The organism is Escherichia sp. WS568 (assembly GCF_046486085.1).
GTDB classification, from domain to species: domain Bacteria; phylum Pseudomonadota; class Gammaproteobacteria; order Enterobacterales; family Enterobacteriaceae; genus Escherichia; species Escherichia coli.
In genome coordinates, this window is the sequence record NZ_JBJQMC010000003.1 from 114,103 (window position 1) to 313,103 (window position 199,001).

The window sequence follows — 199,001 nt, forward strand, 5'->3', positions numbered from 1 at the left end:
CCATACAACGAAGGATCGCGTGCGTGCCAGCTTTCGGCGATCACATCCCAGTACAACGGCGGGATCGCCAGTTGCGTCAGGATCTCTTCATCTTTAACCGCACGATCCACCACCTCCAGGCACATCTGATGCAGTTCCGCAGTCGGTTTTTCGATCTGCTCTTCAATCTGGCGCAAAGTAAAGCGATAAGCCCGACTCTCATCCCAATAGATTTCATTGTCGATGATATGAAAGTCAAATCCGTTATCGGCGGCAATCCGGTCCAGATCCCGCCGCACAGGAACGTTGTGTCTCAGCATGATTAGCCTCCCCAATGCCCACGGGCGCTGGAAGAACGACCATAGCCGCCGCGAGAAACGGTTGACGCTTTTTTGGTGGTAAAGCCGCCCGAAGAGTAAGACTCTTTTTTGCCAGAACCGGAGCGCCAGGAGTAATCACCGGAAGTGTTGCGCCAGACGGGGCGGGAAGCAAATGAGGATCCGCCGCTGTTATAGACGAACGGCTCATCGCGATCTTTACGAATAACCCGGCTTAACAAAAATCCAGAAACGACCGGGATCCAACTCTGTTCAACATTGTCGTAGTAACAATTTTCATACTTAGACTGACAATTCTGCTGAGTCATATTCTTCGGAACATCGGCATAAAACGCCGCTTTGGCGTTGTTCCAGCCATGAGCACAGATATCTGAATTATTACCGTCATCAATACAATCCTGCACAGTCGAGTAAAACGTTCCGTCGCCGTCGTTATCGACATCGCCACTATCGCCACAACCTTTCAATACGAAAAAAGCGGCACCGCCCATTAGCGCCAACGTTAAGTATTTTTGTGCGTAGCGATTGCGACGCGGTTCAAAAGGATTATTCGGTCTGCCAATGCGACTGATCGCTCCGTGACCAATTTTACTGTTATTTCTTGATTTGCGTTTTCTGGCCATGATCGTCCATTACCATGTCATACAAGCTGCGTTAAAAATACCACCAGCCAGTGCGGCGGTTCCCATAAACATTCCTGCTGCGGTATTGTGATTAATAATTTTTTCGCTTAATGCGGGCATATAAAGTCTGACGCCAGCAAAAACGAGTAACTGAATCACCAGTGCAATCCCGCCCCAGGCGAAATAATCCGGAATACTCACCGCATTGATTGCCGCACTGGATAAGGGGATCACGTAACCCAACAATGTACCGCTGAATGCCAGTGACGCCGCGGTATTATTGTTTTTGATTAATTGCCATTCGTTGTGCGGTGTAATTTTGGAGTAGATAAACAGAAAAATAATCACCATAGCCACGCCAATAAAAAAATAGGCGCTAAAGGCAAGAAGTGAATCCAGTATATGCATCGTAAACGTCCTTGTAATTAACCAATAATATGAAGTGATGTCAGTGGGATATCAACACCCAGCGCGCGCGAAAATAACCACTCCGGCTCGCCGAGATCGTTAAAAGATTCCTCACCATTTAACAGTAAATATTCACAGGTATCTTCGGTCACCTGCCGTTCATAGCCCATGGTAAAATTATGCACTTCCCATTTGGCGTGGTTTTGATTTTCAACTTTTTCCAGCATATAGACGGGTTCGATATTCCCCGGTTCTTCGCTGTTAAAAAATCGCTGCCAGCGTTTTTCCTGCCAGTTTAAGGTTATAGCCCCCATCGCTTTGGCGTTGATCGCCTCGCGCCAGTGACTCTCTTTACTGATACCGTAGCTCTCTTCATAGACAAAGAGCTTGATATCATCAATGTCATCAATATTTTCGCCGCCGGTGGTATTGATTTGCAGAAACTCATCGCCTGAAGTGTAGTAGCGGAAAATCTGGCTACCGCCGCCCAGATCGATGCGGCTGACGGCGGCTACCGTAAATTCCTCACCCGGCAGCGCAATCAGCAATTCATCTTCCAGCAAACGAAACGCTAACGTGTCGAGCGTAAAGCCACTATTGAGATGAAGTCCCAGCGGACCACGAGCGATAGCAGGCTTATTATCCTTGCCAAACAGACGCTGGAAAAAACCAGACATATTTTATCCTTATAATAGTTGCCAGCCTTGCAGTGAGGCTGGCAAAAAATTACTCGCCCTGTTGGCGTTGCAGTCTTGCTAATACATCCTGGGCGATACTTTTATTGCTACCGCCAATTCCGGCTTCCGCCAGCTTTTCATCGAGATCGCGACCGTCTGCGACTTTTTCCAACTGTGCGGCAGCATCCAGGCGAGCCTGACGTTCGGCCTGACGCGTTTGCAGGCGTTTTAAGGATTCTGCCGCTGTCGAAACGCTGGAAGATGCGCCAACGGTAGAGGTCGTTACAGCCTGTTGTGCACGCTGCATGGCTTCAGTGGCTTTAACGACTTCCATTTGCTGCTCAAACTGAGCGATACGCTGCGCTGTCGCTGTAACTGCTTTTTCCACGCCATCACGAGAGACTTCCAGATTCGACAACACTTGCTCTTCAGCGGTAATGAGATTCTCAAGGCGCGCGATTTCTTCAGCAACTTCGTTAATCAACGACGGATTCACGTTCTTGCTTAACGCTTCCAGCGCACGAGCTTCCAGACTGGCTTTGCGCTCACGTAAATCTTTCAGCTTATCGTGACTTAATTTCACTCGCGCCAGCAGATCAACGCGAGATTTTCCGGCTTTATCGAGTTCAGCTTTAGCGTCACGAATATGCTGTTCCAGCATGCGCACGCCCTGGGTTTCTTCAATGGACTCTTCCGCCTGGGAGATAAACGATTTCCCCAGCGTAAATAAACTTTTTAAAATCCCCATAAATACCCGTCCTTGTAATTAGTGTGAATATTCTTCTGTAATTTCAGCCAGATCCAATGCGTTATCTACCAGCGAGGTTATCTCAAGCAGAATATCTTCAAGAGAAGATTTAAGCGATAACGCACCGAAAACAATGTAATACTCTTCCTGTTGCACGCTGGAGATCCCTACCGATGACAACGGCATCATCTTCTGATTTCTTAATAAGAAGGTATTAAATTCATCTGGATTGCTGATACTACTTACCGGACAAATAAAGGTTTCGATGATCATTTGGCGGGAAGTAAAAAGAATATTGATTTGCAAATCGCCATAATCATTCATTTTAATAATTAATGCGCTTTCGCTATTTGTTACATCAATATTTTGTTCAGGTACAGTTTGCAGCGCCGTCGCCAGCGCCAACGGATTCCATGTCATATATTATTCCATATAGATTAAGTTTAAATATTAATAAAATGAATATTTACAGTACGTAATTATCTTACCAGCTATAGACAAAAAAAAACCATCCAAATCTGGATGGCTTTTCATAATTCAGAGGAACTAGCTGCGCTGACGAACCGCTTCAAATAAGCAAATTCCGGTTGCAACCGAAACGTTCAGGGAAGAAACACTTCCTGCCATTGGGATGCTGATCAACTCATCGCAATGTTCACGGGTCAGGCGACGCATACCTTCACCTTCCGCGCCCATCACCAGCGCCAGGCGTCCGGTCATTTTGCTCTGATAGAGTGTATGATCCGCCTCGCCTGCCGTACCGACGATCCAGATATTCTCTTCCTGCAACATACGCATGGTGCGCGCCAGATTAGTCACCCGAATCAGCGGAACGCTTTCTGCCGCACCACAGGCCACTTTTTTCGCCGTGGCGTTGAGCTGTGCGGAGCGATCTTTCGGCACAATCACCGCATGAACACCAGCGGCGTCCGCGCTACGCAGGCACGCGCCGAGGTTGTGCGGATCGGTTACGCCGTCGAGGATCAGCAGGAACGGTTGATCGAGCGAAGCGATCAGATCCGGCAGATCGTTTTCCTGATACTGCCGTCCTGGCTTCACACGAGCGATAATGCCCTGATGCACGGCACCGTCGCTTTTCTCGTCGAGATATTGGCGGTTTGCCAGCTGGATAACCACGCCCTGGGACTCAAGGGCGTGAATCAGCGGCAACAGACGTTTATCTTCACGGCCTTTTAAAATAAAGACTTCCTGAAAACGTTCAGGGGCGCGCTCCAGCAGGGCCTGCACTGCGTGGATGCCGTAAATCATTTCGCTCATTAATGTACTCGTTGTTTACGTTTTGCCTGATGCGCTACGCTTATCAGGCCTACATGATCCCTGCAATGTATTGAATTTGCGTGATTATGTAGGCCGGATAAGGCGTTCACGCCGCATCCGGCATGAACAAAGCGCATTTTGTCAGCAATCTAACCCTCTTCTGTTTGAAGAGGGTAATGATCACTCTGCCACTTTTTTCTTCGCCGCACGCTTCGCTTTGGTCGCTGCGGCTATTTTCTGCGTTTTCGCCGATGGCTTTTTCGCTTTTCTCGCGTCTTTCTTCGCCGCTTTCGGCTTCGTTTTTTTCTCGCCGCGGAAAGCGCTGTCTGGCTCAAAGTTTACCTTTTTACCGACCTGACGACGCTTGCCGCCTTTTTTACCTGCATCGCCTTTTTTCGCTTTCTCGCGCGCCGTTTTACCGACGTTGCGCGGTGCGCGTTCGCTGGAGATCAGGCTAAAGTCGATTTTACGCTCGTCCATATTAACCGCTTCGACGCGAACTTCCACGCGATCGCCCAGGCGATAAGTCTGGCCGCTGGATTCACCCATCAGGCGTTGCCCTACCTGGTCAAAGCGATAGTAGTCATTGTCCAGCGAAGAGACATGGACCAGACCATCAATGAACAAGTCGTCCAGACGGACGAAGAAGCCAAAGCCAGTGACGCTGGAAATTACGCCTTTAAAGACGTTACCTACCTGGTCGAGCATGAAGTCACACTTCAGCCAGTCAGCTACATCGCGTGTTGCTTCGTCGGCACGACGTTCCGCCATCGAACAGTGCTGACCCAGTTGCAGCATCTCTTCCATCGAATAATGGTAGCCGCCGGTTTCAGTGGTGTTGCCCTGATGCCCCTGCTCTTTCGCCAGCAGATATTTAATGGCGCGGTGCAGCGTCAGGTCAGGATAACGACGAATCGGCGAAGTAAAGTGCGCATAGGACTGCAATGCCAGACCGAAGTGACCACGGTTTTCCGGATCGTAAATCGCCTGTTTCATCGAGCGCAGCAGCATAGTTTGCAGCATTTCTGCATCAGGACGATCGGCAACCGATTCCAGTAACTCTGCATAGTCGCGCGGTTCCGGCTTGTTACCGCCCGGCAATTCCAGCCCCAGCTCCGCCAGCACTGAACGGAAAGAGGTAATCGCTTCGGTGCTCGGCTTGTCGTGAATACGGAACAGTGCCGGTTCTTTGGCTTTCTCAACGAAACGCGCCGCCGAGATATTCGCCAGAATCATGCACTCTTCAATTAACTTGTGGGCGTCGTTACGCTGAGTCTGTTCGATACGTTCAATACGGCGTTCAGCGTTGAAAATGAACTTCGCTTCTTCGCTCTCAAATGAGATCCCACCGCGTTCTTCACGGGCTTTATCCAGCACTTTATAGAGGTTATGCAACTCTTCGAGATGCTTAACCAGCGGGGCGTACTGCTCGCGCAGATCCTGATCGCCCTGCAGAATATGCCAGACTTTGGTGTAGGTCAGACGTGCGTGAGAGCTCATTACCGCTTCATAGAATTTGTAGCCAGTCAGGCGGCCTTTCGACGAAACCGTCATCTCGCACACCATACACAGGCGGTCTACCTGCGGGTTGAGCGAGCACAGGCCGTTAGAGAGCACTTCCGGCAGCATCGGGATAACCTGCGAAGGGAAGTACACCGACGTACCACGGTTACGCGCTTCTCTGTCCAGCGGTGTTGGCGGACGCACATAGTAGCTGACGTCGGCAATCGCGACCCATAAACGCCAGCCGCCGCCGCGTTTTTTCTCACAGTAAACTGCATCGTCAAAGTCACGGGCGTCTTCGCCATCAATGGTGACCAGCGGTAAATCGCGCAAATCGACACGGCCCGCTTTTGCTTCTTCCGGCACTTCTTCTTTCAGCCCGGCAACTTGTTGCTCAACAGCCTGCGGCCAGATATACGGAATTTCATGGGTACGCAGAGCGATATCAACCGCCATGCCGGTGCCCATATTGTCGCCAAGTACTTCGACGATTTTACCCACCGCTTTGGTACGGCGAGTCGGGCGTTGGGTCAGTTCAACCACCACCACAAAGCCCATCCGCGCGCCCATGATCTGATCGGGCGGGATTAAGATATCGAAGCTCAAACGACTGTCGTCAGGAACCACAAAGCCGACGCCCGCTTCGGTAAAGTAGCGACCAACAATCTGGCTGGTTTTTGGCACCAGTACGCGGACAATACGCGCTTCACGACGACCTTTACGGTCAGCGCCCAGCGGCTGCGCCAGCACCTGATCGCCATGAATGCAGGTTTTCATCTGCTCGCTGGAGAGATACAAATCATCTTTACGCCCTTCAACCCGCAGAAAGCCGTAGCCATCACGGTGGCCAATAACGGTACCTTTCACCAGGTCGAGGCGTTCCGGCAGCGCATAGCACTGACGACGAGTGAAGACCAGTTGACCATCGCGCTCCATCGCGCGCAGGCGGCGACGCAGGCCTTCAAGCTGCTCTTCGCCTTCAATGTGCAGTTCTACCGCCAGCTCATCACGGCTGGCCGGTTTTTCACGTTTGGTTAAATGTTCGAGGATAAATTCCCGACTAGGGATGGGATTCGCGTATTTTTCAGCTTCGCGTTCCTGGAAAGGATCTTGTGACATCTCGGTTCCTCCGTTGTCATCTCTGATGAAGATTTTCGTCACTCCACCAGCAATAATTTATAAAGCGGTTGATTCTCTTCAACCAAATCGGCAAGCGTGTAGTTATCCAGTTCCGTAAGAAAACTTTGCACGGCCTTAGAAAGTGCCTGTTTCAACCGACAGGCAGGTGTAATGTGGCAAAACTCACTGCTGCAATTCACCAGCGATAAGGGCTCCAGCTCGCGCACCACATCACCAATACGTATCGCACTCGCCGGTTTACCCAGACGAATGCCGCCATTTTTTCCACGAACAGCAGTCACGTAGCCGGCACGACTAAGTTGATTGATTATTTTGACCATATGATTACGGGAGACGCCGTAGACGTCAGTCACTTCAGAAATACTGGTCATCCGCCCTTCTGGCAATGACGCCATGTAGATCAGCGCACGTAATCCGTAATCAGTGAAACTCGTTAACTGCACATCAACCTCAAAAGGGAAATCGGGAAAAAATACATTTATATTGATGATAAACCAGCCACAAGCTGTGTCGCTAATTTATTTCAGTTCGGGGAAGGAAAAAAGCGAGGATTTAACACTGTGTCGGATAGCGTAATGGCTTACCCGACACAGCAATGTATCACACTGTTAGCCCGGCAGGCAAAATATCTGCCAGGCGTACCAGAATTACGCGTCGAACGGGTCGCGCAGAATCATGGTTTCAGTACGATCCGGACCGGTAGAGATGATATCGATCGGCACACCGGTCAGCTCTTCAATACGCTTGATGTAGTTCAGCGCCGCCTGCGGCAGGCCGCTACGATCTTTCACGCCGAAGGTGGATTCAGACCAGCCCGGCATGGTTTCGTAAATCGGCTCTACACCTTTCCAGTCGTCAGCTGCCAGCGGAGTGGTAGTCACTTCACGACCATCCGGCATACGGTAAGCCACGCAGAGTTTCACCTCTTTCAGGCCATCCAGAACGTCCAGCTTGGTCAGGCAGAAGCCAGACAGGGAGTTCAGCTGTACCGCACGACGAACGGCAACGGTGTCCAGCCAGCCGGTACGACGACGACGACCCGTAGTTGCGCCGAATTCGTTACCCTGCTTGCAGAGGAACTCGCCAGTTTCATCAAACAGTTCAGTCGGGAACGGACCTGCACCCACACGAGTGGAGTAAGCTTTGAGGATACCCAGAACGTAATCAACATAACGTGGGCCCAGGCCGGAACCGGTCGCCACGCCACCAGCAGTGGTGTTGGAAGAAGTTACGTACGGATAAGTACCGTGGTCGATATCCAGCAGCGTACCCTGCGCACCTTCAAACATGACGAAATCGCCACGCTGACGCGCCTGGTCGAGCAGATCAGAAACGTCAACAACCATAGAAGTCAGGATGTCGGCAACAGCCATCGTATCATCCAGAACTTTCTGGTAATCAACCGCTTCAGCTTTGTAGTAGTTAACCAACTGGAAGTTGTGATATTCCATCACTTCTTTCAGTTTTTCAGCGAAGGTTTCTTTGTCGAAAAGGTCGCCAACACGCAGACCGCGACGTGCCACTTTATCTTCATAAGCAGGCCCGATACCACGACCGGTGGTGCCGATCGCTTTCGCGCCACGCGCTTTCTCACGCGCGTTATCCAGCGCAACGTGATAATCAAGGATCAGCGGACATGCTTCAGACAGCAGCAGACGCTCACGAACGGGGATGCCACGGTCTTCCAGTTCTTTCATCTCTTTCATCAGCGCAGCCGGAGACAGCACAACACCGTTACCGATGATGCTGGTTACATTCTCGCGGAGAATACCTGATGGAATAAGATGGAGAACGGTTTTTTCACCGTTGATTACGAGAGTATGGCCTGCGTTGTGACCGCCCTGGTAGCGTACAACATATTTAGCCCGTTCAGTCAGAAGATCGACGATCTTACCTTTACCTTCGTCACCCCATTGGGTGCCCAGTACGACGACGTTGTTACCCATTTTTCAAAATCACCGTTTGCTTAAAAATGGATTCTACCATCGCTTTTTCAGAGTTACAGCACTTTTTGCACTCAAAAATGACCTCGATCAGTCTGTTTTTTGTTCAGCCAATCGTTTTCCTCAACATGTAGTAGACCACAACGCCCGCAACCACAAGTCCACCGCCAAAACGACGTAAAATATTATCGGGCAAATTGGTCATCGCAGAGATCATCTTCTTCCATGCCTTCGGGTAAAGCATCGGCCCTAAACCTTCCAGTACCAAAACCAGGGCAAGCGCCAGCCAGATTGTCGAATTCATTCATTATCCTTATAGAAAAAGAAAACCACCGACATCCCTGAGGATGCGGTGGCTTTATTGACCTGTACCGCAGTCGTTATATTAACGCGTTGCGGAGGTCGGCGTCTTCATGTAGCGGAAGAAATCGCTGTCCGGGCTCATGACCATCACGTCCTGATTGCCAGAGAAGCTGTTCTCATAAGCACGCAGGCTACGGATGAATGCGTAGAAGTCCGGATCTTTACTGAATGCATCAGCAAACAGTTTGGCTGCTTCGGCATCGCCTTCACCGCGCATGATGCGGCCCTGACGCTCAGCTTCTGCCAGCGTTCTGGTCACTTCATAGTCGGCAGTTGCACGCAGTTTTTCCGCTTCTTCCTGACCTTGTGAACGGTGACGACGCGCTACCGCTTCACGCTCGGCGCGCATACGGTTGTAGATCGCTTCAGACACTTCGGTCGGCAGGTTGATCTGCTTAATTCGCACATCGACAACTTCAATACCCAGCGCCGCCATACTGTTCGGGTTGATGACCGGAACTTTGCCCTTCGTCTCAGCCGTTACGCGCTCTGCCGCTTCGGCAATGGCGTTATCTGCCGCCGGGGTAGTAACTTCATCTTCTGTACCCGCAGAACCGGAGTTCAGCGCGTCACGTACTTCGAGGGTCAGACGACCACGGGAATCGGTGACGATGTCTTTCACGTCCAGGCGACCAATTTCAGAACGCAGACGGTCAGAGAACTTACGTTTCAACAGCACTTCCGCTTGCGAAATGTCGCCACCGCCCGTTGCCAGGTAGTAACGGCTGAAATCGCTGATGCGCCATTTGATGTAAGAGTCGACGATCAGGTCTTTCTTCTCTTTGGTCACAAAGCGGTCGGCCTGGTTGTCCATGGTCTGAATACGTGCGTCGAGCATTTTCACCGTTTCAATGAACGGTATCTTGAAATGCAGACCCGGCTCATAAACCAGAGGTTTGTTGTCATCGTCACGCAGTACCTTACCAAAACGCAGCGTAATACCGCGCTCACCTTCTTTGACGACAAAGACAGACATGTAAAGCACTACCAGCACGATGATGATAATCGCGATAACTGACTTACGCATCGTTATTCCCCCTGACGCTGGTAGTCGTTACGCTGCGCGTTGGCGCGGCGTTGGTCCATAATATCGCCCTGACTGGTGGACGACGTGTTGCTTGCTCCACTGGTTGTGGAGGAAGAGGCTGGCGGCAGACGCAGCAGATTGCTGGCACCGTTATCGCTCTTCGCCGCAGGGGCGTTACCACCTTTCAGCATCTGGTCTAACGGCAGAACCATCAGGTTGCCACCTTTGTCGTTAACCAGCACTTTGCGGGTGTTGCCCAACACTTTTTCCATCGTCTCGATATACAGACGCTCGCGAGTAATTTCCGGCGCAGCTTTATATTCCGGCAGAAGTTTAGCAAAGCGCGCCACTTCACCCTGAGCTTCCAGGATGGTCTGGGCCTTGTACGCACGCGCCTCTTCGAGGATACGTTGCGCCTGACCGTTCGCACGCGGCTGAACTTCGTTGGTATACGCTTCTGCTTCACGAATGTATTGCTGTTCGTTTTCACGCGCGGCAATCGCATCGTCAAACGCCGCTTTTACTTCTTCCGGCGGACGAGCTGCCTGGAAGTTGACGTCCAGCAGAGTGATACCCATATCATACGGACGAATCGTCTCTTCCAGTTCGCGCTGAGTATCGCTACGAATCACGGTACGACCTTCCGTCAGAATGCGGTCCATGGTGTATTTACCGATAACCCCGCGCAGGGCGCTGTCGGTAGCCTGACGCAGACTGTCATCCGGGCTGGTCACGCTATACAGATATTTTTCCGGATCGGTGACGCGGTACTGCACGTTCATCTCAACGCGCACTACGTTCTCGTCCGACGTCAGCATCACACCAGAAGCGGCCAGTTCACGCACGGCTTCCACGTTCACCGGTTTGACTTCGTCGATAAACGTCGGTTTCCAGTTCAGACCCGGCTCAACCAGATGGCTGAATTTACCAAAGCGTGTTACCACGCCGCGTTCGGCTTCTTTAATGGTATAGAAACCACTGGCCGCCCAGATAATGACAATCGCTGCCGCTGCGATGGTAACGACGCGACCGCCAAGCTGCGGGCGCGGGCCTTGCGATGAACTGCCACCGCCAGATCCGGTGCCTTTACCGCCGCCCAGACCACCGAGCTTTTTGCTCAGTTTGCGGAAGATATCATCTAAATCAGGTGGCCCTTGATCGCGACCGCCTTTGTTTCCATTTCCCTCAGAGTTGCCGCCAGGTTTGCTGCTTCCCCACGGGTCGCGGTCTTGTCCGTTATTACCGGGCTGATTCCACGCCATGTTTGTGCTCCATATTTGTTATGCGGTGATCCCTGTTGTCTTTCGACGCCAGAGGATATGACTCCACGCTTCAGACGCTACGCCGTTAGATCAGGTAATCGATCAACGCCGGTTCTTGTTTACAGAGGCGACGCCAGTCAACGATCGGCATACGAACTTGCAGACTTACGCTGCCGTCCTCCTCCATCCACTCTTTTTCTATTGCCTGAAGCTGATAAAAACGACTTCTCAGACGCCCTTCCTGCGGTGGCAGACGCAATGTATGCTGCGCCACCTCGCCGGAAAGCCGCTCCGTCAAAGCCTGAAAAAGCTGTGGTATCCCCGCTCCGGTCTGTGCGGAAAGCCAGACACGGATCGGTTTGTTCTCTTCGTCCCGATCAATACGCGGTTCGAAATCTTCCAGCATATCGATCTTGTTCATCACCAGCAGGGTTGGGATCTCGTGAGCGTCGATCTCTTCAAGAACCGTATTCACCGCTTCGATGTTTTCTTGTACACGTACATCCGCCGCATCAATGACGTGCAGCAGCAATGTGGCTTGCCGCGTCTCTTGTAACGTGGCTTTAAATGCCGCCACCAGATCGTGCGGCAGGTGGCGAATAAACCCTACGGTATCTGCAAGTACGGTTTCACCGACATCTGCAACGTCAATACGCCGCAACGTCGGGTCGAGGGTGGCAAACAACTGGTCTGCCGCGTAGACCCGCGCTTCGGTGATGCGATTGAAAAGGGTAGATTTACCGGCGTTGGTATATCCCACCAGCGAAACAGTAGGAACGTCGGCTTTGATACGCGATTGCCGCCCCTGCTCACGCTGCTTTTCAACTCTTTCCAGGCGCGACTGTATCTGCACGATGCGATTACGCAACAAACGACGGTCGGTTTCGAGCTGGGTTTCACCCGGACCACGCAAACCTATCCCGCCTTTCTGTCTTTCAAGGTGGGTCCAGCCACGCACCAGGCGCGTAGCCAGATGGCGCAACTGCGCCAGCTCAACCTGCAACTTACCCTCATGGGTACGCGCACGTTGGGCGAAAATATCTAAAATAAGGCCGGTGCGGTCGATGACACGACACTCGCACAAACGCTCCAGGTTACGCTCCTGCGCCGGGCTCAGGGCATGGTCAAAAAGAACGACCGAAGCTCCCGTCGCTTTTACGGCTTCCGCAATTTCAACTGCTTTACCTTCACCTACAAAATACTTTGGGTGCGGCGCTTTACGGCTACCGGTAATCACCTGCAATGCTTCGACACCGGCGGAAGAGACCAGAGATTCAAACTCCTGGAGGTCTTCCATATCTTTGTCTTGCGTAAAATAGATGTGTACCAGTACCGCCTGCTCACCAGCATCATAACGGTCAAACAAGCGTATAACCCTCTAAATAGATCAGCGGGGAACGCAGGATCGCTGGCTCCCCGTGTAAAAAAACAGCCCGAAACCTTATTCGGTTTCTTCGCTGTCCTGTTGCGCGGAAGTATTCTGCGCGCTGCTACCATGATGGTAGTTACTGCTGGTACCGCCACCGGCGTTGTTACTGTGATGAGAAACCGGGCGAGACGGGACAACAGTAGAAATCGCGTGCTTGTAAACCATCTGACTGACCGTGTTTTTCAACAGGATCACGAACTGATCAAAAGACTCGATTTGCCCTTGCAGCTTAATACCATTCACCAAATAAATAGAAACTGGAACACGTTCCCGACGCAGTGCGTTCAGGAACGGATCTTGTAAAGATTGCCCCTTAGCCATTCTCTCTTTTCCTTATATGCTTATTTGTACTTTGAACCTTTCGATTCTGAAAAAATTGCGCACGATACGTCTCAATTGTACACATTCAGCCTGCGATAGCACCAACAACCTGTAATACTTCGTCACGCGCTTGTTCTGGTTTTTCACTGTCAAGCCAGTGAACCCCTTCCCAACCACGCAGCCAGGTTATCTGCCGCTTCGCCAACTGTCTCGTGGCGCAAACACCTCGATAAACCATTTCATCGTATGAGATTTCGCCTTCAAGGTAAGACCACATCTGGCGATAACCCACGCAACGAATGGAAGGCAAATCCGTATGCAAATCTCCTCGGGCAAAAAGCGCCCGGACTTCTGCTTCAAAACCTGAAGCCAACATCTGATGAAAACGCTGCTCAATTCGTTGATGGAGCAGTTCACGGCTCGCCGGGGCGATGGCGAACTGATGCACCTGATACGGTAGAGCGTCTCCTGACGTTTGCGTCAGTTCCGTTAAAGTTTTACCCGAAATGAAAAAAACTTCCAGTGCCCGGGAAAGCCTTTGTGGATCATTTGGATGAATCCTTGCTGCCGCAACCGGATCGATCTCCTGAAGTTGACGATGCAATGACTCCCAACCTTGCTCTGCCGCCTGTTGCTCAATTCTGGCCCGCACTTCCGGGTCTGCCGACGGTAGCGGCGACAACCCTTCCAGCAATGCCTTGAAATACAACATCGTACCGCCCACTAACAGTGGGATCCGCCCCGCCGCGGTGATATCGGCCATTTCCGCCAGCGCATCGCGGCGAAAATCAGCAGCCGAGTAAGCCTGCGACGGATCGCGAATATCCAGCAATCGGTGCGGCGCGGCGAGTAACTCTTCAGCGTTCGGCTTCGCCGTCCCGATATCCATCCCTTTGTAAATAAGGGCAGAATCAACGCTTATCAACTCTACTGGTAAAATTTTACGCAGCTCAATGGCTAACGCCGTTTTACCGGAGGCCGTCGGCCCCATCAAAAAAATCGCCTTAGGCAGGCTCGCCTTACTGATATCACTCATCTTTCAGGGCTTTTATCGCCGGATGTAAATCAACAGATTGTAACAGACCACCCGGCGGCGTTTTCACAAGTTGCGGACATAACCGTTCCACGTCCGCCAGCAGGGTTATGGCCTGTGCCATTGACCACTGCGCATGTTCGCTCATCAGATTTCGTGCAATCCACTGCGCAATATTGCCAGGTTCGAATACGGACTGCTTCGCCAGGTAGCCTATCAGTTCAGGAATCAAGATTTGTAAATTTTGTTGGCGTAAGGGTAAAGGCACGGCCCTGATGGTCACATGCTGCGCATCGGACTGGAAATCAATACCCAATTCCGCCAGGGCAGACTGCGCTTTTTCTAATGCCGATTTTTCTTCGCCAGAAACTTTTAGCCGCAACGGAATAAGCAGCGGTTGGGCGCAAACTGGCGCTTCACCCGGCGTCAGTTGCGCCTGACGCAGCCAACGTTCTGCCACTGGCAAGGCTAAAAGTGAAATGTTTCCGTCGCGCTCCAGCAAGGCACAGTCGGAATGGACGATAGTCAGTACCCGACCAAAACTCTGACTGTTCGCCGCAAGTGCAGGTTCCTGCGGTTCTGGCGCTTTTGGTTTTTGCATCGGCGCGGGCGTTTGCAAAAGCTGGCGATACACTTCACCTTGCTGTTTCTGGTAACCTGGCTGCGCATTCGGCCAGGGGGCAGCCGGACGACTGCCTGAGGCGGGCGCAGGAGTGTAACGCGGAGCTACTGGCTCACGAACTGCCGGTTCAGCAAAATGATTGCGCCCCGCCGCCACGCGGTTTTCCGGAATAGCACGCGGTGCAGGTTGGGGTTCATCGTCCAGCGGTAGCGGCGTTTCCAGTTGCTGTTGTAGCACGCTCAGCACGCCCTGATAGATAAAATCATGCACCAGACGCGACTGATGGAAACGCACTTCGTGTTTGGCAGGGTGCACGTTGACGTCCACCTGATGTGGGTCGATCTCCAGATACAACACAAATGCCGGTTGCTGATCGGCCCCCAGTTTGTCTTCACAGGCCTGGCGGATCGCGTGATTGATCAGGCGATCGCGCATCATGCGACCGTTCACGTAGCAATACTGAATTTCTGCCAGGGCGGGCGTGGTGTGATTCGGATCGGCCACCCAGCCGCGCAGGGTGAGATCGCCGTGTTGCCATTCAATCGCCAGCGCTTGTTCGAGAAAAGCGGTGCCGCAAATCGCGCCTAAGCGCCGTTCTTTTTGCCCGCCTTCCGGCACTGCACGGTACTGACGCACAATTTTACCGTTATGCGACAGGTTGATCGTGACGTCGAAACGCGCCAGCGCAATGCGGCGAATAATTTCATCGATATGGTTAAATTCGGTTTTCTCGGTGCGCAGGAATTTGCGCCGCGCCGGGGTGTTGTAGAACAGATCCAGCACCTCCAGCGTCGTTCCCACCGGATGCGCCGCCGGTTTAACCGTCACGTCCATATCGCGCCCTTCGGCATAGGCCTGCCAGGCTTCCTGCTGTTCTGCGGTGCGTGAAGTGAGCGTCAGGCGGGAAACCGAACTGATACTCGCCAGCGCCTCACCGCGAAAGCCCAGGCTGATAATGGCTTCGAGATCGTCCAGAGAGGCGATTTTACTGGTGGCATGACGAGCCAGCGCCAGCGCCAGCTCATCTTTTTTGATACCGCAGCCGTTATCACGAATGCGGATAAGTTTCGCCCCGCCACGTTCGATATCAATATCGATACGCGTCGCACCTGCATCGAGGCTGTTTTCCACCAGTTCTTTGACTACCGACGCAGGTCGCTCGACCACCTCACCTGCGGCAATCTGGTTCGCCAGTTGTGGCGGTAAGACCTGAATTGGCATCAATCGTCCTTAGTTTGGCAGCGTACGATCTGGCGTCGTCACCGTACTGGCAGTTTGTGCCGTTGCACCCTGCGGCGCAGATTGCATCGGATGCGCAAGGAAATAATTGCGCAGACCTTTATAAATGGCTTCTGCCAGCTGTTGTTGGTAATCGTCGCTCGCCAGCAAACGTTCTTCGCTGTTGTTGCTGATAAAACCGGTTTCGACCAGTACTGATGGGATATCCGGCGAACGCAGAACGCCAAGGCTGGCGTGTTCTGGTCGACGTTTATGAATTTCGCCAATGCGTTGCAACTGACTGATCATACTGGTCGCTACATCATACCCTACCCGCTGGGAATGACCGAACTGTAAATCCAGCACCGCCTGGCTCAAATAGGGGTCAGACTGACTGTTCGCCAGCACATCGCCCGCTCCGCCCAGTAGCTCCGACTGTTTCTCATGCTGTTCCAGCCAGCTTGCCATCTCGCTGTTTGCACGACGGTTAGAGAGCACCCATACGGAAGCGCCAGTCGCACTGCGGTTTGGTGCGGCATCAGCGTGAATCGACACGAGGAAATTGGCGTTTTGCTTACGTGCCACATCGCTGCGCCCCATCACCGAAATAAAGTAATCCCCGTCACGGGTTAAAACGCCTTTAAACATTGGATCGTCATTGAGCAAAGTACGTAATTTACGTGCGATGGCGATGGTGACATTTTTCTCCCGCGTACCACCGGGGCCGATAGCGCCAGGATCCTGACCGCCGTGTCCGGCATCAATAGCGATGATAATTTTATCGCCAGTGTTAGCCGTCGCGCGCGCTGCCGGACGCGTTACCGTATTACTGCTGATAACACCCGTAGTGCGGTTACTTTCCGTTTTAAACGGATTGCGCGCCGGTTCGCTGACGCGCGGTGCGCCAACCGCAGGCGTTTCAACGCGTTTCGCAACCACAGGCGGCGGAGGAGGCGGTGGCGGCGCATCGGCGTTAATCGTAAAGACGACAGTGTAATTGCTGCCATTCTGCCGCTTCACCGCTTCGGTTTTACCATTTTCGGTAAGATCGACCACCAGCCGTAGCGTTTGTGCATCTTTAGGCGTTCCAGAGCGAATCGCCTTCACCAGATTATTGCCGCTGAACAACAACGGCAGTCCCTGAATCACGCCCGTTTGTTTGATATCGAGCGCCACGATGCGTTTGCTTTGATGGCTAAACGCATAATCAGGATCGCCAATAAAACTCAACGTTATCCGCGCCTGTTGGTTGCCGTTAGAAACCTGAATATCAGAGAGCGTCGCGGCACCCACCTGCGCGCACAGCAGCAGCAACGTCGCTACCAACCAATTTCTGATGCGATACATCATCCCGCCACCTTTCAAAGGTTAACCGGCTAAACGCGCCAGCAACAATTCACCCGCAGAGGAAACCGCACTCACGCGCGCCTCACGGCCTTGTGCCTGATAATCAATGTGTATTTCGACATCCGGGTCAGGAAGAACACCTGTACCTTGTTGTGGCCACTCCACCAGGCAGATGGCATCGTTGGCAAAATAATCGCGGATCCCCATAAACTCCAGCTCCTCGGGATCGGCAAGGCGGTACAAATCAAAGTGATAAACCATTAAATTGTCGAGCGTATAGGGTTCGACCAGCGTATAAGTGGGGCTTTTGACATTACCCTGATGACCCAGGGCTTGTAAAAAGCCCCGGCTAAAGGTGGTTTTACCTGCGCCTAAATCGCCATACAGATAGATTACGGTTGCGCCATCGCAGGCTTTCGCTACCCGCTCGCCCAGGTCTAATGTTGCCTGCTCATCAGGGAGCGGAATTACTCGATTCATCATGGTTTTTATCAGTCACTTCCGGGTTAACAATACGCTGTAGCGTGGAAAAGAGATCGGTTGCCAGCATCCCGCGCGTTCCAAAACGCGCCGCCAGTACGTCAGCTGCCGCACCGTGCGCGACACAGCCCGCACAGGCTGCATCATAAGGGCTCATTTTTTGCCCAAGCAATGCGCCAATAATACCAGAGAGCACATCGCCCATGCCGCCGCTCGCCATGCCTGCATTTCCGACATCAATAATGCCTAAAGCGTCAGAATGGGCGGCGACCACGGTTCCGGCACCTTTCAGCACCGCTACGCCGCCATAACGTTGTACCAGACGTTGGGCGCAATGTAAGCGGTCACTTTCAATTTCAGCGACGGAACAGCCTAACAACCGTGCGGCCTCGCCAGGATGCGGCGTGATCACGCGATTGTGACGCTTATCGGGATTGATTGCCAGCAGGTTCAATGCATCGGCATCCCACAACATCGGTTTGCGAAAATTCTCAACTTTTTGCAGGGCTTTTTTCCCCCACTCTTGCTGGCCCAGACCGGGACCAATCACCACCACATCGGCCCATTCCAGGCTTTCGGTAAGAGAGTCCATAGTCAGTTCATGCACCATCAATTCTGGTCGTGCAGTCAGCAGCGGCGCAATGTTCTCACTGCGGGTCAGTACTCGGACTAAACCAGCACCAGCACGCAGCGCCGCTTCCCCCGTCATACGAATAGCCCCCGCCGTGCCGTGATCGCCACCGATAATCACCAGCCGCCCGTGATCGCCTTTATGCGAAGTCGGGCGACGCGGTTTCAGCCAGTGAGAAAGTTGTTCTGCCGAAAACCGCTGAATTTTCGTCTCCTGACCTGCCAGCCAGCTATCCAGCCCCAGTGAGTCAAAATGCAGTTGTCCTGTAACATCCCGCGCTTTTCCAGTGAGCAAGCCTGGTTTCAGCGCAATAAAAGTGATGGTGTGATCGGCGTTGATCACCGCGCCTGGCGTAGCGCCAGTTTCAGCCAGCAGGCCGGAAGGGATATCAACCGCCACAATCGGCGCAGGATGGGAATTAGCGTGGTCGATTAACTGGCTAATGGATTCACGAGGCGCTTGCTGTAATCCGGTACCGAGCAGCGCATCAACAATCAGATCTACCGATTCGGGCCAGACAATATTCGAAGCATGGATCTCGCCTCCCGCGTTTAACCATGCTTCGCGTGCCAGCGCGGCCTCTTCCGGCAACGGTTTGTCACTTTCCTGGGCCAGCAGCGTGACATCAATACCGACCGCTTTGGCCAGTCGCGCGACCACGTAGCCATCGCCGCCGTTATTACCATGACCGCACAGCACCAGCCAGTGGCGGGCGTCAGGATAAGCCGAACGACACACCTGGAATGCGGCTTCGCCAGCGCGAAGCATCAGCTCATAGAGTGTGAGCCCCAGCGCATCTACCGCCTCGCGTTCTCCGCGGCGGATATCGTCGGCGTGCCAGACGGTGTGTGGTATACTTACGGGGTTTTTCTTCATTGTATGGTCCGTCATGTCAGAGCCCCTCGATCTCAATCAGTTAGCGCAAAAAATTAAACAGTGGGGGCTGGAACTGGGCTTTCAGCAGGTAGGTATTACCGATACCGATCTCAGCGCGTCCGAGCCCAAACTGCAAGCATGGCTGGACAAACAATACCACGGCGAAATGGACTGGATGGCGCGTCACGGTATGCTGCGTGCTCGTCCTCACGAATTATTGCCCGGTACGCTGCGCGTGATCAGCGTGCGGATGAATTACCTTCCTGCTAACGCCGCATTTGCCAGCACGCTGAAAAACCCCAAACTCGGCTATGTTAGCCGTTATGCGCTGGGCCGTGACTATCACAAACTTCTGCGCAACCGACTCAAAAAGCTGGGCGAGATGATTCAGCAACATTGTGTTTCGCTGAATTTTAGACCGTTTGTCGATTCTGCGCCTATTCTTGAGCGCCCGTTAGCTGAAAAAGCTGGGCTCGGCTGGACAGGTAAGCACTCACTTATCCTCAATCGCGAGGCCGGCTCGTTCTTCTTTTTAGGCGAATTGCTGGTCGATATTCCGCTACCCGTGGATCAACCAGTCGAGGAAGGATGCGGTAAATGCGTGGCCTGTATGACGATTTGCCCGACCGGTGCCATCGTCGAGCCATATACCGTCGATGCTCGCCGCTGTATCTCTTATCTCACCATCGAACTGGAAGGGGCGATCCCGGTAGAGTTGCGACCATTAATGGGAAACCGTATTTACGGTTGCGATGACTGCCAGCTTATCTGCCCGTGGAATCGCTATTCGCAACTCACTACAGAAGACGATTTCAGCCCGCGTAAGCCGCTACACGCACCGGAACTCATTGAGTTATTCGCCTGGAGCGAAGAGAAGTTTTTAAAAGTCACGGAAGGTTCGGCGATTCGCCGTATAGGTCACCTGCGTTGGCTGCGTAATATCGCCGTAGCCTTAGGCAATGCCCCCTGGGATGAAACGATTTTGACAGCGCTGGAAAGTCGTAAAGGTGAGCACCCACTTCTTGATGAGCACATAGCGTGGGCGATTGCGCAGCAAATCGAGAGGCGAAATGCGTGCGTGGTCGAAGTGCAATTACCGAAAAAACAGCGTCTGGTTCGGGTGATTGAAAAAGGGTTACCGCGTGACGCCTGATTCATCCACAGCTTGTGAATAAAAATAAAAACGCATTGCAATTCAAGCCGGAAAAAATCGTCAAGTGATCGATACGACAAAACGAAATCTTAATTTTTAACTTATCTATCAATAGGTTAAAAAAATACTATTCACCGTGCGAAGTTTCTTTGAAATTAAGATTACGGCCTGAGGCTGTGGATAACTCTGTTTACAAGAGTTTGTCAGAGACAACAAAAACCAGCAATAACGCATCGCGTCGCTGTGGATATTTTATTGAGAGAAGAATTTGGAGCGGGAAACGAGACTCGAACTCGCGACCCCGACCTTGGCAAGGTCGTGCTCTACCAACTGAGCTATTCCCGCTTGGGTGGTCTGTGCTTTACAGCACTTTCAAATTTTGGAGCGGGAAACGAGACTCGAACTCGCGACCCCGACCTTGGCAAGGTCGTGCTCTACCAACTGAGCTATTCCCGCTTAATCTTCGTCTTTCGAACTGCTACTACCTTGGCTGCCTTCACTCACCTTAGTCACTTACTTTTGTAAGCTCCCAAGGATTCGTTCAGTTGCCGCCTTGTCGCAATTCGAAATACTGCGATTGGGTGGTCTGTGCTTTGCAGCACTTTTCAAATTTTGGAGCGGGAAACGAGACTCGAACTCGCGACCCCGACCTTGGCAAGGTCGTGCTCTACCAACTGAGCTATTCCCGCGTACTACTTAATTTTGCTTTCGTAATTTTCGCATTTCTGCGTCGTTACGGGAGGCGCATTATACGAGAAATCTTTCCCTCTGCAACCCCCCTAAAAAATTTTTTTTGAGTTTTTATCTCAAGTGCTGAAATTATCGGCAAGACGTTCAATTTAGCGTCAAAATCACGCCACCGCAAGTGGATTACGGCGCTTACGTGACCAGGAAAAAATTTACAGCTTGATAAAATGCTCGCGGTAGTAAGCCAGCTCCGCCACCGATTCACGGATATCATCCATCGCCTGATGCGTCCCCTGCTTGGTAAAACCATCAAGAATTTCCGGCTTCCAGCGGCGCGCCAGCTCTTTCAGGGTGCTGACATCGAGATAACGGTAGTGGAAGTAGGCTTCCAGCTCCGGCATGTATTTAAACAGGAAGCGACGGTCCTGACCGATGCTGTTACCACAAATCGGCGATTTTCCCGCAGGCACCCACTGTTTTAAGAATTCGAGCGTTGCCAGTTCAGCTTCACGATCGCCCATCGTGCTCGCTTTCACGCGCTCCACCAGCCCGCTGGCGGTATGGGTGCGCACGTTCCAGTCATCCATCAGCGCCAGCTGTTCATCGGACTGATGTACTGCAATGGTCGGCCCTTCTGCCAGAATATTCAGGTTGGCATCGGTCACCAGCGTGGCAATCTCAATAATGCGATCGCGCTCGGGATCCAGACCGGTCATCTCAAGATCGATCCAAATCAGGTTGTTTTCATTGGCACTCATGCTATTTTCCACCCATTCACAGTGACTATATTGATCCACAATTGCGTGTATCATAGATGTTTTGCCCATCAGGGGCGACCAGGAGTCTGTACGATTGAGTAAAAATAAACTCTCCAAAGGCCAGCAGCGCCGCGTGAACGCCAATCACCAGCGTCGTCTTAAAACGTCTAAGGAGAAGCCCGACTACGACGACAATCTGTTTGGCGAGCCTGATGAAGGTATCGTCATCAGCCGCTTTGGTATGCACGCTGATGTGGAATCCGCAGATGGCGACGTTCACCGCTGCAATATTCGCCGTACCATCCGTTCGCTGGTGACCGGCGACCGCGTAGTCTGGCGTCCGGGTAAACCGGCGGCGGAAGGCGTAAATGTCAAAGGGATCGTGGAAGCGGTGCATGAGCGCACTTCAGTGTTAACGCGCCCGGACTTCTACGATGGCGTGAAACCTATTGCCGCCAACATCGACCAGATTGTCATTGTCTCCGCCATTTTGCCGGAGCTGTCGCTCAATATTATCGACCGTTACCTGGTGGCCTGCGAAACCTTGCAGATTGAGCCGATTATTGTGCTCAACAAAATAGACCTGCTGGACGACGAAGGTATGAAGTTCGTCAACGAGCAGATGGACATCTACCGCAATATCGGTTATCGCGTATTGATGGTTTCCAGTCATACACAGGATGGGCTGAAACCGCTGGAAGAGGCGTTGACCGGGCGCATCAGCATTTTTGCCGGGCAGTCTGGCGTTGGCAAATCCAGCCTGCTGAACGCGTTGCTGGGGCTGCAAAAAGAGATCCTGACCAACGATGTCTCTGACAACTCGGGGCTTGGTCAGCACACCACGACCGCCGCTCGGCTGTATCACTTCCCGCACGGCGGTGATGTGATTGACTCCCCAGGAGTGCGTGAGTTCGGCCTCTGGCACCTGGAGCCGGAACAAATCACTCAGGGCTTTGTCGAATTCCATGACTATTTAGGTCTGTGTAAATATCGCGATTGCAAACACGATACCGATCCGGGCTGCGCTATCCGGGAAGCGGTTGAGGAAGGGAAAATCGCGGAAACCCGTTTCGAAAACTATCACCGTATTCTGGAAAGCATGGCGCAGGTAAAAACGCGTAAAAACTTTTCTGATACGGATGACTGACAATTAAGCTAACCGTCGTTAGAATCGTCCCCTTTTTTCAGGATCCGGCATGTAGGCCGGATCAGGAACGACAAAACAATGGCCTGGAGGCTACCTTGTTAAATTCATTTAAACTTTCGCTACAGTACATTCTGCCGAAACTATGGCTTACTCGCCTGGCGGGTTGGGGCGCAAGCAAGCGGGCAGGATGGCTGACAAAACTGGTTATCGATCTGTTCGTTAAATACTACAAGGTCGACATGAAAGAGGCGCAAAAGCCGGATACCGCCAGCTACCGCACCTTTAACGAATTCTTTGTCCGTCCGCTGCGTGACGAAGTACGCCCAATCGATACCGATCCGAATGTACTGGTTATGCCTGCCGATGGCGTTATCAGCCAGTTGGGTAAAATCGAAGAAGATAAAATCCTGCAAGCCAAAGGCCACAACTACAGCCTCGAAGCCCTGCTGGCAGGCAACTATCTGATGGCGGACCTGTTCCGCAACGGTACGTTTGTGACCACTTACCTCTCCCCGCGTGACTACCACCGCGTACACATGCCGTGCAACGGTATTCTGCGTGAGATGATCTACGTGCCGGGCGATCTCTTCTCCGTTAACCATCTCACCGCTCAGAACGTGCCGAATCTGTTTGCCCGTAACGAACGCGTGATCTGCCTGTTCGATACCGAATTTGGCCCAATGGCGCAGATTCTGGTCGGGGCGACGATTGTAGGCAGCATTGAGACGGTCTGGGCGGGCACCATTACGCCGCCGCGCGAAGGTATCATCAAGCGCTGGACCTGGCCTGCCGGGGAAAACGACGGTTCTGTGGCACTGCTGAAAGGCCAGGAAATGGGTCGCTTTAAACTCGGTTCCACCGTTATCAACCTGTTTGCACCGGGTAAAGTGAATCTGGTTGAGCAACTGGAAAGCCTGTCTGTCACGAAAATTGGCCAGCCGCTGGCAGTATCTACCGAAACCTTTGTTACGCCAGACGCTGAACCCGCCCCGCTTCCTGCTGAAGAGATCGAAGCAGAACACGACGCCAGCCCATTGGTTGACGACAAAAAAGACCAGGTCTAATCCATCAAAGGAAACGCTGACGTGCGCCTGATTATCACTTTTCTGATGGCCTGGTGCCTCAGTTGGGGGGCGTACGCCGCGACGGCCCCCGATAGCAAACAAATCTCACAAGAACTGGAGCAGGCAAAAGCGGCGAAACCCGCGCAACCGGAAGTCGTAGAGGCGCTCCAGTCTGCCTTAAATGCGCTTGAGGAACGGAAAGGTTCCCTTGAGCGCATCAAGCAATATCAAGAAGTCATTGATAATTATCCGAAACTCTCCGCTACTCTGCGCGCGCAATTAAACAACATGCGTGACGAGCCGCGCAGCGTGTCACCGGGAATGTCTACCGACGCGCTGAATCAGGAAATTCTCCAGGTCAGCAGCCAGTTGCTGGATAAAAGCCGTCAGGCCCAGCAAGAGCAGGAACGCGCCCGCGAGATTGCCGATTCGCTGAATCAACTGCCGCAACAGCAAACCGATGCCCGCCGTCAGTTAAATGAAATCGAGCGCCGCCTGGGGACGCTTACCGGCAATTCCCCGCTCAATCAGGCACAAAATTTCGCGTTGCAGTCTGACTCCGCACGCCTGAAAGCGCTCGTCGATGAACTGGAACTGGCGCAGCTGTCCGCCAATAACCGCCAGGAATTAGCGCGCTTACGCTCAGAGCTGGCGGAAAAAGAGAGCCAGCAACTGGATGCATATTTGCAGGCCTTACGTAATCAGTTGAACAGCCAACGTCAGCTTGAGGCGGAGCGGGCGCTGGAAAGTACCGAATTACTGGCAGAAAACAGTGCCGATTTGCCGAAAGATATCGTCGCGCAATTCAAAATTAACCGCGAACTATCGGCAGCGCTGAATCAACAGGCGCAGCGGATGGATCTCGTTGCCTCGCAACAGCGTCAGGCTGCCAGCCAGACGTTACAGGTCCGGCAGGCGTTGAATACGCTGCGTGAACAGTCGCAATGGCTGGGCTCGTCCAACCTGCTCGGCGAAGCGTTGCGGGCGCAGGTGGCACGGCTGCCGGAAATGCCAAAACCACAACAGCTTGATACCGAAATGGCGCAGTTGCGTGTGCAACGGTTACGTTATGAGGATCTGCTTAATAAACAGCCGCAGCTAAGGCAAATTCATCAGGCCGACGGTCAGCCGCTGACCGCCGAGCAAAACCGTATTCTGGAAGCACAGCTACGCACTCAGCGTGAGTTGCTGAACTCATTGTTGCAGGGTGGCGACACGCTACTACTGGAACTGACCAAGCTGAAAGTCTCCAACGGGCAACTGGAGGATGCGCTGAAAGAGGTGAATGAAGCGACGCACCGCTATCTGTTCTGGACCTCTGACGTGCGCCCGATGACCATCGCCTGGCCGCTGGAAATCGCCCAGGATCTGCGTCGTCTCATTTCGCTGGACACCTTCAGTCAGTTGGGCAAAGCCAGTGTGATGATGCTGACCAGTAAAGAGACAATTTTACCGCTGTTTGGCGCGTTGATTCTGGTCGGTTGCAGTATTTACTCACGCCGCTATTTCACCCGTTTTCTTGAACGTTCGGCGGCGAAAGTCGGCAAAGTGACTCAGGATCACTTCTGGCTGACGTTACGCACTCTTTTCTGGTCGATTCTCGTCGCGTCACCGCTACCGGTGCTGTGGATGACGCTGGGTTACGGCTTGCGCGAGGCGTGGCCTTATCCGCTGGCGGTCGCGATTGGCGATGGTGTAACGGCCACCGTGCCGCTGCTGTGGGTAGTGATGATTTGCGCTACCTTTGCCCGCCCGAACGGCTTGTTTATCGCTCATTTTGGCTGGCCGCGCGAACGCGTTTCCCGTGGGATGCGCTACTACCTGATGAGCATCGGGCTTATTGTGCCACTGATTATGGCGCTGATGATGTTCGATAACCTCGACGACCGCGAATTTTCCGGTTCGCTGGGACGGCTTTGCTTTATCCTCATTTGCGGTGCGCTGGCGGTGGTCACCCTCAGCCTGAAAAAGGCCGGGATCCCGCTGTATCTCAACAAAGAAGGCAGCGGCGACAACATTACCAACCATATGCTGTGGAACATGATGATTAGCGCACCGCTGGTCGCTATTCTGGCGTCGGCGGTGGGTTATCTGGCAACGGCGCAGGCACTGTTAGCGAGGCTTGAAACCTCGGTTGCCATCTGGTTCCTGCTACTGGTGGTTTATCACGTTATCCGCCGCTGGATGCTGATCCAGCGCCGCAGGCTGGCGTTTGACCGGGCGAAGCATCGCCGGGCAGAGATGTTAGCGCAACGTGCGCGTGGCGAAGAGGAAGCGCATCATCACAGTAGCCCGGAAGGAGCAATTGAAGTCGATGAAAGCGAAGTCGATCTCGATGCCATCAGTGCGCAATCCTTGCGGCTGGTGCGCTCAATTTTGATGTTGATCGCCCTGCTTTCGGTCATTGTGCTGTGGTCAGAAATCCATTCCGCTTTCGGCTTCCTCGAAAATATTTCGCTGTGGGATGTCACTTCCACGGTACAGGGCGTAGAAAGCCTGGAGCCGATTACCCTCGGTGCGGTACTGATTGCCATTCTGGTGTTTATCATCACCACGCAGCTGGTGCGCAACCTGCCCGCGCTGCTGGAACTGGCGATTCTGCAGCACCTGGATTTAACGCCGGGTACGGGCTACGCCATCACCACCATCACCAAATATCTGCTGATGCTGATTGGCGGGCTGGTCGGCTTCTCGATGATTGGTATTGAGTGGTCGAAATTGCAGTGGCTGGTCGCCGCGCTCGGTGTTGGTCTCGGTTTTGGTTTGCAGGAAATTTTCGCCAACTTTATCTCTGGCCTGATTATCCTGTTCGAAAAACCGATTCGCATTGGCGATACGGTAACGATCCGCGATCTTACCGGTAGTGTGACGAAAATTAACACCCGCGCCACCACCATCAGCGACTGGGACCGCAAAGAAATTATCGTGCCGAACAAGGCGTTTATTACCGAGCAGTTTATCAACTGGTCGCTCTCTGACTCGGTCACGCGCGTGGTGTTGACGATTCCGGCCCCTGCCGATGCCAACAGTGAAGAAGTGACGGAAATCCTGCTCACCGCAGCGCGTCGCTGCTCGCTGGTGATCGACAACCCGGCACCGGAAGTCTTCCTGGTGGATCTGCAACAGGGGATTCAGATTTTCGAGCTGCGTATTTACGCCGCAGAAATGGGTCACCGCATGCCGCTACGCCATGAGATTCACCAGCTAATTCTGGCAGGCTTCCATGCCCACGGTATCGATATGCCATTCCCGCCCTTCCAGATGCGTCTGGAAAGCCTGAATGGTAAACAAACGGGGAGAACATTAACTTCTGCGGGCAAAGGTCGTCAGGCGGGAAGTTTGTAAGGTCTTTGTGGCCGGATGAACCCATCCGGCTTATAAGCAAAACTGATAGCGCAGAAAAAACTGCCACAGCCAATAGCCGAAAATAGCCAGCGCGGTGGCGTACATAAACCAGCCGCGTTTTTTTCGCCACAAAGCGAACCAGAGAAAAGGGAAAAAGAGCGGTAACGTCATTATCACACCGACATCACGGGTATCGTCATCTTCGAGATACATCAGCACATCGCAGACGTTATTAATCCCGCGTCCATCAATCATCCACTCTTTGTCCAGCGCGGAAGTGATGGTTATCCAGAGGAACGCCACAATAAACCAGATGCAGCACAAGATAAACATGCGCGCACTCATGAGATAATCGGTCGCTTAATTTCGCTATAGCGCATACGAAACAAATCGCCGTATCCCACTAATTCTCCGCGAAAAACCAGACATCTAATAAGATAAGCGCAATAGATATCCGGCAGGTTTCCCCACCGCGGACCATCGCGCTCTTTGAGGGTATTAATAGTGTTACCCACCACCATCGCTACTTTGCGGGTGTGGCGGGTATCGACAAAAGAGAGGACCGTTTGCTCTATTTCCGCCACATCCCCGGCAGAAAAGTGCAGCTCCCTGATTTCATCTTCGGTTATCACTGGATCCCGACTAGCGTCGTCCATAACGTCTTCCTTTCCAGACAACTCATCGCCGGAGAGACGATGAGTTGCAGGATTTCATATGATCAGTCGAGAGCTAACTCAGGTTTGTTCGCCATGCGACTGCAATAGTTCTGGTAAATCGCCATCGCTAACAGCGAGAAGAAGACAGGGCCGCCAATCATCCACAATGTGCTGTCCCAGTCTCCAGCTTCAACCACAGGTTGAATGATGGTGAAGACGTTCGCAAATGTCACCACCAGTACGACAACCACTGTTGCAATCATTGCCGACATATGCGTTTTGAAAATCACAAACGGTCTGTCGAGATCCTGACGTGCTTTAAAAAATGGGAAAGCCAGCGCGAGGAACAGGTAAGGAAGCGTCATAGACACGTTCGCCATCAGCGTCAGCTTGTTAAAGAACGCCGATGCGGTACCGCCACCAAACGAAACCAGCAGAATGAAGATAGTAACCAACCCGCACTGCATCCACATGGCAATAGACGGCATCCCCATCGTATTCAGGCGCGTCATCGGTTCCGGCCACAATGCTTTCGGCGTTCCCTGGATGATGGCTTTCAGCGGTGAATAGCAAAGCGTAAAGAACGCACCGGTATAAGCGAGGAACATCGACAGTCCGGTAATACGCGCAAACCATACGCCCAGCGACAATGACGCTTCAGGTGAAAAATGCAGTGCGTTACCCAGCGTCACCCCGAGGCTCTTCATCAGCACATAGGTAATATTGCCGAGGTTAACGGAACCATTACTTAATACCTGCTGCCAGTTTGTGCTGACGCCCCATAAAAATATTGCCAGCGAATAACCGATTGAAATAACAATAGCGGCAAAAACAATACCTTTGGCAAAGTTCTTTTCTGGATTTTCCGTTTTATCGACCAGACCACCCACCGCTTCAATTCCGCCATAGGCAAAAATAGCAAATACCACAAACGATAGCATTGCCAGACCGGACTGATAACCTGGGTTCGGTGATGCAAGGAAATTAATATCCTGCGCGAAATGCCCACCATTTAATAACAAAATAGTAATGCTTACTAACAGCAATACTAAATTCAGACACATTACTGCAATACCGCCCACCGCAGTAATGCGGGCAATTTTATTAATCCCCTTTGAAGCAACGACGGTGACCAGAATCATCCATGCCACTGCCAGCAGACCAACCACCTGCGTAGGCTCCAGTCCGGCAATACGCCAGTGCTGGGTCATGTCGCTACCATAGAGGAATGTTGAGAACGGTACCCAAACTTTCGCTGAGGTACTCACCATCCAGATGATATAAGAGGAAAACCACATAAATGTACCAATGAAGGCAAAACGTGGTCCGACACTATTATTCATCCAGGAATAGATACCACCTTCTTCTTTGCGATAAGCCGCTCCCATTTCAGCCATCATTAAGGCGAATGGAATAAAGAATAACAATGCAGAAAATATATAAAAGGGAATCGCACTATAACCCATTAAGTAATAAGCCGATGGGCTATTGGCAAATCCAAATACGGAAGTAAAGATCATCAATATGAGTCCTATCAGACTCATCTTTTTTATCGTGTGAGGCATGAAACCATCCTTCATTTCAGCGCGTGTATAAAACGCGCCCACTGAACTGCACTGCCCAACATTGAGCGGGCAGCGTAAAAACCAATACAGAATTGATACCTGGATGATATCAAATATCCAGTCTTAAATTGTGGCCTTTAGCGGAAAAATGAAAACATATGCTACAGAATGGCGCTTATCACGCCATTCTTCGCGGTTAATTCAGTAATTTTTCAGAATTATGCCCGGTCAACGCTAAAGGCGATGACTTCAGCCAGTGTCTCCGCGCCCAGCGCCAACATCACCAGACGATCAACGCCTAATGCCACGCCGGAACAGTCAGGCATACCGACTTTCAAGGCTTCAATCAGATTCTGGTCAATGGGGTGCTGCGGCAAACCGCGCGCCGCGCGCTTACGGTTATCTTGTTCAAAGCGTTGTTGCTGCTCACGGGCATCCGTCAATTCATGGAAACCATTCGCCAGCTCAATACCTTTATAATAAACCTCAAAGCGTTCAGCGACCCGATGATCTTCGGTACTGATTTGCGCCAGTGATGCCTGGCTGGCTGGAAAGTGGTACACAAAGGTCGGTTTTTCTTTGCCAATATTTGGCTCTACGCCAAAGGTAAACAGCAATTGTAGCAACGTGTCGCGGTCTTCTTCGGTATCTGCAACGTTGCTCAAATCCAGTTTCGCTGCCACTTCCCGCAGTTGCGTTTTGTCGGCAGAGAGCGGGTCAATTTCCAGATAACGCAAGAAAGCTTGTTGATAAGAAAGGCTTTCTGCTGCCGGGCAGTCCAGCACTTGTTGTAAGAGATCGTCCACCTCGTTCATCAACCGGTACATATCATAGTGCGGTCGATACCACTCAAGCATAGTGAACTCAGGGTTGTGATAACGCCCCATCTCTTCATTACGGAAGCTGCGGCACAGCTGGAATACCGGCCCACAACCAGCAACCAGCAGGCGTTTCATATGGTATTCAGGGCTGGTCATTAACCAGAGATTCATCCCCTGCGAATGCCCGGGGCCAACGAAACGTGTCTCAAACGGGACCAAATGAATATCGGTTACCGTCGCCTGGCTCATACAAGGCGTCTCCACCTCCAGCACTCCACGATCGGCAAAGAAACGACGGATCTCCGCCATAATCGCCGCGCGTTTTAATAAGTTAGGAATGGATGCGCTCGGCTGCCAGGATGCCGTTTCGCTCATAGTTAAATCTCCAGTTTTTGACAAGGGCACGAAGTCTACTCGCAACGCGACGGCGAGACAAATTTTACGCAGGAATCAAACAACGGTGGGCAGTGACTAAAAAAAGCACGATCTGATGGTTTAGTAATTAAATTAATCATCTTCAGTGATAATTTAGCCCTCTTGCGCACTAAAAAAATCGATCTCGTCAAATTTCAGACTTATCCATCAGACTATACTGTTGTACCTATAAAGGAGCAGTGGAATAGCGTTCGCAGACCGTAACTTTCAGGCACTTACCCTGAAGTACGGGGCTGTGGGATAAAAACAATCTGGAGGAATGTCGTGCAAACCTTTCAAGCCGATCTTGCCATTGTAGGCGCCGGTGGCGCGGGATTACGTGCTGCAATTGCTGCCGCGCAGGCAAATCCAAATGCAAAAATCGCACTAATCTCAAAAGTATACCCGATGCGTAGCCATACCGTTGCTGCAGAAGGGGGCTCCGCCGCTGTCGCGCAGGATCATGACAGCTTCGAATATCACTTTCACGATACAGTAGCGGGTGGCGACTGGTTGTGTGAGCAGGATGTCGTGGATTATTTCGTCCACCACTGCCCAACCGAAATGACCCAACTGGAACTGTGGGGATGCCCATGGAGCCGTCGCCCGGATGGTAGCGTCAACGTACGTCGCTTCGGCGGCATGAAAATCGAGCGTACCTGGTTCGCCGCCGATAAGACCGGCTTCCATATGCTGCACACGCTGTTCCAGACCTCTCTGCAATTCCCGCAGATCCAGCGTTTTGACGAACATTTCGTGCTGGATATTCTGGTTGATGATGGTCATGTTCGCGGCCTGGTAGCAATGAACATGATGGAAGGCACGCTGGTGCAGATCCGTGCTAACGCGGTCGTTATGGCTACCGGCGGTGCGGGTCGCGTTTATCGTTACAACACCAACGGCGGCATCGTTACCGGTGACGGTATGGGTATGGCGCTAAGCCACGGCGTTCCGCTGCGTGACATGGAATTCGTTCAGTATCACCCAACCGGTCTACCAGGTTCCGGTATCCTGATGACCGAAGGCTGCCGCGGTGAAGGTGGTATTCTGGTCAACAAAAATGGCTACCGTTATCTGCAAGATTACGGCATGGGCCCGGAAACTCCGCTGGGCGAGCCGAAAAACAAATATATGGAACTGGGTCCACGCGACAAAGTTTCTCAGGCCTTCTGGCACGAATGGCGTAAAGGCAACACCATCTCCACGCCACGTGGCGATGTGGTTTATCTCGACCTGCGTCACCTCGGCGAGAAAAAACTGCATGAACGTCTGCCGTTCATCTGCGAACTGGCGAAAGCGTACGTTGGCGTCGATCCGGTTAAAGAACCGATTCCGGTACGTCCGACCGCACACTACACCATGGGTGGTATCGAAACCGATCAGAACTGTGAAACCCGCATTAAAGGTCTGTTCGCCGTGGGTGAATGTTCCTCTGTTGGTCTGCACGGTGCGAACCGTCTGGGCTCCAACTCGCTGGCGGAACTGGTGGTCTTCGGTCGTCTGGCCGGTGAGCAAGCTATGGAACGCGCATCTACTGCCGGTAATGGCAACGATGCAGCAATCAATGCTCAGGTTGCTGGCGTTGAACAGCGCCTGAAAGATCTGGTTAACCAGGATGGCGGCGAAAACTGGGCTAAGATCCGCGACGAAATGGGCATGGCCATGGAAGAAGGCTGCGGTATCTACCGTACGCCAGAACTGATGCAGAAAACCATCGACAAGCTGGCAGAATTGCAGGAACGCTTCAAGCGCGTGCGCATCACCGACACTTCCAGCGTGTTCAACACCGACCTGCTCTACACCATTGAACTGGGTCACGGTCTGAACGTTGCTGAATGTATGGCGCACTCCGCAATGGCACGTAAAGAGTCTCGCGGCGCGCACCAGCGTCTGGACGAAGGTTGCACCGAGCGTGACGACGTCAACTTCCTCAAACACACCCTCGCCTTCCGCGATGCTGATGGCACGACTCGCCTGGAGTACAGCGACGTGAAGATTACTACGCTGCCGCCAGCTAAACGCGTTTACGGTGGCGAAGCGGATGCAGCCGATAAGGCGGAAGCAGCCAATAAGAAGGAGAAGGCGAATGGCTGAGATGAAAAACCTGAAAATTGAGGTGGTGCGCTATAACCCGGAAGTCGATACCGCACCGCATAGCGCATTCTATGAAGTGCCTTATGACGCAACTACCTCATTACTGGATGCGCTGGGCTACATCAAAGACAACCTGGCACCGGACTTGAGCTACCGCTGGTCCTGCCGTATGGCGATTTGTGGTTCCTGCGGCATGATGGTTAACAACGTGCCAAAACTGGCATGTAAAACCTTCCTGCGTGATTACACCGACGGTATGAAGGTTGAAGCGTTAGCTAACTTCCCGATTGAACGCGATCTGGTGGTCGATATGACCCACTTCATCGAAAGTCTGGAAGCGATCAAACCGTACATCATCGGCAACTCCCGCACCGCGGATCAGGGTACTAACATCCAGACCCCGGCGCAGATGGCGAAGTATCACCAGTTCTCCGGTTGCATCAACTGTGGTCTGTGCTACGCCGCGTGCCCGCAGTTTGGCCTGAACCCAGAGTTCATCGGTCCGGCTGCCATTACGCTGGCGCATCGTTATAACGAAGATAGCCGCGACCACGGTAAGAAGGAGCGTATGGCGCAGTTGAACAGCCAGAACGGCGTATGGAGCTGTACTTTCGTGGGCTACTGCTCCGAAGTCTGCCCGAAACACGTCGATCCGGCTGCGGCCATTCAGCAGGGCAAAGTAGAAAGTTCGAAAGACTTTCTTATCGCGACCCTGAAACCACGCTAAGGAGTGCAACATGACGACTAAACGTAAACCGTATGTACGGCCAATGACGTCCACCTGGTGGAAAAAATTGCCGTTTTATCGCTTTTACATGCTGCGCGAAGGCACGGCGGTTCCGGCTGTGTGGTTCAGCATTGAACTGATTTTCGGGCTGTTTGCCCTGAAAAATGGCCCGGAAGCCTGGGCGGGATTCGTCGACTTTTTACAAAACCCGGTTATCGTGATCATTAACCTGATCACTCTGGCGGCAGCCCTGCTGCACACCAAAACCTGGTTTGAGCTGGCACCAAAAGCAGCCAATATCATTGTAAAAGACGAAAAAATGGGACCAGAGCCAATTATCAAAAGTCTCTGGGCGGTAACTGTGGTTGCCACCATCGTAATCCTGTTTGTTGCCCTGTACTGGTAAGGAGCCTGAGATGATTAATCCAAATCCAAAGCGTTCTGACGAACCGGTATTCTGGGGCCTCTTCGGGGCCGGTGGTATGTGGAGCGCAATTATTGCGCCGGTGATGATCCTGCTGGTGGGTATTCTGCTGCCACTGGGGCTATTTCCGGGTGATGCGCTGAGCTACGAGCGCGTTCTGGCGTTCGCGCAGAGCTTCATTGGTCGCGTATTCCTGTTCCTGATGATCGTTCTGCCGCTGTGGTGTGGTTTACACCGTATGCACCACGCGATGCACGATCTGAAAATCCACGTACCTGCGGGTAAATGGGTTTTCTACGGTCTGGCTGCTATCCTGACAGTTGTCACACTGATTGGTGTCGTTACAATCTAACGCATCGCCAATGTAAATCCGGCCCGCCTATGGCGGGCCGTTTTGTATGGAAACCAGACCTTATGTTCAAAACGACGCTCTGCACCTTATTAATTACCGCCTCTTGCTCCACATTTGCCGCCCCTCAACAAATCAACGATATTGTGCATCGCACAATTACCCCGCTTATAGAGCAACAAAAGATCCCCGGTATGGCGGTGGCGGTAATTTATCAGGGTAAACCTTATTACTTTACCTGGGGCTATGCGGACATCGCCAAAAAGCAGCCCGTCACACAGCAAACGTTGTTTGAGTTAGGTTCGGTCAGCAAAACATTTACGGGCGTGCTTGGTGGCGACGCTATTGCTCGAGGGGAAATCAAGTTAAGCGATCCCACAACAAAATACTGGCCTGAACTTACCGCTAAACAGTGGAATGGGATCACACTATTACATCTCGCAACCTACACCGCTGGCGGCCTGCCATTGCAGGTGCCGGATGAGGTGAAATCCTCAAGCGACTTGCTGCGCTTCTATCAAAACTGGCAGCCTGCATGGGCTCCAGGAACACAACGTCTGTATGCCAACTCCAGTATCGGTTTGTTCGGCGCACTGGCTGTGAAGCCGTCTGGTTTGAGTTTTGAGCAGGCGATGAAAACTCGTGTCTTCCAGCCACTCAAACTCAATCATACGTGGATTAATGTACCGTCCGCAGAAGAAAAGAACTACGCCTGGGGATATCGCGAAGGTAAGGCAGTACATGTTTCGCCAGGGGCGTTAGATGCTGAAGCTTATGGTGTGAAGTCGACCATTGAAGATATGGCCCGCTGGGTGCAAAGCAATTTAAAACCCTTTGATATCAATGAGAAAACACTTCAACAAGGGATACAACTGGCACAATCTCGCTACTGGCAAACCGGCGATATGTATCAGGGTCTGGGCTGGGAAATGCTGGACTGGCCGGTAAATCCTGACATCATCATTAACGGCAGTGACAATAAAATTGCACTGGCAGCACGCCCCGTAAAACCGATTACGCCCCCAACTCCTGCAGTACGTGCATCATGGGTACATAAAACGGGGGCGACCGGCGGATTTGGTAGCTATGTCGCGTTTATTCCAGAAAAAGAGCTGGGTATCGTGATGCTGGCTAACAAAAACTATCCCAATCCAGCGAGAGTTACCGCCGCCTGGCAGATTCTCAACACTCTACAGTAAAATTTCATCGGGTCCGAATTTTCGGACCTTTTCTCCGCTTTTCCTTGCTGTCATCTACACTTAGAAAAAACCAGTAAGGAAACATTTATGCGCCTGCTCCCTCTCGTTGCCGCAGCGACAGCTGCATTTCTGGTCGTTGCCTGCAGTTCTCCTACGCCGCCGCGTGGCGTGACCGTAGTGAATAATTTCGACGCTAAACGCTATCTCGGCACCTGGTATGAGATTGCCCGTTTTGATCACCGCTTTGAACGTGGACTGGAAAAAGTCACCGCAACATACAGCCTGCGGGATGACGGCGGCCTGAATGTCATTAATAAAGGCTATAACCCTGACAGAGGAATGTGGCAGCAGAGTGAAGGGAAAGCGTACTTTACCGGCGCACCAACTCGCGCTGCGCTGAAAGTGTCATTCTTTGGTCCTTTCTATGGCGGTTATAACGTTATTGCACTCGATCGGGAATACCGCCATGCGCTGGTTTGCGGCCCGGACCGCGACTACCTGTGGATACTCTCTCGCACGCCAACCATTTCTGACGAAGTGAAACAGGAGATGCTGGCAGTCGCGACCCGGGAAGGGTTTGATGTCAGTAAGTTTATTTGGGTACAGCAGCCCGGTAGTTAGTGAGTGCTGAGTTTCAGACCAATAATCCCCAATACGATTAACGCCAGACTCGCCAGGCGCATCGGGTTAGCGGACTCACCGAGCAGCACAATGCCGGTGATGGCCGCGCCGACTGCGCCAATACCCGTCCACACGGCATAAGCCGTCCCTACTGGTAACGATTTCATCGCCCAGGCAAGTAGCGCCATACTGACAATCATCGCCATCACGGTAATAACACTTGGCGTCAAACGACTAAAGCCGTGGGTATATTTCAGGCCAACGGCCCATACCACTTCCAGCAGACCAGCAATAACTAAGATAATCCAGGACATATCAGGCTCCGGAGAATTGGGGCCGTCCCCGGTGAAAAGAGGCGTTTGCAGGTCGTCCTGCAAAGCTGATGGTTGAACGGATATTTTGCCAGGTGGCAGGGGAATTTCAACTATTACCTTTGTGACTATTGCAAAAAAACAAACGGCACGACATAACTGTCGTACCGTTATTGCTTACTGCTGCGCTTTCGTTGCTGCGCCAGAAATCGCGTTACCGCCATCAGAAATGTCTTCACCAACGCCACGCGTGGTGTTGCAGGCAGTTAATACTGTTGAAAGCACCAGAACAGAAAAGATCGCTGCAATTGTCTTCTTCACCATAACGTCTTCCTTTTAGGTAATGTTATTTATGTTTGCCTATAGCAAATTAATAATAGACAACATCACCAAAAATGATGGAAATCTGATGATTTTTCGGAAGAGAAGAAAAATTAGCTGGCAGCGCGGGAGATGGAATTACCGAGATGTTTAATGTCTTCACCAAAACCGCGAGCGGTGTTACAGCCCGTGAGCAGCGCACTGGCAAGCAAAACAAGAACGATAAGGCGTTTCATCATCTCTGACCTGAATAAGTGATGGTGCAGCCTGCAGGCCGCACCACAACCGCATTACTTCACGCGAGAGACGTATTCACCAGAGCGGGTATCCACTTTGATGACTTCGCCGATCTGCACGAACAGCGGAACTTTAACCACAGCGCCAGTAGACAGGGTAGCTGGTTTGCCGCCAGTACCTGCGGTATCACCTTTCAGGCCCGGATCGGTATCAACGATTTCCAGTTCAACGAAGTTCGGCGGAGTAACGGAGATCGGCTGACCATTCCACAGAGTTACGATACACTCTGCCTGATCAAGCAGCCATTTCGCGTTGTCGCCAATTGCTTTTGCGTCAGCAGACAGCTGCTCGAAAGTTTCGTTGTTCATGAAGTGCCAGAACTCACCGTCGTTGTACAGGTAAGTCAGGTTCATATCGACAACATCAGCGCCTTCAGCGGAATCAGTAGATTTGAAGGTTTTTTCTACGCGAGTACCGGTCAGCAGACGACGCAGTTTAACGCGAGCAAATGCCTGGCCTTTACCCGGTTTTACGAATTCACTCGCTTCAACCGCGTAAGGTTCGCCGTCTAACATGATTTTAAGACCAGCACGAAAATCGTTGCTATAGTACGTTGCCATAAGGCCCTCTGAAATTTGTTAATTGGTAGCTAAGCCACAAAATGGCGCATATTGTAACCCTAAATACCCCATCCAGAGAAGATTGGTTAACGCAACTTGCCGATGTTGTGACCGATCCTGATGAACTTCTGCGTCTTTTGAATATAGACGCGGACGAAAAACTGTTGGCCGGACGCAGCGCCAAAAAGCTGTTTGCCCTGCGTGTGCCCCGCTCATTTATCGATCGCATGGAGAAAGGCAATCCGAACGATCCGCTTTTGCGTCAGGTAATTACCTCGCAAGATGAGTTTGTCGTCGCGCCCGGATTCTCCACCGACCCGCTGGAAGAACAGCACAGCGTAGTGCCAGGTTTGTTGCATAAATACCACAACCGGGCGCTTTTGCTGGTCAAAGGCGGCTGCGCGGTAAATTGCCGCTATTGCTTCCGTCGCCACTTCCCCTATGCCGAAAATCAGGGCAACAAGCGTAACTGGCAGATTGCACTTGAGTATGTTGCTGCGCATCCGGAACTGGACGAGATGATTTTCTCCGGCGGCGATCCGCTGATGGCGAAAGATCACGAGCTGGACTGGTTGCTCACACAACTGGAAGCCATCCCGCATATCAAACGTCTGCGGATTCACAGCCGTCTGCCGATTGTGATCCCGGCACGCATCACAGATGCGCTGGTTGAACGCTTTTCACATTCTACGCTGCAAATCTTGCTGGTGAATCACATCAACCATGCCAATGAGATAGATGAAACATTCCGTCAGGCGATGGCTAAGTTGCGCCGGGTAGGCGTTACTTTGCTCAACCAGAGCGTTCTGTTACGTGATGTGAACGATAACGCACAAACGCTGGCAAACCTGAGTAATGCGTTGTTCGATGCCGGCGTGATGCCGTATTACCTGCATGTGCTCGATAAAGTACAGGGCGCGGCGCATTTTATGGTGAGTGATGACGAAGCACGGCAGATTATGCGTGAGTTGCTGACACTGGTGTCGGGATATCTGGTGCCTAAACTGGCGCGAGAAATTGGCGGCGAACCCAGCAAAACGCCGCTGGATCTCCAGCTACGCCAGCAGTAACTGATTAAACAGGGAAGTTTAATCTTTGCCCGTTGCATAACCTTTAATTATTCATATACATTGCTGTTGTTACTCTTTATATAACCAACACCAATAATTAACCTTTCTTTTCTGTTTATATAGAGTGAGCACGGCTATTTATGTTATTTTAACAACTATTACTACCAAGCCCATTTATCTGGCTTATAAACTAAAATTAATTATTTAATTGAGAAATGGTTAGGGAGAACCTACATGGCCATAAGCATCAAGGGTGTTAATACCGGTGTTATTCGCAAGAGTAATAATTTCATTGCACTGGCGCTGAAAATTAAAGAGCCTCGCAATAAAGAATCGTTGTTCTTTCTGTCTGTCATGGAACTGCGCGACCTTCTGATTGCGCTGGAAAGCCGTTTGCATCAAAAGCATAAACTGGATGCTGCTGCACGCCTTCAGTATGAGCAAGCTCGCGATAAAGTCATTAAGAAAATGGCAGAAAATATCCCAGAAATTCTGGTTGATGAGCTTAAAAATGCCGATATTAATCGTCGGGTTAACACGCTGGAACTTACCGATAATCAGGGTGAAAATCTTACCTTCGTATTAACGCTACATGACGGTAGCACATGTGAGTTAGTCATCAATGAATTGCAGATTGAAATGCTGGCGCGAGCAATCATTCATGCAATTAATAATGCGGAAATGCGTGAACTGGCATTACGTATTACCTCACTGTTAGATTTCCTGCCGTTATACGACGTTGACTGCCAGGACAATGGCAATCTGGAATATGACACCTATTCCCAACCGGAATGGAAACATAACTTGTTCAACCATTATCTGGCGGTGCTTTACCGCTTTAAAGATAAAAGTGGCAAAGAACAATTTAGCGGCGCAGTGGTGAAAACGCGTGAAGCAACGCCGGGTAAAGAAGTGGAGGCGATCACTCGCCGAATGCTTGATTTCAGCCCCCGACTGAAAAAACTCGCGGGTGTGCCATGTCAGGTCTATGTTCGCACCGTAGCGGCAAATAATGCCCAACCGCTAACCCAGGATCAATGCTTACGCGCGCTGCATCACTTACGTGTTCAATCCACCAGCAAAACTGCACCGCAGGCGAAATAATCCCATCTGTTTTACTACGAGGCTGGAAGTATCCAGCCTCTGGATCCCATCAGTTCGGGCACTTATATACCTGGCCGATAATCTGGCTATCCGTCGGGACAAAACTGGACAACATTCCCTGCGACGGGCTGCTGATGCCATAAATCACGTTACCGCCCATTGCAGCCGCCTGGTTGCGCAGATCGTTTGCTGCGCCGCGCATAGAACCGCCTTCTTCACCGTGTTGCCCGGAAAGCCAGTTGCTTTGCTTACCTGTCGCAGTACCAATCAGCTGGCACTCTGCGCCTGGCTGCTCGTCCACAATGCGTACACTCTGACCGGCAGCACTCAATTCGTTGCTGGAGCCACAACCCGCCATCAGTAGCGCGGCACCGACAATCCCTGCTAAGTATTTTACGTGCATGTTATTCCCCATAATCAATGAGCTGGACGCCACTCGCGTCTGTGTGTGAATCTTATACTAAAAAGATGACTAAAAGAAAAACCCCCAGACATTTCTGCCCGGGGGTTTGTTTATTTCTGCGAGGTGCAGGGCAATTACATCATGCCGCCCATGCCACCCATGCCGCCCATACCGCCAGCAGCGCCTAAGTCAGCTGCATCGTTTTTCGGCAGGTCGGTAACCATGCACTCGGTGGTGATCATCAGGCCAGCCACAGAAGCCGCGTACTGCAGAGCAGAACGGGTTACTTTAGTTGGATCCAGGATACCCATGTCGATCATGTTGCCGTATTCTTCGGTTGCTGCGTTGTAACCGTAGTTGCCGTCGCCGCCTTTAACGGTGTTAGCAACAACAGACGGTTCTTCGCCGCAGTTCAGGACGATCTGACGCAGCGGAGCTTCCATTGCACGCAGTGCAACTTTGATACCCACGTTCTGGTCTTCGTTCTGACCACGCAGGTCAGCCAGTTTAGACGCTACGCGGATCAGCGCAACACCACCACCAGCAACCACGCCTTCTTCTACCGCAGCACGGGTCGCGTGCAGGGCGTCTTCAACGCGTGCTTTTTTCTCTTTCATTTCAACTTCGGTAGCAGCACCTACTTTGATAACTGCAACGCCGCCTGCCAGTTTCGCTACGCGCTCCTGCAGTTTTTCACGGTCGTAGTCAGAAGTTGCTTCTTCAATCTGCTGACGGATCTGAGCAACACGGCCCTGGATTGCAGCTTCTTCACCCACGCCATCGATGATGGTGGTAGTGTCTTTGTTGATCACAACACGTTTAGCCTGACCCAGGTCTTCCAGGGTTGCTTTTTCCAGCTCCATACCGATCTCTTCAGAGATTACGGTACCGCCAGTCAGGGTTGCGATATCCTGCAGCATAGCTTTACGACGATCGCCGAAGCCCGGAGCTTTAACCGCAGCAACTTTCACGATGCCACGCATGGTGTTAACAACCAGAGTTGCCAGCGCTTCGCCTTCAACATCTTCAGCGATGATCAGCAGCGGTTTGCCTGCTTTGGCAACAGCTTCCAGAACCGGCAGCATTTCGCGGATGTTGGAGATTTTCTTGTCAGCCAGCAGGATGAACGGGCTTTCCAGTTCTACTGCGCCAGTTTCCGGCTTGTTGATGAAGTAAGGAGACAGGTAGCCACGGTCGAACTGCATACCTTCAACCACGTCCAGTTCGTCCTGCAGACCGGTACCGTCTTCAACGGTGATAACACCTTCTTTACCGACTTTGTCCATCGCTTCAGCGATCAGTTTACCTACGGTTTCGTCGGAGTTAGCGGAGATGGTACCAACCTGAGCAATCGCTTTAGAGTCAGAGCACGGTACGGACAGCGCTTTCAGTTCTTCAACTGCAGCGGTAACAGCTTTGTCGATACCACGTTTCAGGTCCATCGGGTTCATGCCCGCAGCAACAGCTTTCAGACCTTCAGTGATGATAGCCTGAGCCAGTACGGTTGCAGTGGTGGTACCGTCGCCTGCAGCGTCGTTCGCTTTAGAGGCAACTTCTTTCACCATCTGCGCACCCATATTTTCGAACTTGTCTTCCAGTTCGATTTCACGAGCAACGGAAACACCATCTTTGGTGATGGTCGGTGCACCGAAAGATTTATCCAGAACTACGTTACGGCCTTTCGGACCGAGGGTAACTTTCACTGCATCTGCCAGTACGTTTACGCCGCGCAGCATTTTCACACGAGCGTCGTTACCGAATTTTACGTCTTTAGCTGCCATTATCTTTATTCCTTAAATTCGTATGTTCAGTGTCGTGCGCGGATTACGCTTCAACAATTGCCAGAATGTCGCTTTCGGACATGATCAACACTTCTTCATTGTCGATCTTCTCAGATTTCACACCGTAGCCATCGTTGAAAATAACGATGTCGCCAACTTTCACATCCAGCGGCTTCACTTCGCCATTTTCAAGGATACGGCCATTGCCGACAGCCAGCACTTCGCCGCGGGTGGATTTAGCCGCTGCAGAGCCGGTCAGAACGATGCCGCCAGCAGATTTAGTTTCAACTTCTTTACGCTTGACGATCACGCGATCATGCAATGGACGAATATTCATTGATAACTCTCCTTTGAGAAAGTCCGTATCTGTTATGGGTGACGCCGGAGCTTACGTGGTTTCCCGGCTGGTGACCAGAGAAATGGGGATGAGGCTTCGCCCCTTCAAGGGGGAAAAAGAAAAAAAATTCTGATCAGCACAAAATCGGGTGAAAACCCTGATTCACCTCACATTTCATCGCAATTTCTTCATCACCGTCATAAGCGAATCTGATTGTGCTACCATCGAAAATCTACGCAGTTGCCCATAATTTGGGCGCAATCGGACATCAACCCATGAGTGGACTCAAACAAGAACTGGGGCTGGCCCAGGGCATTGGCCTGCTATCGACGTCATTATTAGGCACTGGCGTGTTTGCCGTTCCTGCGTTAGCTGCGCTGGTAGCGGGCAATAACAGCCTGTGGGCGTGGCCCGTTTTGATTATCTTAGTGTTCCCGATTGCGATTGTGTTTGCGATTCTGGGTCGCCACTATCCCAGCGCAGGCGGTGTCGCGCACTTCGTCGGTATGGCGTTTGGTTCGCGGCTTGAGCGAGTCACCGGCTGGTTGTTTTTATCGGTCATTCCCGTGGGTTTGCCTGCCGCGCTACAAATTGCCGCCGGGTTCGGCCAGGCAATGTTTGGCTGGCATAGCTGGCAACTGTTGTTGGCAGAACTCGGTACGCTGGCGCTGGTGTGGTATATCGGTACTCGCGGTGCCAGTTCCAGTGCTAATCTACAAACAGTTATTGCCGGACTTATCGTCGCGCTGATTGTCGCTATCTGGTGGGCGGGCGATATCAAACCTGCGAATATCCCCTTCCCTGCACCTGGTAATATCGAACTTACCGGGTTATTTGCTGCGTTATCAGTGATGTTCTGGTGCTTTGTCGGTCTGGAGGCATTTGCCCATCTTGCCTCGGAATTTAAAAATCCAGAGCGTGATTTTCCTCGTGCTTTGATGATTGGTCTGCTGCTGGCAGGATTAGTCTACTGGGGCTGTACGGTAGTCGTCTTACACTTCGACGCCTATGGTGAACAAATGGCCGCGGCAGCATCGCTTCCAAAAATTGTAGTGCAACTGTTCGGTGTAGGAGCGTTATGGATTGCCTGCGTGATTGGCTATCTGGCCTGCTTTGCCAGTCTCAACATTTATATACAGAGCTTCGCCCGCCTGGTCTGGTCGCAGGCGCAACATAATCCTGACCACTACCTGGCACGCCTCTCTTCTCGTCATATCCCGAATAATGCCCTCAATGCGGTGCTCGGCTGCTGCGTGGTGAGCACGTTGGTGATTCATGCTTTAGAGATCAATCTGGACGCTCTTATTATTTATGCCAATGGCATCTTTATTATGATTTATCTGTTATGCATGCTGGCAGGTTGTAAATTATTGCAAGGACGTTATCGACTACTGGCGGTGGTTGGCGGGCTGTTATGCGTTCTGTTACTGGCAATGGTCGGCTGGAAAAGTCTCTATGCGCTGATCATGCTGGCGGGGTTATGGCTGTTTCTGCCAAAACGAAAAACGCCGGAAAATGGCATAACCACATAATCCGGCGTTTCGACATTAATCCTGGCGATCGTCTTTATGATCAAGGCGGTCGCGGTCATCATCCTTTCTCTGGTACTCACCATCAAAAGTATTACCGCCACCGGTCCCGGCGCTAAAACCGCCGCCTGGCATGCGAGAAAAGCGCAAATGTGGCATCAACTTCACTGTCAGATGCTTTTGCACCGGCGGCAATAAAAGTAGAAGACCGAGGAAGTCGGTAAAAAAGCCCGGTAATAAAAGCAGCAAACCGGCAATGATCAGCGAAACACTTTTAATCATCTCCGCCGCTGGGTTTTCACCCGCCGCCATTTTTTGCTGCATCAGCACGAAATTCTTAAAGCCCTGGTTGCGTACCAGTGACATACCGATAACTGACGTGAATATAACCAGCACGAGGGTCAGCAATACCCCCAATACATGGGCAACCTGAATAAAGATTGAAATCTCAATATAGACATAAAGGAAAATGGCAATAAAAGGTAACCAGCGCAAAGGTTTCTCCTGTAATAGCAGCCGGTTAACCCCGGCTACCTGAATGGGTTGCGAATCGCGTTTAGCTTATATTGTGGTCATTAGCAAAATTTCAAGATGTTTGCGCAACTATTTTTGGTAGTAATCCCAAAGCGGTGATCTATTTCACAAATTAATAATTAAGGGGTAAAAACCGACACTTAAAGTGATCCAGATTACGGTAGAAATCCTCAAGCAGCATATGATCTCGGGTATTCGGTCGATGCAGGGGATAATCGTCGGTCGAAAAACATTCGAAACCACATATATTCTGTGTGTTTAAAGCAAATCATTGGCAGCTTGAAAAAGAAGGTTCACATGTCAAACAACATTCGTATCGAAGAAGATCTGTTGGGTACCAGGGAAGTTCCAGCTGATGCCTACTATGGTGTTCACACTCTGAGAGCGATTGAAAACTTCTATATCAGCAACAACAAAATCAGTGATATTCCTGAATTTGTTCGCGGTATGGTAATGGTTAAAAAAGCCGCAGCTATGGCAAACAAAGAGCTGCAAACCATTCCTAAAAGTGTAGCGAATGCCATCATTGCCGCATGTGATGAAGTCCTGAACAACGGAAAATGCATGGATCAGTTCCCGGTAGACGTCTACCAGGGCGGCGCAGGTACTTCCGTAAACATGAACACCAACGAAGTGCTGGCCAATATCGGTCTGGAACTGATGGGTCACCAGAAAGGTGAATATCAGTACCTGAACCCGAACGACCATGTTAACAAATGTCAGTCCACTAACGACGCCTACCCGACCGGTTTCCGTATCGCAGTTTACTCTTCCCTGATTAAGCTGGTAGATGCGATTAACCAACTGCGTGAAGGCTTTGAACGTAAAGCTGTCGAATTCCAGGACATCCTGAAAATGGGTCGTACACAGCTGCAGGACGCAGTACCGATGACCCTCGGCCAGGAATTCCGCGCTTTCAGCATCCTGCTGAAAGAAGAAGTTAAAAACATCCAACGTACCGCTGAACTGCTGCTGGAAGTTAACCTTGGCGCAACAGCAATCGGTACTGGTCTGAACACGCCGAAAGAGTACTCTCCGCTGGCAGTGAAAAAACTGGCTGAAGTCACTGGCTTCCCATGCGTACCGGCTGAAGACCTGATCGAAGCGACCTCTGACTGCGGCGCTTATGTTATGGTTCACGGCGCGCTGAAACGCCTGGCTGTGAAGATGTCCAAAATCTGTAACGACCTGCGCTTGCTCTCTTCTGGCCCACGTGCCGGCCTGAACGAGATCAACCTGCCGGAACTGCAGGCGGGCTCTTCCATCATGCCAGCTAAAGTAAACCCGGTTGTTCCGGAAGTGGTTAACCAGGTATGCTTCAAAGTCATCGGTAACGACACCACTGTTACCATGGCAGCAGAAGCAGGTCAGCTGCAGTTGAACGTTATGGAGCCGGTCATTGGCCAGGCCATGTTTGAATCCGTTCACATTCTGACCAACGCTTGCTACAACCTGCTGGAAAAATGCATTAACGGCATCACTGCTAACAAAGAAGTGTGCGAAGGTTACGTTTACAACTCTATCGGTATCGTTACTTACCTGAACCCGTTCATCGGTCACCACAACGGTGACATCGTGGGTAAAATCTGTGCCGAAACCGGTAAGAGTGTACGTGAAGTCGTTCTGGAACGCGGTCTGTTGACTGAAGCGGAACTTGACGATATTTTCTCCGTACAGAATCTGATGCACCCGGCTTACAAAGCAAAACGCTATACTGATGAAAGCGAACAGTAATCGTACAGGGTAGTACAAATAAAGAAGGCACGTCAGATGACGTGCCTTTTTTCTTGTGAGCAGTAACTTAAAAATAACAATCTAATATCAACTTGTTAAAAAACAAGGAAGGCTAATATGCTAGTTGTAGAACTCATCATAGTTTTGCTGGCGATCTTCTTGGGCGCCAGATTGGGGGGAATAGGTATTGGTTTTGCAGGCGGATTGGGGGTGCTGGTTCTTGCCGCTATTGGCGTTAAACCCGGTAACATCCCGTTCGATGTCATTTCCATTATCATGGCGGTTATCGCCGCTATTTCTGCCATGCAGGTTGCTGGCGGTCTGGACTATCTGGTTCATCAGACAGAAAAGCTGCTGCGCCGTAACCCGAAATACATCACGATCCTCGCACCGATCGTGACCTATTTCCTGACTATCTTTGCTGGTACTGGCAACATCTCTCTGGCGACACTGCCAGTTATCGCTGAAGTTGCGAAGGAACAAGGCGTTAAACCTTGCCGTCCGCTGTCTACTGCAGTGGTATCCGCGCAGATTGCGATCACCGCATCGCCAATCTCAGCAGCAGTGGTTTACATGTCTTCCGTGATGGAAGGTCATGGCATCAGCTACCTCCATCTGCTCTCCGTGGTCATCCCGTCCACCCTGCTGGCGGTTCTGGTGATGTCCTTCCTGGTCACTATGCTGTTCAACTCCAAACTCTCTGACGATCCGATTTATCGCAAGCGTCTGGAAGAGGGCCTGGTTGAACTGCGCGGTGAAAAGCAGATTGAAATCAAATCCGGTGCAAAAACGTCCGTCTGGCTGTTCCTGCTGGGCGTAGTTGGCGTGGTTATCTATGCAATCATCAACAGCCCAAGCATGGGTCTGGTTGAAAAACCGCTGATGAACACCACCAACGCAATCCTGATCATCATGCTCAGCGTTGCAACTCTGACCACCGTTATCTGTAAAGTCGATACCGACAACATCCTCAACTCCAGCACCTTCAAAGCAGGTATGAGCGCCTGTATTTGTATCCTGGGTGTTGCGTGGCTGGGCGATACTTTCGTTTCCAACAACATCGACTGGATCAAAGATACCGCTGGTGAAGTGATTCAGGGTCATCCGTGGCTGCTGGCCGTCATCTTCTTCTTTGCTTCTGCTCTGCTGTACTCTCAGGCTGCAACCGCAAAAGCACTGATGCCGATGGCTCTGGCACTGAACGTTTCTCCGCTGACCGCTGTTGCTTCTTTCGCTGCGGTGTCTGGTCTGTTCATTCTGCCGACCTACCCGACGCTGGTTGCTGCGGTACAGATGGATGACACGGGTACTACCCGTATCGGTAAATTCGTCTTCAACCATCCGTTCTTCATCCCGGGTACTCTGGGTGTTGCCCTGGCCGTTTGCTTCGGCTTCGTGCTGGGTAGCTTCATGCTGTAATGATCAATCGCGGGGCGTTCACGCCCCGCTTTCTTTCCCGCCGACTAACATCCTTCCCCCGTCCGTTGTATAGTGACCTCTCTCTTGCGGTTCCATCTGTTCTTGCGAGGTGTTTATGCTTGATGAAAAAAGTTCGAATACCGCGTCTGTCGTGGTGCTATGTACCGCACCGGATGAAGCGACAGCCCAGGATTTAGCCGCCAAAGTGCTGGCGGAAAAACTGGCGGCCTGCGCGACCTTGATCCCCGGCGCTACCTCTCTCTATTACTGGGAAGGTAAGCTGGAGCAAGAATACGAAGTGCAGATGATTTTAAAAACTACCGTATCTCACCAGCAGGCACTGCTGGAATGCCTGAAGTCTCATCATCCATATCAAACCCCGGAACTTCTGGTTTTACCTGTTACACACGGAGACACAGATTACCTCTCATGGCTCAACGCATCTTTACGCTGATCCTGCTACTTTGCAGCACTTCCGTTTTTGCCGGATTATTCGACGCGCCGGGACGTTCACAATTTGTCCCCGCGGATCAAGCCTTTGCTTTTGATTTTCAGCAAAAGCAACATGACCTTAATCTGACCTGGCAGATCAAAGACGGTTACTACCTCTACCGTAAACAGATCCGCATTACGCCGGAACACGCGAAAATTGCCGACGTGCAGCTGCCACAAGGCGTCTGGCATGAAGATGAGTTTTACGGCAAAAGCGAGATTTACCGCGATCGGCTGACGCTTCCCGTAACCATCAACCAGGCGAGTGCGGGAGCGACGTTAACTGTCACCTACCAGGGCTGTGCTGATGCCGGTTTCTGTTATCCGCCAGAAACCAAAACCGTTCCGTTAAGCGAAGTGGTCGCCAACAACGCAGCGTCACAGCCTGTGTCTGTTCCGCAGCAAGAGCAGCACACCGCGCAATTGCCCTTTTCCGCGCTCTGGGCGTTGTTGATCGGTATTGGTATCGCCTTTACGCCATGCGTGCTGCCAATGTACCCTCTGATTTCTGGTATCGTGCTGGGCGGTAAACAGCGGCTCTCCACTGCCAGAGCATTGTTGCTGACCTTTATTTATGTGCAGGGGATGGCACTGACTTACACGGCGCTGGGTCTGGTAGTTGCCGCCGCAGGGTTACAGTTCCAGGCGGCGCTACAGCACCCATACGTGCTCATTGGCCTCGCTATCGTCTTTACCTTGCTGGCGATGTCAATGTTTGGCTTGTTTACCCTGCAACTCCCCTCTTCGCTGCAAACGCGCCTCACGCTGATGAGCAATCGCCAACAGGGCGGCTCACCTGGCGGTGTGTTTGTTATGGGAGCGATTGCCGGACTGATCTGTTCACCATGCACCACCGCACCGCTTAGCGCGATTCTGTTGTATATCGCCCAAAGCGGGAACATGTGGCTGGGGGGCGGCACGCTTTATCTCTATGCGTTGGGCATGGGCCTGCCGCTGATGCTAATAACCGTCTTTGGTAACCGCCTGCTGCCGAAAAGCGGCCCGTGGATGGAACAAGTCAAAACCGCGTTTGGTTTTGTGATCCTCGCACTGCCGGTCTTCCTGCTGGAGCGAGTGATTGGTGATATATGGGGATTACGCTTGTGGTCGGCGCTTGGTGTCGCATTCTTTGGCTGGGCCTTTATCACCAGCCTACAGGCCAAACGCGGCTGGATGCGCGTGGTGCAAATAATCCTGCTGGCAGCGGCATTGGTTAGCGTGCGCCCACTTCAGGATTGGGCATTTGGTGCGACGCATACCGTGCAAACTCAGACGCATCTCAACTTTACACAAATCAAAACGGTAGATGAGTTAAATCAGGCGCTCGTTGAAGCCAAAGGCAAACCAGTGATGTTAGATCTCTATGCCGACTGGTGCGTCGCCTGTAAAGAGTTTGAGAAATACACCTTCAGCGACCCGCAGGTGCAAAAAGCGTTAGCAGACACGGTCTTACTTCAGGCTAACGTCACTGCCAACGACGCCCAAGATGTGGCGCTGTTAAAGCATCTTAATGTCCTTGGCCTACCGACAATTCTCTTTTTTGACGGACAAGGCCAGGAGCATCCACAAGAACGCGTCACGGGCTTTATGGATGCTGAAACCTTCAGCGCACATTTGCGCGATCGCCAACCGTGAACGACACTTGCAGTGGGAAAGACGGAGGAAAATAGCGTGCAACGTGAAGATGTACTGGGAGAAGCCCTGAAATTATTAGAATTACAAGGGATTGCCAACACCACGCTGGAGATGGTTGCTGAACGTGTGGATTATCCACTGGACGAGCTGCGCCGCTTCTGGCCAGACAAAGAGGCAATCCTCTACGATGCGCTGCGTTATCTTAGCCAACAGATAGATGCCTGGCGTCGTCAGCTGATGCTGGACGAAACGCAAACCGCCGAACAAAAGTTGCTGGCACGTTATCAGGCGTTATCGGAGTGCGTTAAAAACAACCGCTATCCGGGCTGTCTGTTTATCGCTGCCTGTACGTTTTATCCCGATCCTGGCCACCCTATTCATCAACTAGCCGATCAGCAAAAAAGCGCGGCCTACGATTTCACCCACGAACTGTTAACCACGCTGGAAGTTGACGATCCGGCGATGGTAGCAAAGCAGATGGAACTGGTGCTGGAAGGCTGTTTAAGCCGAATGCTGGTGAATCGTAGCCAGGCGGATGTCGACACCGCACATCGGCTGGCGGAAGATATCCTGCGCTTCGCCCGCTGCCGCCAGGGTGGCGCACTGACCTGACAGAAACACAGAAAAGAAGCGATTTGCCGCAATCTTAAGCAGTTGAATCGCTTTTACTGAAATTAGGTTGACGAGATGTGCAGATTACGGTTTAATGCGCCCCGTTGCCCGGATAGCTCAGTCGGTAGAGCAGGGGATTGAAAATCCCCGTGTCCTTGGTTCGATTCCGAGTCCGGGCACCAAATTCATATAAACGGACCTCCACGGAGGTCCGTTTTTCGTTTCAGGACGCCACAATTTAAGCGTTCTCCCTAAAAATCATTTCTACCGAACTCAACCAGATTCTCCCCACAACACCAGCATTTTGCGGGTATATCCCAATTCGGGGAAATGTGTTCCTGAGCGATAGCACTGACTGACGTGAAATGTCGTGCGGCCCCGTGATGCTGTTGAACGTCAAATGACGTCATCAGGAGCGTAACGCATCCATAAAGCACAACATCGGTCTGAACGCCGACTGATAAGATTTTCTGAATGAGAACAAAGAGAAATGTATCGGTCCACTTGCTCATGCAAAGACTAACAATCCATTAAAATAGTAAGCGCTCCGGACAACTTTCCATGGATTATTTTCTGCACATTTTTCTTTGGCAAAGATGATGAATTTTGATGGTAAGGAAAATTACTTCTGGTTCTCAGTAAAATCCTTTCGTAATACTATGTAATCAAGAAGTTTATGGCGGGTAAAAATAACGTCTTGCATTCACCAATAATATGTAAATAAACCCATCTATAGATGGAAAAAATAGATTATGGCAATTATCATTGCATCATTCCCTTTTCGAATGAGTTTCTATTATGCAACAACCTGTAGTTCGCGTTGGCGAATGGCTTGTTACTCCGTCCATAAACCAAATTAGCCGCAATGGGCGTCAACTTACCCTTGAGCCGAGATTAATCGATCTTCTGGTTTTCTTTGCTCAACACAGTGGCGAAGTACTTAGCAGGGATGAACTTATCGATAATGTCTGGAAGAGAAGTATTGTCACCAATCACGTTGTGACGCAGAGTATCTCAGAACTACGTAAGTCATTAAAAGATAATGATGAAGATAGTCCTGTCTATATCGCTACTGTACCAAAGCGCGGCTATAAATTAATGGTGCCGGTTATCTGGTACAGCGAAGAAGAGGGAGAGGAAATAATGCTATCTTCGCCTCCCCCTATACCAGAGGCGGTTCCTGCCACAGATTCTCCCTCCCACAGTCTTAACATTCAAAACACCACAGCGCCACCTGAACAATCCCCAGTTAAAAGCAAACGATTCACTACCTTTTGGGTATGGTTTTTTTTCCTGTTGTCGTTAGGTATCTGTGTCGCACTGGTAGCGTTTTCAAGTCTTGAAACACGTCTTCCTATGAGCAAATCGCGTATTTTGCTCAATCCACGCGATATTGACATTAATATGGTTAATAAGAGTTGTAACAGCTGGAGTTCCCCGTATCAGCTCTCTTACGCGATAGGCGTGGGTGATTTGGTGGCGACATCACTTAACACCTTCTCCACCTTTATGGTGCATGACAAAATCAACTACAACATTGATGAACCGAGCAGTTCCGGTAAAACATTATCTATTGCGTTTGTTAATCAGCGCCAATACCGTGCTCAACAATGCTTTATGTCGGTAAAATTGGTAGACAATGCAGATGGTTCAACCATGCTGGATAAACGTTATGTCATCACTAACGGTAATCAGCTGGCGATTCAAAATGATTTACTCCAGAGTTTATCAAAAGCGTTAAACCAACCGTGGCCACAACGAATGCAGGAGACGCTCCAGCAAATTTTGCCGCATCGTGGTGCGTTATTAACTAATTTTTATCAGGCTCATGATTATTTACTGCATGGCGATGATAAATCATTGAATCGTGCCAGTGAATTATTAGGTGAGATTGTTCAATCATCCCCAGAATTTACCTACGCGAGAGCAGAAAAAGCATTAGTTGATATCGTGCGCCATTCTCAACATCCTTTAGATGAAAAACAATTAGCAGCACTGAATACAGAAATAGATAACATTGTTACACTGCCGGAATTGAATAACCTGTCCATTATATATCAAATAAAAGCGGTCAGTGCTCTGGTAAAAGGTAAAACAGATGAGTCTTACCAGGCGATAAATACTGGCATTGATCTTGAAATGTCCTGGCTAAATTATGTGTTGCTTGGCAAGGTTTATGAAATGAAGGGGATGAACCGGGAAGCAGCTGATGCATATCTCACCGCCTTTAATTTACGCCCAGGGGCAAACACCCTTTACTGGATTGAAAATGGTATATTCCAGACTTCTGTTCCTTATGTTGTACCTTATCTCGACAAATTTCTCGCTTCAGAATAAGTAACTCCCGGGTTGATTTATGCTCGGGAATATTTGTTGTTGAGTTTTTGTATGTTCCTGTTGGTATAATATGTTGCGGCAATTTATTTGCCGCATAATTTTTATTACATAAATTTAACCAGAAAATATTCCGTAATCCATTGTAAACATTGAATGTTTATCTTTTCATGATATCAACTTGCGATCCTGATGTGTTAATAAAAAACCTCAAGTTCTCACTTACAGAAACTTTTGTGTTATTTCACCTAATCTTTAGGATTAATCCTTTTTTCGTGAGTATTCTTAGCGCCAGTTTGGTCTGGTCAGGAAATAGTTATACATCATGACCCGGACTCCAAATTCAAAAATGAAATTAGGAGAAGAGCATGAGTTCTGCCAAGAAGATCGGGCTATTTGCCTGTACCGGTGTGGTTGCCGGTAATATGATGGGGAGCGGTATTGCATTATTACCTGCGAACCTAGCAAGTATCGGTGGTATTGCTATCTGGGGTTGGATTATCTCTATTATTGGTGCAATGTCGCTGGCGTATGTATATGCCCGACTGGCAACAAAAAACCCGCAACAAGGTGGCCCAATTGCTTATGCCGGAGAAATTTCCCCTGCATTTGGTTTTCAGACAGGTGTTCTTTATTACCATGCTAACTGGATTGGTAACCTGGCGATTGGTATTACCGCTGTATCTTATCTTTCCACCTTCTTCCCAGTATTAAATGATCCTGTTCCGGCGGGTATCGCCTGTATTGCTATCGTCTGGGTATTTACCTTTGTAAATATGCTCGGCGGTACCTGGGTAAGCCGTTTAACCACTATTGGTCTGGTGCTGGTTCTTATTCCTGTGGTAATGACAGCTATTGTTGGCTGGCATTGGTTTGATGCTGCGACTTATGCTGCTAACTGGAATACTGCGGATACCACCGATGGTCATGCGATCATTAAAAGTATTCTGCTCTGCCTGTGGGCCTTCGTGGGTGTTGAATCCGCAGCTGTAAGTACTGGTATGGTTAAAAACCCGAAACGTACCGTTCCGCTGGCAACCATGCTGGGTACTGGTTTAGCAGGTATTGTTTACATCGCTGCGACTCAGGTGCTTTCCGGTATGTATCCGTCTTCTGTAATGGCAGCTTCCGGTGCTCCGTTTGCAATCAGTGCTTCAACTATCCTCGGTAACTGGGCTGCGCCGCTGGTTTCTGCATTCACCGCCTTTGCGTGCCTGACTTCTCTGGGCTCCTGGATGATGTTGGTAGGCCAGGCAGGTGTACGTGCCGCTAACGACGGTAACTTCCCGAAAGTTTATGGTGAAGTCGACAGCAACGGTATTCCGAAAAAAGGTCTGCTGCTGGCTGCAGTGAAAATGACTGCCCTGATGATCCTCATCACTCTGATGAACTCTGCCGGTGGTAAAGCATCTGACCTGTTCGGTGAACTGACCGGTATCGCAGTACTGCTGACTATGCTGCCGTACTTCTACTCTTGCGTTGACCTGATTCGTTTTGAAGGCGTTAACATCCGCAACTTTGTCAGCCTGATCTGTTCTGTACTGGGTTGCGTGTTCTGCTTCATCGCGCTGATGGGCGCAAGCTCCTTCGAGCTGGCAGGTACCTTCATCGTCAGCCTGATTATCCTGATGTTCTACGCTCGCAAAATGCACGAGCGCCAGAGCCACTCAATGGATAACCACACAGCGTCTAACGCACATTAATTAAAAGTATTTTCCGAGGCTCCTCCTTTCATTTTGTCCCATGTGTTGGGAGGGGCCTTTTTTACCTGGAGATATGACTATGAACGTTATTGCAATATTGAATCACATGGGGGTTTATTTTAAAGAAGAACCCATCCGTGAACTTCATCGCGCGCTTGAACGTCTGAACTTCCAGATTGTTTACCCGAACGACCGTGACGACTTATTAAAACTGATCGAAAACAATGCGCGTCTGTGCGGCGTTATTTTTGACTGGGATAAATATAATCTCGAGCTGTGCGAAGAAATTAGCAAAATGAACGAGAACCTGCCGTTGTACGCGTTCGCTAATACGTATTCCACTCTCGATGTAAGCCTGAATGACCTGCGTTTACAGATTAGCTTCTTTGAATATGCGCTGGGTGCTGCTGAAGATATTGCTAATAAGATCAAGCAGACCACTGACGAATATATCAACACTATTCTGCCTCCGCTGACTAAAGCACTGTTTAAATATGTTCGTGAAGGTAAATATACTTTCTGTACTCCTGGTCACATGGGCGGTACTGCATTCCAGAAAAGCCCGGTAGGTAGCCTGTTCTATGATTTCTTTGGTCCGAATACCATGAAATCTGATATTTCCATTTCAGTATCTGAACTGGGTTCTCTGCTGGATCACAGTGGTCCACACAAAGAAGCAGAACAGTATATCGCTCGCGTCTTTAACGCAGACCGCAGCTACATGGTGACCAACGGTACTTCCACTGCGAACAAAATTGTTGGCATGTACTCTGCTCCGGCAGGCAGCACCATTCTGATTGACCGTAACTGCCACAAATCGCTGACCCACCTGATGATGATGAGCGATGTTACGCCAATCTATTTCCGCCCGACCCGTAACGCTTACGGTATTCTTGGTGGTATCCCACAGAGTGAATTCCAGCACGCTACCATTGCTAAGCGCGTGAAAGAAACACCAAACGCAACCTGGCCGGTACATGCTGTAATTACCAACTCTACCTATGATGGTCTGCTGTACAACACCGACTTCATCAAGAAAACACTGGATGTGAAATCCATCCACTTTGACTCCGCGTGGGTGCCTTACACCAACTTCTCACCGATTTACGAAGGTAAATGCGGTATGAGCGGTGGCCGTGTAGAAGGGAAAGTGATTTACGAAACCCAGTCCACTCACAAACTGCTGGCGGCGTTCTCTCAGGCTTCCATGATCCACGTTAAAGGTGACGTAAACGAAGAAACCTTTAACGAAGCCTACATGATGCACACCACCACTTCTCCGCACTACGGTATCGTGGCGTCCACTGAAACCGCTGCGGCGATGATGAAAGGCAATGCAGGTAAACGTCTGATCAACGGTTCCATTGAACGTGCGATCAAATTCCGTAAAGAGATCAAACGTCTGAGAACGGAATCTGATGGCTGGTTCTTTGATGTATGGCAGCCGGATCATATCGATACGACTGAATGCTGGCCGCTGCGTTCTGACAGCACCTGGCACGGCTTCAAAAACATCGATAACGAGCACATGTATCTTGACCCGATCAAAGTCACCCTGCTGACTCCGGGGATGGAAAAAGACGGCACCATGAGCGACTTTGGTATTCCGGCCAGCATCGTGGCGAAATACCTCGACGAACATGGCATCGTTGTTGAGAAAACCGGTCCGTATAACCTGCTGTTCCTGTTCAGCATCGGTATCGATAAGACCAAAGCACTGAGCCTGCTGCGTGCTCTGACTGACTTCAAACGTGCGTTCGACCTGAACCTGCGTGTGAAAAACATGCTGCCGTCTCTGTATCGTGAAGATCCTGAATTCTATGAAAACATGCGTATTCAGGAACTGGCTCAGAATATCCACAAACTGATTGTTCACCACAATCTGCCGGATCTGATGTACCGCGCATTTGAAGTGCTGCCGACGATGGTAATGACTCCGTATGCTGCATTCCAGAAAGAGCTGCACGGTATGACCGAAGAAGTTTACCTCGACGAAATGGTAGGTCGTATTAACGCCAATATGATCCTTCCGTATCCGCCGGGAGTTCCTCTGGTAATGCCGGGTGAAATGATCACCGAAGAAAGCCGTCCGGTTCTGGAGTTCCTGCAGATGCTGTGTGAAATCGGCGCTCACTATCCGGGCTTTGAAACCGATATTCACGGTGCATACCGTCAGGCTGATGGCCGCTATACCGTTAAGGTATTGAAAGAAGAAAGCAAAAAATAATTAGCTCGTACAAGGGAAGTGGCTTGCCACTTCCCTTTTTTGCTCATAAGGAGAACACATGAAAACACCCTCACAGCCGCGCGCGATATACTATATCGTGGCGATCCAAATCTGGGAGTACTTCAGTTTTTACGGCATGCGTGCCTTACTCATTCTCTATCTCACCCATCAGCTTGGTTTTGATGATAACCATGCCATCAGCCTGTTCAGCGCATATGCTTCTCTGGTTTACGTTACCCCTATTCTCGGCGGCTGGCTTGCCGACCGCCTGCTCGGCAACCGCACTGCAGTGATTGCCGGCGCGCTGTTAATGACCCTTGGCCATGTGGTGCTGGGCATTGATACAAATTCAACCTTTAGCCTGTATCTGGCGCTGGCAATCATTATTTGTGGCTACGGTTTATTCAAATCAAACATCAGCTGTTTGCTTGGCGAGCTCTACGACGAGAACGATCATCGACGTGATGGCGGTTTTTCGCTGCTGTATGCTGCGGGCAATATCGGTTCTATCGCAGCCCCCATCGCCTGCGGCCTGGCTGCTCAGTGGTATGGATGGCATGTTGGCTTTGCCCTTGCGGGAGGCGGCATGTTTATCGGTTTGTTGATTTTCTTAAGTGGTCATCGTCATTTCCAGTCCACGCGTAGTATGGATAAAAAAGCGCTCACTAGCGTCAAATTTGCCTTACCAGTATGGACCTGGTTAGTGGTGATGCTCTGTTTAGCCCCAGTATTTTTTACCCTGCTGCTGGAGAACGACTGGTCCGGATATTTGCTGGCGATCGTTTGCCTCATTGCCGCACAAATCATTGCCCGCATGATGATCAAATTCCCCGAACACCGCCGTGCTCTTTGGCAAATTGTATTGTTGATGTTTGTCGGGACGTTGTTCTGGGTACTGGCACAACAGGGCGGCAGTACCATCAGCTTGTTTATCGATCGCTTTGTGAATCGTCAGGCATTCAATATTGAAGTACCTACAGCACTATTCCAGTCGGTGAATGCTATTGCGGTGATGCTCGCTGGGGTTGTTCTGGCCTGGCTGGCGTCGCCAGAAAGCCGCGGCAATTCAGCATTGCGCGTCTGGCTGAAGTTTGCCTTTGGCTTACTGCTGATGGCTTGTGGCTTTATGTTGCTGGCATTTGATGCCCGACATGCAGCGGCTGGCGGTCAAGCGTCAATGGGCGTGATGATATCCGGGCTGGCGCTAATGGGCTTTGCTGAACTCTTTATTGACCCAGTGGCGATTGCGCAAATCACGCGTCTGAAAATGTCTGGCGTATTAACCGGTATTTATATGCTGGCAACAGGCGCGGTCGCCAACTGGCTGGCAGGCGTCGTGGCACAGCAGACGACAGAGTCGCAAATTAGCGGTATGGCAATTGCCGCTTACCAGCGATTCTTTTCTCAGATGGGAGAGTGGACGTTGGCTTGTGTCGCGATCATCGTGGTATTGGCCTTTGCTACCCGTTTTCTGTTTAGCACGCCGACGAATATGATACAGGAGAGCAACGATTAACTGTCGTAAAAACAATTGGTTATGAATAAATTAACTTTCAGTTTATCACACTAGTAAATCGAGATTAATAAGTCATTTAAACCATTTTTATGGTTATTTATTAGTGATATCAACTTGAGGTAAGCGTTAGTTTCGATAAGATAAACTGAGTTATTAATAGTCGAGGCAGATAATACAGTGTACCGATCTGTCTCTTTATCTACGCTAAATTGAAAGCTGGATTTAGAGGAACCAAAATGTCTGAACGAGAAACACGGGGAGCCAATGAGGCTATTGATTTTAACGATGAACTGAGAAATCGCCGCGAAAAACTGGCGGCACTACGTCAGCAAGGTGTGGCGTTTCCCAATGATTTTCGCCGCGACCATACCTCTGACCAGTTGCACGACGAGTTTGATGCGAAGGATAACCAGGAACTGGAATCCTTAAACATTGAAGTCTCGGTTGCTGGCCGAATGATGACCCGTCGTATTATGGGGAAAGCCTCCTTTGTAACGTTGCAGGATGTCGGTGGCCGTATTCAACTGTACGTTGCAAGAGATAGCCTGCCAGAAGGTGTTTATAACGATCAGTTTAAAAAATGGGATCTGGGTGACATTATCGGTGCCCGCGGTACGCTGTTTAAGACGCAAACGGGTGAGCTTTCCATTCACTGTACTGAGCTGCGCCTGCTGACTAAAGCACTACGTCCTTTACCAGATAAATTCCATGGTCTGCAGGATCAGGAAGTCCGTTATCGTCAACGTTATCTGGACCTCATCGCTAACGATAAATCCCGTCAAACGTTTGTTGTCCGTTCAAAAATTCTGGCCGCTATCCGTCAGTTCATGGTCGCGCGCGGCTTTATGGAAGTAGAAACCCCGATGATGCAGGTAATTCCAGGTGGGGCATCTGCTCGCCCGTTTATTACCCATCATAACGCTCTGGATTTAGATATGTACCTGCGTATCGCGCCGGAGCTGTATCTGAAACGTCTGGTTGTAGGCGGTTTTGAACGGGTATTCGAAATCAACCGTAACTTCCGTAATGAAGGTATTTCTGTTCGCCATAATCCTGAGTTCACAATGATGGAACTCTACATGGCATATGCGGATTACCATGATTTGATTGAACTGACGGAGTCACTGTTCCGCACCCTGGCACAAGAGGTACTGGGTACCACTAAAGTCACTTATGGCGAGCATGTGTTTGATTTCGGCAAACCGTTTGAAAAACTCACCATGCGCGAAGCAATCAAAAAATATCGTCCAGAAACCGATATGGCGGATCTGGATAATTTTGATGCTGCTAAAGCATTAGCTGAATCTATCGGAATTACGGTAGAGAAAAGCTGGGGGCTGGGACGTATTGTCACAGAGATCTTTGATGAAGTGGCAGAAGCACATCTGATTCAGCCAACCTTTATTACGGAATATCCGGCAGAAGTGTCCCCGCTGGCGCGCCGTAATGATGTTAACCCGGAAATCACCGACCGTTTTGAATTCTTCATCGGTGGTCGTGAAATTGGTAATGGTTTTAGCGAATTAAACGACGCAGAAGATCAGGCTGAACGTTTCCAGGAACAGGTTAACGCTAAAGCTGCAGGTGACGACGAAGCCATGTTCTATGACGAAGATTACGTGACTGCGCTGGAATATGGTCTGCCGCCAACCGCTGGTCTGGGTATTGGTATCGACCGAATGATTATGCTGTTTACTAACAGCCATACTATTCGCGACGTTATTCTCTTCCCGGCGATGCGCCCACAGAAATAAATTTCACTTAAATGAACGAAGCAGTCAGGCGACTGCTTCGTTCGTCGTTCCGCAAATCCAGTTTTGAGGAGAGACGCTTCGTTTCAAGATAACCAGCGGGTCCACTCAACTACAACTCCTAAAAGAGAGAAAAAAGTAATGCCACAGGTAAACTCATTGGCCAGGTTATTCCGACCAGGAATGCGCTAAGTAAACGAATATGTGTTTTCTCATGTGAGATAAACCAGATAATGACAAAGGATATGTTCACACCAATCACATAAAAAATTAATATTTTAGAGAATAGTGCCATTTTTTATGTTCTTCTTATCCTTCCTGGCTACTTGTAAAACTGACGGAAATAGTCATCAACGGTCATAATGTTGAGGTCAAAATCAATATCCGGTAAGTCTAAGCATTTAAGCCTGATTAAATCTTCGATTTCACTTGCGGCTAACGATGTCGTTATTGCGAAGGAATTTTCATTCAATTGTCGTGGTATCCCATATTCATCAGCCACGATAGAGGAGAAATTCATATCATACATCAATGATCTTAACCTTAAGAACACTGAGGAATAAGATGATGGATAATCAAAAGAAACAACATAAGTATTGAACTTGTTTTTACCTTCCATAATATGACTCCTATCAATATTGAACACTCTGGGGACGCAAAACTTATTAACCCCGATCGATGATTCTCATATAGGAGATATTCTTTTTTTTTTGCTCAGTAAAGGGGATGACTTGGGACAAAAAAACGCTCTCTCTGACCATTCTTTGTGCATCCCCCTACCCTTCAGATACTCTCCTGCATCCCCCCGCGGAGAGCATGAAAAATATTGTGACTCTGTACTCTCCCATCAACTGCGAATATCATCATACTCCCGCGTTTTATCAAATTCGTGTTTCGCAAATGGGCATAGTGGGATAATTTTTCGTTTTTCCCGACGCATTTTTTCCACGACTTTCGCAACCAGCTGTTTACCAATCCCTTGCCCTTTCAGGCTTTCATCGACATCGGTATGTTCGATAATCGCTAAATTCTCTCCGGTCGGCACAAAGACAATTTCAGCGATTTGCTTGCCCTGTTCGTCATTAATGTAAAATTTATTGTGGCCTTCGCGTATTTCCATTTTACCCTCGCTTATTTATGACGGTATTTCAGCGCGCCGCTCGGGCACGTATCAATCACTTTAACCACAGTGGCGACGTCGACTTCATCCGGCATGATCCACGGCTTTCGTTTGAGATTAAATAACTTGCCGTTGCCACGTACGCAATTGCCAGAATGCTGACATATCGCAGTGTTAAAATAGACATCGATATTTTCGCCGGTATAACAGCGATAACCCCCGTCCAGTAGCGCCTGATCCATGACCTTCCCTCTCTCATCAGTATGGTTTTCACTATAAGCATAGCCCCGGAATCTTCATACAGCACTGGCAGTTTCCGTTGCCAGAGTCTCTTCCCCTATATAGCCAATCATTCTTACTCCCTTTGAATTACCCGCCTCATCAGAGATAATGCTTAAGAAATTTGTCACACAAGGAAGCTGATGAGACATTCATTGCCCTACCGTATGTTACGCAAACGTCCGATGAAATTGAGTACCACTGTGATCTTAATGGTCAGCGCGGTACTGTTCTCGGTGCTATTGGTGGTGCATCTGATTTACTTCTCGCAAATCAGTGATATGACGCGAGACGGGCTAGCTAACAAGGCACTGGCAGTAGCGCGTACCCTCGCCGACTCGCCGGAAATCCGGCAGGGCTTGCAGAAAAAACCGCAGGAGAGCGGCATCCAGGCCATCGCGGAAGCCGTGCGCAAACGCAACGATCTGCTATTTATTGTCGTTACCGATATGCAAAGTCTTCGCTACTCGCATCCTGAAGCCCAGCGTATTGGTCAGCCATTTAAAGGTGATGACATCCTTAAAGCGCTGAATGGCGAAGAAAATGTCGCTATCAATCGCGGTTTTCTGGCGCAGGCTTTACGCGTATTTACCCCCATCTACGATGAAAATCATAAACAAATTGGCGTGGTGGCGATCGGCCTTGAGTTAAGTCGCGTGACCCAACAGATCAATGACAGTCGCTGGAGCATCATCTGGTCGGTATTATTTGGCATGCTGGTCGGGCTGATTGGCACCTGCATTCTGGTTAAGGTACTGAAAAAAATCCTTTTCGGCCTGGAACCCTACGAAATCTCCACGCTGTTTGAGCAACGCCAGGCCATGTTGCAGTCTATCAAAGAAGGCGTCGTTGCCGTGGACGATCGCGGCGAAGTCACGCTGATCAACGATGCCGCACAAGAATTGCTGAATTACCGTAAGTCGCAGGACGATGAGAAGCTGTCGACGCTAAGCCACGCGTGGTCACAGGTAGTAGATGTCTCGGAAGTGTTACGCGACGGTACCCCGCGCCGCGACGAAGAGATTACGATTAAAGACCGGCTATTACTGATCAACACCGTTCCGGTGCGCAGTAATGGCGTTATCATCGGTGCCATTTCAACCTTCAGGGACAAAACTGAAGTACGTAAACTGATGCAGCGACTCGATGGTCTGGTCAACTATGCTGACGCACTTCGTGAACGATCCCACGAATTTATGAATAAATTGCACGTGATTCTCGGATTATTGCATCTGAAGAGTTATAAGCAGTTGGAAGATTACATTCTCAAAACAGCCAATAACTATCAGGAAGAGATTGGCTCTCTGCTGGGTAAGATCAAATCTCCGGTTATCGCTGGTTTTTTAATCAGCAAGATTAACCGCGCGACCGATTTAGGCCATACGCTGATTTTAAACAGTGAAAGCCAGCTGCCAGACAGCGGTAGTGAGGATCAGGTCGCGACGCTGATTACCACGTTGGGAAATCTGATAGAAAACGCGCTGGAGGCATTAGGGCCGGAACCCGGAGGCGAAATTAGCGTAACATTGCACTACCGTCACGGCTGGCTGCACTGTGAAGTTAACGATGATGGACCGGGGATCGCACCCGACAAAATCGATCACATTTTTGACAAAGGTGTCTCGACAAAAGGAAGCGAGCGAGGCGTCGGTTTAGCACTTGTCAAACAACAGGTAGAAAATCTCGGCGGCAGCATCGCCGTGGAATCGGAACCCGGGATTTTCACACAATTTTTTGTCCAGATACCCTGGGACGGGGAGAGGTCGAACAGATGATCAATGTATTAATTATCGATGACGACGCAATGGTCGCGGAGCTGAATCGCCGATACGTGGCACAAATCCCGGGCTTTCAATGCTGTGGAACGGCTTCGACGCTGGAGAAAGCCAAAGAGATTATTTTCAACAGCGACACGCCTATCGACCTGATATTGCTAGATATCTATATGCAAAAAGAGAACGGGCTCGATTTACTGCCTGTCCTGCATAACGCGCGTTGCAAAAGTGATGTGATTGTCATCTCCTCCGCTGCCGATGCAGCAACCATTAAAGATTCGCTGCATTACGGTGTTGTGGATTACCTGATCAAACCCTTCCAGGCTTCCCGCTTTGAAGAGGCGCTCACCGGCTGGCGGCAAAAGAAAATGGCGCTGGAAAAACATCAGTATTATGACCAGGCCGAGCTTGATCAGCTAATCCACGGCAGCAGCTCCAACGAGCAGGATCCTCGTCGCTTGCCAAAAGGCTTAACGCCGCAGACGTTACGCACGCTGTGCCAGTGGATTGACGCGCATCAGGACTATGAGTTTTCAACCGACGAGCTGGCTAACGAGGTTAACATCTCGCGTGTTTCATGCCGTAAATACCTCATCTGGCTGGTCAACTGCCACATCTTGTTCACCAGTATCCATTATGGCGTCACGGGGCGTCCGGTTTACCGTTACCGTATTCAGGCAGAACACTACTCACTGCTGAAACAATATTGCCAATAACGGATCGCTGGTTATCTGTAAGTAATAATTATTACCGTAATGCAAAATATCCCTGGCACAAGTTACATCGTTCATCAGTAAAACTTGTGCCAGATCAAATATAATTATCCCTCCATCATCGTTAAAAATTAATATCTCTTCAGATGAACGGTGTTTTTAATTTCAAAACGCTAACAAAAGTTAATTAACTATTATGTCACCCACATTATGTGTATTTTTACCCACAAATGGGTAGATCAGATTAATCTATAAACCTAATGATATCTGCCCTGAGAACAAAAAACAGACCGATAAATATCAATAAGATAACAGCAAACAAAACATTAACATCTGCGCTGTACAAACTATAAACCCATCGCCAGAGAGTCTTTCTCTCTGAAAAAGCCGCTTATCACAGTGCATAAATTTGCCGCTGCTTTAATCAGCCAATATTCACTGTGAGGTATTTGCTCAAGCCGGTAACGACCAAACGGATATTTAGTCAGGCTCTGAAAACAGTTCATACAAAACAGAACGTGACTGTGATCTATTCAGCAAAAATTTAAATAGGATTATCGCGAGGGTTCACACATGTTATTTACTATCCAACTTATCATAATACTGATATGTCTGTTTTATGGTGCCAGAAAGGGGGGTATCGCGCTGGGTTTATTAGGCGGTATCGGTCTGGTCATTCTGGTCTTCGTCTTCCACCTTCAGCCAGGTAAACCACCGGTTGATGTCATGCTGGTTATCATTGCGGTGGTGGCAGCATCGGCGACCTTGCAAGCTTCGGGCGGTCTTGATGTCATGCTGCAAATTGCCGAGAAGCTGCTGCGCCGCAACCCGAAATATGTCTCAATTGTCGCGCCGTTTGTGACCTGTACGCTGACCATTCTTTGCGGTACGGGTCATGTGGTTTACACCATTCTGCCGATCATCTACGACGTTGCTATTAAGAACAACATCCGTCCGGAACGTCCGATGGCGGCAAGTTCTATCGGTGCACAGATGGGGATTATCGCCAGTCCGGTGTCGGTTGCGGTCGTATCTTTGGTTGCGATGCTGGGTAATGTCACCTTTGATGGTCGCCATCTTGAGTTCCTCGACCTGCTGGCAATCACCATTCCATCGACGTTAATCGGTATCCTGGCGATCGGTATCTTCAGTTGGTTCCGCGGTAAAGATCTGGATAAAGACGAAGAGTTCCAGAAATTCATCTCCGTACCGGAAAACCGTGAGTATGTTTACGGTGATACCGCGACGCTGCTCGATAAAAAACTGCCGAAAAGCAACTGGCTGGCAATGTGGATCTTCCTCGGGGCAATCGCTGTAGTCGCCCTTCTTGGTGCTGATTCGGACCTGCGTCCATCCTTCGGCGGCAAACCGCTGTCGATGGTACTGGTTATTCAGATGTTTATGCTGCTGACCGGGGCGCTGATTATTATCCTGACCAAAACCAATCCCGCGTCTATCTCAAAAAACGAAGTCTTCCGTTCCGGTATGATCGCCATCGTGGCGGTGTACGGTATCGCATGGATGGCTGAAACCATGTTCGGTGCGCATATGTCTGAAATTCAGGGCGTACTGGGTGAAATGGTGAAAGAGTATCCGTGGGCCTATGCCATTGTTCTGCTGCTGGTTTCCAAGTTTGTAAACTCTCAGGCTGCGGCGCTGGCGGCGATTGTTCCGGTCGCGCTGGCGATCGGCGTTGATCCGGCATACATCGTGGCTTCAGCACCGGCTTGCTACGGTTATTACATCCTGCCGACTTATCCGAGCGATCTGGCAGCGATTCAGTTTGACCGTTCCGGCACCACCCACATCGGTCGCTTCGTCATCAACCACAGCTTTATTCTGCCGGGGTTGATTGGTGTGAGCGTATCGTGCGTCTTCGGCTGGATCTTCGCCGCGATGTACGGGTTCTTATAAATGCACTTTGCGTGCCGCCCGTGACTACGCGGCACGCCATTTTCGAATAACAAATACAGAGTTACAGGCTGGAAGCTATGTCAAACAAACCCTTTATCTACCAGGCACCTTTCCCGATGGGGAAAGACAATACCGAATACTATCTACTCACTTCCGATTACGTTAGCGTTGCCGACTTCGACGGTGAAACCATCCTGAAAGTGGAACCAGAAGCCCTGACTCTGCTGGCGCAGCAAGCCTTTCACGATGCTTCTTTCATGCTCCGCCCGGCACACCAGAAACAGGTTGCGGCTATTCTTCACGATCCAGAAGCCAGCGAAAACGACAAGTACGTGGCGCTGCAATTCTTAAGAAACTCCGAAATCGCCGCCAAAGGCGTGCTGCCGACCTGCCAGGATACCGGCACCGCGATCATCGTCGGTAAAAAAGGTCAGCGCGTGTGGACCGGTGGCGGTGATGAAGAAGCGCTGTCGAAAGGCGTCTATAACACCTATATCGAAGATAACCTGCGCTATTCACAGAACGCGCCGCTGGACATGTATAAAGAGGTCAACACCGGCACGAACCTGCCTGCGCAAATCGACCTGTACGCGGTAGATGGCGATGAGTACAAATTCCTCTGTGTCTCTAAAGGCGGCGGCTCTGCCAACAAAACGTATCTCTACCAGGAAACCAAAGCCCTGCTGACGCCCGGCAAACTGAAAAACTTCCTCGTCGAGAAAATGCGTACCCTCGGTACTGCAGCCTGCCCGCCGTACCATATCGCGTTTGTGATTGGCGGTACGTCTGCGGAAACCAACCTGAAAACCGTCAAGTTAGCAAGCGCTCACTATTACGATGAACTGCCGACGGAAGGGAACGAACATGGTCAGGCGTTCCGCGATATCCAGCTGGAACAGGAACTGCTGGAAGAGGCCCAGAAACTCGGTCTTGGCGCGCAGTTTGGCGGTAAATACTTCGCGCACGACATCCGCGTTATCCGTCTGCCACGTCACGGCGCATCCTGCCCGGTAGGCATGGGCGTCTCCTGCTCCGCTGACCGTAACATTAAAGCGAAAATCAACCGCGAAGGTATCTGGATCGAAAAACTGGAACACAATCCAGGCCAGTACATTCCGGAAGAACTGCGCAAGGCCGGTGAAGGCGAAGCGGTGAAAGTTGACCTTAACCGCCCGATGAAAGAGATCCTCGCCCAGCTTTCGCAATACCCGGTATCCACCCGCTTGTCGCTCACCGGCACCATTATCGTGGGTCGCGATATTGCACACGCCAAGCTGAAAGAGCTGATTGACGCCGGTAAAGAACTGCCGCAGTACATCAAAGATCACCCGATCTACTACGCGGGTCCGGCGAAAACCCCTGCCGGTTATCCATCAGGTTCACTTGGCCCAACCACCGCAGGTCGTATGGACTCCTACGTGGATCTGCTGCAATCCCACGGCGGCAGCATGATCATGCTGGCGAAAGGTAACCGCAGTCAGCAGGTTACTGACGCGTGCCATAAACACGGCGGCTTCTACCTCGGTAGCATCGGCGGTCCGGCGGCGGTACTGGCGCAGCAGAGCATCAAGCATTTGGAATGCGTCGCTTATCCGGAGCTGGGTATGGAAGCTATCTGGAAAATCGAAGTAGAAGATTTCCCGGCGTTTATCCTGGTCGATGACAAAGGTAACGACTTCTTCCAGCAAATCGTCAACAAACAGTGCGCGAACTGCACTAAGTAACCTCTTCGGCCCAGCGCCTGGCAGCATGCTGCCAGGTGATCCCCCTGGGCCACCTCTTTTGCGATTGTAATTTCACGCTTACTGGTCAATAGTCAGTATTTTCCCTGACTTGCGAACTCACCATGACCCGCACACTCAAGCCGTTAATTCTTAACACCGGCGCACTGGCGCTAACGTTAATCCTGATTTATACCGGCATTTCGGCCCATGACAAACTCACCTGGCTGATGGAAGTGACACCGGTGATTATTGTCGTGCCGCTACTGCTTGCCACCGCTAAACGTTATCCGTTAACGCCGCTGCTCTATACGCTCATTTTCTTTCACGCCATCATCCTGATGGTCGGCGGGCAATACACCTACGCGAAAGTCCCCGTTGGTTTTGAGGTGCAGGAATGGCTGGGGTTGAGCCGTAATCCGTATGACAAGCTGGGGCATTTTTTCCAGGGGCTGGTGCCTGCACTGGTGGCGCGAGAAATTCTCGTTCGCGGGATGTACGTTCGCGGACGTAAGATGGTGGCGTTTCTGGTCTGCTGCGTGGCGCTGGCGATAAGCGCGATGTATGAGTTAATCGAGTGGTGGGCAGCGCTGGCAATGGGCCAGGGAGCGGATGATTTTCTCGGCACCCAGGGCGACCAATGGGACACGCAATCCGATATGTTCTGCGCGCTGCTTGGCGCATTAACGACGGTGACACTCCTCGCCGGAACACACTGTCGCCAACTACGGCGCTATGGTTTGATAACCGGATAACAACGTGCGCTTTGTTGATGCCGGATGCGGCGTGAATTCCTTATCCGGTCTACAAAATTTGCAAATCCAAAGCATTGTATTAAGAAGTGGCCTGATAAACATAACACATCAGGCCATTTTCGTTAGCTATTGTCCACGTCAGGCTTTCACATCACTCACTGCACCGACCGGAATATCAGCATGAACAGGCTCGGGCGGTACTTTGCGATATTTATCCAGCAGATGGATCTGGATCCTGCGCAGCGTGTCACCATTGAGGCGATAGAAACGGAAGTAGAGAATCAGCGTTACCATGAAAAACAGAGTGGGTAGAGCAATCATAATAAACTGCATACCTAATAGGGCTTGCGTAGACTGTTCAACATTCGGTACATAGCCAATCATCCCTAACACAACCGCAATGAAAAAAGCCGCAAAGGCTGAACCGCCCTTCACCACCATAGTCTGCACGGAGTAAGCGATGCTTTCACAGCGTACGTGCAGTTTATATTCACCGTAATCAACGGTATCTGCCACCATGATGACCTGTAATACCCAGAAAAGCGCCGTTCCCACATTCAGCAAAATACCCGCAATCACAATGAGGACGACGTTGTGATAGCTCATTAATGCCATTAACAGGAGAACACCACAGCTTAACACCGGAAGAATAGATGCTCCGGCCCATAAAATGCGTCGGGATAATGATTTAACTAAGCGTGGGAAGAATACTAACGTCACCAGGTTAGCAGCTCCCGCATACGACAGATAATAGGGGAACAAATCCGCATCACCGATAACATATGAGAAATAATAGATAGCAAAGCCGGTAATAATATTGCTGGCTACATTATAAGCAAGAGCCATACCCAAGAGGCATGAAAGCTGATCGTTTTTATAAATAAGCGCAACGATGGCTTTAAGTGTCAGATGGCTTCCTTCAGCAGACGGCTGATTATCTGACGAAAAGACTTCATGCACATTGCGCAGAGTGATGATGGTTGAAACAATAAAAAAGGCGATCAGTACCAGAGTGAACATCTGAAAGCCAAATCCCCGATCGCCACCGCCGACATAATTAACAAATGGTAGCGTCACACCTGCCGTAACAAAGCCCGCCAGACTGGCAAAAAAACGCGGATAAGGAACCAGTTGTTCGCGCTCACGTTTATCGAGCGTTATGGTTGGAACCAGCGACCAGAAGGGAATATCCATAATGGTGTAAGTCATGCCCCAGAGGATGTAGGTCACGCAAACAAAGACAATCTGAGTAGTACCTTCAAACAGATGCGCACTAAAGAGGAGAAATAAGATTACAGAGTTTGCCAACGTACCGATCAGGATCCAGGGTTTGAACTTACCCCATCGCGATCGCGTAGCATTTACAATCCATCCCATAATCGGATCGTTAATAGCATCCCAGATCCTCGCCACCAGAAACAAAGTACCGACCAAACCCACAGACAGTCCGACGACATCGGTGTAGTAATACATGAGATACATATACACAATGCCGATCGCAAAATCCTTCCCGAACGCTCCAAATCCATAACTGAGTTTTGTAGTCATTGAAATGCTCATAGGGTATCGGGTCGCTGTTACCAACGCCCGCCTTCTGTTATTGGTATCGTCAGAGGTGTGCGCCGGAATAAATCCCCCGGCGCAGTAGCGTTTAGTCGCGTTTTAACGGTGCAACCAGCCTGGCAGCCAGTCGCCGTGGGCGGCAATCAGGTCGTCAACAAGAGCATATATTTCGTCAATGCCCAGCACGGCGGCAGTATGCGGGTCCATCATCGCGGCGTGGTAAACACGGTCGCGATTTTCCGTAAGAATAGCTTCGGTCAGCAGCGTCTGTACGTTGATGTTGGTTTGCATCAGGGCGGCCAGATGCGAAGGTAGCGTACCGACTTTGGTCGGCTGAATGCCATTAGCATCAACCAGACAGGCTACTTCCACGCAACATCCTTGTGGCAGGTTATCAATCAATCCATCGTTACGGACGTTGCCGTAAATCACACTCGGCTCGCCAGTCCAGATAGCGTTCATGATTGTGCTGGCATATTCCCGTGACGGTTTAATATCAATCCGGGAGGCGTTCTTATACTCCTCCAGCTCTTTATGCCAGTTTGCCAATTGTTCGACGCAGCGTTTCGGGTACTCATCCAGCGGTACTTTATAACGCTCAATCAAATCCTCACGACCAGGCTTAATAAACCACGGTGTGTATTCAGCAAAATGTTCTGACGATTCCGTGACGAAGTAGCCCAGCTTTTTGAACATTTCATAACGCACAATATTCTGGCAGCGAGTATTGCCATGAATATTCGGCTTCGGTGCCTGCCCTGCGTCATACGCTGCCAGCAGTTCCGGGTAGAGATTCACGTAACTGCCGTCGGCGGTTTTGCGCTCCAGTTCCAGGTAAAACGCCATATGGTTGATACCTGCGCAACGGTAACGCAGCGTAGCCGGGTCGATATTGAGGTCACGCGCCAGCTCTTCCGCCGTTCCCTGCACCGAATGGCACAGCCCTACCTGTTTGATATGCGGATAGCGGGCATACATCGCCCAGGTATTCATCGCCATTGGGTTAACGTAGTTGAGCATGGTGGCATCGGGGCAGACTTCCGTCATGTCCTCGCAAATTTGCCACAGATGCGGAATGGTACGTAGCGCGCGCATAATACCGCCCGGCCCCAACGTATCGGCAATGGTTTGTTCCAGACCATGCCGCTTACAGACCTCGAAATCAGTCACCGTGCAAGGTTCATAACCGCCAATCTGAAATGCCACCACCACAAAATCGGCATCCTGTAAGGCTTCTTTCTGTTGGGTGTGGCAGGTGATTTTGCCGCTGGCCCCTGCTGAATCCATCAGCTTACGCACCACAATGTGCGACTCTTCCAGGCGGGTGGGATCGATATCCATCAGGGCAATATGCGCCGTTTTCAGCGCCTCACGATGGAACACATCACCAAGAATATTTTTAACGAAAATCGTCGAACCAGCGCCGATAAATGTAATTTTAGGTGCAGACATCATGCAGATCTCCTGGCTTGCTTGAATGACTTCATCATGGCAGGCGAATCTGCAGAAAACCTCCGGCTTCCAGGTTGAGCATTCCCATAAACTCAGATCCTGCGTGAAGTATCAGTAAATCTGAGTTTATGGGAATAAATTAGCTAAAAAGCAGAGTTTTCGGCCTCAGAATGCTCGGACGGTCCCCTCGCCCCTCTGGGAAGAGAGTGAAAACCGTGCTCCCACTCGCAGTCAACCTCCCTCACTCCTGCCATAATTCTGATATTCCAGGAAAGAGAGTCATCCATGAATACAGATACGTTTATGTGCAGCAGCGACGAAAAGCAGACCCGTAGCCCACTGTCGCTGTATTCAGAATACCAGCGGATGGAAATTGAGTTTCGCGCACCACATATCATGCCCACCAGCCACTGGCATGGTCAGGTCGAAGTGAATGTGCCTTTCGATGGCGATGTGGAATACCTGATCAACAATGAAAAAGTGAATATCAATCAGGGTCATATCACGCTGTTCTGGGCCTGCACACCGCACCAACTAACAGATACCGGAACCTGTCAGAGCATGGCGATTTTTAATCTGCCGATGCATCTGTTTCTCTCCTGGCCGCTGGATAAAGACCTGATTAACCACGTTACTCACGGCATGGTGATCAAATCACTGGCGACACAGCAACTTAGCCCGTTTGAAGTGCGCCGCTGGCAGCAGGAATTGAACAGTCCGAACGAGCAAATTCGCCAGCTCGCCATTGATGAAATTGGCCTGATGCTCAAGCGATTTAGCCTCTCTGGCTGGGAACCGATTCTGGTCAATAAAACCTCGCGCACACACAAAAACAGCGTCTCGCGCCATGCGCAATTTTATGTCAGCCAGATGCTGGGCTTTATTGCCGAAAACTATGATCAGGCGCTGACCATCAACGATGTGGCTGAGCACGTCAAACTTAACGCCAACTATGCAATGGGGATATTCCAGCGGGTCATGCAATTGACAATGAAACAGTACATTACCGCGATGCGCATCAACCACGTTCGCGCGTTACTGAGCGATACCGATAAAAGTATTCTCGATATTGCCCTGACGGCAGGCTTTCGTTCGAGTAGCCGTTTTTACAGCACGTTCGGCAAATATGTCGGCATGTCGCCGCAACAATACCGCAAACTTAGCCAACAACGCCGCCAGGTGTTTCCCGGCTAAAGACGATATCAGTATCAGCCAAAAAAATAGTTTAGCCGTCGATAATAAGCAGTGAAAATAATTTAAAATAATCACATAACGTATTGTTTATAAAAATAAATATTTCAAAAATGTTTGTTTTTCACGCGCTTTACAGCCCGAAAAGGCCGGAAGATACTTGCCCGCAACGAAGATTCCTTCATAACCGGGTAAGCAATGATGAAAGTATTAATTGTTGAAAGCGAGTTTCTCCATCAAGACACCTGGGTCGGTAACGCCGTTGAGCGTCTGGCAGATGCTTTAAGCCAGCAAAATGTTACCGTGATTAAATCCACCTCCTTTGATGATGGTTTTGCCATTCTCTCTTCAAACGAAGCCATTGACTGCCTGATGTTCAGCTACCAAATGGAACATCCGGACGAACATCAAAACGTCAGACAATTGATCGGTAAGCTTCATGAGCGCCAACAAAACGTGCCGGTCTTCCTGTTGGGTGATCGGGAAAAAGCCCTCGCCGCAATGGACCGGGATCTGCTGGAGCTTGTCGATGAATTCGCCTGGATACTGGAAGATACCGCCGACTTTATCGCCGGACGCGCCGTTGCCGCGATGACCCGCTACCGCCAGCAGCTGTTGCCGCCACTGTTCAGCGCGCTGATGAAATATAGCGACATCCATGAATATTCCTGGGCAGCGCCAGGCCACCAGGGCGGCGTTGGTTTTACTAAAACACCCGCCGGACGTTTCTACCATGACTACTATGGTGAAAACCTGTTCCGCACCGACATGGGCATCGAACGCACTTCCCTCGGTTCTTTGCTTGACCATACTGGCGCATTTGGCGAAAGCGAAAAATATGCCGCACGCGTATTTGGTGCCGATCGCTCCTGGTCGGTAGTCGTCGGTACTTCCGGCTCTAACCGCACCATCATGCAGGCTTGCATGACCGATAACGATGTCGTGGTCGTTGACCGTAACTGCCATAAATCCATCGAACAAGGCTTGATGCTGACAGGCGCGAAACCGGTCTACATGGTGCCAAGCCGCAACCGCTACGGCATTATCGGGCCAATCTATCCGCAGGAAATGCAACCTGAAACCTTGCAGAAGAAAATCAATGAAAGCCCGCTGACTAAAGACAAAGCCGGGCAAAAACCGTCTTACTGCGTGGTGACCAACTGCACCTATGACGGCGTGTGTTATAACGCTAAAGAAGCACAGGATCTGCTGGAAAAAACCTCCGATCGTCTGCACTTTGACGAAGCCTGGTACGGCTATGCACGTTTCAACCCGATCTATGCCGATCACTATGCCATGCGCGGCGAACCTGGCGATCACAACGGTCCTACCGTTTTCGCCACCCACTCCACCCACAAACTGCTGAATGCGCTGTCACAGGCCTCTTATATTCATGTACGTGAAGGTCGTGGGGCGATTAACTTCTCCCGCTTCAACCAGGCCTACATGATGCATGCCACCACCTCCCCGCTGTATGCCATCTGCGCATCCAACGACGTGGCGGTGTCGATGATGGACGGCAACAGCGGCCTGTCACTGACCCAGGAAGTGATCGACGAAGCGGTTGATTTCCGTCAGGCGATGGCGCGGCTATATAAAGAGTTCACCGCTGACGGTAGCTGGTTCTTCAAACCGTGGAACAAAGAAGTCGTCACCGACCCACAAACCGGCAAAACCTATGACTTTGCTGACGCACCAACCAAACTGCTGACCACCGTTCAGGACTGCTGGGTCATGCATCCGGGCGAAAGCTGGCACGGCTTCAAAGATATTCCGGATAACTGGAGTATGCTCGACCCGATTAAAGTCAGCATCCTTGCTCCGGGAATGGGTGAAGATGGTGAACTGGAAGAAACCGGTGTTCCGGCGGCGCTGGTCACAGCCTGGCTTGGTCGCCACGGCATTGTGCCTACCCGTACCACTGACTTCCAGATTATGTTCCTGTTCTCTATGGGCGTGACCCGTGGGAAATGGGGAACTCTGGTTAACACCCTTTGCTCCTTCAAACGCCACTATGATGCCAACACACCGCTGGCGCAGGTGATGCCGGAACTTGTTGAACAATATCCTGACACTTACGCGAACATGGGGATTCACGATCTGGGTGACACCATGTTTGCCTGGCTGAAAGAAAACAACCCTGGCGCACGGTTGAATGAAGCCTATTCCGGCCTACCGGTGGCGGAAATCACCCCGCGTGAAGCGTACAACGCGATTGTCGACAACAATGTCGAACTGGTATCCATTGAAAATCTGCCAGGACGTATCGCGGCAAACTCAGTTATCCCGTATCCGCCAGGAATCCCGATGCTGCTGTCTGGTGAAAACTTCGGCGATAAAAACAGTCCGCAAGTAAGTTATTTACGCTCGCTGCAATCCTGGGACCATCATTTCCCTGGATTTGAACACGAAACAGAAGGGACAGAAATTATTGACGGTATTTACCACGTTATGTGTGTGAAAGCGTAACCACTATTCCGCTGAAGGCGTAATTGTTAAATAACATTACGCCGCCTAGCTTGAGGCCTTTTAAGTATGGCAACGTTTTCATAAAAATTGCTGCAAACAAAAAATGTCATACTTTTTGCGCGGTCCCACCCCGCGCTTTTTTTTGCCTGTTATTTATCCTTTTTTTAGCCTGTAAAAAAATATGTACATGAGAAATTACTATAAAAATTTGTAATATTAGTAAAACTCGTTATTTTTATGCATGTTTATATTCATCATACAATTATATAACCATTTCCCGGTATCGCTTCGCTTTAGCGAGAACTGGTCTTTTATTCGCACTCAGGAGTACATGTATGAGGATTTGCAGCGACCAACCTTGTATTGTTTTATTGACTGAAAAAGATGTCTGGATAAGGGTGAATGGGAAAGAACCTATTAGCCTTAAAGCTAACCACATGGCGTTATTAAATTGTGAAAATAATATTATCGACGTCTCCTCTCTTAATAACACTTTGGTTGCTCATATTAGTCACGACATCATCAAAGATTACCTCCGGTTTCTGAATAAAGATCTCTCGCAAATACCAGTATGGCAACGTAGCGCTACGCCCATCCTCACCCTGCCATGCCTGACGCCAGACGTCTTTCGCGTTGCCGCGCAACATAGCATGATGCCCGCTGAAACTGAGTCAGAAAAGGAACGAACACGTGCATTATTATTCACTGTGCTATCCCGTTTTCTCGACAGTAAAAAATTCCTTTCATTAATGATGTATATGTTACGTAATTGTGTAAGTGACAGCGTTTATCAAATTATTGAAAGCGATATCCACAAAGACTGGAATCTTAGTATGGTAGCCAGTTGTTTATGTCTTAGCCCAAGTCTGTTAAAGAAAAAGCTGAAAAGCGAAAACACCAGTTATAGCCAAATAATCACCACCTGCCGCATGCGTTATGCCGTAAATGAATTAATGATGGACGGTAAAAATATCTCTCAGGTATCACAGTCCTGCGGCTACAACAGTACGTCGTACTTTATTTCTGTCTTTAAAGACTTCTACGGTATGACGCCGCTGCATTATGTTAGTCAGCACAGAGAACGCACTGTCGCCTGATTTTTAACCTTAACGAAGAGCTATATTAATAACGGCATCAGCGATAACCCGGCCGATAATAATTCAACTATCGAATGCAGGCGTATGATATGACGTAATTTATTGTCACGAAGCTCGCCTTCGCAGGAGTTTAATTATGTCTTCGGATGCTGATGCTCACAAAGTGGGCTTAATCCCCGTCACCCTGATGGTGTCGGGGAATATTATGGGGTCAGGTGTTTTTCTGTTACCTGCAAACCTGGCCTCCACTGGCGGGATTGCCATTTATGGATGGTTGGTGACGATTATCGGTGCGCTGGGGCTCTCGATGGTATACGCCAAAATGTCGTTCCTCGACCCAAGTCCTGGTGGTTCTTACGCTTACGCCCGCCGCTGCTTTGGCCCGTTTCTCGGTTATCAAACCAACGTCCTCTACTGGCTGGCCTGCTGGATCGGCAATATCGCCATGGTGGTCATTGGCGTAGGATATTTAAGTTACTTCTTCCCGATTCTGAAAGATCCACTGGTATTAACCATCACCTGCGTCGTGGTGCTGTGGATCTTCGTCCTGCTGAACATTGTCGGTCCGAAAATGATCACCCGCGTGCAGGCCGTTGCCACCGTGCTGGCGCTGATCCCCATCGTCGGGATTGCCGTATTTGGCTGGTTCTGGTTCCGTGGTGAAACCTATATGGCGGCATGGAACGTCAGCGGCCTGGGCACCTTCGGCGCGATTCAAAGTACCCTTAACGTTACGCTGTGGTCGTTCATCGGTGTGGAAAGTGCCTCCGTTGCCGCAGGTGTGGTGAAAAACCCGAAACGCAACGTCCCTATCGCCACCATTGGTGGGGTATTGATTGCCGCCGTTTGCTATGTGCTCTCCACCACCGCGATTATGGGGATGATCCCTAATGCCGCACTGCGCGTTTCTGCCTCGCCATTCGGTGATGCCGCACGGATGGCGTTGGGTGACACCGCCGGGGCCATTGTTTCCTTCTGCGCAGCTGCGGGTTGCTTAGGTTCACTGGGCGGCTGGACGTTGCTGGCGGGTCAAACGGCGAAAGCCGCTGCCGATGACGGACTGTTCCCACCGATTTTTGCCCGTGTAAATAAAGCGGGCACGCCAGTGGCGGGGCTGATTATCGTCGGTATTTTGATGACCATCTTCCAGCTCAGTAGCATTTCGCCAAACGCGACTAAAGAGTTCGGTCTGGTGTCTTCCGTGTCGGTCATCTTTACACTGGTGCCATATCTTTACACCTGTGCGGCGTTACTGCTGCTCGGCCACGGTCACTTTGGTAAAGCACGCCCGGCATATCTGGCAGTGACTACCATTGCCTTCCTCTACTGCATCTGGGCCGTGGTGGGGTCCGGGGCGAAAGAGGTTATGTGGTCATTTGTCACCCTAATGGTCATCACCGCCATGTATGCGCTGAATTACAACCGGCTGCATAAAAACCCGTATCCCTTAGATGCACCAATAAGCAAAGATTAATTCCCCTTAATCAAGCACACATAAAAGCCAACCTTAAGAACTTAAGGTTGGCTTAATTTTGCTTTGCGAGCATATGCGCACTTTGTTCGATGGAAACACCGTGATGTTGAAGCGCCTACTAAAAAGACCCTCTTTGAATTTACTCGCCTGGCTATTGTTAGCCGCTTTTTATATCTCTATCTGCCTGAATATTGCCTTTTTTAAACAGGTGTTGCAGGCGCTGCCGCTGGACTCGCTGCATAACGTACTGGTTTTCTTGTCGATGCCGGTCGTCGCCTTCAGCGTGATTAATATTGTCCTGACACTAAGCTCTTTCTTGTGGCTTAATCGACCGCTGGCCTGCCTGTTTATTCTGGTCGGCGCAGCTGCACAATATTTCATAATGACTTACGGCATCGTCATCGACCGCTCGATGATTGCCAATATTATTGATACCACTCCGGCAGAAAGTTATGCGTTGATGACACCGCAAATGTTATTAACGCTGGGATTCAGCGGCGTGCTTGCTGCGCTGATTGCCTGCTGGATTAAAATCAAACCAGCCACCTCGCGCCTGCGCAGTGTTCTTTTCCGTGGAGCCAATATTCTGGTTTCTGTACTGCTGATTTTGCTGGTCGCCGCACTGTTTTATAAAGACTACGCCTCGTTGTTTCGCAATAACAAAGAGCTGGTGAAATCCTTAAGCCCCTCTAACAGCATTGTTGCCAGCTGGTCATGGTACTCCCATCAGCGACTGGCAAATCTGCCGCTGGTGCGAATTGGTGAAGACGCGCACCGCAACCCGTTAATGCAGAACGAGACACGTAAAAATTTGACCATCCTGATTGTCGGCGAAACCTCGCGGGCGGAGAACTTCTCCCTCAACGGCTACCCGCGTGAAACTAACCCGCGGCTGGCAAAAGATAACGTGGTCTATTTTCCTAATACCGCATCTTGCGGCACGGCAACGGCAGTTTCAGTACCGTGCATGTTCTCGGATATGCCGCGTGAGCACTACAAAGAAGAGCTGGCACAGCACCAGGAAGGCGTGCTGGATATCATTCAGCGAGCGGGCATCAACGTGCTGTGGAATGACAACGATGGCGGCTGTAAAGGCGTTTGCGATCGCGTACCTCACCAGAACGTCACCGCGCTGAACCTGCCTGGTCAGTGCATCAACGGCGAGTGCTATGATGAAGTACTGTTCCACGGGCTGGAAGATTACATCAATAACCTGCAGGGTGATGGCGTGATTGTCTTACACACCATCGGCAGCCACGGCCCGACCTATTACAACCGCTATCCGCCGCAGTTCAGGAAATTTACCCCAACCTGCGACACTAACGAGATCCAGACCTGTACCCAAGAGCAACTGGTGAACACTTACGACAACACGCTGGTTTACGTCGACTATATTGTTGATAAAGCGATTAATCTGCTGAAAGAACATCAGGATAAATTTACCACCAGCCTGGTTTATCTTTCTGACCACGGTGAATCGTTAGGTGAAAATGGCATCTATCTGCACGGTCTGCCTTATGCCATCGCCCCGGATAGCCAAAAACAGGTGCCGATGCTGCTGTGGCTGTCGGAGGATTATCAAAAACGGTATCAGGTTGACCAGAACTGCCTGCAAAAACAGGCGCAAACGCAACACTATTCACAAGACAATTTATTCTCAACCTTATTGGGCCTGACTGGCGTTGAGACGAAGTATTACCAGGCTGCGGATGATATTCTGCAAACTTGCAGGAGAGTGAGTGAATGAAAATTCTGATTGTTGAAGACGATACGCTGTTATTGCAGGGATTGATTCTGGCGGCGCAAACCGAAGGCTACGCGTGCGATGGCGTGACAACCGCGCGGATGGCGGAACAAAGCCTTGAGGCCGGTCATTACAGCCTGGTGGTACTGGATTTAGGGTTACCCGACGAAGATGGACTGCATTTTCTCGCCCGTATCCGGCAGAAAAAATACACCCTGCCGGTACTGATCCTCACCGCTCGCGATACGCTGACCGACAAAATCGCCGGGCTGGATGTCGGTGCCGATGACTATCTGGTGAAGCCTTTTGCGCTGGAAGAGTTACACGCCCGTATCCGCGCCCTGCTACGACGCCATAATAATCAGGGCGAAAGTGAGCTGATTGTTGGCAATCTGACGCTGAATATGGGTCGCCGTCAGGTATGGATGGGCGGTGAAGAGTTGATTCTGACGCCCAAAGAATATGCTCTGCTGTCACGGTTAATGCTCAAAGCAGGCAGTCCGGTGCATCGGGAAATTCTCTACAACGACATCTATAACTGGGACAATGAACCCTCGACCAACACCCTGGAAGTGCATATCCACAATCTGCGCGACAAAGTGGGCAAAGCCCGTATCCGCACCGTGCGCGGATTTGGCTATATGCTGGTCGCAAATGAGGAAAACTAATTGAATCTGATGCGTTTTCTGCGCCGACCAATATCGCTGCGCCAACGGCTGATATTGACCATCGGGGCCATTTTGTTGGTGTTTGAGCTGATCAGCGTCTTCTGGCTATGGCATGAAAGTACCGAGCAGATTCAGCTGTTTGAGCAGGCGCTACGCGACAATCGCAACAACGATCGCCACATCATGCGTGAGATCCGCGAGGCGGTCGCCAGCCTGATTGTCCCCGGCGTCTTTATGGTCAGCCTGACGCTATTTATCTGCTATCAGGCGGTACGCCGCATCACCCGCCCGCTGGCGGAGCTGCAAAAAGAGCTGGAAGCGCGCACCGCCGACAACTTAACGCCCATTGCCATTCACAGCGCCACCCTCGAAATCGAAGCGGTGGTTTCAGCGTTAAACGATCTGGTCAGTCGCCTGACCAGCACGCTGGATAACGAAAGGTTGTTTACCGCTGACGTCGCGCACGAACTGCGAACGCCACTGGCGGGGGTGCGTTTGCATCTGGAACTGCTGGCGAAAACGCATCACATTGATGTAGCACCGTTAGTGGCTCGACTTGATCAGATGATGGAGAGTGTCTCCCAGCTGCTGCAACTGGCGCGTGCCGGACAGTCATTTTCTTCCGGGAATTATCAACATGTAAAACTGCTGGAAGATGTCATTCTCCCCTCGTATGACGAACTCAGTACCATGCTCGACCAGCGACAGCAAACCCTGCTATTGCCAGAGAGCGCCGCCGACATCACCGTTCAGGGTGATGCAACCCTGCTGCGGATGTTATTGCGAAACCTGGTAGAAAACGCCCATCGTTACAGCCCGCAAGGCAGCAACATTATGATTAAGCTGCAAGAAGATGGCGGAGCAGTCATGGCCGTTGAAGATGAAGGACCGGGTATTGATGAGAGTAAATGCGGGGAGTTGAGTAAAGCGTTTGTACGTATGGACAGCCGTTATGGCGGGATTGGTCTGGGGTTAAGTATTGTCAGCCGCATTACACAGTTGCATCACGGGCAGTTTTTCCTGCAAAACCGGCAAGAGACTTCCGGCACGCGGGCCTGGGTACGGCTGAAGAAAGATCAGTACGTGGTAAACCAGATATAAAGAAAGCTGCTGACCACCAGCACGCTGAACACGGTAGTTAAACTTTCATAAACACGGTTTTTCATTGCACTCTCCTCCGTTAACCTGGAGGAGAGTATGCGCGTCAGAGATTAAGTGAACCTTAAGAGTTCAATTGGCCTGATAAGACAGCGTCACATCAGGCCATCCGTTTCAGCTTATTCATCAATTCGCGGATGTTGCTGCACCAGGCGGGTACGTTTCGCCTGCAAATCGGCAATCTCGTGGTCAATATCATCGATTTTCTGCTCGATATTATCGTAATGCTCGACGAGAATTTCCTTCGCTTCCTGTATATCTGACGCCGCCGGTGTCGCACCTTTCAACGGACGATTTGCCGTCTCTTTCATGGTTACGCCGGTGATTAAACCAACCACCGCCACTACCATCAGGTAATAGGCAGGCATCATCAGATTCTGCGAGCTTTCGACCAGCCAGGCCGCCAGTGTTGGCGTCAGACCGGCAACCAGCACCGAAATATTAAATGCCGCCGCCAGCGCGCTGTAACGGATATGCGTCGGGAACATCGCTGGCAAGGTAGAAGCCATAACGCCCGTAAAGCAGTTAAGGATCACCGCCAGCATCAGTAACCCGGCAAAAATCAGGCCGATGACGTTACTGTTAATCAGAATAAACGCCGGGATCGCCAACACAAACAGTGCAACACTACCAAGTAGCACAAACGGACGACGGCCAAAACGGTCACTCAGCAAGCCCATCACCGGCTGGACAAACAGCATACCGATCATAATGGCGATAATAATCAGCACCCCGTGGTCTTCGGAGTAATGCAGGTTATGCGACAAATAACTCGGCATATAGGTCAGCAACATGTAGTAAGTCACGTTGGTGGCAATTACCAGACCAATACATGTCAACAGGCTGCGCCAGTATTTAGTGGCAATCTCTTTAAACGAGACTTTCGGGCCATCCTGCAAACCTTCGCGGTCGCCCTGTTCCAGTTTATCAACATGCTGCTGGAACGCCGGAGTCTCTTCCAGCGCATGGCGCAGGTAAAGCCCGATAATCCCTAACGGCAGAGCGATAAAGAACGGAATACGCCAGCCCCAGTCGAGGAAGTTCTCTTCGCCGACAATGGTCGAAATTAACACCACCACGCCAGCACCCAGCACAAACCCGGCAATAGAACCGAAGTCCAGCCAGCTGCCCATAAATCCACGTTTACGGTCAGGGGAGTATTCCGCAACAAATATCGACGCCCCGGTATATTCACCGCCGACCGAGAAACCTTGTGCCATCTTACAGATCAACAGCAGAATCGGTGCCCAAATACCAATCGTGTCGTAGGACGGTATTAAGCCAATACAGAACGTACTGATCGACATAATCACAATAGTGATAGCGAGGATCTTCTGGCGACCATATTTATCGCCCAACATACCAAAGAAGAGCCCGCCAAGCGGTCGAATCAGAAAGGGAACGGAGAAAGTGGCAAGTGCAGCAACCATCTGCACGCTGGGGTCAGCCCCCGGGAAAAAAACTTTACCTAATGCGTAAGCAACAAAACCATAAACACCAAAATCGAACCATTCCATTGCATTACCCAGTGATGCTGCGGTAATGGCTTTACGCAGTTTACCGTCATCAATAATAGTGACATCACGAAGGGTAATCGGTTTTACTTTTTTCCTTTTCAGCATAGCTTTCCTCGCAGAGTTGGCCCATTTCCGCAAACGCCAGAAAAATCAGCGCGACGGCCGCAAAAGGGGAGCGGGAATTGCAGGATGCAATCTCTGTAACAAGCGTAGCGGGTTTGCTTACACCCTCCGGTTAAGGAATGTACAATCAAACCAGTTGACGCCTGAATTGGGCAGTTAATGACCTTTTTACCCTACCAGTGTTTAAATTTGTGATCAACTTCACACATGTATTTCGTTTAGGACTCATTGGTGTAACTGATTATTTACACCAAATTTACAGAGAAGATTTCCTCGACCATTGCCCCCGCCAGACGCTGCGCTGAACAGAGTCGTGGCATCCCCAGCGCGACAGTTTGCCAGCGTTGGGTCACTGACCAGCAAACGGGTTGTTTATCTGCCGTGGTCCACTTTCCCAGCCAACTTAAAAAATCAGCATGATCCCCGCCCGTCGAAACGGTCGAAGAGGCAAACCACTGATGGTAATAGTGACGCGTGGTCGGGGCCGCATTGATACTCTCTGCCAGATGTTGTGTCGCTTTCACGCGCAAATCACCCAGCAACAACGCCACCGCTTGCGGGCTTCCCAGACGGCAGGCATCGCCAAATGCCCCCCAGCGCAACTCCTCCAGAACGATAAAACAGCGCCCAGGCAACGACCAGGCGTTATACGCCCCAGCACGCCAGCGGGTAAAAATTTGCTCGCTCTGTTCACCCGCCTGCACCAGTAGGCCTCGTTGCGTTAACGCCTTTTCCTTCCAGCGACAACGGGCTGAAAACCACTCATACAAGGCGGCAATTTGCTGGGGGAGCTCAGGGAAAGCAGAGTGCTGGCGGTGATCCATTTTTTGCAGCAGCGCCAGATGTTGCGCGATCTGCGTCAGCGCCAGATGACCGGGATCCAGCATCGACGCCAGTTTTTCCACCAATGTCAGACGCAGGCTAAGCGGCGCATTTAACATCCCGCTGTTCGTCCATGCCTGAAGCTGCACACGCGCAAGAAGTTCCTGCATCAGTCGTTCACGAAACTGCTGCTGATGGGCTTGTGGATGGCGGGCATCATCGCCCTGCGCCAGATCCACTAAAAAGCGCGGATGAACCGACTCCAGCACGCGACCGGGGCCGTCCAGTAACGTCTTGGTCAATATCGTTCTGCCGTGAAAAGTGTTTGAATATCATCGCGTAACAGCTGAGCGTCGGTGTAAATCCAGCTGTGAGTCATCACAGCCTGCTGCAATTGCTGCTGCATCAGCCTGACCACCGATTCATTTTGTTGACGCAGAGCCAGGCTTTCGCGTAAACGCGTCTGTAATTCCGTCAAACATGAAGCGAACTCAGCGAAAAAAGTATTCATGCCTGCCGTAACAGATTCATCGACCTGCTCTGCCAGAACTTTAGCCATTTGTTGGCAATAAAGATCGACTTCTGCGCTTAATGCTCGTTGCAACACACTGTAATCAACCGTCTCTGTCGGGGATTTCTCATTTCCCCGTCCCCAGTCGGGCTGATTCAACCAGCGCGAAAAAGTCTCACGCACAACGCCTAAACGCGTGCTCTGCTCGTCCATTGCGTCCTGGCGCGAAATGACTTCACTGAACAGCTGGCGAGTGTTGAAGTGGGGAACTGCGCTGTGAAAAACAGGAAAATGAAACCCAGGACGAAACCCTGACTCGCTCAATTCCATTTTGACTTGTTGCTCAATGGGCCGAATAACATCGGTTAACACCCGGCAAAGGGTGGATTCAAGCTCGGCAAAACGCAGCGTAAAGTCGCGACTGATGGTGTTCTGCGCCGTCTGTAACAGTGTCTCACAGCAGGTACGAATCTCGCTTAATGACCCCGAATCATCCTGAAACAACGCGGCTAACTGGGCATTCACCGCATCTTGCTGTTGACGCAGAAAGAGGTTGGCGGAGGTCAGGGCCAGCTCGATTTCATGTTTAATCTCGCCGCTCACCTGAGCCTGATTGAGTTGAAATAGCTGCAAACTTTCTTCGATCTGGTGGATATTTTGCCGCAATTGTTCACAAGCGACGTTTAACCCGTGCGCACGAAAATCCAGGTATTCCCGCGCCTGCTGCGCGTAATTCAACAGTTTATGCGCGGCAGATCGCAGAGCATACAACGAGGCGTTAGCGTAAGCGGCATGAAGCAACGCCTGAATTGGCTTGGCGAACAGCGAATCTTCCCACAACTGATCGGCAGCATGACGAATATGTTCGAGGTTCGCCAGGTCGGCATGACGCCAGCGCCTGCCGAGCGCGGCATGGGCAAAATCTTCCACCCAGCGTTGTTGCTCTGGCGCGGGTAACTTACCGCTGTTGGCTAACTCATTACGCGCCCGATTCGCCAGGTAGCCCCACATCGACGACACTGGAAATATCTGCTGTGGCGTAATACAGCCTTTCATCAGCGTCCCGGAAATCAGTGCCCGCACCTGGTCGGCGTCGTCACTGTTACGATCCTGTTGATCGAACTTATTGACCAGCACATACAACGGCACCGATTGCCCCACCGCCAAAATCGCCTCACGGACCTCTTCATCGGAGATCGATTTCAGTTGCGTATAATCCAGCACCGCCAGTACCGCCGAGGCGCGTGCCAGCTGCTGGTTAAGCATTTTTTGCAGATGCGGTTGCCCGGCTTCATTTGGCCCGGGGGTATCCAGTAACGTCAATTGGCCGGGATAACTCTCCAGCCCCGCCAGATGGACAAACTCCACTTCAATCACGGGAATATGCTCAATGGCGGCGTAAGCAGAAAAAGGAAAATCGACGTCCAGCGCCTTCGCCAGTCGCACCAAATCATTCAAACTTTTCAGACAATGAAAAATAGGCTGGGCACCCAGATAATATTTTTCGAAAGCGACGCCATTTTCGATCCGCTGCATAAGCGCACGCATATCTTTATCTATTTCCAGCACATCGGTCAGATGCTTAATATCGCAATCACGCAGGCGCTGTTGTAATTTTTGAATTAAACAATCGATTGGCGCGACATGTGAAAAATGCAGTACCGGTTCTTTTTGCCCGGGCGTATGGCGAATAAGCGTCGGCAGCGCAGTCATTGGGCGATTGCGATTAGGCAGAACCTCCGTACCAACAATGGCATTAATGGTGGTTGATTTCCCTGCTTTCATGGTACCGACAATCGCCAGCACCATTTCCAGTCGGGAAATTTTACGCAACTCATTATTCAGCATCGCGTGACGTTCGGCGATATTAGGCTGACTCCAGGGTAAAGCCAGTTGTGGCGCATCGTCTCCGGGTACAGAGAGAGGCATTTTTTCCAGTAACTGCAACTGTTGGCGAGAAAGCTGTAACAGGCGTTCAGCCTCCTGACTTAACTCATACAGGGTCTGTGTGTACATAGAAAATTCTTCCTTAAAGCAAATTTTATTACTTTTATTTAGCCAGATTGCTTTTGAGTTCTGTTTTCGGCTTTTATAATTACTGCAAGAAATAATTTTATATTTAGAGTGTTATTTTTTATTAGAATAAATAACGTCTTCCGATACGTTTAAAACGTCAGAAAGATAAAAAATATCATTTGAATTAAAAAAAGAACAAGTAGAGCATTAACCTTATCTTAAATAATAAATGGAGGCAAAAAGATTATTTTCTTTTTGCGTTTCCTTTCAAATGAAAACGATCGTCGTCTAAAATCAGCAGTACCCCCGACAAACTCAGGGATTTTGTGTATAATTGCGGCCTTTTTCGGCAATCTGCCGTTTTTTGGCGCTTTTGCCCTGCTGACTTTTGAGGAAATCCACATGTCATTACCACACTGCCCAAAATGCAACTCCGAATACACCTACGAAGATAACGGCATGTACATCTGCCCGGAATGTGCCTACGAATGGAACGACGCAGAACCTGCACAGGAAAGCGACGAGCTGATCGTTAAAGATGCTAACGGCAATCTGCTGGCTGACGGCGACAGCGTTACCATCATTAAAGATCTGAAGGTGAAAGGTAGCTCTTCGATGCTGAAAATTGGCACCAAAGTGAAAAACATCCGCCTGGTTGAAGGCGACCATAACATCGATTGCAAAATCGACGGTTTTGGTCCGATGAAACTGAAATCTGAGTTTGTGAAAAAGAACTGATTGTATTGTGATCGGTAAGCCGGATAAGGCGCTCGCGCCGCATCCGGCAACGATGCCGACTGCCTGATGCGACGCTGACCGCGTCTTATCAGGCTTCCCTCTCATCTGTATAAATTTCGAACTACACTTAACTGGCTTCTCTTAACTGAGGTCACCATCATGCCGTTAAGTCCCTACCTCTCTTTTGCCGGTAACTGTGCCGACGCAATTGCTTATTATCAACGTACGTTGGGCGCTGAACTGCTCTATAAAATCAGCTTCGGCGAAATGCCAAAATCAGCGCAGGATAGCGCCGAGAACTGCCCTTCCGGAATGCAATTTCCCGATACCGCCATCGCTCATGCCAACGTGCGCATTGCAGGAAGCGACATCATGATGAGCGATGCTATACCGTCAGGAAAAGCCAGCTACTCCGGCTTTACGCTGGTGCTCGATTCGCAACAGGTCGAAGAAGGAAAACGCTGGTTTGACAACCTTGCCGCTAACGGAAAAATCGAAATGGCCTGGCAGGAAACTTTCTGGGCGCATGGCTTCGGCAAAGTCACCGATAAATTTGGCGTACCGTGGATGATTAATGTCGTCAAACAACAACCAACGCACTAACCCGCCGGGAGGGCCGCCCTCCCGCACTGTCATCGAAATCTCGTTAACTCTTCATCCGTTAGTCACTTTTAGTTAACAAAATCGTCACAATAATCCGCCACGATGGAGCCACTTTTTTAGGGAGGCTGCATCATGCAAACGATTATCCGTGTCGAGAAGCTCGCCAAAACCTTCAATCAGCATCAGGCGCTGCATGCGGTTGATCTGAACATTCATCACGGTGAAATGGTGGCTCTGCTTGGGCCGTCGGGTTCCGGCAAATCCACCCTTTTACGTCACTTAAGCGGTTTGATTACCGGCGATAAATCTGCCGGTAGCCATATCGAGCTGCTGGGCCGCACAGTCCAGCGCGAAGGTCGCCTGGCCCGCGATATCCGCAAAAGCCGCGCCAACACCGGCTACATCTTCCAACAATTCAACCTGGTGAATCGCCTGAGCGTACTGGAGAACGTGCTGATTGGCGCGCTCGGCAGCACGCCGTTCTGGCGCACCTGTTTTAGCTGGTTCACCCGCGAGCAGAAACAGCGCGCGTTACAGGCGCTGACCCGCGTTGGCATGGTGCATTTTGCCCATCAGCGCGTTTCCACCCTCTCCGGCGGCCAGCAGCAGCGTGTGGCGATTGCCCGCGCGCTGATGCAGCAGGCGAAGGTGATTCTGGCCGATGAACCCATCGCCTCGCTGGACCCGGAATCGGCGCGCATCGTGATGGACACCCTGCGCGACATTAACCAGAACGACGGCATTACCGTGGTCGTCACGCTGCATCAGGTGGATTACGCCCTGCGCTACTGCGAACGCATCGTCGCCCTGCGCCAGGGGCACGTCTTCTACGACGGCAGCAGCCAACAGTTTGATAACGAACGTTTTGACCATCTCTACCGCAGCATTAACCGCGTCGAAGAGAACGCGAAAGCTGCCTGACATCCCCATCATTGAGGAAAACGAATGAACGCTAAGATAATTGCCTCGCTGGCCTTCACCAGCATGTTCAGCCTCAGCACCCTGTTAAGCCCGGCGCACGCCGAAGAGCAGGAAAAGGCGCTGAATTTCGGCATTATTTCAACGGAATCACAGCAAAACCTGAAACCGCAATGGACGCCGTTCTTACAGGATATGGAGAAGAAGCTGGGCGTAAAGGTCAACGCCTTCTTTGCCCCGGACTACGCGGGCATTATCCAGGGGATGCGCTTCAATAAAGTGGATATCGCCTGGTACGGCAACCTGTCGGCGATGGAAGCGGTGGATCGCGCCAACGGTCAGGTCTTCGCCCAGACAGTCGCGGCGGATGGATCGCCAGGTTACTGGAGCGTGTTGATCGTCAACAAAGACAGCCCGATCAACAACCTGAACGATCTGCTGGCGAAGCGTAAAGATCTCACCTTTGGCAATGGCGATCCTAACTCCACCTCTGGCTTCCTCGTCCCCGGTTACTACGTCTTTGCCAAAAACAATATCTCCGCCAGCGACTTCAAGCGCACCGTCAACGCCGGGCATGAAACCAATGCGCTGGCCGTCGCCAACAAGCAAGTGGATGTGGCGACCAACAATACCGAAAACCTCGACAAGCTGAAAACCTCCGCACCAGAGAAGCTCAAAGAACTGAAGGTGATCTGGAAATCGCCGCTGATCCCAGGCGATCCGATCGTCTGGCGCAAAAATCTTTCCGAAACTACCAAAGACAAGATCTACGACTTCTTTATGAATTACGGCAAGACGCCGGAAGAGAAAGCGGTGCTGGAACGCCTGGGCTGGGCCCCGTTCCGCGCCTCCAGCGACCTGCAACTGGTGCCGATTCGCCAGCTCGCACTGTTTAAAGAGATGCAGGGCGTGAAAAGCAATAAAGGGCTGAATGAGCAGGACAAGCTGGCGAAAACCACCGCGATTCAGGCGCAGCTGGATGACCTGGACCGCCTGAACAACGCGTTAAGCGCGATGAGTTCGGTAAGTAAAGCGGTGCAGTAATGGTTTTCTCCCTCTCCCCGAAGGGGCGAGGGAACCGATCGAGCACACAATCACGGAGCCAAACATGCAAACCATCACCATCGCCCCACCCAAGCGCAGCTGGTTCTCGCTTCTGAGCTGGGCCATTGTTCTCGCCGTGTTGGTCGTCTCGTGGCAGGGCGCGGAAATGGCCCCGCTTACGCTGATCAAAGACGGCGGCAACATGGCGACGTTCGCTGCCGACTTCTTCCCGCCCGATTTCAGCCAGTGGCAGGATTACCTCACCGAAATGGCCGTCACGCTGCAAATCGCCGTCTGGGGCACCGCGCTGGCGGTGGTTCTCTCCATCCCCTTCGGTCTGATGAGCGCCGAAAACCTGGTGCCGTGGTGGGTTTACCAGCCCGTACGCCGCCTGATGGACGCCTGCCGCGCCATTAACGAAATGGTCTTCGCCATGCTGTTCGTGGTCGCCGTCGGCCTTGGCCCGTTCGCTGGCGTGCTGGCGCTGTTTATCCACACCACCGGCGTGCTCTCCAAGCTGCTTTCCGAAGCGGTAGAAGCGATCGAACCCGGCCCGGTGGAGGGCATTCGCGCCACCGGTGCCAACAAGCTGGAAGAGATCCTCTACGGCGTGCTGCCACAGGTGATGCCGCTGCTGATCTCCTACTCCCTCTATCGTTTCGAATCCAACGTCCGCTCGGCGACCGTCGTCGGCATGGTCGGTGCAGGCGGGATCGGCGTCACCCTGTGGGAAGCGATTCGCGGTTTCCAGTTCCAGCAAACCTGCGCCCTGATGGTGCTGATTATCGTCACGGTCAGCCTGCTGGATTTCCTCTCTCAACGGTTGCGTAAGCACTTTATCTGATAAGCGAGGCATTGATATCTATGCACTTGTCTACACATCCGACCAGCTACCCAACACGCTATCAGGAGATAGCCGCAAAACTTGAGCAGGAGCTTCGTCAACACTACCGCTGCGGCGACTATCTTCCCGCCGAGCAGCAACTGGCGGCGCGCTTTGAGGTGAACCGCCACACCCTGCGCCGCGCCATCGACCAACTGGTGGAAAAAGGTTGGGTACAGCGCCGTCAGGGCGTCGGCGTGCTGGTGCTGATGCGCCCGTTCGATTACCCGCTCAACGCCCAGGCGCGTTTTAGCCAGAACCTGCTGGACCAAGGCAGCCATCCCACCAGCGAAAAATTGCTATCGGTGCTGCGCCCCGCCTCCGGTCACGTCGCTGACGCATTGGGGATTACCGAGGGCGAGAACGTTATCCACCTGCGCACCCTGCGTCGGGTCAACGGCGTCGCGCTCTGTTTAATCGACCACTACTTTGCGGACCTCGCCCTCTGGCCGACGCTGCAACGCTTCGACAGCGGCTCGCTGCACGATTTTCTGCGCGAGCAAACCGGAATTGCGCTGCGCCGCAGCCAGACGCGGATCAGCGCCCGCCGCGCCCAGGCCAAAGAGTGCCAGCGTCTTGAAATCCCGAATATGTCGCCGCTGCTGTGCGTGCGCACCCTTAACCACCGTGACGGTGAAAGCAGCCCGGCGGAGTACTCCGTCAGCCTGACGCGCGCCGACATGATTGAATTCACTATGGAGCACTGAATGCACGCAGATACCGCGACCCGCCAGCACTGGATGTCCGTACTGGCGCACAGCCAACCGACTGAGCTGGCAGCCCGCCTGAACGCGCTGAACATCACCGCCGACTATGAAGTAATCCGCGCCGCTGAAACCGGCCTGGTGCAGATTCAGGCGCGGATGGGTGGCACCGGCGAACGCTTTTTTGCTGGCGACGCCACGCTCACCCGCGCCGCCGTACGCCTGACTGACGGCACGCTCGGCTACAGCTGGGTGCTGGGGCGCGACAAACAGCACGCCGAACGCTGCGCGCTGATCGACGCGCTGATGCAGCAAACCCGCCATTTTCAAAACTTATCAGAAACTCTTATTGCCCCGCTGAACGCTGACCGTATGGCACGCATTGCCGCACGCCAGGCCGAAGTAAACGCCAGCCGGGTCGACTTCTTTACGATGGTTCGCGGAGATAACGCATGACCCTGGAAACCGCTTTTATGCTTCCCGTGCAGGATGCCCAGCACAGTTTTCGTCGCCTGTTAAAGGCCATGAGCGAGCCGGGCGTGATTGTCGCCCTGCATCAGCTCAAACGCGGCTGGCAGCCGCTGAATATCGCCACCACCAGCGTGCTGCTGACGCTGGCCGATAACGACACGCCGGTGTGGCTTTCTGCGCCATTAAGTAACGATATCGTCAGCCAGAGCCTGCGTTTTCATACCAACGCGCCGCTGGTCAATCAGCCGGAACTGGCGACCTTCGCGGTAACGGATGAGGCGATTTCCAGCGAACAGCTTAACGCCCTTTCCAGCGGCACCGCTGTTGCGCCAGAAGCGGGCGCGACGCTGATTTTACAGGTCGTCAGCCTGAGCGGCGGGCGCATGCTGCGCCTTACTGGCGCGGGTATTGCCGAAGAACGAATGATCGCCCCGCAGCTGCCGGAGTGCATTCTGCACGAACTTACCGAGCGCCCGCACCCGTTCCCGCTCGGCATCGACCTGATCCTGACCTGCGGCGAGCGCCTGCTGGCTATCCCGCGAACCACTCATGTGGAGGTGTGCTGATGTACGTTGCCGTGAAAGGGGGCGAGAAGGCGATCGACGCCGCCCACGCCCTGCAAGAGAGCCGACGCCGGGGCAATACCGATTTGCCTGAACTGAGCGTCGCCCAGATTGAACAGCAGCTTAATCTTGCAGTAGATCGCGTGATGACCGAAGGCGGCATTGCCGACCGCGAACTGGCGGCGCTGGCGCTGAAACAGGCCAGCGGCGATAACGTCGAAGCGATTTTCCTGCTACGCGCCTACCGCACCACGCTGGCGAAGCTTGCGGTGAGCGAGCCGCTCGACACCACGGAGATGCGTCTCGAACGGCGTATTTCAGCGGTTTATAAAGATATTCCCGGCGGCCAGCTGCTTGGCCCAACCTACGACTACACCCATCGCCTGCTCGATTTCACCCTGCTGGCAAACGGCGAAGCGCCGACGCTGACCACAGCCGACAGCGAACAACAGCCGTCGCCGCACGTTTTCAGCCTGCTGGCGCGTCAGGGGCTGGCGAAGTTTGAAGAAGATAGCGGCGCACAGCCGGACGACATCACCCGCACGCCGCCGGTTTACCCCTGCTCACGCTCCTCCCGCCTGCAACAATTAATGCGCGGCGACGAAGGCTATTTGCTGGCGCTGGCCTACTCCACCCAGCGTGGTTACGGACGCAATCATCCGTTCGCAGGCGAAATCCGCAGCGGCTATATCGACGTGTCGATTGTGCCGGAAGAGCTGGGATTTGCGGTGAACGTCGGCGAACTGCTGATGACCGAATGTGAAATGGTCAACGGTTTTATCGACCCGCCGGATGAGCCGCCGCACTTCACGCGCGGCTACGGGCTGGTGTTCGGCATGAGCGAGCGCAAAGCGATGGCGATGGCGCTGGTTGACCGCGCTCTACAAGCCCCGGAGTACGGCGAGCACGCGACAGGCCCGGCGCAGGATGAAGAGTTCGTGCTGGCGCATGCCGACAACGTCGAAGCCGCAGGCTTTGTCTCGCACCTTAAACTCCCGCACTACGTCGATTTCCAGGCCGAACTGGAGCTACTCAAACGTCTGCAACAGGAGCGGAACCATGGCTAATCTGAGCGGCTACAACTTTGCCTACCTCGACGAGCAGACCAAACGCATGATCCGCCGCGCCATCTTAAAAGCGGTGGCGATCCCCGGTTATCAGGTGCCGTTTGGCGGGCGCGAGATGCCGATGCCGTACGGCTGGGGAACTGGTGGTATCCAGCTTACCGCCAGCGTGATTGGCGAAAGCGACGTGTTGAAGGTGATTGACCAGGGTGCGGATGACACCACCAACGCGGTGTCGATCCGTAACTTCTTTAAGCGCGTGACCGGGGTAAACACCACTGAACGTACGGACGATGCGACGCTTATCCAGACGCGCCACCGCATCCCCGAAACGCCGCTGACCGAAGATCAGATCATTATTTTCCAGGTGCCGATCCCCGAACCGCTGCGCTTTATCGAGCCGCGCGAAACGGAGACCCGCACCATGCACGCGCTGGAGGAGTACGGCGTGATGCAGGTGAAACTGTATGAAGATATCGCCCGCTTCGGTCATATCGCCACCACCTACGCCTATCCGGTGAAGGTAAACGGGCGCTACGTAATGGACCCGTCGCCGATCCCGAAATTCGATAACCCAAAAATGGACATGATGCCCGCCCTGCAACTGTTCGGCGCGGGGCGCGAGAAGCGCATCTATGCGGTGCCGCCGTTTACCCGCGTGGAAAGCCTCGATTTCGACGATCACCCGTTCACCGTTCAGCAGTGGAATGAGCCATGCGCCATCTGCGGATCGACCCACAGCTATCTCGACGAAGTGGTACTGGATGACGCCGGAAACCGCATGTTTGTCTGCTCCGATACCAATTATTGCCGCCAACAGAGCGAGGCAAAAAACCAATGAATCAACCGTTACTTTCGGTCAATAACCTGACCCACCTTTACGCGCCGGGCAAAGGCTTTAGCGATGTCTCTTTTGATTTATGGCCGGGGGAAGTGCTGGGCATCGTCGGGGAATCCGGCTCCGGGAAGACCACGCTGCTGAAGTCGATCTCCGCGCGCCTGACGCCGCAGCAGGGGGAGATTCGCTATGAAAACCGCTCCCTCTATGGCATGAGCGAAGCCGACCGCCGCCGTTTACTGCGCACCGAATGGGGCGTGGTACATCAGCATCCGCTCGACGGCCTGCGCCGCCAGGTATCGGCAGGCGGCAATATCGGCGAGCGGCTGATGGCGACCGGGGCGCGTCATTACGGCGACATCCGCGCCACCGCGCAGAAGTGGCTGGAAGAGGTGGAGATTCCCGCTAACCGGATCGACGACCTGCCGACCACCTTTTCCGGCGGCATGCAGCAGCGTTTGCAGATTGCCCGCAACCTGGTGACGCATCCGAAGCTGGTGTTTATGGACGAGCCAACCGGCGGGCTGGATGTGTCGGTGCAGGCGCGCCTGCTCGACCTGCTGCGCGGCCTGGTGGTGGAGCTGAACCTGGCGGTGGTGATTGTCACCCACGATTTAGGCGTCGCCCGCCTGCTGGCGGACCGTTTGCTGGTGATGAAGCAGGGGCAGGTGGTGGAGAGTGGGTTAACCGACCGCGTGCTCGACGACCCGCATCATCCGTATACCCAGCTGCTGGTGTCATCGGTTTTGCAGAATTGAGCCGGTGCCGGATGCGGCGTAAACGCCTTATCTGGCCTACAAATGCGCTCCCCGTAGGTCGGATAAGACGCGTCAGCGTCGCATCCGACACCCGAACCACGAGGCGAAAAATGATTAACGTACAAAACGTCAGTAAAACCTTCATCCTGCATCAGCAAAACGGCGTACGCCTGCCCGTCTTACAACGTGCCTCGCTCACCGTCAACGCAGGCGAATGCGTGGTGCTCCACGGTCACTCCGGCAGCGGCAAATCAACCCTGCTGCGCTCGCTGTACGCCAACTATCTACCCGACGAAGGTCAAATCCAGATCAAACACGGTGACGAGTGGGTAGACCTGGTCACCGCGCCAGCGCGCAAAGTGGTGGAAATCCGCAAAACCACCGTCGGCTGGGTGAGCCAGTTTCTGCGCGTCATCCCGCGTATCTCAGCACTGGAAGTGGTGATGCAGCCGCTGCTCGATACCGGCGTTCCGCGTGAAGCCTGCGCCGCTAAAGCCGCGCGTCTTCTCACCCGCCTGAACGTGCCGGAACGCCTGTGGCACCTGGCACCATCGACATTTTCCGGTGGCGAACAGCAGCGCGTCAACATCGCCCGCGGCTTTATCGTCGACTACCCCATTCTGCTGCTTGACGAACCTACCGCCTCGCTGGACGCCAAAAACAGCGCCGCGGTGGTGGAACTGATTCGCGAAGCCAAAACCCGTGGCGCAGCCATCGTAGGCATCTTCCATGACGAAGCTGTACGTAATGACGTCGCCGACCGCCTGCACCCAATGGGAGCCTCTTCATGATTATCAATAACGTTAAGCTGGTGCTGGAAAACGAGGTGGTGCACGGTTCGCTGGAGGTGCAGGATGGCGAAATCCGCGCCTTTGCCGAAAGCCAGAGCCGCCTGCCAGAAGCGATGGATGGCGAAGGCGGCTGGCTGCTGCCGGGGCTGATTGAGCTGCATACCGATAATCTGGATAAATTCTTCACCCCGCGCCCGAAGGTTGACTGGCCCGCCCACTCGGCGATGAGTAGCCACGACGCGCTGATGGTGGCGAGCGGCATCACCACCGTGCTGGACGCGGTGGCGATTGGCGACGTGCGCGACGGCGGCGATCGGCTGGAGAATCTGGAGAAGATGATCAACGCCATCGAAGAGACGCAGAAACGCGGCGTCAACCGCGCCGAGCACCGTCTGCATCTGCGCTGCGAACTGCCGCATCACACCACGCTGCCGCTGTTTGAAAAACTGGTGCAGCGCGAACCGGTGACGCTGGTGTCGCTGATGGATCACTCGCCGGGCCAGCGCCAGTTCGCCAATCGCGAGAAGTATCGCGAATATTATCAGGGCAAATATTCCCTCACCGATGCGCAGATGCAGCAGTACGAAGAGGAACAGCTGGCGCTTGCCGCACGCTGGTCACAGCCTAATCGCGAAACTATCGCCGCAATGTGCCGCGCGCGACACATTGCCCTCGCCAGCCACGATGACGCCACGCACGCCCACGTTGCCGAATCCCACCAGCTTGGCAGCGTGATCGCCGAATTTCCCACCACGTTCGAAGCGGCAGAAGCCTCGCGCAAGCATGGCATGAACGTGCTGATGGGCGCGCCGAATATCGTGCGCGGCGGTTCGCACTCCGGCAACGTGGCGGCCAGTGAACTGGCGCAGCTTGGCCTGCTGGATATCCTCTCTTCCGACTACTACCCCGCCAGCCTGCTCGATGCGGCATTTCGCGTCGCCGATGACGAGAGCAACCGCTTTACGCTGCCGCAGGCGGTGAAGCTGGTGACTAAAAATCCGGCGCAGGCGCTTAATCTTCAGGATCGCGGGGTGATTGGCGAGGGCAAACGCGCCGACCTGGTGCTGGCGCATCGCAAGGGCAACCACATTCATATCGACCACGTCTGGCGTCAGGGTAAAAGGGTGTTCTGATGACGGGAAAACTGATTTGGTTAATGGGGGCCTCTGGCTCCGGAAAAGACAGTCTGTTGACGGAACTCCGCCAGCGGGAACAAACTCAGCTACTGGTAGCGCATCGCTACATCACGCGCGCCGCCAGCGCCGGAAGTGAAAACCATATCGCCCTGAGCGAGCAGGAGTTTTTTACCCGCGCGGGGCAGAACCTTCTGGCCTTAAGCTGGCACGCTAACGGTCTGTATTATGGCGTCGGCGTCGAGATTGACCTCTGGCTGCACGCTGGATTTGACGTGGTGGTCAACGGCTCACGCGCCCATCTGCCGCAGGCGCGGGCGCGCTATCAATCGGCGCTGCTGCCCGTTTGTTTACAGGTTTCGCCAGAGATCCTGCGCCAGCGCCTGGAAAACCGTGGTCGTGAAAATGCCAGTGAAATTAACGCCCGGCTGGCGCGCGCTGCCCGCTATACTCCTCAGGATTGTCTTACGCTCAATAATGACGGCAGCCTGCGCCAGTCGGTCGACAAGCTGCTGACGCTGATTCATCAGAAGGAGAAACACCATGCCTGCTTGTGAGCTTCGCCCGGCTACGCAGTACGACACCGACGCAGTTTACGCGCTGATTTGTGAGCTAAAACAGGCGGAGTTTGACCACCACGCGTTTCGCGTGGGGTTTAACGCCAATCTGCGCGATCCGAACATGCGCTACCATCTGGCGCTGCTGGATGGCGAAGTTGTCGGCATGATCGGCCTGCATTTGCAGTTTCATCTGCATCATGTCAACTGGATCGGCGAAATTCAGGAACTGGTGGTGATGCCGCAGGCGCGCGGTCTGAATGTCGGCAGCAAATTACTGGCATGGGCAGAAGAAGAAGCCCGCCAGGCCGGGGCCGAAATGACTGAGCTTTCCACCAACGTGAAGCGCCACGACGCGCACCGTTTCTATCTGCGCGAAGGCTACGAGCAGAGCCACTTCCGCTTCACCAAGGCGCTGTAACATGAGCCTGACCCTCACGCTCACCGGCACCGGCGGCGCACAGGGCGTTCCGGCATGGGGCTGCGAGTGCGCGGCCTGCGCCAGAGCACGACGCTCGCCGCAGTATCGCCGCCAGCCATGCAGCGGCGTAGTAAAGTTTAACGACGCAATCACCCTGATCGACGCCGGGCTGCACGATCTCGCCGATCGCTGGTCGCCAGGATCGTTCCAGCAGTTTTTGCTGACGCATTATCATATGGATCACGTCCAGGGGCTGTTTCCGCTGCGCTGGGGCGTGGGCGATCAGATCCCGGTCTACGGCCCGCCGGATGAACAGGGCTGCGACGATCTGTTTAAACATCCGGGCCTGCTTGATTTCAGCCACACGATGGAACCGTTTGTGGTGTTTGATTTACAAGGGTTACAGGTCACGCCCCTGCCGCTCAACCACTCAAAACTGACCTTCGGTTATCTGCTGGAAACGGCACACAGCCGGGTGGCGTGGCTGTCTGACACCGCTGGCTTGCCGGAAAAAACGCTGAAATTTTTACGCAATAATCAGCCGCAGGTAATGGTGATTGATTGCAGCCACCCGCCGCGCGAGGATGCACCGCGTAATCACTGTGATTTAAATACCGTGCTTGCGCTGAATCAGGTTATCCGCTCGCCACGGGTGATTCTGACCCATATCAACCACCAGTTTGATGCGTGGCTGATGGAAAACGCACTGCCGTCGGGGTTTGAGGCGGGGTTTGATGGGATGGAGATTGGGGTGGCGTGATGGGTGAGGGGCGATGCCTGCTCTAAACTCAACATCAACGCCCATACTCATCTTCCATTCTCCGCTCTTCATCTTCTAGCTGCCGACGCTCCTGATCCAGCTGGCGCTGGCGATCGTCCAGCTGCCTGCGGCGATCTTCAAACTGGCGGCGGCGATCGTCATATTGTCTGCGCCGATCGTCGTTCACTTCACGCTGCCAGCCGTCGTCGCGCGAATCTTCATAGTCTCGCCCACGGTCAGGGTTATAAGCGGCGTTAATCGCCTGCTGAATATTGCCAATGGTGTCATCGATAATATCGGCCTGGGCCGGAACGGTGGACAGCGTGAACAGGGTGAATAAAAGAAATAGCGGAAAGCGTTTCATTAGCCAACCTCAAAAAGAAACTCTATCCACATTAGTCATTACTCATCCATGCAAGTAGTGGATGAATCTCAATTTCTCCGCTGCTCTATTGCCGTAATCGCCTCCACGCGTTGTTGATGACGACCGCCTTCGTACTGTGCGCCCAGCCACGCATCGACAATCATTTTTGCCAGTTCGAGGCCAACCACTCGTGAACCAAAAGCCAGCACGTTGGTATCGTTATGCTGCCGCGAAAGTTGCGCGGAATAAGGTTCGCTACAAACGACGGCGCGAATTCCGGCAAACTTGTTCGCCGCTATCGAAATACCGACGCCAGTGCCACAAATCAAAATCCCGCCATCAGCCTCTCCGCCAGCAACGACCAGTGCGACTTGACTGGCGTAATGCGGATAATCAGTACGCTCTGACGACCAGGTTCCTTTATCAATCACTTCAACGCCACGCTCAACTAAATGTGCCACTATTTCATGTTTTAAAATGAAACCGACATGATCACAGCCAAATGCAATCTTTTTCATTCATCTTCCCCGCCCGCGCAAAACTTCACAATCAAAAAACATTTGTGATGTAAATGAATTAAAAACACCCAAAATCGATGAAACCCGCCTTCCCTATCTGTTTTACAGAGTTACATCTGGCAGCGCAATAGCGTTAAAGACACTCACTATCCAGCAACATCTATCATCCAATAAACCAGAAAAACAAATAACATCATGTTTTTAAAGTGATTAAATGAAATGAAATTTTAAGCCACTCTCCATTATTCACAACAAAACAAACTTTATAAATTTTATTTTTTTGTGAAGTTGCCAGCATCTTTTCTGTTCTTGCTGTGGTGATATAGTGGCGTCTTCAATTCAAGGACAAGAGAACGTGATGAGCCAGTCAGAGTTTGATTCAGCGCTTCCGAACGGTATCGGGTTAGCGCCTTACCTGCGAATGAAGCAGGAAGGAATGACAGAAAACGAAAGCCGCATCGTGGAGTGGTTACTCAAACCCGGTAACCTGAGTTGTGCACCCGCAATTAAAGATGTCGCAGAAGCTCTGGCGGTATCTGAAGCGATGATCGTTAAGGTATCAAAGCTGCTGGGGTTTAGCGGCTTTCGTAACTTACGCAGTGCGCTGGAAGATTATTTTTCTCAGTCAGAACAAGTATTGCCTTCCGAGTTGGCTTTTGATGAAGCGCCGCAGGATGTGGTGAATAAGGTATTTAACATCACTTTACGCACCATTATGGAAGGTCAGTCGATCGTCAACGTTGATGAGATCCACCGTGCCGCCCGCTTTTTCTATCAGGCCAGACAGCGGGATTTGTACGGTGCCGGAGGATCAAATGCTATCTGTGCTGATGTACAGCACAAGTTTTTACGCATTGGCGTACGCTGCCAGGCCTATCCGGACGCTCACATCATGATGATGTCTGCTTCGTTGTTACAGGAAGGAGATGTGGTGCTGGTGGTGACCCATTCCGGGCGAACCAGTGATGTAAAAGCGGCTGTAGAACTGGCAAAAAAGAACGGGGCAAAGATTATTTGTATAACGCATAGCTACCATTCACCGATAGCGAAGCTGGCCGATTATATTATTTGCTCACCGGCCCCGGAAACACCGTTATTAGGTCGTAATGCCTCGGCAAGAATATTACAACTAACTTTGCTGGACGCGTTTTTTGTCTCTGTCGCCCAGCTCAACATTGAACAAGCTAATATTAATATGCAAAAAACCGGCGCAATTGTTGATTTCTTCTCACCAGGCGCGCTGAAATAAGAAAAAGGTAATTCCGCCATCGCGGAGTTACCTCTCCCCTTACCGTGAGAACATGATTATGAATAAATATCTGAAATATTTCAGTGGCACACTCGTGGGCTTAATGTTGTCAACCAGCGCTTTTGCTGCCGCCGAATATGCTGTCGTATTGAAAACACTCTCCAACCCATTTTGGGTAGATATGAAAAAAGGCATTGAAGATGAAGCAAAAACGCTGGGCGTCAGCGTTGATATTTTTGCCTCTCCTTCAGAAGGCGATTTTCAATCTCAATTGCAGTTATTTGAAGATCTCAGTAATAAAAATTACAAAGGTATCGCCTTCGCGCCATTATCCTCAGTAAATCTGGTCATGCCTGTCGCCCGCGCATGGAAAAAAGGCATTTATCTGGTCAATCTCGATGAAAAAATCGACATGGATAATCTGAAAAAAGCTGGCGGTAATGTGGAAGGTTTTGTCACCACCGATAATGTTGCCGTCGGGGCGAAAGGCGCGTCATTCATTATTGACAAGCTGGGTGCCGAAGGGGGTGAAGTCGCAATCATTGAGGGTAAAGCCGGTAACGCCTCCGGTGAAGCGCGTCGTAATGGTGCCACCGAAGCCTTCAAAAAAGCAAGCCAGATCAAGCTTGTCGCCAGCCAGCCTGCCGACTGGGACCGTATTAAAGCACTGGATGTCGCCACTAACGTGTTGCAACGTAATCCGAATATTAAAGCGATCTATTGCGCGAATGACACGATGGCAATGGGTGTTGCTCAGGCAGTCGCAAACGCCGGAAAAACGGGCAAAGTGTTGGTCGTCGGTACTGACGGCATTCCGGAAGCCCGCAAAATGGTGGAAACCGGACAAATGACCGCGACGGTTGCCCAGAACCCGGCGGATATCGGTGCAACGGGTCTGAAGCTGATGGTTGACGCTGAGAAATCCGGCAAGGTTATCCCGCTGGATAAAGCACCGGAATTTAAACTGGTCGATTCAATCCTGGTCACTCAATAAAACTGAATGATGCCGGATGGTGATGCTAATGAAGTGTCTTATCCGGCCAACAAAATAACCTGAACGTAGACCTGATAAACGTAGCCCATCAGGCAATAATACGATATTTCGTGCAGAGAGGTTATTTATGGCCACGCCATATATATCGATGGCGGGGATCGGCAAGTCCTTTGGTCCGGTTCACGCATTAAAGTCGGTTAATTTAACGGTTTATCCTGGTGAAATACATGCATTACTAGGAGAAAATGGTGCAGGTAAATCTACGCTAATGAAAGTGTTATCCGGAATACATGAGCCGACCAAAGGCACCATTACCATTAATAACATCAACTATAACAAACTGGATCATAAATTAGCGGCACAACTCGGTATCGGGATTATTTATCAGGAACTCAGCGTTATTGATGAATTAACCGTACTGGAAAATTTATATATTGGTCGTCATCTGACGAAAAAAATCTGCGGTGTCAATATTATCGACTGGCGAGAAATGCGTGTCCGCGCCGCCATGATGTTATTACGCGTGGGCTTGAAAGTTGATTTAGATGAGAAAGTGGCGAACTTATCTATCAGCCACAAGCAGATGCTGGAAATTGCCAAAACGCTGATGCTCGACGCCAAAGTCATCATCATGGATGAACCCACCTCCTCACTCACCAATAAAGAGGTGGACTATCTGTTTCTGATCATGAATCAGTTGCGTAAGGAGGGTACGGCTATCGTCTATATCTCGCATAAATTGGCGGAAATTCGCCGTATTTGCGACCGCTATACGGTGATGAAAGACGGCAGCAGCGTTTGCAGCGGCATGGTGAGCGATGTGTCAAATGACGATATCGTCCGTCTGATGGTAGGCCGCGAACTGCAAAACCGTTTTAACGCGATGAAGGAGAATGTCAGCAACCTTGCGCACGAAACGGTTTTTGAGGTGCGGAACGTCACCAGCCGTGACAGAAAAAAGGTCCGGGATATCTCATTTAGCGTCTGCCGGGGAGAAATATTAGGCTTTGCCGGACTGGTCGGTTCCGGACGTACTGAACTGATGAACTGCCTGTTTGGCGTTGATAAACGCGCTGGCGGAGAAATCCGTCTTAATGACAAAGATATCTCTCCACGCTCACCCCTGGATGCCGTGAAAAAAGGGATGGCTTACATCACTGAAAGCCGCCGGGATAACGGTTTTTTCCCCAACTTTTCCATCGCTCAGAACATGGCGATCAGCCGCAGTCTGAAAGACGGCGGCTATAAAGGCGCGATGGGCTTGTTTCATGAAGTTGACGAGCAACGTACCGCTGAAAATCAACGCGAACTGCTGGCGCTGAAATGTCATTCGATAAACCAGAATATCACCGAACTCTCCGGGGGGAATCAGCAGAAAGTCCTGATCTCCAAATGGCTGTGCTGTTGCCCGGAAGTGATCATTTTCGATGAACCTACCCGCGGCATCGACGTTGGCGCGAAAGCCGAAATTTACAAAGTGATGCGCCAACTGGCGGACGACGGAAAAGTCATCCTGATGGTGTCATCTGAACTACCTGAAATTATCACCGTCTGCGACCGCATCGCCGTGTTCTGCGAAGGACGACTGACGCAAATCCTGACGAATCGCGATGACATGAGCGAAGAGGAGATTATGGCATGGGCTTTACCACAAGAGTAAAAAGCGAAGCGAGCGAGAAGAAACCGTTCAACTTTGCGCTGTTCTGGGATAAATACGGCACCTTTTTTATCCTGGCGATCATCGTCGCCATCTTTGGTTCGCTGTCACCAGAATATTTTCTGACCACCAATAATATTACCCAGATTTTTGTGCAAAGCTCCGTGACGGTATTGATCGGCATGGGCGAGTTTTTCGCTATCCTGGTCGCTGGTATCGACCTCTCGGTTGGCGCGATTCTGGCGCTTTCCGGTATGGTGACCGCCAAACTGATGTTGGCAGGTGTTGACCCGTTTCTCGCGGCGCTGATTGGCGGTGTACTGGTTGGCGGCGCACTGGGGGCGATCAACGGCTGCCTGGTCAACTGGACGGGGCTACACCCATTTATTATCACCCTTGGTACCAACGCCATTTTCCGTGGGATCACGCTGGTGATCTCCGATGCCAACTCGGTATACGGCTTCTCATTTGACTTCGTGAACTTCTTTGCCGCCAGCGTAATTGGGATACCTGTTCCCGTTATCTTCTCGCTAATTGTCGCGCTCATCCTTTGGTTTCTGACAACGCGTATGCGGCTCGGACGCAACATCTACGCACTGGGCGGCAACAAAAACTCGGCGTTCTATTCCGGGATTGACGTGAAATTCCACATCCTGGTGGTGTTTATCATCTCCGGTGTTTGTGCAGGTCTGGCAGGCGTCGTCTCAACTGCACGACTCGGTGCCGCAGAACCGCTTGCCGGTATGGGTTTTGAAACCTATGCCATTGCCAGCGCCATCATTGGCGGCACCAGTTTCTTCGGCGGCAAGGGGCGCATTTTCTCTGTGGTGATTGGCGGGTTGATCATCGGCACCATCAACAACGGTCTGAATATTTTGCAGGTACAAACCTATTACCAACTGGTGGTGATGGGCGGATTAATTATCGCGGCTGTCGCCCTTGACCGTCTTATCAGTAAGTAAGGAATTGAACATGAAAATCTCCCCCTCGTTAATGTGTATGGATTTGCTGAAATTTAAAGAACAGATCGAATTTATCGACAGCCATGCCGATTACTTTCACATCGATATCATGGACGGTCACTTTGTGCCGAATCTGACGCTCTCACCGTTCTTCGTAAGCCAGGTAAAAAAACTGGCGAGTAAACCGCTCGACTGCCATCTGATGGTAACGCGTCCGCAGGATTACATTGCGCAACTGGCGCGTGCGGGAGCTGATTTCATCACTTTGCATCCGGAAACTATCAACGGTCAGGCATTCCGCCTGATTGATGAAATCCGCCGTCATGACATGAAAGTGGGGCTAATCCTTAACCCGGAGACGCCAGTTGAGGCCATGAAATACTATATCCATAAGGCCGATAAAATTACGGTCATGACTGTCGATCCCGGTTTTGCCGGACAACCGTTCATTCCTGAAATGCTGGATAAACTTGCCGAACTGAAGGCATGGCGTGAACGAGAAGGTCTGGAGTACGAAATTGAGGTGGACGGTTCCTGCAACCAGGCAACTTACGAAAAACTAATGGCGGCAGGGGCGGATGTCTTTATAGTCGGCACTTCCGGCCTGTTTAATCATGCGGAAAATATCGACGAAGCATGGAGAATTATGACCGCGCAGATTCTGGCTGCAAAAAGCGAGGTACAGCCTCATGCAAAAACAGCATAACGTCGTAGCGGGCGTGGATATGGGGGCAACGCATATCCGCTTTTGTCTGCGGACAGCAGAAGGTGAAACGCTACACTGCGAAAAAAAGCGGACCGCAGAAGTTATTGCTCCCGACCTGGTGTCGGGTATCGGCGAAATGATTGACGAGCAACTCAGGCGCTTTAACGCTCGCTGTCGTGGTCTGGTGATGGGATTTCCGGCGCTGGTCAGTAAAGATAAACGCACCATTATTTCTACGCCTAACCTGCCGTTAACAGCGGCGGATTTATATGATCTCGCCGATAAGCTCGAAAATACGCTGAATTGTCCGGTTGAGTTTTCCCGCGACGTTAACCTGCAACTCTCCTGGGACGTAGTAGAAAACAGCCTTACGCAACAACTGGTTCTGGCGGCCTATCTCGGTACGGGGATGGGGTTCGCAGTGTGGATGAACGGTGCGCCGTGGACGGGTGCACACGGTGTGGCAGGCGAACTGGGCCATATCCCCCTGGGAGATATGACCCAACACTGCGCGTGTGGCAATCCTGGGTGCCTGGAAACCAATTGCTCTGGAATGGCGCTAAGACGCTGGTACGAACAACAGCCCCGAAATTACCCATTGAGCGCTCTTTTCGTCCATGCGGAAAACGCCCCTTTCGTCCAGAGTCTGCTTGAAAACGCGGCACGAGCCATTGCCACCAGCATTAATCTGTTCGATCCCGATGCGGTAATTCTGGGTGGTGGCGTGATGGATATGCCCACCTTCCCACGCGAGACTCTCATTGCCATGACCCAAAAGTACCTGCGCCGTCCACTGCCGTATCAGGTCGTGCGCTTTATTGCCGCCTCATCTTCTGACTTTAATGGCGCTCAGGGTGCAGCAATATTGGCACATCAACGTTTTTTGCCACAGTCCTGTGCTAAAGCCCCATGAGTAAAGCGTTGGCACCGTAACGCAATGTCCCGCTGTGCCAACGACAAGTACAATATATATAATAAACACATAAAACAGCTCATATTATTTTCAGCAATGATAGTTCTACTGTAATTTCCCCTCTTCAGCACAAATGCCTAATAAAATGGCGCGTTCCGCTCACACTTCCACTTATTAAAATCGCAAATTCCCAATTATGATAACGCCAGCTTCAAATGACGTATTTTGCATGGATTACATATTTACGACATAAATGATAAATGGAGATTTATATGAATAACTCTCGGTTATTCCGTTTGAGCAGGATTGTTATTGCGTTAACTGCCGCCAGCGGCATGATGGTAAATACCGCTAACGCAACAGATGAAGCGAAAGCCGCCACTCAATATACCCAACAGGTTAATCAGAATTACGCCAAATCATTACCGTTTAGCGATCGTCAGGATTTTGACGATGCTCAGCGTGGATTTATCGCTCCGCTGCTGGATGAAGGTATTCTGCGCGATGCTAATGGCAAACCATATTATCGCGGAGAAGATTATAAATTTGATATCAATGCGCCCGCGCCCGAAACCGTTAACCCAAGCCTGTGGCGTCAGTCGCAGATCAACGGCATTTCTGGCCTGTTTAAAGTCACCGACCGCATGTATCAGGTGCGCAGCCAGGATATCTCGAACATCACCTTCATTGAAGGCGATACGGGCATCATCGTCATTGACCCGCTGGTGACGCCAAATGCAGCAAAAGCCAGCCTTGATCTCTATTTCAAACACCGCCCACAAAAACCGATTGTGGCCGTTATCTACACCCACAGCCACACTGACCACTATGGCGGCGTAAAAGGTATTGTCTCAGAAGCCGATGTAAAAGCAGGCAAAGTGCAGATCATCGCCCCGGCAGGCTTTATGGACGAAGCCATCAGTGAAAACGTGCTGGCGGGTAATATCATGAGTCGCCGTGCATTTTACTCTTACGGCCTGCTACTCCCGCATAATGCACAGGGAGATATCGGCAACGGGCTGGGTGTTACGCTTACTACCGGCGGCCCGACAATTATCGCGCCGACGCGATCTATCACCAAGACAGGAGAGAAACTCAATATCGACGGGCTGGATTTCGAATTCCTGATGGCTCCAGGCAGCGAAGCGCCGTCTGAAATGCACCTCTATATTCCGGCGTTGAAAGCCCTGTGCACAGCGGAAAACAGCACCCATACCCTGCATAACTTCTACACCCTGCGTGGCGCGAAAACCCGTGATACCGCGAAGTGGACCGATTACCTGAATGAAACGCTGGATAAGTGGGGATCACAAGCAGAAGTGCTGTTTATGCCACATACCTGGCCAGTATGGGGTAATCAACATATCAATGATTATATTGGAAAATATCGCGACACCATTAAGTATATTCACGACCAGACCCTGCACCTGGCGAACCAGGGTTACACCATGAATGAAATCGGCAACATGATTCATCTGCCGGAAACGCTGGATAAAAACTGGGCCAGCCGTGGCTATTATGGCTCCGTCAGTCATAACGCTCGCGCGGTATATAACTTTTACCTCGGCTACTACGACGGTAACCCAGCAAACCTGAATCCGTATGGCCAGGTCGATATGGGTAAACGTTATGTCAAAGCGCTGGGAGGTTCCGCACATGCTATCAATCTGGCGCGTGAAGCCTATAACCAGGGCGACTACCGCTGGGCCTCTGAACTGCTGAAACAGGTGATTGCTGCCAATCCGGGAGACCAGGTGGCGAAAAACCTACAGGCCGATACCTTCGAACAATTGGGTTATCAGGCCGAATCAGCCACCTGGCGCGGCTTCTACCTGACGGGAGCGAAAGAACTGCGTGAGGGCGCGAAGAAAATCGAACACGCCAGCACCGCCTCTCCTGACACCATCAAGGGTATGACCGTCGAGATGCTGCTTGATTACATGGCTGTTCGTCTGAACAGTGAGAAAGCCGCGGGCAAATCCATCAGCCTGAACTTCAATCTCTCTGACAACGATAACCTGAACCTCTCACTCAACAATAGCGTATTGAACTACCGTAAAGTACTGCAACCGAAGGTAGACGCATCGTTTTACATGAGCCGCAGCGATCTGCACGACGTGCTGGTCGGACAAGCCAAAATGGCGGATCTGGTAAAGGCGAAGAAAGCCAAAATTATTGGCAATGGCGCAAAACTGGAAGAAATTATTGCCTGTCTGGATAATTTCGATTTGTGGGTGAATATCGTAACCCCAAATTAATGCCACTCGCTTTTGGGGGCGCTGAAGCCCCCAAAAGCATTTATTTTAAAAATATATACAGACAATTAATAAATAAAATATATAAGTTATGAATGCGGTGGCTGAATAAAGCTATTTTTATTCATCGAGAAAATAGCCATACTGACGCCTTCAATGGATATTGATATTCACTACAGATATTGTTCGCAGCAGACAGGATGTATTTAATATGCCAACAGTTCTCTCTCGCATGGCGATGCAACTCAAAAAAACAGCCTGGATAATTCCCGTCTTCATGGTTTCGGGATGCTCATTATCTCCGGCAATCCCGGTGATCGGCGCTTATTATCCCAGCTGGTTTTTCTGCGCCATTGCCAGCCTTATTTTGACGCTCATCACGAGGCGAATTATTCAGAGGGCAAATATCAATCTGGCATTTGTCGGAATTATTTATACCGCCCTTTTTGCTCTCTACGCCATGCTGTTCTGGCTGGCATTTTTCTAATCTATTTGAGACGCGCTCATGGAAAGTACGCCGAAAAAAGCTCCTCGCAGTAAATTCCCTGCTCTGTTAGTGGTTGCGTTGGCGCTGGTTGCCCTTGTTTTCGTTATCTGGCGCGTAGACAGTGCGCCATCAACTAATGACGCCTACGCGTCAGCAGATACCATTGATGTGGTGCCGGAAGTCAGCGGTCGCATTGTAGAACTGGCGGTCACCGACAACCAGGCGGTGAAACAGGGCGATTTGCTGTTCCGCATCGACCCGCGCCCGTACGAAGCCAATCAGGCGAAAGCCGAAGCCTCCCTCGCGGCGCTGGATAAGCAAATTATGCTCACCCAACGTAGCGTTGACGCGCAACAGTTTGGTGCCGACTCGGTTAATGCCACGGTAGAAAAAGCCCGTGCCGCCGCGAAACAGGCCACAGATACATTACGCCGCACCGAGCCATTACTGAAAGAAGGTTTTGTCTCAGCGGAAGACGTTGACCGTGCAAGAACTGCGCAGCGCGCCGCAGAAGCCGATCTTAATGCCGTATTGTTGCAGGCGCAGTCAGCCGCCAGTGCCGTCAGCGGCGTCGATGCGCTGGTCGCCCAACGTGCGGCGGTCGAAGCGGATATTGCCCTGACCAAACTGCATCTGGAAATGGCGACCGTTCGCGCGCCGTTTGATGGCCGGGTCATTTCCCTCAAAACCTCCGTCGGACAATTTGCTTCTGCCATGCGCCCTATTTTTACCCTAATCGACACTCGTCACTGGTACGTGATCGCCAACTTCCGCGAAACCGATCTGAAAAATATTCGCTCAGGTACACCCGCAACGATTCGCCTGATGAGCGACAGCGGCAAAACCTTCGAGGGTAAAGTGGATTCGATTGGCTACGGCGTGCTACCGGATGACGGCGGCCTGGTGCTGGGCGGCCTGCCGAAAGTGTCTCGTTCTATTAACTGGGTCCGCGTTGCCCAGCGTTTTCCGGTCAAAATCATGGTTGAAAAACCTGACCCGGAAATGTTCCGCATCGGCGCTTCGGCAGTCGCTAATCTTGAGCCACAATAATGAGCGCGCTCAACTCCCTGCCATTACCGGTGGTCAGGCTGCTGGCGTTCTTTCATGAAGAGTTAAGCGAGCGGCGGCCAGGTCGTGTGCCGCAGACCGTGCAACTCTGGGTAGGCTGCCTGCTGGTGATTCTGATCTCGATGACCTTCGAGATCCCCTTTGTGGCGTTATCGCTGGCGGTGCTGTTTTACGGTATTCAGTCCAACGCGTTTTACACCAAATTTGTCGCGATCTTGTTTGTGGTTGCCACGGTGCTGGAGATCGGCAGCCTGTTTTTGATCTACAAATGGTCATACGGCGAACCGTTGATCCGATTGATCATCGCAGGGCCGATCCTGATGGGATGTATGTTTTTGATGCGCACCCATCGGCTGGGACTGGTCTTTTTCGCTGTCGCCATTGTCGCCATTTACGGGCAAACCTTCCCCGCCATGCTCGACTATCCGGAAGTGGTCGTGCGCTTAACGCTGTGGTGTATCGTTGTTGGCCTCTATCCAACCTTGCTGATGACGTTAATCGGCGTGCTGTGGTTTCCCAGCCGCGCTATCACGCAGATGCATCAGGCGCTTAATGATCGGCTTGATGATGCCATTAGCCACCTGACGAACAGCCTCACACCGCTACCCGAAACGCGGATTGAAAGAGAGGCGCTGGCGCTGCAAAAACTCAATGTCTTTTGCCTCGCGGACGATGCCGACTGGCGTACTCAGAGCGCATGGTGGCAAAGCTGTGTGGCAACGGTAACCTACATTTACTCGACGCTGAATCGCTACGATCCCACCTCTTTTGCTGATTCTCAGGCAATTATTGAATTCCGGCAAAAATTAGCCTCAGAAATCAACAAGCTGCAGCATGCCATTGCCGAAGGTCAGTGCTGGCAAAGCGACTGGCGGATCACTGAAAGTCAAGCGATGGCGGCACGGGAATGTAACCTGGAGAATATCTGCCAGACATTGTTGCAACTGGGTCAGATGGACCCGAATACGCCGCCAACGCCCGCCACCAAACCGCCATCAATGGTCGCCGACGCTTTTACCAATCCAGACTATATGCGCTACGCGGTAAAAACGCTGCTCGCCTGTTTGATCTGTTACACCTTCTACAGCGGCGTGGACTGGGAAGGCATTCACACCTGTATGCTGACCTGCGTGATCGTCGCTAATCCAAATGTCGGTTCGTCGTACCAGAAGATGGTGCTGCGTTTTGGCGGGGCCTTTTGCGGTGCGATTCTGGCGCTGTTATTCACGCTACTGGTCATGCCCTGGCTGGACAATATTGTCGAATTGCTGTTTGTGCTGGCACCGATTTTCCTGTTGGGCGCATGGATTGCCACCAGCTCTGAACGCTCTTCTTATATCGGCACACAGATGGTGGTCACCTTCGCGCTCGCCACGCTCGAAAATGTTTTTGGCCCGGTGTACGACCTGGTGGAAATTCGCGATCGCGCCCTGGGTATCATCATTGGTACCGTGGTGTCCGCGGTGATTTACACCTTTGTCTGGCCTGAAAGTGAAGCGCGCACCCTGCCGCAAAAACTGGCTGGCGCGCTGGGTATGTTAAGTAAAGTAATGCGGATCCCACGCCAGCAGGAAGTCACGGCTCTGCGCACTTATCTGCAAATTCGCATAGGTCTGCATGCGGCGTTTAATGCCTGTGAAGAGATGTGCCAACGCGTGGCGCTGGAGCGTCAACTGGACAGCGAAGAACGCGCCTTACTGATTGAACGTTCGCAAACGGTTATTCGTCAGGGTCGCGATATTCTTCACGCCTGGGATGCAACCTGGAACTCGGCGCAGGCGCTGGATAACGCACTACAGCCGGACAGAGCTGGTCAGTTTGCCGACGCCCTGGAGAAATACGCTGCCGGTCTGGCAACCGCACTCAGTCGTTCTCCTCAAATAACGCTTGAAGAAACACCCGCCTCGCAGGCCATCCTGCCGACCTTATTAAAACAGGAGCAACACGTCTGCCAGCTTTTCGCCCGCTTGCCAGACTGGACAGCCCCGGCATTAACGCCCGCCACGGAACAGGCACAAGGAGCCACGCAATGATCAATCGTCAACTTTCACGCCTGCTGTTGTGCAGCATTCTCGGCAGCACGACGCTGATTTCCGGCTGTGCCCTGGTACGTAAGGATTCTGCGCCTCATCAACAGCTCAAACCGGAACAAATCAAACTGGCCGATGATATTCATCTTGCCAGCTCCGGCTGGCCGCAGGCGCAGTGGTGGAAACAACTCAATGACCCGCAGTTGGATGCTTTGATCCAACGGACGCTAAGTGGTTCACACACCCTCGCCGAAGCGAAACTGCGGGAAGAAAAAGCGCAATCGCAGGCCGATTTGTTAGATGCCGGTTCACAGTTGCAGGTGGCAGCGTTAGGGATGCTTAACCGCCAACGCGTCTCGGCGAACGGCTTTTTAAGCCCTTATGCGATGGATGCGCCCGCACTGGGGATGGACGGGCCGTACTATACGGAAGCCACAGTAGGTTTGTTTGCCGGACTGGATCTCGATTTGTGGGGTGTGCATCGCTCAGCGGTTGCCGCCGCCATTGGCGCGCATAATGCAGCGCTGGCAGAAACCGCAGCAGTAGAGCTATCGCTGACCACGGGCGTAGCGCAGCTTTATTACAGTATGCAGGCCAGCTATCAGATGCTCGATCTGTTAGAACAAACACGCGATGTGATTGATTACGCGGTGAAAGCGCACCAAAGTAAAGTGGCGCACGGTCTGGAAGCGCAAGTGCCTTTCCACGGCGCGCGGGCGCAAATTCTGGCCGTCGATAAACAAATTGCCGCCGTCAAAGGGCAAATCACTGAAACGCGGGAATCTCTGCGCGCATTGATTGGCGCGGGCGCCAGCGATATGCCGGAGATCAAACCGGTGGCATTACCGCGAGTCCAGACCGGCATTCCGGCAACACTCTCTTATGAGTTGCTCGCCAGACGCCCGGATCTGCAAGCCATGCGCTGGTATGTTCAGGCGTCATTAGATCAGGTGGATTCCGCGCGGGCGCTGTTCTATCCGAGCTTTGATATCAAAGCGTTTTTCGGCCTGGATTCTATCCACCTGGATACCTTATTCAAAAAAACCAGTCGCCAGTTCAACTTTATCCCAGGTCTGAAATTGCCGCTGTTTGACGGTGGACGGTTGAATGCCAATCTCGAAGGCACGCGCGCCGCCAGCAACATGATGATTGAACGTTACAACCAGTCAGTACTGAACGCGGTGCGCGACGTTGCCGTCAACGGCACGCGTCTGCAAACGCTTAACGACGAGCGAGAGATGCAGGCTGAACGCGTGGAAGCAACGCGCTTCACCCAGCGCGCTGCCGAGGCCGCCTATCAACGCGGCTTAACCAGCCGCTTACAGGCCACCGAAGCCCGGTTGCCAGTGCTTGCCGAGGAGATGTCATTACTGATGCTGGACAGCCGCCGGGTGATCCAAAGCATTCAGTTGATGAAATCGCTGGGCGGCGGGTATCAGGCGGCTCCCGTCGTCGAGAAAAAATAAAATGTCTACCGCGTGATGGCTGTCACGCGGTATTTCGTTTCGTCACGTCAAAACTGACGACAGCCTGTTTTTCGTCAGAGTTTTGAATAAATAGTGCCCGTAATATCAGGGAATGACCCCAAATAAAATGTGGCATAAAAGATGCATACTGTAGTCGAGAGCGCGTATGCGTGATTTGATTAACTGGAGCGAGACCGATGAAAAAAGTCGTCACGGTTTGCCCCTATTGCGCATCAGGTTGCAAAATCAACCTGGTCGTCGATAACGGCAAAATCGTCCGGGCGGAGGCAGCGCAGGGGAAAACCAACCAGGGTACCCTGTGTCTGAAGGGTTATTATGGCTGGGACTTCATTAACGATACCCAGATCCTGACCCCGCGCCTGAAAACCCCCATGATCCGTCGCCAGCGTGGCGGCAAACTCGAACCTGTTTCCTGGGATGAGGCACTGAATTACGTTGCCGAGCGCCTGAGCGCCATCAAAGAGAAGTACGGTCCGGATGCCATCCAGACGACCGGCTCCTCGCGTGGTACGGGTAACGAAACCAACTATGTAATGCAAAAATTTGCGCGCGCCGTTATTGGTACCAATAACGTTGACTGCTGCGCTCGTGTCTGACACGGCCCATCGGTTGCAGGTCTGCACCAATCGGTCGGTAATGGCGCAATGAGCAATGCTATTAACGAAATTGATAATACCGATTTAGTGTTCGTTTTCGGGTATAACCCGGCGGATTCCCACCCAATCGTGGCGAACCACGTAATTAACGCTAAACGTAACGGGGCGAAAATTATCGTCTGCGATCCGCGCAAAATTGAAACTGCGCGCATTGCTGACATGCACATTGCATTGAAAAACGGCTCGAACATCGCGCTGTTGAATGCGATGGGCCATGTCATTATTGAAGAAAATCTGTACGACAAAGCGTTCGTCGCTTCCCGTACAGAAGGCTTTGAAGAGTATCGTAAAATCGTTGAAGGCTACACGCCGGAGTCGGTTGAAGATATCACCGGCGTCAGCGCCAGTGAGATTCGTCAGGCGGCACGGATGTATGCCCAGGCGAAAAGCGCCGCCATCCTGTGGGGCATGGGTGTAACCCAGTTCTACCAGGGCGTGGAAACCGTGCGTTCTCTGACCAGCCTCGCGATGCTGACCGGTAACCTCGGTAAGCCACATGCGGGTGTAAACCCGGTTCGTGGTCAGAACAACGTACAGGGTGCCTGCGATATGGGCGCGCTGCCGGATACGTATCCGGGATACCAGTACGTGAAAGATCCGGCTAACCGCGAGAAATTCGCCAAAGCCTGGGGCGTGGAAAGCCTGCCTGCTCATACCGGTTATCGCATCAGCGAGCTGCCGCACCGCGCAGCGCATGGTGAAGTGCGTGCCGCGTACATTATGGGCGAAGATCCGCTACAAACTGACGCGGAGCTGTCGGCAGTACGTAAAGCCTTTGAAGATCTGGAACTGGTCATCGTTCAGGACATCTTTATGACCAAAACCGCGTCGGCGGCGGATGTCATTTTACCGTCAACGTCATGGGGCGAGCATGAAGGCGTGTTTACTGCGGCTGACCGTGGCTTCCAGCGTTTCTTTAAAGCAGTTGAACCGAAATGGGATTTGAAAACGGACTGGCAAATCATCAGTGAAATCGCCACCCGTATGGGTTATCCGATGCACTACAACAACACCCAGGAGATCTGGGATGAGTTGCGTCATCTGTGCCCGGATTTCTACGGTGCGACTTACGAGAAAATGGGCGAACTGGGCTTCATTCAGTGGCCTTGTCGCGATACTTCAGATGCCGATCAGGGGACTTCTTATCTGTTTAAAGAGAAGTTTGATACTCCGAACGGTCTGGCGCAGTTCTTCACCTGCGACTGGGTAGCGCCAATCGACAAACTCACCGACGAGTATCCGATGGTACTGTCAACGGTGCGTGAAGTCGGTCACTACTCTTGCCGTTCGATGACCGGTAACTGTGCGGCACTGGCGGCGCTGGCTGATGAACCTGGCTACGCACAAATCAATACCGAAGACGCCAAACGTCTGGGGATTGAAGATGAGGCATTGGTTTGGGTGCACTCGCGTAAAGGCAAAATTATCACCCGTGCGCAGGTCAGCGATCGTCCGAACAAAGGGGCGATTTACATGACCTACCAGTGGTGGATTGGTGCCTGTAACGAGCTGGTTACCGAAAACTTAAGCCCGATTACGAAAACGCCGGAATACAAATACTGCGCCGTGCGCGTCGAGCCGATCGCCGATCAGCGCGCCGCCGAGCAGTATGTGATTGACGAGTACAACAAGTTGAAAACTCGCCTGCGCGAAGCGGCACTGGCGTAATACAGTCCTTTCTACAGCCTCCTTTCGGAGGCTGTTTTTTTATCCATTCGAACTCTTTATACTGGTTACTCCCTACCCAATCGTATTATCAAAATGAAAAAAATTATCGCATTGATGTTGTTTTTGACATTCTTTGCCCACGCGAACGACTCCGAGCCTGGCAGCCAGTATTTAAAGGCAGCAGAGGCTGGGGACCGACGCGCACAATATTTTCTTGCCGACAGCTGGTTTAGCTCCGGCGATTTGAGCAAAGCCGAATATTGGGCACAGAAAGCCGCCGACAGCGGTGATGCTGATGCCTGCGCGCTGTTAGCGCAGATCAAAATCACCAATCCGGTCAGTCTGGACTATCCACAAGCAAAAGTTCTTGCAGAGAAAGCGGCGCAAGCGGGCAGTAAAGAAGGTGAAGTAACGCTGGCGCATATTCTGGTAAATACGCAAGCGGGTAAACCGGATTATCCAAAGGCGATTTCGCTGTTAGAAAACGCCTCGGAAGATCTGGAGAACGACTCTGCCGTCGATGCCCAAATGCTGCTTGGTTTGATTTACGCCAACGGCGTGGGCATTAAGGCCGACGATGACAAGGCAACCTGGTATTTCAAACGCAGCTCTGCGATTTCCCGAACCGGTTATTCCGAGTACTGGGCGGGAATGATGTTCTTAAACGGTGAAGAAGGTTTTATCGAGAAGAACAAACAGAAGGCGCTGCACTGGTTGAATCTGAGCTGTATGGAAGGGTTTGATACCGGGTGTGAAGAGTTTGAAAAATTAACTAACGGTTAATGTAGGCCTGATAAGACGCGTTAATCGTCGCATCAGGCGTTGATGTCGGATGCGGCGTAAACGCCTTATCCGACCTACAAAATCACGCTAAATCAGGCTATTGCGCTGTCTGACGTAGGCCTGATAAGACGCGGCAAGCGTCGCATCAGGCATCCACACATTGCCGGGTGGATATCCCCGGCAATCTTCAATTATTGATCCGCAGTTTTATCAAATTTGCCCAGCACTTCGCGCTCATAAGCCAGCGCTTTCTTACGGTCAAATTTGTGTTCCCACTTGGCAATCACCAGCACCGCCAGCGCATTACCCACCACGTTCAGCGCAGTACGCGCCATATCGAGGATACGGTCAACACCGGCAATAAATGCCAGACCTTCCAGCGGAATACCTACGCTACCCAGCGTTGCCAGCAGCACCACAAACGACACGCCCGGCACGCCAGCAATCCCTTTCGAGGTCACCATCAGCGTCAGCACCAGAATGATTTCCTGCCAGATGGACAGGTCAATGCCATACAACTGCGCGATGAAAATAGCGGCAATACTTTGATACAGCGTCGAACCATCAAGGTTAAAAGAGTAACCGGTCGGCACCACGAAACTGGTGATCGACGCCGGTGCACCGTAGGCTTCCATCTTCTCAATAATTCGCGGCAGCACGCTTTCAGAACTGGCAGTGGAGTACGCCAGAATCAGCTCATCTTTCAGAATACGAATCAGGATCCAGACGCTTAACCCGCACAGGCGCGCCACAATTCCCAGCACTACCAGCGCGAAGAACAGAATGGCGAAATGCACCAGCAGCACCAGTTTCGCCAGTGGCCACAGAGAAGAGAAACCAAAGTTAGCCACCGTCACCGCAATCAGCGCAAACACACCCACCGGTGCATAACGCATCACCATGTGAGTCACTTTAAACATGGTTTCAGAGATGGAGCGGAACACGGTCACCAGCGGTTCACGATGCGTCGCGGGCAGGGATGAAAGCCCCAGACCAAACAGCACCGAGAAGAAGATGATCGGCAGCATTTCGCCTTTCGCCATCGACGCCACAATGTTCGTCGGCACCAGCGACAAAATCGTGCCCATAATGCCGTGGGAACTGCTTTGTACCGCTTCCGTAGTGCTCTGATATTTCGAGATATCGACGGTCGCCAGCTGCGACATATCCACCCCGGCACCGGGCTGGAAGACGTTCGCCAGAGTAATCCCCAAAATGATGGCGACGGTGGTGATCACCTCGAAGTAAATAATGGTTTTCGCGCCAATACGCCCGAGCTGTTTGGCATCACCAACACCCGCGATACCCACCACCAGCGTGGAGATCACAATCGGCACAACAATCATTTTGATCAGATGGATGAAGATATCACCCGCCGGAGAGAGCAAATTGACGACCAGCCAGTCGCGACTGTCGCTATGGTAGTGCAGGTAGCTTCCCAGGAGAATGCCCAGCACCATAGCAAACAGAATCTGCCAGGCCAGGCTGAATTTTATATTTTTCATCAGAATAACTTCCTCAATGGAGCGCCGTTCCCCGTTCAGAAACGCGAGAACGTGACATACTGCCAGGGCATGAATTGTGTTGCGTTGGTTTGTAGATTTTTTTAACGCTTATGATCAGTATCATTTGCGCGGTATGTTGCGCAACCCTTTAACAACAGAGCTTTTCGCTGCATTAATGCATAATAACGCGAGTTTATGGCAGGATTAATGAATAACCATTTGTTATAGAAAGATTTTTATTTGTTTAATTTGCAATAATACTGATTAGTGATTATTTTGGGCATATGTTCATTCGATTATTTTTTATGCAGCTCAATAACATAATCTTCATCACCAGATGATTAATCTGATCTCCGCTGCAACAGTTTCGCCAAATTAATCGACTCGACCAGCTGTGTCCGGTTGATCCGGGGTGAGTTGAGATCCATCACTTTTTGCCATAGTTCGATGGCTTGCGCGTAATTCGCCTGCATAAACGCATCGGAAGCCAGCAGCATCAGAGCGGTGATTTCGTTAGAGTCCAGCGCGAGGGCTTTGTCGATCATTGCGCGAGTCTGGGCGGTCATATGCTGGCTGGCCTGGTAATAAAGCACCGTCGCCAGCGCCGCATACAGTTCAGCGTTCTCACCACGTAGTTGCAACGCCTGACGGTACGCCAGCAGCGAATTGCTGTAATCGTTTTGCCACAGATAATACTCGCCCAGTAACGCCCATTGTTCGCTGTTTTGTGGATTAGCGCGGATTTTATCCTGCAATGCCTGAAGCTGCGCTTCCGGGGTTTGCTGGCTGGCAAACTGATGTAGCGGATCGCGCTGACGTTGATACTCCGCACGTACCGCCTGCCATTTTGGGCTTAACAGATAACTGCCGATACAGAGAAATACCATCAAAATCGTGAGTGTTGTCAGCATTTTCACCGGTATTTGAGGCTGTTTCATCGCTTCGCCCTCACTCGCCAGAGGATCAGTGCCATCAGCAGTAACAACACCACTGGCAGAGCCCACAATACCAGCGTCTGACCCGTTAACGGTGGGTTATAGCGAACAAAATCTCCGTAGCGTTCGGTCATCCAGCCAATGATTTCGACTTCACTTTTCCCCTCTTCCACCATGCTGTAAACCTGATGGCGCATACTGACCGCCACCGGCGCATTGGATTCCAGTAAGTTCTGATTCTGACACTGCGGACAACGTAACTGGCTGGCAATATTTAACGCCTGTTGCTGTTGTTGCGGATTGGCGAATTGCCAGGTGTCTACGACCTGAGCACGCGCAAAACAGGTAAATAACAGCAGTAGCGTGAGAAGTCCTTTATTCATCGCGCTTCCTCCCCCGCCATCCGCTTAACAATGCGCCCGCAATCATCAACAATCCTCCCCCCCAGATCCAGCGCACACCGCTTTGTACATACAAACGAAAAGCGTAACGATCCGGCCCAGTTTTCTCCCCCATGACCGCATACCAGTCATGGATGCCGTTCCAGCGAATTGACGGTTCCATCATTTGCTGACGGCGTGCTTCATAAAAACGCCGCTCCGGCGTCAGTTCACCAATACGTTGCTGATGGTCAAACAGTGCCACTATCGCTTTTTCGCTGGTGTAATTGCCTCTGGCTTGCAGATCGAGACGCTCAAAACGGAAGGCGTATCCTGCCAGCGTCACCTGCTGACCCGGCTGTAAATTCAGGCTGATCTCCTGACGGCTGACGCTGGAGACCACGATCCCTGCGGCAAATAACAGCACGCCCGCATGCGCCAGCAGCGCCGGAAGCTGCACGCGTTTGCCAGAGACAAACGTCGCCAGCACAATCACCACCAGCATCAACAGACCAAACGGTAACGTCGCACGGTTAAAATACGGCGCGCCAACGGAGAGGCGTCCCCAGCCCAGCAGGCCGTAAATCATCGGATAAAGCGTTCCCACCAGCACGATCAGTAGCACTGCGCAAAACAGCAACAGCGTAGCGAGGATTAACATTTCCCGCGATAACCCCGAAAAACGCACCGCCGGGCCACCGTCCCGCGCTCGCCAGCCATACAGAGTCAGAGACGCAAGGCTAATCAGTGCAAACAGGCTGAACAACGGCACGGCGCGAACGTTATCCAGCGCGAACGCATGAACCGAAACCAGAATGCCAGAACGGACAATTAAGGTGCCCAGCAGCGACAGCATCAGAGTAACTATCGCCAGTAACAGCGACCAGTGGCGGAAAATCCCCCGCTGGCGTGTCAGGGACAAACTGTGCAGCAGCGCAGTGGCAGAAAGCCAGGGTAATAAAGAGGCGTTTTCCACCGGATCCCAGAACCACCAGCCGCCCCAGCCCAGTTCGCAATAGGCCCACCAGGAACCGAGGATGATCCCCGCCGTTAATGCCCCCCAGCCTGGTAGTGCCCAGCGCCAGCAAATTCGGGCGCAGGTACCATCAAACTCGCCGCGCAGTAAACTCGCCAGCGCCACGCTCGCCGCCACCATCAAACCGCCGTAGCCGAGATAAAGCAGCGGTGGATGAAAGATAAGACCGGGATGTTGCAGCATCGGATTGAGATCGCGGCCTTCGATTGCTGGCGGAAATATCCGCACGAAGGGATCGGACCACAGCACTACAAACAGTAGCAGTGCGGCGAGCATGAGAGATAAAACGGCTAGCGTCAGCGGAAATAGCGGATCGGTTTGCTGCCGATAATGCCAGGCAAACAGCGCGCTCCAGGCGGAAAGCAGCAGCACCCAAAGCAGCAGCGAACCTTCATGACCGCCCCACACCGCCGCCAGTTTGAGTTCCCACGACAGCAGGCTGTAGCTATGTTGGGCGACATAAATGACCGAGAAATCGCTGATGAGAAAACAATACGTCAGTACGCCAAAGGCGAGCAGCAGGAGCGCGAACTGCGCCAGAATGCCGATGCAAGTGAGTCGCATCATGGCAGGCCAGCGCAACCGCACTCCCGCAAAGGCCGTCAACGGGGTCAACACGTTGACCCCGAGACTTAACAACAACGCCAGAAAACCGACTTCAGGAAGGAATACGTCCAGAAACCACCTCTGTTCTGGCTTACGCCACCGTTAACTGCCCGGCGTAGAGAATGAAAAAGCGCAGCATCAACACGCCGACCAGGCTGGCCCCACACGCCGCCAGCACGGCAGGAATGCCGGAACTACGATTCACCCACGGTTTGAGCAACATTGGCACAATCAACCCCAGCCCGGCGACACCAAGCCAGAACCACCACGTCCAGAAACCGCCGCCCAATGCCGCCACCAGCGCACGCACTTTACCGTCATCGCCCAGCGCCAGACCGACAAAAAACGCCACCAGCAGGAAGATTTCGCCCCATACCACAGGGATCTCCATACGGTGTACAAAGTGCGCTTCCGTGGAATGCGGGTTACTGCGTTGGCGTATCGCCATGGCGATCAGCGCCACCGCCGCACCGGACGAGATGCCGGAGAAGAGGAACAGCACCGGCAGGATCGGGTTATTGAGGAACGGATACGATTTCAGCGCCGATAGCAGAAAGCCGGTATAAGCCCCCAGCAGCACCGCCAGCACCAGCATCAATGTTTCCAGTCCGCGATGAACGGGCGTCAGCAGGCTCAGAACCTTTTGCACGATCCCCAGCTTCGGCAACCAGCGTTGTTGCAGGGCAAGCAAATCATGTTCAAAGATTTTCGCCAGCCACAGCACCAGCACCACCATGTAAAGCTGAAACAGCATCACCCCCATCGACATCACCGAGGTAAAACTGTAGTGGAACATCAGCTTCCAGAAGGTCCACGGTCTTGTCAGGTGGAAGACGAGGATCAACAGACCGAGGATCACCGCGCCAGGTCCGACAATCAGCGTGGTGCGCAGCAACGTACTGTCTGCACCGCCCGCCTGCGGGTAGAAGCGACGTAACAGCACGGCCAGCGTCACCAGACCGGCAGAAATACCAATCAAAAACAGGTAGATGGCAATCGGCCAGTCCCACACCAGTGATTCAAAATGAAATGCGGAAGTCTGCGTCATTGGCTCACCTCCCCGTATTTAAACGGTACGCGGTACAGCTTCGGTTTGGTTCCCAGCGCCAGCTTGTAGCGGTAAGTAGGCTTCTGGTGCAGCAGTTGCGAAATCTCACTGTTAGGATCGTCCAGATTGCCAAACGTCAGCGCCTTCGTCGGGCAAGCCTCAACGCACGCGGGCAGCTTACCGGCCTGCAAATTGGTCTTACGGCAGAAATCGCATTTGTCCGCTGTCTTCGTGACCGGATGGATAAAGCGCACGCGGTACGGACAGGCGGCGATGCAGTACTGACAACCGACGCAGAGATCCGGATTTACATCGACAATCCCGCTGGCGGCATCGCGAAAAGACGCACCGGTCGGGCAGACGTCAACGCACGGCGCACGATCGCAGTGCTGGCAAGACTTACGGAAGAAGCGATATTTCACATCAGGAAATTCGCCCTGCGGCTCGCTACGAATAATCGTCAGGCGCGAGACGCCTTCCGGCACCTTGTTCACTTTCCGACAAGCATCCATACAGGCGGTACAGCCGATGCATAACGACTCGTCATGCACCATGCCGTAACGCACACCATTGATATTCAACGTTTTCGCCACCACGCGCCCTGCGGTGCCGCTGACGGCGGCCAGCACACCGACGCCGGTGAGAAACTGGCGACGTGACCAGGTCATGGCTGCTCCTTAAGCAACGGAACAGACGCTGGGTTAAAGTTCGGATTGGTGCGCTGATCGCTGTGGCAATCGACGCAAATCTTAATCCGTCCTTTGTCACTTAACGTCTGCATCGTATCTTGCTGTGGATGCAGGGAATGGCAACTGGCGCACGCCACTTTGGTTACGTGGACATCGTGCGGCCAGAACGCTTTTTGCAACTGTTCCGGCAGATGGCAGGACATACAGACGCTGTTCTGCTCTCCAACCTTGTACATCGGCTCGTTAAAGCGCATCACATCTTTCACCCCTTCGCGGTGTTGCGGTGATGGCTGGCCGTGACAGTTGGTGCAGGTGACCGGCAGTTTGTTATTCGGGTTGATAACGGAAGCATGTTTGCCATGCATACCTTCGGTATCTGGTTTATGACAGTCCAGACAGGCGGCATCCGGGTTACGCTGCTGGGTAACTTCATAGCGATCACCAGATGCCTGCGCCGCAGGGGTAGCGGTAATTCCGTTCAGGCTCCACAACAGGCCCGACGCCAGCACCCCGGCAGTTAATAACGAACGTAATACGCTCATATTCACTCCATTGTGTTTTCCGCCCCTTGCGAGGCGGAACGGGGGTTATTGGCTTAACAGACCGTTTTTACGTGCCTGCTCTTCCCACTGCGGGATCACCGTTTTGATAAAGTCCTGCTTCTCGGCCTTGATTTGTTCCATGTTCAGGCCAATGGCCTGCTGGGCTTTCTCTTTGGTCGAGATATCCGGGATCTGGATTTCATGGGTGATGCCTTTGGTCGCCAGCAGTCGCGCCAGTTTAGTGCGCGCATCCGCCGCTTTATCCATCGCCGTACCGAGCATCCTCAGACCTTCTTCCGGTGCGTGCATATGAATGCCGTGGGAAGCGATCGCCAGATCCCAACGCCACTGGGCATGACGGATATCGTCCTGAATAGGCTTCATTTCGGCTTCCGTCGCGCCTGCATCCAGCGCCGCTTTCGCTTCGAAGTGAGCGTGAACCAGTTGATCTTCAACCTTGATTTTCAGGTCGTTAATCGACTGCTTACGTTCCGCGACCACTTTTTGCAAGGCAGCTTTGTCCTGGGTATGGCAGTTCGCACAAGTCTGGGCGAAGTTATCAAACGGATTACCAATTTTATGGTCGGTGTAGAGTTTGCCTTCGGCGTTCTGCACTTTTGGCATATGGCAGTCGATACAGGTCACGTTGTTTTTACCGTGAATGCCCGCTGTCCAGGTTTCATATTCCGGGTGCTGCGCTTTCAGCATTGGCGTTTTCGACAGGGAGTTAGTCCAGTCAGAGAAGGCAATTTTGTCGTAATACTGCTCCATATTTTCGACTTTCATGCCGTCATCCCACGGGAATTTAACCGCTTTGTTTTTGCCGTCGAAGTAATACTCCACATGGCACTGACCGCAAACCATCGATTGCTGGTCGAAACGTCCGGCTTTCTCAAAAGGTTTACCAATGGCTTCCATCGCGCGAGCCGCATACGGACGGGAAAGGGTTAACTCCGGTTTGCCTTTGGCGAACTCTGGTGAGGCGGTGTTATGGCAATCGGCACAACCTAAGTTGTTGACGATTTCCGGGCCGCCGCGCGCCCATTTTCCGTGGAAGTAGCCATCTTCGCCGTCTTTCTGGATCAGACGCGCCACATCCGGGCTTTTACAACTCCAGCATGCCATCGGTAGCGGACCATCTTCAGCGTTTTTCGGCGCACCGGTACGCAGGGTTTCACGCACATCGGTCACAGCAAAGGCATGTCCACGCGGCTTGTTGTAATCGCGCGAGAAGGGATACCCCGCCCACAGGATCACCAGCCGTGGATCTTCCGCCAGGGCGTCAACACGCTCTGACTGTTCCGAGGTGGCTTTCCAGGAGAGATATTGATCGGGATGTTGCGGGGCAAAGGTTTCATTCTTCGCTTCCACAGTTACAGGTTTTGCGGGAGCTGCCGTTTGTTCAGCGTGAACAGAAGTGAAAAAGAAAAAAGGAATCAATAAGCTGAAGATACGGCGTGCGTTTATTTTTATCCTTGTCATAGGGGCTTCATCCGAATTGCGCCATTGTTGCAATGGCGGTTTTTATTGTTTTTCACGACAGTAACCGCACCTACACTGTCATGACATTGCTCGCCCCTATGTGTAACAAATAACCACACTGTGAATGTTGTCTTTAATCAATTGTAAGTGCATGTAAAATACCACTTTAGAGTTAGTCAGTATCTTCCTCTTTTTCAACAGCATGCATAACTGCATGTTCCTCAAAGAATTAATCAACTTTTGTTGCTGACCTTCAAAAATTACCCTGCCGTTTATTTGCACAATTCTACTTTTGCGTGATCTGTCGCCCAAATACTAAACAAAACTGCCAATACCCCTACATTTAACGCTTATGCCACATATTATTAACATCCTACAAGGAGAACAAAAGCATGAGTCAAATTCACAAACACACCATTCCTGCCAACATCGCAGACCGTTGCCTGATAAACCCTCAGCAGTACGAGGCGATGTATCAACAATCTATTAACGCACCAGATACCTTCTGGGGCGAACAGGGAAAAATTCTCGACTGGATCAAACCTTACCAGAAGGTGAAAAACACCTCCTTTGCCCCCGGTAATGTGTCCATTAAATGGTACGAGGACGGCACGCTGAATCTGGCGGCAAACTGCCTTGACCGCCATCTGCAAGAAAACGGCGATCGTACCGCCATCATCTGGGAAGGCGACGACGCCAGCCAGAGCAAACATATCAGCTATAAAGAGCTGCACCGCGACGTCTGCCGCTTCGCCAATACCCTGCTCGAGCTGGGCATTAAAAAAGGTGATGTGGTGGCGATTTATATGCCGATGGTGCCGGAAGCCGCGGTCGCGATGCTGGCCTGCGCCCGCATTGGCGCGGTGCATTCGGTAATTTTCGGCGGCTTCTCGCCGGAAGCCGTTGCCGGGCGCATTATCGATTCTAACTCACGGTTGGTGATCACTTCCGACGAAGGCGTGCGCGCCGGGCGTAGTATTCCGCTGAAGAAAAACGTTGATGACGCGCTGAAAAACCCGAACGTCACCAGCGTAGAGCATGTGGTGGTACTGAAGCGTACTGGCGGAAAAATTGACTGGCAGGAAGGGCGCGACCTGTGGTGGCACGACCTGGTTGAGCAAGCGAGCGATCAGCACCAGGCGGAAGAGATGAACGCCGAAGATCCGCTGTTTATTCTCTATACCTCCGGTTCTACCGGTAAGCCGAAAGGCGTACTGCACACTACCGGCGGTTATCTGGTGTACGCGGCGCTGACCTTTAAATATGTCTTTGATTATCATCCGGGCGATATCTACTGGTGCACCGCCGATGTGGGTTGGGTTACCGGACACAGTTATTTGCTGTACGGCCCGTTGGCCTGCGGCGCGACCACGCTGATGTTTGAAGGCGTACCGAACTGGCCGACGCCTGCCCGTATGGCGCAGGTGGTGGACAAGCATCAGGTCAATATTCTCTATACCGCGCCCACGGCGATTCGCGCGCTGATGGCGGAAGGCGATAAAGCGATTGAAGGCACCGATCGATCGTCGCTGCGCATTCTCGGTTCCGTGGGCGAGCCAATCAACCCGGAAGCGTGGGAGTGGTACTGGAAGAAGATCGGCAACGAGAAATGCCCAGTGGTCGATACCTGGTGGCAGACCGAAACTGGCGGTTTCATGATCACCCCACTGCCTGGCGCTACCGAGCTGAAAGCCGGTTCGGCAACACGTCCGTTCTTCGGCGTACAACCGGCGCTGGTCGATAACGAAGGTCATCCGCTGGAGGGGGCCGCCGAAGGCAGTCTGGTGATCACCGACTCCTGGCCTGGTCAGGCGCGTACATTGTTTGGCGATCACGAACGCTTTGAACAGACCTACTTCTCCACCTTCAAAAATATGTATTTCAGCGGCGACGGCGCGCGTCGTGATGAAGATGGCTATTACTGGATCACCGGGCGCGTGGACGACGTGCTGAACGTCTCGGGTCACCGTCTGGGAACAGCGGAGATTGAGTCGGCGCTGGTGGCGCATCCGAAGATTGCCGAAGCCGCTGTCGTCGGTATTCCGCACAATATTAAAGGTCAGGCGATCTACGCCTACGTCACGCTTAATCACGGGGAGGAACCGTCACCAGAACTGTACGCAGAAGTCCGCAACTGGGTGCGTAAAGAGATTGGCCCGCTGGCGACGCCAGACGTGCTGCACTGGACCGACTCCCTGCCTAAAACCCGCTCCGGCAAAATTATGCGCCGTATTCTGCGCAAAATTGCGGCGGGCGATACCAGCAACCTGGGCGATACCTCGACGCTTGCCGATCCTGGCGTAGTCGAGAAGCTGCTTGAAGAGAAGCAGGCTATCGCGATGCCATCGTAACCCACAATTGCCGGATGCGATCCGGGCAACAAGTCGGAAACGATTTGTAGGCCTGATAAGACGCGACAGCGTCGCATCAGGCATTGATTGCCGGATGCGGCATATAACGCCTTATCCAGCCTACATTCGGCGAGGGTTACCTGGGCGTTAACCCGCTCCCATAAGGGCGCGGGAATTAAAACAATCCCTACATTACCTCTGGAGAATCTGTGATGAATGGCACTATTTATCAGCGGATAGAAGACAATGCGCATTTCAGGGAGTTAGTCGAAAAACGGCAACGGTTTGCCACCATCCTGTCGATTATTATGCTGGCAGTTTATATCGGCTTTATTTTACTGATCGCCTTCGCGCCCGGCTGGCTGGGCACCCCGCTGAATCCGAACACCAGCGTCACACGCGGTATTCCGATTGGTGTTGGAGTAATTGTGATCTCCTTTGTTCTCACTGGTATCTACATCTGGCGGGCGAACGGCGAATTCGACCGTCTTAATAATGAAGTCCTGCATGAGGTACAAGCATCATGAAAAGAGTTCTGACGGCGCTTGCCGCCACACTCCCTTTCGCAGCTAACGCCGCGGATGCTATTAGCGGGGCCGTAGAGCGCCAGCCAACAAACTGGCAGGCGATTATTATGTTCCTGATTTTCGTCGTGTTTACGCTCGGCATTACCTACTGGGCGTCAAAACGCGTACGTTCGCGTAATGACTACTACACCGCAGGCGGCAATATCACCGGTTTTCAGAACGGGCTGGCGATTGCCGGGGACTATATGTCCGCCGCCTCATTCTTGGGGATCTCCGCGCTGGTGTTTACCTCCGGCTATGACGGGCTGATCTACTCGTTGGGCTTCCTGGTGGGCTGGCCAATCATTCTGTTCCTGATTGCCGAACGTCTGCGTAACCTCGGTCGCTACACCTTTGCCGATGTGGCCTCTTACCGTCTGAAACAAGGGCCGATTCGTATTCTTTCGGCCTGTGGTTCTCTGGTGGTGGTGGCGCTTTACCTTATCGCCCAGATGGTAGGTGCAGGTAAACTCATCGAGCTGCTGTTTGGCCTTAACTATCACATTGCGGTGGTGCTGGTCGGCGTGCTGATGATGATGTACGTCCTGTTCGGCGGCATGCTGGCGACCACCTGGGTACAGATTATCAAAGCCGTTCTGTTGCTGTTCGGTGCCAGCTTTATGGCCTTTATGGTGATGAAACACGTCGGCTTTAGCTTCAACAATCTGTTCAGCGAAGCGATGGCGGTACACCCGAAAGGTGTCGACATCATGAAGCCGGGCGGGCTGGTGAAAGATCCTATCTCCGCGCTCTCTTTGGGGCTAGGACTGATGTTTGGTACGGCTGGCTTGCCGCATATTCTGATGCGCTTCTTTACGGTCAGCGATGCCCGCGAAGCACGTAAGAGCGTGTTCTACGCCACCGGATTTATGGGCTACTTCTACATCCTGACCTTTATTATCGGCTTCGGCGCAATCATGCTGGTTGGTGCGAATCCGGAATATAAAGACGCGGCGGGCCATCTGATTGGTGGTAACAACATGGCAGCAGTTCACCTGGCGAATGCAGTGGGTGGCAACCTGTTCCTCGGCTTTATTTCAGCGGTTGCTTTCGCCACCATTCTTGCGGTGGTTGCGGGTCTGACGCTGGCGGGCGCATCGGCGGTGTCTCACGACCTGTACGCTAACGTCTTCAAAAAAGGTGCGACCGAACGTGAAGAGCTGCGGGTATCGAAAATCACCGTACTGATCCTCGGTGTGATTGCCATTATCCTCGGCGTGCTGTTTGAGAATCAGAACATCGCCTTTATGGTGGGGCTGGCGTTTGCCATCGCGGCGAGCTGTAACTTCCCGATCATTCTGCTTTCCATGTACTGGTCGAAACTGACTACCCGTGGCGCGATGCTGGGCGGCTGGTTAGGACTGATTACTGCGGTGGTGCTGATGATCCTCGGCCCGACGATTTGGGTACAGATCCTCGGTCACGAAAAAGCCATCTTCCCGTATGAATACCCGGCGCTGTTCTCTATCAGCGTGGCATTCCTCGGCATCTGGTTCTTCTCGGCAACCGATAACTCAGCGGAAGGCGCGCGTGAGCGTGAACTGTTCCGTGCGCAGTTTATCCGTTCCCAGACCGGCTTTGGCGTTGAGCAAGGCCGCGCGCATTAATCTCCACTAGCCTCTGGTCACCTGACCAACGGTAAAAAGGTGCGATGTACTGCACCTTTTTACCGATTACACCGCCAAGCGTTATTGGTTCTCTTCAATCAGCAACGCTTCAAGCAAATCGAGATCGTGCAATAATTTTTGCAGCGTTTCGTTACTGATCTCCCGCGTGGCGCGCAGGTGGTACAGTTCAGCACGTTCAGAACGCAATGCCGCCAGACGGAAGCGACGCTCCAGGTTCTCTTCCAGGATTGAACTTTCTACATCATTACGTCCATCGGCGCGACGACGCAGGTTACCAATGACGCGAGAACTAACCTCTGTGAGCAGCTGGTTATCGATATTCTCTTCGGTATCCGCCGCCAGACGCTCCTCCATTTTCTGGATCGCCACAATCGCCACTTCTGCCGTTGCCGCTCGCGCAATACGTTCCTCTTTCAATTGTTGCGAATGGTCCGCGACTTCAATGTGTTGTAGCAGAATAGGCAACATCACCACGCCGACAAACAGCGAGAAGAGAATGACACCAGCCGCCAGGAACACCAGCTCATAGCGCGCCGGGAAGACGTTACCATCCGGCAAGAGCAGCGGGATAGAGAGCACACCGGCCAGAGTGATCGCCCCACGCACCCCGGCGAAAGACGCGATCAGGATTTCTCGTGTAGTCCACGAACCAAACTCCATCGGCTTCTTCTTCAGGAAGCGGTTGCTGAACTTTTTCATCGTCCACAGCCAGCCGAAACGGACCAGCATCAGCGCCGCATAAATCAGAATGATATCGGTAAACAGCATCCAGATTTCGACGTTAGGGTCGATTTCTGCCGCCATCAGCGACGTCTCCAGAATACCCGGCAGCTGCAGACCTAACAGCAGGAATACCATGCCGTTAAAGACAAATTCCAGCATCGCCCAGGTACTGTTTGCGCGCAGGCGCATTGCCAGCGGCGCACGGCGCATCACACCGGAGCGGGTGATGGTCATCCCGGCGGCAACCGCAGCGAGGATGCCGGAAACGCCAATATGTTCGGCAATCAGATAAGAAGCGAATGGCAGCAAGAACAGTAGAACAATCTGCGTCGCGGGTTCATCACCGCCCCAGCGGCTGAGGAATCGCAGCGAGCGACCGTACAGCCAGCTCACCACAAAACCGGCGAGAATACCGCCAATGGCCACTTTCATAAATTCGACCGTCGCACCACCGACGGTGAAGATCATCGTCCCCATCGCCACTGCCACGGCAAACTTCAACGACACCAGACCGGAGGCGTCATTCATCAACGCTTCGCCCTGCAAAATGCCCATGATTTTTTTCGGGATGCGCCCTTCGCCAACAATCCCGGAGAGCGCCACAGCATCGGTCGGAGAAAGCACCGCCGCCAGCGCAAAGGCGGGGATCAGCGGAATGCCCGGCACCACCCAGTAAATAAGGAAGCCAATGCCGACCACGGTGACCACCACCAGCGCCAGCGCGAGGCCGAAAATCTCTCGCCCATGTTCGAGAAATTCACGGGTCGGCGTTTTCCAGCCATCAGCGAACAGCAACGGCGGGATAAACAAGACTAAAAAGAGTTCAGGATCAAACTCCACATGCAAACCAAACGTCGGCCACGCCAGTAGCGCACCGATGGCGATTTGCATAAGCGGAAGCGGGATCTGAAAGGGCATGACACGAGTGACCACCCCGGACAGCGAGACCACGAGGGTCATTATCAGTATGGTGAAGAAGATTTCCATGCGTTCCCTGTTTGCGATGTTTTTTATGATCTGAGAAAGGCGTTATGCCTGAATTCTCATTTTTTCAGAATATCGCAAAAGCTCACACAATGTGCGGAGAAAATAAAAACGGGCAGCCATTGCCACCCGTTTTCAGAATCCTATGTAAGATTAGATAGCCCAGCCACCCGCATAGAAGGTCACCAGCGCCACGGCAATAACGACCGTACCGATGTTCAACTTGCGCCATTCGCCGGAAACCAGACGACCAATCACCAGAGTCGCGAAGCCGATCATGATGCCTGTTACGATGTTACAGGTCAGCACGATGAATACCGCCGTAACCAGACCCGCCATCGCATCAACAAAATCAGCAAAGTCGATTTTCGCCACGTTGCTCAGCATCAGCAGGCCAACGTACATCAACGCCGGAGCCGTTGCGTACCCCGGAACGAGGTAAGAGAGCGGAGAGAGGAACAGAATCAGCAGGAACAGCACGCCAACGGTGATAGCCGTCAACCCGGTTTTACCGCCCGCCGCCGTACCCGCCGCAGACTCGATGTATACCGCTGCCGGAGCTGCACCCACCAGGCCAGAGAAAACGCTGCTCATGGAGTCAGTGGTCAGTGCTTTCCCGCCGTCGATGATCTGCCCGTCTTTATCCAGCAGGTTCGCCTGACCGGCGACGGCGCGGATAGTTCCGGTGGCATCAAATACTGCCGTCATCACCAGCGCCAGAACGCTTGGCAGGACTACAGGATTCAGCGCGCCCATAATATCCAGGCTGCCAATCAGTGAATTGCCGTTTTCATCGCTCAATGAAGGCATAGCGAAAACGCCGGAGAAATGGACGTTAGGATCGAAGATCAAACCGACAATTGAGATACCGATAATGGTCAGCAGAATGCCACCAGGGACTTTCAGTTTTTCCAGGCCGATGATCACCGCCAGACCTACCAGTGACATCATCACCGGAAAGGTCGTGAAATCACCCAGCGCAACGGGCAGACCATCAAGCGGGTTTTTAATCACCAGACCGACACCATTCGCAGCAATCAGCAGCAGGAACAGACCGATACCGATCCCCGTGCCGTGCGCCACACCGTGCGGCAAGTTGCGCAAAATCCAGCTACGGATACCCGTGGCAGAAATGACCGTAAACAGCACACCCATCAGGAACACGGCACCCAGCGCGACAGGTACGCTAATATGTTGCCCCAGCACCAGACTGAATGCGGTAAACGCCGTCAGGGAGATGGCGCAACCAATCGCCAACGGCAGATTAGCCCACAGACCCATCACGATAGAACCGAGTCCGGCAACCAGACAGGTCGCAACGAAAACTGCCGCAGGCGGGAAGCCCGCTTTACCCAACATGCCTGGAACGACGATAACCGAGTAGACCATCGCCAGAAACGTTGTTAACCCGGCAACCACTTCCTGACGGACAGTGCTTCCACGTTGTGAAATTTTAAACCAGGCGTCGAGTGAACCGCCGGTACGCGCTGATGGCGTAGACATAAGAAAACATCCCCTGAGAGTTTAATTTTCGTCAAGATGCGTGGCGGACAATCCCCTGCCAGCGAAACGTTATCTTCCTGCTCCAGGTTTGCGACAAATTGGTGCGTCGCAAAAAAGCAAACGTTTAGCTCCGCGCATACAAAACGGGTGGTAAAAAAGCAAACGATTATCCGGCGATCATAGCGGCTTTTTCAACCGAAGTTTGCTGCTTTTTTCTCTTTTATTGTCTTGACGATGAAAAACCAGGCAATTGATGCGCAAACGTTATCGTCGATGCGCAAGATTGCAGCGTTATCGAACCGTATACCGTTCAGGATTGCGATAAAAAATCGCCTGAGATGACAAAAATATTGCGGCTAAAAAGTGTACTTTTACACTGGCGAAGAAACGCCGGTGACATACAATTAAAGCATCAACACCAACCGGAACCTCCACCACGTGCTCGAATGAGGTGTGTTGACGTCGGGGGAAACCCTCCTGTGTACCAGCGGGATAGAGAGAAAGACAAAGACCGGAAAACAAACTAAAGCGCCCTTGTGGCGCTTTAGTTTTGTTCATCTTCCAGCAAGCGTGCGCCTGTGCCTTCTTCTCCTAAGCGGTCGCCCGGGTTACGCAATGGGCAATCACTGCGCGAAAGGCAGCCACAACCAATACATCCGTCCAGTTCGTCACGCAGCGCCACTAAGGTATGAATGCGCCGATCCAACTCTTCTCGCCATTGGGACGAAAGCTGTTTCCACTCTTTCGCACTTAATGTATGCCCTTCGGGCAACACGCCAAATGCTTCACGAATGGTCGCCAGCGGAATGCCAATACGCTGAGCAATTTTGATGATTGCGACATATCGCAACACATCACGTTTATATCGCCGCTGATTGCCACTATTACGGATACTGCTAATCAACCCTTTGCTTTCATAGAAATGCAGCGCCGATACCGCCACACCGCTGCGTTTTGCCACTTCGCCGGGGGTTAGCAGCGCTTTAATGCGGGGTAATTTCTTTTCCATAAATCGCTTTACCTCAAGTTAACTTGAGGAATTATACTCCCCAACAGATGAATTAACGAACTGAACACTGAAAAGAGGCAGATTTATGTCCCATCAGAAAATTATTCAGGATCTTATCGCATGGATTGACGAGCATATTGACCAGCCGCTTAACATTGATGTCGTCGCAAAAAAATCAGGCTATTCAAAGTGGTACTTACAGCGGATGTTCCGCACGGTGACGCATCAGACACTTGGTGATTACATTCGCCAACGCCGCCTGTTGCTGGCCGCCGTTGAGTTGCGCACCACCGAGCGTCCGATTTTTGATATCGCAATGGACCTGGGTTATGTCTCGCAGCAGACCTTCTCCCGCGTTTTCCGTCGGCAGTTTGATCGCACTCCAAGCGATTATCGCCACCGCCTGTAGTTTTATTGCCCGCGCGTTAACTCCCGCGCGGGTAATTGCTCCATCCATTGCATAAACACCTGCGGCGGCATCGCCTTCGCAAAGAACCATCCCTGGCAATAGCGCACGCCGCGTTTGCGCAGCCAGTTAACCTGTTCCTCAGTTTCGACGCCTTCAGCGATCGTTTTTAACCCCAGACTGTGCGCCAGCTCGATGATGTGTTCCGCAATCAAATGACTGGTTTTATGGGTGGTCAGCGTCTCAACAAACGATTTATCGATTTTCAAAATATCGACATTCAATGATTTAAGGTTATGCAAGTTAGAGTAGCCAATACCAAAATCATCAATTGCCACTTCGTAACCAGCCTGGCGGAAAGCCAGAATAATTGGTGTCATTTTGTCGACATCAAGAAATGCATGTTCAGTCACTTCAAATTTAATTTGCTGTGGACGCACCGCGTATTGCTCTGTTTTCTGATTGGTTCGCGCTATCAACCGTGACGTATGAAAATCGGAGGCCGACAGGTTAATAGAAACATAGCGATCGGCATGTGTTGCCAGGTATGCGCCCAGATCGCGGAAGACATTATCAATAACATAATCAGTTACCTGTCCGATCATCCCCTCCTTTTCTGCCAGCGGAATAAACTCTGCCGGATTCATTACTTGCCCCTGCTCACCAGGCCAACGTAACAATGCTTCAGCCCCGATACATTTTTCTGTTTTGATATCGATTATTGGCTGGTAATAAAGGCAAAGTTGATGTTTTTCGAGGGCGCGTTGCAATTTGCGTTTGGGAGACAAATAGTTTTGTCGAATACGTAGCCAGAGTAATAGCAGAACAAGACTCCCCAAAATACCGGCGGGTAACGCAAAAATAAGATGATTATAAAAATGCGCTATAAGACGTTGATATGAAGTCGCAACAATGGCCGCAATTGGGCGTTTTGTCGAATAAACTGTCGCATATAAATAGCCATTTCTTTGTACAGTTAAATCCTTCAAATGAATCAGTGGAGAAAACGTTGCTGCCGAGGCCTCGTTGCTTAACGAGAAAAAGGTTTTCGTTACCGTATCATATACACCCCATTGCAATGTCGGATCATCAGACATCACTTCACTCCAGAAGAGAGGGTTGATGACCGCCACATAATTTCCCCGCTGCATATAGGTCATTTTATAGCCAGAGAAAAAAGGCGTATCGCGGTAATAATAGATAGAAACGTTAGGTTCACGCTTATAATCGGCCGGTGCAATCGTATAGCCGTTTACAGGCGCTATCAGCGATGAGCATAAAAAATGGTTATCACGGGCATAGATCAATTCATTAATATAAAGATAGCCACGAATAATATTCAACATTCGCTTTTGATGGGCTGGGGTGCAAACTTGCCCCTGATAGCGTTCAGCTGCATCGCTCACTAAATCTGCCTGACGAATGACCAGCTCAGATTTATCCAACGCCAGCTGAGCAAAGGTTCGGAGCTGATTATTCACTTCTGATTTTGCCCAAAAGAAGGCAATCCATAGCGACAGAATGATGGGAAAGAGAACTAAAAAGATAATGCCCGGCAACGCCAGTAATTGGTGTCGTGCACGATGACTCATTGCTATCAATTTCCTGCCTGTTTATACCCGGTCATTGCAAGGCGAGAACCCTGGTTATCGACGTCTTTAGATAAATCTTACGGTATAAATAGCACTTTTGCCTGATTTGAAATTGATACCTTTTTAATCGTCACCTGAATAAAAATAATTCATTGATATTCAAAACTAATTTCCTACAGGAATGCAGAGGCGGTGGGAAGATATACCCTTAATGCCCCTGAAAAACCACATAATCTGTACAGCAATAAAAGTCACGTCCTAATATGGCTAACAAACAATCAATTGTGATATAGTTCACAAAATCAATGAAACAAAAAGAGTGTTTCATTTTTGTGTTCTGCAAGCCCCGCGATAGCCAGAGTGTACCACGCCTCCCGTGAACAACGCCGCGCTGTCCAGGGCATCGGCTCTTTTCAGAGGAATTGTTTGATGGCTACCCTCACCACTGGCGTGGTTCTTCTTCGCTGGCAACTTCTTAGTGCCGTAATGATGTTTCTGGCCAGCACACTCAACATCCGTTTTCGTCGGTCTGATTATGTCGGGCTTGCAGTGATCAGCAGCGGTCTGGGCGTGGTTTCTGCCTGCTGGTTCGCAATGGGGTTGCTTGGCATCACAATGGCGGATATCACCGCCATCTGGCACAACATCGAGTCGGTGATGATAGAAGAGATGAATCAGACACCGCCACAATGGCCAATGATTTTGACTTGATATGTAGAAGCCTCCATAACGGAGGCTTCTTTTTTATGGTTGGCAGATGCTTTAATCATCCACCTTAACACAATATAACCTATTGTTTTAATGACAAATCAGAACGGAATGTCGTCATCAAAGTCCATCGGCGGCTCGTTAGACGGCGCTGCCGGAGCGGACTGCTGCGGGCGAGACTGCGCGCCGCCGCTGAACTGATTGCCACCCTGCGGCTGCTGAGGCTGACCCCAACCGCCCTGCGGCTGACCACCACCGATATTGCCACCTGCCGGAGCGCCACCACCCTGACGACCACCCAGCATCTGCATGGTGCCGCCAACGTTCACCACGACTTCTGTGGTGTAGCGATCCTGACCGGATTGATCGGTCCATTTGCGGGTACGCAGCTGACCTTCGATATAAACCTGAGAACCTTTACGCAGATATTCGCTGGCTACTTCTGCCAGTTTGCCGAACAGCACAACGCGGTGCCATTCAGTCTGCTCTTTCATCTCGCCGGTCGCTTTATCACGCCAGGATTCGGAAGTAGCCAGCGTAATGTTGGCAACAGCGCCACCATTTGGCATGTAGCGTACTTCCGGGTCCTGACCCAGATTACCAACGAGAATAACCTTGTTTACGCCTCTGCTGGCCATGTTCGTGTCTCCTGAAAAAAAATCGTTCTGAATAAGTGTAAACGCGCGATTGTACCATTACCAATAGCGCTTTTACTATGTTGTGACCTCGGTTCCGGGAAACAAACCTGGCCAGACATTGTTACACAACACTCCGGGTAATGCATTCCAATACTGTATATTCATTCAGGTCAATTTGTGTCATAATTAACCGTTTGTGATCGCCGGTAGCACCATGCCACCGGGCAAAAAAGCGTTTAATCCGGGAAAGGTGAATGGATAAGATCGAAGTTCGGGGCGCCCGCACCCATAATCTCAAAAACATCAACCTCGTTATCCCCCGCGACAAGCTCATTGTCGTGACCGGGCTTTCGGGTTCTGGCAAATCCTCGCTCGCTTTCGACACCTTATATGCCGAAGGGCAGCGCCGTTACGTTGAATCACTTTCCGCCTACGCGCGGCAGTTTCTGTCACTGATGGAAAAGCCGGACGTCGATCATATTGAGGGGCTTTCTCCTGCCATCTCAATTGAGCAGAAATCAACGTCTCATAACCCGCGTTCTACGGTGGGGACAATCACCGAAATCCACGACTATTTGCGTTTGTTGTTCGCCCGCGTCGGCGAGCCGCGCTGTCCGGACCACGACGTCCCGCTGGCGGCGCAAACCGTCAGCCAGATGGTGGATAACGTGCTGTCGCAGCCGGAAGGCAAGCGTCTGATGCTGCTCGCGCCAATCATTAAAGAGCGCAAAGGCGAACACACCAAAACGCTGGAGAACCTGGCAAGTCAGGGTTACATCCGTGCTCGTATTGATGGCGAAGTCTGCGATCTTTCCGATCCGCCGAAACTGGAACTGCAAAAGAAACATACCATTGAAGTGGTGGTTGATCGCTTCAAGGTGCGTGACGATCTTACCCAACGTCTTGCCGAGTCGTTTGAAACCGCGCTGGAGCTTTCCGGTGGTACCGCGGTAGTTGCGGATATGGACGACCCGAAAGCGGAAGAGTTGCTGTTCTCCGCTAATTTCGCCTGCCCAATTTGCGGCTACAGTATGCGTGAACTGGAGCCGCGACTGTTTTCGTTTAACAACCCGGCAGGGGCCTGCCCGACCTGTGACGGCCTTGGCGTGCAGCAATATTTCGATCCTGACCGCGTGATCCAGAATCCGGAACTGTCGCTGGCTGGCGGTGCGATCCGTGGCTGGGATCGCCGCAACTTCTATTATTTCCAGATGCTGAAATCGCTGGCAGATCACTATAAGTTCGACGTCGAAGCGCCGTGGGGCAGCCTGAGCGCGAACGTGCATAAAGTGGTGTTGTACGGTTCTGGCAAAGAAAACATTGAATTCAAATACATGAACGATCGTGGCGATACCTCCATTCGTCGTCATCCGTTTGAAGGCGTGCTGCACAATATGGAGCGCCGTTATAAAGAGACGGAGTCCAGCGCGGTACGCGAAGAATTAGCCAAGTTCATCAGCAATCGCCCGTGCGCCAGCTGCGAAGGGACGCGTCTGCGTCGGGAAGCGCGCCACGTGTATGTCGAGAATACGCCGCTGCCTGCTATCTCCGACATGAGCATTGGTCATGCGATGGAATTCTTCAACAATCTCAAACTCGCAGGTCAGCGGGCGAAGATTGCGGAAAAAATTCTTAAAGAGATCGGCGATCGTTTGAAATTCCTCGTTAACGTCGGCCTGAATTACCTGACGCTTTCCCGCTCGGCAGAAACGCTTTCTGGCGGTGAAGCCCAGCGTATTCGTCTGGCGAGCCAGATTGGTGCGGGCCTGGTTGGCGTTATGTACGTGCTGGATGAGCCGTCTATCGGCCTGCACCAGCGCGATAACGAGCGCCTGTTGGGTACGCTTATCCATCTGCGCGATCTCGGTAATACCGTGATTGTGGTGGAGCACGACGAAGACGCGATTCGCGCGGCTGACCATGTGATCGATATCGGTCCTGGTGCGGGTGTTCACGGCGGTGAAGTGGTCGCGGAAGGTCCACTGGAAGCGATTATGGCGGTGCCGGAGTCGTTGACCGGACAGTACATGAGCGGTAAACGCAAGATTGAAGTGCCGAAGAAACGCGTTCCGGCGAATCCGGAAAAAGTGCTGAAGCTGACGGGTGCACGCGGTAATAACCTGAAAGACGTGACGCTAACGCTGCCAGTCGGTCTGTTTACCTGCATCACAGGGGTTTCAGGTTCCGGTAAATCGACACTGATTAACGACACACTGTTCCCGATTGCCCAACGCCAGTTGAATGGTGCGACCATCGCCGAACCGGCACCGTATCGCGATATTCAGGGACTGGAGCATTTCGATAAAGTGATCGATATCGACCAAAGCCCAATTGGTCGTACTCCGCGTTCTAACCCAGCGACCTATACCGGCGTGTTTACGCCTGTGCGCGAACTGTTTGCGGGCGTACCGGAATCCCGTGCGCGCGGCTATACGCCGGGACGTTTCAGCTTTAACGTCCGTGGCGGACGCTGCGAAGCCTGTCAGGGCGACGGCGTGATCAAAGTGGAGATGCACTTCCTGCCGGACATTTACGTACCGTGCGACCAGTGTAAAGGTAAACGCTATAACCGTGAAACGCTGGAGATTAAGTACAAAGGCAAAACCATCCACGAAGTGCTGGATATGACCATCGAAGAGGCGCGTGAGTTCTTTGATGCGGTGCCAGCTCTGGCGCGTAAGCTGCAAACGCTGATGGACGTTGGTCTGACGTACATTCGCCTGGGGCAGTCCGCAACCACCCTTTCAGGCGGTGAAGCCCAGCGCGTGAAGCTGGCGCGTGAGCTGTCAAAACGCGGCACCGGGCAGACACTGTATATTCTCGACGAGCCGACCACCGGTCTGCACTTCGCCGATATTCAGCAACTGCTCGACGTGCTGCATAAACTGCGCGATCAGGGCAATACCATTGTGGTGATTGAACACAATCTCGACGTGATCAAAACCGCTGACTGGATTGTCGACCTGGGACCGGAAGGCGGCAGTGGCGGCGGCGAGATCCTCGTCTCCGGTACGCCAGAAACCGTCGCGGAGTGCGAAGCTTCGCATACGGCACGCTTCCTCAAGCCGATGCTGTAATCGTTAAGGCCGCTTTCTGAGCGGCCTTTTCCTTTCAGAGTTGCACCAGCAATTTACGTTTTTCTTCCGGCAGCAAATTCACCGCCTGCTGATAAGACGCATCCACCAGATAATAGATTTGCGAATCCGGTAGCGATCCGTCGAGATAAACCGTGCTCCAGTGCGCTTTATTCAGATGGCGGCTGGGGCGCACATCGCTGTGCTGCTGACGTAGCAGCTCCGCCAGCTCCGGGCTGGTTTTCAGCGAAACCGCCGGGCGATTTTCTACTTCTTTCACCATCGCAAACAGTACATCTTCCACTTTGATCTGCGTCGCTTTCCAGTCATTATGCACGCTCTGTTCTGCGCCTGGTTTTGCCATGCAATATTGTAGCAACTCCGAAATGGTCATTTTTTACTCCCCTTGTAGTGTCGCGATAATGCGACGCGATCCGCCGTGGATGCGATGTTCCCCCAGCCAGATGCCTTGCCAGGTGCCGGTCTGAATACGCCCTTTATGCACCGGCAATACAAGCGATGTTCCCAGCATTGAGGATTTGATATGAGAAGGCATATCGTCTGCTCCCTCATAGTCATGCTCATAATTTCCGTTGTCGGGAACGGTGCGGAGGAAAAAACGCTCCATGTCGTGGCGTACGGTGGGATCGCAGTTCTCATTAAGTGTCAGAGAGGCGGAGGTATGTTGCAGCAACAGATGCAGTAAACCGATGTTAACGCGCGGCATATCAGCCAGCTGATTCAGAATTTCATCCGTTACCAGATGAAACCCACGAGATTTGGCGCTAAGCGTGAGCGTCTTTTGATACCACATGTGCTGCTCCTTGATAAAACTCTCTTAATCAGTTTGCAGCAAGACAGAGAAAGGATAAAGGTGTGATTAAAAAAACAGCATTCGGGAGAGTGTCACGCTCTCCCGCTCTGTCAGTATTCTGAATTGACGATCACCTCTTCACCAAACGCACCCGCTTGTGGCAAGGGTTTGTAGGTAGAGTTGGAGGCGCGCAGAATGCGGATACCACGAGCGCCGACATCGCGTGCGGCGGTAATATCGTTATCGGAATCGCCATAAAAAATTCGGATATTTTTATCCTGCAGCCATTGCGATTTTGTATTTTGCCCTGGTTTATCACCCGCAAAGATCACCGGATTCATGTTGGTGGCAGGAATATGAAAATTATCCGCCAGCGTTTTTGAAACCGTTTCTGTTTTCGTCGGGCTACGACCAGTCACAAAGAAGATCGCGTCACCGCGGCGTACATGCATATCAATCAGCTGGCGAGCGACCTCTTTTGGAATGCTGAATTCATCCCAGCCATTGTTCATTTTTTCCCAGAACACAGGATTTTTCAGATAATCTTCGCTTTCTGGCGAGAAGGTTTTTTTGCCGCGCCAGAAGCCCGGACTGGAAAAAAGTACCGTGTCATCGATATCAAACCCCACCGCCATTGGTGGACGCCCTGCGAGGCTATTTTCAATTTGTGCGACCGAAACCCAATGAATTGGTGCCTGTTCAGCAAGCCTGGCAACGTTAGTACCAGGGTTAAGCGGCGAAGGAGATGAGGCCAGGGCAACAGCGGAACTGTTTAGAGCGAACAATAAGCAAACGGCACTGATTGCCTGTGTGATCTTGCGCATATTTTTCCCTAAATAGTCAGTATGTTGAAACTTTTTATTGTGAGATTTGTTGCAAAAACCATCTGACCATAACGCCAGCAGCAGGGGAAAGGAAGGATTATCTGCGGTTTTTGTGATGAAAAGCAGGATGATTATATTTAACCCAGTAAATACGTTCCTGTCGTTTTTTTGTAAAAAAATGTTTATTCCTCAATGAAGGATACATTAATTTTACGTTTATTATGATGAATCCTCTGCAAATGAGCGAAATTTGATAGAACATTTATCTGCTGTACGATTTAATGAACTTAATGATACAGCATTACAAAAACAATCGAAGTTTATAAAGATGATTTCTGGTTGACCAGAACCCTACCCTACAATGGTGACTAATTTTATTACTCTCGAAGGAGATGATGATATGAATATATCATATGTGAATAGCAACAAAATGACATCTTTACCTGTTGAGCTAGATGCACTAAATAATAAAGATATCTCTTATTCCAAAGATTTTTCTTATGCCAGAGATTTCTTTTTATATATAGAAACACAGTTAAAAATTGCAAAAGATTTTTGTAGACCTGGAGAAGAAGTATCAAGTTCTATTGCAAGTACAGTTTTTCATGCATTTATTGATTTAGTTAACAAAATCAGAGGCAAGAAAGATTGTATGTATATTTGCACACTTTGCTGTTTTGCCGAGGAGGTTAAAGGTGATTATTCTCATTACAGGACCTTTTTATTTGATATTGGTAATCAATATAAGGTTAAACTTACACAAAGCGGAAAAAAAGAGTTCTCTTTAACATTAGAATTTAACGATACTATAATTGAATCTCAGAAAGTCACAGGCAATAAGGCAAAGCATATTCTTGAGGATATAGAAATATTCTATCGTAACAAACCCGATACTTATTATTAAATTTAATAATGGTTAGATGTGCAAAAATTATTACTCCACACGAAAAAACAGGGAAAGGAATTCCAGATAATTGGGATAAACTTAACAATAAAAGAACTGACAACCTTTTATTATCCCTCACGTAAAACGATGGCATCAAAAAAATCATCTATAAAGCAAGAGTGAAAGCGACGACAGTTTAATTTCACTGCAGGCTGGGTAGCTCCAGCCTGCTTTCCTGCATTACATCACCGCAGCAAACGCCTTTGCCACACGTTGTACATTTGCCGTATTTAACCCGGCGACACACATGCGCCCGCTAGTAATCAGGTAAACACCAAACTCCTCACGTAGTCGGTCAACCTGAGCGGCACTTAAACCGGTATAACTGAACATGCCGCGCTGATTAAGCAGATAATCGAAATTGCGTTCTGGCATCTCTGTGCTTAATACCTTCACCAGTTCCTGACGCATTGCCAAAATGCGAGTACGCATCTCTTCTACTTCCGCCAGCCAGCTGGCTTTCAATGCCTCGTCATTCAGCACCGCTGCCACCACCTGCGCACCAAAATTCGGCGGGCTGGAGTAGTTGCGGCGAACTGTTGCTTTCAATTGCCCCAGTACGCGGTCTGCAGCTTCGGCATCTTCACACAGAACAGAAAGTCCGCCGACGCGCTCGCCGTAAAGGGAGAAAATTTTCGAGAACGAATTGCTCACCAGAGCGGGTAATCCAGCGCTGGCAATGGCGCGAATGGCGTAGGCATCCTCTTCCATACCGGCACCAAATCCTTGATAGGCAATATCAAGAAATGGGATAAGCTCGCGGGCTTTGAGAATTTCAATCACCGCATCCCACTGGTTATTAGTGAGATCGGCACCCGTTGGGTTGTGGCAACATGGATGCAGCAACACAATACTGCGGGCAGGTAATGTTTTCAGCGTCGCCAACAGGTCATTAAAGCGCACGCCGTTAGTCGCTTCGTCATACCAGGGGTAAGTACTTACTTCGAATCCAGCCCCGGCGAATATTGCTACGTGGTTTTCCCATGTAGGATCGCTGACCCAGACGCCTGATTCCGGGAAGTAGCGTTTCAGGAAATCTGCGCCCACTTTCAATGCCCCTGAGCCGCCAAGGGTTTGAATGGTTGCTACGCGCTGTTGTTGCAGTACCGGATGGTCGGCACCAAACAGCAGCGGCGCAATGGCATGGCGATAGCTGTTAAGCCCTTCCATCGGTAAATAAAGCGAAGCGCCATGAGGCTGCGCATTCAGGCGCGCTTCTGCATCCGCCACGGCTTTCAGTTGTGGAATAATTCCCTCTTCGTTGTAGTACAGACCGATACTTAAATTCACTTTGTCGCTGCGAGGGTCTTCTTTAAAACGCTCCATAAGCGTAAGAATCGGGTCGCCAGCGTAGGCGTCAACTTTTTGAAACACGCGATGGTTCTCCAGGTTTACGGGCAGGTGGTTAAAACACAATAAACCGGAAGAAGGCGAAGATCGAGTGGATGTTCAGGGGCGAACGGCAATTAGCAACAGAGTGAGACTCATGACAAACGTACATCCGCCAGAGGCACGACCTTCATAAGAGCATGAAAGAATATCAACTTATTGAATTGGTAGGCTTTTATTGGCCGGATAAGGCATTCACGCCGCATCCGGCACAGACAATCAAATATTACAGAACGATTAATCCACGTATTTCATCGCGACCCTTGAAGTCAGGCGCGTGATAAGTTCGTAAGCGCTTACTTTCGTCATTTCAGCGATACGTTCTACGGGCAAACCTTCGCCCCATAAAATGACCGGGTCCCCGGCTTTATCCTGCGCCTGTGGACCTAAGTCTACGCAGATCATATCCATCGCGACTCGCCCGACAATCGGCACTTCGCGACCGTTCACCAGCACTGGCGTACCGGACGGCGCGGCGCGCGGATAACCATCGCCATAACCCATCGCGACTACGCCCAGGCGGGTATCACGTTCGCTTACCCAGGTTCCACCATAACCGACAGGCTCTCCGGCTTTGTGCTCACGCACGGCAATCAGGCTGGAGGTTAGTGACATCACTGGCTGACAGCCAAAATCGGCACCGGTGGAACGATCTTCCAGCGGCGAGACGCCGTAAAGAATGATGCCCGGACGCACCCAGTCAAAATGCGACTGTGGCCACAGCAGAATGCCACCCGATGCGGCAATGGAACGTTGACCTGGTTTGCCTTCGCAAAAGGTATTAAAGATAGCGAGTTGTTTCTCGGTTGCGCCGCATTTTGGTTCATCCGCGCGCGCAAAATGGCTGACGATATTCACCGGCTGACGAACGTTTTTACACTGGGTCAGGCGATGATAAAACGCCTCAGCCTGTTCCGGCCTTACGCCCAGACGGTGCATACCGGTATCGAGTTTCATCCAGACGGTAACCGGCTCGTCCAGGCTGGCCTCTTCCAGCGCAGCCAGCTGTTCTTCGTTATGCACGGCGGTATGAAAATGTTGCGCAGAAATCGTCGGCAGATCTCTGGCATCAAAAAAGCCTTCGAGTAACAGTACAGGTTTGGTGATTCCCCCCGCACGCAGTCGCAGAGCTTCTTCGAGACGGGCTACGCCAAAGGCGTCAGCATCGGGGAGCGTTCGCGCGGTCTCAAGAAGACCGTGACCATAAGCGTTCGCTTTCACCACCGCAACCATTTTACTGGCAGGTGCCAGTTCACGAAGACGTTGCAGGTTGTGTCGCAGAGCGCGGCGGTTAATCACAACAGTTGCCGCTTGCATTTGTGTTCCTTGATAAGTGTTTGCTTTAATTACCTAATTCATAAAATAATTATTATTCGTCGTCGTACTGCGGCCCCGCATAGTTGTCGAAGCGCGACCATTGACCGTTAAAGGTCAGGCGTACCGTCCCGATTGGGCCGTTACGTTGTTTACCGATAATAATTTCCGCGATGCCTTTTAAATCACTGTTTTCGTGATACACCTCATCACGATAGATAAACATGATCAAGTCCGCATCCTGCTCGATAGAGCCAGATTCACGCAGGTCGGAGTTGACCGGGCGTTTGTCGGCACGTTGTTCCAGAGAACGGTTCAACTGGGACAGCGCCACCACCGGCACGTTCAGTTCTTTCGCCAGTGCTTTCAGCGAGCGGGAGATTTCTGCAATTTCCAGCGTACGGTTATCGGAAAGCGCCGGTACGCGCATCAGTTGCAGGTAGTCGATCATGATAAGCCCGATGCCGCCGTGTTCACGGGCAATACGGCGTGCGCGGGAACGCACTTCCGTTGGCGTCAGGCCGGAGGAGTCATCGATATAGATATTGCGTTTTTCGAGCAAAATACCCATGGTGCCGGAAATACGTGCCCAGTCTTCATCATCGAGCTGCCCGGTACGGATTTTAGTCTGGTCAACGCGCGACAGCGACGCCAAAGAACGCATCATAATCTGTTCTGATGGCATCTCCAGCGAGAAGATAAGTACTGGTTTATCCTGCAACATCGCCGCGTTTTCGACGAGGTTCATCGCAAATGTTGTTTTACCCATCGACGGACGCGCGGCGACGATGATCAAATCCGACGGCTGCAAGCCAGCGGTTTTTTTGTTGAGATCGTCATAACCGGTGTTTACCCCGGTAACGCCATCGTGTGGCTGCTGAAACAACTGCTCAATACGCGCCACCGTGGCGTCGAGCACATCGGCGATGTTCTTCGGCCCTTCGTCTTTGTTTGCACGACTTTCGGCAATTTTAAAGACGCGGGATTCAGCCAGGTCCAGCAGATCTTCGCTGGTACGCCCCTGCGGATCAAAACCGGCTTCGGCAATCTCATTCGCAACCGAAATCATCTCGCGAACAACGGCACGTTCACGCACGATGTCAGCATAAGCACTGATGTTCGCCGCACTTGGCGTATTTTTTGACAGCTCCGCCAGATAAGCGAAACCACCGACGCTATCAAGTTGCCCCTGGCGTTCCAGCGATTCCGCAAGGGTAATCAGATCGATAGGACTACCGCTTTCCTGCAAACGCGCCATTTCAGTAAAGATATGACGGTGTGGGCGGGTGTAAAAGTCGTCTGCCACCACACGCTCGGCTACATCATCCCAGCGTTCGTTATCCAGCATTAAACCGCCCAACACCGACTGCTCCGCTTCGATCGAGTGCGGAGGCACTTTCAGCCCGGCAACTTGTGGATCGCGTTCGCGGGGTTCAGCCTGCTGTTTGTTGAAGGGTTTATTTCCTGCCATAGTGAATGGAGTTACCGAGATAAAGAATGGGTCGAAACTTTACCATATGAAGCAGACCCTGACGATACGTTCTGGAGGACACATGGCAACACGAATTGAATTTCACAAGCACGGTGGCCCGGAAGTACTTCAAGCCGTAGAGTTCACTCCTGCCGATCCGGCGGAGAATGAAATCCAGGTCGAAAATAAAGCCATCGGCATCAATTTTATCGACACGTATATCCGCAGCGGCCTTTACCCGCCGCCATCGCTCCCCAGCGGATTAGGTACCGAAGCGGCAGGCATCGTGAGTAAAGTCGGCAGTGGTGTAAAGCATATTAAGGCAGGCGATCGTGTAGTCTATGCGCAGTCGGCGTTAGGCGCTTACAGCTCGGTGCATAACATTAATGCGGATAAAGCGGCGATTCTGCCTGCGGCAATTTCTTTTGAGCAAGCGGCGGCATCCTTCCTGAAAGGCTTAACGGTTTATTATCTGCTGCGCAAAACCTATGAAATTAAACCCGATGAGCAGTTCCTGTTCCACGCAGCGGCTGGCGGCGTTGGCTTAATTGCCTGCCAGTGGGCAAAAGCCCTGGGCGCGAAACTTATCGGCACCGTAGGAACCGCGCAAAAAGCGCAGAGCGCGCTAAAAGCCGGCGCGTGGCAGGTTATTAACTATCGTGAAGAGAATCTGGTCGAGCGATTGAAAGAGATCACCGCTGGTAAGAAAGTGCGCGTGGTGTACGATTCCGTGGGCAGAGACACCTGGGAACGGTCGCTGGATTGCCTGCAACGCCGCGGCTTAATGGTGAGTTTTGGCAACTCATCAGGTGCGGTTACCGGTGTGAACTTAGGCATTCTCAATCAGAAAGGCTCGTTGTATGTGACACGCCCTTCCCTGCAAGGCTATATCACCACGCGGGAGGAATTAACCGAGGCCAGTAATGAACTGTTCTCTTTGATTGCCAGCGGTGTGATTAAGGTCGATGTCGCCGAGCAGCAGAAATATCCGCTGAAGGATGCGCAGCGTGCGCATGAGATTCTGGAAAGCCGGGCGACGCAAGGTTCCAGCCTGTTGATTCCATAAAAGAAATAGGGCTTCCACCTGGGAAGCCCTTTCTTTTTATAGTTCGGCTGTATGTAGGGTACAGCACGATGAATCTGTTAGAGGCGCAATAGTGACAGATTTGATTATCAATTCCTATTTTGTTCTAAGGATAAAACCTTAGGTTGTGATCATCCGCACAATCCATTAGTAACGCCAGCGGTCATAACGCTGATATTTCGGCACTTTTGGTGCTTTAATCGCCTTAATAACCCACACCACCGCAACCGCCAGTAGTAACCACGGCAGCAACTTAATCATCAATGCCAGCATACCGCCGAGGAACATAATGGCCGTCGCCACAACCAGCGCGGCGATAATGCCCAGCAACGAAACGCCGGTGACCATCAGCATGACAAAAAAGCCAATCACAAAAAGTAGTTCCAGCATGATGCTCTCCCAAATATGAAATCTCTTGCAGGCATTACAAGAATCATGCCAAAAATAATCTATTGATTTAACAGCAAAACGCCCCGCGACGGTGCGCAGGGCGTGGTGAATTTGACTACTTTTTGGTGAAAAGTTAACGCTTATCCGCCACCAGTTTGAGCGCGTGTTCCAGCACATTAATGTCTGCACCCGCTTTATGGGCATTTTCACTTAAATAACGCCGCCACTGCCGCGCGCCAGGAATACCCTGGAACAAGCCCAGCATATGCCGGGTAATATGGCCGAGATACGTCCCCTGGCTGAGTTCACGCTCAATGTACGGATACATGGCGCGCACTACCGCCACCGGATCGGCATCGGTATCCGAGGAACCAAAAATCTCTCGGTCTACCGCCGCCAGAATCCCCGGATTCTGATACGCTTCGCGCCCGACCATCACGCCATCCATATGTTGCAAATGCGCTTTAGCCTCTTCCAGCGACTTGATACCACCGTTAATCGACATTGTCAGATGCGGAAAGTCACGCTTCAGTTGATACACACGCGGATAATCGAGCGGCGGGATTTCACGGTTTTCTTTCGGGCTTAACCCCGAAAGCCAGGCTTTACGTGCGTGGATGATGAACATCTCACACTCGCCTTTGCCGGAAACGGTGTTGATGAAATCGCAGAGAAATTCATAGCTGTCCTGGTCGTCAATGCCAATACGCGTTTTCACCGTCACCGGAATCGACACCACATCGCGCATCGCTTTCACGCAGTCGGCAACCAGCTGCGCATTACCCATCAGACACGCCCCAAACATGCCGTTCTGCACCCGGTCAGACGGGCAGCCGACATTCAGGTTGATCTCATCATATCCGCGCGCTTCTGCCAGCTTTGCACACTGCGCCAGCGCCGCCGGATCGCTACCGCCCAGTTGCAATGCTACCGGATGTTCTTCTTCACTGTACGCCAGGTAATCACCTTTACCGTGAATAATCGCCCCTGTAGTCACCATTTCGGTATACAGCAACGTATTGCGGGAAAGCAGACGCAAGAAATAGCGGCAATGTCTGTCCGTCCAGTCGAGCATTGGTGCAACGCTAAACCGACCACTCCAGTGAACGTCAGTTTTTTCAGGCATTGCGCTGGTTTGGTTGATTTTTTGCATTTCAGAATTACCGTGCATTTTCAAATGTAGAGATTATTTTATCGATATATCATTGAGTTATGTTATTCAGCATCACTGTTCAGGAGGCTCAATAGCGGGGTACTATACCATAACAACAGGAAGCGCCTGTCTCATTGCAAAAGAAAATTGAGATCCTCTCAAGGCATGAAGCTCTCACGAAGTGATGGAAATAATCTTATTAGCCGTTAGCTTTGTTAAGGCCAATGATAAACAATCCAGGTTCGACGATAAATAAAAATCACACATTAAACTACGGTGATATCTCTCCCTGCTAATAGCACTGATAGAGAAAAAAGAACCCAATCAATATTGGGTTCTTTTATGTAAAAACTTCCATGCTATAGGGAAAATTCACATTTTATTTTTCTAACTCAGTACCTAATAGGACATAAATGAACTTAATAATATCTTCGTTAATTAGATCGTTGTCATTTATATTTTTGTCATCCATATCTTTACCAATTATAATTGGTCCCGTTGAGTCCGGGTCAAATGATTGAATAAATTTAATTAAAGTCTCACCTGCAGCCTGCATTTTTGTAATGTTTTTGATGTCTTCTTTTTCTTCTCCGGCCTGATTTTTCATCTCCTGCAGAATTACATTAAAATCCAATTCTTTTTTATCTATCAAGTCTTTCAGCTCCGCCAGGTTTTTTTTCATCACTTGACGAGATAATATTTTTATCTGACTTTTTATGTAGTTTTCACAATCATCATTAACTCTCTCTGCTGCTCCTATGATATCTGCTGATGCACTATCATATGAAAATGAAAGTAAAAGGGAGGCCAGGGGTTTTAAGCGAGTATCTTTCTTTACATTATATGCATTTTCCAAATTTAAAAAGCCTTCGCTTACTGTTTTTAGATGTAATGACGCTACAGGTGCTTTACAATAGGATTTATCATAAAATAGCTGAATCGTGGAGGGAAGGCCATTATGATTTATTACGTCGAAAGTACACTTGTCTATTAGAGTTACATCGCTATTTTCCATTGGATTACAAACAAAATTCATCGCGTAATGAAAAATCGCCCGATCCACAAATGCAGAAATATAGTCACGATCACCTAATTGCTCATTAGTGCACTGATCAATACACTCCTCAACCCAATTTTTGAGAGCATCTATTCGCTTAATTAAGGAAACATTATTATCACTTGCAGTCCATAAATTATGGGTGATTCTCTGAATAAACAAATCTATTTTTGCAATAATCGCAGCGCGATTACTCATCGTTGCATAATCAACCGATTTATTATATATATCCTTTATTTTTTCTTTGCTCGCATCTTTAATTTCGTATTGATTTGAATGGAGTGTATTATTGAAGAATTCTGTTGCACTTGAAATTATACCTGACATGATATACGCACCTTTTTTGTCGTACCGTGTCCTCCTTATAATTCTTTTGCCATCTGCTCACTATCAAAAATCGCTCATAATTTCTGAAGTACAGGTATGCGATCAAACCCAGCTAAATAAATAGCGAGTTAACTTGAAGCAATTTATTTAAAAATGAATTATTAATTATTATCGTGTTGATAATGGTACTACCAGGCAACACAACACCTTACGTACAAAACAGAAAATCAACATTACGGCAACAATAAGGGTTCTCGGTGTTTTTCCTGGAACATGGTAAAGTAAGGACATTCTTAACCCCCACTTTGAGGTGCCCGATGGAAAAGACCACAACGCAGGAGTTATTAGCGCAGGCTGAAAAAATCTGCGCGCAGCGTAATGTGCGCCTGACCCCACAGCGCCTGGAAGTGTTGCGCCTGATGAGTCTGCAGGATGGCGCTATCAGCGCTTATGATCTGCTTGATTTGCTGCGCGAAGCTGAACCGCAAGCCAAGCCGCCAACGGTTTATCGCGCGCTGGATTTTCTGCTTGAGCAAGGTTTTGTGCATAAGGTGGAATCCACCAACAGTTATGTGCTCTGTCATCTGTTCGACCAGCCCACGCATACGTCAGCCATGTTTATTTGCGATCGCTGCGGCGCAGTGAAAGAAGAATGTGCAGAAGGCGTGGAAGACATTATGCATACGCTGGCGGCAAAAATGGGGTTTGCCCTGCGGCATAATGTGATTGAAGCACATGGACTCTGTGCGGCATGCGTGGAAGTGGAAGCGTGTCGTCATCCTGAACAGTGCCAGCATGATCACTCTGTACAGGTGAAAAAGAAATCACGTTAAGAGGGCGTACATCCTTGTACACGTCGGGCAGGAGGGATTAATTACCAGCGGTAATCATGGCGTTTTTCCCAACTATCAACCTCTTTTTCTGCCTGATCTTTCTGATAACCGTAGCGTTCCTGGATTTTACCGACCAGTTGATCACGTTTACCTTCAATGATCGTCATATCATCATCGGTCAGTTTGCCCCATTGCTCTTTCACTTTACCTTTAAACTGTTTCCAGTTACCGCCGGCTTCATCTTTATTCATAATCAAGACCTCATCGTTAGGTTGTGAATGAGAGTACGTTCACTTTTCTTCTGAACGTGAGATTAAGTGTAGTCAGCAATTTGGCTTAGGATTATTTATTCAGAATTTTTAACCGTCACGTTGCGGCAAACCAGGTACCGTTGCGCCAGTGACGCCGCCAGATAGCCGCCAGAGAAAGCCCGCGTAACGCCAGAAAGACGGTTAATGCCAGCCACAAACCATGATTCCCCAGCCACGGCAGCGTAAGGAGCGTCAGCGCAAAACCTGCGGCGGCCACCGCCATACTGTTACGCATTTCGGCGGCGCGCGTTGCACCTATAAACATGCCGTCGAGCAGATAACACCAGACGCCGACCAACGGCAAAATCACCTGCCAGATAAGATAGCGGTCAGCCAGCTGCTGAATCTGGGTTAACGACGTCAGCAACGCAATGATGTGTTCCCCTGCCAGCAAATAAACCACCGAAAACAGTAACGCTACAATCCCCGACTGGCGGCACGCTGCCCGCCAGACATCCAGTAACTGGCTACCATCGCGCGCACCGTACGCCTGACCGGAATGCGCTTCAACCGCGTAGGCAAAACCATCCAGCGCATAGGCGGTAAAGGTGAGTAACGTCATCAGAACCGCGTTAACAGCGATAATGTCACTCCCCAGTCGCGCGCCAAGTACGGTGATCGCGCCGAAACAGAGTTGCAACAACAGCGAGCGCAGCATGATATCGCGGTTAAGCGCCAGCAAGTGACGGAAGTTTCCTCGCCAGGCAGTTTTCAGCATTTCGCCGGAGATTCCGCGTAGTTTGAGGATTTTACGCACCATTAGCAGACCAATCAGCAATGTTGCATATTCCGCAATAACCGTCGCCAGCGCCGCGCCCTGCACGTTCATATGCAGCCCCATCACCAGCCAGACATCCAGCACAATGTTGAGGATATTGCCGACCACTAACAAAATTACTGGCGCACGGGCATATTGCACACCGAGTAACCAACCAAGTAATACCAGATTCGCCAGCGACGCCGGTGCACTTAACCAGCGGATTTCAAGAAAGCGTCGCGCCTGTTCTAGCACCGCTTCGCTGCCGCCAACAATATGCAGCGCCAGATCGATAATCGGCGTACGCAGCAGCGCAATTAACGCCCCAGCCCCCAACGCCAACAGCAACGGTTGCACCAGCGCACGGGCTAATGCCTGAGGATTTTTGGCACCATAAGCCTGCGCAGTCAGCCCGGTGGTGCTCATGCGTAAAAACAGCAACAGCATAAAGAGAAAGCTGGTCGCCGTTGCACCAACCGCCACGCCGCCCAAATAAACCGGACTATCAAGATGACCAATTACCGCCGTATCGACCAGTCCCAGCAACGGAACGGTGATATTGGAGAAAATCATGGGTAAGGCGAGATGCCAGAGCGCTTTATCAGATGAAGTGAGGAATGCCATGCAGACAAGCCTGATGAAGAGAGATGAAAAACAAACCGCGACGCCAGGCGGCATCGCGGTCTCAGAGATATGTTACAGCCAGTCGCCGTTGCGAATAACCCCAACCGCCAGCCCTTCAATGGTGAAGCTCTGCTGACGAAGGTCAACGACAATTGGTTTAAACTCGCTATTTTCTGGCAACAGTTCGACTTTATTGCCCTGTTTTTTCAGGCGCTTAACGGTAACTTCGTCATCAATACGTGCGACAACGACCTGACCGTTACGTACATCCTGAGTTTTATGCACTGCCAGCAAGTCGCCATCCATAATGCCGATATCTTTCATCGACATCCCGCTGACGCGCAGCAGGAAATCAGCATTCGGCTTGAACAAGGAAGGATCGACCTGATAATGACCTTCAATATGCTGTTGCGCCAGAAGCGGTTCACCGGCAGCCACACGACCTACCAGCGGCAACCCTTCTTCCTCTTCCTGCAACAGACGAATCCCGCGTGATGCGCCGGAAACAATTTCAATAACGCCTTTGCGTGCCAGCGCCTTCAGATGTTCTTCAGCCGCGTTTGGGGAACGGAACCCCAAACGCTGCGCGATTTCCGCACGCGTCGGCGGCATACCTGTCTGGCTGATGTGATCACGGATGAGATCAAACACCTCTTGTTGCCTGGCCGTTAACGCTTTCATTCCGCCCCCTGGGTGTATATACAGTTATGCTGTGAGTATATACAGCAAAAGGCGATTTTGGAACCATAAACTGCACAATAAACCAGAGATTTATCGAAATCTGGAAGGGTTATCCAAAATGCGACCATAACAGGATGCACCAGGTAATCACGGCGACGATAATCGCAATCAGAACCGCGGCGGATCCCATATCTTTAGCGCGTCCGGATAGCTCATGGTATTCAGAGCCAATTCGGTCAACCACTGCTTCGATGGCGCTATTGAGGATTTCCACAATCATCACCAGCATCACGGAGCTGATAAGCAGCACGCGGGTAATTGCGTCCACATCCAGCCAGCAGGCGATGACCACCGCCAACAATACCGCTACGCCTTCCTGACGGAATGCCGCTTCGTTGATCCATGCAGCGCGTAAACCTTTCCAGGAATAGCCAGCAGCTTTGATAATTCGGGTGAATCCAGTGGTATTATTGGCCATTGAAAGAACCTTTTTACATTATGAGCGTCAATATCAGTGTACCGTTAAATCCGATGATTCGGGTTTGCGTAACGCCGCGCGAAACATGAGCGGATACCACAGAATTTCCCATGACTTTCTGCTATCCTTGCCGCGCATTTGCATTATTAACCAGAGGCTTTACATCGTTTATGTCCGGCTGGCCACGAATTTACTACAAATTACTGAATTTACCATTAAGCATCCTGGTAAAAAGCAAGTCTATTCCGGCAGATCCTGCCCCGGAACTGGGGCTGGATACCTCTCGTCCAATTATGTACGTTTTACCGTACAACTCGAAAGCTGACTTGCTGACGTTGCGCGCCCAGTGTCTGGCACATGACCTGCCTGACCCGTTAGAGCCGCTGGAAATCGACGGCACGCTACTGCCGCGCTATGTGTTCATTCACGGCGGGCCGCGTGTGTTCACCTATTACACGCCGAAAGAAGAGTCTATTAAGCTGTTCCACGACTATCTCGATTTGCACCGTAGCAACCCAAATCTGGATGTGCAGATGGTGCCAGTATCGGTGATGTTTGGTCGCGCGCCGGGGCGTGAAAAAGGCGAAGTGAACCCGCCGCTGCGTATGCTTAACGGCGTACAGAAATTTTTCGCTGTACTGTGGCTCGGTCGCGACAGTTTTGTGCGTTTCTCGCCGTCAGTTTCGCTGCGCCGTATGGCGGATGAACACGGCACGGATAAAACTATCGCGCAGAAACTGGCGCGCGTGGCGCGTATGCACTTTGCCCGTCAACGTCTGGCTGCCGTAGGCCCACGTCTGCCTGCTCGTCAGGATCTGTTTAATAAGCTGCTCGCCTCCCGCGCCATTGCCAAAGCGGTAGAAGATGAAGCGCGCAGCAAAAAAATCTCCCATGAAAAAGCGCAGCAGAACGCGATTGTGCTGATGGAAGAGATTGCGGCGAATTTCTCTTACGAGATGATCCGCCTGACTGACCGCATTCTGGGCTTCACCTGGAACCGCCTTTACCAGGGTATCAACGTCCATAACGCCGAGCGCGTTCGCCAGTTGGCCCACGACGGTCATGAGCTGGTGTATGTGCCTTGCCACCGCAGTCACATGGACTACCTGCTGCTTTCTTACGTGCTGTATCACCAGGGGCTGGTGCCGCCGCATATCGCCGCCGGGATCAACCTGAACTTCTGGCCGGCCGGGCCGATTTTCCGCCGTCTGGGTGCGTTCTTTATTCGCCGTACGTTTAAAGGCAATAAGCTCTATTCCACCGTTTTCCGTGAGTATCTCGGCGAACTGTTCAGCCGTGGTTATTCCGTCGAGTATTTCGTGGAAGGCGGTCGTTCCCGTACGGGGCGTTTGCTGGATCCGAAAACCGGTACGCTGTCGATGACCATTCAGGCGATGCTGCGTGGCGGCACGCGTCCGATTACGCTGATTCCGATCTATATCGGTTATGAGCACGTCATGGAAGTGGGTACTTACGCCAAAGAACTGCGCGGTGCAACGAAAGAGAAAGAGAGCCTGCCGCAGATGCTGCGCGGTTTAAGCAAGCTGCGTAATCTCGGTCAGGGTTACGTCAACTTCGGTGAACCAATGCCGTTGATGACCTACCTTAACCAGCACGTACCAGACTGGCGTGAATCTATCGATCCCATCGAAGCGGTGCGTCCGGCCTGGTTAACGCCGACGGTCAATAATATTGCTGCCGATCTGATGGTACGCATTAACAACGCAGGCGCGGCAAACGCCATGAACCTGTGCTGTACTGCGCTACTGGCGTCACGTCAGCGCTCACTCACCCGCGAGCAGTTAACCGAGCAACTCAACTGCTACCTGGATCTGATGCGCAACGTACCTTACTCCACGGACTCTACCGTTCCTTCAGCCAGCGCCAGCGAGCTTATCGATCACGCGCTGCAAATGAACAAGTTTGAAGTCGAGAAAGACACTATCGGCGACATCATCATTCTGCCGCGCGAGCAAGCGGTGTTGATGACCTACTATCGCAACAACATTGCGCATATGTTGGTGCTGCCTTCGCTGATGGCGGCAATTGTCACTCAGCATCGCCACATCTCCCGCGACGTATTGATGGAGCACGTCAATGTGCTTTACCCAATGCTGAAAGCGGAGCTGTTCCTGCGCTGGGATCGCGACGAATTGCCAGACGTTATTGATGCGCTGGCAAATGAGATGCAACGTCAGGGGCTGATTACCCTGCAAGATGATGAGTTGCATATCAACCCGGCGCATTCTCGCACGCTACAGCTGCTGGCCGCAGGCGCGCGCGAAACGCTGCAACGTTATGCCATTACCTTCTGGCTGTTGAGCGCCAACCCGTCGATCAACCGCGGTACGCTGGAAAAAGAGAGCCGCACCGTCGCGCAACGTCTCTCCGTGCTGCACGGTATCAACGCGCCGGAGTTCTTCGACAAAGCGGTGTTCAGTTCGCTGGTGCTGACGCTGCGTGATGAAGGGTATATCAGCGATAGCGGCGATGCCGAACCGGCAGAAACGATGAAGGTTTATCAGTTGCTGGCGGAGTTGATTACATCAGACGTGCGTTTGACGATTGAGAGTGCGACGCAGGGCGAGGGGTAATCAGTGAGAATTGCCGGATGCGGCTCAAACGCCTTATCCGGCCTTCCATGATCTGCAAATTCAATAAATTGCGATCTGTTGTGTAGGCCTGAGAAGCGCAGCGCATCAGGCAGCCCAGAAGAAAGCCGGATGATCATCCGGCTTTTTTACATCATCAGAAATGCCAGTAACTCATTGCCAGCCCTAAAAACAGTACCAGACCAACATAGTTATTATTCATAAACGCTTTAAAGCAGGCTTCACGCTCGCGGTTGGCAATCAGTTTTTGTTGATAAACAAACAGCGCGCCAGCCACCAGAATTGACCAGTAATATCCCCAGCCTAAGCCATTTAACTCACCGATGATCGCCATCAGTGCCAGTACGCCAATCTGCAAAATACCAATAATCAATTTATCGTATTGGCCGAACAGGATTGCGGTGGATTTAATGCCAATCTTCACATCATCATCACGGTCAACCATCGCATACTGCGTGTCGTATGCCACCGCCCAGAGAATATTGGCGAGGAACATTAACCAGCAACTCAATGGCACCGACTCACTCACAGCAGCAAAAGCCATTGGAATCGACCAGCCAAACGCCGCGCCCAGCACCACTTGCGGTAGATGGGTATACCGCTTCATAAACGGGTACACCCACGCCAGCGCCAGCGCGGCAATCGACAATAGAATGGTCATCGTATTCAGCGTCAGCACCAGTAAAAACGAAATCAGTACCAGCACTACAAACAGCGCGCGCGCCTCTTTCTCTGTTACCGCACCGCTGGGAAGTGGTCGGTTCGCCGTGCGCTTAACATGACCATCAAACTTGCGGTCAGCATAATCATTCACCACACATCCGGCAGCGCGCATCAGCCAGACACCCGCGACAAACACCGCCAGGATCCAGAGCTGGGGAACGCCCGGTGTCGCCACCCACAACGCCCATAATGTTGGCCAGAGCAGCAGTAACGCGCCAATTGGCTTATCCGTACGCATTAAGCGATGAAACGCCAGCAGCTTATTCTGCGTCAGACTCCACTCCATATTTTTTTCCTCTTAGTACAACGGTGACGCCGGTAAAAACAGTTCTGTTAGCAACAGCGGTTTACCGCTTAATCGCAGGCGGGAACGTCGCCCCCACAGTCCGGCATCACGGCCTATCTCAATAAAGTCCCGGGTTAATGTCGATGATGTGAACAGATAGCGTCCTAACGGCGTTTTACCCAATTTTTGTAACGCCAGCTCCGGCCCGCTTAACGTTGACACAGGAACGACGGTACGACCGGCAAGCCACGGTTCACCATCGGCACATAACAAAATTTCACGTAACCAGTAACGAGACTCTTTCGGCAGCAGCGGCAGTTCTTCGGGGATTTCATTCTGCTCGACAAACCCTTCGCGGATCATCGTCACGCTTACCGTTTTTCCCTGCTGTTCAAAACGTTTTGTCATGGAATCTTCCAGCAACAGCCAGTCGAGCAGTTGCGGATCCAGGGCAGGGATCTCTTTAAAATAGCGCAGCGCACGCAGTTGCGTTAACGCGGGGTGTGACATGCCGAACTCTCCGTTACATAACGTAAAGGCATTGTATCGCAGAAAAGTGTTTACGGGAGATGTAAAGCAAATTAAGTGATCTAATGCGCAACAAAAACGCAACAATCGCATGAAGTGGTAAAACGCTGTTGAACCTTACGCTTTGCCGATGCCCGTGCTGGCGAGGTCAACCATAGGGGCATCACCGCCCAGGATGCCAGGAACGGTGATGTTTTCCTTTACTTAAATACCTTTATTCTTTATACGATTAGCTCGCCAACTCGCAGTAAAAATGGGGAAAAGCGCATGTTTATCCTGAGATTTGGAGCCGAAAAGTGTTTCCGGAGTAAGATTAACAGGCAACATCTCATGTCTGGATTTGTAGATATACGTGGAATTCCAATTGGTATCTTTTGTAGGATTCAACATATCATGTAAGCGCTGGGAGCTTACCACCATAACTGGCCCATCATCGACAGAGGAGAACAGGATAAAGATATTATCATTTCGTGTTAATTCATTCGTGTTAAAGGTTCTTAAATTATCTTCAATTTCTATAAATAAAGGTGAAACATCATCACTACGAATCCACTCTTTATAAAGATGCCAGGCATTTGCTTTGATCGTATCATCCGTTGATCGTAGAGCCTGATCGATAAGTTGGATAAAAAAATTGTTATTTTGATCAATCAGCCATTTATTCATATTAAATCTGTTAATAAAATCGATCATCTGTTGGGTATCGAAATGCATCTTACTGAATCGATTTTGACGCATAAAATTATCGAACTTGTTATCTTCATCAGGATGGATATAACTACGTATAATTGGATCTTTTATATAAGGACAATGGCTAAATATTTTCTTCATATTCTCAATAAAGTTTTTATTAACAATATTAAGAATTTTTAATTGCATCACCAGTTTTACTGCCAGAACGGATTTCAATATCATTGCATTATCTGGCAATGTATCAATCATTTTTATAATGTTATTGATATAACCATCAAGTTCTTCATTCCCAAATATATCTGAATAATCAATAGTTAATTCCAATCGTTCTGTAATGCAATCTTTAAAATTCCCTGTCGACATTCGCACATGATCAAACATAACAGCTGTCAGATTCGATTTAATAAATGATATTTCTTTGGTAGAAAGAAATTCTGCTCTGGTGAAGTGCGAAGCATAAAGATAACAATTATTGAACTTTGAATTTCTAATCTGACATTCACGAAAATTACTATGAGTAAGCTGGCTCCGCGAGAAGTCAACTGTATCAAGAATACTTTGGCTAAAATCGACATATTCGCCAGTCGCTTTGATAAAAATCACATTGTGTAAACGTCGACATTTAAATATGACATTATCAACTGTTGCAGTAGTAAAATTGCAATCCCCTATTTCTTTACATTCGAATGTTACATGTTGTAGATTTGATGATATGAAAGACACCTTCGAAATAACGTCACCTTTAAAATGACAACTTGTTAAATCCAAATCAGACAGGTCAGTATACCCCTGCGCATCTTTATCCATCAGAAAATCACAAGCACATTCTATTTCTTCATTTCTATAAAATTTTACGCTTATAATATCATTACTGATTGAGACTTCACGAAACATATTTATTGCATGATTTTTTTCGTTCCGTTGTTTTATATTTAAAAATATATCACTGATATAAATAAAGTTATCTCTATTTAAACCTGGCACCCCATTAAAATTACGTAGTAAATCAAGATCTAATTTATTATTTCCTTGCACCACATCATGTTTCATCAAAGAGTCATTGCCGCCAGAATTTGTGATATGACCTATCATAAAACCTCTGTATTACAGAAATGAAATAACTGGAAAAGTAGCCTGAGCGTCCAGACACTACCGGCGAAAGGAAAAGAATCTCTGATAAGGCATTGAGATAATGGATATTCTTAGTGAAGAAGAAGCGAAGTACTATAAAAAATCGCTCATATCCCAGGAATGAAGCATAAAAAAAGGTGCGCCAGGAGACGCACCAGTTGTTGCAAAATCAGCACTGTGGGGCGTAATTACCCCTTGCCTTTTACACTGCTGATAAAGGTGGAACGGGCAGATGTTGACCCCAGGCGTTCAGCTTCATCAAGCAGTTTTAACGCCTTATCAACATCACCTTTCGCGACAGCGTTTTTGATCGCGGTATTAAAATAACTTTCCGTGTCGTTGAGCATCGGCTCGCTTTTCTTCACCGGTGCCGGAGCGGGTGCAGCCACAGCTGGTGCCGCCGTGTTGCCTACCGTAACCGGAGCTGGAGCGGAAGAACCAAATAGAGGCCCGACCAACACGCTGGAACTGGAGTTCGTTTTGACTTTCAGTTTCAGTAAGCCATCGGTGGTATGACGAGCAACCGGGTCAGGAATATCCGGGATCGAGTTACCGACGCCTTTGGCATAGGCTTTAGCCGGGTCGAGCAGTTGGGTCGTCTGCAGGAGATCTTTTTCCGTGGTAAAGACCAGAACATAAAGTTTTTGCTGCCCCAACGCTGGTGTCAGGCGCATAACGCCTTCCAGCCGATCTGCACTCATCACGCCTGGTTCCTGGTAGGTGAAATAACTGCTGGGGAAGAAGGCTGATGGGGTCATGTTCTGATCAAGAATCAGCACGTTCGGCGCAAATACGCTGGTTTGTTTGTTCACTTCGCTGGTCAGCGTCAGTGTCAGTTCGCCAATGTTTGCCGGGACGCTGTACGCAGCAACCAGACCACTGATGCCGGGGACGTTCAGTTGTTGGCCGCCGGTCGCCAGTTGGGTGGTCTGGGTTTTAGATTGATCGACCGGTGTCCAGGTGAGTTGTTGCAGCGCGGCAGATGGAATGGCTGGCGCGTCGCTGGTGTTTTGCGGTACGTAGTTAACATCGGCAAGGCTGATTCCAGGCGCGCTTGCCAGTAACCCTGCTGATAAACAGAGGGCGATGAGACTTTTATTCATTTTCATTGTTTTCACCTCAAAATCTGGAGCTCAGCGGTAGCCAGGCAATAGCGCGCTAAACCCGATAATCAGAGGGGCTTTCGCCCCTTTCAGATAATGACAACCTGTTTTTATGCCGGATGCGGCGCAAACGCCTTATCCGGCCTACATTTGACAGCCGTTGTAGGCCTGATAAGACGCGCAAGCGTCGCATCAGGCGTTGGTTGCCGGATGCGGCGCAAGCACCTTATCCGGCCCAGGTTTTGCTATTACCACCAGATTTCCATCTGGGCACCGAAGGTCCACTCGTCGCTGTCGCCACGACCGAAGCTGCCGCCGTTGAAATCAGCAGGAACGGCTTTGCCGAAGTTAGTGTTGGTATTGGCGTTACCGGTGTAGTCGTAACCCCATTTCTCATCCCACTTGGCGTAGGTTGCGAAGACACGAATAGCCGGGCGTGACCAGATGCTGTCGCCAGCCTGCCATTGTTGTGCAAGGGTAATTTTGTACTGATTGTTCTTGTCGCCGGTGCGCTGGGATTCGACGTTGTCGTAGCCGATTTCCATCACGGTGCTCATGATTGGCGTCCACTTGTACATCGGGCGAATACCGACGGTCCACCACTTGGTGCCGTTGTCGTTATCCCAGTTGATATCCTGGTACATACCCACGTACATCATGTCCCAGTTATCGCCCATGGAGATCGCACCGTGGTCGAGGATACGCAGCATGTGACCGTTGTTGTTGATATTGTAGGCAAATTTTTCGTTATCAAACGCGACGCCAGAACCCTGCGACAGACCTTTACCCTGTGAGGTCATCGAGTCAGTAGCGTACTGAACAACAAACTTGTTAAAGCCCTTCAGGACACTCTGAGTATGTTCAGCAGTGAATAACCAACCGTCTTTCGATGCGCCATCAACCAGACGATAGTTATCACGCAGGTTGGCACGACCGTAGTCGACACCCAGTTCTAATGTGCCGCCCGGGTTGATTTCCATCTGCGCTAAACGCACGTCGAAAACGTCGTTCGCGGTTTCGTTGGTATAGTCATAAATATTGTTGCTGGCGAAAGAGGAAGAACCACCAGCTTCAGAGGAGCGGGTTGCTGCCAGAGAGAGTTTACCGAAGCCAACATCGATGTTTTCCAGACCGGCACCAGGACCAGAAATATCCCAGTAGTAGAAGTCGATCATATGAACGTCATGACGTTGGTAGAAGCGCTTACCTGCCCAGATGGTGGAGCCTGGCAGCCATTCGATCAGGTTTTTACCCTGCACGTTTGCTTCACGGAAGGCCGGATCGGTAGCTTCCCAGTCATTCTGTTGTGCGACGGAATAGGCCACGTTAGTGTCGAAATAGAAGCTCTTATCGCCCTCTTTCCACACTTCCTGACCCAATTTTAATTCAGCATAAGTTTCACATTCGTTGCCAAGACGGTATTTACTTTGAGCACCGGTAGTCTGGAAACACTGTTGTTCACCGCCGCTACCTGTCCAGCCAATACCGGAACGTGCATAGCCGTGGAAATCAACAGCCATTGCCTGAGCAGACATTACGCCCGCTGCGACGGCAACCGCCAGAGGAAGTTTGCGCAGAGTAATCATCATTCTATCTCCTGAGTCATTGCTTTTCTTTTTTCACATCACCTGTGACAGGCTTTGTGTGTTTTGTGGGGTGCTTAAACGCCCGGCTCCTTATGCAGTCGACGACATGCAGTGCCATCCTCACGGAACAGATGGCAACGCTCTGGCGGCAGGCCGATAGCGAATGTGGCACCTTCTTCTACCAACACCACGTCGTTCTGGCGGTACACCAGGTTTTGACGAATGGAAGGGATCTGGATATGGATTTGGGTTTCGTTGCCGAGTTGCTCGACGACCTGAACTTCACCCTCAAGGATGACGTCAGCGATATCACTCGGCAGTAGATGTTCCGGGCGAATACCCAGCGACATATTGGCTCCAACCTGGACATCACGGCTTTCAACCGGCAGCCAGACTTGCTGACGATTTGGCATCGGCAGCTCCACCTGCACTTGATCGATTGCAGTGGCGGTCACTTTTACTGGCAGGAAGTTCATCTTTGGCGAACCGATAAATCCGGCGACAAAACGGTCTGCCGGATAGTGGTACAGCTCCAGCGGTTTCCCAACCTGCGCCACGCGACCAGCGTCCAGCACCACGATTTTGTCGGCCAGCGTCATCGCTTCGACCTGATCGTGGGTGACGTAAATCATTGTGCGGCCCAGGCGTTTATGCAGACGGGAGATTTCGATACGCATTTGCACACGCAGTGCAGCATCGAGGTTGGAGAGCGGTTCATCGAGCAAAAATACGCTTGGCTCGGCCACCAGCGTACGGCCAATCGCCACACGCTGACGCTGACCACCGGAGAGCGCTTTCGGTTTGCGATCCAGCAAATGCGCCAGTTGCAGCACTTCCGCTACCTGGTTGACGCGTTGGTTAATCACCTCTTTTTTTGCGCCTGCCAGTTTCAGGCCAAATGACATGTTTTCTGCTACTGACAGGTGGGGATAGAGCGCGTAAGACTGAAACACCATACCAACGCCGCGTTCTGCTGGCGGAGTGTCATTCATCCGTTTCTCACCGATGAACAGGTCGCCGCTGGTGATCGTCTCAAGCCCGGCAATCATGCGCAGTAAAGTCGACTTACCGCAGCCAGACGGTCCGACAAACACCACGAATTCACCTTCATGGATATCGAGATTGATATCTTTCGATACCACGACCTCGCCCCAGGCTTTCGTTACATTTTGCAGCTGTACGCTCGCCATGCCCTTCTCCCTTTGTAACAACCTGTCATCGACAGCAACATTCATGATGGGCTGACTATGCGTCATCAGGAGATGGCTTAAATCCTCCACCCCCTGGCTTTTTTATGGGGGAGGAGGCGGGAGGATGAGAACGCGGCTTCTGTGAACTAAACCGAGGTCATGTAAGGAATTTCGTGATGTTGCTTGCAAAAATCGTGGCGATTTTATGTGCGCATCTCCACATTACCGCCAATTCTGTAACAGAGATCACACAAAGCAACGGTGGGGCGTAGGGGCAAGGAGGATGGAAAGAGGTTGCCGTATAAAGAAACTAGAGTCCGTTTAGGTGTTTTCACGAGCACTTCACCAACAAGGACCATAGATTATGAAAATAAAAACAGGTGCACGCATCCTCGCATTATCCGCATTAACGACGATGATGTTTTCCGCCTCGGCTCTCGCCAAAATCGAAGAAGGTAAACTGGTAATCTGGATTAACGGCGATAAAGGCTATAACGGTCTCGCTGAAGTCGGTAAGAAATTCGAGAAAGATACCGGAATTAAAGTCACCGTCGAGCATCCGGATAAACTGGAAGAGAAATTCCCTCAGGTTGCGGCAACTGGCGATGGCCCTGACATTATCTTCTGGGCGCACGACCGCTTTGGTGGCTACGCTCAATCTGGCCTGTTGGCTGAAATCACCCCGGACAAAGCGTTCCAGGACAAGCTGTATCCGTTTACCTGGGATGCCGTTCGTTACAACGGCAAGCTGATTGCTTACCCGATTGCTGTCGAAGCGTTATCGCTGATTTATAACAAAGATCTGCTGCCGAACCCGCCAAAAACCTGGGAAGAGATCCCGGCGCTGGATAAAGAACTGAAAGCGAAAGGTAAGAGCGCGCTGATGTTCAACCTGCAAGAACCATACTTCACCTGGCCGCTGATTGCGGCTGACGGGGGTTATGCGTTCAAGTATGAAAACGGCAAGTACGACATTAAAGACGTGGGCGTGGATAACGCTGGCGCGAAAGCGGGTCTGACCTTCCTGGTTGACCTGATTAAAAACAAACACATGAATGCAGACACCGATTACTCCATCGCAGAAGCTGCCTTTAATAAAGGCGAAACAGCGATGACCATCAACGGCCCGTGGGCATGGTCCAACATCGACACCAGCAAAGTGAATTATGGTGTAACGGTACTGCCGACCTTCAAGGGTCAACCATCCAAACCGTTCGTTGGCGTGCTGAGCGCCGGTATTAACGCCGCCAGTCCGAACAAAGAGCTGGCGAAAGAGTTCCTCGAAAACTATCTGCTGACTGACGAAGGTCTGGAAGCGGTCAATAAAGATAAACCGCTGGGTGCAGTGGCGCTGAAGTCTTACGAGGAAGAGTTGGCGAAAGATCCACGTATTGCCGCCACCATGGAAAACGCCCAGAAAGGTGAAATCATGCCGAACATCCCGCAGATGTCCGCTTTCTGGTATGCCGTGCGTACTGCGGTGATCAACGCCGCCAGCGGTCGTCAGACTGTCGATGAAGCCCTGAAAGACGCGCAGACTCGTATCACCAAGTAATGCTGTGAAATGCCGGATGCGGCGTGAACGCCTTGTCCGGCCTACAAAACCGAAACGTATGTAGGCCTGGTAAGGCGCGTCAGCGTCGCATCAGGCAGTTGTTGTCGGATAAGGCGTGAAAGCCTTATCCGTCCTGGAATGAGGAAGAACCCCATGGATGTCATTAAAAAGAAACATTGGTGGCAAAGCGACGCGCTGAAATGGTCAGTGTTAGGTCTGCTCGGCCTGCTGGTGGGTTACCTTGTTGTTTTAATGTACGCACAAGGGGAATACCTGTTCGCCATTACCACGCTGATATTGAGTTCAGCGGGGCTGTATATTTTCGCCAATCGTAAAGCCTACGCCTGGCGCTATGTTTACCCGGGAATGGCTGGAATGGGATTATTCGTCCTCTTCCCTTTGGTCTGCACCATCGCCATTGCCTTTACCAACTACAGCAGCACTAACCAGCTGACTTTTGAACGTGCGCAGGAAGTGTTGTTAGATCGCTCCTGGCAAGCAGGCAAAACCTATAATTTTGGTCTTTACCCGGCGGGCGATGAGTGGCAACTGGCGCTCAGCGACGGCGAAACCGGCAAAAATTACCTCTCCGACGCGTTTAAATTTGGCGGCGAGCAAAAACTGCAACTGAAAGAAACGACCGCCCAGCCCGAAGGCGAACGCGCGAATCTGCGCGTGATTACCCAGAATCGTCAGGCACTGAGTGACATTACCGCCATTCTGCCGGATGGCAACAAAGTGATGATGAGCTCCCTGCGCCAGTTTTCTGGCACGCAGCCGCTCTACACACTCGACGGTGACGGCACGCTGACGAATAATCAGAGCGGCGTAAAATATCGTCCAAACGACCAGATTGGTTTTTACCAGTCCATCACTGCTGACGGCAACTGGGGTGATGAAAAGCTAAGCCCCGGTTACACCGTGACCACCGGCTGGAAAAACTTTACCCGCGTCTTTACCGACGAAGGCATTCAGAAACCGTTCCTCGCCATTTTCGTCTGGACCGTGGTGTTCTCGCTGATCACTGTCTTTTTAACGGTGGCGGTCGGCATGGTTCTGGCGTGTCTGGTGCAGTGGGAAGCGTTGCGCGGCAAAGCGGTCTATCGCGTCCTGCTTATTCTGCCCTACGCGGTGCCATCGTTCATTTCAATCTTGATTTTCAAAGGGTTGTTTAACCAGAGCTTCGGTGAGATCAACATGATGTTGAGCGCGCTGTTTGGCGTGAAGCCCGCCTGGTTCAGCGATCCGACCACCGCCCGAACGATGCTGATTATCGTCAATACCTGGCTGGGTTATCCGTACATGATGATCCTCTGCATGGGCTTGCTGAAAGCGATTCCGGACGATTTGTATGAAGCCTCAGCAATGGATGGCGCAGGTCCGTTCCAGAACTTCTTTAAGATTACGCTGCCGCTGCTGATTAAACCGCTGACGCCGCTGATGATCGCCAGCTTCGCCTTTAACTTTAACAACTTCGTGCTGATTCAACTGTTAACCAACGGCGGCCCGGATCGTCTTGGCACGACCACGCCAGCCGGTTATACCGACCTGCTTGTTAACTACACCTACCGCATCGCTTTTGAAGGCGGCGGGGGTCAGGACTTCGGTCTGGCAGCAGCAATTGCCACGCTGATCTTCCTGCTGGTGGGTGCGCTGGCGATAGTGAACCTGAAAGCCACGCGAATGAAGTTTGATTAAGGGAGATAACAAAAATGGCAATGGTCCAACCGAAATCGCAAAAAGCACGTTTGTTTATTACTCACCTGCTACTGCTACTTTTTATCGCGGCGATTATGTTCCCGCTGCTGATGGTCGTCGCCATCTCGCTGCGTCAGGGGAACTTCGCGACTGGCAGCCTGATCCCGGAGCAAATCTCCTGGGATCACTGGAAACTGGCGTTAGGTTTTAGTGTGGAACAGGCTGATGGTCGCATTACGCCACCGCCATTCCCGGTACTGCTGTGGCTGTGGAACTCGGTAAAGGTCGCCGGGATTTCCGCGATTGGCATTGTGGCGCTCTCCACCACCTGCGCCTACGCTTTCGCCCGTATGCGCTTTCCAGGCAAAGCGACGCTGCTGAAAGGAATGCTGATTTTCCAGATGTTCCCGGCAGTACTTTCACTGGTCGCGTTGTATGCGTTGTTTGATCGTCTGGGTGAGTACATTCCATTCATTGGTCTGAATACTCACGGCGGCGTAATTTTCGCGTATCTGGGCGGGATTGCGCTGCATGTCTGGACCATCAAAGGTTATTTCGAAACCATCGACAGTTCGCTGGAAGAAGCGGCGGCGCTGGATGGTGCGACACCGTGGCAGGCCTTCCGCCTTGTCCTGTTGCCGCTGTCAGTACCGATTCTGGCGGTGGTGTTCATCCTGTCGTTTATCGCTGCCATTACTGAAGTTCCGGTCGCGTCGCTATTACTGCGTGACGTAAACAGCTACACCCTGGCTGTGGGGATGCAGCAATACCTCAACCCGCAAAACTACCTGTGGGGTGACTTTGCCGCCGCTGCCGTGATGTCTGCATTACCGATCACCATCGTCTTCCTGCTGGCTCAACGCTGGCTGGTCAACGGCCTGACGGCAGGTGGTGTGAAAGGTTAAAGATGTTGTTCTGCCAATGTTATGCCGCTGCACCCTCAACTTACGTTATCCCAACTTGTGACTGTTATTCGGCGCTCCACGGAGCGCCTTTTTTTACTCCCGCTTCAGCCGTTTCGAATTACACAGCCACAGGGTGATCACCAGTAACAGGATCGCTGCCGAGTAGATCAACACATCCAGTGGCGATTTATGATCGACGATGATCAAGCGCACAATGGCGGTGATCCCAATATAGACAAAGTAACGTAGCGGGAAGTGAAAACCGGACTGAAAGTACTTCACAATCAGCGCGATAAATTCGAAATAGAGAAAGTAAACCACCAGCCCTTCTACCAGCTCATATTTGCTGGTTTGTTCTGGCGCGAACAGCACATCAGCCAGATGCACCGTTTCTTTGCCGAGGAAGACAACCAAAATAAGGCCGAGGCACAGCAGGCCAAGATTGAGTACGGTCTGCAAAATGGTGGAGATAAACTCCACGCGCGGACGAGAGAGTGACGTCATAGCAGTACCTCCTTCACAGTGGCGAGCTTCCTGTATAACGCAAAAATGTGACGGAGATCTATATTTTTTGTGTATGTTTTGTTCAGCTCAATTAAGTGGGCATCTCCCATCAACGTCGCATCTGGCAAAACACACAGCCCAAAAAAATCACCCATTCAGGTGATTCCCAGCCACCAGCAATGCGCGAAAAATCGACAATGTTCCTCTGGAACAAATGAAACGTAACCTGATAAAGGTGGTAAAAATGAAGCCTTATTTTGCTGCTTTGATGTTATCAGTCTCTGTTCTTCCTGCTTATGCCGGTCCGCTCGGTACTGCTGATAAAGCCGACCTACCGCAAAGCAATGTCTCCAGCCCAATGATGGCCCAGTCGCTCAGGCAACCAGACCTGCAACCAATATCGACGGACAGGAAGACAGAATGTTTTCGCCTTTACACACCAGATCGCAAACCGGGGGTGAACTGCGTTCCTGATGGCTCGACAGGCCATTAAGAATAAAGGTGCCAGTGAGTGCGAAAACTGGCACCTTTCCCATGACTTAGCGGAAATTGACGCTACGGTCGCTGGTCATGTCATACAACTGGAACTTACGCCCAAGTTGCTGACCACCGTCACGCGTCAGCGGCGTCCAGCCAATTGCCGCACGACTGCGTGTTGGGCCAGACGAGAAGAGATCCAGCGGTACAGAGACATATACGCCTTTGGTGAAGTCCCCTTCGCCGTACTCCTCTTTCGAAACATTGGTGATCGTGGCATAGCCACCCACCACCACGCCGCTATCAAAGCGTTTGGCGATCTCCAGCGTGCCGCCTTTATCCCCTGCCAGATACTGCCCGATGCTGGCTTTCACTAACACATCCTGAGCGAAAGATGGCGTCCAGTAGGCGGTCAGATGTCCGGTTTTCACGCTGTAATCGGTGAATTTCATCATATCTTTTGCGCTACGCCAGTCGCGCTGTTTAACGTAGTTGGCATCCAGACCAAACGCCCAGTTGCTGTCCAGCGGGCGATACAACACTTCAGCCCCCACGCCGCCAAACATGGTTTCGAGATAACCTCCGTAGACCTGACCGTAGAAGCCGTTGCCCAGATGCTGGAAGTAGTTGGCTTGCAGGTTATTCACATAGACATCATTCTGCACATACTCGCGCACATGGGTACGAACGCGCGGTAAGTGCGAGTCCTGCGGTGGATTGGTGTAGTTAAACTTGTCGTAGTTGTTGGCAAGGTTAGCAAACAGGCTGCCGGTGGTGAGCAGATGCTCCGTCAGCCACAAATCCGCCGTTCCCATCACGCCCAGCTGATACATGTAAAAGTTTTCCGGGCCACCGACCGACTGGTTCAGCACCGGATCGATATGGAAATCAAAGCGTGATTTGTCAATATACCAGCCCTGCTCGGTGGACTTCGGAACCACTGGCTCGACGCGTTTTTGCGCCAGCTTCGTTTCGTGGCCCAACGGCTCTCCGGCGAGATGATTTTTCAGGCTGGCGACATCGGTTTCCGTCGTCACCTGCGGCATGTTAAGGCGATTTTCCGTAATGCGGATCGTTTTGATCCCATCCGGCAGATCGTTCATCACGATCCGATTAGCACGGATGATCCCTTCGCGCGAATCACGATATTTCACCTGCTCGCCGGTAACATACAGCGTATCGCCTTTCGCCTGGATCTGCGGATCGGCCAGTCCGGCGTTGTATTTCAACAGCGTTAACTGATTCGCCACCACCGAATGCTGCAAAATGGCATCCTGTGGCTGCGGTTGATATTGCGGGCGGGCGTTATCGTTATACGAAGGACGCAGATCGTTAAAGTTGGTGCGCAGCGTGACGCCAAACATAAAGGTGTTGCCACGTTCATAGCTAAGGTTAACGTCGGCCCAATCGGTAACGCGATAAATCGCCCCGACGTTAAACTTACTTTTTTGCTCCAGCTTCCCGGCAAAATCCTGCTGATAATTATTGCCTTCATACTCCAGTTTCAGGCGCAGCGGTTGCCAGGGCGTCTGGTATTCCACGCCGCCAAACAGTGAGGCCGGGCCGTGGAACATCTGGCTACCGTCGATAGATCCCGCCTGTTTATAGCTGTTATCGCGATAGCAATATTTATCACTGGCTGAACAGAGCGGATTTTTCACATTACCGCTGGTGCCCAGATATCCCCAGCCCAGGCCGAGCGTAAAATCGAACGGCCCCCAGGCTTTGCTGGCGACAAGATATTCCGCATCAAACAGCCCCGTACCGCCGATATCCCGCGCACCAACCGCCACTTGCGGCAGCCAATAACTCTCTTCCCACAAACGCAGTTTGAGATCGAAGGCTTTATCTTTATACGTTTGATCACCAGAGAACGCTTCGACGCTGCTGTACTGCCGGGTGCGCACGTCGGTGTAGCGCAGCGTTGTTTCCAGCCACGGGAAGAGTTGCACTGAAGCTGAGTAATAACGGTACTGATCGTTATCGCGATAGTTCAGGCTCAACTCCCCTTCCCGCGCCATGCGCGCGGTGGGCGTTTGTAATAATCCTACGCCACCGAAATCCGACTGCGACGGACCAATGGGCGCAGGATATGTTTCGCCGTAGCAAGCTGTGCTAATGCCCAGCGCCAGTAAGCTAAGCAGATGTCTTTTTTTCATTATTGAGGTATCCGCTGCGTCAGAGTCTGAAGAATGTCGGCGTTAAGGGCATCAGACGTCTCACTCCAGACGGAGTCCGCGAGGCCAACATAAATAATGCTGCCGGGCATCGGCTCTACGTGACGCTTGTTCCAGTAAGCCACCGGCGCTTTTTGCGTGCGTCCGTCCGGGTAAACCACCCACGCGTAGCTGCGATCCGCACCGCTAAGCAGGTTCTGCCCGGAGAGATAGCTCGCCACGTCGCGACCTGGAGTGAATGGCTGCTTGCCAGGACGGCTTATAAGCCCGAATAACGTGACCGTGGACGGCGGTGGTCCGACCCACAGCGTGTAGTTGCCCTGCAACGGCGGGTTACCGCGTTCGGCAACGCGGACGATATCAGGATCAAGATTGATTTTTTGCCTGCCCGTCACTTTCAACGCCTGAATTTGCTGGCGTAAGGCGTTAATTGCGGCGGCATCGTCGGCGCTGGAATCTGCAGCCAGTTCTGCCAGCCGTGTCAGCAACGCCTGCTGCTGACGCAATGCTGCCGCCGTGGCCAGCTCTTCGCTAATCACCGCACCAGGCCACCAGCTGTTTGCCAGCTGCGGTTGGCCTACCAGATCGATTAAATGCTCTGCGCCCGTCAGCGTTTTAGCCTCACTGCTGCCATTGCTGAACACCTTGACGGTTCCCGCCGCGAAGACTGATGACGCCCCCGCACTCAAAAGCAACGCGACAATAGTTTGTTTAATCATTGTTTTGCCGCCTTGATGAGGGTGGTTTTCACCGGGAAATAATCCGCGCCGAGATACTGTTCCGACTGGCGAATTTGCCCTTCGCTGTCGATCCAGTAGCGGTTATGCCAGCGCGCCTGGTCGGTGGAGACTTCTTCGTCCAGCATGCGAACCGGGGTTTCATCGCTGCCGACCTTGACGGTATCGGTGCCATCCCATTTGAAGACTGAGCGTGCGGTGGCGTAGCGTACCTGCTGGTACTCGGTCCAGCCCATCGTGCGCGTCCAGGTTGCACCATCAACAATTTGTGCGGGTTTAATCAGCGGGTCGGCAGCAAGGTTATTCACTTCAATCAGGTTGTCGCCGCCAAGCAAAGTCTTCACCAGACGACCATGTTGTGTGACAAGGGTGGCCTGATCCTGAGTGACCCATTTTTGTTGTCCGTCTTCAGCGAAGGCCAGCACCACAAATAACTGCGGCCCGCCATTAAGCTGCATGTACTGGCTGGCGTAGGGCATATTTTGAATATCATCGTCCGTCAGTTGTACGCCTGGCGTACCGAACAGACTGTCCCACAGTGAATTGCCCAGCTCTTTAGTCGTGGCTGAACAGGCCTGTAATAGCAGGCAGATAAGAATGAGTGCAGGTCGCTTCACGACTCTTCTCCAGAGGGGCAGAATAACCACACCGGAGTGTGGTTATGGTAAATCCCTTCATACTTCAAGCCACAGATGCGATGACTCGAATTATTTTGGGGATACATACTTTATTACTGGGTACTGGTGGTCGTGGTTGTGGTGGTCCCGGTATTAGAACCATCACCGCCACCGGTTGCCGCGAGCGCGACACCCACCGCCGAGCTTACGGTGCTGACGCTGGTCGCGGAGGAACTCCCCGCCGAAACCGACGTTGCTGCCGACCCTGCCGCTTCGCCCACCTGTACAGGTGCAGCCCACGCAGAAGTCGCCGCAAGCGCAGATATGGCAAAAATGCCATACAGAACTTTTTTCATAACAATTTCCCTTCATTGAATGAATGGAGATTTACCCAAAAACATTTCGGGCGGGATCGAGTATACACAACTAAAGCATGCGAATTACGGCGCGGGTAATTAGTGATGGGGTTTTAGGATAATTGGAATGAATATCAAATATAAGCTTCAGATTATATATAAATAACACTAAAAATCATAAGCTTAAAATAAAAATAAAAGTAATTAATCTGCGTATTTTCCGAAATCAATCACGATTAAAAATCTATTTTAGGATTAACCTCACGGTATGATTTCCGTTAAATCACAGACAAGGGGATTTATCTGATAAAAAATGCCGACATAACGTCGGCATTTTTATTAGGGTTATTTAATTAACCGCGCCACGCTTTATAGCGGTTAATCAGACCATTGGTCGAGCTATCGTGGCTGCTGATTTCTTTGTCATCTTTCAGCTCTGGCAGAATACGGTTCGCCAGTTGTTTACCCAGCTCCACGCCCCACTGGTCGAAGGTGAAGATGTTCAGGATCACGCCCTGAGTAAAGATTTTGTGCTCATACAGCGCAATCAACGCACCCAGGCTGAACGGAGTGATTTCACGCAGCAGGATGGAGTTGGTCGGGCGGTTACCTTCGAACACTTTGAACGGCACCACGTAGTCAAGCGTTGCCGGATCTTTACCCTGATCGCGATATTCCTGCTCAACCACTTCGCGGGATTTACCAAACGCCAGCGCTTCGGTCTGAGCGAAGAAGTTAGACAGCAGTTTCTGGTGATGATCAGAGAGCGGGTTATGGGTGATAGCCGGAGCGATGAAATCGCACGGTACCATTTTGGTTCCCTGGTGGATCAGCTGGTAGAACGCGTGCTGACCGTTAGTACCTGGTTCACCCCAGATAATCGGGCCAGTCTGGTAATCCACAACGTTACCGTTACGGTCAACATACTTACCGTTGGACTCCATATTGCCCTGCTGGAAGTACGCCGCGAAACGGTGCATATACTGGTCATACGGCAGAATCGCTTCAGTTTCCGCACCAAAGAAATTGTTGTACCAGATGCCAATCAGCGCCAGCAAGACAGGCAGGTTTTTCTCGGCAGGCGTGGTGGAGAAATGCTTGTCCATCGCGTGTGCGCCAGAAAGCAGTTCAACGAAGTTATCAAAGCCGATGGAGAGAACAATCGACAGGCCAATCGCTGACCACAAAGAGTAACGACCGCCGACCCAGTCCCAGAATTCGAACATGTTGGCAGTATCAATACCAAACTCGCCAACGGCTTTGGCATTGGTGGAAAGCGCCGCAAAGTGTTTCGCAACGTGTTTCTCATCACCTGCCGCTTTCAGGAACCAGTCACGCGCGCTATGGGCGTTGGTCATGGTTTCCTGAGTGGTGAAGGTTTTAGATGCTACCAGGAACAGCGTGGTTTCCGGGTTTACTTTTTTCAGCACTTCCGCGATGTGAGTCCCATCGACGTTAGAAACAAAGTGCATGTTCAGGTGGTTTTTGTACGGACGCAGTGCTTCGGTCACCATGTACGGGCCGAGGTCAGAACCACCGATCCCGATGTTCACTACGTCAGTGATTGCTTTGCCGGTATAGCCTTTCCACTCACCGGAAATAATCGCTTCCGAGAAGGTTTTCATCTTCTCCAGCACCGCGTTGACTTCCGGCATAACATCTTTGCCATCAACCAGAATCGGGGTATTGCTACGGTTACGCAGCGCTACGTGCAGTACGGCGCGGTTTTCAGTGCGGTTGATCTTCTCGCCAGAGAACATCGACTTAATCGCGCCCGCCAGATCGCACTCTTTCGCCAGATCTTGTAATTTCGCCAGCGTCTCTTCAGTGATGCGGTTTTTGGAGTAATCCACCAGCATCTGATCGTCGAAGGTTACGGAGAACTTAGAAAAACGATCGCCGTCTTTAGCAAAAAGATCGGCGATCGTAACGTCTTTCATTTCATCGAAGTGTTTCTGTAGTGCCTGCCAGGCAGCGGTCTGCGTTGGATTGATGTTTTTCATTAGCAATACTCTTCTGATTTTGAGAATTGTGACTTTGGAAGATTGTAGCGCCAGTCACAGAAAAATGTGATGGTTTTAGTGCCGTTAGCGTAATGTTGAGTGTAAACCCTTAGCGCAGTGAAGCATTTATTAGCTGAACTACTGACCGCCAGGAGTGGATGAAAAATCCGCATGACCCCATCGTTGACAACCGCCCCGCTCACCCTTTATTTATAAATGTACTACCTGCGCTAGCGCAGGCCAGAAGAGGCGCGTTGCCCAAGTAACGGTGTTGGAGGAGCCAGTCCTGTGATAACACCTGAGGGGGTGCATCGCCGAGGTGATTGAACGGCTGGCCACGTTCATCATCGGCTACAGGGGCTGAATCCCCTGGGTTGTCACCAGAAGCGTTCGCAGTCGGGCGTTTCGCAAGTGGTGGAGCACTTCTGGGTGAAAATAGTAGCGAAGTATCGCTCTGCGCCCACCCGTCTTCCGCTCTTCCCTTGTGCCAAGGCTGAAAATGGATCCCCTGACACGAGGTAGTTATGTCTGAAATTGTTGTCTCCAAATTTGGCGGTACCAGCGTAGCTGATTTTGACGCCATGAACCGCAGCGCTGATATTGTGCTTTCTGATGCCAACGTACGTTTAGTTGTCCTCTCGGCTTCTGCTGGTATCACTAATCTGCTGGTCGCTTTAGCTGAAGGACTGGAACCTGGCGAGCGATTCGAAAAACTCGACGCAATCCGCAATATCCAGTTTGCCATTCTGGAACGTCTGCGTTACCCGAACGTTATCCGTGAAGAGATTGAACGTCTGCTGGAGAATATTACTGTTCTGGCAGAAGCGGCGGCGCTGGCAACGTCTCCGGCCCTGACAGATGAACTGGTCAGCCACGGCGAGCTGATGTCGACCCTGCTGTTTGTCGAAATCCTGCGCGAACGCGATGTTCAGGCACAGTGGTTTGATGTACGTAAAGTGATGCGTACCAACGACCGATTTGGTCGTGCAGAGCCAGATGTAGCCGCGCTGGCGGAACTGGCCGCGCTGCAGCTGCTCCCACGCCTCAATGAAGGCTTAGTGATCACCCAGGGATTTATCGGTAGCGAAAATAAAGGTCGGACAACGACGCTTGGCCGTGGAGGCAGCGATTATACGGCAGCCTTGCTGGCGGAGGCTTTACACGCATCTCGTGTTGATATCTGGACCGACGTCCCGGGCATCTACACCACCGATCCACGCGTGGTTTCCGCAGCAAAACGCATTGATGAAATCGCGTTTGCCGAAGCGGCAGAGATGGCAACTTTTGGTGCAAAAGTACTGCATCCGGCAACGTTGCTACCCGCAGTACGCAGCGATATCCCGGTCTTTGTCGGCTCCAGCAAAGACCCACGCGCAGGTGGTACGCTGGTGTGCAATAAAACTGAAAATCCGCCGCTGTTCCGCGCGCTGGCGCTTCGTCGCAATCAGACTCTGCTCACTTTGCACAGCCTGAATATGCTGCATTCTCGCGGTTTCCTCGCGGAAGTTTTCGGCATCCTCGCGCGGCATAATATTTCGGTAGACTTAATCACCACGTCAGAAGTGAGCGTGGCATTAACCCTTGATACCACCGGTTCAACCTCCACTGGCGATACGTTGCTGACGCAATCCCTGCTGATGGAGCTTTCCGCACTGTGCCGGGTGGAAGTGGAAGAGGGGCTGGCGCTGGTCGCGTTGATTGGCAATGACCTGTCAAAAGCCTGCGGCGTTGGCAAAGAGGTATTCGGCGTACTGGAACCGTTCAACATTCGCATGATTTGTTACGGCGCATCCAGCCATAACCTGTGCTTCCTGGTGCCCGGCGAAGATGCCGAGCAGGTGGTGCAGAAGCTGCATTTTAATTTATTTGAGTAAATACTGTATGGCCTGGAAGCTATATTTCGGGCCGTATTGATTTTCCTGTCACTATGCTTATCAATAAACGAGCCTGTACTCTGTTAACCAACGTCTTTATCGGAGAATAATTGCCTTTAATTTTTTTATCTGCATCTCTAATTAATTATCGAAAGAGATAAATAGTTAAGAGAAGGCAAAATGAATATTATCAGTTCTGCTCGCAAACGAATTCCCGTACACTGAACTCTCTGGCTCACTGAGGGCACCATCATGGCACTCCCCCGTATTACCCAAAAAGAGATGACTGAACGCGAGCAGCGTGAACTTAAAACACTGCTGGATCGGGCGCGGATTGCGCATGGTCGCGTACTGACCAACTCCGAAACCAACAGCATTAAGAAAGAGTACATCGATAAATTAATGGTCGAGCGTGAGGCTGAAGCGAAAAAAGCCCGCCAGTTAAAGAAAAAGCAGGCTTATAAACCGGATCCTGAGGCGTCATTTAGCTGGTCAGCAAATACGTCGACGCGCGGCAGGCGCTGATTAACGTCCCTTCTTTTTTCGCCCCGGCGAGGTAAAACGCTTACCGTTGGACGCCGGGCGACCGCCTTTTTCCGCCGTTTTTTCCATCTTGACGACTGGACGTTTGATGCCTACCGTTTTCGGCTTGGCCTTCGCTTTAGGTTTTGCCTCGGAAGAGGAATTTTCGATGAGCTTAAAGAGGTCGATTAACTCATCGTCGGTTAAATCGCGCCACTCACCCAGCGGAATGCCGCTTAAACTGACGTTCATAATGCGCGTACGTTCCAGCTTTTTCACTTCGTAACCAAAGTGCTCGCACATGCGACGGATCTGACGGTTCAGCCCCTGCACCAGGGTAATGCGGAAGACAAACGGCGCTTCTTTTTTGACTTTGCACTTTTTCGTCACCGTCCCGAGGATCGGTACTCCCGCCCCCATACCACGAATAAATTCATCGGTAATCGGTTTATCAACCGTCACCAGATACTCTTTCTCATGATCGTTACCCGCACGGAGGATCTTATTCACCAGATCGCCGTGATTGGTGAGGAAAATCAGCCCCTGGGAATCTTTATCCAGGCGGCCAATCGGGAACACGCGTTTGCTGTGGTTAACGAAATCGACAATGTTATCGCGCTCGCCATCTTCGGTGGTGCTGACAATACCGACGGGCTTGTTCAGGGCGATAAGTACCAAATCTTCGGCTTCCCGAGGCTCAATCAACTGACCGTTTACTTTCACAACGTCGCCGGGTTTCACCTGATCGCCAATGGTGGCTCGCTTGCCATTAAGGAACACATTGCCTTGCTCGATATAGCGATCCGCTTCGCGGCGTGAGCAAATTCCGCTTTCGCTGATGTATTTATTTAAACGGACTGATGAGTCGGGCAGCATAAATTCTCCTGTAAAACGCGGAATATACCGTACCTCTTAGCGGGGAAAAACAGGGTTATGCGGCAACGTCGAAATTAAATGTGATCTGCCACGCCTTTTATCACAAAAGTGTCTCCGGAAGTACGATGCAAATTCGCCTGGCAAAATAAGGATAATCAACATATTACGAATCGCTGCACACCTGTGCTGATGACTACTACGCAGAGAAACAAATGTGCAAGAGAAAGCGCTATTTCTCCCCATGCAAAGAGTGAAAAATCGCTTTGAAAGGCCATCATGATGGGGTTATATCAGATCAAGCGGTGAGAAAGCGTATTTGCACAAATGTGCAGAACCAGGAGGCGGCAATGGAAAACAGTGACGATATCCGTTTGATTGTGAAGATTGCCCAACTCTATTACGAACAGGATATGACGCAGGCGCAAATCGCGCGCGAACTGGGTATTTACCGCACCACCATCAGCCGCTTGCTTAAACGAGGCCGCGATCAGGGAATTGTCACCATCGCCATCAACTATGACTACAACGAAAATCTCTGGCTGGAGCAGCAACTGAAGCAAAAGTTTGGCCTGAAAGACGTTGTGGTGGTGTCGGGAAATGATGAGGATGAAGAGACTCAACTGGCGATGATGGGGTTACACGGCGCGCAACTGCTGGATCGCTTGCTGGAACCTGGCGATATTGTCGGTTTTTCCTGGGGCCGCGCGGTGAGCGCACTGGTTGAAAACTTGCCGCAGGCGGGGCAATCGCGGCAGTTAATTTGCGTGCCGATTATTGGCGGCCCGTCCGGTAAACTCGAAAGCCGCTATCACGTAAACACATTAACCTACAGCGCGGCAGCGAAGCTGAAAGGGGAATCGCATCTCGCGGATTTTCCGGCTCTGCTGGATAACCCATTAATTCGTAATGGGATCATGCAGTCTCAGCACTTTAAAACCATCTCTGCCTACTGGGATAATCTGGATGTCGCCCTGGTGGGAATTGGCTCACCGGCCATTCGCGACGGCGCTAACTGGCATGCGTTTTATGGTGGTGAAGAGAGTGACGACCTGAATGCCCGCCAGGTTGCTGGCGATATTTGCTCGCGCTTTTTTGATATTCACGGCGCAATGGTTGAAACGAATATGAGCGAAAAAACACTCTCTATCGAAATGAATAAATTAAAGCAGGCACGGTATTCCATTGGCATTGCCATGAGCGAAGAAAAATACAGCGGAATTGTTGGTGCACTGCGTGGAAAATATATTAATTGTCTGGTAACGAATAGCAGCACAGCTGAACTATTACTGAAATAAAAATCTTCCCGATGTTTACCGTAATAAAAATTACGGCGGGTCCCTATTATCTAAAATCAGGAGTCTGTTATGCAAACGTGGTTAAATTTGCAGGATAAAATCATTATTGTCACCGGCGGCGCATCCGGTATTGGTCTGGCGATTGTGGATGAATTATTAGCACAAGGCGCGAATGTACAGATGGTCGATATTCACGGTGGCGATGGTCAATATGAAAACCATAAAGGTTATCAGTTCTGGCCGACCGATATTTCCAGCGCCAAAGAGGTAAATCATACGGTAGCAGAAATTATCCAGCGTTTTGGTCGCATCGACGGTCTGGTCAATAACGCCGGGGTCAATTTCCCGCGTCTGCTGGTCGATGAGAAAGCGCCTGCCGGGCAGTATGAACTCAACGAAGCGGCATTCGAAAAAATGGTCAATATCAACCAGAAAGGCGTTTTTCTGATGTCGCAGGCGGTGGCGCGACAGATGGTCAAACAACATGATGGCGTGATTGTGAATGTTTCCTCAGAAAGTGGGCTGGAAGGCTCAGAAGGCCAAAGCTGTTACGCCGCGACCAAAGCCGCGCTCAATAGCTTCACGCGCTCCTGGTCGAAAGAGCTGGGTAAGCACGGTATCCGTGTGGTCGGTATCGCGCCGGGGATTCTGGAAAAAACAGGACTGCGTACGCCGGAATATGAAGAAGCGCTGGCGTGGACGCGCAATATCACCGTCGAGCAGCTGCGTGAAGGCTATACCAAAAACGCCATTCCTATTGGGCGCGCCGGAAGATTAGCAGAAGTGGCTGATTTTGTTTGTTATCTGCTGTCTGAACGCGCCAGCTATATCACCGGAGTAACCACTAACATTGCGGGCGGCAAAACGCGCGGCTAAGGAGGCTTTATGGTCAATGCCATTTTTTGCGCCCACGGCAAATTAGCCTGCGCCATGCTGGAATCGGTTCAGATGGTGTACGGCGATGCCAGGGTCGAGGCCGTTGAATTTGTGCCCGGCGAGAACGCCGGAGACATTGTGGCAAAGCTGGAGAAGTTAGTGAGCATTCACAATCATGACGAGTGGCTAATCGCCGTGGATTTACAGTGCGGCAGCCCGTGGAATGCGGCAGCGATGCTTGCGATGCGCAATCCTCGTCTGCGGGTAATCAGCGGCCTTTCTCTGCCGCTGGCGCTCGAACTGGTTGATAACCAGGACAGCATGAATATTGATGAACTGTGTGAACACCTGACGCAAATCGCAAAGCAAATCTGCGTCGTCTGGAGACAGGTGGCAACAGCGGAGGAGGATTTCTGATGAACATTACGCTCGCCCGCATTGATGACCGCCTGATCCACGGCCAGGTCACTACCGTCTGGTCTAAGGTGGCTAACGCCCAACGCATTATTATCTGCAATGACGAAGTTTATAACGATGAAGTTCGCCGGACATTATTGCGTCAGGCTGCGCCACCGGGAATGAAGGTTAACGTGGTCAATATTGAAAAAGCCGTCGCGGTTTATCACAACCCGCAATATCAGGACGAAACCGTTTTTTATCTTTTCACTCGCCCACAAGATGCCTTAGCAATGGTTCGCCAGGGGGTAAAAATAGGTACCCTGAATATTGGCGGTATGGCCTGGCGTCCTGGTAAGAAACAGTTAACCAAAGCAGTTTCATTAGATGACGATGATATTAACGCATTTCATGAGTTAAATAATCTTGGCGTCATACTGGATTTACGCGTCGTAGCGTCAGATCCCTCAATCAATATTATCGACAAAATAAACGAACAGTTAATCGCAAATTAAATAATAGCGCCTGTGTACATATGCTTTAACAGGCAGGGATGACGACACTTAAAAGGTGACAAATCATGGAAATAAGTACCCTACAAATTATTGCTATATTTCTTTTTTCCTGTATTGCCGGAATGGGCAGCGTGCTGGATGAATTTCAGACTCATCGTCCGTTAATTGCCTGTACGGTGATTGGTTTAATTCTCGGTGATTTAAAAACCGGAATTATGCTCGGTGGTACGCTGGAATTGATAGCTCTCGGCTGGATGAACGTCGGCGCGGCGCAATCTCCGGATTCTGCACTCGCCAGCATAATCTCCGCCATTCTGGTTATCGTTGGTCAGCAAAGCATCGCCACCGGAATCGCCATCGCGTTGCCTGTGGCTGCGGCAGGCCAGGTGCTGACGGTGTTTGCCCGTACCATCACAGTAGTGTTCCAGCACGCGGCGGATAAAGCAGCAGAAGAGGCGCGGTTTCGCACTCTCGATATTCTGCATGTCTCCGCGCTTGGCGTGCAGGCGCTGCGCGTTGCTATTCCGGCACTGATTGTCTCGCTGTTCGTCAGCGCCGATATGGTGAGCAATATGCTGAGCGCCATTCCCGAATTTGTGACCCGTGGACTGCAGATTGCTGGCGGTTTTATCGTGGTGGTCGGTTACGCCATGGTGCTTCGCATGATGGGCGTGAAATATTTGATGCCTTTCTTTTTCCTCGGTTTCCTCGCAGGTGGCTACCTCGATCTCAGTCTGCTGGCGTTCGGTGGCGTCGGCGTGATCATGGCCCTGCTCTACATCCAGTTAAATCCACAGTGGCGTAAAGCTGAACCACATCCCCAGACCACCACTATCACCGCCCTTGACCAACTTGATGATTAACGGAGCCATCATGGAACAGAGAAAAATTACACGCAGCGATCTGGTGAGCATGTTTCTGCGCTCCAACCTGCAACAGGCATCCTTTAACTTTGAACGTATTCACGGGCTGGGTTTTTGCTACGACATGATCCCCGCCATCAAACGACTTTACCCATTAAAAGAGGATCAGGTTGCGGCGCTCAGGCGACACCTAGTGTTCTTCAATACCACGCCAGCCGTATGTGGCCCGGTCATCGGCGTCACTGCCGCCATGGAAGAGGCGCGAGCCAACGGCGCGGAAATTGATGACGGTACCATTAACGGCATCAAAGTCGGCCTGATGGGACCGTTGGCAGGTGTTGGCGATCCACTGGTCTGGGGAACGCTGCGCCCGATTACCGCCGCGCTCGGCGCATCTCTGGCACTTTCGGGCAACATTCTCGGCCCCCTGCTGTTCTTCTTTATTTTCAATGCAGTACGTCTGGCAATGAAATGGTATGGGCTGCAACTGGGCTTTCGTAAAGGGGTGAATATCGTCAGCGATATGGGCGGTAATTTGCTGCAAAAACTGACCGAAGGCGCGTCGATTCTCGGGCTGTTTGTAATGGGCGTACTGGTGACCAAATGGACATCGATCAACGTGCCGTTAGTGGTTTCACAAACGCCTGCCGCCGATGGTGCCACCGTCACTATGACCGTACAGAACATTCTCGACCAGCTTTGCCCTGGATTGCTGGCGCTCGGTTTGACGCTGCTGATGGTACGTCTGCTCAACAAAAAAATTAACCCGGTATGGCTGATTTTCGCCCTGTTTGGTTTAGGGATTATCGGTAATGCGCTGGGCTTCCTGTCCTGATTCTTCGCCCCGGCACGACTGCCGGGGTCATCGCTCAACATGAGGTGGTTTATGAAAACAACAGCTCTGCGTCTTTATGGCAAACGTGACCTGCGTCTGGAAACCTTTGACCTTCCTGAAATGCAGGAGGATGAAATCCTCGCGACGGTGGTCACTGACAGCCTGTGCCTCTCTTCCTGGAAAGAGGCCAATCTGGGGGAAAACCATAAAAAAGTACCCGACGATGTGGCGACCAATCCCATCATCATCGGCCACGAATTTTGCGGCGATATTCTGGCCGTGGGTAAAAAGTGGCAGCACAAATTCCAGCCGGGTCAGCGTTATGTGATTCAGGCCAACCTGCAACTCCCCGACCGCCCGGACTGCCCCGGCTACTCCTTCCCGTGGGTAGGCGGCGAAGCGACGCATGTGGTTATTCCCAACGAGGTCATGGAACAAGATTGCCTGCTGGCATACGACGGCGAAACCTATTTTGAAGGCTCGCTGGTTGAACCGCTTTCCTGCGTGATTGGCGCGTTCAACGCCAACTATCATCTTCAGGAAGGTAGTTATAACCACACGATGGGGATTCGCCCGCAAGGGCGCACGCTGATCCTCGGCGGCACCGGACCAATGGGACTGTTGGCGATTGATTATGCGCTGCATGGACCCGTTAACCCGTCGCTGCTCGTTATTACCGATACCGACAACGACAAATTGAGTTATGCGCGCAAGCACTATCCATCAGAACCGCAAACACTGATTCATTATCTCAATGCCACCGATGCAGCATTTGATACGTTAATGGCGCTGAGTGGCGGTCACGGCTTCGATGATATTTTCGTCTTTGTGCCTAATGAAGGACTGGTGACTCTCGCCTCTTCCTTGCTGGCGACAGATGGTTGCCTGAATTTCTTCGCCGGACCGCAGGATAAACATTTCAGCGCGCCAATTAATTTCTACGATGTGCATTATGCATTTACCCACTACGTGGGCACGTCAGGCGGCAATACCGACGACATGCGCGCGGCGGTCAAACTGATCGAAGAGAAAAAAGTGCAGGCCGCAAAAGTGGTAACACATATTCTTGGGCTGAATGCCGCGGGCGAAACCACGCTTGAATTGCCTGCCGTCGGCGGCGGGAAAAAACTGGTGTATACCGGGAAATATCTGCCGCTGACATCACTCACGCAGATTCAGGATGAAGAACTGGCGGCGATTCTGGCGCGTCATCAGGGAGTCTGGTCCGGCGAGGCGGAGCAGTACCTGCTCGCCCATGCAGAGGCGATTTCCCATGATTAATCGCGATACTCAACTCTGCATGTCGCTGGCCGGCCGCCCCGGTAACTTCGGCACGCGTTTTCACAATTATCTTTATGAAAAGCTGGGGCTGAATTTCATCTATAAAGCGTTCACCACCCAGGATATTGCAGCGGCGGTGAAAGGGATTCGCGCGTTGGGTATTCGCGGTTGCGCTGTGTCGATGCCGTTTAAAGAAAGCTGCATGCCTTTTCTCGACGCGATCGATCCGTCGGCGAAGGTCATTGATTCCGTGAATACCATCGTGAATGACGACGGCAGGCTGACCGGGTTTAACACCGACTATATCGCGGTGAAAAGCCTGATTACCCACCACCAGCTCAATACCACCACGCGAGTGATGATTCGCGGCAGTGGCGGCATGGGCAAAGCGGTGATTGCCGCCTTTCGCGACGCGGGGTTTACGGATGTTATCATTGCCGCCCGCAACCGCGAGAGCGGCCCGGCGCTGGCGAAGCAGTATGGGTTTCAGTGGCAACCGCAGCCGGAAGGCATCGCCTGCGACATTCTGGTCAACGTGACGCCCGTTGGCATGAGCGGCGGTAAAGAGAGCCATGAGCTGGCCTTCAGCGAAGCGATGGTCTCAACGGCAAGCGTCGTTTTTGATGTCGTGGCCTTGCCGCCGGAAACGCCGCTCATTCGCCTGGCGCAACGGCTTGATAAGCAGACGATTAGCGGTGCGGAGGTGATTGCTTTACAGGCCGTCGAGCAGTTCGCAATGTATACCGGCGTACGGCCTGATGCGCAACTGATTGCTGAGGCGGCACAATTTGCACGAGAAGGATAAGAAACATCAGCGCCTTGTTTGCCACGCCAGAAGCAATGCGCAACATCGTGAGCCATGTCAGTAAGCGGTTAAAATCACAGTGGTAGCATGGCTCCCGTGATTTCTTACTAACCGGAGAAGTAATGGAACTGCTTTTATTGAGTAACTCGACGCTGCCGGGTAAAGCCTGGCTGGAACATGCGCTGCCGCTGATTGCTGAACAGTTGCAGGGTCGCCGTTCAGCGGTATTTATTCCTTTCGCTGGCGTAACGCAGACCTGGGATGATTACACAGCGAAAACGGCTGCGGTTCTCGCTCCGCTGGGTGTTTCTGTCACCGGTATTCATAGCGTTGTCGATCCCGTTGCCGCGATTGAAAATGCTGAGATCGTGATTGTCGGCGGCGGGAATACTTTCCAGTTGCTGAAACAGTGCCGCGAGCGCGGGCTGCTGGCACCAATTACTGACGTGGTTAAACGTGGCGCGCTGTATATTGGCTGGAGCGCAGGCGCTAACCTTGCTTGCCCAACCATTCGTACCACCAACGATATGCCGATTGTCGATCCGCAAGGTTTCGATGCGCTGAATCTGTTCCCGTTGCAAATCAACCCGCACTTCACCAACGCGCTGCCGGAAGGCCATAAAGGTGAAACGCGTGAGCAGCGTATTCGCGAACTGCTGGTCGTCGCGCCAGAACTCACAATTATTGGTCTACCGGAAGGTAACTGGATCACGGTGAGTAAAGGTCACGCTACGCTGGGTGGCCCGAACACCACTTATGTGTTTAAGGCTGGTGAAGAAGCGGTTCCGCTGGAAGCGGGTCACCGTTTTTAAATGAATTGCCGGATGCATGATCCGGCATCTTGTTCATCGTGCCTGATGCGACGCTTTACGCGTCTTATCAGGCCTACAGGGTCACGGTATTAATACTCGTCCCGTCCTTCGTCTTCATCCGGCTGTTCCAGCACACTGTAAGCCACCGAACAAAACAGCGAGTTCAGACGCTGCATATCTCCCAGTAAGCCTAAATGTAGCGAACTGGTTTCAATGCTTTGCACGTTTTGCTGATGCAGGCGATCGACGTGAGCATGGGAATAACGGCGATTAAGAATGCGAAAGCGATGCTTGCTGCGGCGCAAACGACGGGCGCTGGTAACATCGCCAGAGAAGAAAACCGACATTGCCAGTTTTAAATTACTGAGCAATTGCTCATAGAGCGCATCCAGTTCCTTCAAGCCATCAAGCGAAAATGCCCGCCGTGCTGCCAGCGATTTATCGGCAATTTCGCTCCCCATGCGCTCGACGATATCGGAGGCCTGTTCAAGGTTGAGCGACATTTCGATGATCTCCGCCCAGCGGCGCGACTCTTCCTCCGCCAGCTCTTCTTTTGGCATCCGCGCCAGATACAGCTTAATGGCGGTATAGAGAACGTTGATATCATCTGCCAGCTTACGCAGCTCTTTCTCCTGCCGTGGCTCGCCGTGCATCACTTTATTCAGCCCTTCCATCATCTGTTCCATCGCGTCACCAATGCGCAGGGTTTCGCGCGCGGCGTTCGCCAGAGCAAGCGTGGGCGTATCCAGCGCGCTGACATCCAGATGTTTGGGTCGTAGCTGGGTATCCAGTTCCGGTTCATCGCGAATAATCGTTTTGCAAAACCGTGCCATCGGGTCAACAAATGGCAGCATGACCAGGCAGCGTACAAGGTTGTAGAAGACGTGGAAATAGATCACCAGTTCCGCTTTTGGCAGTGGCAACTTCCCCATTGTCTCTGCCAGCAAATGGACAAACGGCAGGATAATCAGGCTACCCACCAGCTTAAACAGCAGGCTACCCAGCGCGACACGGCGGGCTGCGGCATTGGCGGCACTGTTGTTGAGCATCGCCAGCAGACCGGAACCGAGGTTAGCACCAATCACCAGACAGAGCGCCACGGGGAAGGAGATAATGCCTGCGGCGGTCAGAGTCGCGGTCAGCAGTACAGCAGCAAGGCTGGAGTAGCTGATAATGGCGAACATCGCGCCAATCAGCGCATCCAGCAGAATATCGCCGGTCAGCGAGGCAAAGATCACCTGAACGCCGTTTGCCTGGGTGATCGGCGTTACGGCCTGCACAATCAACTCCAGCGCCAGCAAAATCAGCCCAAGACCAATACCGACGCGGCCCAGTTGCCCGGCGCGTGACTGTTTGCGTCCGAGGAAAAAAATCACGCCGATAAAAATAAGTAACGGTGACAGCCAGGATAAGTCGAAGGTGAGAATACGCGCCATTAGCGCCGTCCCGACATCTGCACCCAGCACAATCACCAGAGCCGGTGCGAGGGCTACCAGATCCTGAGCGACAAACGAGGTCACCAGCATGGTGGTGGCATTACTGCTCTGCACCAGTGCGGTAACGCCTATCCCCGCGCAAAAGGCGAGCGGCTTCTTTTCGACGCTTCGGCTAAGAACAGTACGCAGACGCGCGCCGAAGACGCGCATTACGCCTGTTCGAACAATATGAGTCCCCCAGACCAGCAGGGCGACGGCAGAAAGCAGGTGAAGCAGCGTTAACACGAGTTCAGGTTCTCCTTATCGTTATATGTTCCTGAAGCAATTGAATGACCAAAGGACCGGAAACACGCTGACTGGCATCTTTACTGTGCCTTTTGACCTTCGTTTTTCCGGCTAAGATTATTCCAGCCTGTTTCCAGTATAAGTGTTTCATATTAATAAAGAGACAGGGCACTCATTGAGCGCCCTGTTTGTTGTAAGGAAAAGTGACAGATTTGTGAATCAGTCCGCGTCATACCCCAGATTCGGTGCCAGCCAGCGCTCAACATCTGAGACGCTCATACCTTTACGGCGGGCATAGTCTTCAACCTGATCGCGCTGAATTTGCGCCACCGCGTAGTACTTGCTGTCCGGGTGGCTGAAATACCAACCCGAAACCGATGCACCGGGCCACATGGCGAAAGATTCTGTGAGTTTCATGCCAGTGTGTTTTTCCACTTCCAGCAGCTCCCAGATGGTGGCTTTTTCCGTATGTTCCGGGCAGGCCGGATAGCCCGGTGCCGGACGGATGCCCTGGTAGTTTTCGCGGATCAGTTCTTCGTTGCTGAGGTTCTCGTTCGGCGCATAGCCCCAGTAGACTTTACGCACACGCTCATGGAGATACTCCGCAAAGGCTTCCGCCAGACGGTCTGCAAGGGCTTTCACCATGATTTTGTTGTAATCATCGTGCTGCGCTTCAAAGGCATCAGCCAGTGCGTCCTCTTCCAGCCCGCCAGTCACGGCAAATGCGCCGATGTAATCTGCTTTACCAGAAAGCTTCGGCGCAACGAAGTCAGCGAGACAGTAGTTAGCGAAGCCGGTTTTTTCGGTCTGTTGGCGCAGATGGTGGCTGACGTTGATCACATGGGTACGCGTTTCGTCACGGTAGATTTCAATGTCATCGCCCACACGGTTTGCCGGGAACAGGCCCACCACGCCACGCGGGTTCAGCATTTTTTCGGCGCTTAATTTATCCAGCATGTCGTTGGCGTCTTTAAACAGCCGCTGCGCCTCAACACCTACCACTTCATCTTCCAGAATGCGCGGATACTTCCCGGCCAGCGACCAGGTCATAAAGAACGGCGTCCAGTCGATGTAATTACGCAGCGTTTCGATGCTGGCTTCGACTTCCTGCACACCGAGACGGTGCGCCACCGGCGGCGTGTAAGCCTGCCAGTCAAAAGCGAAGTCGTTATCACGCGCCGCTTCCAGCGTGACCGGTGGTGTGCGTGGTTTCTTTCGTCCGTGCTGAATACGCACGGTTTCGTACTCCTTGCGGGTACGAGCAACGAAATCATCGCGCTGAGTGTCGGAAAGCAACGCCGCCACCACACCAACGGTGCGTGAAGCGTTCTGCACATACACCGTCGGGCCGCTGTAGTTCTGCTCAATTTTCACCGCCGTGTGCGCTTTTGAGGTGGTCGCGCCGCCAATCAATAGCGGAATGGTGAAGCCCTGACGCTCCATCTCTTTCGCCACGTTAACCATCTCGTCCAGCGACGGCGTGATCAGCCCCGAAAGGCCAATCAAATCAGCATTCACTTCTTTAGCGGTACGGAGAATTTTTTCCGCAGGCACCATCACGCCGAGATCGACAATTTCGTAGTTGTTACATTGCAGCACCACGCCAACGATATTTTTACCGATGTCGTGGACATCGCCCTTCACTGTGGCGATCACCATCTTGCCGTTGGTTTTACCCTGCTCTTTGCAGGCTTCAATGAACGGCTCGAGATACGCCACCGCCTGTTTCATGACGCGCGCCGATTTCACCACCTGCGGCAGGAACATTTTGCCCTCGCCAAACAGGTCGCCGACCACGTTCATGCCGTCCATCAACGGGCCTTCAATCACTTCAATCGGACGCGTAGCCTGCTGGCGGGCTTCTTCGGTATCCTGCTCGATAAACTCGGTAATGCCTTTGACCAGCGAGTATTCCAGACGTTTATTCACTTCCCACGAACGCCACTCTGCCTGCTGGGTGTTAGCGGTGTCGTCGGTTTTGCTGCCGCGATATTTCTCGGCAAGCTCGAGTAAACGCTCGGTGCCATCGTCGCGACGGTTGAGGATCACATCCTCCACCGCGTCGCGCAGTTCAGCGGGTAGGTCGTCGTAAATCGCCAGCTGCCCGGCGTTGACGATCCCCATATCCATGCCATTGCGAATAGCGTAGTAGAGGAACACCGCGTGAATGGCTTCGCGCACCGGATCGTTGCCACGGAATGAGAAAGAAACGTTAGAAACGCCGCCGGAAATCAGTGCGTGCGGCAGTTCACGTTTGATGTCTTCACACGCGCCGATAAAGTCCTGCGCGTAATTGTTGTGCTCTTCAATGCCAGTTGCGACCGCGAAGATGTTCGGGTCGAAGATGATATCTTCAGCCGGGAAGCCAACCTCTTCGGTGAGGATTTTGTACGCCCGACGGCAAATCTCGATTTTCCGTGCGCGGGTATCGGCCTGGCCCTGTTCGTCAAAAGCCATTACCACGACTGCCGCACCGTAACGACGCAACAATTTCGCGTGATGGATAAAAGCGTCGACGCCTTCTTTCATCGAAATAGAGTTAACAATGCCTTTGCCCTGGATACACTTCAGACCTTTTTCAATGACATCCCATTTTGAGGAGTCGATCATAATCGGCACGCGAGCGATATCCGGTTCACCGGCAATCAGATTGAGAAAACGCACCATCGCCGCTTCGGCGTCGAGCATCCCTTCATCCATGTTGATATCGATAATCTGCGCACCGTTTTCCACCTGCTGACGCGCCACATCCAGCGCCTCGCTGTATTTCTCTTCTTTGATCAGGCGCTTGAACTTAGCGGAACCGGTGACGTTGGTGCGTTCCCCCACGTTCACAAACAGGCTATCTTCGCCAATGTTCAGCGGCTCCAGGCCGGACAAACGGCAGGCTACGGGGATTTCCGGCAGTTTGCGCGGCGCTAATCCTTCTACTGCACGACTCATCGCTGCAATATGTTGTGGCGTGGTGCCACAGCAGCCGCCGACGATATTGAGAAAGCCCGCTTGCGCCCATTCACGTATCTGTTTTGCCATCGTGTCGGCGTCGAGATCGTACTCACCAAAGGCGTTGGGTAGCCCGGCGTTTGGGTGCGCGGTGACGTAGCATTCCGCAATCCGTGACAGCTCCTGCACGTACTGGCGCAGTTCGTCTGGCCCCAGCGCACAGTTAAGGCCGAAAGTCAGCGCTTCGGCGTGGCGAAGAGAGTTATAAAACGCTTCGGTGGTCTGCCCGGAGAGCGTGCGCCCGGAGGCGTCGGTGATGGTGCCGGAGATCATAATCGGCAGCTCAACGCCCAGCGCTTCAAACTCCGTTTTCACCGCAAAGACCGCCGCTTTGGCGTTAAGGGTGTCGAAAACGGTTTCAATCAGGATCAGATCCGCGCCACCTTCCACCAGCGCTTTGGTGGACTCTCGATAAGCCGCCACCAGCCCGTCAAAAGTGATATTACGAAATGCCGGATCGTTGACGTCCGGAGAAATAGACGCCGTGCGGTTGGTCGGGCCGAGAACACCGGCAACGTAGCGCGGTTTCTCTGGCGTGCGCGCGGTCCACTCGTCAGCACAAGCTCGCGCCAGTTTCGCCGCCGCAAAGTTGATTTCCGCCGACAGGGATTCCATCTGGTAATCCGCCATCGCAATGGTCGTGGAGTTGAAGGTGTTGGTTTCGATGATATCCGCGCCCGCTTCAAAGTAGGCGTTGTGGATAGCGGCGATCACTTCCGGTTTACTGAGTACCAGCAGGTCGTTGTTGCCTTTGAGGTCGCATGGCCAGTCGGCAAAGCGTTCACCACGAAAATCGGCTTCGTTCAGTCGATAGCTCTGGATCATGGTGCCCATACCGCCGTCCAGCACCAGAATACGTTCATTTAACTGCGCACGCAGTTGTTCCACTTTGCTGCTCACACTTGCTCCCGACACGCTCAACCCAGATTTAATAAAAATTCAACAAACCATACTGGCATAAACGCATCTGTGGTAAAAGCGACCACCACGCAACATGAGATTTGTTCAACATTAACTCATCGGATCAGTTCAGCAACTATTGCATTAGCTAACAATAAAAATGAAAATGATTTCCACGATGCAGAAAAAGGAGACTGTCATGGTCGCACCCATTCCCGCGAAACGCGGCAGAAAACCCGCCGTTGCCACCGCACCAGCGACTGGACAGGTTCAGTCTTTAACGCGTGGCCTGAAATTACTGGAGTGGATTGCCGAATCCAATGGCAGTGTGGCACTCACGGAGCTGGCGCAACAAGCCGGGTTACCCAATTCCACGACCCACCGCCTGCTAACCACGATGCAACAGCAGGGTTTCGTGCGTCAGGTTGGCGAACTGGGACACTGGGCAATCGGCGCACATGCCTTTATGGTCGGCAGCAGCTTTCTCCAGAGCCGTAATTTGTTAGCAATTGTTCACCCTATCCTGCGCAATCTAATGGAAGAGTCTGGCGAAACGGTCAATATGGCGGTGCTTGATCAAAGCGATCATGAAGCGATTATTATCGACCAGGTACAGTGTACCCACCTGATGCGAATGTCCGCGCCTATCGGCGGTAAATTACCTATGCACGCTTCCGGTGCGGGTAAAGCCTTTTTAGCCCAACTGAGCGAAGAACAGGTGACGAAGCTGCTGCACCGCAAAGGGTTACATGCCTATACCCACGCAACGCTAGTGTCTCCTGTGCATTTAAAAGAAGATCTCGCCCAAACGCGCAAACGGGGTTATTCATTTGACGATGAGGAACATGCGCTGGGGCTACGTTGCCTTGCAGCGTGTATTTTCGATGAGCACCGTGAACCGTTTGCCGCAATTTCTATTTCCGGACCGATTTCACGTATTACCGATGACCGCGTGACCGAGTTTGGCGCGATGGTGATTAAAGCGGCGAAGGAAGTGACGCTGGCGTACGGTGGAATGCGCTGACTTTTTCGCCTCTGATTTATACGAATCGAACGCTAAACCGCTGCCTGCGCCGATACGCATAAACATCTTCCACATGCCCTTCACGAATGCGGTTTTGTAGTGCGCGCCAGTAATCAGCGCGGAACAGGTCGGCGTGCATCTCTTCAAACAGCGGACCAATACGCGGGTCGGCACATAGCCAGTGGCGAAACTCTTCCGGGAAAACATCGCCCGGCGAGACGCTGTACCACGGTTCGCTGGCAAGTTCGTCCTCCGGGTAGCGCGGCGGTGGGATGTCGCGGAAGTTCACTTCCGTCATGTAGCAAATTTCGTCGTAATCATAAAACACCACACGCCCGTGACGGGTGACACCAAAGTTTTTAAACAGCATGTCGCCAGGGAAAATGTTAGCGGCGGCAAGCTGGCGAATAGCGTTACCGTACTCTTCAATGGCGTCGCGCAGCTGCTGACCTTCCACTTGTTCCAGCCAGATATTGAGCGGCACCATCCGCCGCTCGATATAAAGATGGCGAATCACAATTTGTTCGCCGAGATCGGTGATTTTTTCCGCTGCTTCCTGGAGCAGTAATTCCATTAATGCCGGGGAAATATGCCGCTTCTCCAGCACAAAGTTTTCAAACTCCTGGGTGTCCGCCATTCGGCCCACACGATCGTGCTCTTTCACCAGTTGGTAGCAGGCACAAACGTGAGCGGCAGACATCTCTTTCTGCGGCGCGAACCTGTCTTTGATGACTTTGAAGACCCGATCAAAACCCGGCAACGTAAACACCAGCATCACCATGCCACGAATACCCGGCGCTTCAATGAACTGCTCATTACAGCCCTGTAGATAAACGAGATATTCGCGGTAGCTTTCGGTTTTAGCGTGCTTCTGGCAGCCGATAGCCATATACAATTCAGCGGTGGTTTTACCTGGCAGAATTTCCCGTAGCCACTCGACCAGCGCTGCGGGCAGCGGTGCATAAACCATAAAATAAGAACGCGCAAAGCCAAAAACAATGCTCGCTTCGGCGGTCGTCGTCAGGCAAGTATCAATAAATAACTCGCCGTCGTCCGTCTGGTGGATCGGCAGCAAAAATGGCAATGTGCCGGAAGGCGTGATCAGTTTGCCCACCAGCCAGGCGGCTTTATTGCGGTAAAACAGTTCGTTCGCCACCTGTAAATGACTTTCCGCGAGGTTGTCTGTCCCCAGCGTTTCCGTCAGATGGCGAACGATGTAATGAATGTCACGGCTTTTATTCTGCCAGCGCAGACGCAACGGCAGGTCGCTGATAACACGCATCAGCAGAGATTCCCAGCCGTGATCGGAGTGAAAGTCTTTCGCCAGCGGGCGCGGAATGGTACGAAAACGGCGCTCTGGCTGGGAGCTAAAGATAAAAAGCCGCTCGGGAGTAAGCGAGCGGTGGTCAAATAACCGACAGTACACGGAGTTAAAAAAGCTCTCCGCAATCTCGAAGCGCGGGTAATCCGGCAACAGCCGCGTGTAATGCTCTTTGACGCGCAGTAAAAATGCCGCGTCCGTGCTTTGGCCGTTGGTAATGCAGCGCAGTTGCTCCACCACCAGACCCACGTGATGATCGTAAAGATGGATACGGTTTTTCATCGCCTGCTGGACAGCATGCCAGTCGGCCTGTTCGAAACGCTGCTGCGCCCCGGAAGTCACTTCGAGGAATCGACCATACTGAGCGTCGAAGCCTTGCAGAATGGTTTGTGCAATCAGTAATTCCAGGCCACGCGGCATTTAGCGCCCTCATCAGGAGCAGAGAATTGCCGGATGCGGCGTAAACGCCTTATCCAGCCTACGTTCGGCAACGGTTGTAGGCATGATAAGACGCGCAAGCGTCGCATCAGGCATCGTGCACCGATTGCCGGATGCGGCGTAAATGCCTTATCCGGCCTACAGTCAGCAACGTTTGTAGGTTGCTTAGAACTGCGATTCTTCAGTGGAGCCAGTCAGTGCGGTAACCGACGACGTGCCGCCCTGAATAATGGTCGTCACTTTATCGAAGTAACCTGTACCCACTTCCTGCTGGTGAGATACGAAGGTATAGCCATCTTTCGCGGCGGCAAATTCCGGCTGCTGCACTTTCTCAACATAGTGCTTCATACCCTCGCCCTGGGCATAGGCGTTTGCCAGGTCAAACATGTTGAACCACATGCTGTGGATACCTGCCAGGGTGATGAACTGGAACTTGTAGCCCATATCCGACAGCTGCTGCTGGAAGCTGGCAATAGTTTTGTCGTCGAGGTTTTTCTGCCAGTTGAACGAAGGCGAGCAGTTATAAGCCAGCAGTTTGCCCGGATATTTCGCGTGGATGGCTTGTGCAAAGCGACGCGCCAGTTCCAGATCCGGCGTGGAGGTTTCACACCATACCAGGTCAGCATATGGCGCATACGCCAGGCCACGGCTGATCGCTTGTTCAATACCTGCATGAGTACGGAAGAAGCCTTCACTGGTACGCTCGCCGGTAATAAATTCGCTGTCATACGGGTCGCAATCGGAGGTAATCAGATCCGCCGCATCAGCATCGGTACGGGCAACCAGAAGGGTTGGAACGCCCGTCACGTCAGCTGCCAGACGCGCCGCGACCAGTTTCTGAATAGCTTCCTGAGTTGGCACTAAAACTTTGCCGCCCATGTGACCGCATTTCTTCACTGATGCCAGCTGATCTTCGAAGTGAACTGCCGCTGCACCGGCTTCAATCATCGCTTTCATCAGTTCAAAGGCATTCAGGACACCGCCAAAACCGGCTTCCGCATCAGCAACGATCGGCAGGAAGTAATCGACATAGCGCGGATCGCCCGGCTCAATGCCCGCGGACCATTGGATCTGATCCGCACGGCGGAAGGTGTTGTTGATCCGCTCCACCACAGCTGGCACCGAGTTTGCCGGATAGAGCGACTGATCCGGATACATGCTGGCCGCCAGGTTAGCGTCCGCCGCTACCTGCCATCCCGACAGATAGACCGCTTCAATACCCGCTTTCGCCTGTTGCAGCGCCTGACCGCCAGTCAGTGCACCGAGGCTGTTGATGTAGCCTTTTTTCGACTCGCCGTGCAGCAGACGCCACATTTTCGCCGCGCCCAGTTGCGCCAGCGTGCATTCAGGATTGACTGAACCGCGTAATTTCACCACATCTTCCGCGCTGTATGGCCGAGTAATGCCTTCCCAACGCGGTTGAGTCCACTCTTTCTGTAATTCTTCAATTTGTTGTGTACGGGTTTTCATGTGCAGATGCTCCATAGTTATGTGGTGGTTTACGCTAACAGGCGGTAGCCTGGCAGGGTCAGGAAATCAATTAACTCATCGGAAGTGGTGATCTGTTCCATCAAACGTGCGGCATCGTCAAAACGCCCCTGGGAGAAACGTTCTTCGCCCAGTTCGCTGGCAATGACTTTCATCTCTTCGCCCAGCATCTGGCGGAACAAGGCTTTGGTCACCGGTTTGCCATTGCTCAACGTTTTTTGATGATGGATCCACTGCCAGATTGAGGTACGGGAAATTTCAGCCGTCGCCGCATCTTCCATCAGGCCATAAATCGGCACGCAGCCGTTGCCGGAGATCCATGCTTCGATGTACTGCACAGCCACGCGAATGTTGGCGCGCATACCTTCTTCGGTGCGTTCACCATCACAAGGTGCCAGCAGCTGATCGGCAGTAATCGGCGCGTCTTGTTCGCGCATCACTTCAAGCTGATTTTTACGGGAGCCGAGAATGTCGTTGAATACCGCCATTGCCGTATCCGCAAGACCTGGGTGAGCGATCCATGTGCCATCGTGACCGTTATTGGCTTCCAGCGATTTATCCGCTTTTACTTTGTTGAGCACCTGGTTATTGCGCTCTTCATCTTTGCTCGGAATAAACGCCGCCATGCCGCCCATCGCAAATGCGCCGCGTTTATGGCAGGTTTTAATCAACAGGCGTGAGTAAGCATTCAGGAAGGGTTTATCCATCGTCACTGCCTGTCTATCTGGCAGGACGCGATCGGGATAGTTTTTCAACGTTTTGATATAACTGAAGATGTAATCCCAACGACCGCAGTTCAGACCAACAATATGGTCACGCAGCGCGTGAAGGATTTCGTCCATCTGGAACACGGCGGGCAGCGTTTCAATCAGCAACGTCGCCTTGATGGTGCCGCGCGGCAGATTAAAGCGATCTTCTGCATAGCTGAAGACTTCGCTCCACCAGGCCGCTTCCTGCCAGGACTGGGTTTTCGGCAGATAGAAATAGGGACCGCTGCCTTTTGCTAACAGAGCCTGGTAGTTGTGGAAGAAATAGAGCGCAAAATCAAACAGGCTGCCAGGAATTGCTTCGCCGCGCCAGGTGACATGTTTTTCCGGCAAGTGCAGACCGCGAACCCGACAAATCAACACCGCTGGATTGGGCTTGAGCTGATAAATTTTGCCTGCTTCATTGGTATAGCTGATGGTGCCGTTAACCGCATCGCGCAGGTTAATTTGCCCGTCGATCACTTTGTTCCAGTCCGGGGCCAGTGAATCTTCGAAATCGGCCATAAAGACTTTCACATTGGCGTTGAGCGCGTTGATCACCATCTTGCGCTCAACCGGGCCAGTTATCTCGACTCGACGATCTTGTAAGTCCGCGGGAATACCACGAATTTTCCAGTCAGCATCACGAATGGAAGCTGTTTCCGAAATAAAATCAGGCAACGTTCCGTTATCGATATCCTGCTGCTGCTGAATGCGCGCTGCCAGAAGTTTATTGCGTTGTGGCGTAAAATGCGTCACCAGCTCAGTCAGAAATTCTACCGCTTCGGCAGTAAGAATTTGCTTCTCCTGCTCGCCATACGGCCTTATGAAAGCCAGTTCATCGGTTGTTGTTGCCTGTTCAGTCATCGTGCAGCTCCTCGTCATGGATCCGAAAACTTCCCCACTGTGAACGAAGGATCGTTGTGCGCTTTTCGTTCAGCACAACTAAGACTACTCATTTAAAATGCAAAATCAAAAACAATTTCCATTTTAATTAAAAATACTTGATAACTTATTGATAACAATATGAATAAATTTTATTCACCTACTGAGGTGCGTTTCGGAAATAAAAAAGGCACCCGAAGGTGCCTGAGGTAAGGTGCTGAATCGCTTAACGATCGACTATCACAGAAGATTAATCCAGCGTTGGATTCATGTGCCGTAGATCGTATGGCGTGATCTGGTAGACGTAATAGTTGAGCCAGTTGGTAAACAGCAAATTACCGTGACTACGCCAGCTCGCTCGCGGTTTGTTTTGCGGATCATTGTGCGGGAAATAGTTATACGGTACTTCCGGGTCTAGTCCGGCTTCCACATCGCGGAAATATTCCTGCGCCAGCGTTTGCGCATCATATTCGGGATGGCCCGTCACAAAGGCAATGCGCTTATCTTTGCTGGCAAACAGATATGCATCCCCTTCTTCCGTCTCTGCCAGAATTTCCAGATCGGTGTAATCACGAATCAACGCTGCCGGAAAGTCAGCATAGCGCGAATGCGGTGCCAGGAATGAATCATCAAAGCCACGCGTCAGAAGCGCATGAGGATGGAGAATATGATGCTCGTAAACGCCAGAGAGTTTGTCGGTGCGAGTTTGCTTAGGAATGCCGTAGAGGATATTTAGCGCGGCCTGTACCGCCCAGCAGACAAACAGCGTCGAGGTGACGTGATCTTTCGACCACTCCAGCACCTGTTTGATCTGCGGCCAGTAAGCGACATCATTAAACTCCACCAGGCCCAGCGGCGCGCCGGTAACTATCAGACCGTCAAAGTTTTGTTCCTGAATATCTTCAAAGTTACAGTAGAAGTTATTCAGATGCTCTGCGGGCGTGTTGCGCGATTCACGGGAATCAATGCGCAACAGCTGAATATCGACCTGCAAAGGTGAGTTTGAAAGCAGGCGCAGAAACTGATTTTCAGTTTCGATCTTCTTCGGCATCAGGTTAAGGATAAGTACCTTTAGCGGACGAATTTCCTGACCAGACGCACGAGAAGTTGTCATCACAAAGACGTTTTCTTCACGCAAGAAATTGACGGCGGGTAGCTCGTCCGGCACACGAATCGGCATAACCTGATTACCTCACTACATACGCTTATACGTTTAGACATCCAGATAGCTGAAGATAACCAGAAAATTTGCCAATGTCGAGTCTGCATGTTGAAGGTGAGAAAGTTTCAAGGAAAAGGCTACGTTAGAATATAAGAATGACGAAAAGGAGAGAAAATGGTTATTAGTATTCGCTGCTCACGGCATGAGGAAGGGGAGGAACTCGTTGCGATTTGGTGTCGTTCTGTCGATGCCACTCACGATTTTTTATCAGCAGAGTATCGGGCCGAGCTGGAGGAGCTAGTTCGTTCCTTCCTGCCGGAAGCGCCGTTGTGGGTCGCGGTTAATGAGCGGGATCGGCCGGTTGGGTTTATGTTGTTAAGTGGGCAGCATATGGATGCGCTGTTTATCGATCCTGATGTGCGCGGCTGCGGCGTGGGTCGGATGCTGGTGTAGTGGTCAAGTAATATTGGCCACGGTTTTACAGTAAAAACGGTATCTGTTCTCTGATTCTTCCGGCGTCAACCCACCGTTGTAATGGTGAGGCCTGACGCTATTGTAA

180 protein-coding genes, 4 tRNA genes, 3 pseudogenes and 1 riboswitch (1 of these 188 running past the window's edge) are annotated in these 199,001 nt (G+C 51.5%); of the genes and pseudogenes, 93 read left to right on the forward strand and 94 right to left on the reverse strand.

The genetic code is table 11. From position 1 onward, the window contains the following. The 20 genes from ACJHWR_RS04710 to nnr all read right to left on the reverse strand — a co-directional run. Nucleotides 1-299, reverse strand: the start of a protein-coding gene (locus ACJHWR_RS04710; RefSeq protein ID WP_000944003.1) for a glutathionylspermidine synthase family protein. It extends 865 nt beyond the left edge of the window; the window shows 299 of its 1,164 coding nt (coding positions 1-299); the start codon lies at nt 297-299; its stop codon lies off the left edge, out of view. Between the two features lie 2 nt (nt 300-301). Further along, nucleotides 302-940 (reverse strand): DUF1190 domain-containing protein, encoded by a 639-nt coding sequence (locus ACJHWR_RS04715; protein ID WP_000101674.1) that lies wholly within the window; start codon nt 938-940, stop codon nt 302-304. Nucleotides 941-949: 9 nt separating this feature from the next. Continuing rightward, on the reverse strand, nt 950-1,348 hold the full coding sequence (locus ACJHWR_RS04720) for a DUF350 domain-containing protein (protein ID WP_000547760.1): 399 nt from the start codon (nt 1,346-1,348) through the stop codon (nt 950-952). A gap of 17 nt (nt 1,349-1,365) precedes the next feature. Next, nucleotides 1,366-2,025, reverse strand: a complete 660-nt coding sequence (locus ACJHWR_RS04725) for a YjfK family protein (protein WP_000012568.1) — start codon at nt 2,023-2,025, stop codon at nt 1,366-1,368. 49 nt (nt 2,026-2,074) lie between these two features. Next, nucleotides 2,075-2,773 carry a PspA/IM30 family protein gene (locus ACJHWR_RS04730; protein WP_000511950.1) on the reverse strand — a complete coding sequence of 233 codons (699 nt, stop codon included), beginning with the start codon at nt 2,771-2,773 and terminating at the stop codon, nt 2,075-2,077. An 18-nt stretch (nt 2,774-2,791) separates the two neighbouring features. Then, complete coding sequence (locus tag ACJHWR_RS04735; RefSeq protein WP_000220137.1) at nt 2,792-3,193, reverse strand: YjfI family protein; 402 nt, start codon at nt 3,191-3,193, stop codon at nt 2,792-2,794. 126 nt (nt 3,194-3,319) lie between these two features. After that, complete coding sequence (gene rlmB / locus ACJHWR_RS04740) at nt 3,320-4,051, reverse strand: 23S rRNA (guanosine(2251)-2'-O)-methyltransferase RlmB (RefSeq protein WP_001293282.1); 732 nt, start codon at nt 4,049-4,051, stop codon at nt 3,320-3,322. A gap of 180 nt (nt 4,052-4,231) precedes the next feature. Next, nucleotides 4,232-6,673 carry a ribonuclease R gene (gene rnr, locus ACJHWR_RS04745; RefSeq protein ID WP_000076316.1) on the reverse strand — a complete coding sequence of 814 codons (2,442 nt, stop codon included), beginning with the start codon at nt 6,671-6,673 and terminating at the stop codon, nt 4,232-4,234. 38 nt (nt 6,674-6,711) lie between these two features. Further along, nucleotides 6,712-7,137, reverse strand: a complete 426-nt coding sequence (gene nsrR, locus ACJHWR_RS04750; RefSeq protein ID WP_001177639.1) for a nitric oxide-sensing transcriptional repressor NsrR — start codon at nt 7,135-7,137, stop codon at nt 6,712-6,714. Between the two features lie 204 nt (nt 7,138-7,341). Then, nucleotides 7,342-8,640 (reverse strand): adenylosuccinate synthase, encoded by a 1,299-nt coding sequence (gene purA / locus ACJHWR_RS04755; RefSeq protein WP_000527955.1) that lies wholly within the window; start codon nt 8,638-8,640, stop codon nt 7,342-7,344. A gap of 103 nt (nt 8,641-8,743) precedes the next feature. Then, nucleotides 8,744-8,941 carry a DUF2065 domain-containing protein gene (locus ACJHWR_RS04760; protein WP_001089295.1) on the reverse strand — a complete coding sequence of 66 codons (198 nt, stop codon included), beginning with the start codon at nt 8,939-8,941 and terminating at the stop codon, nt 8,744-8,746. 81 nt (nt 8,942-9,022) lie between these two features. Next, nucleotides 9,023-10,027: a protease modulator HflC gene (gene hflC, locus ACJHWR_RS04765; RefSeq protein WP_001232412.1), complete on the reverse strand. Its 1,005-nt coding sequence runs from the start codon at nt 10,025-10,027 to the stop codon at nt 9,023-9,025. A 2-nt stretch (nt 10,028-10,029) separates the two neighbouring features. After that, the gene (gene hflK / locus ACJHWR_RS04770) at nt 10,030-11,289 is read right to left on the reverse strand and encodes an FtsH protease activity modulator HflK (protein WP_000312479.1); all 1,260 of its coding nucleotides are present in this window, start codon (nt 11,287-11,289) and stop codon (nt 10,030-10,032) included. 85 nt (nt 11,290-11,374) lie between these two features. Continuing rightward, complete coding sequence (hflX, locus tag ACJHWR_RS04775; RefSeq protein WP_000460360.1) at nt 11,375-12,655, reverse strand: ribosome rescue GTPase HflX; 1,281 nt, start codon at nt 12,653-12,655, stop codon at nt 11,375-11,377. 75 nt (nt 12,656-12,730) lie between these two features. After that, on the reverse strand, nt 12,731-13,039 hold the full coding sequence (hfq, locus tag ACJHWR_RS04780; protein WP_001051883.1) for an RNA chaperone Hfq: 309 nt from the start codon (nt 13,037-13,039) through the stop codon (nt 12,731-12,733). A gap of 85 nt (nt 13,040-13,124) precedes the next feature. Further along, entirely contained in the window at nt 13,125-14,075 is a 951-nt protein-coding gene (gene miaA, locus ACJHWR_RS04785; RefSeq protein WP_001280339.1) for a tRNA (adenosine(37)-N6)-dimethylallyltransferase MiaA, read from the reverse strand. Further along, nucleotides 14,068-15,915, reverse strand: coding sequence for a DNA mismatch repair endonuclease MutL (mutL, locus tag ACJHWR_RS04790; RefSeq protein ID WP_001122471.1), 1,848 nt, complete (start codon nt 15,913-15,915; stop codon nt 14,068-14,070). Before mutL ends, miaA begins: the two co-directional genes overlap by 8 nt. A gap of 9 nt (nt 15,916-15,924) precedes the next feature. Next, nucleotides 15,925-17,262, reverse strand: coding sequence for an N-acetylmuramoyl-L-alanine amidase AmiB (amiB, locus tag ACJHWR_RS04795; protein ID WP_000990289.1), 1,338 nt, complete (start codon nt 17,260-17,262; stop codon nt 15,925-15,927). A gap of 18 nt (nt 17,263-17,280) precedes the next feature. Then, nucleotides 17,281-17,742 carry a tRNA (adenosine(37)-N6)-threonylcarbamoyltransferase complex ATPase subunit type 1 TsaE gene (tsaE, locus tag ACJHWR_RS04800; protein ID WP_000981977.1) on the reverse strand — a complete coding sequence of 154 codons (462 nt, stop codon included), beginning with the start codon at nt 17,740-17,742 and terminating at the stop codon, nt 17,281-17,283. Next, nucleotides 17,714-19,261, reverse strand: coding sequence for a bifunctional ADP-dependent NAD(P)H-hydrate dehydratase/NAD(P)H-hydrate epimerase (nnr, locus tag ACJHWR_RS04805; RefSeq protein ID WP_023141917.1), 1,548 nt, complete (start codon nt 19,259-19,261; stop codon nt 17,714-17,716). Before nnr ends, tsaE begins: the two co-directional genes overlap by 29 nt. Between nnr and queG the strand changes: the two genes are divergently transcribed. Further along, entirely contained in the window at nt 19,260-20,399 is a 1,140-nt protein-coding gene (queG, locus tag ACJHWR_RS04810; protein WP_001294199.1) for a tRNA epoxyqueuosine(34) reductase QueG, read from the forward strand. The two genes, nnr and queG, sit on opposite strands and share 2 nt — an antisense overlap. On the opposite strand, the gene ACJHWR_RS04815 is transcribed toward queG, so the two are convergent. From ACJHWR_RS04815 to orn, 5 genes are all read right to left on the reverse strand, one after another. Further along, nucleotides 20,382-20,435 carry a hypothetical protein gene (locus ACJHWR_RS04815; protein WP_010723271.1) on the reverse strand — a complete coding sequence of 18 codons (54 nt, stop codon included), beginning with the start codon at nt 20,433-20,435 and terminating at the stop codon, nt 20,382-20,384. The genes queG and ACJHWR_RS04815 overlap by 18 nt on opposite strands. Nucleotides 20,436-20,668: 233 nt before the next feature. Beyond that, a tRNA-Gly gene (locus ACJHWR_RS04820) sits at nt 20,669-20,744 on the reverse strand. A gap of 35 nt (nt 20,745-20,779) precedes the next feature. Then, nucleotides 20,780-20,855 (reverse strand) — tRNA-Gly (locus ACJHWR_RS04825). 157 nt (nt 20,856-21,012) lie between these two features. Then, a tRNA-Gly gene (locus ACJHWR_RS04830) sits at nt 21,013-21,088 on the reverse strand. 210 nt (nt 21,089-21,298) lie between these two features. After that, the gene (orn, locus tag ACJHWR_RS04835; RefSeq protein WP_001295188.1) at nt 21,299-21,844 is read right to left on the reverse strand and encodes an oligoribonuclease; all 546 of its coding nucleotides are present in this window, start codon (nt 21,842-21,844) and stop codon (nt 21,299-21,301) included. 94 nt (nt 21,845-21,938) lie between these two features. Here orn and rsgA point away from each other — a divergent pair, with 94 nt between their 5' ends. The 3 genes from rsgA (at nt 21,939) to mscM (ending at nt 27,400) form a co-directional block, all read left to right on the forward strand. Next, entirely contained in the window at nt 21,939-22,991 is a 1,053-nt protein-coding gene (gene rsgA / locus ACJHWR_RS04840; protein ID WP_000041980.1) for a small ribosomal subunit biogenesis GTPase RsgA, read from the forward strand. Between the two features lie 95 nt (nt 22,992-23,086). Further along, on the forward strand, nt 23,087-24,055 hold the full coding sequence (gene asd / locus ACJHWR_RS04845) for an archaetidylserine decarboxylase (protein WP_000934920.1): 969 nt from the start codon (nt 23,087-23,089) through the stop codon (nt 24,053-24,055). A gap of 21 nt (nt 24,056-24,076) precedes the next feature. Then, nucleotides 24,077-27,400 (forward strand): miniconductance mechanosensitive channel MscM, encoded by a 3,324-nt coding sequence (gene mscM / locus ACJHWR_RS04850; protein WP_001236797.1) that lies wholly within the window; start codon nt 24,077-24,079, stop codon nt 27,398-27,400. Nucleotides 27,401-27,430: 30 nt separating this feature from the next. Here the strand turns inward: mscM and ACJHWR_RS04855 are convergent, their stop codons facing one another. From ACJHWR_RS04855 to epmA, 4 genes are all read right to left on the reverse strand, one after another. Continuing rightward, entirely contained in the window at nt 27,431-27,745 is a 315-nt protein-coding gene (locus tag ACJHWR_RS04855) for a YjeO family protein (RefSeq protein WP_001276173.1), read from the reverse strand. Continuing rightward, nucleotides 27,742-28,056 carry a protein YjeN gene (gene yjeN / locus ACJHWR_RS04860; protein ID WP_000340721.1) on the reverse strand — a complete coding sequence of 105 codons (315 nt, stop codon included), beginning with the start codon at nt 28,054-28,056 and terminating at the stop codon, nt 27,742-27,744. The genes ACJHWR_RS04855 and yjeN overlap by 4 nt, the downstream gene beginning before the upstream one ends. A gap of 62 nt (nt 28,057-28,118) precedes the next feature. Beyond that, complete coding sequence (gene yjeM, locus ACJHWR_RS04865) at nt 28,119-29,621, reverse strand: glutamate/gamma-aminobutyrate family transporter YjeM (RefSeq protein ID WP_024175765.1); 1,503 nt, start codon at nt 29,619-29,621, stop codon at nt 28,119-28,121. A gap of 218 nt (nt 29,622-29,839) precedes the next feature. Further along, nucleotides 29,840-30,817, reverse strand: coding sequence for an elongation factor P--(R)-beta-lysine ligase (epmA, locus tag ACJHWR_RS04870; RefSeq protein WP_000004771.1), 978 nt, complete (start codon nt 30,815-30,817; stop codon nt 29,840-29,842). A 324-nt stretch (nt 30,818-31,141) separates the two neighbouring features. On the opposite strand from epmA, the gene frdA reads away from it, so the two are divergent. From frdA to blc, 6 genes are all read left to right on the forward strand, one after another. Continuing rightward, the gene (frdA, locus tag ACJHWR_RS04875) at nt 31,142-32,950 is read left to right on the forward strand and encodes a fumarate reductase (quinol) flavoprotein subunit (RefSeq protein ID WP_001192967.1); all 1,809 of its coding nucleotides are present in this window, start codon (nt 31,142-31,144) and stop codon (nt 32,948-32,950) included. Further along, on the forward strand, nt 32,943-33,677 hold the full coding sequence (gene frdB / locus ACJHWR_RS04880) for a fumarate reductase iron-sulfur protein (protein WP_000829498.1): 735 nt from the start codon (nt 32,943-32,945) through the stop codon (nt 33,675-33,677). The genes frdA and frdB overlap by 8 nt, the downstream gene beginning before the upstream one ends. 10 nt (nt 33,678-33,687) lie before the next feature. After that, nucleotides 33,688-34,083, forward strand: a complete 396-nt coding sequence (frdC, locus tag ACJHWR_RS04885) for a fumarate reductase subunit FrdC (RefSeq protein WP_000208757.1) — start codon at nt 33,688-33,690, stop codon at nt 34,081-34,083. 10 nt (nt 34,084-34,093) lie between these two features. Beyond that, nucleotides 34,094-34,453 carry a fumarate reductase subunit FrdD gene (gene frdD / locus ACJHWR_RS04890; RefSeq protein ID WP_000609663.1) on the forward strand — a complete coding sequence of 120 codons (360 nt, stop codon included), beginning with the start codon at nt 34,094-34,096 and terminating at the stop codon, nt 34,451-34,453. Between the two features lie 62 nt (nt 34,454-34,515). Beyond that, nucleotides 34,516-35,649, forward strand: coding sequence for a BlaEC family class C beta-lactamase (locus tag ACJHWR_RS04895; protein ID WP_012311719.1), 1,134 nt, complete (start codon nt 34,516-34,518; stop codon nt 35,647-35,649). Between the two features lie 87 nt (nt 35,650-35,736). Beyond that, nucleotides 35,737-36,270 carry a lipocalin Blc gene (gene blc / locus ACJHWR_RS04900; RefSeq protein WP_001238378.1) on the forward strand — a complete coding sequence of 178 codons (534 nt, stop codon included), beginning with the start codon at nt 35,737-35,739 and terminating at the stop codon, nt 36,268-36,270. On the opposite strand, the gene sugE is transcribed toward blc, so the two are convergent. The 4 genes from sugE to efp all read right to left on the reverse strand — a co-directional run bounded on the left by sugE (nt 36,267) and on the right by efp (nt 37,759). Then, on the reverse strand, nt 36,267-36,584 hold the full coding sequence (gene sugE / locus ACJHWR_RS04905; protein ID WP_000118475.1) for a quaternary ammonium compound efflux SMR transporter SugE: 318 nt from the start codon (nt 36,582-36,584) through the stop codon (nt 36,267-36,269). The genes blc and sugE overlap by 4 nt on opposite strands. 174 nt (nt 36,585-36,758) lie before the next feature. Beyond that, nucleotides 36,759-36,905 carry a lipoprotein toxin entericidin B gene (gene ecnB / locus ACJHWR_RS04910; RefSeq protein ID WP_000239596.1) on the reverse strand — a complete coding sequence of 49 codons (147 nt, stop codon included), beginning with the start codon at nt 36,903-36,905 and terminating at the stop codon, nt 36,759-36,761. A 110-nt stretch (nt 36,906-37,015) separates the two neighbouring features. Continuing rightward, a complete protein-coding gene (gene ecnA / locus ACJHWR_RS04915) occupies nt 37,016-37,141 on the reverse strand; it encodes a lipoprotein antitoxin entericidin A (protein ID WP_000977754.1) in 126 nt (41 codons plus the stop codon). Between the two features lie 51 nt (nt 37,142-37,192). Beyond that, nucleotides 37,193-37,759 (reverse strand): elongation factor P, encoded by a 567-nt coding sequence (efp, locus tag ACJHWR_RS04920; protein WP_000257278.1) that lies wholly within the window; start codon nt 37,757-37,759, stop codon nt 37,193-37,195. Between the two features lie 41 nt (nt 37,760-37,800). On the opposite strand from efp, the gene epmB reads away from it, so the two are divergent. Next, on the forward strand, nt 37,801-38,829 hold the full coding sequence (gene epmB / locus ACJHWR_RS04925) for an EF-P beta-lysylation protein EpmB (protein ID WP_000940539.1): 1,029 nt from the start codon (nt 37,801-37,803) through the stop codon (nt 38,827-38,829). Between the two features lie 234 nt (nt 38,830-39,063). Continuing rightward, nucleotides 39,064-39,933, forward strand: a complete 870-nt coding sequence (locus ACJHWR_RS04930) for a YjeJ family protein (protein WP_001008027.1) — start codon at nt 39,064-39,066, stop codon at nt 39,931-39,933. 49 nt (nt 39,934-39,982) lie between these two features. Here ACJHWR_RS04930 and ACJHWR_RS04935 read toward each other — a convergent pair whose 3' ends face one another. The 3 genes from ACJHWR_RS04935 to ACJHWR_RS04945 form a co-directional block, all read right to left on the reverse strand. After that, nucleotides 39,983-40,336, reverse strand: coding sequence for a DUF4156 domain-containing protein (locus ACJHWR_RS04935; protein ID WP_001460206.1), 354 nt, complete (start codon nt 40,334-40,336; stop codon nt 39,983-39,985). 134 nt (nt 40,337-40,470) lie between these two features. Beyond that, a complete protein-coding gene (gene groL, locus ACJHWR_RS04940) occupies nt 40,471-42,117 on the reverse strand; it encodes a chaperonin GroEL (RefSeq protein WP_000729117.1) in 1,647 nt (548 codons plus the stop codon). 43 nt (nt 42,118-42,160) lie between these two features. Further along, nucleotides 42,161-42,454, reverse strand: coding sequence for a co-chaperone GroES (locus ACJHWR_RS04945; RefSeq protein WP_001026276.1), 294 nt, complete (start codon nt 42,452-42,454; stop codon nt 42,161-42,163). Between the two features lie 275 nt (nt 42,455-42,729). On the opposite strand from ACJHWR_RS04945, the gene yjeH reads away from it, so the two are divergent. Continuing rightward, the gene (yjeH, locus tag ACJHWR_RS04950) at nt 42,730-43,986 is read left to right on the forward strand and encodes an L-methionine/branched-chain amino acid transporter (RefSeq protein ID WP_000015841.1); all 1,257 of its coding nucleotides are present in this window, start codon (nt 42,730-42,732) and stop codon (nt 43,984-43,986) included. Nucleotides 43,987-44,001: 15 nt separating this feature from the next. Here the strand turns inward: yjeH and ACJHWR_RS04955 are convergent, their stop codons facing one another. Then, complete coding sequence (locus ACJHWR_RS04955; RefSeq protein ID WP_001267445.1) at nt 44,002-44,478, reverse strand: FxsA family protein; 477 nt, start codon at nt 44,476-44,478, stop codon at nt 44,002-44,004. 336 nt (nt 44,479-44,814) lie between these two features. On the opposite strand from ACJHWR_RS04955, the gene aspA reads away from it, so the two are divergent. From aspA to lysS, 12 genes and pseudogenes are all read left to right on the forward strand, one after another. Next, nucleotides 44,815-46,251: an aspartate ammonia-lyase gene (aspA, locus tag ACJHWR_RS04960; RefSeq protein WP_000069437.1), complete on the forward strand. Its 1,437-nt coding sequence runs from the start codon at nt 44,815-44,817 to the stop codon at nt 46,249-46,251. A gap of 117 nt (nt 46,252-46,368) precedes the next feature. Further along, nucleotides 46,369-47,670 (forward strand): anaerobic C4-dicarboxylate transporter DcuA, encoded by a 1,302-nt coding sequence (gene dcuA, locus ACJHWR_RS04965; protein ID WP_000961959.1) that lies wholly within the window; start codon nt 46,369-46,371, stop codon nt 47,668-47,670. Between the two features lie 115 nt (nt 47,671-47,785). Then, nucleotides 47,786-48,124, forward strand: coding sequence for a divalent cation tolerance protein CutA (gene cutA, locus ACJHWR_RS04970; protein WP_000883400.1), 339 nt, complete (start codon nt 47,786-47,788; stop codon nt 48,122-48,124). After that, the gene (gene dsbD / locus ACJHWR_RS04975; protein WP_000068910.1) at nt 48,100-49,797 is read left to right on the forward strand and encodes a protein-disulfide reductase DsbD; all 1,698 of its coding nucleotides are present in this window, start codon (nt 48,100-48,102) and stop codon (nt 49,795-49,797) included. The genes cutA and dsbD overlap by 25 nt, the downstream gene beginning before the upstream one ends. A 36-nt stretch (nt 49,798-49,833) precedes the next feature. After that, complete coding sequence (locus ACJHWR_RS04980) at nt 49,834-50,409, forward strand: transcriptional regulator (protein WP_001361487.1); 576 nt, start codon at nt 49,834-49,836, stop codon at nt 50,407-50,409. Between the two features lie 106 nt (nt 50,410-50,515). After that, nucleotides 50,516-50,591, forward strand: a tRNA-Phe gene (locus ACJHWR_RS04985). A 197-nt stretch (nt 50,592-50,788) separates the two neighbouring features. After that, nucleotides 50,789-50,948 (forward strand): annotated as a pseudogene (locus tag ACJHWR_RS04990) (integrase); the annotation flags it as partial. Between the two features lie 259 nt (nt 50,949-51,207). Next, nucleotides 51,208-52,746: a lysine decarboxylation/transport transcriptional activator CadC gene (cadC, locus tag ACJHWR_RS04995; RefSeq protein ID WP_001187186.1), complete on the forward strand. Its 1,539-nt coding sequence runs from the start codon at nt 51,208-51,210 to the stop codon at nt 52,744-52,746. 365 nt (nt 52,747-53,111) lie between these two features. Further along, nucleotides 53,112-54,446, forward strand: coding sequence for a cadaverine/lysine antiporter (cadB, locus tag ACJHWR_RS05000; RefSeq protein ID WP_000092909.1), 1,335 nt, complete (start codon nt 53,112-53,114; stop codon nt 54,444-54,446). A 79-nt stretch (nt 54,447-54,525) separates the two neighbouring features. Next, nucleotides 54,526-56,673, forward strand: coding sequence for a lysine decarboxylase CadA (cadA, locus tag ACJHWR_RS05005; RefSeq protein ID WP_001295383.1), 2,148 nt, complete (start codon nt 54,526-54,528; stop codon nt 56,671-56,673). Between the two features lie 58 nt (nt 56,674-56,731). After that, nucleotides 56,732-58,189 (forward strand): dipeptide/tripeptide permease DtpC, encoded by a 1,458-nt coding sequence (dtpC, locus tag ACJHWR_RS05010; protein WP_000856843.1) that lies wholly within the window; start codon nt 56,732-56,734, stop codon nt 58,187-58,189. Nucleotides 58,190-58,425: 236 nt separating this feature from the next. Continuing rightward, complete coding sequence (gene lysS / locus ACJHWR_RS05015; protein WP_000003799.1) at nt 58,426-59,943, forward strand: lysine--tRNA ligase; 1,518 nt, start codon at nt 58,426-58,428, stop codon at nt 59,941-59,943. Between the two features lie 118 nt (nt 59,944-60,061). Here lysS and ghoT read toward each other — a convergent pair whose 3' ends face one another. The 4 genes from ghoT to yjdI all read right to left on the reverse strand — a co-directional run bounded on the left by ghoT (nt 60,062) and on the right by yjdI (nt 61,302). Then, nucleotides 60,062-60,235 (reverse strand): type V toxin-antitoxin system toxin GhoT, encoded by a 174-nt coding sequence (gene ghoT, locus ACJHWR_RS05020; protein WP_001173343.1) that lies wholly within the window; start codon nt 60,233-60,235, stop codon nt 60,062-60,064. A 27-nt stretch (nt 60,236-60,262) separates the two neighbouring features. Beyond that, nucleotides 60,263-60,559, reverse strand: a complete 297-nt coding sequence (gene ghoS / locus ACJHWR_RS05025; protein WP_000398619.1) for a type V toxin-antitoxin system endoribonuclease antitoxin GhoS — start codon at nt 60,557-60,559, stop codon at nt 60,263-60,265. 228 nt (nt 60,560-60,787) lie between these two features. Beyond that, entirely contained in the window at nt 60,788-61,060 is a 273-nt protein-coding gene (locus tag ACJHWR_RS05030; RefSeq protein ID WP_000405647.1) for a GNAT family N-acetyltransferase, read from the reverse strand. 11 nt (nt 61,061-61,071) lie between these two features. Continuing rightward, on the reverse strand, nt 61,072-61,302 hold the full coding sequence (gene yjdI / locus ACJHWR_RS05035) for a 4Fe-4S mono-cluster protein YjdI (protein ID WP_000371713.1): 231 nt from the start codon (nt 61,300-61,302) through the stop codon (nt 61,072-61,074). A 180-nt stretch (nt 61,303-61,482) separates the two neighbouring features. Here yjdI and ACJHWR_RS05040 point away from each other — a divergent pair, with 180 nt between their 5' ends. From ACJHWR_RS05040 to ACJHWR_RS05060, 5 genes are all read left to right on the forward strand, one after another. Continuing rightward, nucleotides 61,483-63,114 carry a sensor histidine kinase gene (locus ACJHWR_RS05040; RefSeq protein ID WP_001216471.1) on the forward strand — a complete coding sequence of 544 codons (1,632 nt, stop codon included), beginning with the start codon at nt 61,483-61,485 and terminating at the stop codon, nt 63,112-63,114. After that, nucleotides 63,111-63,830 carry a two-component system response regulator DcuR gene (gene dcuR, locus ACJHWR_RS05045; RefSeq protein ID WP_000611288.1) on the forward strand — a complete coding sequence of 240 codons (720 nt, stop codon included), beginning with the start codon at nt 63,111-63,113 and terminating at the stop codon, nt 63,828-63,830. Before ACJHWR_RS05040 ends, dcuR begins: the two co-directional genes overlap by 4 nt. Nucleotides 63,831-64,400: 570 nt before the next feature. Continuing rightward, nucleotides 64,401-65,741 (forward strand): anaerobic C4-dicarboxylate transporter DcuB, encoded by a 1,341-nt coding sequence (dcuB, locus tag ACJHWR_RS05050; RefSeq protein ID WP_000899522.1) that lies wholly within the window; start codon nt 64,401-64,403, stop codon nt 65,739-65,741. Nucleotides 65,742-65,818: 77 nt separating this feature from the next. Beyond that, nucleotides 65,819-67,465 (forward strand): class I fumarate hydratase, encoded by a 1,647-nt coding sequence (gene fumB, locus ACJHWR_RS05055; protein WP_000066706.1) that lies wholly within the window; start codon nt 65,819-65,821, stop codon nt 67,463-67,465. A gap of 122 nt (nt 67,466-67,587) precedes the next feature. After that, nucleotides 67,588-68,217 (forward strand): DUF2238 domain-containing protein, encoded by a 630-nt coding sequence (locus tag ACJHWR_RS05060; protein ID WP_000198743.1) that lies wholly within the window; start codon nt 67,588-67,590, stop codon nt 68,215-68,217. Between the two features lie 138 nt (nt 68,218-68,355). On the opposite strand, the gene melB is transcribed toward ACJHWR_RS05060, so the two are convergent. Then, the gene (gene melB, locus ACJHWR_RS05065) at nt 68,356-69,777 is read right to left on the reverse strand and encodes a melibiose:sodium transporter MelB (protein WP_000028114.1); all 1,422 of its coding nucleotides are present in this window, start codon (nt 69,775-69,777) and stop codon (nt 68,356-68,358) included. A 102-nt stretch (nt 69,778-69,879) separates the two neighbouring features. Beyond that, the gene (gene melA / locus ACJHWR_RS05070; RefSeq protein ID WP_000986616.1) at nt 69,880-71,235 is read right to left on the reverse strand and encodes an alpha-galactosidase; all 1,356 of its coding nucleotides are present in this window, start codon (nt 71,233-71,235) and stop codon (nt 69,880-69,882) included. Nucleotides 71,236-71,493: 258 nt separating this feature from the next. Between melA and melR the strand changes: the two genes are divergently transcribed. From melR to pmrB, 7 genes are all read left to right on the forward strand, one after another. Then, nucleotides 71,494-72,426, forward strand: coding sequence for a transcriptional regulator MelR (melR, locus tag ACJHWR_RS05075; protein ID WP_255773839.1), 933 nt, complete (start codon nt 71,494-71,496; stop codon nt 72,424-72,426). Between the two features lie 198 nt (nt 72,427-72,624). After that, nucleotides 72,625-74,892: an arginine decarboxylase gene (gene adiA, locus ACJHWR_RS05080; RefSeq protein WP_001339469.1), complete on the forward strand. Its 2,268-nt coding sequence runs from the start codon at nt 72,625-72,627 to the stop codon at nt 74,890-74,892. A 335-nt stretch (nt 74,893-75,227) separates the two neighbouring features. Further along, entirely contained in the window at nt 75,228-75,989 is a 762-nt protein-coding gene (gene adiY / locus ACJHWR_RS05085) for a DNA-binding transcriptional activator AdiY (RefSeq protein WP_001217059.1), read from the forward strand. 136 nt (nt 75,990-76,125) lie between these two features. Beyond that, complete coding sequence (gene adiC / locus ACJHWR_RS05090) at nt 76,126-77,463, forward strand: arginine/agmatine antiporter (RefSeq protein WP_000093154.1); 1,338 nt, start codon at nt 76,126-76,128, stop codon at nt 77,461-77,463. A 103-nt stretch (nt 77,464-77,566) separates the two neighbouring features. After that, nucleotides 77,567-79,210, forward strand: a complete 1,644-nt coding sequence (eptA, locus tag ACJHWR_RS05095; protein WP_001572222.1) for a phosphoethanolamine transferase EptA — start codon at nt 77,567-77,569, stop codon at nt 79,208-79,210. Then, entirely contained in the window at nt 79,207-79,875 is a 669-nt protein-coding gene (gene basR, locus ACJHWR_RS05100; protein ID WP_000697915.1) for a two-component system response regulator BasR, read from the forward strand. Before eptA ends, basR begins: the two co-directional genes overlap by 4 nt. Continuing rightward, the gene (gene pmrB / locus ACJHWR_RS05105; protein WP_001052139.1) at nt 79,876-80,976 is read left to right on the forward strand and encodes a two-component system sensor histidine kinase PmrB; all 1,101 of its coding nucleotides are present in this window, start codon (nt 79,876-79,878) and stop codon (nt 80,974-80,976) included. It begins immediately after the preceding gene. On the opposite strand, the gene pmrR is transcribed toward pmrB, so the two are convergent. The 4 genes from pmrR to crfC all read right to left on the reverse strand — a co-directional run bounded on the left by pmrR (nt 80,952) and on the right by crfC (nt 86,022). After that, nucleotides 80,952-81,041 (reverse strand): LpxT activity modulator PmrR, encoded by a 90-nt coding sequence (gene pmrR / locus ACJHWR_RS05110; RefSeq protein ID WP_000797658.1) that lies wholly within the window; start codon nt 81,039-81,041, stop codon nt 80,952-80,954. The two genes, pmrB and pmrR, sit on opposite strands and share 25 nt — an antisense overlap. A gap of 111 nt (nt 81,042-81,152) precedes the next feature. After that, the gene (gene proP, locus ACJHWR_RS05115; protein WP_012311661.1) at nt 81,153-82,655 is read right to left on the reverse strand and encodes a glycine betaine/L-proline transporter ProP; all 1,503 of its coding nucleotides are present in this window, start codon (nt 82,653-82,655) and stop codon (nt 81,153-81,155) included. 263 nt (nt 82,656-82,918) lie between these two features. Then, complete coding sequence (locus ACJHWR_RS05120) at nt 82,919-83,797, reverse strand: YjcZ-like family protein (RefSeq protein WP_000169146.1); 879 nt, start codon at nt 83,795-83,797, stop codon at nt 82,919-82,921. Further along, the gene (crfC, locus tag ACJHWR_RS05125; protein WP_000288577.1) at nt 83,794-86,022 is read right to left on the reverse strand and encodes a clamp-binding protein CrfC; all 2,229 of its coding nucleotides are present in this window, start codon (nt 86,020-86,022) and stop codon (nt 83,794-83,796) included. The genes ACJHWR_RS05120 and crfC overlap by 4 nt, the downstream gene beginning before the upstream one ends. A gap of 402 nt (nt 86,023-86,424) precedes the next feature. Here crfC and ACJHWR_RS05130 point away from each other — a divergent pair, with 402 nt between their 5' ends. The 16 genes from ACJHWR_RS05130 (at nt 86,425) to phnP (ending at nt 98,268) form a co-directional block, all read left to right on the forward strand. Next, nucleotides 86,425-86,760 (forward strand): zinc ribbon domain-containing protein YjdM, encoded by a 336-nt coding sequence (locus tag ACJHWR_RS05130; RefSeq protein WP_001300891.1) that lies wholly within the window; start codon nt 86,425-86,427, stop codon nt 86,758-86,760. A gap of 159 nt (nt 86,761-86,919) precedes the next feature. After that, a complete protein-coding gene (gene yjdN / locus ACJHWR_RS05135) occupies nt 86,920-87,363 on the forward strand; it encodes a VOC family metalloprotein YjdN (RefSeq protein ID WP_001131317.1) in 444 nt (147 codons plus the stop codon). A 132-nt stretch (nt 87,364-87,495) separates the two neighbouring features. Next, nucleotides 87,496-88,284: a phosphonate ABC transporter ATP-binding protein gene (gene phnC, locus ACJHWR_RS05140; protein ID WP_001193398.1), complete on the forward strand. Its 789-nt coding sequence runs from the start codon at nt 87,496-87,498 to the stop codon at nt 88,282-88,284. A gap of 24 nt (nt 88,285-88,308) precedes the next feature. Beyond that, a complete protein-coding gene (gene phnD / locus ACJHWR_RS05145; RefSeq protein ID WP_000992000.1) occupies nt 88,309-89,325 on the forward strand; it encodes a phosphonate ABC transporter substrate-binding protein in 1,017 nt (338 codons plus the stop codon). A 64-nt stretch (nt 89,326-89,389) separates the two neighbouring features. Continuing rightward, nucleotides 89,390-90,169 (forward strand): phosphonate ABC transporter, permease protein PhnE, encoded by a 780-nt coding sequence (phnE, locus tag ACJHWR_RS05150; protein WP_001193496.1) that lies wholly within the window; start codon nt 89,390-89,392, stop codon nt 90,167-90,169. Nucleotides 90,170-90,189: 20 nt separating this feature from the next. Continuing rightward, nucleotides 90,190-90,915, forward strand: coding sequence for a phosphonate metabolism transcriptional regulator PhnF (phnF, locus tag ACJHWR_RS05155; RefSeq protein ID WP_001351883.1), 726 nt, complete (start codon nt 90,190-90,192; stop codon nt 90,913-90,915). After that, nucleotides 90,916-91,368, forward strand: a complete 453-nt coding sequence (phnG, locus tag ACJHWR_RS05160) for a phosphonate C-P lyase system protein PhnG (protein WP_000542803.1) — start codon at nt 90,916-90,918, stop codon at nt 91,366-91,368. Continuing rightward, nucleotides 91,365-91,949, forward strand: a complete 585-nt coding sequence (gene phnH / locus ACJHWR_RS05165) for a phosphonate C-P lyase system protein PhnH (RefSeq protein WP_000171616.1) — start codon at nt 91,365-91,367, stop codon at nt 91,947-91,949. Before phnG ends, phnH begins: the two co-directional genes overlap by 4 nt. After that, nucleotides 91,949-93,013 (forward strand): alpha-D-ribose 1-methylphosphonate 5-triphosphate synthase subunit PhnI, encoded by a 1,065-nt coding sequence (gene phnI, locus ACJHWR_RS05170; RefSeq protein ID WP_001361479.1) that lies wholly within the window; start codon nt 91,949-91,951, stop codon nt 93,011-93,013. Before phnH ends, phnI begins: the two co-directional genes overlap by 1 nt. Then, nucleotides 93,006-93,851 (forward strand): alpha-D-ribose 1-methylphosphonate 5-phosphate C-P-lyase PhnJ, encoded by an 846-nt coding sequence (gene phnJ / locus ACJHWR_RS05175; protein ID WP_000002290.1) that lies wholly within the window; start codon nt 93,006-93,008, stop codon nt 93,849-93,851. Before phnI ends, phnJ begins: the two co-directional genes overlap by 8 nt. Then, nucleotides 93,848-94,606: a phosphonate C-P lyase system protein PhnK gene (gene phnK / locus ACJHWR_RS05180; RefSeq protein ID WP_001075536.1), complete on the forward strand. Its 759-nt coding sequence runs from the start codon at nt 93,848-93,850 to the stop codon at nt 94,604-94,606. Before phnJ ends, phnK begins: the two co-directional genes overlap by 4 nt. A 110-nt stretch (nt 94,607-94,716) precedes the next feature. Then, entirely contained in the window at nt 94,717-95,397 is a 681-nt protein-coding gene (gene phnL / locus ACJHWR_RS05185) for a phosphonate C-P lyase system protein PhnL (protein ID WP_000611429.1), read from the forward strand. Continuing rightward, a complete protein-coding gene (gene phnM, locus ACJHWR_RS05190; RefSeq protein WP_000586291.1) occupies nt 95,394-96,530 on the forward strand; it encodes an alpha-D-ribose 1-methylphosphonate 5-triphosphate diphosphatase in 1,137 nt (378 codons plus the stop codon). Before phnL ends, phnM begins: the two co-directional genes overlap by 4 nt. Continuing rightward, a complete protein-coding gene (gene phnN / locus ACJHWR_RS05195; protein WP_000145993.1) occupies nt 96,530-97,087 on the forward strand; it encodes a ribose 1,5-bisphosphokinase in 558 nt (185 codons plus the stop codon). The genes phnM and phnN overlap by 1 nt, the downstream gene beginning before the upstream one ends. Further along, on the forward strand, nt 97,074-97,508 hold the full coding sequence (gene phnO, locus ACJHWR_RS05200) for an aminoalkylphosphonate N-acetyltransferase (protein ID WP_001110490.1): 435 nt from the start codon (nt 97,074-97,076) through the stop codon (nt 97,506-97,508). The genes phnN and phnO overlap by 14 nt, the downstream gene beginning before the upstream one ends. Before the next feature lies 1 nt (nt 97,509). Then, complete coding sequence (phnP, locus tag ACJHWR_RS05205) at nt 97,510-98,268, forward strand: phosphonate metabolism protein PhnP (RefSeq protein WP_000059909.1); 759 nt, start codon at nt 97,510-97,512, stop codon at nt 98,266-98,268. A gap of 34 nt (nt 98,269-98,302) precedes the next feature. Here phnP and yjdP read toward each other — a convergent pair whose 3' ends face one another. Together yjdP and rpiB are read right to left on the reverse strand one after the other, a co-directional pair. After that, nucleotides 98,303-98,632: a DDRRRQL repeat protein YjdP gene (gene yjdP, locus ACJHWR_RS05210; protein ID WP_000819727.1), complete on the reverse strand. Its 330-nt coding sequence runs from the start codon at nt 98,630-98,632 to the stop codon at nt 98,303-98,305. A gap of 68 nt (nt 98,633-98,700) precedes the next feature. Then, nucleotides 98,701-99,150, reverse strand: coding sequence for a bifunctional allose-6-phosphate isomerase/ribose-5-phosphate isomerase RpiB (gene rpiB / locus ACJHWR_RS05215; RefSeq protein WP_000716796.1), 450 nt, complete (start codon nt 99,148-99,150; stop codon nt 98,701-98,703). Nucleotides 99,151-99,508: 358 nt separating this feature from the next. On the opposite strand from rpiB, the gene alsR reads away from it, so the two are divergent. From alsR to yjcO, 13 genes are all read left to right on the forward strand, one after another. Next, nucleotides 99,509-100,399: a D-allose utilization transcriptional regulator AlsR gene (alsR, locus tag ACJHWR_RS05220; RefSeq protein WP_000083216.1), complete on the forward strand. Its 891-nt coding sequence runs from the start codon at nt 99,509-99,511 to the stop codon at nt 100,397-100,399. Between the two features lie 58 nt (nt 100,400-100,457). Next, nucleotides 100,458-101,393: a D-allose transporter substrate-binding protein gene (alsB, locus tag ACJHWR_RS05225; protein ID WP_024175763.1), complete on the forward strand. Its 936-nt coding sequence runs from the start codon at nt 100,458-100,460 to the stop codon at nt 101,391-101,393. A gap of 127 nt (nt 101,394-101,520) precedes the next feature. Next, entirely contained in the window at nt 101,521-103,053 is a 1,533-nt protein-coding gene (gene alsA, locus ACJHWR_RS05230) for a D-allose ABC transporter ATP-binding protein AlsA (protein ID WP_000235247.1), read from the forward strand. Further along, nucleotides 103,032-104,012, forward strand: coding sequence for a D-allose ABC transporter permease (gene alsC, locus ACJHWR_RS05235; protein WP_000507105.1), 981 nt, complete (start codon nt 103,032-103,034; stop codon nt 104,010-104,012). Before alsA ends, alsC begins: the two co-directional genes overlap by 22 nt. 10 nt (nt 104,013-104,022) lie before the next feature. Further along, nucleotides 104,023-104,718 carry a D-allulose-6-phosphate 3-epimerase gene (gene alsE / locus ACJHWR_RS05240; protein ID WP_001361477.1) on the forward strand — a complete coding sequence of 232 codons (696 nt, stop codon included), beginning with the start codon at nt 104,023-104,025 and terminating at the stop codon, nt 104,716-104,718. After that, the gene (gene alsK, locus ACJHWR_RS05245; protein WP_001171682.1) at nt 104,702-105,631 is read left to right on the forward strand and encodes an allose kinase; all 930 of its coding nucleotides are present in this window, start codon (nt 104,702-104,704) and stop codon (nt 105,629-105,631) included. Before alsE ends, alsK begins: the two co-directional genes overlap by 17 nt. Before the next feature lie 272 nt (nt 105,632-105,903). After that, entirely contained in the window at nt 105,904-107,889 is a 1,986-nt protein-coding gene (locus tag ACJHWR_RS05250; protein WP_001066034.1) for an alkyl/aryl-sulfatase, read from the forward strand. Between the two features lie 208 nt (nt 107,890-108,097). After that, nucleotides 108,098-108,373 (forward strand): YtcA family lipoprotein, encoded by a 276-nt coding sequence (locus tag ACJHWR_RS05255; protein WP_001305715.1) that lies wholly within the window; start codon nt 108,098-108,100, stop codon nt 108,371-108,373. An 18-nt stretch (nt 108,374-108,391) separates the two neighbouring features. Beyond that, entirely contained in the window at nt 108,392-109,423 is a 1,032-nt protein-coding gene (mdtN, locus tag ACJHWR_RS05260) for a multidrug efflux transporter periplasmic adaptor subunit MdtN (RefSeq protein ID WP_410226675.1), read from the forward strand. Then, the gene (mdtO, locus tag ACJHWR_RS05265) at nt 109,423-111,474 is read left to right on the forward strand and encodes a multidrug efflux transporter permease subunit MdtO (protein WP_001275230.1); all 2,052 of its coding nucleotides are present in this window, start codon (nt 109,423-109,425) and stop codon (nt 111,472-111,474) included. Before mdtN ends, mdtO begins: the two co-directional genes overlap by 1 nt. Next, on the forward strand, nt 111,471-112,937 hold the full coding sequence (gene mdtP, locus ACJHWR_RS05270; protein ID WP_000610579.1) for a multidrug efflux transporter outer membrane subunit MdtP: 1,467 nt from the start codon (nt 111,471-111,473) through the stop codon (nt 112,935-112,937). The genes mdtO and mdtP overlap by 4 nt, the downstream gene beginning before the upstream one ends. A 197-nt stretch (nt 112,938-113,134) precedes the next feature. Then, entirely contained in the window at nt 113,135-115,282 is a 2,148-nt protein-coding gene (fdhF, locus tag ACJHWR_RS05275) for a formate dehydrogenase subunit alpha (RefSeq protein ID WP_001300547.1), read from the forward strand. Between the two features lie 93 nt (nt 115,283-115,375). Beyond that, nucleotides 115,376-116,065: a Sel1 family TPR-like repeat protein YjcO gene (gene yjcO / locus ACJHWR_RS05280; protein ID WP_000719886.1), complete on the forward strand. Its 690-nt coding sequence runs from the start codon at nt 115,376-115,378 to the stop codon at nt 116,063-116,065. Between the two features lie 191 nt (nt 116,066-116,256). On the opposite strand, the gene gltP is transcribed toward yjcO, so the two are convergent. The 8 genes from gltP to nrfA all read right to left on the reverse strand — a co-directional run bounded on the left by gltP (nt 116,257) and on the right by nrfA (nt 124,288). After that, on the reverse strand, nt 116,257-117,570 hold the full coding sequence (gene gltP / locus ACJHWR_RS05285) for a glutamate/aspartate:proton symporter GltP (RefSeq protein ID WP_000789589.1): 1,314 nt from the start codon (nt 117,568-117,570) through the stop codon (nt 116,257-116,259). A gap of 341 nt (nt 117,571-117,911) precedes the next feature. Beyond that, nucleotides 117,912-118,508 carry a heme lyase NrfEFG subunit NrfG gene (gene nrfG / locus ACJHWR_RS05290; RefSeq protein ID WP_000812977.1) on the reverse strand — a complete coding sequence of 199 codons (597 nt, stop codon included), beginning with the start codon at nt 118,506-118,508 and terminating at the stop codon, nt 117,912-117,914. Next, entirely contained in the window at nt 118,505-118,888 is a 384-nt protein-coding gene (gene nrfF / locus ACJHWR_RS05295; protein ID WP_001032547.1) for a heme lyase NrfEFG subunit NrfF, read from the reverse strand. The genes nrfG and nrfF overlap by 4 nt, the downstream gene beginning before the upstream one ends. After that, nucleotides 118,881-120,599, reverse strand: a complete 1,719-nt coding sequence (locus ACJHWR_RS05300) for a heme lyase CcmF/NrfE family subunit (protein WP_071788093.1) — start codon at nt 120,597-120,599, stop codon at nt 118,881-118,883. The genes nrfF and ACJHWR_RS05300 overlap by 8 nt, the downstream gene beginning before the upstream one ends. Before the next feature lie 19 nt (nt 120,600-120,618). Next, nucleotides 120,619-121,575: a cytochrome c nitrite reductase subunit NrfD gene (gene nrfD / locus ACJHWR_RS05305; RefSeq protein ID WP_000195167.1), complete on the reverse strand. Its 957-nt coding sequence runs from the start codon at nt 121,573-121,575 to the stop codon at nt 120,619-120,621. After that, nucleotides 121,572-122,243, reverse strand: a complete 672-nt coding sequence (gene nrfC / locus ACJHWR_RS05310) for a cytochrome c nitrite reductase Fe-S protein (protein WP_000220295.1) — start codon at nt 122,241-122,243, stop codon at nt 121,572-121,574. Before nrfC ends, nrfD begins: the two co-directional genes overlap by 4 nt. Continuing rightward, nucleotides 122,240-122,806 (reverse strand): cytochrome c nitrite reductase pentaheme subunit, encoded by a 567-nt coding sequence (nrfB, locus tag ACJHWR_RS05315; RefSeq protein ID WP_001296647.1) that lies wholly within the window; start codon nt 122,804-122,806, stop codon nt 122,240-122,242. The genes nrfC and nrfB overlap by 4 nt, the downstream gene beginning before the upstream one ends. A gap of 45 nt (nt 122,807-122,851) precedes the next feature. Continuing rightward, nucleotides 122,852-124,288: an ammonia-forming nitrite reductase cytochrome c552 subunit gene (nrfA, locus tag ACJHWR_RS05320; RefSeq protein WP_000196875.1), complete on the reverse strand. Its 1,437-nt coding sequence runs from the start codon at nt 124,286-124,288 to the stop codon at nt 122,852-122,854. Nucleotides 124,289-124,680: 392 nt separating this feature from the next. Between nrfA and acs the strand changes: the two genes are divergently transcribed. From acs to actP, 3 genes are all read left to right on the forward strand, one after another. Continuing rightward, nucleotides 124,681-126,639 carry an acetate--CoA ligase gene (gene acs, locus ACJHWR_RS05325; RefSeq protein ID WP_000078207.1) on the forward strand — a complete coding sequence of 653 codons (1,959 nt, stop codon included), beginning with the start codon at nt 124,681-124,683 and terminating at the stop codon, nt 126,637-126,639. A gap of 212 nt (nt 126,640-126,851) precedes the next feature. Continuing rightward, a complete protein-coding gene (locus ACJHWR_RS05330) occupies nt 126,852-127,166 on the forward strand; it encodes a DUF485 domain-containing protein (RefSeq protein ID WP_001014565.1) in 315 nt (104 codons plus the stop codon). Continuing rightward, a complete protein-coding gene (gene actP, locus ACJHWR_RS05335; RefSeq protein ID WP_000832548.1) occupies nt 127,163-128,812 on the forward strand; it encodes a cation/acetate symporter ActP in 1,650 nt (549 codons plus the stop codon). Before ACJHWR_RS05330 ends, actP begins: the two co-directional genes overlap by 4 nt. 81 nt (nt 128,813-128,893) lie before the next feature. Here the strand turns inward: actP and ACJHWR_RS05340 are convergent, their stop codons facing one another. The 3 genes from ACJHWR_RS05340 to soxR form a co-directional block, all read right to left on the reverse strand. Further along, on the reverse strand, nt 128,894-130,543 hold the full coding sequence (locus tag ACJHWR_RS05340; RefSeq protein WP_000402206.1) for a Na+/H+ antiporter: 1,650 nt from the start codon (nt 130,541-130,543) through the stop codon (nt 128,894-128,896). A 150-nt stretch (nt 130,544-130,693) separates the two neighbouring features. Further along, the gene (gene ghxP, locus ACJHWR_RS05345; RefSeq protein ID WP_000106892.1) at nt 130,694-132,043 is read right to left on the reverse strand and encodes a guanine/hypoxanthine transporter GhxP; all 1,350 of its coding nucleotides are present in this window, start codon (nt 132,041-132,043) and stop codon (nt 130,694-130,696) included. A gap of 544 nt (nt 132,044-132,587) precedes the next feature. Next, complete coding sequence (gene soxR / locus ACJHWR_RS05350) at nt 132,588-133,052, reverse strand: redox-sensitive transcriptional activator SoxR (protein ID WP_000412424.1); 465 nt, start codon at nt 133,050-133,052, stop codon at nt 132,588-132,590. Nucleotides 133,053-133,137: 85 nt separating this feature from the next. Between soxR and soxS the strand changes: the two genes are divergently transcribed. Next, the gene (gene soxS / locus ACJHWR_RS05355) at nt 133,138-133,461 is read left to right on the forward strand and encodes a superoxide response transcriptional regulator SoxS (protein ID WP_000019358.1); all 324 of its coding nucleotides are present in this window, start codon (nt 133,138-133,140) and stop codon (nt 133,459-133,461) included. A gap of 2 nt (nt 133,462-133,463) precedes the next feature. Here the strand turns inward: soxS and pdeC are convergent, their stop codons facing one another. Continuing rightward, a complete protein-coding gene (gene pdeC, locus ACJHWR_RS05360) occupies nt 133,464-135,050 on the reverse strand; it encodes a c-di-GMP phosphodiesterase PdeC (RefSeq protein WP_000019514.1) in 1,587 nt (528 codons plus the stop codon). A 429-nt stretch (nt 135,051-135,479) separates the two neighbouring features. On the opposite strand from pdeC, the gene ACJHWR_RS05365 reads away from it, so the two are divergent. Further along, nucleotides 135,480-135,761 (forward strand): YjcB family protein, encoded by a 282-nt coding sequence (locus ACJHWR_RS05365; protein ID WP_001295689.1) that lies wholly within the window; start codon nt 135,480-135,482, stop codon nt 135,759-135,761. 98 nt (nt 135,762-135,859) lie between these two features. Here ACJHWR_RS05365 and ssb1 read toward each other — a convergent pair whose 3' ends face one another. Beyond that, complete coding sequence (gene ssb1 / locus ACJHWR_RS05370; protein WP_000168305.1) at nt 135,860-136,396, reverse strand: single-stranded DNA-binding protein SSB1; 537 nt, start codon at nt 136,394-136,396, stop codon at nt 135,860-135,862. 254 nt (nt 136,397-136,650) lie between these two features. Here ssb1 and uvrA point away from each other — a divergent pair, with 254 nt between their 5' ends. Then, entirely contained in the window at nt 136,651-139,473 is a 2,823-nt protein-coding gene (gene uvrA, locus ACJHWR_RS05375; protein ID WP_000357740.1) for an excinuclease ABC subunit UvrA, read from the forward strand. Nucleotides 139,474-139,507: 34 nt separating this feature from the next. On the opposite strand, the gene ACJHWR_RS05380 is transcribed toward uvrA, so the two are convergent. The 3 genes from ACJHWR_RS05380 to aphA all read right to left on the reverse strand — a co-directional run bounded on the left by ACJHWR_RS05380 (nt 139,508) and on the right by aphA (nt 141,108). Next, nucleotides 139,508-139,864, reverse strand: a complete 357-nt coding sequence (locus tag ACJHWR_RS05380) for an MmcQ/YjbR family DNA-binding protein (RefSeq protein WP_000155657.1) — start codon at nt 139,862-139,864, stop codon at nt 139,508-139,510. A 3-nt stretch (nt 139,865-139,867) separates the two neighbouring features. Further along, complete coding sequence (locus ACJHWR_RS05385) at nt 139,868-140,284, reverse strand: secondary thiamine-phosphate synthase enzyme YjbQ (RefSeq protein ID WP_000270375.1); 417 nt, start codon at nt 140,282-140,284, stop codon at nt 139,868-139,870. Nucleotides 140,285-140,394: 110 nt separating this feature from the next. After that, nucleotides 140,395-141,108, reverse strand: a complete 714-nt coding sequence (gene aphA / locus ACJHWR_RS05390) for an acid phosphatase AphA (protein WP_001226928.1) — start codon at nt 141,106-141,108, stop codon at nt 140,395-140,397. Between the two features lie 400 nt (nt 141,109-141,508). Between aphA and ACJHWR_RS05395 the strand changes: the two are divergent. After that, a pseudogene (locus tag ACJHWR_RS05395) lies at nt 141,509-141,731 on the forward strand (hypothetical protein). Nucleotides 141,732-142,234: 503 nt separating this feature from the next. On the opposite strand, the gene tyrB reads toward ACJHWR_RS05395, so the two are convergent. The 3 genes from tyrB to dnaB form a co-directional block, all read right to left on the reverse strand. Continuing rightward, complete coding sequence (gene tyrB, locus ACJHWR_RS05400) at nt 142,235-143,428, reverse strand: aromatic amino acid transaminase (RefSeq protein ID WP_000487002.1); 1,194 nt, start codon at nt 143,426-143,428, stop codon at nt 142,235-142,237. A 252-nt stretch (nt 143,429-143,680) separates the two neighbouring features. Beyond that, on the reverse strand, nt 143,681-144,760 hold the full coding sequence (gene alr, locus ACJHWR_RS05405) for an alanine racemase (RefSeq protein WP_001147328.1): 1,080 nt from the start codon (nt 144,758-144,760) through the stop codon (nt 143,681-143,683). 52 nt (nt 144,761-144,812) lie between these two features. Next, a complete protein-coding gene (gene dnaB / locus ACJHWR_RS05410) occupies nt 144,813-146,228 on the reverse strand; it encodes a replicative DNA helicase (protein WP_000918363.1) in 1,416 nt (471 codons plus the stop codon). 82 nt (nt 146,229-146,310) lie between these two features. Between dnaB and ACJHWR_RS05415 the strand changes: the two genes are divergently transcribed. Then, nucleotides 146,311-147,294, forward strand: coding sequence for a quinone oxidoreductase (locus ACJHWR_RS05415; RefSeq protein WP_000235517.1), 984 nt, complete (start codon nt 146,311-146,313; stop codon nt 147,292-147,294). A 165-nt stretch (nt 147,295-147,459) separates the two neighbouring features. Here ACJHWR_RS05415 and pspG read toward each other — a convergent pair whose 3' ends face one another. The 3 genes from pspG to ACJHWR_RS05430 all read right to left on the reverse strand — a co-directional run bounded on the left by pspG (nt 147,460) and on the right by ACJHWR_RS05430 (nt 150,239). Continuing rightward, a complete protein-coding gene (gene pspG / locus ACJHWR_RS05420) occupies nt 147,460-147,702 on the reverse strand; it encodes an envelope stress response protein PspG (protein ID WP_000891408.1) in 243 nt (80 codons plus the stop codon). A gap of 133 nt (nt 147,703-147,835) precedes the next feature. Continuing rightward, the gene (gene dusA / locus ACJHWR_RS05425; protein ID WP_001298868.1) at nt 147,836-148,873 is read right to left on the reverse strand and encodes a tRNA dihydrouridine(20/20a) synthase DusA; all 1,038 of its coding nucleotides are present in this window, start codon (nt 148,871-148,873) and stop codon (nt 147,836-147,838) included. Between the two features lie 361 nt (nt 148,874-149,234). Further along, nucleotides 149,235-150,239, reverse strand: a complete 1,005-nt coding sequence (locus ACJHWR_RS05430) for a DUF2713 family protein (protein WP_000014227.1) — start codon at nt 150,237-150,239, stop codon at nt 149,235-149,237. Nucleotides 150,240-150,556: 317 nt separating this feature from the next. Here ACJHWR_RS05430 and zur point away from each other — a divergent pair, with 317 nt between their 5' ends. Further along, nucleotides 150,557-151,072 (forward strand): zinc uptake transcriptional repressor Zur, encoded by a 516-nt coding sequence (gene zur / locus ACJHWR_RS05435; protein WP_000416263.1) that lies wholly within the window; start codon nt 150,557-150,559, stop codon nt 151,070-151,072. A gap of 41 nt (nt 151,073-151,113) precedes the next feature. On the opposite strand, the gene ACJHWR_RS05440 is transcribed toward zur, so the two are convergent. The 4 genes from ACJHWR_RS05440 to dgkA all read right to left on the reverse strand — a co-directional run bounded on the left by ACJHWR_RS05440 (nt 151,114) and on the right by dgkA (nt 153,923). Then, nucleotides 151,114-151,323: a CsbD family protein gene (locus ACJHWR_RS05440; RefSeq protein ID WP_001296638.1), complete on the reverse strand. Its 210-nt coding sequence runs from the start codon at nt 151,321-151,323 to the stop codon at nt 151,114-151,116. A gap of 115 nt (nt 151,324-151,438) precedes the next feature. After that, nucleotides 151,439-152,764: an MATE family efflux transporter DinF gene (dinF, locus tag ACJHWR_RS05445; protein WP_001562441.1), complete on the reverse strand. Its 1,326-nt coding sequence runs from the start codon at nt 152,762-152,764 to the stop codon at nt 151,439-151,441. A 72-nt stretch (nt 152,765-152,836) separates the two neighbouring features. Continuing rightward, entirely contained in the window at nt 152,837-153,445 is a 609-nt protein-coding gene (gene lexA, locus ACJHWR_RS05450) for a transcriptional repressor LexA (RefSeq protein ID WP_000646078.1), read from the reverse strand. 109 nt (nt 153,446-153,554) lie between these two features. Then, nucleotides 153,555-153,923 (reverse strand): diacylglycerol kinase, encoded by a 369-nt coding sequence (dgkA, locus tag ACJHWR_RS05455; protein ID WP_000002907.1) that lies wholly within the window; start codon nt 153,921-153,923, stop codon nt 153,555-153,557. 170 nt (nt 153,924-154,093) lie between these two features. Here dgkA and plsB point away from each other — a divergent pair, with 170 nt between their 5' ends. Continuing rightward, nucleotides 154,094-156,517 (forward strand): glycerol-3-phosphate 1-O-acyltransferase PlsB, encoded by a 2,424-nt coding sequence (plsB, locus tag ACJHWR_RS05460; RefSeq protein ID WP_023141894.1) that lies wholly within the window; start codon nt 154,094-154,096, stop codon nt 156,515-156,517. 154 nt (nt 156,518-156,671) lie between these two features. Here plsB and ubiA read toward each other — a convergent pair whose 3' ends face one another. From ubiA to malK, 6 genes are all read right to left on the reverse strand, one after another. Further along, nucleotides 156,672-157,544: a 4-hydroxybenzoate octaprenyltransferase gene (gene ubiA, locus ACJHWR_RS05465; RefSeq protein ID WP_000455227.1), complete on the reverse strand. Its 873-nt coding sequence runs from the start codon at nt 157,542-157,544 to the stop codon at nt 156,672-156,674. Between the two features lie 12 nt (nt 157,545-157,556). Then, the gene (ubiC, locus tag ACJHWR_RS05470) at nt 157,557-158,054 is read right to left on the reverse strand and encodes a chorismate lyase (RefSeq protein ID WP_001295693.1); all 498 of its coding nucleotides are present in this window, start codon (nt 158,052-158,054) and stop codon (nt 157,557-157,559) included. Between the two features lie 222 nt (nt 158,055-158,276). Continuing rightward, complete coding sequence (locus ACJHWR_RS05475) at nt 158,277-159,857, reverse strand: SopA family protein (RefSeq protein WP_000579092.1); 1,581 nt, start codon at nt 159,855-159,857, stop codon at nt 158,277-158,279. Nucleotides 159,858-160,084: 227 nt separating this feature from the next. After that, nucleotides 160,085-161,005, reverse strand: coding sequence for a maltose operon protein MalM (malM, locus tag ACJHWR_RS05480; RefSeq protein ID WP_012311578.1), 921 nt, complete (start codon nt 161,003-161,005; stop codon nt 160,085-160,087). Nucleotides 161,006-161,247: 242 nt separating this feature from the next. Further along, nucleotides 161,248-162,588, reverse strand: a complete 1,341-nt coding sequence (lamB, locus tag ACJHWR_RS05485; RefSeq protein WP_000973665.1) for a maltoporin LamB — start codon at nt 162,586-162,588, stop codon at nt 161,248-161,250. 71 nt (nt 162,589-162,659) lie between these two features. Next, on the reverse strand, nt 162,660-163,775 hold the full coding sequence (gene malK, locus ACJHWR_RS05490; protein WP_000179165.1) for a maltose/maltodextrin ABC transporter ATP-binding protein MalK: 1,116 nt from the start codon (nt 163,773-163,775) through the stop codon (nt 162,660-162,662). A gap of 364 nt (nt 163,776-164,139) precedes the next feature. Here malK and malE point away from each other — a divergent pair, with 364 nt between their 5' ends. The 3 genes from malE to malG all read left to right on the forward strand — a co-directional run bounded on the left by malE (nt 164,140) and on the right by malG (nt 167,933). Then, nucleotides 164,140-165,330 carry a maltose/maltodextrin ABC transporter substrate-binding protein MalE gene (gene malE, locus ACJHWR_RS05495; RefSeq protein ID WP_000695387.1) on the forward strand — a complete coding sequence of 397 codons (1,191 nt, stop codon included), beginning with the start codon at nt 164,140-164,142 and terminating at the stop codon, nt 165,328-165,330. Nucleotides 165,331-165,483: 153 nt separating this feature from the next. Beyond that, nucleotides 165,484-167,028 (forward strand): maltose ABC transporter permease MalF, encoded by a 1,545-nt coding sequence (gene malF, locus ACJHWR_RS05500; RefSeq protein WP_001361466.1) that lies wholly within the window; start codon nt 165,484-165,486, stop codon nt 167,026-167,028. A 14-nt stretch (nt 167,029-167,042) separates the two neighbouring features. Beyond that, a complete protein-coding gene (gene malG, locus ACJHWR_RS05505) occupies nt 167,043-167,933 on the forward strand; it encodes a maltose ABC transporter permease MalG (protein ID WP_001252058.1) in 891 nt (296 codons plus the stop codon). Nucleotides 167,934-168,026: 93 nt separating this feature from the next. On the opposite strand, the gene psiE is transcribed toward malG, so the two are convergent. Beyond that, nucleotides 168,027-168,437 carry a phosphate-starvation-inducible protein PsiE gene (gene psiE, locus ACJHWR_RS05510; RefSeq protein ID WP_000202902.1) on the reverse strand — a complete coding sequence of 137 codons (411 nt, stop codon included), beginning with the start codon at nt 168,435-168,437 and terminating at the stop codon, nt 168,027-168,029. Between the two features lie 214 nt (nt 168,438-168,651). Here psiE and ACJHWR_RS05515 point away from each other — a divergent pair, with 214 nt between their 5' ends. Next, nucleotides 168,652-168,930, forward strand: a complete 279-nt coding sequence (locus tag ACJHWR_RS05515; protein ID WP_001295279.1) for a periplasmic protein — start codon at nt 168,652-168,654, stop codon at nt 168,928-168,930. A gap of 46 nt (nt 168,931-168,976) precedes the next feature. On the opposite strand, the gene ACJHWR_RS05520 is transcribed toward ACJHWR_RS05515, so the two are convergent. The 5 genes from ACJHWR_RS05520 to pgi all read right to left on the reverse strand — a co-directional run bounded on the left by ACJHWR_RS05520 (nt 168,977) and on the right by pgi (nt 174,804). After that, nucleotides 168,977-171,073 (reverse strand): YjbH domain-containing protein, encoded by a 2,097-nt coding sequence (locus ACJHWR_RS05520; RefSeq protein ID WP_000745769.1) that lies wholly within the window; start codon nt 171,071-171,073, stop codon nt 168,977-168,979. Beyond that, nucleotides 171,073-171,810 carry a capsule biosynthesis GfcC family protein gene (locus tag ACJHWR_RS05525; RefSeq protein WP_000595545.1) on the reverse strand — a complete coding sequence of 246 codons (738 nt, stop codon included), beginning with the start codon at nt 171,808-171,810 and terminating at the stop codon, nt 171,073-171,075. Before ACJHWR_RS05525 ends, ACJHWR_RS05520 begins: the two co-directional genes overlap by 1 nt. Next, nucleotides 171,807-172,445: a YjbF family lipoprotein gene (locus ACJHWR_RS05530; RefSeq protein ID WP_012311973.1), complete on the reverse strand. Its 639-nt coding sequence runs from the start codon at nt 172,443-172,445 to the stop codon at nt 171,807-171,809. The genes ACJHWR_RS05525 and ACJHWR_RS05530 overlap by 4 nt, the downstream gene beginning before the upstream one ends. Before the next feature lie 113 nt (nt 172,446-172,558). Next, nucleotides 172,559-172,801, reverse strand: a complete 243-nt coding sequence (yjbE, locus tag ACJHWR_RS05535) for an exopolysaccharide production protein YjbE (RefSeq protein ID WP_000757333.1) — start codon at nt 172,799-172,801, stop codon at nt 172,559-172,561. 353 nt (nt 172,802-173,154) lie between these two features. Continuing rightward, the gene (gene pgi, locus ACJHWR_RS05540) at nt 173,155-174,804 is read right to left on the reverse strand and encodes a glucose-6-phosphate isomerase (protein ID WP_000790015.1); all 1,650 of its coding nucleotides are present in this window, start codon (nt 174,802-174,804) and stop codon (nt 173,155-173,157) included. 236 nt (nt 174,805-175,040) lie between these two features. Beyond that, nucleotides 175,041-175,237: riboswitch (Lysine riboswitch) on the forward strand. 91 nt (nt 175,238-175,328) lie between these two features. Between pgi and lysC the strand changes: the two genes are divergently transcribed. Next, complete coding sequence (gene lysC / locus ACJHWR_RS05545) at nt 175,329-176,678, forward strand: lysine-sensitive aspartokinase 3 (RefSeq protein ID WP_001290321.1); 1,350 nt, start codon at nt 175,329-175,331, stop codon at nt 176,676-176,678. A 252-nt stretch (nt 176,679-176,930) separates the two neighbouring features. Further along, entirely contained in the window at nt 176,931-177,203 is a 273-nt protein-coding gene (locus tag ACJHWR_RS05550) for a DUF3811 domain-containing protein (RefSeq protein ID WP_001207638.1), read from the forward strand. On the opposite strand, the gene rluF is transcribed toward ACJHWR_RS05550, so the two are convergent. Continuing rightward, nucleotides 177,204-178,076 carry a 23S rRNA pseudouridine(2604) synthase RluF gene (rluF, locus tag ACJHWR_RS05555; protein ID WP_000936365.1) on the reverse strand — a complete coding sequence of 291 codons (873 nt, stop codon included), beginning with the start codon at nt 178,074-178,076 and terminating at the stop codon, nt 177,204-177,206. Nucleotides 178,077-178,423: 347 nt separating this feature from the next. Between rluF and ACJHWR_RS05560 the strand changes: the two genes are divergently transcribed. From ACJHWR_RS05560 to pepE, 9 genes are all read left to right on the forward strand, one after another. Further along, nucleotides 178,424-179,371: a sugar-binding transcriptional regulator gene (locus tag ACJHWR_RS05560; RefSeq protein ID WP_000431660.1), complete on the forward strand. Its 948-nt coding sequence runs from the start codon at nt 178,424-178,426 to the stop codon at nt 179,369-179,371. A 69-nt stretch (nt 179,372-179,440) separates the two neighbouring features. Continuing rightward, entirely contained in the window at nt 179,441-180,247 is an 807-nt protein-coding gene (locus ACJHWR_RS05565) for an SDR family oxidoreductase (RefSeq protein ID WP_001195408.1), read from the forward strand. Between the two features lie 9 nt (nt 180,248-180,256). Beyond that, the gene (locus ACJHWR_RS05570; protein ID WP_000245623.1) at nt 180,257-180,664 is read left to right on the forward strand and encodes a mannose/fructose/sorbose PTS transporter subunit IIA; all 408 of its coding nucleotides are present in this window, start codon (nt 180,257-180,259) and stop codon (nt 180,662-180,664) included. Then, the gene (locus tag ACJHWR_RS05575) at nt 180,664-181,158 is read left to right on the forward strand and encodes a PTS system mannose/fructose/N-acetylgalactosamine-transporter subunit IIB (RefSeq protein WP_001027853.1); all 495 of its coding nucleotides are present in this window, start codon (nt 180,664-180,666) and stop codon (nt 181,156-181,158) included. Before ACJHWR_RS05570 ends, ACJHWR_RS05575 begins: the two co-directional genes overlap by 1 nt. Before the next feature lie 65 nt (nt 181,159-181,223). After that, complete coding sequence (locus tag ACJHWR_RS05580) at nt 181,224-182,021, forward strand: PTS mannose/fructose/sorbose transporter subunit IIC (protein WP_000406332.1); 798 nt, start codon at nt 181,224-181,226, stop codon at nt 182,019-182,021. A gap of 10 nt (nt 182,022-182,031) precedes the next feature. Then, nucleotides 182,032-182,856 carry a PTS system mannose/fructose/sorbose family transporter subunit IID gene (locus ACJHWR_RS05585; protein ID WP_000437897.1) on the forward strand — a complete coding sequence of 275 codons (825 nt, stop codon included), beginning with the start codon at nt 182,032-182,034 and terminating at the stop codon, nt 182,854-182,856. Between the two features lie 51 nt (nt 182,857-182,907). Further along, on the forward strand, nt 182,908-184,137 hold the full coding sequence (sorE, locus tag ACJHWR_RS05590) for an L-sorbose 1-phosphate reductase (RefSeq protein WP_000858564.1): 1,230 nt from the start codon (nt 182,908-182,910) through the stop codon (nt 184,135-184,137). Then, nucleotides 184,130-184,942: a shikimate 5-dehydrogenase gene (locus ACJHWR_RS05595; protein WP_000610343.1), complete on the forward strand. Its 813-nt coding sequence runs from the start codon at nt 184,130-184,132 to the stop codon at nt 184,940-184,942. Before sorE ends, ACJHWR_RS05595 begins: the two co-directional genes overlap by 8 nt. A gap of 122 nt (nt 184,943-185,064) precedes the next feature. Then, on the forward strand, nt 185,065-185,754 hold the full coding sequence (gene pepE / locus ACJHWR_RS05600; RefSeq protein WP_000421763.1) for a dipeptidase PepE: 690 nt from the start codon (nt 185,065-185,067) through the stop codon (nt 185,752-185,754). Nucleotides 185,755-185,843: 89 nt separating this feature from the next. Here the strand turns inward: pepE and ACJHWR_RS05605 are convergent, their stop codons facing one another. Further along, complete coding sequence (locus tag ACJHWR_RS05605; protein WP_000956822.1) at nt 185,844-187,475, reverse strand: Na/Pi cotransporter family protein; 1,632 nt, start codon at nt 187,473-187,475, stop codon at nt 185,844-185,846. A gap of 219 nt (nt 187,476-187,694) precedes the next feature. Next, on the reverse strand, nt 187,695-191,378 hold the full coding sequence (gene metH, locus ACJHWR_RS05610) for a methionine synthase (RefSeq protein WP_000096003.1): 3,684 nt from the start codon (nt 191,376-191,378) through the stop codon (nt 187,695-187,697). A gap of 199 nt (nt 191,379-191,577) precedes the next feature. Between metH and iclR the strand changes: the two genes are divergently transcribed. Beyond that, nucleotides 191,578-192,402 (forward strand): glyoxylate bypass operon transcriptional repressor IclR, encoded by an 825-nt coding sequence (iclR, locus tag ACJHWR_RS05615; protein WP_000226403.1) that lies wholly within the window; start codon nt 191,578-191,580, stop codon nt 192,400-192,402. 16 nt (nt 192,403-192,418) lie between these two features. Here the strand turns inward: iclR and aceK are convergent, their stop codons facing one another. The 4 genes from aceK to metA all read right to left on the reverse strand — a co-directional run bounded on the left by aceK (nt 192,419) and on the right by metA (nt 198,460). Beyond that, nucleotides 192,419-194,143, reverse strand: coding sequence for a bifunctional isocitrate dehydrogenase kinase/phosphatase (gene aceK / locus ACJHWR_RS05620; RefSeq protein ID WP_001137239.1), 1,725 nt, complete (start codon nt 194,141-194,143; stop codon nt 192,419-192,421). A 183-nt stretch (nt 194,144-194,326) separates the two neighbouring features. Beyond that, on the reverse strand, nt 194,327-195,631 hold the full coding sequence (gene aceA / locus ACJHWR_RS05625; protein WP_000857856.1) for an isocitrate lyase: 1,305 nt from the start codon (nt 195,629-195,631) through the stop codon (nt 194,327-194,329). A 29-nt stretch (nt 195,632-195,660) separates the two neighbouring features. Continuing rightward, a complete protein-coding gene (gene aceB, locus ACJHWR_RS05630) occupies nt 195,661-197,262 on the reverse strand; it encodes a malate synthase A (RefSeq protein WP_000138870.1) in 1,602 nt (533 codons plus the stop codon). A gap of 268 nt (nt 197,263-197,530) precedes the next feature. Then, complete coding sequence (gene metA, locus ACJHWR_RS05635) at nt 197,531-198,460, reverse strand: homoserine O-succinyltransferase (protein ID WP_001122786.1); 930 nt, start codon at nt 198,458-198,460, stop codon at nt 197,531-197,533. A gap of 156 nt (nt 198,461-198,616) precedes the next feature. On the opposite strand from metA, the pseudogene ACJHWR_RS05640 reads away from it, so the two are divergent. Then, nucleotides 198,617-198,892 (forward strand): annotated as a pseudogene (locus ACJHWR_RS05640) (acetyltransferase); the annotation flags it as partial. Nucleotides 198,893-199,001 lie beyond the last annotated feature (109 nt).

Bases quoted from the DNA above. Each gene is read 5' to 3' on its own strand.
- ACJHWR_RS04715 (WP_000101674.1), bottom strand. From the start codon at position 940: ATGGCCAGAAAACGCAAATCAAGAAATAACAGTAAAATTGGTCACGGA.
- ACJHWR_RS04720 (WP_000547760.1), bottom strand. From the start codon at position 1,348: ATGCATATACTGGATTCACTTCTTGCCTTTAGCGCCTATTTTTTTATT.
- ACJHWR_RS04725 (WP_000012568.1), bottom strand. From the start codon at position 2,025: ATGTCTGGTTTTTTCCAGCGTCTGTTTGGCAAGGATAATAAGCCTGCT.
- ACJHWR_RS04730 (WP_000511950.1), bottom strand. From the start codon at position 2,773: ATGGGGATTTTAAAAAGTTTATTTACGCTGGGGAAATCGTTTATCTCC.
- ACJHWR_RS04735 (WP_000220137.1), bottom strand. From the start codon at position 3,193: ATGACATGGAATCCGTTGGCGCTGGCGACGGCGCTGCAAACTGTACCT.
- rlmB (WP_001293282.1), bottom strand. From the start codon at position 4,051: ATGAGCGAAATGATTTACGGCATCCACGCAGTGCAGGCCCTGCTGGAG.
- rnr (WP_000076316.1), bottom strand. From the start codon at position 6,673: ATGTCACAAGATCCTTTCCAGGAACGCGAAGCTGAAAAATACGCGAAT.
- purA (WP_000527955.1), bottom strand. From the start codon at position 8,640: ATGGGTAACAACGTCGTCGTACTGGGCACCCAATGGGGTGACGAAGGT.
- ACJHWR_RS04760 (WP_001089295.1), bottom strand. From the start codon at position 8,941: ATGAATTCGACAATCTGGCTGGCGCTTGCCCTGGTTTTGGTACTGGAA.
- hflC (WP_001232412.1), bottom strand. From the start codon at position 10,027: ATGCGTAAGTCAGTTATCGCGATTATCATCATCGTGCTGGTAGTGCTT.
- hflK (WP_000312479.1), bottom strand. From the start codon at position 11,289: ATGGCGTGGAATCAGCCCGGTAATAACGGACAAGACCGCGACCCGTGG.
- hfq (WP_001051883.1), bottom strand. From the start codon at position 13,039: ATGGCTAAGGGGCAATCTTTACAAGATCCGTTCCTGAACGCACTGCGT.
- miaA (WP_001280339.1), bottom strand. From the start codon at position 14,075: ATGAGTGATATCAGTAAGGCGAGCCTGCCTAAGGCGATTTTTTTGATG.
- mutL (WP_001122471.1), bottom strand. From the start codon at position 15,915: ATGCCAATTCAGGTCTTACCGCCACAACTGGCGAACCAGATTGCCGCA.
- amiB (WP_000990289.1), bottom strand. From the start codon at position 17,262: ATGATGTATCGCATCAGAAATTGGTTGGTAGCGACGTTGCTGCTGCTG.
- tsaE (WP_000981977.1), bottom strand. From the start codon at position 17,742: ATGATGAATCGAGTAATTCCGCTCCCTGATGAGCAGGCAACATTAGAC.
- queG (WP_001294199.1), top strand. From the start codon at position 19,260: ATGTCAGAGCCCCTCGATCTCAATCAGTTAGCGCAAAAAATTAAACAG.
- nnr (WP_023141917.1), bottom strand. From the start codon at position 19,261: ATGACGGACCATACAATGAAGAAAAACCCCGTAAGTATACCACACACC.
- orn (WP_001295188.1), bottom strand. From the start codon at position 21,844: ATGAGTGCCAATGAAAACAACCTGATTTGGATCGATCTTGAGATGACC.
- ACJHWR_RS04855 (WP_001276173.1), bottom strand. From the start codon at position 27,745: ATGAGTGCGCGCATGTTTATCTTGTGCTGCATCTGGTTTATTGTGGCG.
- yjeN (WP_000340721.1), bottom strand. From the start codon at position 28,056: ATGGACGACGCTAGTCGGGATCCAGTGATAACCGAAGATGAAATCAGG.
- yjeM (WP_024175765.1), bottom strand. From the start codon at position 29,621: ATGCCTCACACGATAAAAAAGATGAGTCTGATAGGACTCATATTGATG.
- epmA (WP_000004771.1), bottom strand. From the start codon at position 30,817: ATGAGCGAAACGGCATCCTGGCAGCCGAGCGCATCCATTCCTAACTTA.
- frdB (WP_000829498.1), top strand. From the start codon at position 32,943: ATGGCTGAGATGAAAAACCTGAAAATTGAGGTGGTGCGCTATAACCCG.
- frdC (WP_000208757.1), top strand. From the start codon at position 33,688: ATGACGACTAAACGTAAACCGTATGTACGGCCAATGACGTCCACCTGG.
- frdD (WP_000609663.1), top strand. From the start codon at position 34,094: ATGATTAATCCAAATCCAAAGCGTTCTGACGAACCGGTATTCTGGGGC.
- ACJHWR_RS04895 (WP_012311719.1), top strand. From the start codon at position 34,516: ATGTTCAAAACGACGCTCTGCACCTTATTAATTACCGCCTCTTGCTCC.
- blc (WP_001238378.1), top strand. From the start codon at position 35,737: ATGCGCCTGCTCCCTCTCGTTGCCGCAGCGACAGCTGCATTTCTGGTC.
- sugE (WP_000118475.1), bottom strand. From the start codon at position 36,584: ATGTCCTGGATTATCTTAGTTATTGCTGGTCTGCTGGAAGTGGTATGG.
- ecnB (WP_000239596.1), bottom strand. From the start codon at position 36,905: ATGGTGAAGAAGACAATTGCAGCGATCTTTTCTGTTCTGGTGCTTTCA.
- ecnA (WP_000977754.1), bottom strand. From the start codon at position 37,141: ATGATGAAACGCCTTATCGTTCTTGTTTTGCTTGCCAGTGCGCTGCTC.
- efp (WP_000257278.1), bottom strand. From the start codon at position 37,759: ATGGCAACGTACTATAGCAACGATTTTCGTGCTGGTCTTAAAATCATG.
- epmB (WP_000940539.1), top strand. From the start codon at position 37,801: ATGGCGCATATTGTAACCCTAAATACCCCATCCAGAGAAGATTGGTTA.
- ACJHWR_RS04930 (WP_001008027.1), top strand. From the start codon at position 39,064: ATGGCCATAAGCATCAAGGGTGTTAATACCGGTGTTATTCGCAAGAGT.
- ACJHWR_RS04935 (WP_001460206.1), bottom strand. From the start codon at position 40,336: ATGCACGTAAAATACTTAGCAGGGATTGTCGGTGCCGCGCTACTGATG.
- groL (WP_000729117.1), bottom strand. From the start codon at position 42,117: ATGGCAGCTAAAGACGTAAAATTCGGTAACGACGCTCGTGTGAAAATG.
- ACJHWR_RS04945 (WP_001026276.1), bottom strand. From the start codon at position 42,454: ATGAATATTCGTCCATTGCATGATCGCGTGATCGTCAAGCGTAAAGAA.
- yjeH (WP_000015841.1), top strand. From the start codon at position 42,730: ATGAGTGGACTCAAACAAGAACTGGGGCTGGCCCAGGGCATTGGCCTG.
- aspA (WP_000069437.1), top strand. From the start codon at position 44,815: ATGTCAAACAACATTCGTATCGAAGAAGATCTGTTGGGTACCAGGGAA.
- dcuA (WP_000961959.1), top strand. From the start codon at position 46,369: ATGCTAGTTGTAGAACTCATCATAGTTTTGCTGGCGATCTTCTTGGGC.
- cutA (WP_000883400.1), top strand. From the start codon at position 47,786: ATGCTTGATGAAAAAAGTTCGAATACCGCGTCTGTCGTGGTGCTATGT.
- dsbD (WP_000068910.1), top strand. From the start codon at position 48,100: ATGGCTCAACGCATCTTTACGCTGATCCTGCTACTTTGCAGCACTTCC.
- cadC (WP_001187186.1), top strand. From the start codon at position 51,208: ATGCAACAACCTGTAGTTCGCGTTGGCGAATGGCTTGTTACTCCGTCC.
- cadB (WP_000092909.1), top strand. From the start codon at position 53,112: ATGAGTTCTGCCAAGAAGATCGGGCTATTTGCCTGTACCGGTGTGGTT.
- cadA (WP_001295383.1), top strand. From the start codon at position 54,526: ATGAACGTTATTGCAATATTGAATCACATGGGGGTTTATTTTAAAGAA.
- dtpC (WP_000856843.1), top strand. From the start codon at position 56,732: ATGAAAACACCCTCACAGCCGCGCGCGATATACTATATCGTGGCGATC.
- lysS (WP_000003799.1), top strand. From the start codon at position 58,426: ATGTCTGAACGAGAAACACGGGGAGCCAATGAGGCTATTGATTTTAAC.
- ghoT (WP_001173343.1), bottom strand. From the start codon at position 60,235: ATGGCACTATTCTCTAAAATATTAATTTTTTATGTGATTGGTGTGAAC.
- ghoS (WP_000398619.1), bottom strand. From the start codon at position 60,559: ATGGAAGGTAAAAACAAGTTCAATACTTATGTTGTTTCTTTTGATTAT.
- ACJHWR_RS05030 (WP_000405647.1), bottom strand. From the start codon at position 61,060: ATGGAAATACGCGAAGGCCACAATAAATTTTACATTAATGACGAACAG.
- yjdI (WP_000371713.1), bottom strand. From the start codon at position 61,302: ATGGATCAGGCGCTACTGGACGGGGGTTATCGCTGTTATACCGGCGAA.
- ACJHWR_RS05040 (WP_001216471.1), top strand. From the start codon at position 61,483: ATGAGACATTCATTGCCCTACCGTATGTTACGCAAACGTCCGATGAAA.
- dcuR (WP_000611288.1), top strand. From the start codon at position 63,111: ATGATCAATGTATTAATTATCGATGACGACGCAATGGTCGCGGAGCTG.
- dcuB (WP_000899522.1), top strand. From the start codon at position 64,401: ATGTTATTTACTATCCAACTTATCATAATACTGATATGTCTGTTTTAT.
- fumB (WP_000066706.1), top strand. From the start codon at position 65,819: ATGTCAAACAAACCCTTTATCTACCAGGCACCTTTCCCGATGGGGAAA.
- ACJHWR_RS05060 (WP_000198743.1), top strand. From the start codon at position 67,588: ATGACCCGCACACTCAAGCCGTTAATTCTTAACACCGGCGCACTGGCG.
- melB (WP_000028114.1), bottom strand. From the start codon at position 69,777: ATGAGCATTTCAATGACTACAAAACTCAGTTATGGATTTGGAGCGTTC.
- melA (WP_000986616.1), bottom strand. From the start codon at position 71,235: ATGATGTCTGCACCTAAAATTACATTTATCGGCGCTGGTTCGACGATT.
- adiA (WP_001339469.1), top strand. From the start codon at position 72,625: ATGAAAGTATTAATTGTTGAAAGCGAGTTTCTCCATCAAGACACCTGG.
- adiY (WP_001217059.1), top strand. From the start codon at position 75,228: ATGAGGATTTGCAGCGACCAACCTTGTATTGTTTTATTGACTGAAAAA.
- adiC (WP_000093154.1), top strand. From the start codon at position 76,126: ATGTCTTCGGATGCTGATGCTCACAAAGTGGGCTTAATCCCCGTCACC.
- eptA (WP_001572222.1), top strand. From the start codon at position 77,567: ATGTTGAAGCGCCTACTAAAAAGACCCTCTTTGAATTTACTCGCCTGG.
- basR (WP_000697915.1), top strand. From the start codon at position 79,207: ATGAAAATTCTGATTGTTGAAGACGATACGCTGTTATTGCAGGGATTG.
- pmrR (WP_000797658.1), bottom strand. From the start codon at position 81,041: ATGAAAAACCGTGTTTATGAAAGTTTAACTACCGTGTTCAGCGTGCTG.
- proP (WP_012311661.1), bottom strand. From the start codon at position 82,655: ATGCTGAAAAGGAAAAAAGTAAAACCGATTACCCTTCGTGATGTCACT.
- crfC (WP_000288577.1), bottom strand. From the start codon at position 86,022: ATGTACACACAGACCCTGTATGAGTTAAGTCAGGAGGCTGAACGCCTG.
- ACJHWR_RS05130 (WP_001300891.1), top strand. From the start codon at position 86,425: ATGTCATTACCACACTGCCCAAAATGCAACTCCGAATACACCTACGAA.
- yjdN (WP_001131317.1), top strand. From the start codon at position 86,920: ATGCCGTTAAGTCCCTACCTCTCTTTTGCCGGTAACTGTGCCGACGCA.
- phnC (WP_001193398.1), top strand. From the start codon at position 87,496: ATGCAAACGATTATCCGTGTCGAGAAGCTCGCCAAAACCTTCAATCAG.
- phnD (WP_000992000.1), top strand. From the start codon at position 88,309: ATGAACGCTAAGATAATTGCCTCGCTGGCCTTCACCAGCATGTTCAGC.
- phnE (WP_001193496.1), top strand. From the start codon at position 89,390: ATGCAAACCATCACCATCGCCCCACCCAAGCGCAGCTGGTTCTCGCTT.
- phnF (WP_001351883.1), top strand. From the start codon at position 90,190: ATGCACTTGTCTACACATCCGACCAGCTACCCAACACGCTATCAGGAG.
- phnG (WP_000542803.1), top strand. From the start codon at position 90,916: ATGCACGCAGATACCGCGACCCGCCAGCACTGGATGTCCGTACTGGCG.
- phnH (WP_000171616.1), top strand. From the start codon at position 91,365: ATGACCCTGGAAACCGCTTTTATGCTTCCCGTGCAGGATGCCCAGCAC.
- phnI (WP_001361479.1), top strand. From the start codon at position 91,949: ATGTACGTTGCCGTGAAAGGGGGCGAGAAGGCGATCGACGCCGCCCAC.
- phnJ (WP_000002290.1), top strand. From the start codon at position 93,006: ATGGCTAATCTGAGCGGCTACAACTTTGCCTACCTCGACGAGCAGACC.
- phnK (WP_001075536.1), top strand. From the start codon at position 93,848: ATGAATCAACCGTTACTTTCGGTCAATAACCTGACCCACCTTTACGCG.
- phnL (WP_000611429.1), top strand. From the start codon at position 94,717: ATGATTAACGTACAAAACGTCAGTAAAACCTTCATCCTGCATCAGCAA.
- phnM (WP_000586291.1), top strand. From the start codon at position 95,394: ATGATTATCAATAACGTTAAGCTGGTGCTGGAAAACGAGGTGGTGCAC.
- phnN (WP_000145993.1), top strand. From the start codon at position 96,530: ATGACGGGAAAACTGATTTGGTTAATGGGGGCCTCTGGCTCCGGAAAA.
- phnO (WP_001110490.1), top strand. From the start codon at position 97,074: ATGCCTGCTTGTGAGCTTCGCCCGGCTACGCAGTACGACACCGACGCA.
- phnP (WP_000059909.1), top strand. From the start codon at position 97,510: ATGAGCCTGACCCTCACGCTCACCGGCACCGGCGGCGCACAGGGCGTT.
- yjdP (WP_000819727.1), bottom strand. From the start codon at position 98,632: ATGAAACGCTTTCCGCTATTTCTTTTATTCACCCTGTTCACGCTGTCC.
- rpiB (WP_000716796.1), bottom strand. From the start codon at position 99,150: ATGAAAAAGATTGCATTTGGCTGTGATCATGTCGGTTTCATTTTAAAA.
- alsR (WP_000083216.1), top strand. From the start codon at position 99,509: ATGAGCCAGTCAGAGTTTGATTCAGCGCTTCCGAACGGTATCGGGTTA.
- alsB (WP_024175763.1), top strand. From the start codon at position 100,458: ATGAATAAATATCTGAAATATTTCAGTGGCACACTCGTGGGCTTAATG.
- alsA (WP_000235247.1), top strand. From the start codon at position 101,521: ATGGCCACGCCATATATATCGATGGCGGGGATCGGCAAGTCCTTTGGT.
- alsC (WP_000507105.1), top strand. From the start codon at position 103,032: ATGGGCTTTACCACAAGAGTAAAAAGCGAAGCGAGCGAGAAGAAACCG.
- alsE (WP_001361477.1), top strand. From the start codon at position 104,023: ATGAAAATCTCCCCCTCGTTAATGTGTATGGATTTGCTGAAATTTAAA.
- alsK (WP_001171682.1), top strand. From the start codon at position 104,702: ATGCAAAAACAGCATAACGTCGTAGCGGGCGTGGATATGGGGGCAACG.
- ACJHWR_RS05250 (WP_001066034.1), top strand. From the start codon at position 105,904: ATGAATAACTCTCGGTTATTCCGTTTGAGCAGGATTGTTATTGCGTTA.
- ACJHWR_RS05255 (WP_001305715.1), top strand. From the start codon at position 108,098: ATGCCAACAGTTCTCTCTCGCATGGCGATGCAACTCAAAAAAACAGCC.
- mdtN (WP_410226675.1), top strand. From the start codon at position 108,392: ATGGAAAGTACGCCGAAAAAAGCTCCTCGCAGTAAATTCCCTGCTCTG.
- mdtO (WP_001275230.1), top strand. From the start codon at position 109,423: ATGAGCGCGCTCAACTCCCTGCCATTACCGGTGGTCAGGCTGCTGGCG.
- mdtP (WP_000610579.1), top strand. From the start codon at position 111,471: ATGATCAATCGTCAACTTTCACGCCTGCTGTTGTGCAGCATTCTCGGC.
- yjcO (WP_000719886.1), top strand. From the start codon at position 115,376: ATGAAAAAAATTATCGCATTGATGTTGTTTTTGACATTCTTTGCCCAC.
- gltP (WP_000789589.1), bottom strand. From the start codon at position 117,570: ATGAAAAATATAAAATTCAGCCTGGCCTGGCAGATTCTGTTTGCTATG.
- nrfG (WP_000812977.1), bottom strand. From the start codon at position 118,508: ATGAAACAGCCTCAAATACCGGTGAAAATGCTGACAACACTCACGATT.
- nrfF (WP_001032547.1), bottom strand. From the start codon at position 118,888: ATGAATAAAGGACTTCTCACGCTACTGCTGTTATTTACCTGTTTTGCG.
- nrfD (WP_000195167.1), bottom strand. From the start codon at position 121,575: ATGACGCAGACTTCCGCATTTCATTTTGAATCACTGGTGTGGGACTGG.
- nrfC (WP_000220295.1), bottom strand. From the start codon at position 122,243: ATGACCTGGTCACGTCGCCAGTTTCTCACCGGCGTCGGTGTGCTGGCC.
- nrfB (WP_001296647.1), bottom strand. From the start codon at position 122,806: ATGAGCGTATTACGTTCGTTATTAACTGCCGGGGTGCTGGCGTCGGGC.
- nrfA (WP_000196875.1), bottom strand. From the start codon at position 124,288: ATGACAAGGATAAAAATAAACGCACGCCGTATCTTCAGCTTATTGATT.
- acs (WP_000078207.1), top strand. From the start codon at position 124,681: ATGAGTCAAATTCACAAACACACCATTCCTGCCAACATCGCAGACCGT.
- ACJHWR_RS05330 (WP_001014565.1), top strand. From the start codon at position 126,852: ATGAATGGCACTATTTATCAGCGGATAGAAGACAATGCGCATTTCAGG.
- actP (WP_000832548.1), top strand. From the start codon at position 127,163: ATGAAAAGAGTTCTGACGGCGCTTGCCGCCACACTCCCTTTCGCAGCT.
- ACJHWR_RS05340 (WP_000402206.1), bottom strand. From the start codon at position 130,543: ATGGAAATCTTCTTCACCATACTGATAATGACCCTCGTGGTCTCGCTG.
- ghxP (WP_000106892.1), bottom strand. From the start codon at position 132,043: ATGTCTACGCCATCAGCGCGTACCGGCGGTTCACTCGACGCCTGGTTT.
- soxR (WP_000412424.1), bottom strand. From the start codon at position 133,052: ATGGAAAAGAAATTACCCCGCATTAAAGCGCTGCTAACCCCCGGCGAA.
- soxS (WP_000019358.1), top strand. From the start codon at position 133,138: ATGTCCCATCAGAAAATTATTCAGGATCTTATCGCATGGATTGACGAG.
- pdeC (WP_000019514.1), bottom strand. From the start codon at position 135,050: ATGAGTCATCGTGCACGACACCAATTACTGGCGTTGCCGGGCATTATC.
- ACJHWR_RS05365 (WP_001295689.1), top strand. From the start codon at position 135,480: ATGGCTACCCTCACCACTGGCGTGGTTCTTCTTCGCTGGCAACTTCTT.
- ssb1 (WP_000168305.1), bottom strand. From the start codon at position 136,396: ATGGCCAGCAGAGGCGTAAACAAGGTTATTCTCGTTGGTAATCTGGGT.
- uvrA (WP_000357740.1), top strand. From the start codon at position 136,651: ATGGATAAGATCGAAGTTCGGGGCGCCCGCACCCATAATCTCAAAAAC.
- ACJHWR_RS05380 (WP_000155657.1), bottom strand. From the start codon at position 139,864: ATGACCATTTCGGAGTTGCTACAATATTGCATGGCAAAACCAGGCGCA.
- ACJHWR_RS05385 (WP_000270375.1), bottom strand. From the start codon at position 140,284: ATGTGGTATCAAAAGACGCTCACGCTTAGCGCCAAATCTCGTGGGTTT.
- aphA (WP_001226928.1), bottom strand. From the start codon at position 141,108: ATGCGCAAGATCACACAGGCAATCAGTGCCGTTTGCTTATTGTTCGCT.
- alr (WP_001147328.1), bottom strand. From the start codon at position 144,760: ATGCAAGCGGCAACTGTTGTGATTAACCGCCGCGCTCTGCGACACAAC.
- dnaB (WP_000918363.1), bottom strand. From the start codon at position 146,228: ATGGCAGGAAATAAACCCTTCAACAAACAGCAGGCTGAACCCCGCGAA.
- ACJHWR_RS05415 (WP_000235517.1), top strand. From the start codon at position 146,311: ATGGCAACACGAATTGAATTTCACAAGCACGGTGGCCCGGAAGTACTT.
- pspG (WP_000891408.1), bottom strand. From the start codon at position 147,702: ATGCTGGAACTACTTTTTGTGATTGGCTTTTTTGTCATGCTGATGGTC.
- dusA (WP_001298868.1), bottom strand. From the start codon at position 148,873: ATGCACGGTAATTCTGAAATGCAAAAAATCAACCAAACCAGCGCAATG.
- ACJHWR_RS05430 (WP_000014227.1), bottom strand. From the start codon at position 150,239: ATGTCAGGTATAATTTCAAGTGCAACAGAATTCTTCAATAATACACTC.
- zur (WP_000416263.1), top strand. From the start codon at position 150,557: ATGGAAAAGACCACAACGCAGGAGTTATTAGCGCAGGCTGAAAAAATC.
- ACJHWR_RS05440 (WP_001296638.1), bottom strand. From the start codon at position 151,323: ATGAATAAAGATGAAGCCGGCGGTAACTGGAAACAGTTTAAAGGTAAA.
- dinF (WP_001562441.1), bottom strand. From the start codon at position 152,764: ATGGCATTCCTCACTTCATCTGATAAAGCGCTCTGGCATCTCGCCTTA.
- lexA (WP_000646078.1), bottom strand. From the start codon at position 153,445: ATGAAAGCGTTAACGGCCAGGCAACAAGAGGTGTTTGATCTCATCCGT.
- dgkA (WP_000002907.1), bottom strand. From the start codon at position 153,923: ATGGCCAATAATACCACTGGATTCACCCGAATTATCAAAGCTGCTGGC.
- plsB (WP_023141894.1), top strand. From the start codon at position 154,094: ATGTCCGGCTGGCCACGAATTTACTACAAATTACTGAATTTACCATTA.
- ubiA (WP_000455227.1), bottom strand. From the start codon at position 157,544: ATGGAGTGGAGTCTGACGCAGAATAAGCTGCTGGCGTTTCATCGCTTA.
- ubiC (WP_001295693.1), bottom strand. From the start codon at position 158,054: ATGTCACACCCCGCGTTAACGCAACTGCGTGCGCTGCGCTATTTTAAA.
- ACJHWR_RS05475 (WP_000579092.1), bottom strand. From the start codon at position 159,857: ATGATAGGTCATATCACAAATTCTGGCGGCAATGACTCTTTGATGAAA.
- malM (WP_012311578.1), bottom strand. From the start codon at position 161,005: ATGAAAATGAATAAAAGTCTCATCGCCCTCTGTTTATCAGCAGGGTTA.
- lamB (WP_000973665.1), bottom strand. From the start codon at position 162,588: ATGATGATTACTCTGCGCAAACTTCCTCTGGCGGTTGCCGTCGCAGCG.
- malK (WP_000179165.1), bottom strand. From the start codon at position 163,775: ATGGCGAGCGTACAGCTGCAAAATGTAACGAAAGCCTGGGGCGAGGTC.
- malE (WP_000695387.1), top strand. From the start codon at position 164,140: ATGAAAATAAAAACAGGTGCACGCATCCTCGCATTATCCGCATTAACG.
- malF (WP_001361466.1), top strand. From the start codon at position 165,484: ATGGATGTCATTAAAAAGAAACATTGGTGGCAAAGCGACGCGCTGAAA.
- malG (WP_001252058.1), top strand. From the start codon at position 167,043: ATGGCAATGGTCCAACCGAAATCGCAAAAAGCACGTTTGTTTATTACT.
- psiE (WP_000202902.1), bottom strand. From the start codon at position 168,437: ATGACGTCACTCTCTCGTCCGCGCGTGGAGTTTATCTCCACCATTTTG.
- ACJHWR_RS05515 (WP_001295279.1), top strand. From the start codon at position 168,652: ATGAAACGTAACCTGATAAAGGTGGTAAAAATGAAGCCTTATTTTGCT.
- ACJHWR_RS05520 (WP_000745769.1), bottom strand. From the start codon at position 171,073: ATGAAAAAAAGACATCTGCTTAGCTTACTGGCGCTGGGCATTAGCACA.
- ACJHWR_RS05525 (WP_000595545.1), bottom strand. From the start codon at position 171,810: ATGATTAAACAAACTATTGTCGCGTTGCTTTTGAGTGCGGGGGCGTCA.
- yjbE (WP_000757333.1), bottom strand. From the start codon at position 172,801: ATGAAAAAAGTTCTGTATGGCATTTTTGCCATATCTGCGCTTGCGGCG.
- pgi (WP_000790015.1), bottom strand. From the start codon at position 174,804: ATGAAAAACATCAATCCAACGCAGACCGCTGCCTGGCAGGCACTACAG.
- lysC (WP_001290321.1), top strand. From the start codon at position 175,329: ATGTCTGAAATTGTTGTCTCCAAATTTGGCGGTACCAGCGTAGCTGAT.
- ACJHWR_RS05550 (WP_001207638.1), top strand. From the start codon at position 176,931: ATGGCACTCCCCCGTATTACCCAAAAAGAGATGACTGAACGCGAGCAG.
- rluF (WP_000936365.1), bottom strand. From the start codon at position 178,076: ATGCTGCCCGACTCATCAGTCCGTTTAAATAAATACATCAGCGAAAGC.
- ACJHWR_RS05560 (WP_000431660.1), top strand. From the start codon at position 178,424: ATGGAAAACAGTGACGATATCCGTTTGATTGTGAAGATTGCCCAACTC.
- ACJHWR_RS05565 (WP_001195408.1), top strand. From the start codon at position 179,441: ATGCAAACGTGGTTAAATTTGCAGGATAAAATCATTATTGTCACCGGC.
- ACJHWR_RS05570 (WP_000245623.1), top strand. From the start codon at position 180,257: ATGGTCAATGCCATTTTTTGCGCCCACGGCAAATTAGCCTGCGCCATG.
- ACJHWR_RS05575 (WP_001027853.1), top strand. From the start codon at position 180,664: ATGAACATTACGCTCGCCCGCATTGATGACCGCCTGATCCACGGCCAG.
- ACJHWR_RS05580 (WP_000406332.1), top strand. From the start codon at position 181,224: ATGGAAATAAGTACCCTACAAATTATTGCTATATTTCTTTTTTCCTGT.
- ACJHWR_RS05585 (WP_000437897.1), top strand. From the start codon at position 182,032: ATGGAACAGAGAAAAATTACACGCAGCGATCTGGTGAGCATGTTTCTG.
- sorE (WP_000858564.1), top strand. From the start codon at position 182,908: ATGAAAACAACAGCTCTGCGTCTTTATGGCAAACGTGACCTGCGTCTG.
- ACJHWR_RS05595 (WP_000610343.1), top strand. From the start codon at position 184,130: ATGATTAATCGCGATACTCAACTCTGCATGTCGCTGGCCGGCCGCCCC.
- pepE (WP_000421763.1), top strand. From the start codon at position 185,065: ATGGAACTGCTTTTATTGAGTAACTCGACGCTGCCGGGTAAAGCCTGG.
- iclR (WP_000226403.1), top strand. From the start codon at position 191,578: ATGGTCGCACCCATTCCCGCGAAACGCGGCAGAAAACCCGCCGTTGCC.
- aceK (WP_001137239.1), bottom strand. From the start codon at position 194,143: ATGCCGCGTGGCCTGGAATTACTGATTGCACAAACCATTCTGCAAGGC.
- aceA (WP_000857856.1), bottom strand. From the start codon at position 195,631: ATGAAAACCCGTACACAACAAATTGAAGAATTACAGAAAGAGTGGACT.
- aceB (WP_000138870.1), bottom strand. From the start codon at position 197,262: ATGACTGAACAGGCAACAACAACCGATGAACTGGCTTTCATAAGGCCG.
- metA (WP_001122786.1), bottom strand. From the start codon at position 198,460: ATGCCGATTCGTGTGCCGGACGAGCTACCCGCCGTCAATTTCTTGCGT.